The sequence below is a fragment of the Pontiella agarivorans genome (genome assembly GCF_034531395.1).
In the GTDB taxonomy this organism is placed as follows: Bacteria; Verrucomicrobiota; Kiritimatiellia; order Kiritimatiellales; family Pontiellaceae; genus Pontiella; species Pontiella agarivorans.
In genome coordinates, this window is the sequence record NZ_JARVCO010000010.1 from 979,187 (window position 1) to 1,209,223 (window position 230,037).

Annotated in this window: 207 protein-coding genes, 4 tRNA genes, 1 other RNA gene, 1 pseudogene and 1 riboswitch (2 of these 214 only partly in view); of the genes and pseudogenes, 113 read left to right on the plus strand and 100 right to left on the minus strand. The window is 53.4% G+C overall.

Translation table 11 applies throughout. The features are described from left to right. The 4 genes from P9H32_RS11490 to P9H32_RS11505 form a co-directional block, all read right to left on the minus strand. On the minus strand, positions 1–2,427 hold the 5' portion of the coding sequence (locus P9H32_RS11490) for an efflux RND transporter permease subunit (protein WP_322609038.1). The gene continues 714 nt to the left of window position 1, outside the view; the window shows 2,427 of its 3,141 coding nt (coding positions 1–2,427); it begins with the start codon at positions 2,425–2,427; its stop codon lies beyond the left edge, outside the window. 14 nt (positions 2,428–2,441) lie between these two features. After that, on the minus strand, positions 2,442–3,590 hold the full coding sequence (locus tag P9H32_RS11495) for an efflux RND transporter periplasmic adaptor subunit (protein ID WP_322609039.1): 1,149 nt from the start codon (positions 3,588–3,590) through the stop codon (positions 2,442–2,444). A 148-nt stretch (positions 3,591–3,738) separates the two neighbouring features. Continuing rightward, positions 3,739–4,530: a hypothetical protein gene (locus P9H32_RS11500; protein WP_322609040.1), complete on the minus strand. Its 792-nt coding sequence runs from the start codon at positions 4,528–4,530 to the stop codon at positions 3,739–3,741. An 11-nt stretch (positions 4,531–4,541) separates the two neighbouring features. Next, positions 4,542–4,976, minus strand: coding sequence for a hypothetical protein (locus tag P9H32_RS11505; RefSeq protein ID WP_322609041.1), 435 nt, complete (start codon positions 4,974–4,976; stop codon positions 4,542–4,544). 331 nt (positions 4,977–5,307) lie between these two features. Here P9H32_RS11505 and P9H32_RS11510 point away from each other — a divergent pair, with 331 nt between their 5' ends. Beyond that, a complete protein-coding gene (locus tag P9H32_RS11510) occupies positions 5,308–5,577 on the plus strand; it encodes a hypothetical protein (RefSeq protein ID WP_322609042.1) in 270 nt (89 codons plus the stop codon). Positions 5,578–5,680: 103 nt separating this feature from the next. Here P9H32_RS11510 and glsA read toward each other — a convergent pair whose 3' ends face one another. Beyond that, entirely contained in the window at positions 5,681–6,763 is a 1,083-nt protein-coding gene (gene glsA / locus P9H32_RS11515; protein ID WP_322609043.1) for a glutaminase A, read from the minus strand. Positions 6,764–6,787: 24 nt separating this feature from the next. Between glsA and P9H32_RS11520 the strand changes: the two genes are divergently transcribed. Then, positions 6,788–7,333: a hypothetical protein gene (locus tag P9H32_RS11520; RefSeq protein ID WP_322609044.1), complete on the plus strand. Its 546-nt coding sequence runs from the start codon at positions 6,788–6,790 to the stop codon at positions 7,331–7,333. Here P9H32_RS11520 and P9H32_RS11525 read toward each other — a convergent pair. The 5 genes from P9H32_RS11525 to P9H32_RS11545 all read right to left on the minus strand — a co-directional run bounded on the left by P9H32_RS11525 (position 7,330) and on the right by P9H32_RS11545 (position 12,690). After that, positions 7,330–7,764 carry a phosphate-starvation-inducible PsiE family protein gene (locus P9H32_RS11525; protein ID WP_322609045.1) on the minus strand — a complete coding sequence of 145 codons (435 nt, stop codon included), beginning with the start codon at positions 7,762–7,764 and terminating at the stop codon, positions 7,330–7,332. The genes P9H32_RS11520 and P9H32_RS11525 overlap by 4 nt on opposite strands. A 56-nt stretch (positions 7,765–7,820) precedes the next feature. Further along, entirely contained in the window at positions 7,821–9,488 is a 1,668-nt protein-coding gene (ettA, locus tag P9H32_RS11530; protein ID WP_322609046.1) for an energy-dependent translational throttle protein EttA, read from the minus strand. 234 nt (positions 9,489–9,722) lie between these two features. Continuing rightward, positions 9,723–11,540, minus strand: coding sequence for a HEAT repeat domain-containing protein (locus P9H32_RS11535; protein WP_322609047.1), 1,818 nt, complete (start codon positions 11,538–11,540; stop codon positions 9,723–9,725). A 106-nt stretch (positions 11,541–11,646) separates the two neighbouring features. Next, positions 11,647–12,120 (minus strand): hypothetical protein, encoded by a 474-nt coding sequence (locus tag P9H32_RS11540; RefSeq protein WP_322609048.1) that lies wholly within the window; start codon positions 12,118–12,120, stop codon positions 11,647–11,649. Positions 12,121–12,144: 24 nt separating this feature from the next. Next, on the minus strand, positions 12,145–12,690 hold the full coding sequence (locus tag P9H32_RS11545) for a hypothetical protein (protein WP_322609049.1): 546 nt from the start codon (positions 12,688–12,690) through the stop codon (positions 12,145–12,147). Between the two features lie 40 nt (positions 12,691–12,730). On the opposite strand from P9H32_RS11545, the gene P9H32_RS11550 reads away from it, so the two are divergent. The 8 genes from P9H32_RS11550 (at position 12,731) to ssrA (ending at position 19,033) form a co-directional block, all read left to right on the plus strand. Next, positions 12,731–12,892: a hypothetical protein gene (locus tag P9H32_RS11550; protein WP_322609050.1), complete on the plus strand. Its 162-nt coding sequence runs from the start codon at positions 12,731–12,733 to the stop codon at positions 12,890–12,892. 141 nt (positions 12,893–13,033) lie between these two features. Next, entirely contained in the window at positions 13,034–13,465 is a 432-nt protein-coding gene (locus P9H32_RS11555) for an HYC_CC_PP family protein (RefSeq protein WP_322609051.1), read from the plus strand. A gap of 73 nt (positions 13,466–13,538) precedes the next feature. Beyond that, positions 13,539–14,939 (plus strand): efflux RND transporter periplasmic adaptor subunit, encoded by a 1,401-nt coding sequence (locus P9H32_RS11560; RefSeq protein ID WP_322609052.1) that lies wholly within the window; start codon positions 13,539–13,541, stop codon positions 14,937–14,939. Beyond that, on the plus strand, positions 14,936–15,634 hold the full coding sequence (locus tag P9H32_RS11565; protein ID WP_322609053.1) for an ABC transporter ATP-binding protein: 699 nt from the start codon (positions 14,936–14,938) through the stop codon (positions 15,632–15,634). Before P9H32_RS11560 ends, P9H32_RS11565 begins: the two co-directional genes overlap by 4 nt. Further along, positions 15,634–16,785, plus strand: coding sequence for an ABC transporter permease (locus P9H32_RS11570; protein WP_322609054.1), 1,152 nt, complete (start codon positions 15,634–15,636; stop codon positions 16,783–16,785). The genes P9H32_RS11565 and P9H32_RS11570 overlap by 1 nt, the downstream gene beginning before the upstream one ends. A 2-nt stretch (positions 16,786–16,787) precedes the next feature. Then, a complete protein-coding gene (locus P9H32_RS11575; RefSeq protein WP_322609055.1) occupies positions 16,788–17,939 on the plus strand; it encodes an ABC transporter permease in 1,152 nt (383 codons plus the stop codon). Positions 17,940–18,045: 106 nt separating this feature from the next. Continuing rightward, positions 18,046–18,570: a hypothetical protein gene (locus P9H32_RS11580; RefSeq protein WP_322609056.1), complete on the plus strand. Its 525-nt coding sequence runs from the start codon at positions 18,046–18,048 to the stop codon at positions 18,568–18,570. Between the two features lie 107 nt (positions 18,571–18,677). After that, positions 18,678–19,033: a transfer-messenger RNA gene (gene ssrA / locus P9H32_RS11585) on the plus strand. Between the two features lie 424 nt (positions 19,034–19,457). Here the strand turns inward: ssrA and P9H32_RS11590 are convergent. Both P9H32_RS11590 and P9H32_RS11595 read right to left on the minus strand, forming a co-directional pair. Continuing rightward, positions 19,458–19,712, minus strand: coding sequence for a hypothetical protein (locus P9H32_RS11590; protein ID WP_322609057.1), 255 nt, complete (start codon positions 19,710–19,712; stop codon positions 19,458–19,460). Positions 19,713–19,850: 138 nt separating this feature from the next. Continuing rightward, positions 19,851–20,147, minus strand: coding sequence for a (2Fe-2S) ferredoxin domain-containing protein (locus P9H32_RS11595; protein WP_322609058.1), 297 nt, complete (start codon positions 20,145–20,147; stop codon positions 19,851–19,853). Between the two features lie 196 nt (positions 20,148–20,343). Between P9H32_RS11595 and P9H32_RS11600 the strand changes: the two genes are divergently transcribed. The 14 genes from P9H32_RS11600 (at position 20,344) to P9H32_RS11665 (ending at position 33,336) form a co-directional block, all read left to right on the plus strand. Next, positions 20,344–21,672, plus strand: coding sequence for a sensor histidine kinase (locus P9H32_RS11600; RefSeq protein ID WP_322609059.1), 1,329 nt, complete (start codon positions 20,344–20,346; stop codon positions 21,670–21,672). A 2-nt stretch (positions 21,673–21,674) separates the two neighbouring features. Continuing rightward, positions 21,675–22,367, plus strand: a complete 693-nt coding sequence (locus P9H32_RS11605) for a response regulator transcription factor (RefSeq protein ID WP_322609060.1) — start codon at positions 21,675–21,677, stop codon at positions 22,365–22,367. 301 nt (positions 22,368–22,668) lie between these two features. Next, the gene (locus P9H32_RS11610; RefSeq protein WP_322609061.1) at positions 22,669–24,399 is read left to right on the plus strand and encodes a secretin and TonB N-terminal domain-containing protein; all 1,731 of its coding nucleotides are present in this window, start codon (positions 22,669–22,671) and stop codon (positions 24,397–24,399) included. A 43-nt stretch (positions 24,400–24,442) separates the two neighbouring features. Next, entirely contained in the window at positions 24,443–26,152 is a 1,710-nt protein-coding gene (locus P9H32_RS11615) for a GspE/PulE family protein (RefSeq protein ID WP_322609062.1), read from the plus strand. A 13-nt stretch (positions 26,153–26,165) separates the two neighbouring features. Next, positions 26,166–27,431 carry a type II secretion system F family protein gene (locus tag P9H32_RS11620; RefSeq protein ID WP_322609063.1) on the plus strand — a complete coding sequence of 422 codons (1,266 nt, stop codon included), beginning with the start codon at positions 26,166–26,168 and terminating at the stop codon, positions 27,429–27,431. A 131-nt stretch (positions 27,432–27,562) separates the two neighbouring features. Further along, the gene (locus tag P9H32_RS11625; protein WP_322609064.1) at positions 27,563–27,982 is read left to right on the plus strand and encodes a type II secretion system protein; all 420 of its coding nucleotides are present in this window, start codon (positions 27,563–27,565) and stop codon (positions 27,980–27,982) included. Between the two features lie 79 nt (positions 27,983–28,061). Further along, positions 28,062–29,009 (plus strand): pilus assembly protein PilM, encoded by a 948-nt coding sequence (pilM, locus tag P9H32_RS11630; protein WP_322609065.1) that lies wholly within the window; start codon positions 28,062–28,064, stop codon positions 29,007–29,009. A gap of 87 nt (positions 29,010–29,096) precedes the next feature. Further along, positions 29,097–29,687, plus strand: coding sequence for a hypothetical protein (locus tag P9H32_RS11635; RefSeq protein WP_322609066.1), 591 nt, complete (start codon positions 29,097–29,099; stop codon positions 29,685–29,687). Between the two features lie 45 nt (positions 29,688–29,732). Then, positions 29,733–30,245 carry a hypothetical protein gene (locus P9H32_RS11640; protein WP_322609067.1) on the plus strand — a complete coding sequence of 171 codons (513 nt, stop codon included), beginning with the start codon at positions 29,733–29,735 and terminating at the stop codon, positions 30,243–30,245. A gap of 1 nt (position 30,246) precedes the next feature. Continuing rightward, positions 30,247–30,789 (plus strand): hypothetical protein, encoded by a 543-nt coding sequence (locus P9H32_RS11645; protein WP_322609068.1) that lies wholly within the window; start codon positions 30,247–30,249, stop codon positions 30,787–30,789. Next, entirely contained in the window at positions 30,761–31,216 is a 456-nt protein-coding gene (locus P9H32_RS11650; protein ID WP_322609069.1) for a type IV pilus modification PilV family protein, read from the plus strand. The genes P9H32_RS11645 and P9H32_RS11650 overlap by 29 nt, the downstream gene beginning before the upstream one ends. A 4-nt stretch (positions 31,217–31,220) precedes the next feature. Beyond that, entirely contained in the window at positions 31,221–32,615 is a 1,395-nt protein-coding gene (locus P9H32_RS11655) for a pilus assembly PilX family protein (RefSeq protein WP_322609070.1), read from the plus strand. Beyond that, positions 32,615–32,848 (plus strand): hypothetical protein, encoded by a 234-nt coding sequence (locus tag P9H32_RS11660; protein WP_322609071.1) that lies wholly within the window; start codon positions 32,615–32,617, stop codon positions 32,846–32,848. The genes P9H32_RS11655 and P9H32_RS11660 overlap by 1 nt, the downstream gene beginning before the upstream one ends. Beyond that, entirely contained in the window at positions 32,845–33,336 is a 492-nt protein-coding gene (locus tag P9H32_RS11665) for a PilW family protein (protein ID WP_322609072.1), read from the plus strand. The genes P9H32_RS11660 and P9H32_RS11665 overlap by 4 nt, the downstream gene beginning before the upstream one ends. A gap of 21 nt (positions 33,337–33,357) precedes the next feature. Here the strand turns inward: P9H32_RS11665 and P9H32_RS11670 are convergent, their stop codons facing one another. Beyond that, the gene (locus tag P9H32_RS11670) at positions 33,358–35,457 is read right to left on the minus strand and encodes a DNA topoisomerase IV subunit A (RefSeq protein ID WP_322609073.1); all 2,100 of its coding nucleotides are present in this window, start codon (positions 35,455–35,457) and stop codon (positions 33,358–33,360) included. A 14-nt stretch (positions 35,458–35,471) separates the two neighbouring features. Further along, positions 35,472–37,295: a DNA topoisomerase IV subunit B gene (locus P9H32_RS11675; RefSeq protein WP_322609074.1), complete on the minus strand. Its 1,824-nt coding sequence runs from the start codon at positions 37,293–37,295 to the stop codon at positions 35,472–35,474. Positions 37,296–37,658: 363 nt separating this feature from the next. On the opposite strand from P9H32_RS11675, the gene P9H32_RS11680 reads away from it, so the two are divergent. From P9H32_RS11680 to P9H32_RS11690, 3 genes are all read left to right on the plus strand, one after another. Next, positions 37,659–38,207, plus strand: coding sequence for a 3D domain-containing protein (locus P9H32_RS11680; protein ID WP_322609075.1), 549 nt, complete (start codon positions 37,659–37,661; stop codon positions 38,205–38,207). Between the two features lie 45 nt (positions 38,208–38,252). Beyond that, positions 38,253–38,858 carry a hypothetical protein gene (locus P9H32_RS11685; protein ID WP_322609076.1) on the plus strand — a complete coding sequence of 202 codons (606 nt, stop codon included), beginning with the start codon at positions 38,253–38,255 and terminating at the stop codon, positions 38,856–38,858. 140 nt (positions 38,859–38,998) lie between these two features. Continuing rightward, a tRNA-Ile gene (locus tag P9H32_RS11690) sits at positions 38,999–39,075 on the plus strand. 65 nt (positions 39,076–39,140) lie between these two features. Here P9H32_RS11690 and P9H32_RS11695 read toward each other — a convergent pair. Then, on the minus strand, positions 39,141–40,286 hold the full coding sequence (locus P9H32_RS11695) for an AraC family transcriptional regulator (RefSeq protein WP_322609077.1): 1,146 nt from the start codon (positions 40,284–40,286) through the stop codon (positions 39,141–39,143). 209 nt (positions 40,287–40,495) lie between these two features. Between P9H32_RS11695 and P9H32_RS11700 the strand changes: the two genes are divergently transcribed. After that, positions 40,496–42,469: a hypothetical protein gene (locus tag P9H32_RS11700; protein ID WP_322609078.1), complete on the plus strand. Its 1,974-nt coding sequence runs from the start codon at positions 40,496–40,498 to the stop codon at positions 42,467–42,469. A gap of 698 nt (positions 42,470–43,167) precedes the next feature. Then, a complete protein-coding gene (locus tag P9H32_RS11705; protein WP_322609079.1) occupies positions 43,168–43,938 on the plus strand; it encodes a hypothetical protein in 771 nt (256 codons plus the stop codon). A gap of 410 nt (positions 43,939–44,348) precedes the next feature. On the opposite strand, the gene P9H32_RS11710 is transcribed toward P9H32_RS11705, so the two are convergent. Continuing rightward, positions 44,349–44,786 (minus strand): hypothetical protein, encoded by a 438-nt coding sequence (locus tag P9H32_RS11710; RefSeq protein ID WP_322609080.1) that lies wholly within the window; start codon positions 44,784–44,786, stop codon positions 44,349–44,351. A 627-nt stretch (positions 44,787–45,413) separates the two neighbouring features. On the opposite strand from P9H32_RS11710, the gene P9H32_RS11715 reads away from it, so the two are divergent. The 7 genes from P9H32_RS11715 (at position 45,414) to P9H32_RS11745 (ending at position 60,110) form a co-directional block, all read left to right on the plus strand. Next, positions 45,414–46,994 (plus strand): chitobiase/beta-hexosaminidase C-terminal domain-containing protein, encoded by a 1,581-nt coding sequence (locus P9H32_RS11715; protein WP_322609081.1) that lies wholly within the window; start codon positions 45,414–45,416, stop codon positions 46,992–46,994. A 12-nt stretch (positions 46,995–47,006) separates the two neighbouring features. Next, positions 47,007–48,977 carry an FG-GAP repeat domain-containing protein gene (locus P9H32_RS11720; RefSeq protein ID WP_322609082.1) on the plus strand — a complete coding sequence of 657 codons (1,971 nt, stop codon included), beginning with the start codon at positions 47,007–47,009 and terminating at the stop codon, positions 48,975–48,977. Continuing rightward, a complete protein-coding gene (locus P9H32_RS11725; RefSeq protein ID WP_322609083.1) occupies positions 48,961–50,583 on the plus strand; it encodes an outer membrane protein assembly factor BamB family protein in 1,623 nt (540 codons plus the stop codon). The genes P9H32_RS11720 and P9H32_RS11725 overlap by 17 nt, the downstream gene beginning before the upstream one ends. After that, on the plus strand, positions 50,570–54,106 hold the full coding sequence (locus P9H32_RS11730; protein ID WP_322609084.1) for a PEP/pyruvate-binding domain-containing protein: 3,537 nt from the start codon (positions 50,570–50,572) through the stop codon (positions 54,104–54,106). Before P9H32_RS11725 ends, P9H32_RS11730 begins: the two co-directional genes overlap by 14 nt. 124 nt (positions 54,107–54,230) lie before the next feature. Then, on the plus strand, positions 54,231–57,212 hold the full coding sequence (locus tag P9H32_RS11735; RefSeq protein WP_322609085.1) for an FAD-dependent oxidoreductase: 2,982 nt from the start codon (positions 54,231–54,233) through the stop codon (positions 57,210–57,212). A gap of 163 nt (positions 57,213–57,375) precedes the next feature. Further along, positions 57,376–58,707: a family 43 glycosylhydrolase gene (locus P9H32_RS11740; protein WP_322609086.1), complete on the plus strand. Its 1,332-nt coding sequence runs from the start codon at positions 57,376–57,378 to the stop codon at positions 58,705–58,707. Between the two features lie 98 nt (positions 58,708–58,805). After that, on the plus strand, positions 58,806–60,110 hold the full coding sequence (locus P9H32_RS11745) for a S8 family peptidase (RefSeq protein ID WP_322609087.1): 1,305 nt from the start codon (positions 58,806–58,808) through the stop codon (positions 60,108–60,110). Here the strand turns inward: P9H32_RS11745 and P9H32_RS11750 are convergent. From P9H32_RS11750 to P9H32_RS11820, 15 genes are all read right to left on the minus strand, one after another. Further along, positions 60,104–61,330 (minus strand): cyclopropane-fatty-acyl-phospholipid synthase family protein, encoded by a 1,227-nt coding sequence (locus tag P9H32_RS11750; RefSeq protein WP_322609088.1) that lies wholly within the window; start codon positions 61,328–61,330, stop codon positions 60,104–60,106. The genes P9H32_RS11745 and P9H32_RS11750 overlap by 7 nt on opposite strands. Position 61,331: 1 nt before the next feature. Continuing rightward, positions 61,332–62,081 carry a DUF1365 domain-containing protein gene (locus tag P9H32_RS11755; RefSeq protein ID WP_322609089.1) on the minus strand — a complete coding sequence of 250 codons (750 nt, stop codon included), beginning with the start codon at positions 62,079–62,081 and terminating at the stop codon, positions 61,332–61,334. Further along, positions 62,078–63,331, minus strand: a complete 1,254-nt coding sequence (locus tag P9H32_RS11760; protein ID WP_322609090.1) for an NAD(P)/FAD-dependent oxidoreductase — start codon at positions 63,329–63,331, stop codon at positions 62,078–62,080. Before P9H32_RS11760 ends, P9H32_RS11755 begins: the two co-directional genes overlap by 4 nt. Further along, entirely contained in the window at positions 63,328–63,879 is a 552-nt protein-coding gene (locus tag P9H32_RS11765) for a chalcone isomerase family protein (RefSeq protein ID WP_322609091.1), read from the minus strand. The genes P9H32_RS11760 and P9H32_RS11765 overlap by 4 nt, the downstream gene beginning before the upstream one ends. Beyond that, positions 63,876–64,397, minus strand: coding sequence for a lipocalin family protein (locus P9H32_RS11770; protein ID WP_322609092.1), 522 nt, complete (start codon positions 64,395–64,397; stop codon positions 63,876–63,878). The genes P9H32_RS11765 and P9H32_RS11770 overlap by 4 nt, the downstream gene beginning before the upstream one ends. Further along, entirely contained in the window at positions 64,394–64,960 is a 567-nt protein-coding gene (locus P9H32_RS11775) for a glutathione peroxidase (RefSeq protein WP_322609093.1), read from the minus strand. Before P9H32_RS11775 ends, P9H32_RS11770 begins: the two co-directional genes overlap by 4 nt. After that, positions 64,957–65,517: a nuclear transport factor 2 family protein gene (locus tag P9H32_RS11780; RefSeq protein ID WP_322609094.1), complete on the minus strand. Its 561-nt coding sequence runs from the start codon at positions 65,515–65,517 to the stop codon at positions 64,957–64,959. The genes P9H32_RS11775 and P9H32_RS11780 overlap by 4 nt, the downstream gene beginning before the upstream one ends. An 8-nt stretch (positions 65,518–65,525) precedes the next feature. Continuing rightward, on the minus strand, positions 65,526–66,545 hold the full coding sequence (locus P9H32_RS11785; protein WP_322609095.1) for an SAM-dependent methyltransferase: 1,020 nt from the start codon (positions 66,543–66,545) through the stop codon (positions 65,526–65,528). Between the two features lie 43 nt (positions 66,546–66,588). After that, complete coding sequence (locus P9H32_RS11790; protein ID WP_322609096.1) at positions 66,589–67,392, minus strand: DUF1295 domain-containing protein; 804 nt, start codon at positions 67,390–67,392, stop codon at positions 66,589–66,591. After that, complete coding sequence (locus tag P9H32_RS11795) at positions 67,392–68,258, minus strand: acyl-CoA desaturase (protein WP_322609097.1); 867 nt, start codon at positions 68,256–68,258, stop codon at positions 67,392–67,394. The genes P9H32_RS11790 and P9H32_RS11795 overlap by 1 nt, the downstream gene beginning before the upstream one ends. After that, on the minus strand, positions 68,255–68,512 hold the full coding sequence (locus P9H32_RS11800; protein ID WP_322609098.1) for a hypothetical protein: 258 nt from the start codon (positions 68,510–68,512) through the stop codon (positions 68,255–68,257). The genes P9H32_RS11795 and P9H32_RS11800 overlap by 4 nt, the downstream gene beginning before the upstream one ends. A 16-nt stretch (positions 68,513–68,528) precedes the next feature. Further along, positions 68,529–69,092 (minus strand): sigma-70 family RNA polymerase sigma factor, encoded by a 564-nt coding sequence (locus P9H32_RS11805; RefSeq protein WP_322609099.1) that lies wholly within the window; start codon positions 69,090–69,092, stop codon positions 68,529–68,531. 132 nt (positions 69,093–69,224) lie between these two features. After that, a complete protein-coding gene (locus tag P9H32_RS11810; RefSeq protein ID WP_322609100.1) occupies positions 69,225–70,862 on the minus strand; it encodes a fasciclin domain-containing protein in 1,638 nt (545 codons plus the stop codon). An 85-nt stretch (positions 70,863–70,947) separates the two neighbouring features. Beyond that, positions 70,948–71,445 carry an SRPBCC family protein gene (locus tag P9H32_RS11815; protein ID WP_322609101.1) on the minus strand — a complete coding sequence of 166 codons (498 nt, stop codon included), beginning with the start codon at positions 71,443–71,445 and terminating at the stop codon, positions 70,948–70,950. A gap of 125 nt (positions 71,446–71,570) precedes the next feature. Then, positions 71,571–72,647 (minus strand): peptidylprolyl isomerase, encoded by a 1,077-nt coding sequence (locus P9H32_RS11820; protein WP_322609102.1) that lies wholly within the window; start codon positions 72,645–72,647, stop codon positions 71,571–71,573. A 130-nt stretch (positions 72,648–72,777) separates the two neighbouring features. Between P9H32_RS11820 and P9H32_RS11825 the strand changes: the two genes are divergently transcribed. From P9H32_RS11825 to P9H32_RS11850, 6 genes are all read left to right on the plus strand, one after another. Then, on the plus strand, positions 72,778–73,125 hold the full coding sequence (locus tag P9H32_RS11825; RefSeq protein ID WP_322609103.1) for a YkgJ family cysteine cluster protein: 348 nt from the start codon (positions 72,778–72,780) through the stop codon (positions 73,123–73,125). A 55-nt stretch (positions 73,126–73,180) separates the two neighbouring features. Continuing rightward, positions 73,181–73,615: a 3-hydroxyacyl-ACP dehydratase FabZ gene (gene fabZ / locus P9H32_RS11830; RefSeq protein WP_322609104.1), complete on the plus strand. Its 435-nt coding sequence runs from the start codon at positions 73,181–73,183 to the stop codon at positions 73,613–73,615. A 3-nt stretch (positions 73,616–73,618) separates the two neighbouring features. After that, positions 73,619–74,395 carry an acyl-ACP--UDP-N-acetylglucosamine O-acyltransferase gene (lpxA, locus tag P9H32_RS11835; protein WP_322609105.1) on the plus strand — a complete coding sequence of 259 codons (777 nt, stop codon included), beginning with the start codon at positions 73,619–73,621 and terminating at the stop codon, positions 74,393–74,395. A 7-nt stretch (positions 74,396–74,402) separates the two neighbouring features. Further along, positions 74,403–74,843: a type II secretion system protein GspG gene (locus P9H32_RS11840; RefSeq protein WP_322609106.1), complete on the plus strand. Its 441-nt coding sequence runs from the start codon at positions 74,403–74,405 to the stop codon at positions 74,841–74,843. Then, positions 74,840–75,328: a type II secretion system protein gene (locus P9H32_RS11845; protein WP_322609107.1), complete on the plus strand. Its 489-nt coding sequence runs from the start codon at positions 74,840–74,842 to the stop codon at positions 75,326–75,328. The genes P9H32_RS11840 and P9H32_RS11845 overlap by 4 nt, the downstream gene beginning before the upstream one ends. Before the next feature lie 103 nt (positions 75,329–75,431). Further along, positions 75,432–76,841 carry a DegQ family serine endoprotease gene (locus P9H32_RS11850; protein WP_322609108.1) on the plus strand — a complete coding sequence of 470 codons (1,410 nt, stop codon included), beginning with the start codon at positions 75,432–75,434 and terminating at the stop codon, positions 76,839–76,841. Here the strand turns inward: P9H32_RS11850 and P9H32_RS11855 are convergent. Beyond that, positions 76,838–77,767, minus strand: coding sequence for a uridine kinase family protein (locus P9H32_RS11855; protein ID WP_322609109.1), 930 nt, complete (start codon positions 77,765–77,767; stop codon positions 76,838–76,840). The two genes, P9H32_RS11850 and P9H32_RS11855, sit on opposite strands and share 4 nt — an antisense overlap. A 127-nt stretch (positions 77,768–77,894) precedes the next feature. Here P9H32_RS11855 and P9H32_RS11860 point away from each other — a divergent pair, with 127 nt between their 5' ends. Next, positions 77,895–78,128, plus strand: coding sequence for a hypothetical protein (locus P9H32_RS11860; RefSeq protein ID WP_322609110.1), 234 nt, complete (start codon positions 77,895–77,897; stop codon positions 78,126–78,128). Positions 78,129–78,335: 207 nt separating this feature from the next. Here the strand turns inward: P9H32_RS11860 and P9H32_RS11865 are convergent, their stop codons facing one another. Further along, entirely contained in the window at positions 78,336–79,217 is an 882-nt protein-coding gene (locus P9H32_RS11865; protein ID WP_322609111.1) for an AraC family transcriptional regulator, read from the minus strand. A gap of 121 nt (positions 79,218–79,338) precedes the next feature. Here P9H32_RS11865 and P9H32_RS11870 point away from each other — a divergent pair, with 121 nt between their 5' ends. The 4 genes from P9H32_RS11870 to P9H32_RS11885 all read left to right on the plus strand — a co-directional run bounded on the left by P9H32_RS11870 (position 79,339) and on the right by P9H32_RS11885 (position 89,357). Beyond that, positions 79,339–80,742 (plus strand): sugar porter family MFS transporter, encoded by a 1,404-nt coding sequence (locus tag P9H32_RS11870; RefSeq protein ID WP_322609112.1) that lies wholly within the window; start codon positions 79,339–79,341, stop codon positions 80,740–80,742. A gap of 556 nt (positions 80,743–81,298) precedes the next feature. Further along, positions 81,299–84,517 carry a DUF5107 domain-containing protein gene (locus P9H32_RS11875; protein WP_322609113.1) on the plus strand — a complete coding sequence of 1,073 codons (3,219 nt, stop codon included), beginning with the start codon at positions 81,299–81,301 and terminating at the stop codon, positions 84,515–84,517. Continuing rightward, positions 84,498–86,069 (plus strand): sulfatase family protein, encoded by a 1,572-nt coding sequence (locus tag P9H32_RS11880; protein WP_322609114.1) that lies wholly within the window; start codon positions 84,498–84,500, stop codon positions 86,067–86,069. The genes P9H32_RS11875 and P9H32_RS11880 overlap by 20 nt, the downstream gene beginning before the upstream one ends. Positions 86,070–86,132: 63 nt before the next feature. Next, on the plus strand, positions 86,133–89,357 hold the full coding sequence (locus tag P9H32_RS11885) for a DUF8487 domain-containing protein (RefSeq protein ID WP_322609115.1): 3,225 nt from the start codon (positions 86,133–86,135) through the stop codon (positions 89,355–89,357). A gap of 147 nt (positions 89,358–89,504) precedes the next feature. On the opposite strand, the gene P9H32_RS11890 is transcribed toward P9H32_RS11885, so the two are convergent. Both P9H32_RS11890 and P9H32_RS11895 read right to left on the minus strand, forming a co-directional pair. After that, positions 89,505–89,581: transfer RNA gene (locus P9H32_RS11890), tRNA-Pro, on the minus strand. A 158-nt stretch (positions 89,582–89,739) separates the two neighbouring features. After that, complete coding sequence (locus P9H32_RS11895) at positions 89,740–92,961, minus strand: SNF2-related protein (protein ID WP_322609116.1); 3,222 nt, start codon at positions 92,959–92,961, stop codon at positions 89,740–89,742. A 163-nt stretch (positions 92,962–93,124) separates the two neighbouring features. Here P9H32_RS11895 and P9H32_RS11900 point away from each other — a divergent pair, with 163 nt between their 5' ends. The 3 genes from P9H32_RS11900 to P9H32_RS11910 all read left to right on the plus strand — a co-directional run bounded on the left by P9H32_RS11900 (position 93,125) and on the right by P9H32_RS11910 (position 95,628). After that, positions 93,125–94,084 (plus strand): DNA/RNA non-specific endonuclease, encoded by a 960-nt coding sequence (locus P9H32_RS11900; RefSeq protein WP_322609117.1) that lies wholly within the window; start codon positions 93,125–93,127, stop codon positions 94,082–94,084. 92 nt (positions 94,085–94,176) lie between these two features. Then, positions 94,177–94,359, plus strand: a complete 183-nt coding sequence (locus P9H32_RS11905) for a ferredoxin (RefSeq protein ID WP_322609118.1) — start codon at positions 94,177–94,179, stop codon at positions 94,357–94,359. A 198-nt stretch (positions 94,360–94,557) separates the two neighbouring features. Next, complete coding sequence (locus P9H32_RS11910; RefSeq protein WP_322609119.1) at positions 94,558–95,628, plus strand: formylglycine-generating enzyme family protein; 1,071 nt, start codon at positions 94,558–94,560, stop codon at positions 95,626–95,628. 47 nt (positions 95,629–95,675) lie between these two features. Here the strand turns inward: P9H32_RS11910 and P9H32_RS11915 are convergent. Together P9H32_RS11915 and P9H32_RS11920 are read right to left on the minus strand one after the other, a co-directional pair. Further along, a tRNA-Lys gene (locus P9H32_RS11915) sits at positions 95,676–95,751 on the minus strand. Positions 95,752–95,868: 117 nt separating this feature from the next. Next, positions 95,869–95,945, minus strand: a tRNA-Arg gene (locus tag P9H32_RS11920). A gap of 122 nt (positions 95,946–96,067) precedes the next feature. On the opposite strand from P9H32_RS11920, the gene P9H32_RS11925 reads away from it, so the two are divergent. The 4 genes from P9H32_RS11925 to P9H32_RS11940 all read left to right on the plus strand — a co-directional run bounded on the left by P9H32_RS11925 (position 96,068) and on the right by P9H32_RS11940 (position 101,357). After that, on the plus strand, positions 96,068–96,643 hold the full coding sequence (locus P9H32_RS11925) for a histidine phosphatase family protein (protein ID WP_322609120.1): 576 nt from the start codon (positions 96,068–96,070) through the stop codon (positions 96,641–96,643). A 105-nt stretch (positions 96,644–96,748) separates the two neighbouring features. Next, positions 96,749–96,885, plus strand: a riboswitch (adenosylcobalamin (AdoCbl) riboswitch). Positions 96,886–96,982: 97 nt separating this feature from the next. After that, complete coding sequence (locus P9H32_RS11930) at positions 96,983–97,768, plus strand: DUF4465 domain-containing protein (RefSeq protein ID WP_322609121.1); 786 nt, start codon at positions 96,983–96,985, stop codon at positions 97,766–97,768. An 11-nt stretch (positions 97,769–97,779) separates the two neighbouring features. Next, positions 97,780–99,801 carry a TonB-dependent receptor gene (locus P9H32_RS11935; RefSeq protein WP_322609122.1) on the plus strand — a complete coding sequence of 674 codons (2,022 nt, stop codon included), beginning with the start codon at positions 97,780–97,782 and terminating at the stop codon, positions 99,799–99,801. Continuing rightward, the gene (locus P9H32_RS11940; RefSeq protein WP_322609123.1) at positions 99,801–101,357 is read left to right on the plus strand and encodes a hypothetical protein; all 1,557 of its coding nucleotides are present in this window, start codon (positions 99,801–99,803) and stop codon (positions 101,355–101,357) included. The genes P9H32_RS11935 and P9H32_RS11940 overlap by 1 nt, the downstream gene beginning before the upstream one ends. A 6-nt stretch (positions 101,358–101,363) precedes the next feature. On the opposite strand, the gene P9H32_RS11945 is transcribed toward P9H32_RS11940, so the two are convergent. Together P9H32_RS11945 and rsmI are read right to left on the minus strand one after the other, a co-directional pair. Next, positions 101,364–101,894, minus strand: a complete 531-nt coding sequence (locus P9H32_RS11945) for an STAS domain-containing protein (protein WP_322609124.1) — start codon at positions 101,892–101,894, stop codon at positions 101,364–101,366. Between the two features lie 137 nt (positions 101,895–102,031). Further along, positions 102,032–102,712, minus strand: a complete 681-nt coding sequence (gene rsmI, locus P9H32_RS11950; RefSeq protein ID WP_322609125.1) for a 16S rRNA (cytidine(1402)-2'-O)-methyltransferase — start codon at positions 102,710–102,712, stop codon at positions 102,032–102,034. 138 nt (positions 102,713–102,850) lie between these two features. Here rsmI and P9H32_RS11955 point away from each other — a divergent pair, with 138 nt between their 5' ends. Then, the gene (locus P9H32_RS11955) at positions 102,851–104,146 is read left to right on the plus strand and encodes an MFS transporter (protein ID WP_322609126.1); all 1,296 of its coding nucleotides are present in this window, start codon (positions 102,851–102,853) and stop codon (positions 104,144–104,146) included. 16 nt (positions 104,147–104,162) lie between these two features. Here the strand turns inward: P9H32_RS11955 and P9H32_RS11960 are convergent, their stop codons facing one another. From P9H32_RS11960 to P9H32_RS11975, 4 genes are all read right to left on the minus strand, one after another. Continuing rightward, on the minus strand, positions 104,163–105,215 hold the full coding sequence (locus tag P9H32_RS11960) for an LPP20 family lipoprotein (RefSeq protein WP_322609127.1): 1,053 nt from the start codon (positions 105,213–105,215) through the stop codon (positions 104,163–104,165). An 8-nt stretch (positions 105,216–105,223) separates the two neighbouring features. Then, the gene (locus P9H32_RS11965) at positions 105,224–106,621 is read right to left on the minus strand and encodes a COG3014 family protein (RefSeq protein ID WP_322609128.1); all 1,398 of its coding nucleotides are present in this window, start codon (positions 106,619–106,621) and stop codon (positions 105,224–105,226) included. A gap of 51 nt (positions 106,622–106,672) precedes the next feature. Further along, positions 106,673–107,275 carry a penicillin-binding protein activator LpoB gene (locus P9H32_RS11970; protein WP_322609129.1) on the minus strand — a complete coding sequence of 201 codons (603 nt, stop codon included), beginning with the start codon at positions 107,273–107,275 and terminating at the stop codon, positions 106,673–106,675. A 79-nt stretch (positions 107,276–107,354) separates the two neighbouring features. Next, a complete protein-coding gene (locus tag P9H32_RS11975; protein WP_322609130.1) occupies positions 107,355–108,269 on the minus strand; it encodes a CvpA family protein in 915 nt (304 codons plus the stop codon). Between the two features lie 128 nt (positions 108,270–108,397). On the opposite strand from P9H32_RS11975, the gene P9H32_RS11980 reads away from it, so the two are divergent. The 3 genes from P9H32_RS11980 to P9H32_RS11990 all read left to right on the plus strand — a co-directional run bounded on the left by P9H32_RS11980 (position 108,398) and on the right by P9H32_RS11990 (position 110,124). Beyond that, positions 108,398–109,120 carry a hypothetical protein gene (locus P9H32_RS11980; protein WP_322609131.1) on the plus strand — a complete coding sequence of 241 codons (723 nt, stop codon included), beginning with the start codon at positions 108,398–108,400 and terminating at the stop codon, positions 109,118–109,120. Positions 109,121–109,188: 68 nt separating this feature from the next. Further along, positions 109,189–109,740 carry a hypothetical protein gene (locus P9H32_RS11985; protein WP_322609132.1) on the plus strand — a complete coding sequence of 184 codons (552 nt, stop codon included), beginning with the start codon at positions 109,189–109,191 and terminating at the stop codon, positions 109,738–109,740. 45 nt (positions 109,741–109,785) lie between these two features. After that, positions 109,786–110,124: a cupin domain-containing protein gene (locus P9H32_RS11990; protein WP_322609133.1), complete on the plus strand. Its 339-nt coding sequence runs from the start codon at positions 109,786–109,788 to the stop codon at positions 110,122–110,124. 40 nt (positions 110,125–110,164) lie between these two features. On the opposite strand, the gene P9H32_RS11995 is transcribed toward P9H32_RS11990, so the two are convergent. Next, complete coding sequence (locus P9H32_RS11995; RefSeq protein ID WP_322609134.1) at positions 110,165–110,947, minus strand: alpha/beta hydrolase; 783 nt, start codon at positions 110,945–110,947, stop codon at positions 110,165–110,167. Positions 110,948–111,061: 114 nt separating this feature from the next. Here P9H32_RS11995 and amrB point away from each other — a divergent pair, with 114 nt between their 5' ends. Beyond that, positions 111,062–112,477 carry an AmmeMemoRadiSam system protein B gene (gene amrB, locus P9H32_RS12000; RefSeq protein ID WP_322609135.1) on the plus strand — a complete coding sequence of 472 codons (1,416 nt, stop codon included), beginning with the start codon at positions 111,062–111,064 and terminating at the stop codon, positions 112,475–112,477. Positions 112,478–112,568: 91 nt separating this feature from the next. Continuing rightward, positions 112,569–114,290 (plus strand): hypothetical protein, encoded by a 1,722-nt coding sequence (locus P9H32_RS12005; RefSeq protein WP_322609136.1) that lies wholly within the window; start codon positions 112,569–112,571, stop codon positions 114,288–114,290. A 3-nt stretch (positions 114,291–114,293) separates the two neighbouring features. Here P9H32_RS12005 and P9H32_RS12010 read toward each other — a convergent pair whose 3' ends face one another. The 3 genes from P9H32_RS12010 to P9H32_RS12020 all read right to left on the minus strand — a co-directional run bounded on the left by P9H32_RS12010 (position 114,294) and on the right by P9H32_RS12020 (position 118,450). Further along, the gene (locus P9H32_RS12010) at positions 114,294–115,283 is read right to left on the minus strand and encodes an SMP-30/gluconolactonase/LRE family protein (protein ID WP_322609137.1); all 990 of its coding nucleotides are present in this window, start codon (positions 115,281–115,283) and stop codon (positions 114,294–114,296) included. Positions 115,284–115,437: 154 nt separating this feature from the next. Continuing rightward, the gene (locus P9H32_RS12015) at positions 115,438–117,645 is read right to left on the minus strand and encodes an esterase-like activity of phytase family protein (protein ID WP_322609138.1); all 2,208 of its coding nucleotides are present in this window, start codon (positions 117,643–117,645) and stop codon (positions 115,438–115,440) included. 271 nt (positions 117,646–117,916) lie between these two features. Continuing rightward, positions 117,917–118,450, minus strand: a complete 534-nt coding sequence (locus P9H32_RS12020; protein ID WP_322609139.1) for a cell wall hydrolase — start codon at positions 118,448–118,450, stop codon at positions 117,917–117,919. Between the two features lie 122 nt (positions 118,451–118,572). Between P9H32_RS12020 and P9H32_RS12025 the strand changes: the two genes are divergently transcribed. Further along, the gene (locus P9H32_RS12025; protein ID WP_322609140.1) at positions 118,573–118,974 is read left to right on the plus strand and encodes a rhodanese-like domain-containing protein; all 402 of its coding nucleotides are present in this window, start codon (positions 118,573–118,575) and stop codon (positions 118,972–118,974) included. Positions 118,975–119,019: 45 nt separating this feature from the next. Here P9H32_RS12025 and modC read toward each other — a convergent pair whose 3' ends face one another. The 11 genes from modC to nifE all read right to left on the minus strand — a co-directional run bounded on the left by modC (position 119,020) and on the right by nifE (position 128,113). Next, positions 119,020–120,120 (minus strand): molybdenum ABC transporter ATP-binding protein, encoded by a 1,101-nt coding sequence (gene modC / locus P9H32_RS12030; RefSeq protein WP_322609141.1) that lies wholly within the window; start codon positions 120,118–120,120, stop codon positions 119,020–119,022. After that, a complete protein-coding gene (gene modB / locus P9H32_RS12035; protein WP_322609142.1) occupies positions 120,104–120,808 on the minus strand; it encodes a molybdate ABC transporter permease subunit in 705 nt (234 codons plus the stop codon). The genes modC and modB overlap by 17 nt, the downstream gene beginning before the upstream one ends. A gap of 96 nt (positions 120,809–120,904) precedes the next feature. Beyond that, positions 120,905–121,621, minus strand: a complete 717-nt coding sequence (gene modA, locus P9H32_RS12040; protein ID WP_322609143.1) for a molybdate ABC transporter substrate-binding protein — start codon at positions 121,619–121,621, stop codon at positions 120,905–120,907. 174 nt (positions 121,622–121,795) lie between these two features. Then, positions 121,796–122,443 carry a DUF2490 domain-containing protein gene (locus P9H32_RS12045; RefSeq protein WP_322609144.1) on the minus strand — a complete coding sequence of 216 codons (648 nt, stop codon included), beginning with the start codon at positions 122,441–122,443 and terminating at the stop codon, positions 121,796–121,798. Positions 122,444–122,546: 103 nt separating this feature from the next. Continuing rightward, the gene (gene tsaA, locus P9H32_RS12050; RefSeq protein ID WP_322609145.1) at positions 122,547–123,065 is read right to left on the minus strand and encodes a tRNA (N6-threonylcarbamoyladenosine(37)-N6)-methyltransferase TrmO; all 519 of its coding nucleotides are present in this window, start codon (positions 123,063–123,065) and stop codon (positions 122,547–122,549) included. Next, the gene (locus P9H32_RS18170) at positions 123,066–123,308 is read right to left on the minus strand and encodes a YezD family protein (RefSeq protein ID WP_431311697.1); all 243 of its coding nucleotides are present in this window, start codon (positions 123,306–123,308) and stop codon (positions 123,066–123,068) included. Next, entirely contained in the window at positions 123,235–123,543 is a 309-nt protein-coding gene (locus tag P9H32_RS12055; protein ID WP_322609146.1) for a (2Fe-2S) ferredoxin domain-containing protein, read from the minus strand. The genes P9H32_RS18170 and P9H32_RS12055 overlap by 74 nt, the downstream gene beginning before the upstream one ends. A gap of 112 nt (positions 123,544–123,655) precedes the next feature. Beyond that, the gene (locus tag P9H32_RS12060) at positions 123,656–124,915 is read right to left on the minus strand and encodes a radical SAM protein (RefSeq protein ID WP_322609147.1); all 1,260 of its coding nucleotides are present in this window, start codon (positions 124,913–124,915) and stop codon (positions 123,656–123,658) included. 140 nt (positions 124,916–125,055) lie between these two features. After that, positions 125,056–126,594 carry a nitrogenase component 1 gene (locus P9H32_RS12065; protein WP_322609148.1) on the minus strand — a complete coding sequence of 513 codons (1,539 nt, stop codon included), beginning with the start codon at positions 126,592–126,594 and terminating at the stop codon, positions 125,056–125,058. Beyond that, positions 126,591–126,734: a hypothetical protein gene (locus tag P9H32_RS12070; protein WP_322609149.1), complete on the minus strand. Its 144-nt coding sequence runs from the start codon at positions 126,732–126,734 to the stop codon at positions 126,591–126,593. The genes P9H32_RS12065 and P9H32_RS12070 overlap by 4 nt, the downstream gene beginning before the upstream one ends. A 20-nt stretch (positions 126,735–126,754) precedes the next feature. Next, the gene (gene nifE / locus P9H32_RS12075; protein WP_322609150.1) at positions 126,755–128,113 is read right to left on the minus strand and encodes a nitrogenase iron-molybdenum cofactor biosynthesis protein NifE; all 1,359 of its coding nucleotides are present in this window, start codon (positions 128,111–128,113) and stop codon (positions 126,755–126,757) included. A 699-nt stretch (positions 128,114–128,812) separates the two neighbouring features. On the opposite strand from nifE, the gene P9H32_RS12080 reads away from it, so the two are divergent. Further along, positions 128,813–129,538, plus strand: coding sequence for an NAD(P)-binding oxidoreductase (locus P9H32_RS12080; RefSeq protein ID WP_322609151.1), 726 nt, complete (start codon positions 128,813–128,815; stop codon positions 129,536–129,538). Between the two features lie 197 nt (positions 129,539–129,735). Then, complete coding sequence (locus P9H32_RS12085; protein WP_322609152.1) at positions 129,736–130,293, plus strand: nucleotidyl transferase AbiEii/AbiGii toxin family protein; 558 nt, start codon at positions 129,736–129,738, stop codon at positions 130,291–130,293. Positions 130,294–130,445: 152 nt separating this feature from the next. Here P9H32_RS12085 and P9H32_RS12090 read toward each other — a convergent pair whose 3' ends face one another. From P9H32_RS12090 to nifH, 10 genes are all read right to left on the minus strand, one after another. Continuing rightward, on the minus strand, positions 130,446–130,658 hold the full coding sequence (locus P9H32_RS12090) for a CCE_0567 family metalloprotein (RefSeq protein WP_322609153.1): 213 nt from the start codon (positions 130,656–130,658) through the stop codon (positions 130,446–130,448). A gap of 43 nt (positions 130,659–130,701) precedes the next feature. Further along, a complete protein-coding gene (locus P9H32_RS12095) occupies positions 130,702–131,103 on the minus strand; it encodes an ArsC/Spx/MgsR family protein (RefSeq protein WP_322609154.1) in 402 nt (133 codons plus the stop codon). Then, positions 131,096–131,335 carry a rubredoxin-like domain-containing protein gene (locus tag P9H32_RS18175; RefSeq protein ID WP_431311698.1) on the minus strand — a complete coding sequence of 80 codons (240 nt, stop codon included), beginning with the start codon at positions 131,333–131,335 and terminating at the stop codon, positions 131,096–131,098. The genes P9H32_RS12095 and P9H32_RS18175 overlap by 8 nt, the downstream gene beginning before the upstream one ends. Next, positions 131,247–131,552, minus strand: coding sequence for a hypothetical protein (locus P9H32_RS12100; RefSeq protein ID WP_322609155.1), 306 nt, complete (start codon positions 131,550–131,552; stop codon positions 131,247–131,249). Before P9H32_RS12100 ends, P9H32_RS18175 begins: the two co-directional genes overlap by 89 nt. 183 nt (positions 131,553–131,735) lie before the next feature. After that, the gene (locus P9H32_RS12105; protein WP_322609156.1) at positions 131,736–132,137 is read right to left on the minus strand and encodes a hypothetical protein; all 402 of its coding nucleotides are present in this window, start codon (positions 132,135–132,137) and stop codon (positions 131,736–131,738) included. Positions 132,138–132,513: 376 nt separating this feature from the next. Next, positions 132,514–133,896 carry a nitrogenase molybdenum-iron protein subunit beta gene (gene nifK, locus P9H32_RS12110; RefSeq protein ID WP_322609157.1) on the minus strand — a complete coding sequence of 461 codons (1,383 nt, stop codon included), beginning with the start codon at positions 133,894–133,896 and terminating at the stop codon, positions 132,514–132,516. Positions 133,897–134,024: 128 nt separating this feature from the next. Next, the gene (gene nifD / locus P9H32_RS12115; RefSeq protein ID WP_322609158.1) at positions 134,025–135,662 is read right to left on the minus strand and encodes a nitrogenase molybdenum-iron protein alpha chain; all 1,638 of its coding nucleotides are present in this window, start codon (positions 135,660–135,662) and stop codon (positions 134,025–134,027) included. Then, the gene (locus tag P9H32_RS12120; protein WP_322609159.1) at positions 135,659–136,069 is read right to left on the minus strand and encodes a P-II family nitrogen regulator; all 411 of its coding nucleotides are present in this window, start codon (positions 136,067–136,069) and stop codon (positions 135,659–135,661) included. The genes nifD and P9H32_RS12120 overlap by 4 nt, the downstream gene beginning before the upstream one ends. Positions 136,070–136,080: 11 nt before the next feature. After that, positions 136,081–136,410 (minus strand): P-II family nitrogen regulator, encoded by a 330-nt coding sequence (locus tag P9H32_RS12125; RefSeq protein WP_322609160.1) that lies wholly within the window; start codon positions 136,408–136,410, stop codon positions 136,081–136,083. An 81-nt stretch (positions 136,411–136,491) separates the two neighbouring features. Beyond that, positions 136,492–137,316: a nitrogenase iron protein gene (nifH, locus tag P9H32_RS12130; RefSeq protein ID WP_322609161.1), complete on the minus strand. Its 825-nt coding sequence runs from the start codon at positions 137,314–137,316 to the stop codon at positions 136,492–136,494. A gap of 1,151 nt (positions 137,317–138,467) precedes the next feature. On the opposite strand from nifH, the gene P9H32_RS12135 reads away from it, so the two are divergent. Together P9H32_RS12135 and P9H32_RS12140 are read left to right on the plus strand one after the other, a co-directional pair. Beyond that, positions 138,468–139,706, plus strand: coding sequence for an O-antigen ligase family protein (locus tag P9H32_RS12135; RefSeq protein WP_322609162.1), 1,239 nt, complete (start codon positions 138,468–138,470; stop codon positions 139,704–139,706). Then, a complete protein-coding gene (locus tag P9H32_RS12140) occupies positions 139,706–141,241 on the plus strand; it encodes a phospholipid carrier-dependent glycosyltransferase (protein ID WP_322609163.1) in 1,536 nt (511 codons plus the stop codon). Before P9H32_RS12135 ends, P9H32_RS12140 begins: the two co-directional genes overlap by 1 nt. On the opposite strand, the gene P9H32_RS12145 is transcribed toward P9H32_RS12140, so the two are convergent. The 7 genes and pseudogenes from P9H32_RS12145 to P9H32_RS12170 all read right to left on the minus strand — a co-directional run bounded on the left by P9H32_RS12145 (position 141,230) and on the right by P9H32_RS12170 (position 150,545). Beyond that, a complete protein-coding gene (locus P9H32_RS12145) occupies positions 141,230–143,143 on the minus strand; it encodes a tetratricopeptide repeat protein (protein ID WP_322609164.1) in 1,914 nt (637 codons plus the stop codon). The two genes, P9H32_RS12140 and P9H32_RS12145, sit on opposite strands and share 12 nt — an antisense overlap. A gap of 13 nt (positions 143,144–143,156) precedes the next feature. Continuing rightward, entirely contained in the window at positions 143,157–144,161 is a 1,005-nt protein-coding gene (locus tag P9H32_RS12150) for a transposase (protein WP_322609165.1), read from the minus strand. Between the two features lie 79 nt (positions 144,162–144,240). After that, a pseudogene (locus tag P9H32_RS18120) lies at positions 144,241–144,498 on the minus strand (transposase); the annotation flags it as partial. Between the two features lie 291 nt (positions 144,499–144,789). Beyond that, complete coding sequence (locus tag P9H32_RS12155) at positions 144,790–145,146, minus strand: type II secretion system protein (RefSeq protein WP_322609166.1); 357 nt, start codon at positions 145,144–145,146, stop codon at positions 144,790–144,792. A gap of 1,024 nt (positions 145,147–146,170) precedes the next feature. After that, positions 146,171–147,553: a sigma-54-dependent transcriptional regulator gene (locus P9H32_RS12160; RefSeq protein WP_322609167.1), complete on the minus strand. Its 1,383-nt coding sequence runs from the start codon at positions 147,551–147,553 to the stop codon at positions 146,171–146,173. Between the two features lie 185 nt (positions 147,554–147,738). Next, complete coding sequence (locus P9H32_RS12165; RefSeq protein ID WP_322609168.1) at positions 147,739–148,830, minus strand: type II secretion system F family protein; 1,092 nt, start codon at positions 148,828–148,830, stop codon at positions 147,739–147,741. An 11-nt stretch (positions 148,831–148,841) separates the two neighbouring features. Then, positions 148,842–150,545, minus strand: a complete 1,704-nt coding sequence (locus P9H32_RS12170) for a GspE/PulE family protein (protein ID WP_322609169.1) — start codon at positions 150,543–150,545, stop codon at positions 148,842–148,844. Positions 150,546–150,767: 222 nt separating this feature from the next. On the opposite strand from P9H32_RS12170, the gene P9H32_RS12175 reads away from it, so the two are divergent. Then, positions 150,768–151,613: a GspE/PulE/PilB domain-containing protein gene (locus tag P9H32_RS12175; RefSeq protein WP_322609170.1), complete on the plus strand. Its 846-nt coding sequence runs from the start codon at positions 150,768–150,770 to the stop codon at positions 151,611–151,613. On the opposite strand, the gene P9H32_RS12180 is transcribed toward P9H32_RS12175, so the two are convergent. Beyond that, on the minus strand, positions 151,610–152,128 hold the full coding sequence (locus P9H32_RS12180) for a general secretion pathway protein GspB (protein WP_322609171.1): 519 nt from the start codon (positions 152,126–152,128) through the stop codon (positions 151,610–151,612). The genes P9H32_RS12175 and P9H32_RS12180 overlap by 4 nt on opposite strands. Before the next feature lie 209 nt (positions 152,129–152,337). Between P9H32_RS12180 and pilM (P9H32_RS12185) the strand changes: the two genes are divergently transcribed. From pilM (P9H32_RS12185) to P9H32_RS12205, 5 genes are read left to right on the plus strand one after another with little or no spacing between them, the layout of a single operon-like run. Next, on the plus strand, positions 152,338–153,348 hold the full coding sequence (gene pilM, locus P9H32_RS12185; protein WP_322609172.1) for a pilus assembly protein PilM: 1,011 nt from the start codon (positions 152,338–152,340) through the stop codon (positions 153,346–153,348). A 1-nt stretch (position 153,349) separates the two neighbouring features. Continuing rightward, positions 153,350–153,976 carry a hypothetical protein gene (locus tag P9H32_RS12190; RefSeq protein ID WP_322609173.1) on the plus strand — a complete coding sequence of 209 codons (627 nt, stop codon included), beginning with the start codon at positions 153,350–153,352 and terminating at the stop codon, positions 153,974–153,976. Beyond that, positions 153,973–155,697: a hypothetical protein gene (locus tag P9H32_RS12195; protein WP_322609174.1), complete on the plus strand. Its 1,725-nt coding sequence runs from the start codon at positions 153,973–153,975 to the stop codon at positions 155,695–155,697. Before P9H32_RS12190 ends, P9H32_RS12195 begins: the two co-directional genes overlap by 4 nt. After that, entirely contained in the window at positions 155,684–156,139 is a 456-nt protein-coding gene (locus tag P9H32_RS12200) for a hypothetical protein (protein WP_322609175.1), read from the plus strand. The genes P9H32_RS12195 and P9H32_RS12200 overlap by 14 nt, the downstream gene beginning before the upstream one ends. Before the next feature lie 24 nt (positions 156,140–156,163). Further along, a complete protein-coding gene (locus tag P9H32_RS12205) occupies positions 156,164–157,906 on the plus strand; it encodes a type II secretion system protein GspD (protein ID WP_322609176.1) in 1,743 nt (580 codons plus the stop codon). A gap of 436 nt (positions 157,907–158,342) precedes the next feature. Here P9H32_RS12205 and P9H32_RS12210 read toward each other — a convergent pair whose 3' ends face one another. From P9H32_RS12210 to P9H32_RS12220, 3 genes are all read right to left on the minus strand, one after another. Next, positions 158,343–158,951, minus strand: a complete 609-nt coding sequence (locus tag P9H32_RS12210) for an RNA polymerase sigma factor (protein WP_322609177.1) — start codon at positions 158,949–158,951, stop codon at positions 158,343–158,345. A gap of 1 nt (position 158,952) precedes the next feature. Further along, positions 158,953–161,163 carry a protein kinase domain-containing protein gene (locus P9H32_RS12215; protein ID WP_322609178.1) on the minus strand — a complete coding sequence of 737 codons (2,211 nt, stop codon included), beginning with the start codon at positions 161,161–161,163 and terminating at the stop codon, positions 158,953–158,955. Positions 161,164–161,681: 518 nt separating this feature from the next. Then, positions 161,682–162,920 (minus strand): alginate export family protein, encoded by a 1,239-nt coding sequence (locus P9H32_RS12220; protein WP_322609179.1) that lies wholly within the window; start codon positions 162,918–162,920, stop codon positions 161,682–161,684. A 102-nt stretch (positions 162,921–163,022) separates the two neighbouring features. Here P9H32_RS12220 and P9H32_RS12225 point away from each other — a divergent pair, with 102 nt between their 5' ends. Next, complete coding sequence (locus P9H32_RS12225; protein WP_322609180.1) at positions 163,023–163,331, plus strand: nitrous oxide-stimulated promoter family protein; 309 nt, start codon at positions 163,023–163,025, stop codon at positions 163,329–163,331. On the opposite strand, the gene P9H32_RS12230 is transcribed toward P9H32_RS12225, so the two are convergent. The 5 genes from P9H32_RS12230 to P9H32_RS12250 are packed head-to-tail and all read right to left on the minus strand — an operon-like array spanning position 163,307 to position 167,515. Beyond that, positions 163,307–164,269, minus strand: a complete 963-nt coding sequence (locus P9H32_RS12230; RefSeq protein ID WP_322609181.1) for a hypothetical protein — start codon at positions 164,267–164,269, stop codon at positions 163,307–163,309. The two genes, P9H32_RS12225 and P9H32_RS12230, sit on opposite strands and share 25 nt — an antisense overlap. A gap of 2 nt (positions 164,270–164,271) precedes the next feature. Then, entirely contained in the window at positions 164,272–165,234 is a 963-nt protein-coding gene (locus P9H32_RS12235) for a hypothetical protein (protein WP_322609182.1), read from the minus strand. A gap of 1 nt (position 165,235) precedes the next feature. After that, positions 165,236–165,823: a hypothetical protein gene (locus tag P9H32_RS12240; RefSeq protein WP_322609183.1), complete on the minus strand. Its 588-nt coding sequence runs from the start codon at positions 165,821–165,823 to the stop codon at positions 165,236–165,238. Continuing rightward, entirely contained in the window at positions 165,820–166,737 is a 918-nt protein-coding gene (locus P9H32_RS12245; protein WP_322609184.1) for a dihydroorotate dehydrogenase, read from the minus strand. The genes P9H32_RS12240 and P9H32_RS12245 overlap by 4 nt, the downstream gene beginning before the upstream one ends. Next, positions 166,730–167,515, minus strand: coding sequence for a dihydroorotate dehydrogenase electron transfer subunit (locus tag P9H32_RS12250; protein ID WP_322609185.1), 786 nt, complete (start codon positions 167,513–167,515; stop codon positions 166,730–166,732). Before P9H32_RS12250 ends, P9H32_RS12245 begins: the two co-directional genes overlap by 8 nt. A gap of 220 nt (positions 167,516–167,735) precedes the next feature. On the opposite strand from P9H32_RS12250, the gene P9H32_RS12255 reads away from it, so the two are divergent. From P9H32_RS12255 to rpsT, 4 genes are all read left to right on the plus strand, one after another. Beyond that, positions 167,736–171,083 (plus strand): autotransporter family protein, encoded by a 3,348-nt coding sequence (locus P9H32_RS12255; RefSeq protein ID WP_322609186.1) that lies wholly within the window; start codon positions 167,736–167,738, stop codon positions 171,081–171,083. 126 nt (positions 171,084–171,209) lie between these two features. Continuing rightward, positions 171,210–173,018 (plus strand): translation elongation factor 4, encoded by a 1,809-nt coding sequence (gene lepA, locus P9H32_RS12260; protein WP_322609187.1) that lies wholly within the window; start codon positions 171,210–171,212, stop codon positions 173,016–173,018. Positions 173,019–173,124: 106 nt separating this feature from the next. Continuing rightward, positions 173,125–174,246, plus strand: coding sequence for a signal peptidase I (gene lepB, locus P9H32_RS12265; RefSeq protein ID WP_322609188.1), 1,122 nt, complete (start codon positions 173,125–173,127; stop codon positions 174,244–174,246). Between the two features lie 108 nt (positions 174,247–174,354). Further along, entirely contained in the window at positions 174,355–174,618 is a 264-nt protein-coding gene (rpsT, locus tag P9H32_RS12270; protein WP_322609189.1) for a 30S ribosomal protein S20, read from the plus strand. A 306-nt stretch (positions 174,619–174,924) separates the two neighbouring features. Here rpsT and lptE read toward each other — a convergent pair whose 3' ends face one another. Further along, positions 174,925–175,443 carry an LPS assembly lipoprotein LptE gene (gene lptE, locus P9H32_RS12275; protein WP_322609190.1) on the minus strand — a complete coding sequence of 173 codons (519 nt, stop codon included), beginning with the start codon at positions 175,441–175,443 and terminating at the stop codon, positions 174,925–174,927. 122 nt (positions 175,444–175,565) lie between these two features. Here lptE and P9H32_RS12280 point away from each other — a divergent pair, with 122 nt between their 5' ends. From P9H32_RS12280 to P9H32_RS12290, 3 genes are read left to right on the plus strand one after another with little or no spacing between them, the layout of a single operon-like run. Next, a complete protein-coding gene (locus P9H32_RS12280) occupies positions 175,566–177,143 on the plus strand; it encodes an NAD(P)-dependent oxidoreductase (RefSeq protein ID WP_322609191.1) in 1,578 nt (525 codons plus the stop codon). Between the two features lie 13 nt (positions 177,144–177,156). After that, positions 177,157–177,741 (plus strand): chromate transporter, encoded by a 585-nt coding sequence (locus P9H32_RS12285; protein WP_322609192.1) that lies wholly within the window; start codon positions 177,157–177,159, stop codon positions 177,739–177,741. A 2-nt stretch (positions 177,742–177,743) separates the two neighbouring features. After that, a complete protein-coding gene (locus tag P9H32_RS12290; RefSeq protein ID WP_322609316.1) occupies positions 177,744–178,256 on the plus strand; it encodes a chromate transporter in 513 nt (170 codons plus the stop codon). A 37-nt stretch (positions 178,257–178,293) separates the two neighbouring features. Here P9H32_RS12290 and P9H32_RS12295 read toward each other — a convergent pair whose 3' ends face one another. Beyond that, positions 178,294–178,773: a GGDEF domain-containing protein gene (locus tag P9H32_RS12295; protein WP_322609193.1), complete on the minus strand. Its 480-nt coding sequence runs from the start codon at positions 178,771–178,773 to the stop codon at positions 178,294–178,296. After that, entirely contained in the window at positions 178,773–179,423 is a 651-nt protein-coding gene (locus P9H32_RS12300) for an ElyC/SanA/YdcF family protein (protein WP_322609194.1), read from the minus strand. The genes P9H32_RS12295 and P9H32_RS12300 overlap by 1 nt, the downstream gene beginning before the upstream one ends. 135 nt (positions 179,424–179,558) lie before the next feature. Between P9H32_RS12300 and rplM the strand changes: the two genes are divergently transcribed. From rplM to dapB, 11 genes are all read left to right on the plus strand, one after another. Continuing rightward, complete coding sequence (gene rplM / locus P9H32_RS12305; RefSeq protein ID WP_322609195.1) at positions 179,559–179,993, plus strand: 50S ribosomal protein L13; 435 nt, start codon at positions 179,559–179,561, stop codon at positions 179,991–179,993. 15 nt (positions 179,994–180,008) lie between these two features. Next, positions 180,009–180,407, plus strand: coding sequence for a 30S ribosomal protein S9 (gene rpsI, locus P9H32_RS12310; protein WP_322609196.1), 399 nt, complete (start codon positions 180,009–180,011; stop codon positions 180,405–180,407). A gap of 117 nt (positions 180,408–180,524) precedes the next feature. Next, positions 180,525–181,706 carry a bifunctional glutamate N-acetyltransferase/amino-acid acetyltransferase ArgJ gene (gene argJ, locus P9H32_RS12315; protein WP_322609197.1) on the plus strand — a complete coding sequence of 394 codons (1,182 nt, stop codon included), beginning with the start codon at positions 180,525–180,527 and terminating at the stop codon, positions 181,704–181,706. 33 nt (positions 181,707–181,739) lie between these two features. Then, positions 181,740–182,609: an acetylglutamate kinase gene (gene argB, locus P9H32_RS12320; protein ID WP_322609198.1), complete on the plus strand. Its 870-nt coding sequence runs from the start codon at positions 181,740–181,742 to the stop codon at positions 182,607–182,609. 4 nt (positions 182,610–182,613) lie between these two features. Further along, positions 182,614–183,855 (plus strand): aspartate aminotransferase family protein, encoded by a 1,242-nt coding sequence (locus tag P9H32_RS12325; protein WP_322609199.1) that lies wholly within the window; start codon positions 182,614–182,616, stop codon positions 183,853–183,855. A gap of 22 nt (positions 183,856–183,877) precedes the next feature. Beyond that, positions 183,878–184,234, plus strand: coding sequence for a DUF3127 domain-containing protein (locus tag P9H32_RS12330; protein ID WP_322609200.1), 357 nt, complete (start codon positions 183,878–183,880; stop codon positions 184,232–184,234). A gap of 79 nt (positions 184,235–184,313) precedes the next feature. Beyond that, complete coding sequence (locus P9H32_RS12335; RefSeq protein WP_322609201.1) at positions 184,314–185,516, plus strand: argininosuccinate synthase; 1,203 nt, start codon at positions 184,314–184,316, stop codon at positions 185,514–185,516. Positions 185,517–185,641: 125 nt separating this feature from the next. Beyond that, positions 185,642–186,907, plus strand: a complete 1,266-nt coding sequence (gene lysA / locus P9H32_RS12340) for a diaminopimelate decarboxylase (RefSeq protein ID WP_322609202.1) — start codon at positions 185,642–185,644, stop codon at positions 186,905–186,907. A gap of 31 nt (positions 186,908–186,938) precedes the next feature. Further along, positions 186,939–187,307 carry a four helix bundle protein gene (locus P9H32_RS12345; protein ID WP_322609203.1) on the plus strand — a complete coding sequence of 123 codons (369 nt, stop codon included), beginning with the start codon at positions 186,939–186,941 and terminating at the stop codon, positions 187,305–187,307. Positions 187,308–187,367: 60 nt separating this feature from the next. Further along, positions 187,368–188,237: a 4-hydroxy-tetrahydrodipicolinate synthase gene (gene dapA / locus P9H32_RS12350; protein ID WP_322609204.1), complete on the plus strand. Its 870-nt coding sequence runs from the start codon at positions 187,368–187,370 to the stop codon at positions 188,235–188,237. Next, positions 188,237–189,058: a 4-hydroxy-tetrahydrodipicolinate reductase gene (gene dapB, locus P9H32_RS12355; RefSeq protein ID WP_322609205.1), complete on the plus strand. Its 822-nt coding sequence runs from the start codon at positions 188,237–188,239 to the stop codon at positions 189,056–189,058. Before dapA ends, dapB begins: the two co-directional genes overlap by 1 nt. Positions 189,059–189,121: 63 nt before the next feature. On the opposite strand, the gene P9H32_RS12360 is transcribed toward dapB, so the two are convergent. Beyond that, positions 189,122–190,081, minus strand: coding sequence for a formylglycine-generating enzyme family protein (locus P9H32_RS12360; RefSeq protein ID WP_322609206.1), 960 nt, complete (start codon positions 190,079–190,081; stop codon positions 189,122–189,124). A gap of 123 nt (positions 190,082–190,204) precedes the next feature. On the opposite strand from P9H32_RS12360, the gene P9H32_RS12365 reads away from it, so the two are divergent. From P9H32_RS12365 to P9H32_RS12375, 3 genes are all read left to right on the plus strand, one after another. Next, entirely contained in the window at positions 190,205–190,942 is a 738-nt protein-coding gene (locus P9H32_RS12365; RefSeq protein WP_322609207.1) for a nuclease-related domain-containing protein, read from the plus strand. Positions 190,943–191,007: 65 nt separating this feature from the next. Next, the gene (locus tag P9H32_RS12370; protein WP_322609208.1) at positions 191,008–191,550 is read left to right on the plus strand and encodes a DJ-1 family glyoxalase III; all 543 of its coding nucleotides are present in this window, start codon (positions 191,008–191,010) and stop codon (positions 191,548–191,550) included. A gap of 218 nt (positions 191,551–191,768) precedes the next feature. Then, positions 191,769–193,577 carry a chloride channel protein gene (locus P9H32_RS12375; RefSeq protein WP_322609209.1) on the plus strand — a complete coding sequence of 603 codons (1,809 nt, stop codon included), beginning with the start codon at positions 191,769–191,771 and terminating at the stop codon, positions 193,575–193,577. A gap of 62 nt (positions 193,578–193,639) precedes the next feature. On the opposite strand, the gene P9H32_RS12380 is transcribed toward P9H32_RS12375, so the two are convergent. Continuing rightward, positions 193,640–197,788 (minus strand): hypothetical protein, encoded by a 4,149-nt coding sequence (locus P9H32_RS12380; RefSeq protein ID WP_322609210.1) that lies wholly within the window; start codon positions 197,786–197,788, stop codon positions 193,640–193,642. A gap of 311 nt (positions 197,789–198,099) precedes the next feature. Here P9H32_RS12380 and P9H32_RS12385 point away from each other — a divergent pair, with 311 nt between their 5' ends. Further along, positions 198,100–199,578, plus strand: a complete 1,479-nt coding sequence (locus P9H32_RS12385) for a S8 family serine peptidase (RefSeq protein ID WP_322609211.1) — start codon at positions 198,100–198,102, stop codon at positions 199,576–199,578. 9 nt (positions 199,579–199,587) lie between these two features. Here the strand turns inward: P9H32_RS12385 and P9H32_RS12390 are convergent, their stop codons facing one another. Together P9H32_RS12390 and P9H32_RS12395 are read right to left on the minus strand one after the other, a co-directional pair. Continuing rightward, positions 199,588–200,631, minus strand: a complete 1,044-nt coding sequence (locus P9H32_RS12390; protein WP_322609212.1) for a mechanosensitive ion channel family protein — start codon at positions 200,629–200,631, stop codon at positions 199,588–199,590. Positions 200,632–200,725: 94 nt separating this feature from the next. Then, complete coding sequence (locus P9H32_RS12395) at positions 200,726–203,026, minus strand: Tex family protein (protein WP_322609213.1); 2,301 nt, start codon at positions 203,024–203,026, stop codon at positions 200,726–200,728. 153 nt (positions 203,027–203,179) lie between these two features. Here P9H32_RS12395 and P9H32_RS12400 point away from each other — a divergent pair, with 153 nt between their 5' ends. Next, a complete protein-coding gene (locus P9H32_RS12400) occupies positions 203,180–204,391 on the plus strand; it encodes a uracil-xanthine permease family protein (RefSeq protein WP_322609214.1) in 1,212 nt (403 codons plus the stop codon). A gap of 83 nt (positions 204,392–204,474) precedes the next feature. Here P9H32_RS12400 and P9H32_RS12405 read toward each other — a convergent pair whose 3' ends face one another. The 4 genes from P9H32_RS12405 to P9H32_RS12420 all read right to left on the minus strand — a co-directional run bounded on the left by P9H32_RS12405 (position 204,475) and on the right by P9H32_RS12420 (position 207,901). Continuing rightward, positions 204,475–204,936, minus strand: a complete 462-nt coding sequence (locus P9H32_RS12405; RefSeq protein ID WP_322609215.1) for a phosphatase domain-containing protein — start codon at positions 204,934–204,936, stop codon at positions 204,475–204,477. Positions 204,937–205,012: 76 nt separating this feature from the next. After that, entirely contained in the window at positions 205,013–206,668 is a 1,656-nt protein-coding gene (locus P9H32_RS12410) for a glutamine--tRNA ligase/YqeY domain fusion protein (protein ID WP_322609216.1), read from the minus strand. Between the two features lie 143 nt (positions 206,669–206,811). Then, positions 206,812–207,399, minus strand: coding sequence for a thioredoxin family protein (locus tag P9H32_RS12415; RefSeq protein ID WP_322609217.1), 588 nt, complete (start codon positions 207,397–207,399; stop codon positions 206,812–206,814). Beyond that, positions 207,392–207,901, minus strand: a complete 510-nt coding sequence (locus P9H32_RS12420; RefSeq protein ID WP_322609218.1) for a TlpA family protein disulfide reductase — start codon at positions 207,899–207,901, stop codon at positions 207,392–207,394. The genes P9H32_RS12415 and P9H32_RS12420 overlap by 8 nt, the downstream gene beginning before the upstream one ends. Before the next feature lie 76 nt (positions 207,902–207,977). On the opposite strand from P9H32_RS12420, the gene xth reads away from it, so the two are divergent. Further along, complete coding sequence (gene xth / locus P9H32_RS12425; RefSeq protein WP_322609219.1) at positions 207,978–208,751, plus strand: exodeoxyribonuclease III; 774 nt, start codon at positions 207,978–207,980, stop codon at positions 208,749–208,751. Between the two features lie 51 nt (positions 208,752–208,802). Here xth and P9H32_RS12430 read toward each other — a convergent pair whose 3' ends face one another. Continuing rightward, entirely contained in the window at positions 208,803–209,681 is an 879-nt protein-coding gene (locus P9H32_RS12430) for a TraB/GumN family protein (protein ID WP_322609220.1), read from the minus strand. 189 nt (positions 209,682–209,870) lie between these two features. On the opposite strand from P9H32_RS12430, the gene P9H32_RS12435 reads away from it, so the two are divergent. Further along, positions 209,871–210,722, plus strand: a complete 852-nt coding sequence (locus P9H32_RS12435; RefSeq protein WP_322609221.1) for a mechanosensitive ion channel family protein — start codon at positions 209,871–209,873, stop codon at positions 210,720–210,722. A 74-nt stretch (positions 210,723–210,796) separates the two neighbouring features. On the opposite strand, the gene P9H32_RS12440 is transcribed toward P9H32_RS12435, so the two are convergent. Further along, positions 210,797–211,663 carry a homocysteine S-methyltransferase family protein gene (locus P9H32_RS12440; protein WP_322609222.1) on the minus strand — a complete coding sequence of 289 codons (867 nt, stop codon included), beginning with the start codon at positions 211,661–211,663 and terminating at the stop codon, positions 210,797–210,799. A gap of 169 nt (positions 211,664–211,832) precedes the next feature. Between P9H32_RS12440 and P9H32_RS12445 the strand changes: the two genes are divergently transcribed. The 3 genes from P9H32_RS12445 to P9H32_RS12455 all read left to right on the plus strand — a co-directional run bounded on the left by P9H32_RS12445 (position 211,833) and on the right by P9H32_RS12455 (position 213,825). Further along, entirely contained in the window at positions 211,833–212,690 is an 858-nt protein-coding gene (locus P9H32_RS12445) for a mechanosensitive ion channel family protein (protein WP_322609223.1), read from the plus strand. 77 nt (positions 212,691–212,767) lie between these two features. Then, positions 212,768–213,259, plus strand: coding sequence for an 8-oxo-dGTP diphosphatase (locus P9H32_RS12450; protein ID WP_322609224.1), 492 nt, complete (start codon positions 212,768–212,770; stop codon positions 213,257–213,259). Positions 213,260–213,390: 131 nt separating this feature from the next. Further along, a complete protein-coding gene (locus P9H32_RS12455) occupies positions 213,391–213,825 on the plus strand; it encodes a hypothetical protein (RefSeq protein WP_322609225.1) in 435 nt (144 codons plus the stop codon). A 91-nt stretch (positions 213,826–213,916) separates the two neighbouring features. Here P9H32_RS12455 and P9H32_RS12460 read toward each other — a convergent pair whose 3' ends face one another. Next, complete coding sequence (locus P9H32_RS12460) at positions 213,917–214,129, minus strand: cold-shock protein (protein WP_348534475.1); 213 nt, start codon at positions 214,127–214,129, stop codon at positions 213,917–213,919. Between the two features lie 379 nt (positions 214,130–214,508). Between P9H32_RS12460 and P9H32_RS12465 the strand changes: the two genes are divergently transcribed. The 13 genes from P9H32_RS12465 (at position 214,509) to P9H32_RS12525 (ending at position 227,744) form a co-directional block, all read left to right on the plus strand. Then, entirely contained in the window at positions 214,509–216,296 is a 1,788-nt protein-coding gene (locus tag P9H32_RS12465) for an FAD-dependent oxidoreductase (protein ID WP_322609226.1), read from the plus strand. 9 nt (positions 216,297–216,305) lie between these two features. Then, a complete protein-coding gene (gene ccoS / locus P9H32_RS12470; RefSeq protein WP_322609227.1) occupies positions 216,306–216,485 on the plus strand; it encodes a cbb3-type cytochrome oxidase assembly protein CcoS in 180 nt (59 codons plus the stop codon). Beyond that, positions 216,485–216,958 carry a QcrA and Rieske domain-containing protein gene (locus tag P9H32_RS12475; protein ID WP_322609228.1) on the plus strand — a complete coding sequence of 158 codons (474 nt, stop codon included), beginning with the start codon at positions 216,485–216,487 and terminating at the stop codon, positions 216,956–216,958. Before ccoS ends, P9H32_RS12475 begins: the two co-directional genes overlap by 1 nt. 27 nt (positions 216,959–216,985) lie before the next feature. Continuing rightward, entirely contained in the window at positions 216,986–218,329 is a 1,344-nt protein-coding gene (locus P9H32_RS12480) for a cytochrome b N-terminal domain-containing protein (protein WP_322609229.1), read from the plus strand. Position 218,330: 1 nt separating this feature from the next. Further along, entirely contained in the window at positions 218,331–220,091 is a 1,761-nt protein-coding gene (locus P9H32_RS12485; protein ID WP_322609230.1) for a c-type cytochrome, read from the plus strand. Further along, positions 220,091–221,476 carry a cbb3-type cytochrome c oxidase subunit I gene (locus P9H32_RS12490; RefSeq protein WP_322609231.1) on the plus strand — a complete coding sequence of 462 codons (1,386 nt, stop codon included), beginning with the start codon at positions 220,091–220,093 and terminating at the stop codon, positions 221,474–221,476. Before P9H32_RS12485 ends, P9H32_RS12490 begins: the two co-directional genes overlap by 1 nt. Before the next feature lie 13 nt (positions 221,477–221,489). After that, on the plus strand, positions 221,490–222,074 hold the full coding sequence (locus P9H32_RS12495) for a cbb3-type cytochrome c oxidase subunit II (RefSeq protein ID WP_322609232.1): 585 nt from the start codon (positions 221,490–221,492) through the stop codon (positions 222,072–222,074). Positions 222,075–222,096: 22 nt separating this feature from the next. Beyond that, positions 222,097–222,240, plus strand: a complete 144-nt coding sequence (locus P9H32_RS12500) for a hypothetical protein (protein ID WP_322609233.1) — start codon at positions 222,097–222,099, stop codon at positions 222,238–222,240. A gap of 25 nt (positions 222,241–222,265) precedes the next feature. Next, positions 222,266–223,021, plus strand: coding sequence for a 4Fe-4S binding protein (locus tag P9H32_RS12505; protein WP_322609234.1), 756 nt, complete (start codon positions 222,266–222,268; stop codon positions 223,019–223,021). Between the two features lie 72 nt (positions 223,022–223,093). After that, entirely contained in the window at positions 223,094–223,975 is an 882-nt protein-coding gene (locus tag P9H32_RS12510; protein WP_322609235.1) for a metal ABC transporter substrate-binding protein, read from the plus strand. Between the two features lie 52 nt (positions 223,976–224,027). After that, positions 224,028–224,690 carry a hypothetical protein gene (locus P9H32_RS12515; protein ID WP_322609236.1) on the plus strand — a complete coding sequence of 221 codons (663 nt, stop codon included), beginning with the start codon at positions 224,028–224,030 and terminating at the stop codon, positions 224,688–224,690. Positions 224,691–224,755: 65 nt separating this feature from the next. Beyond that, complete coding sequence (locus P9H32_RS12520; protein WP_322609237.1) at positions 224,756–225,433, plus strand: sulfite exporter TauE/SafE family protein; 678 nt, start codon at positions 224,756–224,758, stop codon at positions 225,431–225,433. Then, a complete protein-coding gene (locus P9H32_RS12525) occupies positions 225,426–227,744 on the plus strand; it encodes a heavy metal translocating P-type ATPase (protein ID WP_322609238.1) in 2,319 nt (772 codons plus the stop codon). The genes P9H32_RS12520 and P9H32_RS12525 overlap by 8 nt, the downstream gene beginning before the upstream one ends. A gap of 8 nt (positions 227,745–227,752) precedes the next feature. Here P9H32_RS12525 and P9H32_RS12530 read toward each other — a convergent pair whose 3' ends face one another. After that, positions 227,753–228,712 carry a hypothetical protein gene (locus tag P9H32_RS12530; RefSeq protein WP_322609239.1) on the minus strand — a complete coding sequence of 320 codons (960 nt, stop codon included), beginning with the start codon at positions 228,710–228,712 and terminating at the stop codon, positions 227,753–227,755. Beyond that, on the minus strand, positions 228,712–230,037 hold the 3' portion of the coding sequence (locus P9H32_RS12535; RefSeq protein ID WP_322609240.1) for a vWA domain-containing protein. Its footprint extends 141 nt past the window's final position; only the last 1,326 of its 1,467 coding nucleotides appear in the window; its start codon lies off the right edge, out of view; its stop codon occupies positions 228,712–228,714. Before P9H32_RS12535 ends, P9H32_RS12530 begins: the two co-directional genes overlap by 1 nt.

Below are 230,037 nucleotides of genomic sequence, written 5' to 3' on the forward strand. Positions count from 1 at the left end.
TTGCGGTCCCAGAATTTCTTCCACATCGATCACCGATCCGAGCGGCAGCATTTTTCCGTCGCGGCTGCGGATTTCCAGGTCGCGGATCTGGTCGGCTTCGCGGCGGAATTTACCGTCGGCCTGGGCGCGCACCTGGAAAACGCGGTTCATGTAGGTGAAGTCGTTCATGTAGACCGAGCCGTAGAAATACTGCAGTGCATTGAAGACGGCACTCATGGAGACATTTTTGGACAGCACCTGATCGCGTGCAATATCCACAAAAAGCTGGGGAACATTGGCGCGGAAGGTCGTGTACATACCCTGCAGGCCGGATTGCGAATTGCCGTCGTTCATGAACTCTTCGGCCACCTGCTGCAGCGTACCCATTCCAACGCCGCCGCGATCCTGAAGCATCATCACCAGACCGCCGGACATGCCGACCCCCGGAAGGGACGGCATCGGGAATGCGAAGGTGACGCCGTCTTTCAGCTGGGCCAGTTTCATGTTCAGTTCGCCGATGATTTTCGCCTGCGGCCGATCGGCCCGTTCGTCCCAGTGCTTAAACGTAACCACACTGAAGGCCGCGTTGGGAATTGCCGCTCCGTCGAGAATGGAAAAGCCGGCAATCGTCATGTAGTCGGCAATACCGTCCGTGCTGCCGATAATGGCATTGACCGATTTAATGAATTCATCTGTACGTTCCAGCGATGCCGCATCCGGCAGCTGAACATTGACCATGCAGTAACCTTCGTCTTCCTGCGGCACAAAGCCGCCGGGCAGGTCGGAAAATCCGGAAAATGCCGCAAAGGCCATGACCGCAAAAGCGATCAGGCCGATAGCCGCTTTGCGCAACGCCAGTTTTACAATTTTCAGGTAACCCGAGCGGGTTTTATCCATGCCTTTGTTGAAGGCCCCGAAGATGCCGGTTTTTGATTCCCCTTTGGAAGGACGCAATAGAATTCCGCACAGTGCCGGACTCAGCGTCAGGGCATTGATGGAGCTGAAGACGGTGGCTACGGAAATGGTTACAGCAAACTGTTTGAACAGAATCCCCGTGATGCCCGGCATGAACGAGGTCGGGACAAATACCGAGAGCAGCACCAGCGTCGTGGCAATGACCGGACCGGAAACCTCGGTCATCGCCTGCATGGCGGCTTCTTTCGGAGGCAAGCCTTCCTCATCAATCAGGCGCGTGCAGTTTTCCACGACCACAATGGCATCATCCACCACAATACCGATGACCAGCACGAGTCCGAACAGCGTAAACTGGTTGATGGAATAGCCCAGTCCCGCCATCGCGGCGAAGGTGCCGATCAGAGCGACCGGGATGGTGACAGACGGGATAATCGTGGCGCGGATATTCTGCAGGAAAATATACACGGTCAAAACCACGAGAATCAGCGTAATGAACAGGGTGTTGAGCACCTCGGCGATGGAGGCTTTAACGACCACCGTATTGTCGTAGATAATGGTGTAATCCATGCCTTCAGGAAAGCCGGCCTTGAGGGCTTCCATTTTAGCGCGGACACCGGCGACCACATCAAGGGCGTTTTCTCCGGGAATCTGATAGACCGCAATGGTGGAGGAAGGCTGTCCGTTGAGACTGGAGCGGATAATATAATTCTGGGCACCGAGTTCAACCCGGGCAATATCCCGGATACGCAGCAGCCGTCCATCGTCGCCGGTCCGGATGACAATGGCTCCGAATTCTTCAGCTTCCAGCAGGCGGCCCTTCACCTGAAGGGTAAACTGGTTCGCCTGTCCTTTCGGTACCGGCGGTTCACCGATCTGGCCTGCCGCAACCTGCAGATTCTGTTCGCGGACCGCATTGACCACATCGTCGGCCGTCAGACCGCGCGCTTTCATCTTTTCCGGATCGAGCCAGACCCGCATCGAATAGTTGCCCGCCCCGAAGGACTGTACTTCTCCAACCCCTGGAACGCGGGCCACTTCGTCTTTCACCCGGAGGGCTACATAGTTGGCCAGAAAGATGTCGTCGTGATTTTTGTTGGAACTGGTGAAGCCGATGTAGAGGTTGGCATCCGTCGATTTTTTCTGGGTGGAAACCCCGAGACGCTGTACTTCCTGAGGGAGCTGGGGAATCGCTTTGGCCACCCGGTTCTGCACCAGTACGTTGGCCATATCCAGGTCCGCGCCGGTTTCAAAGGTCACGGTCAGTTTCAAGGTTCCGTCGTTGGCACTGACGGAGTTCATATAGATCATGCCTTCGACGCCGTTGACCTCTTTTTCGATGACTGCAGCGACGGTGTCGGCCACCGTATTGGCATCGGCGCCGGGATAGGCGGCACTCACGGTAATCGCCGGCGGTGCAATATTCGGGTAACGTTCGATCGGCAGAGAAAGCAGCGAGAAGGTGCCGAGCAGCACGATGACAATGGAGATCACCGCGGCAAAAATGGGGCGTTTAATAAAGAAGTGGCTGAACATGGGAATTCTCCGTTTTATTCAGCGGCCGGAGCGGCTTCTTTTTCGGCGGCGGGTTGAGGCTGCGGTTCCGCGATACGTACGGGGATCCCCGGCCGGGCGCGCTGCAGGCCGTTGACGATCACCCGTTCATCCACGTTCAGGCCATCGGAAACAATCCGCTCAGTCCCCACCAGGGCTCCGCGCTGGATATAACGGCTTTCCACTATGTTTTCATCGTTCACGACCAATACAAAGGCTCCGCTGAGATCGCGCTGAATAGCCAGATCGGGAACAAGCACCGCTTTTTCAATTTTTTTCGGCAGCAGGATGTTTCCGTACATGCCGGGGATCAGATTGATTTTTGCATTGGGGAATTCCGCCCGTAGGCGCAGGGTGCCCGTATCCGGATCGATTTCCGGATCGGAATAATCCACGATGCCCTCTTCGGTATGCTGAATGCCGTCGGCCAGCTCCAGTTTTACGGGGGGCATTTTTTTCTTATCTTCGGTGGTGCCGCGGCCTTCGCGCAGGAACGGCATCAGTGTGCGTTCATCGACGTTGAAAAAGACATCGATAGGCGCTTCCACCACAACGGTGGTCAGCAGAGTGGAAGTGCCGCTGCCCACCAGGTTGCCGACGGAGAGTGAACGCCGGGCCACGCGCCCGGAAAACGGAGCGTGAATTTTGGTGTAGGAGAGATCCAGCATGGCTTTTTCAAGTCCGGCTTCGGCCTCCATCACGGCCGCGGCGGCGGAATCTTTATTGGCTTCGGCGGTAAGTACATCCACTTCCGAAACGGCTTTGGTTTTGTAAGCGTTTTGGTTGCGCTGCAACGTGGCTTCGGCCAGCTTCAGTGCGGCCTGCGCCTGAGCCAGCTGGGCTTTGGCGGAGTTGACTGCCGATTCGTATTGCTCCGGTTCGATGGTAAAGAGCAGATCGCCTTTGTTTACCCGCTGGCCGTCTTCAAAATCGATGGATTTCAGGAAGCCTGTGACGCGGGCGCGGATATCGACTTCGTCCGAGGCGGCAGCGCGGCCGGGAAAACTGTCATAAACGGTGACATCCCTGACCACCGGTGTCTGCACGCCCACTTCGGGAGCCGGCGGCGGCTGAAATTCATTCTTCGGCGTGCATCCGATTAAAAAAAAGACCGAAAGGCCGGAAAAAATAAACAGCTTGTTCATAACTCATATCTCCTCTTTTTGAACATGAAAAAGGGTAGTTTTGATCCGTGGCGGTGTCGAGGGCGAATCTCTTAATTCAATGAGGGCCGGAGGAGTCAATCCGTATTCTGTCGAGGAGGGCGGTGGTTCGCCGGCAAACGACCATGGGCTATCGCTTGAACAGGGCGTTTTCGGGAATCAGGTATTCGATGGTGAAGAACAGTGATCCGTCGGAGAGGTCGTCGGGGATTTCTGCAAATGAATAGGCTTCGAGTTTCAGGTTCAGCGGAAGTCTTCCATCAATGATTTTTCCGAATCCGCCCCCGATCGGAACGGTCCAGCGTTTGTCGGAAGAGGCTTCCCAGTTGATCGTGTTGACCGGAGAGGTGCCGATCCACCAGCCGTTGCCGAGATTGGCATAAAACCAGTATTCGACCCGGGTTTGGTTTACATCGGGCCGGTGGTTGTCGCCGGCAAAGGACCAGAGCTGGTTTGCGCGTAATCCGAAAACAAGGGGCCCGGTTTCGGCATTGACGGCCGCTGCCAGTCCCGCACTCCATTTCCGTGTGCCGAGCTGGGGATCTGTTCCCGATGGAATCTGGAAGGCCGGACCTGCACCCAAGGAAATTTTACGGCTTCCGAATGGGGTATACAGACTTTCGTACAGAATATCGCCGAGGCCGAAAGAATCCTTTTCGCCGGGGGTGCGGCCGGGCTGGTATTTGAATGGAATGTTCAGGCGGTTAACGAGGTTCCAATCTGTGGAAATCCGGGAAACCATGGAGGGGGTGAGAGCGGTGGTCCAGTTGACTGCGCCTTTGTGGCCATAACCGAAATCAAGGCGGGTTTCGGCCGGAATCCGGATCAGATCGGCCAGCGGGTTCTGTGCCTGTTTGGCCCAGTGGGTCAGTTCGTCGGCGGCGCAGGTCAGAGCACAGCAGGCCGCCATGATGGATGTCATACGTTTTATCATTAGAAATAGATACCGGCGGTGAAGGCGAATCCGTCCCAGTCGCCGACTACATATTTTGCTTCGATAAACAGGCGGGTTTCGTCATTAAGATCCAGCGTGGCGCCGGCTCCGAGGTTTGCACCGATCCGGTTGTATTTGCTGTGAACGGCCCAGTCGATGCCGGCCAGGGGATAGCATTGAAATCCCGATTCGGGGTTGATGATATAGTGAAAGTCCGCATCGAAACGACCGGTGACCTTGTGCTGGTTATAGAGTCCGGCCTGCAGGGCGATGTCGTACTGCAACTCCGGGCCGAAGAGAAAATCCTTACGTGCCTGGGCACCGAAATCTCCGTCAAAGGTTCCCGCGCCGATTCCCCAGCCTTTGGGGGCGGCCATGGAATGCAGGATGCCGGTGAATGTGACGAGAAATAGAAGAGCTGCTGTTTTTTTCATGATGGTTTATCCGGTCGGAGTAAATGAGTCAGGGTAATGCCGAAGGGCAGAGGATCGGAGCTTCGCATATTGTTCAGTTACAGTCGTATCAAAACCGATTTTATGCGGGGTGCGGCGGTGCATCGCAGATGTTCGCTTAGACCTTGAAATAATGCTTTATTTGTCACCTCTTTCGTTGAGCCGATAAAGATAATTGGAACGGTGAAATGAACTGGAAGTTATGTATAGGTATTCTTCGGTCAGATGAAAATGTTTTTTATTGGTATTGATGCGGTTCATCAGCTTTCCGGATGAGCGCCCGGAATTCAGTGCCCGTTGATGGAGTATTGAGATGATGCTTTTTATACTGTGCAGTCTATGCGCACTTGGTTTTTTTATCGGTTCAGTGAAGGCTTACCTGAAACTGAAGCAGTATTTTAGGGATGTGCCTGAAGAGCCGGAAACGGCGCCGTCTGATTCGCTGGTCGATGTGTTGTTCAATGAGCGGTTGAGAAATGATCCCGATGCCCGGAAAATACAGAAACAGACCATCGGTCTTTTCTGCGCCGCACTGCTGATGGTGCATGTGGCGATGCTTTTTTACGGAGCGGGCATGCGGTGATCTGCACAGGCCGCATAGAAAAAAGTGCTTTTTCTGTGTGTTCAGCGGTTGAATTAAGTTCCGCCGATTATGTTTTTCCGACCGGAGAGCGTGTGCCGTCGTTTTATTCCGGATTTGCGCCGTAGATACCCAGACCGAGTTCGCCGGAAATCTGCCGGATGGCTTTCATGGCTTTGATCGAATTGCCCGAGGCATTCAGCCGGGGAGAAAAGGCTGCAATGGCAAACTTGCCGGGAACCACAGCGACAATACCGCCGCCAACACCGGTTTTGGCCGGCAGTCCCGCTTGTGCCATCCATTCGCCGGATTCATCGTAAAAACCGGCTGTGGCCATAATGGCCAGCAGTTCGGGAACGTGTTCTTTTTGCAGCACCTGTTTTACAGTGATTGGATTTTTTCCGCCGTTGGCCAGCGTTGCTCCCATAATCGCCAGATTCTCGCAGCTGACACCGAGAGCGCACTGCTTGGTATAAACACGAAGCGCTTCCTCCGGATCGCAGTAGAGCCGGTGATAACTGTAGAGCAGGTTGGCGATTGCCCGGTTGCTCCAGGCCGTGTCGTATTCGGATTGATAAACCTTTTCCAGCAACTCGAGTTCAGAGCCTGCAAAGTCGCTGAGGTTTTGGCGGATCAGATACCAGCGTTTGTCTTCAGAATCGGCATTGATCAGGCTCACCGCGGCGATTGCTCCGGCATTGACCAGTGGGTTGACTGAACGCTTTTCGTAGATTTCCAGCGCAAGTTTGGAATTGAAAGGAAGGCCGGTGGGTTCGACACCGATCTTCTCTTTAAGCACTTCAGGGCTGGTCTGATTCATTACCAGTGCCGCAGTGAAGGGTTTGGAAATGGACTGAATGGAAAATTTATATTCAACGTCGCCGGCGCTGAACAGGGTGCCGTCGGGGGTGGCCAGCACAATGCCGAAGAGATTGCTCGGGGTTTCCGTCAGAATGGGAATATAGTCCGCATTTCTGCCCTCAGAGAGGTTTTTGAAGTCCGCATACGCTTTATCGACAGCGGTCTGAAGCCGCGAGGCTGTGATGCCGGAAAAACTTGGCTCTGCCAGCGTTCCGGACAAAGACAGGTTGTCATCAGCGGGTGGCTGCGGGGCTTTGCCTGCGCCAGCATAGACGCCGATACTGATGAGGCTTGAGAGAAATACAGCTGAATACGATAACGCTTGCATGACGGCTCTCCTTGTCATTTACAGATGGCTCAGTTAACGTTGGAAATCTTCCAATGGATGGAAAACTATGTCAACGATTACAGAGGAATCATGATGCTGAATAATTATTTTCAAATTGTACTGGTCGTTTCGGCGTCATGCATACTGAGCGGATGCGCAACCATCGGCCGTGAGCAGGACCGGGCCATGAATCACGCCGCGGATCACACGTTGGCGGGCATGCTGCTGGAGCATCAGGAACTGCAGTCGAAATTGTCTCTGGCGCCGGGATATCTTGTTGTCGAGCGTTCAGGCTCCGGAATTCCGATGTTTGGAAAACGGGGCAAGGGGATTATGACCGATACGAAAACGGGGGACCGTGTGGCTGTACGTTTGCTGGAGCTGGAAATTGACGGTGCCTGGGGGCTGGGTGATTACTCGGGGCTTTACCTGTTCCGCTCAAAAGAGGATTTCGAGCAGGCGATGTCGGGGCAATGGAGTGCGGAAGATGCCGGGACAATATTTGTTACGGCCGGCGGTCAGGCCTCCGTAGAGTATATCGTGGAGAAGATAACGATTGCTCCGAATTAACGTTCCGGTTTTTCCGAGCGTTTCCGGCTGTGCGACAGGGAATGGCGCACCAGAAAAAAACCGGCCGACATCGAGAGCACCAGCGCAGCCACGGAAAACATCATTTCAGGGGTGGCTGTTTTATAATCCAGAATGATGACTTTCCGTGCAACGGCCACCAGTGCGACCAGCAGTACAACCTCGACATGAATTTCATGTTTCAGCAGATAGGCTTTGATCGTTTCAAGCAGTTCGAGGCCGATGATGACCATCAGAATAAATCCGAAAACCTCCATCATTTCAGCAACATCCAGCAGCCATTTCGGGGGTTTCAGCATTTCCTGCCAAAGAATAACGCCGACTTCGACTGTGGCGAGAAATACAGCAAACATCATGAATGCCATAAGGGTGAGGACAATGAAATGTTCAAACTTTTCGAGTAATATTTTCATTAAAACCTTTCTCGGCAACATAGAGGACGAGAAAGGTCCGGTCCGTAAAAAAAAATCTATTTTTTCAGAGGGCGGTAGCGGATGCGATGAGGGCTCCAGTTTTCACCTTTTGACTTTTTCATGAACGCCTTGAAGGATTCATAGTTGCCTTCGTGCCAAATCACTTCCTCGCCTTCGAAGGCGAGGATGTGTGTGGCAACGCGGTCGAGAAACCAGCGGTCGTGGCTGATCACCACGGCACAGCCGCCGAAATTCATCAACCCTTCTTCCAGGGAGCGAAGGGTGGCGACGTCGAGGTCGTTGGTCGGTTCGTCGAGCATCAGCAGGTTTCCGCCGCCGCGCAGCAGTTTGGCCAGATGCACGCGGTTTCGCTCCCCGCCGGAGAGTACGCCGACTTTTTTCTGCTGTTCAGCTCCTTTGAAATTAAAGCGCGCGCAATAGGCGCGTGAGCTCATTTCGCGTCCGCCGACTTCGATGGTTTCTTCGCCGCCGGAAATTTCCTCCCAGATCGTTTTATCGGGATCGAGGTCGTCGCGCAACTGGTCGACGTAGGAGATATCCACGCTGTCGCCAAGTTCCAGGGTACCTGCAGTAAGCTCCTCTGTACCGATGATCATTTTGAAGAGCGTGGTTTTCCCGGCACCGTTGCCGCCGATAATTCCTACAATGCCGCCGGGCGGAAGATCAAAGTTGACGTTGTCAAACAGCAGGCGGTCTCCAAAGGCTTTTGCCACATCACGCGCCTGAACCACCTTCTGACCGAGACGTTTTCCGACCGGAATCTGAATGGATAGATTATCTTCGGCGGTATCAAATTCCTGATTGGCCAGTTCCTCGTAGCGTTTCAGACGCGCCTTGTTTTTGGTAAGGCGGCTGGAAGCATTCATACGCACCCAGTCCAGTTCCTGCTTTAACATTTTTTTGCGGGAGGCATTGAGCTTTTGGGTCTGCTCAGCAATCAGCTGTTTCTGCTCCAGCCACGCTTCATAATTTCCTTTGTAGGGGAATGTACGGCCCGCATCCAGTTCAAGGATCCATTCTGTGACGTTGGACAGAAAGTAGCGATCATGGGTCACCACAACCAGTGTGCCGGTGAAGCGTTTCAGATGTTCTTCCAGCCAGCCGACGGATTCGGCGTCCAGGTGGTTGGTCGGTTCGTCGAGCAGCAGTACGTCCGGATTCTGCAACAGCAGGCGGCACATGGCCACGCGGCGCTTCTCCCCGCCGGAGAGAACGTCGACGGGCTGGTCTCCTTCCGGAAGACGCAGAGCGTCCATGGCCATCTCCACCTGCCGGTCGATCTCCCAGAGGTTGTTAGCATCAATTTCGTCCTGCAGTTTGGCCACTTCATCGTTCAGTTTTTCGGACTCTTCGTCGGAAACGTCCCCGCTGAGGAGTTCCCAGATTTCGTCGTAGCGATCGAGTTTGGCCTGTTGTTCCGCCACGCCCTCCATCACGCATTCCTGAACGGTTTTTCCCGGGGTCAGTTCCGGCTCCTGCTCCAGGTAACCGATTTTTGTATTCTTTGCGATGATGCATTGGCCTATGAATTCATCATCCAGCCCGGCCATAATTTTCAATAAACTCGATTTGCCCGAACCGTTTCCCCCGATCACTCCAATCCGTGCTCCAAAAAAGAACGACAGGTTCACATCCTCCAGAATGGTTTTTGCACCATGCTGTTTCGTCAGATTTTCGAGGGTATAAACATATTCTCCAGCCACGAATCACTCCTTGCAGTTTTGATTTTGTTCAGGGTGCCGGCCGTACTCGCATGATGAATAGCTGAACCCCGAAACCGTTTGTCTGTAAATAAAGCTCGGTTTTTTACCTGCAGCAATAAAAAAGGGCAAGCCGCACCTCTCATCATCCTGAAAAGGATTTGCATCTGATAAACGCGATCGTACGCGTTAGATGCAGGGGCAAAATGGGCCGATATTCGCGAATATTATATTCGGCTACATCGGCGGAATCTGTTCCGGAAGCGGAGGGTTGGGTACCCAGTTTTGGTCACGGTCGGGCATGAAGGTCACGATCATTTCACCGATGCGGCTGCCGTTGATGTATCCGATGCGGAAGCGTACCGGCTGGGATACATCGCCGGATTCGTCTTCGGTTTCCGCGCTGACCGGACGAATCGTGTCGTATTGGCGCGAAAATACGCGCAGGGCCCGGTCCGGGTTCGGGCGTATTTTCATCAGCAGGGGTTCCGCCGCAGGTTCATCCAGTTTCTGAAGGGCAACATAGAAGGGGGAATCGGTTAAAATTTCTCCGGCCTCCAGCTTTTTATTTACCACCTTCATCAGCGGGTGAAGTGCACGTTTTTCGCCCTGACTGCCCAGAATGTGCGCCGCATTTCCGGGGATCAGTTCGTCGTCGTCTTCAATGGCGGCAATGAGCGGAAGGGTGGCTTTGTATCCGGCTTCCGACAGTTTTTCCTCGCTGATGGTTCGGTTGGCTTCACCGCGGAACATATCGCGCTTTTCTTTAATGACGGGGATGCCGTCGTCATCAAAATCAGGCTGTTCGGGAGGCGGCATTGTGGTGTCGCCCAGCAGGGCAATCAGAAGTGGAATATACTCGCGGGAGACTTCAAATTTCGGGTTTATGATGACGTTGAACGCCGGCCTTGCCTGCATTTCAAGACTGGAGACGACCGCGTGGTCCAGGCTGAATGTCGGATCAAGCGCTGAGAGGGACGCCCAGAGATCAATCCGCCACGAGGGCGCTCCGGGCCAGGAACCGCGGCCGGCCATCCATTTTTTCGCATCGGTGCCGGCCTTTGCTTCTGCTTCTGCAACGACGCGTTCAACGACACTTCGGCCCATGCGTTCCAGAGCAAATGCGGCGTGTTCACGAAAAGCTTCCACCGGATGAGCCGCCGCCTGCAGTAAAGTGTCGACTGCGGCGTCGCCCATTTTTACCAGATTGGCTACAACCCCTTTGTCGATCCCCTGTTTGGAATCAACAGAGGCACGGGCAAGCTGGTACCAGATCAGATCGTTTCCAGTCGTTGGAACCGCCTTTAGCCGCCGCAGTACAGCAATTGCGCCGGATCTGATTTTTGAATTTTCGCTTTTCAGTGCATTGAGAACGCTGGGCTTGGTGGAATCTCCCAGCGTTTCGAGCGATGCGATGGCGGCATTGCTGACGTGTGTTTCAGAATCGCCAAGCGCACGGATGAGTGCGGCGATGGCGGAATCCCCGCCACACCGGCCGAGTGACTCAACACTGGCCAGGCGCAAATCCGCTGAGGGATCATCGATTTTTCCGGCCAGGCCTGCACTGGCTGATGGGTCGCCAATTTGGCCGAGTGATTTTGCCGCCGCCAGTTGCACGGCGGCCTCGGAATCATCGAGAGCATCGACCAGCTGCGGTACAGCGCCGGCGGCTTTGAGTGCTCCCAGTTTTTCGGCCGCGATAGTGCGGGATTCGGAAAAGTCGAGTTTCAGTGCCGCGCTGAGCGGTGTGACGGCGGCGGGGGTGCCGATTTCGGCGAGGGCTTCGACGGCGGCCATAACAATTTCATCTTCGGAGTCATTGTACAGCGCCGCGAGATCATCAATGGCCTGTTCCGCTTTCAGGTCGCCGAGGGCTTCTGTGGCGGCAAGACGTACTTCATATTTCGGGTCCTGCAGAGCTTTAATCAGTTTTTCAACATTTCCGCCGGCTTTCCATTTTGAGATATCATCAACGGTTCGGCTGCAGCCGGTCAGCCCCAGCAGGACGGCGAATGTGATTAGATAGATAAATGAAAACAGTCTTTTGTTCATCATGAAATTCAACCCCTTAAATAGACGGGACGCGTCTGATTGAATTCTCTGGACGGTCCCGGTTTGTAATTTTGATATACTATAAGATGTGTTGGATCTTTCAAGCGGGTTACGTCTCTTCCGTGAAAACCGCCTGTTCGACGTGGAGGGAGGCGATCTGGCTGGAGTAGCCGGCAATTTTGACCCAGTGGATGATCCAGCAGATCAGGCTGCCGATGCCGAGTACGCTTCCAAGGTATGGAATGGCGCTGATGACATTGAGGATACACATGGCCAGTCCCACGGCTTTTCCTGGTTCAGCGGTGTCGGGCTGTACATTGAGCGATTCAAACTCGTTTTTAAGCGATTTAGAAACATTGATGACTAAAATAAACTGCCAGACAATGTTAAAGAGCGGAATCAGCATCAGCCAGACCATTGAGGGGGCCATCGCCTGATTTTCCACCCGGCAGCGCCCGAGCGCTTTCTGAAGGGTCAGCAGCCAGAAAATGGTTGGAATCGCAAGCAACAGTAGTAGGGCGAGCATGACACCGATGATCATTCCGGCTTCCGTTGCGCCGAACTCTCCATATGTATTATTCATGACATTTCCTTTAAAGATTCAGGTTTAAAAAATGAGAAGATCCTGCGGGGCATTAATCCCGAACAGTTTTTGAGAAAGCTCATCTATTACACCGAGGGTCTCCGGTGAAAGAAGCTCGATAATTTCCTCAATGACATCCCCGCACAGGATATAGGGTGCACCGCTGAAGATCAGGTTTTTATCGATGCAGAAACCATACAGCTGGTATTCGTCGACCTCATCGGCTGGGAAACCTTTTACAAGGCAGTGCGAAACCCACGGTTCATGGCGGGTGCCGTATTTTTCCATAAACTGTTCCTGTCGGGCATTCATATCGGTATGTGCGGCAAAATAGTCGGCGATACGTTGGCGGCTTTCAGGTGACATGGCGTTGTGGCATTGGGTGTAGCAGTCCAGGCAGAGGGCATGTTCAAAAATGGTTTCCCCTTTTTTAAAGGCCTTTTCAATCAGGTAGTTGGTGCCGGGTGCCATCAGATCGGTTTCGCAAAGTCGACATTTCTCTATCGGTTTTCCGGTTTCGAACGACCAGAAAATTTCAGGTAGCGGGATGTAGGCTTGATGAATATCCATAGTCGAAAGGTACGCTTCTGAAGGGGTGAGGCAAGTCTTTATGAAACGGTATAAACCATCTGTTTCCGGCTTGGCATTTTTTCTGCGTAATTCTCCTGTTGCTGAAAAGGAGCAGAACATTATGCGGTACAAACTTGAAATTCCGTGGACGGCCCGGCTGATTAATGTGCTGGGTATCCGTCGCAACCGTTCGTTGCGGTAACTGTTATATCGAGAACTCACGCTCTGCATTGTGGTTTGATGCTTTCAGGGGAGAATTCCAAAGGCTGAAAAACGGTGTTGTTGAGAGGTAGTTTGAACATAGCCTTGAAACGTGTGTCTGATGAGCCTATAAGGATTTCATATGAATAAGGCCCGTCCATTCAGCGCAATGAAAAGCCGCCGGCAAAAGCTGGCGGTATCTTCGTTGGTGCTCGGCGCTTTTCTTTTCACTGTTCTGATTAACTGCATGTGCGGCCCGTACTGTGCGCAGACCGCCGCTGAAGATGGATTGGCGAAGCCGGTGCAGAACGGCTGTTGTTCAACCCATGCTCCCGCATCGGAACACAGTTGCTGTAAACATAAAGCCGGTGAAACGCATTGCGATGAGGATATCGCAGAGCATGCGCTCGAACTTTCAAATCCATCCGTTCCGGTTGCTGTTCCGGCAACGGCGATTGTTGAGATGGTGTTTTTTGAGCCGTTTAAAAATGCGGTCTTTCATGTGCCGGTTGTGTGCCGTTATAAAGAGCACGCCCCTCCGAACTATATTCAGTTTCAATCCTTCCTGATCTGATTTTCTCCTGTCGTTCTTCGGAATGTGCTGCAGGTGAACTATGCCTGCGTTAACAGGAAACCAGGATCAGATAATGGAACACGATTTGTCAAAAACCATGGCGGAATTTCCATCCGCCGGAAAAAAACAGACTCATGGAGAGCGATTTCGGCCTCTGCTGCTCGCGGCTGTATTGCTGGCCGCTATGGTGCTGTTGCTCGGGATTATTTTCCGGGCACAGCTGACTCCGGCCGTGCCGGTAGAGACGGCGCGCGTCATGCTGCTCGAACAGGAGGAGGGCGGGACGCAGGTTTCCGTTTCCGGAACTCCGCAATTGCTTTTTCAGGCGTCGGGATGGGTGGAGCCCGACCCGTGGCATGAGAGTATTGCGGTTAAAACCGACGGCTATGTCGAGGAGGTTTTTGTCCGGGAAGGGGACGCGGTTACCAACGGCCAGATGCTCGCCCGGCTGGATCCGGCGGATCATCAACTGGCCTTGGCCGAAGCCGATGCAAATGTGCGGAAGCAGGAGGCCGTGCTGAATTCCAAAAAAAGTATTGCCGATGCAGAGCTGAAGCAGGTTGAGGCGGCGCGGTTCAAGGTGGAGGCCGCCGTGGCCCGGCTGACCCGCGAACGCGATACCTCTGAACGCTATGCCAACTCTTCGCCGGGTGTGATTTCCCATGCCGACCGCGTGTCGGCGGAGCAGGCGGTGGTTGAATTCGAGGCCGAGGAAAAAGCGGCACGCGCAGGGCTGACGGCACTCGAAGCACGAGCGGTTGCTGCGGAAGCTGAAATTAAGGTCGCCGCCGCAGCGCTGGCATCGGCTAAAGAGCAGCGGGCAATGGCCCGCCTGGCATTGGATCGGACCGTTGTCCGGTCGACAATGGACGGGATTATTTTACAGCGATTTGTGAAGCCGGGCGATAAACGTGTGGTGATGTCGGATGATCCGCACAGCGCACATATTGCCGAAGTGTATAATCCCGAAAAACTGCAGGTCCGGGTCGATGTTCCGCTTTCCGAGGCAGGAAAGCTGCAGGTTGGGCAACCTGCAAAAATCACCACGGCCATGCTACCGGGGCGTACGTTTGAGGGGCGGGTGATCAGCATTACCGGCCAGGCCGACCTGCAGCGGAATACATTGCAGGCCAAGGTGGCGATCAGCGAGCCTGACCCGCGTATGCGGCCGGATGTGCTCTGCCGTGTGGAGTTTTATGGGGTTCCGGTTTCCGGCGTATCCGGTGCGGTTTCCGCCTCGGGATATTCGCTGTGGATTCCTCAGTCCGCTCTGCAGTCGGATGCCGCGGAGCAGCCGGTATGGGTTGTGGATCCGCTAAACGGCGTAGCGGAGCAGCGCATGGTTAAACTGACCGGAGCGGTTAAAGAAGGTTTTCGCGGTGTTTCAACAGGCGTGCGGGCCAATGAAAAGGTCATTGTACAGGCCGAAGGTAAACTGGCCGAAGGTGTAAGGGTGAAGGAGATCAGCAAATGAGTGAACATAATCGTATTTTGATTAAGTGCCGGAATCTGACGAAGCACTATAAAAAGGGCAGCCGGCTGGTGACCCCGCTGGAAGGGCTCGATCTGGATGTGCAGCAGGGTGAGTTTCTGGCACTGATGGGCCCGTCGGGATCGGGCAAAACAACCCTGTTGAATCTGATGGCCGGCATTGACCAGCCGAGCGAGGGCCTGCTGGAGGTCTGCGGCGAAGAAATCGGTAAACTTTCGCGCAGCCGGCTGGCGCGCTGGCGGGCGGCGAACGTGGGGTATATTTTTCAGCTTTATCATTTAGTCCCGGTTCTGACGGCATTTGAAAATGTGGAGCTTCCGCTGCTGCTCAGCAATATGTCGCGTCGGGAACGGCGGGAGCGGGTGGAGCATACGCTCGCGCTGGTCGGACTCGACGGCCGTATGCACCATTTCCCGAAAGAGCTCTCCGGCGGTCAGGAGCAGCGTGTGGCGATTGCGCGGGCGCTGGTGACTTCGCCCGATCTGCTGGTGGCTGATGAACCGACCGGTGACCTCGATCGCGAGGCTGCGGATTCGGTATTGCAGCTGCTGCATCAGCTGGTGACAGAATATGGGAAAACGATTGTGATGGTCACCCACGACCCGCGTGCCGCCGAGCGTGCTCATCGTCTGCTGCATCTGGAAAAAGGGCGGCTGCTTGAAACGGAGGCCGGCTGATGTTTGTGAAGCTTTTTCGATTATTGGTGCTGGCGGGAAAACAGCTGATCCGGCACCGGGTGAGGACGTTGCTGACGTTGCTGGGTGTGGCGTCGGGGATGTTTCTGTTTACGACGGTGCAGACGATGCAGCGTTCGCTGGATAAATCGACCCGGATGACGGCGTCGGATACCACGCTGGTGGTTTACCGGGAAAACCGTTTCTGTCCGGAGACGAGCCGGCTGCCGGAATTTTATCTCGATGAAATTGCCCGGATTGACGGAGTGCGCGAGGTGATTCCCGTAAAGATTGCTGTGAGCAACTGCGGGGCGAGCCTGGATGTGGTGACGTTCCGAGGGGTGCCTGCGGACCGGCTTTCCGGTTATGCCCCTGAAATGAATATTCTTGAGGGGTCATATGAAGCCTGGCGGAATCGCGATGACGGAGCGCTGGTCGGTAAAGAGCTGGCGGCGAAGCGCGGGCTGAAACCCGGCGATGCCTTTGAGGCGGCCGGCGTGCGCGTGGTGGTTTCGGGTATTGTGGATTCGCCGCTGCCGCAGGATAACAGCGTGGCGTATGTGCATCTTCCGTTTATCCAGCAGGCGTCGAAGCACGGTCTCGGAATTGTGACGCAGTTCAATGTGCGCGTGAATGCAGGCGAGGATCTTGAAGCGGTTTCGGACCGGATCGATGAACGGTTCCGCAGCGAGACCGAGCCGACGGCAACCCAGCCGGAAAAGGCCTTTTTTGCGCAGACGGCGCGCGAACTGATTGATCTGATCAGCTTTACACGCTGGATCGGGCTGGGTGCGGTGCTGGCGGTGCTGGGACTGATCGGTAATGCGGTGCTGCTGGTGGTTCGCGGCCGTGTAAAGGAAAATGCCATTCTGCAGACCATTGGTTTTCCCGGAGTGGCCGTGGCCTACATGGTGGTTTGTGAAGGTGCGCTGCTTGGATTCGGAGGCAGTCTGCTGGGGGTTGGCCTGGCGACACTTTTCCTGAAACTGCGGGGGCTCTCCTTCGGGAATGAAGGTCAGGTAATGGCGCTGCTGCCGGATGCACAGGTGCTGCTCACTGGAATGAGTCTGGCATTGATTCTGGGTATGGCGGCTTCGCTGGTGCCGGCGTGGACGGCGATGCGCCGTCCGATTGTTGAAAGTCTGAGGAGCTGATTATGCTGCCGTTTGGATATGCAATACGGAATCTGATGCGCGATCCGATGCGCCTGCTGCAGGCGGTGCTCGGCAGTGGACTGGTGGTGCTGATGGTCATGATTGCCGCGGCAATCAATAATGGAATGACCGGAGTGCTGTCGGCGTCGGGATCCGAGGAAAATGTGATTCTGCTCGGAGCCGGTTCGGAAGAGAGTGTGCTGCGCAGTGAAATTTCGGAGCGCACTGCGGGAATCGTTGAATCGAGTATTACCGGATTGGAAGAGACGGCCGGCGTGCGTGCGGTTTCGCCGGAAATTCATCAGATGATCTATATTTCGGTAAATTCCAAGGATCGGAAACAGGCCTTTGTTCGCGGTGTGACCCCGCAGGCGCTGATGGTGCATCAGGAGGTCTCGGTGCAGGAGGGCCGCTATCTGCGTCCGGGGCAGGTGCTGGTCGGGCGGCTGGCCTGGCGCAGGCTGGGGCTTCCGGAGGACGCACTGCAACCGGGAAAGGAAATCCGCATAGAGGATTCGACGATGACGATTGCCGGCATTTTTTCCGCGCCGGGCACGGTGATGGAATCCGAAATCTGGATGGATATCAACGACCTGCGTTCGATGAGTCAGCGCGAGCATCTGAGCTGTGTGGTGGTACGGCTGGGTGACGGCGAATTTGAAGATATTGACCTGTTCACGAAACAGCGGCTGGATCTGGAGCTCGGAGCGTTGCGCGAGAGTGATTATTTCGCAAAAATCGCGGCGTTTTATGCGCCGATTCGTGGGATGACCTGGGTGACGGCCCTGCTGATTGCTACGGGAGCACTGCTCGGCGGGCTCAATACGCTCTATGCCGCATTTGCGCCGCGCATTCGGGAAATCGCCACCCTGCAGGCGATCGGCTATGGACGCCGGGCGATTATGTTTTCGCTGATTCAGGAATCCACGATTGCCGCATTGAGCGGGGCGCTGCTGGCTTCGTTTGCAGCGATCGGATTGCTGGACGGGATTGCGGTTTCGTTTTCGATCGGCAGTTTTATTCTGCGCGTTTCGCCATCGGTGGCGGCGGCGGGATTAATCACCGGTTTAGGGCTGGGACTGATCGGGGCCATACCGCCGGGGCTCCGGTGTCTGCTGCCGCCGCTGCCGAGTGCGCTGCGGTCAGCGGGATAGTTTTCAGACAGGATGATTTTACAACCACAAAAACAGGAGAGGGCACGAGAAGTCCGGGGACTTGTTTTTGTGGCCGGAAAAATGAAGTGGATAAATGGAGAGTACAATGAAGAAGATTATGGGAATGGGATTTGTAGCCGGTGTTCTGCTGATTGCCGGATGTGGAAAAAAAGATGCAAGTGTCCAGGTATTGGAAATAGAAATTCCGGATGTGTTTGTCTCGGAGCCCATTGACGGTGAACCGACGGCGATTCCGGAAGCACGTAAGGCCAAGGCCGGCGATAAAATTGTTCTGTCCGGACTGGTTATGGGGGTACACCATCCGTTTGTGGAAGGGCGCGGCGTTTTTGTGCTGGGAGATGACGGCACGCTGGAACCGTGCGATGCCAAAGGCGATGATCATTGTCCGACGCCGTGGGATGCCTGCTGCGATCCGGCAGAACTCAAGCAGGCGGGTACAGTGACGGTCCAGGTGCTCGGCGATGATGGAAAACCGATCCGAACCGGACTCAAAGGAGTCAATGGATTGGCTGAACTCAGCCGCGTTACCGTTTCCGGAACCGTGGCAGAAAATTCATCGCCGGCAGCTTTTATCGTCAATGCCAAAGCCATTCATGTGGCAGAACGGTAAAAAAAAGGGTACGGATACCCCGTGCCGAAGTCATGTTTGTAAAGAGGTGGATTGACGACTGAACGTTTTTGGTGTTCCCTTTGTCTCTGCTTACAACCCATTGATTTGGGGGCGACTGGTTTCGACGGGTAGGTTGAAGCTTCAGTGGCGTGTCGAGGTTGGTCTCCAGGCCTCGTAAAAAGGAGCCCAAAAAACATAAATGCTGACGAAAGTTACGCACTGGCTGCATAAATGCGCCACGTCTCTACCCTGATACCTGCTAAGGGATAGAGGCGACGACAGCGGGTTAAGGCCAATACCGGGGATCCGGGTTGCGGCTCGAAAATCATAACAGGATTCTAGCGACCCAAGTGGCCCCGTCGGGGGGCAGCGACGGCGGCGAATCTTTTAATCCCCGACTACACACGTAGAAGCTGTCGTGACTCTTATTCGGACGGGGGTTCAACTCCCCCCGCCTCCACCATCCTTCGCCAGGGCTTCGGCCGGCAAGCCAAAGACCTGACGAAGGATGTCCGCCATAGCTTTAGTGAAGGGGGCTTGGTAAATCCGGGAAAAGAGAAAGAGTCATGCATTATACCCTGTTTGATTACTTCTCGGTATAAGCACTCGTAGTGCAGAATCTCCGAAGTTTCACCACATAGGACACAGAGGAACACGGAGGAAGGACTCTGTGTTCTCCGAGTCCTCTAGCGGAGAGGGTGCTAAAAATATACTTGGATGTTTTAGCAAGTGGTATTACATCTACTTTATCCGAAGCCTTGCCAATTCCGACCCAACCTGTATCGGCCTGACGGATGACCTTAAAACCGGCTTAATCTAGCCCAATGATGTCGTTGATGCAGTATCTGTGGGCGTCGGGAGCGGTTTTATGCGGAGATGCGCCTGAATCATGAACGGCTTTTTCCCCGGTGGGCCTTGGAGGTGCGTTTGAAGTCCCGTGTGCGGTCTGAGTAGCACTGTTGATGGATCTTCACTATGTTGTCGACGTGATCGTCGGACAGGTTGTTGATGGTCTGGTTCATCTGTTCGGCGGGCAGGTGTCTGAGTGCATTAAGCGGGCAGTCGTCGGGCGCGTTGCTGAATGGGCATTCAAGAGTCAGTCCTTTGATCCAGATCCGCTTATTCAAGGGTGTGAATTTCATGCGCTATCTCCTTTTTATCCAATGACGGAATTATAAGGAGATTGGAAAAACAGACAAGATATAAATTATGAAGTGAAAAAGAAATAATTTGTGAAATTAATACATTAATAAATATTATTCAGTTTCATGTGTTGGCAGTCAGGCTTCCATAATTTCTTCCAGTATGTGGAGAATTTCGGGGATGTCATCGCGGGTGACGGCCGACAGCCATATTTTCTGAGGGTAGATCATGATGTTGGGGCCGGCATCGCAGACGCCGAGGCATCCGCAGTCGGACACGCGAACGAAGAGTTTCCAGCCGCGTTCGCGGATTTCGTTTTTGAGGATGGTTTTCAGGTCGGGATCGACCTCGTGTCCGCAGGATTTTCGTCCGTCGGTGCGTGATTTATTACAGATGAAGAGATGGGCTTTGTAGCGGGATTTTTTGATCTGCATGATGTGTTGCTCCTGCATAGTTTTAATACCCTCTTATAATGATCATCTATTGAATAAATAAAAGGTTAATACGCGTTTTTTTAGGGTCGGATATGAGTTGAGCGATTGACGGTGTATAGTGGAGCGGGTAATTTGGCGCAGAATCTGCATTTTATGTAAATGCGATGGAACGGGAGAGCCAATTTTTAAGGTCCGCATGTTTGGTTGGAAAAAGACAGTCAGGGAGAGCGAAGCGCTGCCGCCGCCAACGGGGGTGGCAGAAATCGTATTCTGTATTTACGACGATAAAAAGCGGCTGAAGCATCGGTTTTCCGCCCGTTCGGGGTTGGAGGCGGAGCAACGGTTTCGCTTTCTGCAGGAGCCGGAGGGAGCCATGGAGCATGTTTTGCTGGCTGAAGCGGCAGGGAGTTATCGGCCGGTATCCATGCAGTTTGCTTATGATGCCGGGAGGAACAGTTATCTGCACATTCTTCCGTTCGAACAGCAAAGGGGGAAGTGGTTCTTCTGTTCTGTTCAGATTGGGGTGGAACGGGCGGATACTGATTCAGGCGGGGCGCAGTTTGCGGCGGCCCTGAGGGATCGCCGAGTCGGGCTCATTCTGGCCAACGGGGAGAACGAGGTTGTCTCGACGAGCTCGGAGCTTCCGGATGCCTTTGGGTATTCGGCAGAGGTGTTACAGGGGTTGCGCCTTTCGGAACTTTTCAGTGAATCGGATCTGCGGCTGATGCTGCAGGGGGAAGCGGATACCCATCAGCCGGTGCTGAACGGGACATTTCATGGTCTGGATGGGACGAAACGTGATGTTGAAGTGAGAAAATATTCTGCACCGGATGATTACGCGCTTTATGCGGTTGCTGATGTGACGCGGGCTCAACTGAATGAGGAGATTACGGCAGTTACAACGCGCGAGCGGCGTCGCATCGGGCAGGATTTGCATGACTCAATCGGGCAGTTGTTGACCGGGATCAGCCTGCTGAGCCGGTCGCTGGCCAACAGTCTGCAGCGGGCGGGCAGTGCGGACCATGAAGATGCGGTGCAGATTTCTGAACTGGCGGATGATGCCAGTAATCAGATCCGTCAGATTTCGCGGGGGCTGATGCCGATGGAGGTGGTGAGTCGTGGCCTGTATCCCTCGCTTCGTGAACTGGCCAGGACGGTCCGGGAGAGTTGTGGCGTGGCGTGCGAGGCGGTTATTGATGAGGAGCTGTCATTTAGTGATGGTGCGGTGGAGACGCACTTGTATCGTATTGCGCAGGAAGCGGTGAATAATGCGGTGCGCCATTCTGGTGGAAACCGTATTGTGCTTCATCTTTCTGCCGTGAACGGTAATCCCCAGCTTGAAGTTCATGATAACGGAAGGTGGCGGAATATTATGGAATCAGGCGGCGGGATCGGGCTCAAAACGATGGAGTACCGCGCATCGGTTATTAATGGTCAGCTGAAAATCGGCCGGGTTGAAAACGGGGGCACGAGTGTGGTGTGCCGGCTCAAGGCAGAAGACGTTCTGGAAACAAAGGTGATTTAAGAATGACGGCAAAAAAAACGAAGAAACCGGGAACGGGAAAAAAACAGGTCTATCTGGTGGATGATCACCCGATTGTGCGGCAAGGGCTGATCAAGCTGATTGAGCAGGAGGCTGCGCTGGAAGTGTGCGGTGAGGCCGGGAGTGTGTCGGAGGCGCTGGCTGAAATTCAGGATGTTGAACCCGACGTGGTTCTGGTGGATATTTCACTGGAAGACTCCAATGGACTTGAGCTGATCAAAACGATCGATGACCTCGGGCTGAAAATTCCGACGCTGGTGCTTTCAATGCACGATGAATCGCTTTATGCCGAGCATGCACTGAAAGCGGGGGCAAGCGGTTATGTGATGAAACAGGCGGCGGCGACCACACTGGTGCAGGCGATTGAAAAAGTGCTCGACGGCGAAATTTATGTGAGCAAGGCCATGTCTTCACATATGCTGAAGATGGCCTTCCGTAGCGGCGGGGAGAAAAGCCGCGGCGGCACAGAGGCCTTGAGCCTGCGCGAGCTGGAGGTTTTCGAGCTGATCGGTCGCGGAAATTCTACGCGTGAAATTGCTGAGCAGTTGAATCTGAGCGTAAAGACGATTGAGACCTATCGTGCACATATCAAGGATAAGCTGCATCTGCGCAGCGGTACAGAGCTGATGCAGAAAGCGATCCATTGGGTGGAGAATGAATCGCACCGGATCAATTGAGATCCGCCCGTTTCAGTGTCTGCAAGGTCATTTCCGGCTATCAGGAATTCCCCTATAGCCGGGGTTCCGTTTCCCCTAATTCATTTCCGGGGGGTTTTACCATAGTTCTTTTCAGTTGTTGCCCGTCTTGTGGATCTGAGTAGTTGGCGTAAGTTAAGTGGGTGGCAGGGAGCTTTCACCGAAAAGGGCATCGTATGGTATGGAAGAGTTTCGGGTGCGGGTTCTATTTGGAAAAGGGCTGCGGTTGTTACGGCCGGGTAGATGCTTCATCCGGTGTGTGCCCAATAATAAGGAGAAAGTCATGATTAAGCAGTTGAATACATCACGCGTACTGCGCTCTCCGGCGGGAGTGTTCGTTTTTCTCGTGTGGGTGCAAATGGGGGCGGTTGCGCAGGTGGCTTCAGAGGCGGGGGAGGCCCGTACGCAGATAATCGAGCCGGAAACGAATAATATCAAAGCCTCGGAATATGTCTCTATTAATGTCAAAGATGCCAATATTGCTGAAGTGCTGAAAGCGTATTCCCTGCAGACGGGACAGAGTATTGTGGTTGGGCCCGACGTGGTTTCCGACAGTGTGAATGTGCGCCTGAATAATATTCCGTGGGAAGAGGCGCTTGATGTTATTCTGAAGCCTTACGGTTTTGGATATCGTGTGGTCGGCGATACCATCGTGATCAGCAAGTTGGAAAATATTGTGACTGTTGAAGGCATTGAACCGCTGGTTTCCGAGGTCTTCCGCCTCGGTTACCGGGATGCGTATGATATACAGGCGATCATCGAGGCGCAGCTGAGTGCGCGCGGAAAATACACGATTCTCGAAACCAAGAGTCTGCCGGGATGGGAGTTCGGTGGCGAAGGATCGAGCAGTGGTGCGGCGACTGAGGGCGGTGTGCGTCAGCGCAGGGTGCGAGAAGAAATCCGAAAAAGTAAAACCATTGTTGTGACCGACGTGCCTTCGGCGATCACCAAAATTGAAAAAATTATTAAAAAGATTGATGTGATGCCGGAGCAGGTTCTGATTGAGGCGAAATTTCTTGAGATCTCGAAGGGGGCCGGATCGGATATCGGATTGGATTATGTTCAAGGGTTGGAAAATGTTGATGACTCCCTGCAGAGCAGCGGGAGTTCGCTTCAGCCGCAATCCGTAAACTCGGATGTTCTGAAAGTACTCAACAGTGTGTCCGGTTATCCCAATCCGCTGAATACGGCGGCCGCCGGCGGTTACGGAATGGATGAAGGGTTGCGTCTGTCGCATGCCCTTATCGGGGACTGGGGAGCGGAAATGCTCTTCAAATTTATTGCTCAGGACGATGATTCCAACATTCTTTCCGCACCGCGCGTATTGACTTTGAATAATCAGGAAGCGGCGATTTTGGTTGGCGAAAAATTTCCAATTATTGAATCGCAGAACAACACTGGAAGCGGAAGCTCGATAACATCTACGAGCCTGGACTATTATGAAAACATCGGTATTCAGTTGAATGTAATCCCGCAGGTGTGTGCAGATGAGTATGTGAATATGATTGTGCACCCGGCGGTCAGTCAGATTCAGGGGTATGAATCAGGATTGGTTACCGCCGGATCGGATGTTCAGTCCGGTACGCGCTATCCCATCCTCGACATCCGTGAGGCGGAGACCCAGATTATGATCAAAAGCGACCAGACCGCTATCATCGGGGGCCTCCAGGAAGAGCGGGATAAAGAGATTATCAAAAAAATTCCGATCCTCGGTGATATACCTTTTCTGGGTCGCCTGTTCCGTCGCGAAACCCTTTCCAAAGAGAAGATCGATCTGCTCATTTTTATCAAGGCATCGGTTGTGGATACTGAATCCTATCAGATGGACTCCGCTGCGGCGCATGCCCGCCGGGTCAAGCTTATGGAACTTGATCTGCTGCAGCCGGATGTCGCCGATAAGGCGGTCTCGAATCCGGCTGAAACCGCGGCCTCTGTGAGGGACAGTGCGCAAATTCTGGCTTTGGTTCAGGATAAGAATTCCACGATGACGACTAATGCACCGACTACAAAATGAATAATCCGGAAACATTAAAGCTCGTAGTAAAGGACTGCACGGAATGATTATCGACCAACTCAGCGAAATGATGATTCGGAGCGGCCGGGTCGGTACGCCGGAACTGGAAAAGGCTCTGTCGATCCAGGAGGAGACTGACCAGGTTCTTACGGATATTCTGATTCGTGAAGAACTGGCATCGCCGGAAGATATTGCGCGGACTTTTTCCGACCTGCTGAATATCCCGTATCTGGAACTGGGGGAGGAATTTCATCTTCAACGTGATGAATATGACATGATTCCTGAGTCGGTGGCCCGCCGTTTCTGCCTGATTCCTCTCGTGAAAGAGGAAGGAGTGGCGATTACGGTGGTGATGAAAAATCCGCTGGATATGGATGCGGTGGATACGGTGCGGTCGCTGACATCGTTTGAAATTCACAAGGCCGTCAGCACTGAGGCGAAAATCAAGGCGGTTATCGACAAATGCTATCGTGAAGAAGCCTATGTTGAAGCCGGACTTCAGGATATTGTTGATGTTGAAGCCGCAGGAAAAAACGGCGGGCTTGAAACCAGCCTCGGGGATGTGGATCAGCTTATTGTTCATGCCAACGATGCTCCCGTGGTCCGTTATGTAAACCTGCTGTTGATGGAGGCGGTTCGTGACGGTGCATCGGATATTCATTTTGAACCGGGCGAGCACAGCTGCACGGTGCGCCTGCGTATTGATGGAACGCTGCATCCGGTCACTCCCCCGCCGAAATCGTTGTATCAGGCGATTATCACCCGAATCAAAATTCTGTCTGAGATGGATATTGCGGAACGTCGTCTCCCGCTGGATGGACGGTTCAAGTTTAAATTTTCCGGGCGGGTTGTTGATGTGCGTGTTTCTTCGATGCCGCTGGTTTTCGGGGAGAAAGTGGTGATGCGTATTCTGGATAAGCAGAGTCTGCTGCTCGATCTGGAGGATATCGGCTTTGAAGGCGAAAACCTCAAACGTTTCCGGGAGATCCTCGGTATGCCGAACGGGATTGTTCTGCTTACGGGACCGACGGGATCGGGAAAAACGACGACGTTATACAGTGCCCTGCAGATTCTGAAAAGCCCGACCCGGAATGTCCAGACGGTGGAAGATCCGGTGGAATATCTGATTGAAGGTATCAACCAGATGCCGACGCGGCCGAAGATCGGGCTGACTTTTGCAGAATGTCTTCGCCATATTCTGCGTCAGGATCCGGATGCGGTCATGATCGGTGAGATCCGCGATGCAGAGACCGCCGAGATCGCCATGCGGGCTTCGCTGACCGGTCATCTTGTTTTGAGCACGCTGCATACAAATGATGCGACATCGTCGTTCAGCCGTCTGCGCGATATAGGGATCCCATCCTATCTTACGGCGGCTACGATGCGCCTTATTATTGCTCAGCGGCTTGTGAAAACGATCTGTCCAAACTGTAAAACGATTTATCAGCCGGACGCCGGCGAGCTGGAGTGGGTTAAGCCGATCTATCCGGATGCGCAGGACTGGACCTATTATCATGGAAAAGGGTGCAACCACTGCCGTAACAGCGGGTTGAAGGGCCGCCGTGCTATTTTTGAGTTTATGGAGATTTCTCCGGCGATCCGGGAAATGGTGCACGATGAGGTTGATGATCTTACGTTGCGACGGAAAGCGGTAGAGAGCGGTATGCAGACGCTGGCGGAAAACGGATTCCAGCGTGTGCGTGAGGGACAGACCACGATCGGTGAAGCGATCAACGTTTGTGTGGTTGAATAATCAGAGTCAGGATATGCCACTTTTCAGTTATATTGCGAAAACAAATGAAGGACAGGAGGTCCGGTCCTCGCTGGAGGCCGGGACGCGTCTGGAAGCGTTGGAGTCGCTTCGTAAAAAAGGACTAACCGTTATTGATCTTTTCAATGCCGAAGAGAAAGCTCGGCCGGCGGCGGGTGCTTCGACTGAGGCGCTGAAATTGGCTTCTCCATCAGGAAAGCCGCGCCGGAGCTTTTCTTTTTCTTCCAAAGTCAAGATGACGGACCTGGCTGTTTTCTGCCGTCAGCTGGCCATTTCGGTAAATGCCGGGGTTCCGTTGCGTGATGCGATTGAGGGTATCGGGATGGAGCTCGAGCAGCCGGTCCTTAAGCGTGTCAGCCGGGATATGGTTCAGCAGCTTCATGACGGACAGAGCTTTTCTGAGGTAATCCGCCGTCATCCGAAAGTGTTCAACGAAATGTTCTACGGGTTGGTCAAGGTGGCGGAGGAATCGGGAAAACTTCCTGAAACCCTGAGCCAGCTGGCTTCCTATCTGGAACGTGCGGACCGCTTGCAGCGTCGTATCCGTGCATTAGCGGCTTATCCGGTTTTTATCGGCATTTTTTTCTTGGTGATTTGTCTGATTATGACGCTGTTTATTCTGCCGCGCTTTACAGAGATTTTCAGTGGTCTGGGTGCCGAGCTTCCGGTTTTCACGAAAATTATTTTTTCGGTGAATACCTTCTTCGTGGATAATTTTCTGTTGATTCTAATCGGGGTGTCGTTGTTGGTGATGTCATTGGTTTTTTATGGACGCAGCTCTTCAGGCTCGTACCGCAAGGATCTGATCAAGCTGAAGGCTCCTTATGCCGGGGGCTGCCTGAAAAAATATATACTGGCCCGTTTCTGTCGCAGTCTGGCGATTATGGTGAACAGCGGGGTGCCCATTTCAAACGCCCTCGAAATCTGTGCGCATGCCACAGGCAACCAGTTGCTGAAGCGCAACGTGATGGGGGTGCGTGAAATGATTATGACGGGTAACCGGATTTCCGCCAGTCTGGATAAGGCGGGGATTTTTCCAGGACTGATTGTGCGTATGGTCGCGGTTGGGGAGGATTCCGGACAGTTGCCGGAGGTGCTCGATAATGTGTCGGAACTGTATGAGGATCAGGTAGAGGTTTCTATCATGACAACTATGGCGCTGTTCGAACCCTTGATCATCTGTGTGTTCGGAGCCTTTATTCTGATACTGGTTCTTGCGATTTATCTGCCGATTTTCACGGTTTCCATGAATATGAGATAAACGGAAGGGGGCATATGACTTCTGAAAGTGAGCGATTACGAAGAGAGCAATACATACAAACGGATAAACTGAGTGTGGGTAAGGGGGCCCGCAGAGTCGAATGTAAATAAGGTAATGACAAGGAGAATACTATGAAAAACATGAAGCAGAAAAAAGCAGGTTTCACGCTCGTAGAGCTGATGGTAGTTGCCATTATTGTGGCTATTCTGGCAGCGGTTGCTATTCCGCTGATGACGGGGAATACTGATCGGGCCATTGCAACAGAGGCCCAGGCCGGCTGCGGCACAATAGGGACAGCCATCCGGATGGCCTCGGTAGAGGGAACCGCAGTATCTTCCGGTATGGAACTCGATAGTCTTCCGGGTATTAGCAACGGGGATTTGACCGGAAATTACTATAATCATGGTGATTACAGCCTTGTATCCTATACCGCCAACAATGAGTATTCCGTCTCGGCTGCGGCAAATGCGACCAAGGGTGGTGTTTTTGTTCAGATGAACGTGACGCCCGAAGGAACAACATGGGCTTACGAAGAACCTGACGCAGAGTAATCTGGTCTATTCAGCAGCCCCTCCTTCCCGGACTGAGCGAAGGACGGGGCTTTTATAACCCCGGAAGCGGAGCTAATCAGTGAGTGGTGTGAGCAGAGAAAACATTGCCGGTATCAATATTGCCGACGGTGTGGTGAGTGTGTCACGAATCGTTCGGCGGGGCCGTCATAAAATTGCGTTAACGCATGGTGGCTGGATGGAATATGCGCCGGATGCTTCGGAGGATGAAATCATTCGGGTGATTGGTCAGCTCTGGAAAAAAACGCGCATGCCGACCCGTACGGTGTGTGTCGGTCTGCATACCCGTTCGCTCTGTCTGAAATATTTTAAATATCCGGATCTTGCGCCGCGCGAGCTCGCCTCGGCATTGAATCTGGAGGCCGAAGAATCGTTGCAGCTTCCTCCGGAGGAAATTGCTTTGGACTGGCATCTGAACCGACCGAAGAATGATCCCTATACCCAGTTGGGGGAGCAACTGCATGGGATGATGGTAGCGGTTTCGAAGAACGAAGTTAATCAGCAGTTGAATCTGTTGAAAAAGGCGGGACTCTTTCCGGTGATTACCGATGTGGGCTGCACCTCGCTTTGCAATCTGTTTCTGGCTTTGCGCGGCGATAAAGTGAATGAAAACAATGCGGTCTGTGTGGTTAATCTGGCGCGCTACAGCGCAGATATCTCTATTTTGTACAACGACCATTATATTTATCCGCGAACCATCATTTCGCGTTCAGCCGAATGGTCGAGTAAACTGCAGTATCTGATCGAGAATATCTCCGATGCGTTGCTTTATTATCATGTGAAAGTCGATAAAACACCGGTTACGCAGTTGGCCCTTACCGGGTTTGTGCCTAAGGAGCCGGAGTTTGTTGCCCAAATACATGATACGATCGGGTTGCCTACGGAAGTGTGGAGTCCGCTCAAAGACGATCATTTCATTGTATCGCATAAGGTAAGGTCAACGAAGCATCGTGATGTGATCTCCCCGCTGATGACTACCAGTCTTGGACTGGGACTGAGGAACACCTGATGAAGCTGTTTTTAAATCATATCTTTTCAGGGCGTGGAAAAAAGGGTTTGGGTTCTGGCGTTGGAAGCCGCATCCGGGAGTTTGATCATGGCTGCTGATTTCAAAATTAATTTAGCCAAGGACCTGACGAGTACACATGAGGAGCGTGTCCGTTTTTATAACGGCATGTTGATTTATCAGGCGGTCTGCGCCATACTCTTAGTGCTGGTGGCCTATCTGGCCAGTCTGAACTTGACCACGTTCCTGGCGAACAAAGCGGAACAGCGTGAAATTCTGGCGACTACGGAAGCGGTTCACGGGATTTCTAAAAGTACTTTCAGAAATCCGCAGGCAGCTTATAACGAGCTGGATGCCTATTCGCGCAGGATTGATTCGCTGAGACATCTGCTGGGCCGGCGGATTCAACTGTTGCCGATTGTTTATAATCTTTTCCTTGAACTTCCCGAAGGGGTGGCCTTGCAAAGTCTGTCGGCAGATACGGCTTTGCTTTCATTCGGCTTGGTGATGCCGTCACCTACAGCGGATGCTGATGCGGTGAAGGAACTGCGTGCGGCCTGGGAGCGTAACGAAGAGTTGATGCGGCGCGTGTTGAGTATCCGCCCGTTGACCGGAGAGCGCCGTACGGTCGGCGACCAATCAATGGTCTATATGCAGTTCGAATGCGTTTTAAAAAAGTAGGACAGAATGGATCTTGGAAAATTTAAATCCAGTCGCGGAAGACTGATGGGTTGGGTAATTATTCCGCCGTTATTAATCGTAGGAATCGGGTTAACCTCGTTTGCCTTGAAACTGCAGTCTGAATGGCAGTTGGAGAGAACTCGGGTGCTGGCCGATCTGCTGCCGCGTGTGAACTATGCGCGGAAGGCGGCTCAGGAGCTGATGGTGCGTTTCAGGGAATCGGAATCGGGATCCATTAAAACGGAAGATGAACTTATTTCGTTTCTTCAGAACGCCGCTCAGGCTGCGGGGTTTACGGTGGATAACCTGAAAGTGGATCGCCGTTCATCGGAAACAGGCGCGAATGTTCCCATTTTGTCGGCCCGTGTTCGGGGGACCGGAACCCTGCTATCCGTGCAGAATTTTATGGGCGATGTCAGTTCGCGTCAGTATCTGCTTTCCGAGACGTCTGTTGAGCTCAGTCAAAGCGGAATGACGGAAGGTGAGGATACCTGTCGCGCAGAGATCACCTTTGAGCTGATCCTATTCCAAACGGGAAAAACGGGCGGAGGTGCGTGATATGAGCGCGAGTGTTCGGAAGATTCAGATGACGGCCCCCTATAAAGAAGAGACGGTAACAGTACCTGCTGTTATTACGGCCCTGCTTATCGTGATGATTGCTGTGCCGCTGGTGCTGTGGATCATCAAAATAAACGATGCCGGTACACGTGCCGCCAGTCGCGTAAAATATGAAGCGCTTATTGCTGAAGTCGAAAACGACAGCCGGATGGTGAATGCATTCTTGAGCGATAATGCAGCTGAACTGGAGGCCATACGCATCGCCCGGCAGGCCCCGGTCGTGACGCTGATTGTTCCTGAAGTGGTCATTGTGGACGAACGGGAAAATCAGACGGTACAGCCGTTGAACGTAGAGCTGGACGGGATTTACTGGAGTGTCAGAAATCCGCTCGCCGGAATGAATGGAGAAATGTACAGCGTGGGGGATGTCATTCAAGGCTATGAAATCGTGCAGATCGATAAGTTATCAGTCCGCTTCATAGCTCCCGATGGATCCCCGGTTGTGAAAGAGATGTATGAAGATCTGCTCAACAGCCAAAAGTAGAACACGTCGCGGCTTTTCGCTGATCGAGATCATGGTGGCCGTCCTTATTCTGGGGGTGCTGGCGATTGGCGGAGCTGCGCTGATGCAGCGGACAGGAATAACGGTCACCGAGCAGAAACATAAGCGGATTGCGTTGGAGACAGCCAATCGCCGGCTGGAGCAATTGAGAGCTCAGCCGTACGAATTTTTAAACGATGGTCCTGTCGGTGCGGTACGTTATGCTTCTGTCCGGTATGCTGATGGATCATACCGGATCGTTCAGGATCAACCTGAGGAGACGGTTTCCATTAATGGTTCAGAGCGTCCGGTGTATGTGGAACTGGTGCGGTTCAGTGAAACCGTGCCTGAGCGTGAATTTGTTCAGGCAACCGTATATGTGGAATATCGGGATGGTGAAACCGTATCGCTCAGAACCATTCTGAGATAAGGTAATGATGGAACTGTTATGTCATGAAAAAAAACGTGGTGCGGTCCTTCCTGCTGTGCTTCTCGTCATGATATTGATCAGTGTTATCGGGCTGGGACTGATGAGGCTGGCGTATACCGATTCCACCGAAACGGCTCGGTTGCGGAACCGGTATCAGGCTTTCTGGCTTGCGGAAGCCGGGTTGCGTGAGTTTGCGGCTGTAGTGGCGGTACCAGAAAATTACACCCAGCTGGAGTTTGTCGGGCCTGCTCCGGGCCTGGTGGGTCCGGATGTGATGCGCCGTACGTTTCCCGGTTTCGGAGGCTATTCAATTGATGTGTCTGCAGATCCGCAGAATCCGGTCAGCAGTCTGAAGCGGTATACCGTGATATCCACCGGGACTGCGTTGGACGGGGAAACGGTTCGTATCGAGTTGCAGGCGGAAACTGCGACTTTCGGAATGTTTTCTTATTCGTCTCACAGTGAGCAGAATATTAATTTCGATACCGACGATGTCATTGGTCAGGATATGGATGATCTTGATCAGAATGGGATGTTGCAGACAGACGACCAATTGCACATCACCGGCTCACCTGACTTTTGGGCGGCGGTCCGGTCCGCTTCCGGCACGGTTGATTACAATGATGGGCGACTGGGGCAGTATATCGATCCTGCAGTATTTCATAACGGACTGGATCTTGGCGTAGACAAGCTGGATTTCAGCCAGCAGAACTTCGATCAGATCAAGGAGCAGGTTCCTGTGTCCGACCGCCTTCCCGGAGACTATGCCGTGACATTTGTGGATAATCTCTACGTGTTGGAAAATAAAGCAACCGGAAGCGTTTCCACCAATTATATTTCTTCGCTCGGGACAGCAAATGAAGAGCGGGTCATTTACGTTACAGGAGATGTGGAGGTAAAGGGCAACGTCGGGACCTCGGTCAGTGTGGCGGCCGAGGGGTCGGTATACATTGTTGATGACCTGGTTTATACATCATCCATTCCGTATGGGCACCATACAGAGTGGCCTTCGTCATATGCACCGGACGATGACGAAGTACTGGGTTTATTTTCAAATAAACGGGTTCAGATATCCGAAGGCTGGAATATCGGCGATGTGGATATTCATGCAACGATTCTGGTCACGGAATACGAAGGGGGCACAGAGCTCGGAGAATGGGAGGAGACCTACAGCGGTTTCGGTGCTGAATGGGATGGCTCCGGTCAATACGACTATAATTCTTCGTACGGCAGGATTTACCTGTACGGCAGTCTCAGTAATTACCGTCGTTCGGCGGTGGGGCTGGTTGGGGGAAAAGGGTATATCAAGTATTATTTCTATGATCCGCGGCTGAGGCGGAACCCGGCCCCCGGGACGCCTCTTACGGGGTATGAGTTTTCCGAATGGAGGATGCTGTGATGCATGGATTATTTCGTCAATACGCACTCTTAGGCGTTGTGATAATAATCAGTGTCGGCTGCATGGTGGCTGCCATTCATACCTTTCTTACGATCAGCGGGCCACAGGAGGAAACGCCGATATTTGATAACCGGGGCATGTTTGAACCCAAAGCGGATCCTGCGCCGCCGGGCGGGGAGCCCGGACTGAAGTGGGATACGGACCGCTCGGCGGACGAGGATGGACTGACGTGAATGCTTTGAAATCCAGATCCGGGTTTACACTCATTGAATTAATGATGGCGATGCTGGCCGGAGTGGTTCTGGCGGTAACGGTATTTGCCATGCTGATCTCGCAGCATCGCGCTCTGGAAAATAATTCGCAGTCCCTGAAGATGCAGCGTGATGCATCTCTGGCGCTGGCGATGATCGGCCGCGAGATCCGGCAGTCGCGGATTGAAGATATCCTGATCGATGGAGTCCGATTCACGGAAGATCCGTATGCCGCCGGAAGCCGGTTGGATTTTGATGCTGCGGTAACGCGCACCAACCCGGTTTCCGTATATGTATCCGGCAATCAGTTGCTTGCGGAGACGCCGGCCATCACACTGGTCGAAGACTGGCTCACTGGTTTTACTGTCGATTTTACAGAAGGGCCCGCCGTTGATGTGGCCTTGAGACTGGATGCGGGAAACCGGGTGGGACAACTCCTTATACGAGGCACTTTTGTCCCCCGGAACTGACCGGCCGAAAGCATAATCGGCCTAGAGCAAAACCCCTTCCGGCATGGCGCCGGCATCGTCCGGATCCCACCATCGTCCCGGCTCGGTTCCGATATATTTAATGCTTTTCGTCGTCATACGGTTGCCGCGGCTTTTCACACTTTTCACCGCGATATCGGACGGGGTGAATTTCTGCTGGTGGATGCGCTGACCTTTGGCCGGATTATACTTCACGTAAATGGACTCCGGAGTGCCGTCAACCAGCAGTTTCAGTTTCGATTTTTCACCCAGGCTCATGTAGTACTCGCGGTTCATGATGGCTCCGCCGATTTTGAAGCGCTTCAGGTAGGTGATCCGGGCGTCGGTATAGACGCAGGTATACTGTTTATCGCGATCATAGATTTCAACGCGTTCAAGGTTGCCGTCGACAAAGATTTTTTCCGGAGGTTGAATGACCTTGTACTGCCCGTTTTTCAGAATAATCAGCAATTTGTCGAGTGAGGAGCACTGCAGAATTTCCTCTCCTTTCACGTTGGTTCCGATATAGCCGTTTTCATCCTGTTTGATCGACAGCTCCGAGGCCGTCAGTTCGCGTACATCCGCCTCTTTGAAGCTGGTGGATTCGGTGCGGCGCGGGTATTGATCTTTGTACTCTTTGATCAAACGTTTGATATAGCGGATGGTGTATCCATTGAGGCCTTTGAGGTCTTTTTCCACCTGATCCAGCTCGGCCAGAATCGCTTCAATATCCTTGCGGTTCTTCTCGATGTCGAATAAGGAGATGCGCTTGATTCGTACCCCCAGCAACATCTCAATATCGTCATCAACAATTGCCCGTTTAAGCTGATTTTTGAACGGGTCGAGTCCTTTGTAGATTGCTTTATAAACCGCTTCATATGTTCTGCACTGTTCAATTTTTTTATAAATACGGTTTTCAACAAAGATCTGCACGAGGGTCTTGTTGTGGAAATCATCAAGCAGTTTGGCCTGCTTCAGTTTCAGCTCGCCATCCAGAATCCGGAGCAATTGCTGAACATTTTCGCGCAGCACTTCATCCACATTCATTTCCACCGGCCGGTTGTTGCGCAGGCAGATCAGGCGGCTGGAAACGGAGGTCTCGCATTTAGTGAACGCATAAAGGGTTTCGATCGCTTTTTCCTGCGATGCACCCTGAGTCAGCGTGAGCTCGATTTCGACTTTCTCTGCCGTAAAATCGTCGATGGCCCGAACCGGAACTTTTTTCTTTTTCACGGCATCTTCAATAGAGTTCGTCAGCGATTCGGTTGTAACGCCGTGCGGCAGTGCGGTAATGACCACGCGGTTGTTTTTTCGGGGTTCAATTTTGGCCCGCAGCTTAACCTTACCGTTGCCTTTATTGTATTCGGAAACATCCATCAGACCGCCGGTCTGAAAATCCGGCAGCAGGTTCAGCTCAACCGGTGAACGCTTTTTTTCCCGGAGAATCTCAATCTGTGCTTCGAGCAGCTCGATAAAGTTATGCGGAAGAATGCTGGTGGAAAGGCCGACGGCAATACCGTCCGCGCCGAGCATGAGCATCAGAGGAAGTTTACACGGCAGCGTGACCGGTTCCTTGTTGCGGCCGTCATAGCTGGCAATCCACTCCGTCAATTCCTTGTTGAAAATTTCGTTGCGGGCGAGGGGGGTCAGGCGGCACTCAATATAACGCGAAGCCGCCGCTCGGTCGCCGGTGAACAGATTGCCGAAGTTCCCCTGGCCCTCAATCAGATACCGTTTGTTGGTCAGCGTCACCAGCGCATCGGCGATGGAGGCGTCGCCATGCGGGTGGTACTGCATCGTGTGGCCGACAATGTTAGCCACTTTGATAAAGCGTCCGTCATCTTTCTCTTTCAGCGCATGGAGGATGCGGCGCTGCACCGGTTTGAGGCCGTCCTCCAGTGCCGGAATCGCCCGGTCGCAAATTACATACGAGGCATACTGGAGGAAGTTGAAATCCACCAGACTTTTCAGTGGGCCGTGCTCATCATGCAGGGGCGTAAATTCCTCGGTCTCGCTTGCGGTGTCCGGTGCCGGAGTTTCCTCGTTTCCAGGGTCTGGAATCGTCCCGTTATTCTGAGGTTCTTCAAACAGTTCCGGCTCTTCGTCTTTTTTCTTTCGTGCCATGTTCTAAACTTTCCTTACATCATTTCAGCATCAATGACGAGATTGTCCATGATGTACTCCCGCCGTTCCGGCGTATTTTTGCCCATGTAGAAATTAATCACTTCAGAGACGGAGTGATCGCCGTCGATCGAGACCTGGGTCAGCCGGATGGTTTTCTCGCCGATAAAGTCCTTGAACTCGCCCGGCGAAATTTCGCCGAGTCCTTTAAATCGTGTGATCTCTGCGCCGCGCCCCAGTTCTTCCAATGCCTGGACACGCTCCTCTTCGGAATAACAGTAGAGCGTTTTCTTTTTGTTCCGTACTCGGAAAAGCGGCGTTTCCAGAATTTTAAGGTGGCCTTCCCGGACGAGCGATTCAAAGAACCGAAGAAAGAAGGTAATCATCAGGTTGCGGATGTGCAGGCCGTCAACGTCGGCGTCGGTGGCAAGGATGACGTGGTTGTAACGCAGGTTATCAATATTTTCTTCAATATTGAGGGCCCGCATCAGGTTGTAGATTTCCACATTTTTATAGAGCGCATCGCGCTTCAGATCGCAGACATTAAGCGGCTTGCCTTTCAGCGTGAAAATCGCCTGGTGGTTGGCATCGCGGCAGGAAACCAGCGATCCGGCGGCCGACTGACCCTCGGTAATGAAAATCTGGGATTCCAGTCCCTTATTTTTTTCCCGGTTGTAGTTGTGTTTACAGTCTTTGAGCTGCGGGATGCGGATGGAAACCGATTTGGAGCGCTCGCGCGCGAGTTTTTTGACGGAGTTGAGTTCTTTACGCAGCTTCTGCGTTTCTTCAATTTTTCCGATCAGTTTTTTCGCTTCGGCTGTATTGCGGTGCAGACTGTCGGAAACCGCCTGCGAAATCTGAGCCACCAGGTCGGAGCGGATTTCGGAATTACCCAGCTTGTTTTTCGTCTGGCTTTCGAAAATCGGTTCTTTCAGGCGGATGGCTACCGCACCGAGCACCCCTTCGCGCACATCATCGCCGGAGAACTTTTTGCTGGCGAAGTCATTAATGCCGCGCAGCAGGCCTTCCCGGAATGCGGAAAGATGGGTGCCGCCGTCGGACGTGAACTGGCCGTTGACAAAGGAATAATATTCTTCGGAAAAACGGTTGGTGTGGGTGAAGGCGAATTCCAGCGTTTTATCCGAGTAGTGGAACGGCGGGTAGATTTTTTCATACTGGCTTTCATCGCGGATCAGGTCGAGCAGGCCGCCTTTGCAATGATATAGCTCGCCGTTGAACCAGATTTTCAGTTTGGGATTCAGATAGGCATAAAAACGCAGGCGCCGAGCCAGATGATCCGAGTTGAATTTATAGTTTTTAAAGATGTCGGGATCCGGCGAAAAGGCCACAAATGTGCCGTTCGGCTCTGTGGTTTTGCCCTTTTCTTCGCGCACCAGATTGCCCAGTGCAAATTCCGCCTCGACAAATTTTCCATCGCGATGCGAACGGACCAGAAAATAGGTCGAGAGCGCATTCACCGCTTTTGTTCCGACCCCGTTCAGTCCGACCGAAAACTGAAAAACATCGTCGTTATATTTGGCCCCCGTATTGATTTTCGAAACACAGTCGACCACCTTGCCCAGCGGAATGCCGCGTCCGAAATCGCGGATCGTTACCATATCGTCTTCAATCGAAACATCGATCCGGTCGCCGTGCCCCATAATGAATTCATCAATGCCGTTATCGATCACCTCTTTAACAAGAATGTAGATCCCGTCATCATAATGCGCACCGCTGCCTGTACGGCCGATATACATGCCCGTACGCAGACGGATGTGCTCCAGCGACGACAGCGTCTTGATTTTGTCTTCAGTGTATTCGATCTTTTTTTTGGCAGCCATAGGCCTAAATTCCTCTGAAACCACAAGATATGGATATAAATTGACTAATAACCCACAAAACCTAGCAATTCACCCCGGCCCCTTCAAGCGGATCGCCCAATTTTCCATCTGCGGTCCAAAGCGGTTCCTTGATCGGAGGCGCTCAATCACACCCTTTAAATGTGAATGGATGATAAAAGCGGCCGAAGAGGAAAACAGTTCCGGGGGCGGGGCGTGCTTTACTTACGGATCAGGATATTTACAATACTTTAATCTGTTTAGTGAAAATGGGGTGTACGGTTTGATTTTTTTGTGCGTGGTTGCATTCAGGTTATTGTCGCGGGGTGCGACGGGCGGAGGATGAACAGGATTTGATGTTGAGCAATGGGGCGTAAACGAAAACATGCAAAGTCGGTGCGCCGTCTTTTTTCCAGACATTGGAAATTGCTCTGTGTTGGACTGGCGGTTTACTGGTTTCTATTGGAGGGCCGGTTTTATTTTCCGAAATTTCCGCGGCCGCCGGAAGGGGTTCAGCCCATCGAGGTGGAAATGAAAACGACGTCGTACTGTCATTGCCGGAAATGCTGCTCCTACCACTGGTTTCTGTTTATTCCTTTTCAGAAAACCGGTCCCTTCAGTTTTCGCCTGAAGCATATCGGGATCACCTCTTCAGGCAAAACTGCACGGCCGGGAACCCTTGCAGCGGATATTTCAGTTTATCCGTACGGAACGGTGATGTATGTGCCGGGCTATGGTTACGGCGTAGTGGAGGATACGGGCGGGGCGGTTAAAGGGCATCATATTGATCTGTACCGGCCGAATCACTGGTTTGCGCGCGCCTGGGGAGTTCAGGAAAAAAGAGTTAAAGTCTGGCTTCCGCCGAAGCCGGTGGCACAGCACGAGGATGAAGAAGGAATTAAGATTGCCGAATAAAGAGCATTGTTTTATAAGGATTAAAATCTTAAACGGAGGATTACGATGAAAAAGTGGGCAGTACTGGGATTCACCGCACTGGCAGCAGTTTCGACATCATTAGCAGAATCAAAATTTCCAATGCGGGTGGATATCGATGTTTCGAGTAAAACACGCATGGAAAAAATGGGTGCCGGCATGGACGGAGAAGTGAAGGTCGAAAAAGTGCAACTGCGAGTGAAGGTGCGCAAATCCGGAGGATCAAATTCCGCAGATCCGGTTACGGCAGAGTTGTATGTGATCGGCAAGCAACTCCAGACGGGGTATTACGGAGTGATTGATGTGATTAAGCAGGAGCACCATTTTGATTCAAAAAATGATAATTCCTTCGAGTTTGAGAGCAAAATGTATTCGCTGCCGCGTACCAGCGGAAATGTCAATGTGGGCGGAACTTATGAAACCTATTTGGTAGTCATTGCCGATAAGGATGGAGCGGTCATTGATGCCCGCTCCGGCCGCCACATCAAAGACAAGGGAATTGCCTTTATTCGTGAACTGGGGCCGAAAACCCTGTTTGATCGCGATGGTAACGTGATCGGTAAATTCAAACCGAATCGAGAAGGTTTCTCGGCTGCTGCTGCCGCAGCGATGAATCCGGGGAACAATTACTAATTCATTTTGAAAACTTTTTAAAAGCGGCCTGTCGGCCGCTTTTTTTGGTTTCCGGTCCTTGGAAGAACAAAAGCACGAAAGTCGCCTTGCGTTACCGGTATCGGTTCCGGTATGAATACCGACCGCTTTTTATGCGTTAAGGGCTCATAGCTCAGTCGGTCAGAGCAGGAGACTCATAATCTCTTGGTCGGGGGTTCAAGTCCCTCTGAGCCCACCAACTTCAAGGTCAGCCCTTTCCGGCTGACCTTTTTTGTGGTGAGTCTCATCCCGGCAGGATTTGTCTTAATGCTTACCGTGGTTTTTTCGGTAATCGCGGGGGGACATCCCGGTAGCTTTTCTGAAAGCAAAACTGAGATAATTATAGGATGACAAACCGCAGGCTTCGGCGATTTCCTGCATGGAGAGGTCGGTTTCTGCTAGAAGTTTTCTTGCTCGGTTAATACGTAGTCTCCGGATTTCCTCTGCGGGGGTGCGGCCGAATGTTTTTTTGAACTGATGTTCGAGTGAACTGCGTGCCATAGGTACTGCTTTCAATACATCATTAATGGTGATCGACTCATATGCATGTTCTTTCATAAAGCCGATTACCTTGCGGAGCCGATCATCTTCCACCGCGAGCGTGTCGGTGGATAGGCGTTCCTTTACACCGACCGGAGGAAAAAAGAGAATGTCGTTAGGGACTGTTTCACCATTCATCATTCGGTCCAGCAGTTTTGCCGCGTGATAACCGACTTGTTTCATGGGCGATAACACTCCCGATAGAGACGGGTAGCAGGCGTTGCAGAGAAAATCATCGTTATTGGCTGCAAGAATGGCCACATCATGCGGTACGGGAATATCGGCAAGCATGCAGGCATCCACTATTGATCGAGCATAGCCATGGCCCCAGGAGACAATCCCGATGGGTTTGGGTAAGGCGTGAAGCCACTTGGTAAGCGGAATGAACAGTTCACGGTCTGTCCCGTCATATTCAAATTTGGGACAGGCGGTCAGCCCCCGTTCCTTTAAAACGTTCTCGAAGTGATCGGCATATTCAATTGCGTTGGCGTAAATGGTTGGTCCAACAAATGCCATATTCCGGAATCCCCGCTGAATATAGTGGTCGACAGCGAGTTGAACACCAATCCGGTCATCGGTTCTCAGGTTTGGAGCGGAAAAGCCCTCAACCTTTGAATCCGCAATATTAATGACTGGTTTTCCTGTGGCGACGAGTTGCTCGGCAAGCTCCTGGGTACAGACCTGCGCAATATAGCCGTCACAAGCAACTCCTTCGTTAACGGCATCAATATTGAGCGGAAGACCTGGTTTCATGCGGAGTTGCCAAGGGCCTACCTCGCGCTCATAAGACATGACTCCTTCAATGGTATCACGTCCCCAGGCCGAGTTTGCTATGATGAGGAGGCCCACCTGCCAAATCTTCTTACTCATTAATAACCTATAAAATCGTATAGGAATAAAATCAAGGGTTTTGGAAAATATCTAATATTAAAGATGCGATTACCAGTATTCGCAGTAATCGTTCTCTGTTTATTTCGACCATCGGAAGTGGGTAGCTCGCGGGAACTGATTGTAAACGGAGATGCCCGGGGAGACGTTAATGCATGGAGCGATCCGATAAGAATCGGGAGGTAAATAAGATGAAGAGCGGCATAATAAAAAAAAGATATGCAGTACTGGGAGCTTTGGTGCTGACAGGAATTGCAGCACAAGCTGTAGTGGTGAATTTTACGGCGGGTGAGGGATACACAAATGGCGTACTTAATGGCCAGCAGAGCTGGGTTACCAGTGCAGATGTTCCGGTAGATTCAAATGCCGGGACTGTAGGGGGGCATGTTGTTTCCAATCGCACAGGTATGGGATATGTTATCGGTATTTATGGAAGTGACGGGGTCGATGTCGCTATTTATGACAAATATCAAACCTCGATCGATTTTACGTTTGGCGAAGGCTATAACGATAATTTCGTGACCAACGGACTGGGGCCGGCAGATGACGGATATTATGATCCGGCTCAGGGTTTTAAAACGGCTACGCAAGGGAAACCGATTATCAATGCCAGTCTGTATGGCGGGAGTACCAACGGAGCGGAAAATATTGAGGCTGGACTGGTTCGTAATGGCGGTACCGGTTACAAATTCCGTATGTATGAAACCTCTTGGGAGGATTTCGGCTGGGACGGTACATCGGCTAAGCCGTGGCCCCCGACGTATGAGTCCGGAGCGGTCGCCAGTGACCTTGTGGGTATCAGTGTGGGTGACGGGGACTATATCAGTGATATGCTGAGAATTACTCTTACGGTTACGCGGGGAGCCAATGTGAATGATTGGGCCATAAAAGCGCAGTTATTCAATTTGGACAGTGAGGCTCCGGATGTTGCCCTCATTGAAGCATCGTGGATTGGGGTAACGCATACCAACCTGTATGACGCGACTCAGATGTTCGGGGGATTCGGAAACGGGCAGTCGGACAGCAATGGATTGATGCATAACCGTACGATTCATAAGTTGACGTTCGAGGCCTTTAAGGCTCCTGAAAACTTTGTTTTGTGGGGGGGGACGGATATCATCAACGGTTCTGATACCAACATTAATCTTTCGCCCGAAGTGACACGCTGGAGAATGCCGCTTAGAGGTTTCAATAATAAAACCTATGTTGCGGGTACTGAATCCAGTCCGACCAACAGTGCATATTATCCGAATAGAGCCGGCCGTTCTCCAAACTTCAATTTTACGCTGAACTGGAACTGGGGAGATATGGAAGTCCGCGACGTTGATGAGTGGAATCCGGGTGACAATGTGGACTATATCTCGGTGAATCATGGCGGAAATTCTGCTGCACACTCAACCAACTTTGAAGCGATGGTTGTTTGGGAGGAATTTCTCACGGATCCCTCGAAGTTGGAATCTCTTGGCGCAGGCATACGGACATCAGATATCTATGTTTCGGATCACAGTATTTTCCGTTTCATTTTTCAGGGGGCAGACGGAGAGTGGTATGCTTCTGAAGAGCAGGTGGTTCCGGACCGGACCGGAAGCGATTGGGACGCATTTGGTGACTATACGATCGGGAATGTTGCGGCAGCAACATGGTATGAGTTTTCACCGCTGGTAAACGGTACTGCGACCGTAGGCGTCGCAACGTCAGCTGTTTTGGATGATATACAGGCCGTCGGAATATGGTTGAAGCGCACCGGCCCTGAGGCTCAGTTCGGATACGGCTTCGATATTAATTCGTTCAGTGTTCGGGGACGTTCGGGGTCGCTTTATCAAGATTGGTCGGATGCGTATGCGTTGATCGGGGGGCAGAATGCCGATGAAGACGGTGATGACCTGAACAACTACAGCGAATGGGTGTTTGGAGGCAATCCGACCAATGCTGCCGATGTTGGTACACGGCCAGTCCTGGATGTGAAAACTGGAAATTATGCGTATGAGCTGGTGGGTGATGAAAAAGTAACGGTTCACATTCAGACCCGCGATGATCTGATTATTGGAGACTGGGAGTCCATTTATACCAATACGGTATCATTCGATGACGGCATTATGCATGCGTATACAAACAATGTAGGAACGGAAGCTGCGAAGAAATTTATCCGTATCTCTGTTGATTAATTTGTACTGATCAACCATTCATGAATGGGGAGCTCTGCTCACGCGGGGCTCCCTGAAATATAGGCTTTTTGCCGTACTGTTGAAAAGAGCTCTACGGACCCATTTAACTGGGGTGACTGACTCCGGATGTTTTCTGAATGTTTCTTTTTTCAATACCAACGATGTCCATGCTTCCGGGATTCGGCTGAATGCTTCAGTTTGCCGCTACAGTACCGATTACTGCATCAATCTGTATAGGAACTGGGGCAGCTGGAATGCTCATCCGGAATATACTTCCGGAGATGGAACATCCGGCAGAATACCGGGAGCATAGTTCGGAATTGATCGGAAGCACTCGGATACCAACAGTGCAGGTATGCGCTTAACCATGGCTATGATTGTCAGGGAAACTTCCGATGAATGGATACTTAAAATCTCCCTGTACAATCTGGATCACGCGAATCCGGAGCAGGTTATTACGGAGTTTTATACCTCCGGTTTGATGTTCAATAATTCAGGACGGCTTTTCGGAGGATTCGGCGGCGGAGATAAATCTGAACTGTTTTTCAGGTTAAATCTGTCGCGACCATGAGGGGAAAGATGTGAATAAACGCATATTTAATACGCGGGTACATATATTCCGATGTGCACAGGGAAGATAGAACAGAAACTAGAGCTGGAGAAGCTCTGTAAATGAAGATTAAAAAAGGAAGGGCAAAATGAAGCAAAATGCAGTAATTACAATAGCGCTTGCTGTTGCCGGGCTGGCACAGGCCAATCTGTTGAACAACACGTTCACCGATCACAATAACAATGACCACGCTTTTTCTCTGACCGATACCGGTTGGGGGGCCAAGGAATACTGGAAGCAAAGTGCTGGCGGTGGTTTGGAATCAAGTGTGCCAAACTGGGATTCCGACGGAGCCAATGCTTTTGGTGTGATGCAGGTAATTTCGGTCGGGGCCAATGCAGGATCCGATCTGGTGCTTAGTTTTGACTGGACACCGGCTGCAACGGCGACTTCGAATGCTTCGTTGAGCGTTGATTATCAGCTGGTGGGCTGGACTGTCGGGCAGACGCCGGATGCTGCTGATAAGATGTTTTCCGGGATTAATTTCTATAATAGCGTTATTGCAGGAGCGAACATTGCCGGAAATACATCTATGGCATATGACTTTTTGGACGGTGATGTTCCGTGGGTTCACTCGTCAGGAAATGCATATCCTTCCATTCGTCAGGCGACCTCGGCTGCAGGGACAACGTTTTCGGTGAATTCAACTAACAGCGTAGCCATCAATGGACTGACTGATTTAAGTGACTATGACTACATTGGTGTGCGCTTCACGATTAACTCTAATGGTGATGCGGGCAATGTCGGTGCAACCATTGAAAATATCAGTCTCGTTGCCATTCCGGAACCGGCCACGCTGGGCATGGTGGCTTTTTTCGGTGGTTCCGTGCTGTTTATCCGCCGTCGTTTCATGATGTGATTTTTCCAACATCGAAAATAAAAAGGGCGTTCATTTGAACGCCCTCAGACTGTTGATAAACCCCGTCATTTTGGCGGGGTTCTTCTATTTTCGGATTCAGCAGAATACTTCTGATGTTGCACGCGGATTTTCCGGCCACTGGAATAAGGGCCGTTCAAGGGCATTCAGGCGGGGACACAGGCGGTTTATGAGGCCGGATATATGTGCCCGCAACCGTTTGCGTCCTTCCCGGTCCAGGAGCAGGGCGATTTTTTTGATGTTCTGGGCGCAAGCCGCCATGAGGCATTGTTTCTGAACCTTATCTATTCCCCGGAAGCGCGCATAGCGGTGGTCGTTGACGGCTTCTTTATGCTTTTCCCAGATGTGGCGGGTGATCACTTACTGATGGGCGCGGCTGGTGGTGCATTCCTTCAGCCGGGGGCAGTTCGCGCAGATGGAGGATCGGATTTATATTCGTGGTGACCTTCGCAGTTGGTGGTGGAGTAGCTAAGTACCTTCCCTTCGGGGCAGAGGTAGCCATCGTAATGTTCGTCGTAGGTGAAGTCGCGCTTTTTGAGTATGCCGGGTTTGCCCATGGGGCGTTTACAGGGCATGACGCCGTAGATGCGGCGCTCAGAAAGTCCTTTGCAGATGGCGGCGGTGTTGTAGCCGGAATCCACGCCGAGGGCATCGAGTTGTTCGGTATAGGATCTGACCGATTCGCTCACCTGCTTTTTCGTGAATTTGATTTTATTGGCATTGGCCTTCAGATGAGTTGAATCGGTGTAGAGTGTTTTGCCATCGATGAGCTTATGCTTTATCGCCTGCGTGACAATGTCGTCGAATATTTCCTGATCGATGCCGGTCACCTGAGTTGATAACTGCCGTATTCTTCAGGGTTGATCGGGAACACATTAGAGGCTCCTGAATAAATCCTTCGTTCTGCGTTCGGACTCAGGAGCTTTTTGGGCGTGACCGTTGGCGGAAACCGAGCCGATCCGGAATGAGCCCCTGTACGTAATGATACCGGGATAATCGCCGTATAATGCAGCCCGGGATGCTGTATAAAGAGATAAAAGAATGACTGCTTAGCTGTTTTTCGTTCGGCGTCCTGTCTGGAGGTCAGCAGGCTATCCCGCTTCAGGTCTGGTTATTCGGCATTGTATACAGGCCTGTGCAACGATCTTTTTGCAGGCGACCGAATAGGTGCCGCTGTCTGACGGTGCGTTGCTCTCGTACTTTCCGCATCAGAACGCATTTGCCAGAGCCCTTTTCGAGTTCGAGTGCCGTTACACGGTTGCTGATCAATCGTCCGGGATTTACTGGAAGTTTTTTTTTGTTCTTTTTTTGTCCGGGCATCCTCTTCTCCCTCAACAGGATAGATTCGGTCGTATTTTTCGGATCGGGTTGTCTTGAGAATTATCCAATGTATAGTGCCTAAATGCGGTTTCTTTTGTGAAGTATGGAGACATAAAACAGGCGAGGAATTGGAAATCATGAAACTGGGTATGTTATTGGGTGTGCTGGTTGGTCTGGGAGGACTGTCGGGGGTGATGGCGGCGGAACCGCTGTGGAAAGTGGAAACGTGGGAGGCGGGCCGACAGCTGGTCTGGGCGAATCCCGGAACGAGCGGTGAAATCAGCGAGGCCTCCAATTGGAAAGAAAACGGTAAAACCGCGACTGCACCGCCGGACCGGAATACGGATATTCTGCTGCCCGGGGCTGAAAAATATTATGTGGTGAAGGGTTCGCGTAATAATCAGGTCCGTCATGTGGTGATTGAGAAAAATGCCGAGCTGAAGGGAAAGCACCGCAACGAGCTGGAGATCTGGGGCAATGTGGATGTGAAGGAAGACGGCTGGATTCATTTCATTTCAATCCGCGGCGATAAGGATACCTATTTTAATATCGAGGAGTCGGTTTTTCCGGGCGACGGCCGGGTATATCGGCACTGTTCAAAAAATCCGCCGAAGGAAAAATGCTGTAATTCACAGATTTCCCACAAGTTTCAGATTTGCAAAATCGGCACCAAATCAGTGGAGTTTCTGAGTAATGTGGGCGTGAGCGACGAGGTGATGCTGCAGCACGGGAAATGTATTATCAGCGGCGATTTCCGGTTCAGCGGGGCAACCAATAAGGGCGCGTTCGAGGTGTATGACGGCGGAATTCTTGAAATTCAATCAGGGGGCCGTCTTGCTCCGTTTATCAACGATAACCGAAAAGCGGTTTATAATGTGAATATCTATCGCAACGGTGTGCTGCAGGCGGGTTCTCCGGAGCGGCCGCTGACGGAGGATGCGTATCTGTGTCTTGGTTTTGCCGTGAATGACAAGCCCGGGCGTTCCGGGCTGTATGCCGCGCTGGGTTCGATGATTCGGGTCTATTCCGAAAATCCGAAAAAGGCGAGGCTGGTGGTGACCTCGATTACATCGGTGGATGATTTTACCGATGGACAGGGCCGTGAAGTGGGTCGCGCCAGCGAGCGGGCGGACGATGAAAAAGGGGTGATGCTGCAACTGGCTGGGGATGTGCTGCTCGACGGTGTGCATTTCGACTATCTTGCAGAAGACGGCATCGGCCTGTTTGATGAAGATGTCGCAAAAACCTGGAAAAATGTGACGTTCGGCAAAAAGTGTGCTTCTTCCTCCCCCCGGAATCTGATTGCGGAAATGAAGGCCGATCCCAATTCATATTATCACGGGCGCGGTGACCAGCGGTCGGAATACGGGCTCACGATGAAGGCGATGGCCTCCATGAATCAGCTGCTCGGTGAATATGAACCCTTTCAGCTGAAAACGACGCCGGAAAATACAACGATCCGCAAAGTGGGCAAGGGCAATAACCAGATTGAAACCCCGGTGGCGGTTATTTTTGATGAGCCGATCGAGGTTGAAGTGAAAACCAGAGTCCCGGGGGCAAAAATCCGGTATACGACGGATGGCACAGAACCGACGGCGAAATCGCCGGCCTACACCCGGCCGATTAAATTGGCGAAAACAACGAAGCTGACGGTCAAGGCCTATAAAAAAGGCGTGGGCTTCAGTCCGACTTACACCACGACCTATGTCATTCAATAGGAATTTTACAGCATGAAATGTAAACGTATTTTTATATGCGGTCTGGCCGCATTACTCAGCACCGGTGCGGTGCAGGCGGTAATCAACCCGGCGCTGCAGCCGGATGTCTACTTTACGAAATATGATAATGTGCTGGTTCTGCGGCTCGATGAAATTGATGCCGATGCCGGGGTGCTGTCATGCGCTGTGGTGGAGGTGCTCAAAGGGGCGTATCAGCCGCAAGAATCGATCGAAATCACGTTCGCCGGTGTGATGAAAAGTCAAGTGGCTGAGCGGGTTTCGGCCGGGGTTTTTGAAGTCGGGAAAGCATTTCCGGTTTTTGCGGGAAAGCCGAGCCGCCGGAAATCCAAACGTCAGGTCCGTATGTATTTCGATGAATTTTTTGTCGGTGAAGTGCTGGAACCCGGCCGGCTTCAGATCGGGGTTTCTGACGGATCGGAAAAGGATTCCGAAGGCCGTGCGGTCAATACGCTGGCCGGCATTTACTGCGGCATGACCGGGGAGCTGATCCAAATGCTGAAAGATATGGCGGCGGGGTCGGATTATTATCCGCGCAAAGCTTACGTGAAATTTAAACCCGACATGCTGATCAGTCAGCTCCAGGGATCGGTTGAAGGGGCGGCTATGTTTGATCTGAACGGAGACGGCATGGAAGATCTTGTGGCGTGTTCGCCGATGGGCGACCGTGTGTTTCTGCAGGTGGAACCGATGCAGTTTTCCGATGCCACTGAAAAGCTGGGCATCACGTCGGCTTCCGTCAGCTGTTCCGCGGCCGATGTTGATTGTGACGGGCTCGCCGATCTGATGCTGGGCTCCACCATTTACAGAGGTGTTTTCGATCAGACCTATCGGCTGGAAAAGACGGATTGGCTGAACGTGGAAAATGCGGCCGCCCTGAAAAGTGCATCCTTTGTTGAGCTCAACGGGGATGGGTTTCCGGACGTGGTGATCAGTTATGAAGGCGGGGGATTGCAGGCCCTGCTGAATCCGGGCGGCGCCGGCGAATTTGCTGCGCTTTCCGCCGGACTTCCAGACACTGGAAACGGCTATATCGTGGCCGGCGACTGGAACGGTGATGCCCGCACGGATCTGTTCTATTCCGAAGGACGGGGCCACTTTCTGGTACAGGATGAAAACGGCGGGTTCCAATCGTTGGAACATGATATTGATTTTTCCTTCCGTACCGGCGTGGATGAAGTCGGAAAAACCGGCGCCGGTATTTTTATGCCGACGTATCGGCAGGATCGGATGGATCTGGTGGTGCCGATTGAAAAGGACTGGCTGATTATCGAAAACCGCGATGGTGTTCCAACGGATACTACCCGGTACGGTAACGAAATCAGTGAGGGGTCCGATTATCATCTGGCGACCGTTTATGCCGATCTCAATGTCGATGGCTACATGGATATCTACACGGTCTGCGATCAGCGGAAAGAAAACCGGTATATCATCAATCGGGGATACGGGTCCTATATGCATGCTAAAGTGCATGTGGATGAAAAACCGCTTTTCAAAGGGCCGGCCCATGGTTCGGGCGGGCGTTCGCTTGCGGTGGGCGATGTCAATGATGACGGCGCGCCGGACCTGCTGATCGGTAACGAGTCGGGGCAGGTTTTTCTGATTATCAACGATACGCTGTCGATGCGGGTGGAAGGCGAGCTGCTGACAAAAGATGAACAGCGTCTGTTGCATGTGGCGCTCTGCTCGGTCCGGGTACTCGGACCGAAAGGGGTTGTCGGGGCCAAGGTTCGTCTGCTGGATGAATCCGGAAATGCCGTCTGCCGAAAAGATCTGGGCGGTAATACGGCCACGGGCTGCAGCAGTCCGGATACGGTCTGTTTTGCCGTGCGCCGGCCGGGAAAATATACGGTGAATGTTGAATACGCTGACGGGCATGTGCGCAATGAGGATGTGGAGCTGATCCAAACTGAACGCGCATCGATTGTGGTTGAACGTGGGGATGCTGATGATGCTGCCTGGTGATGTTGCTGTTGTTCCGATTTTTGTAAATGCAGGCGCGGCGCTGTTGCCGGCTATGGCGGCGGGAATCGCCACGTTTTTTGCCCTGCTGTTCAAGCCCCGGGCGCTGCTGAAAGCGTGTAAGGAAAAACCGCTGATTCCGCTGGGGGTTCTGCTGGTGATCGGCGGAGTTTGGGCTGCGGTAAAATTCCGGCCGTCTCATGGCGGTGCGCCTGTTGCCGCAGAAACAACCCGCTCCCCTGCACAGACCGGATCCGTGTATATCGACTGGACGGAAGTGGCGCTCCAAAGCATTAAAGCCAGAGCCCGCGGTGAACTGAAATCGGTTCAGCCCCGGCCGTCGGTTGCATTGCAAACGGCCGGTGTTGAAGAACCGGTGATGTTCCGGGGCGGCTCGGCCCGCCTCGGGGCAAGGGGGGCTGCGCCGGAGGGCGAGCTGAAACTGGTGTGGGATTATTATCCGAGCTGGGTGGATGATGACGGCTCGGTGGAAGTGGTCGATTCCGCCATGATGCTTTCGAGTCCTGCCGTTTTCGGTGACCGGATTTATTCGGCTTCGTGTGAGCTCGATCCGCCGGACAGTTACGGCATTGTCTTTTGTGTGAATGCGGGTTCCGGTGAGACCATCTGGTCGATTGATCAGGTGGAAGGCGAAGAGCTGATGGGTTTTTTCAGTTCGCCTGCGGTTACGGCCGATGGAAAATATGTGCTGATCGGCCAGGGCCTGCACCCCGACACCAACTGTCGGTTGATCTGCATCGATGCGGAAAAGGGGGAGGTGCACTGGACTGTGCAGAGTGAACTGCATATTGAAAGTTCGCCGGCCATTGAAAACGGGGTGGTTTACGTCGGAGCCGGTGCCATTGAAGATCCGGCTACGCATAAACCGGTCAGCCACACCGGCTATGTGATGGCCATCCGTATTGAAGACGGTAAAGAACTTTGGCGGCACGATGTGGCCGACCCGGAAAGTTCTCCGATTGTGAAAGACGGCGTGGTGTACATCGGCAGTGGATTTAACGGAAAAGCGGTTGTGGCCCTGCGGGTGGAGGAAGAGCTTGAGGGGCAGCCGCGCGAAATCTGGCGAACCGAAACGCCGTATCCGATTACAGGGGCGGTAACGCTGGTGGACGATATCGTCATCGTCGGCGGCGGTAACGGTGATTTTGTGTTCCGCGATCCCGATCCCGCCGGTGTGGTGATGGCTCTCGATGCGAAAACCGGAAAAGTCAGATGGTCGACCGCGATGCCTGATGCGGTACTCGGTGCTGTGGCAGCCGGAAAATATTTGATTGCCCCTGTGGCAGCCGGTCGTGTGATGGCCCTCGATCCGTCGACGGGCAATACGGTCTGGTCAACGGCCGTCAGCGGTCAGGCTCCGGTGCTGGCCGGCGCGTCGATTGCCGGCGATGTGGTTTATGCGGTCAGTCACGATGGCTATCTGGCCACCCTATCCCTTGAGACCGGGGAGGTGCTGGATAAAATCTACATCAACGACCGAACCCGTCCGGGGGAGCAGGGGCTTTCAATCAGTTCGCCGATGATTCAGGACGGCCGGATTTATGTGGGCAGTGAAACCGGGGGACTTCGCTGTTATGAAGGATCGTAGTGCATTCGTTCTCCCGCTTTTTCAGTCCACCGATGTGGAGCAGGTCGGCGGAAAGGCGGTCAATCTGGCCAAACTGATGCAGGCCGGTCTGCCGGTTCCCGATGGTTTTGTGATCACTGCCGATGCGTTTCGTACCTCGGCCGACGGCCTCGTATCGAGCGCATTGGCTGATGAAATCCGGACCGCTCTGGCCGGTTTGAACGGGCGGCGTTTTGCGGTGCGCTCTTCAGCCACGGCCGAGGATATGGCCGGGGCCTCCATGGCCGGTCAGTATGACACCTTTTTGAATGTGCAAACGGCCGAAGAGGTCATTGCCGCTGTGGAGAAGTGCTGGAGCAGTGTGCGCTCCTCCCGCACGGAAGTTTATCTTTCGGAGTACGGCATTGATTTGAATGAAGTGGCCATGGCCGTGGTGGTGCAGCAGCAGGTTTCGGCCGAGGTTGCGGGGGTGCTTTTCACTGTTGATCCGCAGAATGGGTCGCGCGAAAACATGCTGATTGAGGCGACGTGGGGGCTGGGTGAAATGCTGGTTTCCGGCGAGGTGCAGCCCGATGTCATCTGTGTTTCCGCGGATGCTGATCGAGTGCTGTCATACGATGTTGCCGAAAAAAAATATGCGATCTATCCCGGCGGTTCGGGGATAGAAGCTGTTCCTGAAGCATTGCGGAAACAGGCCTGCCTGAAGTTTGAACAGATCGCGCGACTGCGGGAACTCGGATGCCGCGCGGAAGCGCATTTCGGCGCACCGCAGGATATTGAGTGGGCTGTGGAAGAGGGCGTCGTGCTGATGCTGCAGGCGCGGCCGATTACCACGCTGGCTGAAACGGATTGCTATAACCGGCTGCTGAAAGAAACCCGGGATTATCTTTTCCAGCGTCTGGAAAACGGCGGCGGTTTCTGGGTGCGTCATAATCTGGGGGAAACGCTGCCGCATCCGACACCGTTGAGCTGGAGCCTGATTTCGCATTTTATGTCGGGTCGCGGCGGATTTGGAACCATGCACGAACGGCTCGGTTTCTCGCCGGGTGCCGCAGTGCGGAATCGCAGTTTCCTGGACCGCATCGGCGGTGAAATTTATATGGATTGCTCGCTGATGACGGAGATGTTTTCGGACAACTATCCGTTTGCCTATGACCCGGAGCTGCTGCGCCGTGATCCCGATGCCGCCCAGAATCCGCCAACCCTCCCGAAAGGCCGCCTGCGGGCCATCGGCGATGCGGCAAAGCTGGCGCGGAAAGCCGCTTCAAAAATTGAAACACGGACCGAAACACTCGATCGGGAGTTTGATGAGGACTATGTGCCGAAGGTGCTGGCGTGGTCGGAAAAACAGGAGGCGCTGAATCTTCCGGAGTTTGGAAATGAAGAGTTGATTCAGCTGTGGCGCGAACAGACCGAAACGGTGCTGGATGATTTCGGGGCAATGGCGTTTCTGCCGAGTATGGTTGAAGCGGTGGCGATGGAGGAACTGCGTCAGATTCTCAACGAGGAGCTCTGGAATGAAGAGCCCGACGAAGTGATTTCCACGCTTTGCGTCGGTACGGTTCCGGACCGGACGATGGCCGGAAATCTGGATCTGAAACGGCTCGATACTGAAACGTGGATTGAGCAATACGGTTTCCGCGCGCCGGCCGAATTCGACCTGGCATCGCCGCGCTGGCGCGAGCGTCCGGATGAGGTGGTGCAGCTGGCCGCACAGCTGGATGATATCGATCTGGAGCAGGTGCATCGTGAACGCACGCAGGCGGCGGAAGAATGCATGAACCGTTTGCACCGCGAGTTGGAACCTGATGTTTTTAATAAAATAAAAACGGCTTCAGATGTGGTTCAGCGCTACCTGCGCTTTCGCGAAGACGGTAAATTCTACCTCATGCGGGCCTACAGTGTTTTGCGTTTAACCGCACTCGAATTCGGGCGTCGGCTGCAGCTGGGGGACGATATCTTTTTCCTCCAGCCGACTGAAATTTTCCAGGCATTGGAAACCGGTTTTGTCCCGCTGGATCAGGTTGCGAAGCGTAAACTGGAATATGCCGTGGAACAGCGGATTCAGGTGCCGCATGTTATCGAGGCCGATGATATTCCACAGTTTGGAACTGCACCGGTTCGAGCCGATGGACCGACTCTGGATGCGCATTCGGTATCGAGTGGTCTGGTTGAAGGATCTGTTGAAATTGTGCACTCTCCCGAGGCCGGACATCATTTTCCCGCGGGGGCGGTTCTGGTCTGTCCGTCGACCGATCCTTCGTGGACTCCGCTGTTCGCAAAAGCGGGCGGTCTGGTGCTGGAACGCGGGGGAGCGCTTTCGCACGGGGCGGTGGTTGCTCGTGAAATGGGCCTGCCGGCGGTGGTGCTGGACGGTGCCACGGAATTGCTGGAGCAGGGCGAGTTGATTACGGTGGATGCCCAGCGCGGGTGTATTTACCGCGCAGGTGCGGAGCCGATTGAGCATACGGATGTTCCGCGGAGCGAAACTCCGCCGCCGGCGGGAAGCAAAGAGGCCGCCGCAAACCGGATGGGACTGGTGGCTGCGATTCTGTGGGGGGGGCTGCTGGCTCTGGTTTTCCTTCTTCCGCCGCGGCTGCTTCACGATCCGTTGTTTGGAATTCTCGATGCGCTTCTCTGGCCGCTGGTTCGCGGCGCGGGCATGGTCGGAACGGTGGCGGTGGTTGCCGGGGTGTTCGGGCTGCTTCCAATCCTTGGACAAAAACTACTGACGGACAATGATCGTCTGTTTGTGGCAAAGCGACGGTCGGGCCGCTTGCGTAAAGCCGCCGCCGGACTGCCGGCCGACAGTGAACGGCGCAAAAAAATGGAAGCGTTGGCCGCACCGGTTACAACGCGGATTCTGAAAGCATCGATGGTGCCGCTGGCGCTGATTCTCGGTCCGATGATTCTGGTTTTCATGTGGTTTCCCGCTCGGGTGGACCCGGCGTCGTGGAATGCGTCTCCGGGGCGTATGGTGAGTATCGTGGCGGAAGTGGATGGCGAATGTGCGGAGCCGGTTTCGTTGGCGGTGGCGGAGCCATTGACACTTGATTCAGAGTCGGTGCAGACGCTGCCGCCGATTCGTGCAGAACTCGAAATGATCCGCGTCGGCTGGCAGCAGGGCAGTGCCATGCCGGAGCTGCCCTGGGAGGTGCAGGCGGCGGGCGAGCAGGTGCGGAAAACCATGCTGGCCAGTTTAAATGCCTATCTCAGAAACGGGGTGCCGCCGCAGAAACTCACGTGGCTGATTCAAGTGCCGGAAACGGCGGAGGGCGCGTTCCCGGTTTCGTTGCGGATCGGTGATGTTGCTGAAACGGAGTTTAACCTCGTATTCGGGAAAAGTGTTCCGCCGGAACCCTCTGCCTGGCTGGAGGTTTCGGAGCAGGTGGTTTCTGTGACGGTGAATTATCCGCGGGCGCTGCAGAAGGCGTCTTTCTTTACTCTTCCGGGCACGAAGAAGGATCTCGGTTGGCTGGGCGTCTATCTGCTGATTTATCTTCCGGTTATGTTTGGATCGAAGTTTCTGCTGCGGGTCCCCTGATTCTTCTCCTTCGGAGAGGGAAGTGGCGCAAATGTATACTCCTTCTGCGGGGCAGGACGTATTCCGGTCTGTTCATTGCTTATACCTTGGATGTTGAATTTCAACGATTGAATGAGGTGTGGCGATGAAACGTGTGTGGATGATGTGTGCGGGCCTGGTGCTGACTGCGGGTGCGGAGAATATGGATTTGCGGGGGCTGTGGACTTTTGACGACGGCACCGGAACGCAGATTACCGATGCATCGGGCAACGGTAATATCGGTTTTGCGCAGGGCGTAAAGTGGGATAAGGGCGTAAACAATGCCGGTCTGCTGTTTAATTCGGGCGGATTTGTGAATGCCGGTAACGATTCCAGCCTGAGTCCGGCGGAGGGTCTTACGGTCGAAGCCTGGGTGAAAATGTGGAATCTGCCTTACAAAAACTATCCGGAAATTATTACGAAAAAAGGGTCCTATGCATTCCGGTTTGCGCCGGGCGGTAAACTTTCGATTGAACTGATGGTCGACGGGCAGGCGGTTGAACTGACCTCCCGCCGGACTGAGTGGCCGAACAGTGTGTGGACGCATGTGGCGGCGACGTATGACGGTGAAACGCTTGCGCTGTATACCGACGGCGTGAAAGATGCGGAAAAGAAGGTTTCGGGAAAAATCGATAAAAGCCGCTCGAGCCTGGTGATCGGTTCGACGGATGGGAAATCGCGCGTGCCCGGTCGTATGGATGAGGTCCGCGTGGCGGGTCGCGGATGGAGTGCGCAGGAAGTTTATGATTCCTATCACGAAGGTGCGTATCAGGTGGCGCGTGAGGACAGCACATTTCCTCAGTTTTTTGAGAAGAAAAACCGGCGTGTTCCTGAGATGGCGGTTCCCGGATTTATCTGGATCGATGCCGAGGATTTTTCCGATTACGGCGGCTGGAGCATGGATACGCAGTTTGTGCCGCAGATGGGTTCCCCGTATCTGCTGGCCGCCGGTATCGGAAATCCGGTGAAGGATGCGGTGACCACATTGACGGTGCCGGAAGCCGGAACCTACCGGATCTGGGTGCGGTCGAAAAACTGGCTGAAGGAGCATGCACCGGGGACTTTCAAGGTTGCTGTAAATGGAAAGACGCTGGAAAAAACATTCGGAGCCGAGGCGAGCGGAAAGTGGGTCTGGGAAGATGGCGGAACGGTGAAGCTGGAGAAAGGCGATGCCGCACTGGCCCTGCATGACCTGACCGGGTTTTACGGCCGTTGCGATGCGATCGTGCTGACTTCCGATGAAAAATATACGCCGCCGGCGGAACTGCAGGCCTATAAAAACGAACGCGCCCGACTGACCGGTCAGTCGCTGGAGGCAACATTCAAAGGGGACTACGATGTGATTGTGGTTGGTGCAGGCGTGGCCGGAATCAATGCCGCTATTTCATCGGCACGAACAGGGGCAAAAACTGCGCTGATTCAGGATCGCCCAATGATCGGCGGTAACAACAGCCTGGAGCTGGGGGTGGTGGTTTCCGGACCGGCCAACCATGGCAAACCGAATATGCGCGAGAGCGGACTGAATGAGGAAATCGGGCGGGTTCGGGCTTATAATTATCACGGAAAATGGAGCCGCGGGGCAGAGCTGGTGGCGGCGGCCGAAACCAACTTAACGATTTTTCTGAATACCCATGTCAATGAAGTGGAGATGGATGGAAGTACAATTAAGGCGGTGAAGGCGTTTAATATGGTGGATGGTTCGCGCACCCGCTATACCGCGAAACAGTTCATCGATTGCACAGGCGATGGCTGGCTGGGGTATTATGCCGGAGCTGAATATCGTCATGGGCGTGAGGCGCGGTCGGAATTCAACGAAAGTCACGCTCCGGAACAGGCCGACCATATTACGATGAGCGGCTGTCTGATGACCGGGCATACGCTGTCGTACAACACGAAGAAGGAAAAAACGCCGCAGCCGTATTCCGGTTCGGAGTGGCTGTGGGATCTGCGCCCGAATGGAAAAAATCTGGAGGCGCGCAACGGATTTGAAGGCAGCCACACCTATGGACGCTGGTGGCATGAAAATGTAGGTGAAACGGATGACCTGTGGGATCCGGAAAATACGCGCGACGAGCTGATTGTTCTGAACCTGAGTTACTGGAACTGGATTAAGAACTATTCTTCGGTAAAGGATGAGGCGGCGAACTATCGTCTGACGATTATCCCGATCGGCAATGCCAAGCGGGAAACGCGCCGTTTGGTGGGGGATCATATTCTGACGCAGGACGATGTGCTTTCTGCGCGGAAGTTTGAGGATGCGGTGGCCACCGGCGGCTGGTCGCTGGATGTTCACCATCCAAAGGGAATCTGGTCGGAAGAGGGGCCGTTTGATTTCAATACGCAGGCTCCGGCCAATCCGCTGCCATTCCGCATTCTGTATTCCAGAAATATTAACAATCTGCTGTTTGCCGGGCGCCAGGTTTCGGCCACCCATGTGGCTTTGGGCAATGTGCGCGTTCAGGGCACTACGGGCGTGCTGGGTCAGGCGGTGGGCACCGCTGCGGCGATGTGTACAGCGAAGGGGATCAATCCGCGTGAATTATACCGAAGTTATATTAAGGAGCTGCAGCAACAGCTGATTAAGGATGACCAGTATATTATCGGTCTGAAAAATGAAGATCCGGCTGATCTGGCACGTCATGCAACGGTCTCCGCTTCCAGTTTCATGGCCGGCGGTGAGCCCGGACAGGTGATCAACGGAATGAGCCGGATTGTCGGGAAAAAGAAAAACATGTGGATGTCTGATCCGGCGCAGCCGATGCCGCAGTGGCTGGAACTGGATTTTGGGCAGGCCAAAAGAATGAATGCCATTTATGTGACGCTGGATACTGATTTAAATGACAAGCGGCATGCATCCTGGGAATTTAAGGAGAGTGAACGTTTTGTGCCGGAAAGTATTCGCGAGTATTCGGTGAAGGTGCTGGTGAATGGACGCTGGCAGACGGTCGCTGAGGTGGAAGATAATTTTCAGCGTCGTCGGATTCACCGTTTCCCGTCGCTGGAGGTTTCCAAAGTCCGGATTCATGTGCAGCGGACCAACGGCGATAAATCGGCCCGGATCTTTGAGGTGCGGGCGTATAACGAATAGTCACATGATACAGAATCTGTGAGAAGCCTCCGCCTGTACCGGGCGGCGGCTTTTTTTTCGTATACCTGAAAGGAACGATATTTTTGATCGGACAGACGATTTCTTATTGCCAGTTGCACCTTGTCTGTTTACGTTCTCAGTTCTCAGGAAACAGGAGATTCAAATGAAAATACGATACCCCGCTCTCGTTCTGGCCGCTGTTGCCGGAGGTGCCATGGCGCAGAATCCGCTGGTCACCCACATGTATACGGCGGACCCGACCGCCCGCGTTTTCAATGATACGCTGTATATTTATCCTTCGAGTGATCAGGTTCCGCCGGAGGGAAGAAAGGCCAACGATTTCTGTATGCCGGGGTATCGCATGTTCCGTCTCGATGGCGGGGCGACGTGGACGGATGTCGGTCCGGTGCTGGATCAGAATGAGGTGCCGTGGGGTAAAAAAAACTCATTTGCGATGTGGGCACCGGACTGCATCGAAAAGGATGGGAAATATTATTATTATTTTCCGGCGGCTCCGCTGGATGGTTCGGCTTTCCGCCGTATCGGGGTGGGGGTGTCCGATTCTCCGGAAGGCCCGTTTGAATGGGAGCCGCACTATATCGAGGGGGTGAAGGGGATCGATCCGGGGCTGTTCGTCGATGATGATAACAGGGCCTATCTCTATTTCGGCGGCGGACATGAACTGTTTGTGGTCCCGCTGAAAGACAACATGAAGGAAATCGCCGCGCCGCCGAAAAAGATCGAGCATCTGCCGACAGGCTATAAGGAAGCCTCTTTTATGTTTAAGCGGAACGGCATTTACTACATGACCTTTGCGCATACCTTCCCGCAGGAGGGGTATACGATCGGTTATGCCACATCGGATTCACCGATGGGGCCGTTTGTATACGGCGGAAAAATCATGGACAACATCGGTAACGGCACCAACCATCATTCCATCACCAAATACAAGGGACAGTGGATTCTGTTCTATCATTGGTGGGATATCAGCGGATTCAATAAACTGCGCTCCATGCGGGCGGATTATCTGCAGTTTCATAAAGACGGCAGTATTCTGAAGGTGAAGCCGACCCTTCGGGGTATTGGTACGCCGGGGCTCGGTGAGCTGATTCAGGTTGATCGGTATAATGAAATCAACGGCTGCGAAACGGCTTTCCTTGAAAAGGACGGTTATCGCGGCTGGATGGTGACCGAAACGAAACCGAACAGCCATGTCCGTTTTGATCGCGTAAACTTTACCGGTGCGAAAAAAATCCAGGCCCGGATCGCCTGCGGGCAGACCTTCGGGAAATTCGAAATCCGGCAGAATCATGTGTGGGGGAAACTGCTGGCGGAATTTCCGGTGCATCATACCGGCGGATGGAACCGCTGGGAAACCATCGAGGCGGAAATCAAAGAGCCGATTGACGGGGTGCATAATCTGGTGGTGGTGTTCAAGCCGGATTGGGGCGGCACCAAGCTGGTTAATCTCGACTGGCTGAAGCTCACTGAATAGAACATTTTCTGACGGAAGCCGCGCGGGAAGGCGTCGGCTTCCGGTCCTGCATTACCCCATTCCTGCATTGTTTTCCCGCCGCTGGACGTTATGCTCTCATGATGAAAATTTTCCCGGTCATTGGAGCGCTGCTGCTGGTTTTTTCGGTTCAGGCGGCTACGTTGCGGATTGAAGGTGAAGAGGCGTGGCTGAAGTCGGAGGGTACGCCGCTTTCAAAAATTCTCTTTCTGTTTGAACAGCGGGGGGCCGAAGTGCTGATTGATCCCGCGCTGGAACTCGGGCGGGTAACCGGTGAGTGGGAGGGGGCGAAGGTGGAGCGCCTGATTGCCCAGCTCGTCAGCCCGAACAGTTATTCGGTGCAGTGGAAACGCGTAAACAGTCCGCTGGGCGAATTTTATCAGGTTTCCTCGATTCGTGTATTCGGAGACCGGGCTTCGGCCGCAAAACGTCTTTCCGAACCCGGTCGTGTGCTGGATGTGGTGGAGGGCACCAACGGTGTGAAGTATGTGCGCGGCGAAATTCTGGTGGGATTCAGGGAGGGGTCAACCGTTAAAGAGCTCAGCCAGCTGCTGAGGATGCTGAACGGGACCGTCGTGGAAGTGATTAACCCGCCGGGTATTTATCGGATTCGATTGAATGATGATCTCAGTGTTGAAGAAGCGCTGGCCATTGCGGCAGCTCTGGAAGGGGTTGATGCGGCGGAGCCGAATCTGGCCTATTCGAATGCGGCTATGCCCACCGTTCCCATCTCCGGAACGCACGCCGGCATTAATCTGGGGCTGGCTCCCGGCGAAACCGCCATTGCCGTATTCGACTCCGGTCTCGATCCGGTGTATGCCGATATGGACTTTATCCGCGGTTCCTGGGATGCGCTGAATCCGGGCGGGGAAATGGATGATCCGACCGGGCATGGGACGCTGGTTTCGCTCATTGCATCCGGCGCCATTACGCCGCAGGGCGAAGAAACCGGTAACACGGGGGCGCCCGTGCTGGCGGTGAAGGTATTTGATGAAAACGGCATGACTTCGTCGGATGTGCTCATGAGCGCCATCAACTATGCTCTCGCTTCAGATGTTGATGTGATCAACCTCAGTTTCGGAACCTATGAAGACGTCGGGTTTCTGGAAAATGCGGTGGAGTATGCCGCATCGCAGGGGATTGCGATTTTTGTGGCCAGCGGCAATGACGGGCTGGATGTGGCGGTCAATCCGGCGGCGAACCCGGTCACGGTTTCGGTCGCGGCTACGGACGGGAGCGGTCACGTCGCGGGGTATTCCAACACGGCTGCCGATACCTATGCTTCCGGCACGGTGGAGTTTGACGGGAAAGTGTACTACGGCACCTCATTCGCCTCGCCGCGCACGGCATACGAATATGCGACGCGTGCAGGGGAAGGTCAGTAAATCTCTTCCGCTGGACGAGCCAGCGTCAGGTGGAGGGTATTGGTGAAACGGGTCTGGAAACCGGCTTCGCAGTAGCAGAGGTAATAGAGCCATTTCCGCTGGAAGGCTTCGTCGAATCCGAGATCCCGCAATTCCTGTTTCCGGTCTTCAAAGGCATAGCGCCAGCGGCGCAGCGTTTCGGCATAATCGATTCCGATATTTGAAAGCTGTTCGACGGTAAACCGCGAGGATCGGGTCATGGCCTTATTCAGCTCCGTCAGTGAAGGCAGCATGCCGCCGGGAAAAATATGTTTTTGAATCCAGTCAGGGTTGGCGCGGTAGGCATCGTAGCGCTGATCCGGAATGGTGATGACCTGCAGCACGACGCGACCGTTCGGTTTTAAAAGCTGATCGCAGGTTTTGAAAAAGGTGCCGTAATAGGCGTGTCCCACTGCTTCCAGCATTTCAATGGAAACGATCCGGTCAAACTGTCCGTCAAGATCGCGGTAGTCCTGCAGCTGAATGTTCACCTGATTCTCCAGTCCTTCCGAGTGTACACGGTTCCGGGCAAAATTGTACTGCTCTTCGGAAAGGGTTATGCCGGTGACGCGGCAGCCGGTACGTTTGGCCGCTTCGATGGCAAAACCGCCCCAGCCGCAGCCGATTTCCAGGATGTGATGTTCCGGTCGGATGGCAGCGTGTTCAATCAGCGTGTCCATTTTATTCAATTGGGCCGCTGCCAGGGAGTCCTCCGGATTCCGGAAAATCGCGCAGGAATACATCATGGTTTCGGGATCGAGGAACAGGCGGTAGAAGGCGTTGCCCAGATCATAATGCGCGTGAATATTCCGGCGGCTGCCTTCGCGCGTATTTTTATTTTTCGCATGTCCGACCATGTGAACAACACGTTTAGCGATGGCCGTGGTCAGCCCGCTTTTTTTCAGGGCGTCGATGTTGTGGATAAAAAGTTCCAGAACCCCTGTGAGATCATTGCTGTCCCAATCGCCGTCGGACCACGCTTCGCCAAGCCCGATATTGCCGCCGAGAACGAGACGGCTGAAAAAACGATGGCGAATCACACGAATCCGTTTTTCCGGAGTCCGGTCGCCGTAATGATGCTCGGTACCGTCCGGCCGTTCGATGACCAAATGGCCCCGGTTGATATTTTTCAGGTGTCCGTCGATCAGGTTAAAGCATCGCTGTTCCAGAGCGGTGAGGGGGGCTTTTTCCAATGTATTCATCTTATGCAGCTCCTTTGATGGTGTTCGGATCTGCGGGTGCGGGCTTACGGAAAACCTGCAGTTTCTTTCTGTAGTGGAGAATGGCGGCCTGGACGAGGATGCGCGGCATGGTGAGGGCGGCGGTGAAGGGATGGGGCAGTACCGTTTTCCAGAGGTTGGAAGTCGTTAGTTCCCGGCCGGTCCCCCACAGGGCGGCATCCAGAACCGTTTGCTCATTGCGGATCAGCCGGATACCGATGCGCAGCTGCTCGCCGGGCTCGGAAAAGGTGAATTCATAGTGGCCGTCCATGGGGTTGAAGGGCGAGACGTGAAAGCGTTTGCTGTGGCGGCATTTTACGGGAAAGGTGCCGTCGGATTTCATGATGTAGAGATGCCGCTCTTTAAAGGTGTTGTTGACCTCCGCCACCATACAGACCGGCCGGTCGTCGGCATTCAGACAATAGTAGAAACTGACCGGGTTGAACACCCGGGCCATGAAGCGGGCAACGGTCACGAGCACAATGCGCTCGACCTTGGATACGTCGATATATTCGGCAAGACGTTCCCGGAAACCGCCGGCTCCGGTGAGATAGTCGGAATCCCGGAGACTGACCGGTTTCCAGTGGTTGTACCCGAAGCCGCGAACCTGTCGGTTCAGTGCCGGAAGTTCACTCAGGTCAATGGCGTAGAAATAGAATGGAAATGTAAATTCATGACGTACCGGAGAGCGCCGCGCGTGCCTCATTTTTCCGCTGTAGATCCGGCTCTTCACAGTTCCATTCCCATGGCGTTGGCGATTTCGACGGCTGAACGCACGGCATCTTCATGAAACCCGTTGCCCATATAACTTCCCGCAAACCAGGTGTGGTTGCTGCCGTTGAGGGCTTTAAGCGCATTGCGGCTTTTCAGGGCGTCGCGGGTGTACATGGGATGCGTGTAATTAAACTCGGCAATAATGCCTTGAGGTTCTTCGGGCAGGTTCAGCGAAACAAAATACGGGTTTTCGGTTTCCAATCCCTGGAGGCGGTTCATGTCGTAGGTCAGGCAGGTACGCTGGTTTTCCAAACGTTGGAAATTCCATGAGCTCCAGACGTTGCGCAGCGGCGGCATGACGGAGGGGTCGGTATGCAGCAGGGTGCGGCTGACCGTGTACTGCCAGCAGCCGAGCAGGGCCTGTTCTTCGGCGGAAGGATCGCGCAGCAGTTTAATCGCATCATCGGCATGCGTGGCGATAATAACCTCGTCGAACGACTCCGCTTCAATCCCGCCGAAAAAAATCTGAACTCCGTGATCTCTCCGTATACCGGAGATGTTGGTTCCGGTCCGGATTTCCACCTGATTCCACTCCTGTTTCATTTTGTCTATGTAGGATGAACTGCCGCCGACGACGGTGCGCCATTGCGGACGGTCATTGAGGGTGAGGAGTCCGTGGTTATGAAAAAACTGCAGGAAACTCTGAGCCGGAAACTGAAGCATTTCTTCGCAGGGGGTGGACCAGATGGCCGAGCCCATGGGAATGATGTGATGGTCAATAAACGCCTGTCCGAATCCGTTCCGGTTCAGGTAATCCCCGAAGGTTTCATCGGCCAGTGCGGGGTGAGTGCGGTCCGCTTCGGCCGTTTTAAAAAAGCGCAGGGTATCTTTCACCATCCGCAGGAACATCGGAGAAACCAGATTCCGGCGTTGGGCAAAGAGGCCGTTGAGGCCGGTGCCGCAATACTGCAGACCGGAAGGGCGGTCGTAGTAGCCGAAAGTCATATCGCTATCGCGCAGCTCAACATCGAGTTTGGCCAGCAGTTTGGAAAAGAGGGGGTAGTTGCGGTGGTTCATTACAATGAAACCGGTGTCGATCGGCGTTCCGGCATCGGGGCCGCCGGAAATCGTGACCGTGTTGGTATGGCCGCCGAGCCGGTTTTTTTCTTCAATCAGCGTCACCCGGTGTTTCCGCTGCAGAATATGTGCCGCCGTAAGCCCTGCAACGCCCGAGCCGATTACGGCTATTTTTTTCACTCCGTTATTCATAGGGATTTCCGGTTGAGCATTGCTCGTTTCATACTGCGGCTGCTGGGTCGTTCGCCCAGCCAGACCGCAAAGTAGGCATTTGCAAAATCATCGCCGGAAATGGTCGTTACCGTTTCATCATTAAACGCGTAAATGAGACCGGTTCCGGGCTTGTGAAGAATTGAAGCCACGGAGCCGCTTCGTCCGTCTCGGAAGGCATTGTGCAGCATTTCAATTCTGGGAAGCAGCCGTTCAAACGTTTCCGGGGCGAGGTTTTTTTTCAGCGTTTGATTGGCCACGCGGATCATATGTTTTTTCGGGGTATCGCGGTAATAATGAATATCAATCTGCTTCGGTACGTCGGTCAGGATCCGGGCCACGTGATTGGTGTCGGCCACATAAAGCGCCCCGACATAGATATTGAAAATAAAACCTTTCCGCAACAGCCCTGCGCCGTTGAGCTGCAGACCGTCGCGTGCCGGAGGCAGTTCGATGCCGCCAACGTTGGCCGAATAAGCGGTGCTGCAGAACAACAGGGCAAGCAGTGCGGTCTGGATCCGTTGTTTCATTGAATGTGCTGCGACTGGTCTACGGGAATCAGTTTGCCGGTTTCAAAGCCGAGTTCGCCTGCGCGTTGAACCATGGCGGTATACGTTTCCTCGGTAAGCTGCGGTTCGCGGGCGAGCAGCCACAAATAGTTATAGGACCCCGCTGTTACGATGGCGCGCGAATAGTCGTCATCGAGAGAGATGATTTTATAGGAACCGTAAAACGGTTTGAAGAAGCTGACTTTCAGCCAGCCCTCGGAAGGCGGCCCTTTCAGTTTTGCGTGCGCTTCGGCCTTTTTCCATTCCTGCTTTTCATCGATGTAACCTCTGTTGATGACACTGATGCTGCCGTCCTGGTTGAGGGAATAGGTCGCTGTTACATTGCTCATGCCTTCTTCAAAGCCGTGGGGGAAACGGGCAATCTCGTACCACACGCCCATGTAGCGTTCCGGTTCGAAACCGGAAATCACATCGAGGTCTTTGGTTGAATTGCATCCTGCAATCAGCAGGACACACAGTCCGATCCATTTCAGTTTCATGGGGTGTTCAGCTCCTTTTCAACGGCCGCGATGAGGGCGGTGTCCTGCGGTTTGGTCCGGCTGCCGAAGCGACCGACGATTTCGCCGCTGCGGGATATCAGGAACTTGTTGAAGTTCCACGAAATTTTTCCGCCGTGCTCGGGATTGGTTTCCTTTGAGGTGAGATAGGTGTAAAGCGGATGCTGATCGTTTCCTTTGACGGAAATTTTTCCAAACATCGGAAACGTTACGCCGTAGTTCAGTTTGCAGAACGAAGCGATCTCTTCATTCGATCCCGGTTCCTGCTTCAGGAAATCATTGGAAGGGAACCCGAGGATCTCGAAACCCTGATCCCGGTAGGTTTCATAGAGGGTCTGCAGGCCGTCATACTGACCGGTAAAACCGCATTTGCTGGCGGTGTTGACGATAAGCAGTGCTTTGCCTTTGTAGGCTTCCAGTTTTACGGTTTCGCCGGAAATGGTTTCCGCGGCAATGTCATATATTGAATTCACATGATTCTCCTTTTCTGCGGTAGAGCATCCGGCGAGGCCGAGCGTGAGGGTGAGCAGTGCGGCATAGTTCATTTTTCGAGTCCTTTCTCAATACGGTCTTTCACCAGGCGCGTCCAGTATCCGACGATGGGCAGCCGGTCCATCATAGCCGTTGCGTCCCAGTAGTCCTGCTGGAAGACAATCTTTCCGCTTCGGTTGAAGCGCACCTGCGAAATGCCGATGGTTTTGATTTGCTCCCCTTGGGCGGCTTTCGATTCGAGTTCCATGGTCCAGCGTGCAAAATAATCGATGCCGCTGCGCTGTATGGAATCCACTGTGAATGTACAGGATTCGACGGGCTCGGCCATCACCAGAAAATAGTGTTCGATGTTATCGATGCCTTCCACAATATGAAAGGGATCGCCGAACCAGGCCTCGTCGGCATAGAGGCCGCGAACGCCTTCTTTAATGGCGTCATAGCTGTATTCCGCATAAAAATCAGTAAAGCGTTTCAGGGCCTTTTTTTCGGTCGCGGCATCCATGGGGGACAGGTCGGCTGTTTCCTGAACTTTTGCCGTGTTTCGAGACCAGTCGGGAGAGCGGTCTTTTGATTGGCTGGTGCAGCCGGTCATGGTTAGTGCTCCGATCACGATAATTCCTAGCGTTTTTCCAACAGGTAATGGGCAACGTACCATTCCTCGCCTCCTTCAAATGAAAACAGTTCCTCGCAGGCCATAAAGAAAATGCGCCACCGCCCGAACTGCAACCGGGCCTCCTCCGCCCCGAGAGCGCGTTCGAGTACGGCGATGGCGTATTGAGAATTTATGTCGATGCGGTCCAGCCAGGCGCGCAGCGTTTTGGCATAGTGCTGTCCATTCACGCGCCACATGCGGTTCACCACCATATTGCGGTTGGTGAGTGTGAGCAGGTTTTCGGAAGGCATCATCCCTTCCTGAAAGAAGTGTTCCGCCATCCAGTTGACTTCGCCGGAGTCGTTGAAAAGATAGGCCAGCTCGCGGTTGACGAAAATATGAACGAACAGTTTTCCGTCATTTTTAAGCCAGTTGCTGATTCGTCGCAGCAGCTCGGGCCAGTTGCGCATGTGTTCAAACATTTCGATGGAAACAACGCGGTCGAAACGCTGCGCAATCATGAAGTCATTCATATCGGCCGTAATGACTTCCAGATTCGGTAAGCCGCGGGCATCAATAAATTTTTTCTGCGTCCGGGAATTGGATACCGCCACAATACGCGAATTCGGGTATTGCTGGGCCATCCAGAGGGAGAGGGAACCCCAGCCGCAGCCCAGCTCGAGAATATCCATGCCGTCAGTCAGGCCGGCCCGTCTGCAGGTGAGCTCCAGCATGGCTTCTTCCGATTCGGTCAGGGTGTTTTCGGCCACCGGCCAGTAGCCGCAACTGTATTTCAGATGTCCTCCCATGAAGAGCTGAAACAGATCGGCCGGAACTTCATAATGCTGCTCGTTGGCTGTGTTTGTGGCTACTGCCACCGGAGCCCGATCCATCATATCCCTGAACCGGAAAACGGATTCGAGCTGGTCGGCCGCCGATGCCTTCGATTCCATTTTGATGCGGTCTCTCAGCAGCTTTCGTATCCCTGCGCGAATTGCCGCATCCGGCATGCGTCCTTTTTCAGCAAGTTCCATTAAATCAATCATATTTAATCTCCAGTGCTGCGTGTTCGAGGCGGAGGGAGAAACCTTACGCGGTTTTTTTCTTTTTCGGCCAGGGGATCAGGATGGGCGTGGTTTCCTGATATTCGCGATAGGCTTTTCCCCGTTTGGCCAGCGATTCGCGTTCCACGTGCGGAATCCCGGTCAGCTTCATCAGAAACAGATACATGGCCGACGGACCGATCAGTGTGAGGGCGAATCCGGACGTGCCGACGCCGAGGAAGAGATAGGCAAACCAGTGGGCCCATTCGAAAAAATAGTTGGGATGCCGCGAGCAGTTCCACAGTCCGTCACGACAGACTTTTCCGGCATTGGAAGGTTTTCGGCGGAACTGCGCCAGCTGGTAGTCCGCCAGCCACTCGCCGCCCATCGCGGTCAGCCATGTGAGCAGAGCCAGCAGATCGAAAATGGACAGGTGCGGCATGGTTTTGGAGGCTCCGGCGAGAAAAGGGAGGGCAAAAAGAACCACGAGCAGCGACTGCGAGGTGAAAAAAATGAAAAACCAGGCATGGGCTTTCCGGCCCCAGTGGGCCCGGAGTCGCTGGTAGCGCGAGTCCTCTTTTTCACAGAGTATGCGATCCCTGAGAATATACAGTACGAGGCGCAGTGACCATAGGCCGCCCATGGTTCCGAGCAGGATGCGGCGGGGCAGCCAGCCTTCGCCGATGATAGCCGCATAGACGGCCATGACGCCGACGCCGGCCGTCCAGCCGATGTCGACCACGCCGGCATCGCGCCTTATAACCTGTATGATCCACAGCAGCGAGAAGGCCGTGAAAGAACCGATGAAACCGTGCAGCAGCATGGGGGAAAAATACGGGAGTGTTTCCATCAGGGCTTTCTTTCTGTCAGCACACTGCGGGGTGGCTCACGGATTCCCCACACCAGGCCGACCCGCTGCAGTGCCCGCAGGATCCAGTAGCTTAAATCGATTTCCCACCATTGGAAGCCCTGCCGCGTGCTGACGGCATAGCGATGGTGATTGTTGTGCCAGCCTTCGCCCATGGCCACCAGACCGAGGACCCAGTTGTTGCGGCTGTCGTCCGCGACATCGTAGCGCCGCCGGCCGTGCAGGTGGGCCACTGAATTAATACAGAAGGTCACGTGGTAAACGGCAACCGTACTCAGGAAAAAACCGTAAAAAACAAACTGCCAGCCTGACACGCCGAGCGTCGGGAAAAGAAGGTTCAATACACTGCCCGCGCCCAGCAGCAGGATCGCTAGAGCAAAAGCGGGAATATAGGGGTGGCGGTTAAGCCACAGCAGTTCCGGATATTTTGAAAAATCCTTAACCCGGTTCAGGTCGGTTTCACACAGCTGGCGGTTCATGACCCAGCCGATATGCGCCCACCAGAAGCCGTGATGGCGAGGGGAGTGTACATCGTCTTCCGTGTCGGAATTCATATGGTGCATACGGTGGTGGCTCGCCCACCAGAGTGGATCGCGCTGTGCCGCTGTGGTGCCGAGCAGGGCAAGCACAAACTGAAAGGTGCGGCTGGTCTGATAGGTCTTGTGGGAAAAATAGCGGTGATATCCCGCAGTCAGGGCAAAAACATGCAGTACGTACATGAGGACGAAAATGAAGAATGCCGGCCAGCCGCCGGGGACAAAGAAAACGCCGGCGCATGCAAGATGCATGAACAGCAGGGGGATGCTGAAGCCGGGACGGCCGGCGGATTTTTCTGACGGGGTCTTCATTCGGAATCCCGAAGGGCCTTCTGCATTCTTTTCCGGGCCTCATCCGAAAGGTGGAATGCGGGTTCGACATCGCCGGCCTCTTCGTGTTCGAGATAGTTTTTCATCCCCTTCTGCATATCCACGACCTGCGAGTGATATTCTCCGCACATGACACACAGCTTGATGTGAATAAACATCGGTATACGGCGCCACCACGGCAGTTCATAGTAGCGGTGGTTCGCCAGCGCTTTTGCAACTTGTTTACAGGCAATCATGGTTTTGATACTCCGTTTATCTCGTCCAGTTCGCTTCCAGGCAGCCTTTGAGCTGTGTCCGGGCGCGATGGAGGACGACCCACAGATTGTTCGGCTTCAGTTTCAGTTCCTTACAGATTTCTTCTGTGGTCCATCCCTCCAGTTCCCGGAGCGTGAACGCCTGACCCATGACGTCCTTAAGTTTGGACATGCACCCGTAGAAGACTTCCCAGAATTCTTTTTGCTGATAAGCATGTTCCGGATCGAATTTCCATTCCGGCGGATGCTGAGTCGGAATGCCGAAGGCCTTGAATTTGAGGCTGTCGAGGATTTCTTTGCCGTCGGCGTCATCCACCGCCACTTCGCGTGAGGCTTTGCGGATATAATCCACCACCTTATGCCGCAGAATGCCGCGGAGCCAGTATCGCACCGGCGTTTTTCCATCATATCGTTCGAGGGCCTTGAAACCGGCCAGAAAGGTTTCCTGAACCGCGTCCTCGGCGGCCGCCCGGTTCCGCAGGCGCACAAAGGCGAACTGGAACAGATAGTCACCGTGTTCAGAAATCCACTCTTCGGGATTCGCTATTTCTTGATCAGTCATAACGCCAGTTTATTTCCTGAAGGGGTAAATGGCAAATGCTTGCACCATAAAAGGTGCGGCTTCCAATGTCCGGAAGCCGCACCCGGTGCACGCCAAGGGAGTAAACGTGCGTTGATGTTGATGGGATCCGTATCAGAACCAGGGAATCAGTACGGTGTCGATGACATGAACGGTGCCGTTTTCAGCCTCGATGTCCGGGGCAATGACTTCGGAACGGTTGATGTAGGGCACCCCGTTTTTCAGTCGCGGGTAGATGGTGCGGCCGCTGGCGGTTTTGAGTGAACGTTCGGCAAAGACTTCTTCGGCGTTCAGGTCGCCGGGAACCACATGGTAGAGCAGCACCTGTTCAAGATATTTCGGATTGCGGACCAGGAAGTTGAGCAGCCACGACGGCAGTTTTTCGAAGGCATCGTCGGTCGGCGCAAATACCGTGAACGGTCCGTCGCCGCGCAGCACTTCATCCAGACCGGTGGCCTGCAGGGTACTGACCAGCGTGGTAAACTGACCGGCGGCAATCGCAGTGTCCACGAGATCCGGCATTTCCTCAGGAATCAGTACGGTGTCGATGACGTGAATGATGCCGTTTTCTGCTTTGATATCGGTAATGATGATTTTGGAATTGTTAATGAAAACCCCGTCTGCGGTCACATTCACCTTAACCTCTTCTCCGAGCAGGGTGGTGAGGCGTTCCTTCATCACGACATCCGCCGCGTCCAATCGTCCATCCACCACGTGATAAAGCAGGATGTTTCCAAGATCCGGATTTTCCAGCAACTCCTCGGCGGTGATATCCAGCGCGGTCAGCAGGGCGGCGAAGGCATCGTCGGTCGGGGCAAACACGGTCAGTGGACCTGCCCCGTTAAGCGCATCCACCAGACCGGCTTTCTGTACTGCGGCAACGAGTGTTTCGAAGCGGCCGTCATTCACGGCGATCTCGACGATGGAGGGAAGGGTGGGCGGAAGGAGCACGGCATCGATTACATGAATGATTCCATTGGACGCTTCGATATCTGCAATGATGACTTTGGAATCATTGATGAACAGATCGCCGCCGTTGAGTGACACATTGACGTCTTTTTCAAGCAGGGTTTCGAGCAGGGTTTCGACAGCAACCGCATCGCCGTTCAGAGCGGCAGGCAGAACGTGATAGAGCAGAATTTCCTTGAGATTCGGCAGGTTGAGCAGTTCTTCGTCGGTCAGGCCCAGTGCCGCAAAAGCATCATCGGTTGGGGCAAACACCGTGTAGTCACCGGGCAGACTCAGCGTTTCGGCCAGGCCTTCCTGTACCACGGCGGCGACGAGCTTGGTGAAGCGGCCGTCGTTGATGGCGATTTCCGCAATGCTCGGCAGATTTTCATAGCCCACATAAACCGGGGCATAGGTCAGCCAACGGTAGCGTTTATAGGGCATCAGTTCCTCTTTAAATGCGCCGACGGTGGTCTCCGCCTCAGTATTCAGCGGCTGGCCTTTATCGCTTTCGTTAAAGCGGGCCGCAAGTTTGAGCGGGGCATCGTCCGGCGCATGGTTGAGGGCATAGGTCCGGGCAAATGCACGGCCGTAGCGATCGAAGCGGAAATTCGACACGGTTTTGAAGGTTTCCCCTCCGTCCCACGAGATGCTCAGCGAGCCTTGTCCGCCATCCCGGAACACCTCCATGGTGTCTTCGTCCAGTGCATGCAGAATGGTGTAATACAGGGGGGAGGCCAATGCTCCGACCGTCATGGCGCAGAATGCCACAAGTACGGCCATCATTTTTCGATACATCTTCATGGTACATCTCCTTGTTTTTTGTGAAGTGCCTTCGGCCCCGTGCCTCGGGCGAACAGCTTTTGTTCGAAGTGCAGGGTTAAACCTTTCAGCCGGCCTGCACTTTTTCTGATGCATGCAGATTGATGATGCTTTCTGAACCGAGTAATTCGCGGAGTCGCACTTCCCGGAACGCGAAAATACGATCAAGGGTTCTGCGGATGAAAAGGGCGTGGGCCAGTCTGCCGACCGGGCCGAAAGGGACTTCGTATGTCACGCGATCGATGAACATTACCCCCTGTTTCACGGGGCGGATTTCGTGGTAGTGATACCAGAGTTTATAAGGACCGATCTTCTGTTCATCCACGAACGAGGTGCCGGGAACAATGTGCTTGAGTTCACTGAGCCATGGGGTTTTTCCAAACAGTGGAAGTTGCACCCGGTACTCCACCAGCATGCCTTCGGTCATTTGATCAGGCAGATCCGAGACGATCTCGAATGCCATATCATCGGGGGTGATGTGATTGAGGTTGGCGGGGGAGCGGATAAAGTTCCAGGCCTCTTTCATCGTGGTGCTGACGGTTGTTTCCTTATAAAGCGTATACATCGGATTCTCCAGAGGTTGAATTTTCCAATGTTCGGAAGTGCTGCGGAAACCTTACCGGTGAGGACACAAAAAAAACACCCTGCGTGGAAACAGGGTGTTTTTGAACGTCGGGTTATTAAACCGAATCAGCTCTGGATCTCTTCGATCGTGGCGCTGTCGCGCAGGCTTTTAATGTATTCCTGCACTGCCTGCTGTTTTTTCTGGCCGCTCAGATAAGCCATAATCTGTTCTTTGGCTTCTTCGAACGGAACCGTTCCCGGTTCGGAGCGTTCAGTGACCTTGATGATGTGATAACCGAACTGCGTTTCAATAATATCGCCCACTTCGCCGACTTCCTGCGTGAAAGCCGCCACTTCGAATTCCGGAACCATCTGTCCTTTTCCAAAGGTGCCGAGCGATCCGCCCTGAGCTTTGCTCGGGCAGCCGGAGTGTGTGGATGCGGCATCTTCGAAAGAGATCTTTCCGGCAATGATGTCGGCACGGATCTGTTCAAGCTCCGCTTTAAGCTCGGCTTTCTGCACATCGTTGGTTGCGGTATCGGTTTTGATCAGAATATGGGAAGCAGCAACGCTTTCCTGTTTTTCGAAGTTCTGCGGATTGGAATCGTAGAATTCCTGAGCTTCTTCCGCCGTAGCCTCGGGAACGCCTACCGTTTTGGTTTCGAGGAATTTGCGGGTTTTCAGATCGTTGGCGATATTCTCTTTCAGCTCTTCCATGGTGGTGCCCTGTGCGGCCAGAGCGGCTTCGAGGGTCTGTCCCGGGGGAATGCGGCCCTGCAAAGAGGAAATAGCTTCATCAATTTCGGCAGCACTGACGGTTACATCGGCCTGGGCAACGGCGGCATCAATCAGCTTTTTTGTGATCAGGTCGTTTTTAATTTGTTCGTACATCTGTCCCTGAATCTGCGGAAGCTGCTGCGGATTCACACGGCCCTGCAGCTGCTGCATGGCGATATTCATCATTTCAAGGATTTCGCCGCGGGTGATATCTTCACCGTTTACACGGACCACAACCGCGGTCGGATCCTGAGTCAGCGGATTGGCCTGTACGGGTTCTGCAAAGAGGTCTTCTGTTGCACTGAGGTCAACCGGTTCCGGAGCCGGTGCTGCGTTTGCGTCGTCTTCCTTGCAACCGATCATAAGCAGGGCGGCGGCCATCGGAAGAATCATCAAGGTCTTCTTGTTTACCAAATTGTCGAACATCGTTCTTGATCCTTTCTTGGAGTTTCAACTAATACACCGCACCGGCGTACATGCGGCATGAAGGGCGCATAGTGTTCGCTGCGGACATGAATGTCAACGAAATCAGACGCTTTTGAAGGGGAGCCGTTCAATGTTAAATCGTGAAGTTTTAAAGGAATTCCGGTGCACGGGCTGCGGAGATTGCTGCCGCTGGGGCGGTTTTGTGCTGTTGACGGATTCGGATATTCAGAACATGGCCGATCACCTGGGATTGAGCGAAGGCGAATTCATTGAAAAACACACGCGTCTGGCTCCGAACCGAAAACAACTTGCGCTGCTGGATCAGGCCGACGGCAGCTGCGAATTTCTCGAAGGGGACCGTTGCCGGGTGTATGAAGCGCGTCCGGAGCAGTGCAGCTCCTTTCCGTATGCCTGGAGTGTGCCCCAGGGCTGTCCGGAATTGGACCGCCTTTCGGCCGAACAGAAAAATGTTGAATAGAGGGCCTTTAATCCCTAGCGTTTAACGCTAATTTTATTAACACAAGGAGAGCGTCATGAGTGTAATGGACATTAACGATATTATGGGGATTCTGCCGCATCGGTATCCCTTTCTGCTGGTTGACCGCATCGTGGAACTGGATCTGGAGAACCAGAAGATTGTCGGCTACAAAAACCTTACATTCAATGAACCCTACTTTCAGGGCCATTTTCCCGGCGAACCGATTATGCCGGGGGTGAAGCAGCTCGAAGCCATGGCTCAGGTTGCCGGCATTCTGTTGAACAAAGTCAAGGATCGCGAAGGAGCCATTGCTTATTTCATGGCAATCGATAAAGCCAAGTTCCGCCGCAAAGTGGTGCCGGGCGACTGCCTGCGCATGGAAATTGAGATCACCCGCATGCGTTCGCGCATGGCGACCGTTACCGGCAAAGCCTATGTCGGAGAGGAAATTGCCAGTCAGGCCGAGCTGATGTTCGGCTACGGGGCGTAAACCATGGCGGATATCCACCCGACCGCCATTGTGGCCGATGGGGCTCAGATTGCGGATGACGTCGTCATCGGGCCGTACTGCACCGTCAGTGCCGAAGCCGTTATCGGCAGCGGCACCAGGCTGATCTCACATGTGGTGATTGAAGGGAATACCACGCTGGGCCGGAACAACACCGTCTCTCCTTTTGCCGTGCTCGGCGGAAAAACCCAGGACCTCAAATTCAAAGGCGGCAATCCCGGTGTGAGAATCGGGGACAATAATACGATCCGCGAATACGTCACCGTCAATGCCGCCACGAACGACAGTGCCTATACGGTCGTCGGTAATGACTGCCATATTCTCGCTTATTCCCATATTGCACACTGCTGCGAAATCGGTAACGGCGTGGTGATTGTGAATGCCTGCCAGATTGCCGGTCATGTGATCATTGAAGATTATGCCACCATTGAAGGTTCAGTGGGCATTGTGCAGTTTATGCGGGTCGGGTCTATGGCCTATATCGGTGCCATGTCAAAGATCACCAAGGATGTTCCGCCCTACATGATCGGACACGGCGACCCGATTGCCGTGCGCAGTTTCAACCGCATCGGCATGGAGCGTCGCGGGGTTTCGGAAGAGGGACGGAAGGCCGTTAAAGAAGCGTACCGTATTCTCTATCGCCAGGACGGACTCAACACGTCCGATGCCCTCGACCGTATTGAGGCCGACGTGGAGCAGACGCCCGAAATCGTTCACCTGCTCGAATTCTGCCGAGCTTCCGAAAAGGGCATTGCCCGCTAGGCTTCCAATGGCTGGAAAATTCCAGAGGCTGGAACTTTCCGGGCCCTGGAAGTTTCCTGGGTTTGGAAGCGGCGGTTTCACGTTGCTTGAACTGCTGGTGGTGCTGCTTATCATCGGTATTCTGATCAGTCTCGGCACCGGGGGATATAGTCTGGCCCGGCGTTCCGCCAAAGAAGGGCAGGCCAAAGCGGATATTGAACTGCTCCGTAATGCCCTCGAAGAGTATCGCGTGGAATATGGAAGTTATCCGCCGTCGGTCGGGCCCGTGGCGGTGGTTACCAATGTACTGAGCCCATTCGTCAACGGGGATCTGCAGAGCGTTGATCCGTGGGGGCGACCCTATCTGTACAGCACCAACCGCTTCGGCTATTCTGTTTTTTCGCAGGGGATTGATCCGGAGGATGACGCGGACAATATCGATCCCTCCCGTGCAGGATACGGATTATGAAAACGCGTGGATTCACATTAATTGAACTGCTGGTCGTTATGGTTATCCTCGGCCTGTTGCTCACGCTGGGCTCCAAAGGGCTCCGTGCCGCACGAATCAGTGCAAAGAAGGCTAAAGCGCATGTGGAAATGAAGGCCATCGAAACCGGTGTGATGGCCTACTTCAATAAATATGGAAAGCTGCCCGCGCCCGATTCGTTCCAGGGTTTGGAAGATTACAGCGACAGCGCCGGCATCTTCCGTGTCATCACCGGAAAAGATGAAGGACTGAATCCGGCAAAAATTGTTTTTCTGGAATCGCAGCGCGAAACGGCCGGCGTTTTTACAGATCCATGGGGTGCACAATATCAGGTGGTGCTCGATACCGACTACGACGGATTTGTTGAAATCAACGACATACGGGCATCGCGAAAAACAGGTGCAGTTTCCACCGGGTTGTACGACGTGACCGGAAATACAAACGATCTCCTTTTCAGCTGGCGCTGATGTTCCGGATGTTTGAAAAGCCGGAATCTTTCTTTGAACAAATCAACTGGGCTGCACTCTAAAACTCCGTCTTTGAAAACCGATAAACGACAAGGAGTATAGAATGCGTGTTGTGAAATACCTGACGGCCGGTGTTGCGGCTGTTGCATTATTCGGGGCTGTACCGGCGGAGGCCGGAAAAGCTGCGCTGGAGCAGACGGGAAATGCATTTGCTGAAGTGGCCGAAGAGGCTCTGCCTGCGGTAGTTTTTATTGATGTAGAAACCACTGTGGAAATGCCGGCGAGTCAATACCGGAATCCGTTTGAAGAATTTTTCGGGCGCGGTTACGGCGGCTATCAGAGAGGGCCGGAGACGCGCGAATATCATCAGCGCGGTCAGGGTTCCGGTTTTATTATTTCGAAAGACGGTTATATTCTCACCAACAACCATGTGGTGAACGATGCCGATAAAATCACGGTCACGCTGGGCGACGGCCGGGAATTTGATGCTCAGCTGATCGGTACCGATCCTAAAACTGAAGTTGCGCTGATCAAGATTGACGGCGACGACGAGCTTCCGGTGGTTTCTCTGGGTAATTCCGATGAACTGCGGGTGGGCGAATGGGTGATTGCTGCGGGGAATCCTTTCGGTCTTTCGCAGACGATCACCGCCGGCATTGTCAGCGCCAAGGGACGGGATGAAACCAATATTGCCGAATATGGAAACTTTATCCAGACCGACGCCGCGATCAACCCGGGAAATTCCGGCGGGCCGCTGCTGAATATTGACGGTGAAGTGGTCGGCATTAACACCGCCATTTATACCCGCAGCGGCGGCTACATGGGCATCGGTTTTGCGATTCCCATCAATCAGGCGGTCAATATCAAGGATCAACTCATCAAATACGGCAAGGTGTCGCGCAGCGTGCTCGGTGTTTACCTGCAGGAGGTTGATGAAGATCTCGCAGCCACGTTCGGACTGGAGCAGAAAGGCGGTGTGCTGATCAATCAGGTGGTTGAGGGTTCTGCGGCCGAAGAGGCCGGGATTAAAGGCGGCGATATTGTGGTTGGAATGAATGGGAAGCCGGTTGTGAAACTGCACGCTTTCCGTAATCGGGTTGCCAATACCCCGCCGAATTCAAAAATTGAGCTGAAGGTGTTCCGCGACGGAAAATATATCGAGATTTCAGCCATCACGAAAGAGATGGAAAGCGATGATTCCGGCGCGGTTCAGGTTGACGACAGCACCTTTGATAAACTCGGTATATCAGTGGAAAGTATGGAAGGCGATACCGCCCGCCGCATGGGATATGAGGATATCGAAGGGGTGATCATCACCGAGGTTGAGCAGGGCAGTGCGGCCTGGAACGCCGGACTGCAGCCCGGACAGGTAATCACCACGGTCAACCGCAAGCCGATCGATTCGGTCAAAGCCTTCAAAAAAGCCGTTTCGGAAAATGAAGGTCATCGCATTCTCTTCCTGATTACCGACGGCCGGGTCTCCCGATTCGTTGTGGTGAACCTGGACGATTAATCCGGCGATTCAATAAACTCCTGGAGAATCGAGTTCTTTGGAACCATCGATTTTTCCAGGGGTTGGAACTTGCTCAGGAGCTGCATCAGCTCCTGAGCTTTTTTATGGCCGGGATGCGATGCCGGCAGTTGCCGGATCAGGGATTCGGCCAGCGGTTTCAAAACGGAAAGTTCATAGCCGAGTGCCGAGTTGAACTCCAGGTCGGCCAACGGCTGAAACGGAAAGATCCACTGGTTCTCGCCGGCACGCACGGCCGGCCACAGTGTGAAGGTTTTTGCAACAGTGTGGCCGCGATAGTTGAAATCGCGAATCATCCGGCGCAGCAGGCGGTTGTCGGTTGTGGAAATGCGGGCATTGCGATCCTGCTTCAGCGCGGTTCGTGCGCAGATGTATATTTTGAATGAATGCAGCGGATTCACAAACGAGGTAAGACGCGGGTTGAGGCCGTGTATGCCTTCAATCAGTGCCAGTTCATCGGATTGCAGATTCAGCAGCTTTCCGCGGAATTCGCGCCGGCCATGCAGAAACTTAAAGTGGGGAAGTTCGATTGTTTTCCCCCGGCCCAGTTCATCGAGGTGGCGTTCGAGCAGAGAAAGATCAACGGCCTCCAGATGCTCATAGTCATATTCACCGTCACTGTTTTTCGGGGTGAGCTCGCGATTGACAAAGTAGTTGTCGAGACTGATCGCATGGGTCTTGATGCCGCGCCGGTGCAGGGCGCTGCCCAGCATACGGGTGAAGGTCGTTTTTCCCGATGATGACGGCCCGGCCAGCCAGACCCATTTCAGGGCATGATTTTTTTCAGTGATCCGGTCTGCAATTCTTTCGACTTCGCGCAGCAGGCGCGATTCCTCCTGCTCAATATATTCAGCGGCTCGTCCATTACCTATGGCATCATTCAATTGTTCGGCGGTTTCAATCAGCATACCCTATCCCTCGCTTCAACCGGAAAATCCGGAAGTACATATTCGATTTACGTTAGCAGATCCGGTTCAGAAATAAACCTTGTCTATTCAGGTATGGGGTTATAATCGAAATGGAAGGAGGTGGGATATGCATCCGGATTTAACCATAAAAAATATGGGGCGCCATCTTCACGAAGATCTGCTCCGTGTTGAGCGTTCAGTAGCGAAGCATCTCCACAGCGGCCATTTCTGGCTTGGTGTAGGGATTGCTTTGCTGGCCTTTGGACTGATGGCTCTTCTGCTGGTCTGGCTCCGGCGTATGCCGGCCGGAGGGTTTGACGGGTTCGAGCATGCTGTGCCCTACATGTATTATCGGGTTTGAGTCGTTAAACTGCCGCCGTGAAATGGGCAAAGAGATTAGCAGGCAGGAAAAAACGGCCGTCCTTTTTTTCGTGTTTTTCCGGCGTCGGAAACGGACGGATGAAGGAATGTTTATCACGGTGCCGGATAAACCGGCGTACGGTATGGCTTATCCGGTCCGGATTAAATTTGATCGCGAGCTGGATGTGCCCGGGAAAAAATAAAAAGGTTAAAGCTGGCTGCGGTATTGGGCCGGAGAAACGCCCTGTATTTTTTTAAACTGCCGGCTGAAAAAGAACGGATCATCATATCCCAGCTGGCGGGCGATTTCCTGAACCGCATGTTCGGTTTCCTGCAGGAGTTCACAGGCCTTGCGCATTTTGAGCTGGATAAAATAGGCCATAGGCGACTGGCTGGTGCGCTGGCGGAACAGTTTGCTGTAGTGCGGAACCGAGAGTCCGGCTTGTTTTGCAAGCGCATCAAGGCTTAGGGACATGCTCAGATGATCTTTCATAAATCCAATGGTATCCATGATCCGATCTTCGACGGCCTGCTTTTCTTTCTGCGGGGCGCCATAGAGCAGTTTGATGATACTTAGCAACCGCATCAGGCCGCTGGTCATCGCCAAAAGTCCGGCATCGGAATAGTGGTAATTCAGGCAGGCATAAATGTCCTCAAAGGCATTGCGCATGCGGGCTGTATCGGGAACGAAAACGGTGGGTTTTCGGGCGGTCAGTTTTAAAGACGCCAGGGCTGATTCCGCCTGTTCCCCGGTAAAGTGAATCCAGAAAATGGACCATGGGTCTTCTTCGTCGCTTCGGTAAATATGAGGGGTTCCGGGGGGGATAAATGCAGTGGTTCCTTTTGTGATTCTAAAAACAGAATGATCCATTTCGATATATCCGGTGCCTTTCAGACAGTAGATCATAATAACCTGATGGGTATGGGTCCGTTCCACATAGTGTCCCGGTGCGGAAGGGTATGATCCGATATGGGTAATATACAGATGTTTTACAAGGGGAAGGGCTTTGCAGCGCTGGATTATATTTGCGGGAATAATCACCAGTCGCTGGTGCGGAAAACCTTCTGCCAGGTGTGTTTCTTTACTCATATTCAGACCCTATTAAATGGAATAAGATAGTCCATGTTAAAAAATTGAATCTGCTATGTTTCTTTGTTTGGCGGTGTGGTTAATTACATCCATCAAATTTTGAAAGAATACGGGAGCAGCTTTGATTCACGATCAGTATAATCTGAAATATATCTGGATGATCAGTCTGGTGGCGGCGATGGGTGGACTGTTGTTCGGTTATGACTGGGTGGTCATTGGCGGAGCCAAACCGTTTTATGAAGCGTTTTTCGGGCTGACCGGTGAGGAGCAGGCCTGGAAGGCCGGCTGGGCGATGAGTTCGGCGCTGGCTGGGTGCCTAGGGGGAGCGTTGCTGTCCGGTGCAATCACGGACCGGATCGGCCGTAAAAAAGTGCTGGTTGCGGCGGCTGTGATGTTTACAGCATCCGCGATCTGGACTGCGCTTTCACAACACTTCAACGGATTCATTGCCGCCCGTATTATCGGCGGCATCGGCATCGGTTTGGCATCGAATGTTTCACCGATGTATATCGCCGAGATTTCCCCATCGGAAATGCGCGGAAAATTTGTGTCGGTTAATCAGCTCACGATTGTGATCGGCGTGCTGGCGGCGCAGCTGGTCAATCTGCTGATCTATAATGCTCAACCCGTGGCGGATAATGCGACGGCAGAGATGATGCTTAATTCCTGGAATGGACAAGTGGGTTGGCGCTGGATGTTTGCGGCCGAAACGGTTCCCGCCGGACTCTTCTTTCTCATGGCTATGATTGTTCCGGAGTCGCCGCGCTGGCTGCTCAAGCAGTCGCGGACCGAACAGGCGCGCAGTATTCTCGCAAAAATCGGAGGTCAAGCCTATGCCGACGTCGAGGTGGCCGATATCGGTGCCACGCTCGAAGGTGAGCACAACAAGGTGAACTTTAAGGAGTTGCTGACTCCGAAGGTGCGGAAGATTATCGGCCTCGGTATTTTTATTGCCATGTTCCAGCAGTGGTGCGGGATCAATGTAATCTTTAATTATGCGCAGGAGATTTTCGAGGCGGCCGGTTATGATGTCAGCGGAATGATGTTCAATATCGTCATTACCGGTGTCGTAAATCTGGTCTTCACTTTTGTGGCAATCAAGACCGTAGACCGCTGGGGCCGCCGACCGCTGATGCTGCTGGGGTCCGGCGGACTGATGGCGACATACGCGATTCTCGGTGCCTGCTATTATTTCGGTTTGAAGGGGCCGGTTGTTCTGATTGTGGTTCTGACTGCGATCGCCTGTTATGCCATGACGTTGGCACCGATTACCTGGGTGCTGCTCTCTGAAATTTTCCCGAACCGCATCCGTGGTGCGGCCATGAGCCTGTGTGTGTCGGCGCTCTGGATTGCCTGTTTCGGACTGACCGTGACGTTTAAACCGATCAATGTGGCGCTCGGTGCGGCAGGAACCTTCTGGCTGTATGGCGTGATCTGTCTGATCGGGTTTGTGGTGATCAAATTGTTCGTGCCCGAAACCAAAGGCAAATCGCTCGAAGCGATTGAACGCGAACTGACGGACTGATCTGCTTTTAGACATTTTCAGCGATTGATGAGCTGGATTGACGAATTATTAATCCTCCGTTTTCGCTGATTCAGTTACACATGGATACGGGATTTATAGCGCGGTCTGCCCGGTCAGGTTTGTCGCGATAAACCGACGTATTCCTGAAATCAACGGGAAACGGAGTGGGGAATTTTTATGAAAAACAGGTGGGTAAAATATGTTCTGCTTGCTTTGGTTTCAACCTCGGGAAGTGCACCTGCTTTACGCGTGGACTCCATACCGCCGGAGTAGCGTAAGGCCGTGTTGAACCTTCCCGGCATGTGCAGCACGCAGCCCGGGACGCGGTGGGACAGCGGTATCGCGATAGGGAATGGAGTGATGGCAGCTTCCATACTTGGACAGCCCTATCAGGAAAAGGTTGTTTAAAATCACGAGCGGCTGTTCCGCCCGTTGTTTGATGAACGGCCGATCACTCCGCAAATTTCCAGTGCGCTCCCGGAGGTGCGCCGGCACTGACCGCTGAAGAGGGCGACCGCCAGTTCATAGAAAAGGTTGTAGAAAAACGGAAAAAGAAATGAATAAAATATCAGCTAAACGGGAAACGTTAACCCTTCCGACTTACGGGTTGGGAGAGCCGGAAAAGAATCCGCTTTTTTTTGAAAAGCGGGTGTATCAGGGATCGTGCGGCAAAGTCTATCCGGTGCCGTTCGTCGATAAGGTTTTTGATGAGCCGGAACCGCAGAAATATGATGCGGTTCATCTGGAAAATGATTATGTCCGTCTGGTGATGCTGCCGGAAATCGGCGGGCGTATTTTTCTGGGGCAGGACAAGGTAAATAACGACTACGATTTCTTTTACCGGCAGAATGAAATCAAGCCGGCACTCGTGGGATTAGCCGGACCATGGCTTTCCGGCGGGGTGGAGTTTAACTGGCCGCAGCATCATCGCCCCGGGACCTATATGCCGACGGATGTGGAAATTGAAGAAGAAGCGTGCGGCGCGCGTACGGTCTGGATGTCGGAGCATGATCCGCTCAACCGGATGAAAGGAATGCATGGTATCCGGATTCAGCCGGACAGCGCATTGATTGAGCTGAAAGCGCGGATTTATAATCGTACGCCGTTCATGCAGACGTTTCTATGGTGGGCGAATGTGGCGGCCGAAGTGCACGATAACTATCAGAGTTTCTTCCCGCCCGACGTACATTATGTGGCTGATCACGCTGTGCGGGCGCAGAGTTTTTTTCCGATTGCGAAGAACGATTATTACGGTGTCGATTATGCCCGTCGTCCGGGAGCCAATGATCTGAGCTGGTATAAAAATATTCCGGTGCCGACCAGCTATATGGTGTGCGATACGGATTTCGACTTTTTCGGTGGGTACGATTATGACGCGCAGGGCGGGTTCATTCATGTGGCCAATAAGCACATTGCGCCGGGCAAGAAACAGTGGACCTGGGGGAACGAAGAATTCGGCTGGGCGTGGGATCGGGAGCTGACGGATCGGATCGGCCCGACCGGTCGGGCGGCGCCGTATGTTGAGCTGATGGCCGGTGTCTATACCGACAATCAGCCGGATTTTACGTATCTGATGCCCTATGAAACCAAGACCTTTTCGCAGTATTGGTGGCCGTATAAAAAGATCGGCCCGGTGCAGAATGCCACAAAGGATGCGGCCGTGCGTCTGGTTCAGAATGACGACGGCACGCTTGATCTCGGCGCAGTGGCTTCCCGCAGAATTAATGGCGCCCGGATTGTGCTGCGTGCCGGGGAAACGGTGCTGCTGGAAGAAACCGTTGATCTGTCGCCGGATCAGCCCTGGCATCGGCCGGCTTTCAAATTCGTCGGAGATGATTTCCAATCCCTGGAACTTTCGGTGGAAGGTTTTATTGCCTATCGGCCGATTCTGGTGAATGAACAGAAACGTAAACGTGATGTGGCCACAGAACCGCCGATGCCGGAGGAGATCCTGACGGTGGAAGAACTCTACCTGACGGCGGAACATCTGGAACAGAACCGGCATCCAACGCGCTATCCGGAAATCTACTGGGATGAAATTCTGCGTCGTGATCCGATGGATGTGCGCACCAATATTTCCTATGGGCGCCGGAAGCTGAATCAGGGATTGCTTGATGAGGCGGCGGATCATTTTGAAACGGCCATCAAACGTCTGACCCGCCGCCACCCGAATCCATACACCGGTGAGGCGCATTACTATCTTGGATTGGTCCGTCGTTTCCAGGGATTGGAAAAAGAGGCTTATGCGGCCTTTTATAAATCGACCTGGAACTATGCGTGGCGCGCAGCGGCCTATTATGAACTGGCGATGCTTGATTGTAAAAAAGGTGATTTCTTCCGGGCATTGGAACATTGCGAAGCGTCGCTCGATACGAACCGGCAGAACAACAAAGCTCTGGTGCTGAAAGCACTGGCGATGAATAAGCTGGGGCAGGATGGTTGCCGGGAGCTGGAAGCGCTGCTCAAGGCCGATCCGCTGGATCATTGGGCGCGGCATGCTTCCGGCGATAGTGCCGGCTTTCTTGCGAAAACCCGCAACGATGCGCAGACGGTGCTGGATGTGGCGTACGACTACGCCGATGCCGGTTTTGTGGACGAAGCCATTCAGGTGCTGGAACTGCATCACGCTCATGACGTTCAGAACGTAGCGGTACCGAACCCGCTTTCAACATCGCAACTGACGCATTATGCGCTGGCCTGGTTGAAGAACGATTTCCAGACCCTGGAAAAGGCACGCACATTGGGTCCCGATTATATGTTCCCTTCGCGGCTGCACGATCAGCTGATGCTGGAGTGGGCGCTCGGGCAGGGGAGCGGACCGGACCGCAATGCGGCCTATGGATTGGGCAATTATTATTTCGATAAAAAAAGATATGAGGATGCGATTGCATGCTGGGAAAAGGTCCCCGATTTCGCGACGGCTCACCGTAATCTCGGCATCGCGTATTGGAATGTCCGCAACGATGGCGAAGCGGCGAGGGCGGCCTATCTTCGGGCACTGGAACTTGCTCCGTCGGATGCCCGTATTTTTGCTGAATACGATCAACTGCGTGCCAAGCTGGGCGATCCGGCGGAAGACCGGTTGGAAACGCTGTTGGCTCATCGCGCATTGGTGGACGAACGGGATGACTGTTCGGTGGCTTTGGCGGAACTTTTCAATGCGACGGGGCAGGCGGAAAAAGCGCTGGATCTTGTTCTGAACCGTCGATTCCATCCATGGGAAGGCGGCGAGGGCAAAGTACTGAAACAATACACTACCGCAATGCTGTTGCTTGGGCAGGCGGCGCTTAAAAATGGCGATGCTGCTGATGCACTTCAGTATTTCGAGCGGGCGATGCAGGCCCCGGATAATCTGGGCGAAGCCTATCATCTGCTGCAGGCCAAGGCGGATGTGAACTATTGGAAGGGGAAAGCACTGCGTGCGCTCGGCCGTGAGGCGGAAGCGGTGGATCAGTTCGAGGCCAGTGCAAATGAAGCGGGCGATTTCCAGGCGATGGCGGTAACCGAGCATTCGGAACTGTCCTTCTATCGCGGTCTCTCGCTGATGGAGCTCGGGCGGATGGAGGAAGCGAACGCCTTGTTTGCTGATCTGAAGGCGTTTGCGGAACGTGAAATGACGCAGCCTGCGACGATCGATTATTTTGCAACGTCTTTGCCGCTGCTGCTTGTGTTTGAAGAAAATATGGATCAGGTCCGTCGGGCGGAAATGATGAATCTGATAGAGCTGGCGGATCAGGGACTGGAGCATATTGCCTATGAAAAAACGGGTTGTTAACGGGCTGCTGTGGTTAACCGTACTGCTGCTTCCTGTCGCGAAGGGGGCTGTGGATTTCTCCTGCCCCAATGTGGTTGTGATTATCGCGGATGATCTGGGGTATGCGGATATGGCGTTTCTGCCGGATGCGCCTGCTGATGTGAAGCATTACGGTACGCCCGGGTTTGATCGGCTGGCTGCGAGCGGAACGTATTTCCGGAATGCCTACGCGGCGGGGCCGATCTGCAGTGTGTCTCGCGCCGGATTGCTTACGGGGTGCTATCCGTACCGTTGGGGAAACTATTACTTCGGGCAGGGGCAGTTGCCTGAAGAAATCCAGACTCTGCCGGAAGCCCTGCATCAGGCGGGGTATGCAACGGCGAAGGTGGGGAAGACACATCTGGATGGCTGGGGCCAAAAAGCGTTTCCGTCCTTGCACGGATTTGAAGAGTATCTCGGGTTTTTCGGCGGAACATGGGACTACATTCGGCTCAGTCAGAAAGATGTGAATGCCTACAAGGGCCGTGCCGGGTTTAAGTGGATGGGGCATCAGCTGGTCGGACCGTTGATTCAGTCGGCGGGGTATGGAACCGGGCGGAATGAAGCAACACGGGTCTCTTTTGAAAATGATTTTTCGACGCGTATTTTTACGGATAAAGCCTGTGAATATCTGGAGCGGAACAAAGATGGAAAGCCGTTTTATCTGCATATTTCCTACAACGCCGTACATCATCCGACCTATGTGGTGGAAGAAAGCTGGGCAAAAAAGGTCGGGGCGCGTTATGTCCCGTGGGATCGAGAAGCTGAGGAGTGGTCGTTTCCGTATTGGGATCCAGACAAAGAAACCAATGATGAGTTCCATACGAAGTGGGGGCATATGGGTGAAATCGACAAGGAGGGCCGTCGATGTTATCTGGCTAATCTGCTGGCGCTGGATTTTGGTATTTCCAAACTGCTGGATACGCTGGAGAAAACCGGGTTGCGGGAAAATACGCTCGTCGTTTTTATGTCGGACAACGGCGGGACAATTAATACCTATGCCAACAATGCACCATTGCGCGGCTATAAATATATGTATGGCGAGGGCGGTATCCGAATTCCGATGATCATTAGTCTGCCAGGCACCTTTCCGCAGGGAGCGGTTAATAATAAAGCACTGGTTTCGGGCATGGATATTTTCCCGACCATTGCCGAGCTGGCGGGAGCGGATGTTCCGAACGGTCTGGATGGGAAAAGCATTCTGCCGGTTTTGATGGGCGAAAAAGAAACCAATCACGAATGGCTGGTTTGGGCGAGGGATAAAGATAAATGGGTGATCCGGAATGGAAAATGGAAGCTGACGCATAATGCGGGTTGGATGCATAGCAGTTTCAAGCTCAATGAAGAGGGTGATGCGTTGCAGGCGGAACCGGTCCGGTATCCTGACGGAGTGCAGTTATTCAATTTGGAGAACGATATCGGAGAGAGCGTGAATTTGATTGCACAGCATCCCGAAGTGGCTGAGGAAATGAATCGGCTCTACAAAGACTGGGAGGCTCAGATGCCGGAACCATTTAAAATGAAGAGGAAATGACCGGATATCAGAACGTAAACGATAGAAACGAAAAGATGATTTATGAAATTTGGAGGGTTTAAGATGAATAAAATAATGAAGATCGGATTGCTTGTCATGTCGGGGGCATTTGCTGCCGGAGGGTTCGCGAAACCGGATTATGCACCCGCATATATTCCGCCTGTTGCAAACGGCAATGCCGAGGTGGCCGTGGGGGTAAACGGAGTAGATTTGTCGGGTACCTGGACGATCCGGCTGGACGACGAAAAGTATCCGGTGGGTGAACAGGAGCAGTGGTTTAATCAGACGGGGTTTTCCGAAAAAATAAATCTGCCGGATGCACTGCAGAATGCAGGTTTCGGAAGTCCGGTCAGCGTTGATACCGAATGGATGGGGGTTTCCGGACAGCATCTTTGGTTTACCAAAAAATATGATCAATACCGGGTACCCGGAAATATCAAGGTACCGTTTTTTCTGCAGCCGGAACGCCGGTTTATCGGCGATGCCTGGTATCAGAAAACCCTGACGGTGGAGAAGGGGGCTGCAAAAGGAAGAGATCTGATTCTGACGCTGGAGCGTCCGCATTGGGAATCGACCGTCTGGCTGGATGGGAAATTGATTGGATCAAACAATTCGCTGGGGGTTCCTCACGTATTTAATCTGGGGCGCGATATTCCGGCCGGAGATCATAATCTGGTCGTTAAGGTAAACAATACATTACTGCTGCCGGTGGGCAGTCGCGCGCATAGTGTTTCAGATGAAACGCAGGGCGCGTGGAATGGGGTGATCGGTGAACTCCGGCTGGATTGGCGCAGTCCGGTTTACATGAAAAAGATACATGTGGCCACGGACTATAAAACGCGTACGGCCGATATTAACGTGTCGATTATGAACGAGGCCGGGGGCTCCCGGCATGCGGTAATCCGGGTTGGAAAAGAAGCGGAAAAATTAAATCTGAAACCGGGACTGAATGTCTTCACCACTCAGGTTCAGTTTGCGGAGGATGCGGAATTGTGGAGCGAGTTTCATCCGGTGCTGCATGATTTGAAGGTGGATTTGAAAACAAAGTGGGGAGTCGAAACGGAAGCGTTGAAGGTGGGCATCCGGAATATTGAAGCCGCGGGAACAAAATTTCTGATTAACGGTCATGAAACCTTCATGCGCGGAACGCTGGACTGCTGTATTTTTCCAAAGACCGGCTATCCGCCGATGGATAAAGCGAGCTGGTTGACGCATTTGGGGAAGATGAAGACTTCGGGCATCAATCATGTACGTTTTCATTCCTGGTGTCCGCCGGAAGCTGCGTTCGAGGCGGGCGATGAACTGGGGATGTATCTGATGCCGGAGATCGGTATCTGGGGCGACCCCTCCAATCCCGCATTCGGGAACTGGGTGGAAGAGGAGGGAAAACGGATTATTGATGCTTATGGCAACCATCCTTCTTTCTGCTTTTTAACGCATGGAAATGAACCGTGGCGCACCGGTAACAATAAGCCGTTTCTTACAGAACTGACCCGGAAAATGAAGGCCTTTGACTCGCGTATGCTGCATACCGGAGCGGCCAATACGATCCAGACAGAGGAAGATGAGTTTACCTGCGTGGCTTTTCCGCGCGGTCCCTACGGCTGGAAGGGTCGTGGCTATTCCCCGGAATACACGAATCCCTTCATTCAGCATGAGCCGGGGCAGTGGTGCGTCTATCCAAACTTTGATGAAATGAAAAAATATACCGGTCCGCTGAAACCGAAAAATTTTGAAATTTTCCTGGAGCAGGCAGAGGAAAACGGCGTGCTGCCGCAATGGAAGGATTTTCTGTATGCCTCCGGAAAACTGCAGGCGCTTTGCTATAAAGAAGATTGTGAGGCGGCGCTGGCATCCGACGGGGTTGCCGGCACACAGTTGCTGGGAATTTCCGACTTTTCCGGACAGGGGACCTCACTGGTCGGTTATCTGGATGCTTTTCTGGATGAGAAGGGATATCTGACCAAAGCGGAGTTTTCCAAACATTGGAACTGGAGCGTGCCGCTGGTGCGCATGAAGCGCTATGTCTATACCAATTCGGATTCGATCAGTGCACCGGTAATTTATGCCTACTTCGGTGAAAAGAAACTGAAAAACCAAACGCTGATCTGGACAGTGAAGGATGCTGCAGGAACGGTCTGTTTATCCGGAGAGTTTACCGGTGTGAACATGGAGAGCGGACGTAACCGGATCGGGGAGGTGAATATTCCGCTGAAAGGTTTAAACGCTCCGGCTGAATATGTGCTCTCCCTGCAACTGAAAAATACCGGAATCGAGAACAGCTGGGAATTCATGGTGTGCGAAGATGCGCCGAAAATCGACTGCGAAGACGTGGTGATTCGCCGTAGTATCGATGACGCGCTCAGGGCTGACCTCAAGGCTGGCAAATCGGTTCTGTTTATGCCGAATGAGTTCAGCCTGGCTCATCCACGCACAAGTTTTGAGCCGGTATATTGGAATCTGTTTCTGTTCTCGCATAATAAAGACCGGGTTACGCTGGGTACGCTGATTGATGACGATCATCCCGTCTTCCGCAATTTTCCGACGAAAAACCACACGACATGGAACTGGGAATATATTCTCAAGAACTCCTATGGGCTGGTGATGCAGAACCTGCCAAAAGGCGGAATGATTGTTCAGCCGATCGATGACTGGAATGAAAACCGACGGCTCGGTTTTATGATGGAATACAGAGTCGGACCGGGAAAAATGCTGTTCTGTATGGCGGATCTGATTGGGCTGCAGGATAAGGATCCCGCGGCAAAACAGTTGCTGAGCTCCATACTCGGTTATATGAACAGCGACGCCTTTGCTCCTTCTACTGAATTGGACCTGAAGGCCCTTTCGGATGCGCTGGAATATTCGAGCAATTCCTCCATGCTGGCAAATCTCGGGGCATCCATGAAGGGGGTGAGCCATCAGTGGAACAACTCGCATTATGAAGCAATCGACGGGGATCACGGAACATACTGGAACGGAAAATTTGATGGCTCAGGTTTCATTACGATTGATCTGGGTAAAGCCACCAAATTACAAGGCGTTTCGCTCACCGACACCAATCTGAAAGAGATTACCATCAGAATGGGCAATGATCCGGAACAGCTTACCTCGGTTCTGCTGACGAATGATTCCACGGTCATAACGTTGAACGAGGAAGACCGAAAGAAAACGCAGAAGATCGGCTTCAAACAAGAGGAAACCGGCCGCTATCTTCAGATTGATATCCGGAGTATCTATGGGCAGACCATCCGGTTCGGTGAGATGGATGTCATCTTTGTGCTTTTTTAATCCCGCCACACCCGGAAAAAAACGGGAGCAGGAGCGAGCGTTGAAAAGAGGCTTTGTGCGGGGAAAATAAACTTCCGCACATAGAACATTCGTTCGCTCCCGCTTTCTTAAAATAAAAAAAGGTCAGCTTTTCAGCTGACCTTAAAGTGGTCGGAGTGGAGGGATTCGAACCCCCGGCCTATTGCTCCCAAAGCAACCGCGCTACCAGACTGCGCTACACTCCGATGTGTTTCTGAGAGCGGGGAATATCGGGAAAACCGGTGCTGAACGCAACCTATTTTTACAGGCAACTTCCGTTCCCTGTGAAATTCCGCCCGATGGGGCATCGGGCCTGCAGATGGAATGGCTGCAGGCCGCGGGGGCTTTTTCCGGCGACTGCGGGCTATACGGACAGCAGTTCCTGGACGTCGTTCCAGGTGAGCGACTGGGCCATATCGGCATCTTTTTCCAGTGTGGCGTCGATGATGCTCTTTTTTTTCTGCTGCATCTGCAGGACCTTTTCTTCGACGGTTCCTTTGGTGATGAGCTTAATGGAATAGACGGTGTTTTTCTGGCCGATGCGGTGTGCGCGGTCGGTGGCCTGGTCTTCGACGGCGGGATTCCACCACGGGTCGAAATGGATGACCATATCGGCGCCGGTGAGGTTGAGTCCGCTGCCGCCGGCTTTCAGGCTGATGAGAAAGAGCGGGATCGATCGGTCGGAATTGAACCGTTTAACCCGCTCCTGCCGGTCTTTGGTGGTGCCGTCGAGGTAGCAGTATTTCAGCGCCCGCGCCTCGAGCTCTTCGCGGATAATGGAGAGCATCGAGGTAAACTGGCTGAACACCAGAATACGGTGTCCGGCATCGAGGGCCTCGTTGACCAGTTCAAAAAACAGTTCCATTTTGGCCGACGGGAATTCGCTGGAAAGGCCCGGCAGTTTCAGCAGATCGAGGTGGCAGCAGGTCTGACGGAGCTGCAGCAGGATTTTGAGAATCTGCATGCGTGATTTATTGAAGCCCTGCTGGTCGACGAGGCCGGTGATTTCCTTTTTCGCACTTTCGGCCAGCTGTTTGTATACCTTCGCCTGGTCGCCGCTGAGGGTGCAGTGGGCGACACGCTGGATTTTATCCGGCAGATCTTTGGCGACATCTTTTTTCAGGCGGCGCAGCAGGAAGGGGTGCAGTTTCCGGCGCAGGCGGATCTGCGCCAGTTCGGCATCGGGACCGCCGTTCTGAATCGGCAGTTCATAGTTTTCGCGGAAGGCTTTGTGATTGCCGAGATAACCGGGCATCAGAAAATCCATGATCGACCAGAGATCGGTCACGCTGTTTTCGATCGGTGTGCCGGACAGCACCAGCTTGTGATGCGCCGCCACTTTTTTCACGGCGGTGGCATTCTGTGTGGTCCGGTTTTTAATGTGCTGCGCTTCATCGAGCACCACCACGGAAAAGGTGTGTTTCAGATATTCATCCAGATCGCGGCGGATCAGCGCATAGGACGTGATAATGAGGTCCTGGTTTCCAAGGGTTGGAAAAAAGTCGTGGCGATCGGGGCCGTGCATTTTCTGTACCCGCAGATGCGGCACAAATTTTTCCGCTTCCTCCGCCCAGTTGTCGACCAGACTGGTGGGGCAGATGATCAGGGCGGGGGCATCGGTGGCCTGGTCATTTTCGCGTTCGAGCGACAGCCAGGTCAGCGTCTGCAGCGTTTTGCCCAGTCCCATTTCATCGGCCAGGATACCGGCAAAATTGGAGCGTTCCAAAAAGCGGAGCCAGTAGACGCCGTCTTTCTGATAGTCGCGCAGCGTCTTTTCCAGTTTGGGGCCGAGATCCACCGGCTCCACCTTGGCATCGCGGTTTTGCGCGTCGGCTTTGCTCATCCATTCCGGGGCACTTTCAATATCGATGCCGTCGAGCGACAGCAGCGACGACTGCACATAGGCCGCATGAATATCGTTCATTTTAAAGGTGCCGGGTTTTTCTCCGGCACCGACCGCGCAGTCAGAAAATACATCGCGCGCGGTTTCGATGGCGTTGATGTCGAGCAGGACGGTGCGGCCTTTTTTCTCCACAAACGCTTCGCCCATATTAATGGCACGCTGGATTTCGGTTTCGTCGAGGCTGACCCCGCCGTCGGTTTCAAAATCATAGCCGACTTCGAAAAAGCCGTTACTGGCGGAATTATTAATGTGCACCACCGGAACGGTCGATTCGATATCGTCCATAAATGCGGCGATTTCGCCTTCGAGATCGATGCGCCAGCCCTTGCGCTTGAGCCGGGGCAGGGCGCCGCCGAGAAAATTCAGCACTTCGCGGTTGCCGCGGATCTGCATCAGCATATCGCCGCGGCGCCCGCGGAAGCCCAGCTCCGTGATGGTTTCCAGTGCTTTTTCCTCGGCCTCGGGATTGCGGACCTGGAATCCAAGCAGATCGTCGGAGGCCGGGACGGAAAAATGGCCTTTGGCATCCTCTTTTCCGGCGACGAGGCGGACGCCGTTGTATTCGGCATAGAGCGTGGCGGAAAGCGTGTGTTTCTGTCCGTCGACGACCAGCCGGAAGCGCGGTTTGGCGGGAGAGAGCGAGAGCATGTCGGGCGTGACGTTGCTCTCGATTTCGATCATGTTTCCAAGGGCTGGACGTTCATTTTTCATGAAGCCGGGAATGGCTTCGCGCGGAATACGGACTTCGCCGTCGTAGATCGCGCGCATCGGGCCGGGCAGGACTTTTTCCAGGCGTTGGAAAATGCCGTCTTTCAGGACCCAGCCTGAACCGCCACTCACAATGAAAGTATTTTTCTTACCACCCGCTTCGCTGGAGGTCTCGGAGGAGGTTCCTCTGTGTTCCTCTGTGTCCTCCGTGGTAAAGATCCGAAGCACCAGTTCACCGGTAATTTCGTCGAGGGTCATTTGCAGGGAGGTGGCAACGGTGCCGTCGGCCGTCATAAGATAGCCGTCGATACCGCCTTCATAGATCGGTTTGCCGTCGCAGAGCTCAAGGATGTTGATGAAGTCGGCGAGGGTGGCTTCGAATTTGGCTTTGGCGGGGCCTTCGCAGATGTCTTCAATCACGAAGAGCAGGTTGTCGTCGGCCTCGCTCAGGGCGATGGGCTTTTTTTTCGGGACTTCGTTGAGCGGAATCACCTTGCCGTCGATTTCGACGGCGCAGCGCATCGGTACGTTCTGCTCCGCCAGATTTTCGCGCCAGCTCTGTTTGAGAATGATGCGGAGTTCGGCGGGCGTGCCGTTGGGGTCGCGGGTGTGGTATTCCGAGTCATCAAATGAGGCAAGCCGTTCGGCGCGGCGTTTTTCTTCGGCCATTTTATCGACGCGGTGCGGGTCGGAATAGAGGCGGATGGCTTCGAGACCGAGGGCTACGAGGTGCGCACAGATTTTTCCCTCTTCCCGGTTGTCGCGGCAGGGGCAGTGGTTTTCCACAAAGCCGTCTTTGAGGACTTCGAATTTGCTGCGCATGCCGCGTATGCCGATGGCGAGCTGGCCGGTGACAAAGGGGTGGTCGTATTCAACGTTGTCGACCTTGCCTTTTTCAAAAAGGGTCATGCCTTTTTGGAAGGTGGCCGGTCCGGCCCAGTCTTTAAGGATTTTCTGTGTAAAGGGTACGTGCATAATGAATCAGTTTTAAGTTGGTTGTTTGGCGTTTGAAGTGGAATACAAAACCTGCTTTTCCTCCAAACTTCAAACACCAAACTGCCTGACTTGCACCAGGCGACCGTTTGCGTGTAAAAACGGAACCATGATTTTTCGGCATTTATTTTTTCGGTCACGACGTATGCGGGTTGCGCTGATGACAGCGCTGCTCTATCTGCTGATATCGGTCGTCTATTTTCATTTGCCGTGGAGCATCCGTTTTCCGGTTTATGAAAAGGCGCCGCAGCTGCATCGGGCTCTGATGTCGGCGGGGTTTAAGGCGATGAATGGCTGGGACAGTCTGGCGCTGTTCGGAAAGGATGTGGAAATTCCAATTCCTGGAAATGCGCGTGGCGATTGGGTCTATGGCGGCTACCCGAAGCAGGAGGGGTTCAAGCTGATCGGCCGCGCGAAGGAGCTGCACAACCGCGGTTATGTGGTCGGCTACAGCGAATTCCTGAAAAATCCGCTGTGGGTCAGTTATCGTCTGTTTGATGTGCCGAAGCTGGATTCGGGCCGACGGCCCTCGGGATTCAAGGCGGATTTGCGCACCCGCGCCGGGGTGCATCATAATGATTACACGCGGTCGGGATATGACCGCGGGCATATGGCCCCGAATTACGGCATTGCCACGCGCTATGGTCCCGACGCTCAGAAAGAAACGTTTCTAATGAGTAATGTGATCCCGCAGACACCGGCGGTGAATCAGGGAATCTGGCGCGAGCTGGAAATGCTGGTGGCCAAAAAGTACGGCCGTTATTTTTCCGAAGTCTGGATTATTACCGGTCCGGTTTTCCAGAAACCGGTGGAGAAGCTTGATTCCGGCGTCAGCATTCCGTCGGCCTATTATAAAATTGTGGTTGATGAATGCGATGGAGCGGTGCGCGCGCTGGCGTTTCTGATTGAAAAGGACTGTCCGCCCTATACCCGTTTCCGTAAACGGCTCGTCAGTATTGACGAAATTGAAACGCTGACCGGGCTCAATTTTTTTCCGGGACTTTCCGAAGAAGAGCAGATTGAGCTGGAGACCGATGCGGCCGGCCGGCTTTGGCCCCGGATCCGTCCCGCACTGCGCTATCAGTTCAAGGGTAAAACGAATTAAGTCTAAAGAGCCCGGGGGGTCATATCCGTTTTTGACCGAATAGGGAAAAACGGTATGGTTTTGGGGATTAAAACACTAACCAGGATGTAACCATGAAATTCAAAGTAGATGCCGATACCTGTATTGCATGCGGCGCATGCGAAGAAACCTGCCCGGAAGTTTTTGAAGTGGACGATCATTCCACCGTCAAAGTGGATGAGGTGTCCGGAGAACTTGAAGCTTCTGCGCTGGAAGCCGAAGAGGGCTGCCCGGTGGATGCCATTTCGCACGAATAGCGTTTTCCACGTGGTGGAAAATGAGCAAAGCCGTCCCATGCCGGGGCGGCTTTTTTGTGGATATAGAGCGTGTTTCCGCTCGAAGCGCAAGGGCGGAAATACAGCTTTTCGGGGGAAAATGAACGTCACTGTTGATATTTTGTCTCATTAAGGCGTATAAAACCGGCGCGTTGCTGCGTCTAATGGATTGAGGTTGATATGAGCAGAATAATTGTGGGAATAGCCGCTCTGGCGGCTGTGTTGAGTGGATTTGCAGAAACCAATAAAAGCTGCTGCGGCGTTTTGCCGTCGCGCTTCGGTCTTTCCGCACCGAAGGCTCCGGAGGGGATGGTGTGGATTCCCGGGGGCGAATTTACGATGGGCTGGGACGGCGAATTCAGCCGCCCGGATGAGCTTCCGCTGCATAAGGTGCGGCTGGACGGTTTCTGGATTAAACGGACGCCGGTCACCAATGCCGAATTCAAGGAATTTGTGGATGCCACCGGGCATATCACCACCGCCGAAAAAAAACCGGATCTGGCCGAGATTATGAAGGGGATGCCGCCCGGGTCTCAGCCGCCGCCGGAATCGGCACTGGTTCCGGCATCGATGGTTTTCCGTCCACCGGGCTATCCGGTTGATCTGAACAATCCGCTGGTCTGGTGGGAATGGAAAGAGGGGGCCGACTGGAAGCATCCGCAGGGCCCCGGCAGCTCCATTGAAAATATTATGGATCATCCGGTGGTGCATGTTTCGTGGTATGATGCCGAGGCTTATGCCCGCTGGAAAGGTATGAGCCTGCCGACGGAAGCTCAGTTTGAATACGCCGCGCGCGGCGGTCACGAGCAGTGGCAGAATACGTGGGGCAATGAACCCGTCACCCAGGGGAAGCCCAAAATTAATATCTGGGAAGGCCCGTTTCCGAACCGTAACTATAAAAAAGACGGATACTATGCGACGTCACCCGTCACCGCCTTTGCACCCAACGATTACGGCCTGTATGATATGGCCGGCAATGTCTGGGAATGGACGGCCGACTGGTACCATGTGGATGCCTACCGTATGGATGCCCGGAAAGGGGTGGTGGAAAATCCGAAAGGTCCGCTCATCAGTTACGATCCGCAGGAACCGCACATGCCCAAAAAAGTGACCCGCGGCGGTTCCTTTCTCTGCAACGATGCCTACTGTTCCGGCTACCGTCCGGCCGCCCGCATGAAAACCAGTCCCGACACCAGCCTCTGCCACACCGGCTTCCGGGTGGTGAAAAATGTGGTGAAACCGGCCCGGTAGAATCAAAAGAAAAAAACCTCCGACCCGAAACGGGCGGAGGTTTAAAATGGTAGAAGCGCAGGGGCTCGAACCCTGGACCCGCTGATTAAGAGTCAGCTGCTCTACCAACTGAGCTACGCTTCCATCTGTAAAAGCCGAGCAATGTAATCACTCTGAACCGTTCACGCAAACCGTTTTTTTAATTATATCCGCTCTCCATAACTGCGCGAACCCATCGGCTAACCTGCAGATATAGAAAAATGGCGCCCTGGACAGGATTCGAACCTGTGGCCTACGGATTAGAAGTCCGTTGCTCTATCCAGCTGAGCTACCAGGGCTTTAAAGGGTTCGGGAATATATTCGAGCGAATGCAAACGGGCAAGCTGTTTGTTTTCTTCTTCTGAGGGGGGAGGGCCGGATTATAATTCCTTCTGATTTTCGGAAAGGGTAGGGTGACTGCATGTGCGTTTTGAGAAATCGGTATTATGGCTTCCGTCATGGGCAGAGCCGGGCGAATGATGAGGGTATTATTGTCAGCGATCCGGCGTTGGGGACGGTGGAGTACGGTTTGACGGAGGAGGGGCGGCGTCAGGTGGTTGCGAGTCTGAAGACGGCGGATGTCTTTGATTCGGAATCCGTGCTTTTTTCTTCGGATTTCCGGCGTGCGCGGGAGACGGCGGAGATTATCCGGTCGGAGTTGGGCTGTGCGGAGATTGTTTTTGATGTGCGGCTGCGGGAGCGTTTTTTCGGGGATTGGGAGGGAAAACGTCATGAACATTATTCCAGGGCCTGGAAGCAGGATGAGTTTGATCCGGAGCGGGAGTATCATGGGGCCGAGAGCTCGGCGTCGGTGCAGCGCCGGATGTGGGCGGTGATTGAATCGCTGGAACAGCAGATGGCGGGAAAGACGATCGTGCTGGTTTCTCATGGTGATCCGCTGATGCTGTTGCAGACGGCTTTTCTGGATCTGGGGCCGTCGCGCCACCGGAGTCTTCCGTATATTGAGACGGCGGGCTGGCGGCTTCTGAATCCATAATGTCCGGAGACGGGAAGAAATGGTTTGATCTTGCTGAATCGGGCGTTTTGTTGCTTCGGGGCTTCATTTGATTTTGACAGGGGGGCATCGGGGCCTTAGGTTCCTGCCTCATTCTGAAGAACCTGATGGAAGTCCGGTGAAATTCCGGCGCTGTAGCGCAACTGTAACGGGGAAGCCCGAAGCCAGAACTTTCAGGCCTTCAAGATGTTGGACTCTTTCGCATTAAAGGAGGCCCAATGGATCAGACGTCCGGCGGTGCCCGGGCGTTTTTTTGTGCCTATGCGGGAGGGAGTGATTAAACAGATAATATACCCGCGATTTATGGGCGAAAGGGATGAAATGAAAAAGATAATGTTGGCGGCCGCGTTGAGTTTTGCGGCATTGGCCGGTGCAGAGGTGATTGTGGATTTTGATGAGCTCTGGACAACGGGCCAGAATGATTACGATATGTCGGCGGGTTTCGGTGATGTGTCGTGGACTTCCAAAGGGGTACAGTTTGTACGCAACCGCACGGACTGGGGCGGCGGGTTTTCGAGCTGGGACGGGATGACGTTTTCAAGTGTGAACAATCCTTCGGTGGGCGGTTTCGGCAATCAGTATGCGGTATACGGCAGCGGATCGGATGCGAGCGGAACGGGTTCGTATGCCGTTTTTTATGAGCCCTGGGGCGGCGGAAATTCAGTGGTATTGCCGGTGGCTACTGAAGTGATGGGTTTTCATTTCAATAATACGGCCTATGCAGCGGACTCGTTATTGAATGGTGACAGCTTTGCCCGCGCGTTTAATCTGGCGAGCAACGATGTGTTCAGCCTGACTGTGGTTGGATATGATTCCCTCGGTGCAGAAATCGATCAAACGGTTTCTGTGAATCTGGCGGACTACACGGGCGTTTCGGGGCAGGTTGTAAGTGATTGGACCTGGGTAGACCTTTCGGCACTGGGTACGGATGTGAAGGCGCTGCGCTTCGACCTGAGTTCAACCGACAGCGGAACTCCGACCTATTTTGCCATGGATAACTTGACCGTGGATGCCATTCCGGAACCGAGTTCGGTGGTGCTTCTGGTTGCCGGAGCGGGCGGGCTGGTCTGGTTCCGTCGTCGCCGGAAATATTTCTTCCGCGGCTGAGGCGATGAACGATGAAGGTCGGGCTGCTATGTATATTCTGTTTGATTTTTCTGGGCTCTGCATTGGCGGAAGTTGAGGAAAAGATTTCGGTTTATGCCTGGCAGCAGGACGAGTTGACTTTGCTTCCGGTTGACACTGCCGCTGATGTGACGGTGATTGACCGGGAGACGATCGAAGCATCCGGTGCGGTTTCCGTGCCGGATCTTTTGCGTAATGAAGCCAATGTGATGATTCGCAACACGTCGGGTAATGTGAACGACGGGCAGGTTGCCATGCGCGGGTTCGGGGAGAATTCGCATCTGCGGACGCTGATTCTGGTTGATGGCCATACGCTGAACCGTCCGGATATGGGGGTGGCCGGATGGGAGAGTCTGCCGGTGATGAACATCGAACAGATTGAGGTGATCCGCGGCGGACAGAATGTACTCTATGGCGATAATGCGCTGGCCGGGGTTATCAGCATTACAACGAAACGCGGGGCGGATGCGGGTACGCAGGTGCTCGGTACGATGGGGGAGTTTGGTTATCTCAGCGGCTACATCGGTCACGGCGGTGCGGCGGGACCGGTGGATTATTATGCCGGGATCGACCGGTATGAGTCGGAGGGGTTTCGCTCGAATTCACTTTCGCGGGCAACGGTGCTGACGGGCAGTCTGGCGTGGTATGCCAATGATTCGGATATGGTTTCATTGCGGGTATCCCATACCGACAGCTATCGGCAGTATCCCGGTCCGCTGCTCTATGATCAGATGATGGAGGATCCGACGCAGTCGTATTATTCCGGCGATGAATATGCGGAAGATCTCGAAAGCCGGGCATCGCTGATCTGGAAAACCTCGAAGAGCTGGGGCGAGGCGCGGGTGGTCACCGGCATCAGTCGCCGGGAGAATGAGTGGCAGCTGCCGGGCAGATCGGCGGATGAGCTGCAATATGGTTTTTCGTTAGGGCCTCGGGTTAAACTGGGATCAGCCGATAATTTTCTGCTGACAGGGGTTGATGCTTCGTATGACACGCTGGACCACACCAACGATCTACAGGCGGATCCTGATTATGCAAGCTCTGAAGGTATGTTCAGCCGGGTTACGGTTCAGCCTTATGTTTTTATGCAGAAAACGCTGCGCGAACGCTGGATCGTGGGCGGCGGGGCACGGTATGAGCATGCAACGGCCGATAATGATTTCAATGACTATATTGATAATCAGATTCTGCCCTACATCGATACCAATCGGGGACCGATTTCCAACCCGAATTATAATCCGGATCCCGATCAGGATCCGCTGACCTCTTATGATGAAGCAGTGAAAAAAGAGGGTTGGGCGGCAACGCTCTCTTTGACCCGTAAATTTAACCGGAATTTTGAGGGATGGGTTCGCTATGATCGCTGTTATCGGTATCCCACACTTGATGAAGCGGCGGCCTATAATGAATTTGAACTCAGTGAGCCGCTGAATACCCGGCTTGATCCGGAAGAGGGGAATCATTTTGTGACAGGAGTCCAGTGGGGAAACGGGTTGTGGCGGTTCCAATGGTCGGCGTATGCATTATTCATGGATAACGAAATCGTCTATGATCAGGTGCTGATGCTGAACCGGAATCTGGGAAAAACGAAACGGCTCGGAACAGAATTTGAAGTGGCCTGGGATCGCGAGTGGTATGGGGCGAATACCCGTTGGGCCGTTCAGGATGCCAGGTTGGCCGGTGGAGAATATGAGGGCAATGTGATTCCGCTGGTTTCACCGTATCATGGAGTGGTATCCGGTTGGATTGATCCGGTAGAACGTCTGCGGCTGACCCTGACCTGGTCCTATGTCGCCGAGCAGTATCAGGGGAATGATGATGCAAATATTTTGCCGAAAATGGATGCTTACGGTCTGCTGGGGCTGCATGCCGATATTCGCATGAGTCCGCGTATCCGTCTTAATATCAGTATGGAAAACCTGCTGGATGAAATCTATGCCACTACGGCATACAGCGGGGTGTATTATCCGGGAGCCGGCCGCAGTTTCCGGTGCTCAATGATGCTGGAGTTTTAATGATGAAAAAATGGATTTTTGCTGTACTGCTGTTCGGGTTGTCATGGATGGATGTGTCGGCGGTTGAAAGTTTTCCGGCCGATGACGGAATCGGCATGAACGATCTTTCAATTGTGCTCTGGGCGGACGGATATACCAATTATCTTTTCGGCACGAATCTGACTGATAGCTGGAAAACGCCGGAAAAGGCACTGGGTCAAGCTGTTGGTAATTCTTATGACATTGTAGGATTAGGGCGCGGCGGCGAGATTACACTGACTTTTTCACAGGGCATTGCGGACGGCGAGGGGGCGGACTTTGCTGTTTTTGAAAACGGCATCAGTTCCACCTTTCTGGAGCTGGCTTATGTGGAAGTATCTTCGGACGGTATTCATTTTGTGCGCTTTCCCAATTCTTCGCTTACACCGAATCCGGTGGGCGGATTCGGTCATGTGGACCCGACTTTGGTTGACGGCCTGGCCAGTCGCTATAAGCAGGGCGTCGGTACGCCGTTTGATTTGAGTGCACTCAGTGCGACGTCCAATACCATTGCTTCCGGAATACATGAATATTCGCCGGAATTTGTTACGGATTTTACCAACAATATCGGCTTACTCGATTTTGAACATGTCAGTTACGTCAGGCTGATTGATATTGTCGGTGACGGTAATTATTCTGATTCTGGAGGATATGCCATCTACGATCCTTATCCAACAATCGGCAGTGCCGGATTTGATCTCGATGCGGTGGGGGTGATTAACCGTTCGGCAGTAAGCGGTGAGCTGCAGACGATTACATTCGAACCGATTCCGCATCAGCAGCTCGATTTCCAGACGCTGGAACTTTCGGGGGAGGCGGACAGCGGTCTGCCGGTGAGTTTTTCGGTGAGCGGTCCGGCGGCACTGACGAACAGCACCCTTTATTTTACCGGCACGGGAACGGTTGAGGTGGTGGCCTCGCAGGGAGGCAGTGCGGTATATGCGCCGGCGTCCCCGGTGCTCCGCTCATTCCGGATTGCAGAGCAGGTGCAGCATATTTTTGTGGAGCCGATTTCCGATTCGGTTGCGGCACCCGGTTATTTCACCGTGCAGGCTTATTCGAGCAGCGGGCTTCCGGTGCATCTTTATGTGGATAGCGGCGAGGGGGTAGTCGGTGAGCTGAATCATGTTTATGTGCTGCCGTCTTCGGCCGGAACTGTGACGTTGCGCGCTTCTCAGCCCGGGGATGCCTTCACCGCACCGGCGGAGGATGTTCTGGTAGAATTCCGGGTTCTTGAGACGCCGGAAGATTTAGTCGGGTTTGCTGAGTGGGAAGCGGCGGGGGATTACCCGGCGCTCGCATATTCGAAGTCCATAGACCGCTTCGGGCGGGATGCGCTGAAGTTGTCGTATGAGCTGCCCTCGGTGGTGCAGGGGACCTCCCGGCTGCTGGTTTCGGAAAATCTTCAGACCTGGACGAATGCTGTGCCGGAGATTACGACTCAGACGGTAACCAACGGAATGGTGGAAACGGAACTGCTGGTTCCGGCAACTGCAAGCAATCAGTTTTTCCGGGTTCAGTTTGAGGGAAATCAGTAGGAGTCGTTATTTTCCGCCGAGGGCGCGGACGTCGTCTTCGAGAAATTCGAGGACCGATTTAAATTTCGGCAGATTCTCGGGATTGATTTCCACGAGCTTTTCGTGGGCTTCAAGGGTGGTTTTTGCAGCTTCAAGTTTGTCGGCGGGATTGGGTTCAAGAGGGCGGGCTTTGCCGCAGATATCGCAGTCTTCAATCGTGTCGGAGGCGAGGGTGTAATCGACGACGCGGTCGACGCCGAGGGTGGTGAGCAGTTTTCTGTTTTTTTCGGAGAGGTTTACGAGCTTGAACTGATATTCGGGTTTACTTTTAACAAGGCAGGCCAATCCAGCCACGACACCCATGAAGGTACTGTCCATTCCGGTACAATCCGCCATATCCAAAAGAATACGATCTGCAGAATGTTGGTCCATCACCTGATGGATAAACTGCTTCATCGGCGGGCTGACCTTGAAAGAACCACGTCCTTCAACCCGGACGATTGCCGTGTGGTCAATATATGCCGCTGTTAGGTTGTCACCATTCGTTCCCGAACCCATGTATTTCTAACCCCTTGTCAATTTCCGAACCGTGCAGATACTAGCATTGCGATTGATGAGTTCAACGTGAATAGTTGAAAATCATGGTTTTTACTCGTCGTTGCGGCACAAAAAGAATTAAAAAAAGACGATTTGGTTTAATGTTTTTCAGGCAGGATGATCACCACACATTCACCTTTAACCGTTCTTTGTTCATAGGTTGCGCGGATTTCCTGCGGGGTTCCGCAGGTGCATTCCTCGAATTTTTTGGTGAGTTCGCGTCCTACAAAGACGGTGCGGCCGGCTCCGAGATGCTCTTCGATTTCGTTGAGTACTTTAATGAGACGATAGGGCGATTCGTAGAGCACCACGGGAAGGTCGGCATCGGCCCATTTCAGCAGGTCGCGTTTCCGTCCGCCGCTTTTGTGCGGCAGAAAACCGGCAAAAATAAAGCCTTTTTCACCGAATCCGCTGAGGGCTACGGCAGTGGTGACGGCGGCCGGGCCGGGGACTGCGGTGATCGGAATGCCGGCTTCGCGGCAGTGGAGAATGACGCGCGATCCCGGGTCGGAAATACAGGGCATCCCTGAATCGGTGACCATGGCAACGGTTCCGCCGTTCTGAATTCGTTCGATAATCTGTTCCGAGCGCTGGTTTTCGTTGAATTTGTGGCAGCTCATCATGTGCGTTGAAATTTCATAGCGGTCGGTCAGGCGTCGAGTATGGCGAGTATCTTCCGCTACAATCAGATCAACACCTTTCAGCGTTTCCAAGGCTCTGAATGAGATATCGCCGAGATTTCCGATAGGGGTGCCTACAATATAAAGTCCTGATTCCATGCTCTGGAAAATAGGGGAATGGACGGGAACTGGAAACTGGAAAGTTAAACGCTTTGCAGTGCATTGGCCAAATGGAGGAGTTTACTTATTCCGATAAATCCAATATCCCTTTTTCCTTCAATTTATCCCTGAAACTCTATGCTTACCGACGAACAGAGAAATCGCGCATTTCGTATCATCATTACGACCCAGTGTCTGGGCATGTTGAGTGCATTTCTTTTTCAGAACGGATTTTACCTGAACTATTTCACGAAACTGGGTTTTTCCAGTTCATCCTTCGCTTCACTGTCTGCGCTGCCGTCGCTGTTCAGTGTGTTTCTCCTGTTGCCGTTTGCCTTTCTTTCTGACCGGCTGGGCAAGTTGAAACTGGCGCTGATCGGGCAGGTTTTTATGGTGCTCAGTCTGATGATGATGCTGGCGGCGGGCTGGATACACGCCGGACTGGCGATGGTGGTCGGTTCGCTGCTGCTGTTCTGTCTCGGCGGGAGCCTGCAGGGGGCCAGCTGGTTCGCGTTGCTGAATCCGATTATTCCGCCCTCGGTTCGCGGGCGTTTTTTCGGTCGGCTGCGCGTCACCTTTATGACAGTGAACATTCTGTTCACGCTGGCGGTTGCGGGGATGATGAAAATGACGCAGTCAATGTGGGCTTTTCAGGTATTGATCGGGGTGATTCTGGTGGCCCATGTCTTGCGGTATTTCACCTATGCCCGGATCCCGGAATTGGAACGTGAAGACGGTGAGACGCATAAAAAAAGATCCTTTTACAAGGCCTGTACGGAAGTTACACACATTCCGGGGTTCACGCAGTTCAATGCCTATATTTTTCTGATTACGCTTTTTACGGCAGGCATCCCGATTGTGTTCGGACTGATGCAGAAGGATATCTTCGGGTTCTCTGAAGCGCAGATTATGCTGGCAGGAAACTTATTTCTTGCCGGGAATGTGGCGGGCTGTGCGCTGGGCGGGCGGGCCGTTGACCGCTTCGGAACGAAGCGGGTTTTCCTTTTTACCCATCTGGCCTACGCCAGCACAATTCTGTTTATGCTGTTGCGCGATATGATGCCCTGGACGATTTTTGTGCATGTGCTCGCATGCACTTTTGTTTTCAGTTTGGTGGGGGCCATGGCCGGCGTGGCCAATACATCGGAAGTGCTTGCACTGATTCCCGCCACGAATAAGTCGCTCTCAACGGCAGTGAATATGACGCTCTTCAATCTGGGGATGGCTCTTTCCGGGCTCATTGTTTCGCGGTTGATTGAATGGCATGCGCTGGCCGAAGAGTGGAAAATCGGCGGTTTAGTCTTCACCGATTACGACTCAATTCTGGTTGGATTCGCGGGGCTGATTGTTCTGATGCTCGCCACCATTGGTCTGGTTCCGAAAGTGGTGCGGAATGCGCAGTTGATGCCGGGCAGCGGAATTCCTCGTCCATAATTCGCGGGATGGAAGTTTACGGCTGGTCGATGAGCGAATCAAAATAAAGATCCAGCCGCTGGGCACCGTTGGCCTGGATGGAATTTTCCAATGTCCGGAAGGAGCGGGTGCGGGCCTGTTCCATGGTTTTATGGGCTTCGCGTCCTTTGTCGAGCACGGTGACCACCCCGTTTCCGTCCGGGTCGGTAATCTGAAGCAGCATTTCGTAGCGCACAAAAATAAGCCCCTGTTCGCGCTCGCCGGTATCCGCAACTTCAATCTGAGTATCAATTTTCAGTATGGCCGGCGTTCCGATCACAAAGCCGTAGCGTGTGATGAAGTCCTGCAACGTGGCCTGCATCCTGTTTTTTTCGTCTCCGTCAACATGGATCTCAACCTTGATTTCTTTGGCGGTATCAGCGAGGGCCTTGCCCAACTGATTCAGGGAATAAGACGGGGTGGCGTCCGGAACGGAGCGCGGGTGAATGACGTTGAGCTGACGCAGCAGATAGTCGGCTTCTTGTGCGTGCCGGTTGGCGGTGCGCAGCGTGGCATACTTCTGCAGGATATTGTCGGTGAGTTCCGCGTTGGAACGGAGAAAGTTGACGCGGGTGGTTTGTTCGCTGATTTTGTCGCGATAAATTTTCGCCGTGTCACTGCGGTTGAGGTAGGCGACGGCGTGGTAGCGCCCGAGGCTGTCTTTCCAGGCTTCGGCAAACTGAATGTTATAGAGGGTCTGCGCGGAGAGAATGTTGATGTCGGAGGAAAAGCTGGTGGTGCGGTCGAAGCTGGATTGGGTTTCGAGGGTTTGATCCAACAGGCGTTCGTCAGATTCGATGTGCGATTCAAAAATCCGTGAAAGACTGGCTGCCGCCGCATTTTCGGCGGAATGGCGTGTGTCGCCGGTGCCGACGGCTACGAGGTAATCGGAATCGGGATAGACTGTTTTCGGGTTGGTCAGCCAGGCCGGTTGCCGGTTTCCCGACATGCAGCCGGTTGATAGAATCAGCGCTGGAAGCAACACCAGACCGCAGAGCAGGGTTCCATTTTTTCTGAAGAGATCAAGGGGATTGGCCGATTTGGGTTTCATGGTGATCCTCAGTTGAGATAGGCGGATTCAAGGACATTCAGTTTCCCGGCTTTAATGGAAACTCCGTTTCGTTCATCCGTGAAAAGGAGCTTACCAGCAAGGTCATAGTACTTGATCCGGATATTATAGAGCCCTTCCGGCAGGTGAATTTCGCGGATGGAGGCATCGGCCGGAAAAAAGCGTGATATGCGCAGGTCGGCATTTTCAGTCCGGTTGACCAGTGCAGTGGTGGCCAGTCGGGTAAAGAAGGCGAGACCGCTGTCCATGTTGTCGGTTGCCTGTTCCGTGGCGGTCTGCGTGGCGAGTCCTTTCACTACGGCGCGGGTGAGCGTTTTCATGTAAATCAGCGGTTTCCGGATGCCGAAGGTTTCGACAGCCGCGTTTTCCAGACTTTCCAGCCGTTGGAGACTGCTGGTGCCGACGCTTTCAATCTCTGCATCGATGCGGTTTACCTGTGAAGGATGCTTCAGCATTTTCGGCAACTGGAATTTGAAATTATAGCCTGCCTTGACGCCGGGCCACGGAATGGCACTGAGCCCGTTGAGCTCCTGTTTGCCGAGATAATCCTCCTGCGTGCCGGCGAGTACAATGAGGTTCTCTTCCGTAAATACATAAAATGAGCTCGCTTTTTTCTCGGGGCCGAGACCGCTGAAGGCGATCACGTTGAGGCGGGCTTCTGGCGGATAGACCTGATCGGTGGAGGCTGAAAAGTCGGGTTCGTTGAAGGTGTAGATGTCGGGCTGGAGTTTCCAGCCTTTGGAAATTTTTTCGAGGTCGATGCGTACGTCGTCCCAGCGGTCTTCGTTGCGGTAGAGCAGCATGCTGAGGTATCGGCCGAGGGCGGATTCCTGAAAATAGTTTTTCCCGGGAGCGAATTCTTCGTGGGCTTCTTCGGCTTCGTTCAGCTTTTGTGCAACGTTGTCGTATTTATCTTCCAGCTGCGTGAGTTTCTGGTTGATGCGCCGCACTTCCACAAATGCGGAATCGTTTTTGCCCAGAGCGAGATAGTTGAGGGCCTTGAAGGCATTGAGATAGATGTCTTCATAGTCTTCTCCGGCATAGGCCCGCGCATTGTCATTGAGAATGAGGGAGGAGGCGGAGCGGGAGATGCTTTTGGTGAAGTTTTCTTCAATAGCCCGCTCAGCTTTTTCCAGCTGTTCGTTGCTTTTTTCATATTGCCCGTTCCAGTGGTAAAGCATGCCCGTATCGAGGTAGTAGACGACCCGGTCTTTATGGGTGTACGATTTTTCTTTCGCGGCTTCGATTTTGCTGATGGCCGAGGAATAGTCCCCCTTGGCCAGCATAGAGGCGGTACCGGCATAGTGTGTCTTACTGGTGCGCAGATGCGCACAGCCGCTCAGGAGAGCGGTCAGGCCGAGCAGAATTATGGGCAGTGGGCGGGGCACGGGATCAGTACCGGAAGAGCGGCGCTTGCACGCCGTCTTCCTGAGAGTGAATTACCATTTAACCGAGCTTTTCTTGACGTATTTTTTGATTTTTTTGTCACCCATCCAGACCTTTTCGTTGGTCTCAAGATGGACCATTTCCATGTCCACCTGGTAGAATTTAACCGAGCGTTTGCCTTCGGAGTCGATGATGGTTTTGATGCCGCCCTGCAGCATGTAGTCCGCGCCGGTTTCGGCGGCAAGGCGTTTCTGAGTTTCTTCGCGCGACCAGGTCTGCTGTTCTTTCCGTTCTTCGCGAAGCTCGCCACGTTCCGTTTTATTGGCCACAAATGTGACGCGGCCGTTATTGATCAGTTCGCGTTCGAGGTCTTTAACAAAAGTGCCGGTTTCGATGTGTTCGGAGCTGAGGTTGCGGATAGTGCCGACGATGACGACCGGTTTTTTTCCGTTTTTGGCGGTGTATTCTTCGATCCACGGACGCTGGGCAATATCGGCAATCATTTCCTGAGAGACGAGCTGGGAATCGGTGTCGTTCCAGCGGCCGGAAATATCGATCTGTTCATCGGCGGCCACTCGTTCGACCTTGGTTTTACAGCCGGTGAGGGCCCCGGCGGAAACTAGAATGAGGGCGGATAATAGAATACAGCTCTTCATGGGTATCTCTCCTTGGTTTAAAATGATTAAAACTCTGTAAAAATCGTATACTGCGGGCGACGGCAGGTCAACCTTGCTTCTATTTAAGCACTTCTCCGATAATTACATCGAATTCCGGGTCGCGGATAAGCAGGGTGATTTTGTCGGTACTGAGCAGGTCGCGCTCTTTCAGGCTCTGCAGACTGGCCTGTATCTTTTCATTACTGCCGAAACGCGAGAGGCTCTGACAGAGTTCGGATTTTTTTTCGCGGCCGCTGAAGAAACCGAGTGCTTTCAGCTCTTCAAGCGTTTGGGTGTCGTTGAACAGTGCCTGCAAGGAAGCGTTGCTTTCAATCCGGCCGGCATCCCCGCTGAGCAGGTCTTCGGCAAATTGGCGGTCTTTGACCAGAGTCTGAATGGTTTCCGCCGCCATGAGATTTTCGAGGTGCCGCATGCCCAGGGCGGGGTTGCTGATCACGCGGGCGGAGGCGGCGGCCTGCGATTCGCGGCCCTCGCGTGCGCCGATCAGATAAACCGCCTCATAGGCACCGCGCCGGGCGAGTGAGGCAAATTTTGAATTTCCGGAGCCTGGAATCGGCTTTCCGGTGGCACCCACACTGAAGACATCACCCAGCCAGAAAAGGAAGATCATCGAAAAGAGACCGACAAAGAGGTTGATGGCTGCGCCGCTGAGCGCGCTGTACCATGGGTGGCTGTAGTTTTCCTTTTCCTCCTTCTCCTTGTGGTTGTCGCGGATGTTCGTCATGACGACGTGGAAAATGAAGGTAATGATGATGAAGGTCAGACCTGCGATGACCGGAATGGTGACAATGCGGGGTCTATGCGCCACTTCACCGAGCCAAGACCCAATATAGCGGCCGGAAAAAAAGGCGACACCATAGGCCAGGATAACCCGGACCACACTGAGAATGGAGAGCAGAAAACCTTTGTGCCATCCTGCCAACAGGAAAAAAAGCAGTACGATGCCTGCCAGAATATCGATTACAATGTGCATACAAACCCCAACTGTTTCTATTGCATTAAAGATAGTTTGTTCCCCTTCGCTCAAAAAGATTAAAATAGGTGGATAATTATGACGCGATGCGTTCGCCTTTATTGCAGGTGAAATGACCAAAGGAATAAATGATGGATTTTTTGTATGCGACGGAACTGAAAAAGCGCTTTACGTGTTTCGGTCATTTCTACGAATTGGGACTGATGAGCGGGGAAAAGGTTAAATGCCGCAGTGTGCTTGAAATTGTGGATGAGACGGTGCCGCAGAAGGACCCCTCGGCCATTTCGGAAATGATTCCGGATGTGGTCGTGATTATGATGAATCCGGGGTCGTCTCGACCAAAAGTGGATGGGCATGTGGATCCGGTGATTGAATATCCGGAGTCCGGAAAAGGCCGGAGGAAGGAGCTGGTGCTCACGCAGCCCGATAACACGCAGTATCAGGTGATGCGGGTGGCGGTTTCCAAAGGCTGGAACCATATTCGGGTACTGAATCTCTCTGATCTGCGAGATCCGAAATCCGGAAAGTTTTTGGAAAAAGTCGATATGTTGCGCAGCGAGACGGGCGGGCATGTGCACAGCCTGTTTTGCACGGAACGGCAGAACGAGTGTGCATTTTCGCTGCAACGCAAAACGGATACGCCGATCGTGCTGGGGTGGGGGCAGGATCAGGGCCTGTTGCCGCTGGCGGAACAGTGTATGGCGCGAATCGGTGAAATTCCAACCGTCACGGTGCCCTCGGCGGTGCATCCGTTGCTGAATGCGCACCCGAGTCCGATGCTGCAGAAAATGAAACTCCAATGGCTTGAATCCATGCTGCACCAACTGAACGGATGCGGTATCTGCCCGTAACTTGATTAAATAAGTATTCTTGTTCATGATTTTAGCTTCTGATTAACTGTTGGAAATCAGGGGGGTGAATGATGAACGTGATACTGAGGGCGGGATTATTTCTTCTTTTGGCGGGATGCGGCAGTCTGAAAACGACGGTGCCGAAATCTTACATGGTTACGGATGAGCTGATTATAAAAATCGACCCGGTAAATGATGAAAAAATCGGCTTCTGGATGGACCATGCGGTTCAGGTCCGGGAAAAAGGCGATGTGGAATCGCGCGGGAAAAATCACCAGTTCTCCATCGTGGTTGAGCCTTCGGTGTGGGCCCGGGTGAAACGCAGTGCAACGGTGGTGGGCTATTCTTCGGAAACCGAATGTCTTATGGGCGATGAAATGGTGGCGGTTTCCGGGATGCCCGGTGAAAACTTCACGGTGAAAATCGAGCCTTTGGCGATCAACCGTTTTCAGGTGACCGGCATCTATCTCGCATCACATATTTCGGAATCGGGAGAAACCGCAAAAACCATTCCGTTCGATTTTGTAGCAACGCCCGGCGAGGAGACCACCGTTTACCGTAAAACCGTGGTCTTAGATCCCGATGCGCGGATCGGCGAAGAGGAGCTGCTGCGTCACTGAGCTTCTCTCTTTCCAATGGTTGGAAACTGTGCTCTGCTGAATGTTATGAAGCTGGTCAGAATCAACGATGTTCCCGAAACTTCCGTCTCGCATAATGCAAAGATACGCAAACAGGTGGTGGTGGAAAATGGTGTGGTTCCGCACCTCACCAACTATTCCCGGGCCGTCTTTCCGCCCGGCGAAAAAGCGGACCGCCATGTGCACCGCGATATGACCGAAATTTTCACCTGCGAATCAGGCTGCGGTGAAATACGGGTTAATGAAGTCGGCTACGAGTTTTCCCCCGGTATCACCGTCGTGGTCGAACCCGGCGACGCCCATGAAATCATCAACACCGGTCCCGCTGAACTGATTGTTCGTTATTTCGGTCTCGTCACAGATTAACGGATCGAAGGAGATTCGGCAGAACCGTCGATTCTTCAATCTATAATTCTTCGATAAACGAGAGGATCGTTTGCAGGTATTGATCACCGGCGACATAGGCGTAGTCCATGTGCCGGGCGTCGTCGATCCAGAAATGCTGTTTGGGTTCAGGGGCGGCCGCGTAGAGTTTTTGCCCGTGGCTGAAAGGGACCACGTGGTCGTCGCGTCCGTGAATAATCAGGACGGGACATTGGACGGATTTGATGGATTTTTCGTTGTTGAATTTGTCCCACGGAAGAATCTGGACGCCGGTTTTGACCCGGAAGGCCGAGGCAAAGGAGCACTCGCAGATCAGGCCGCCGACCGGATGCCGGGCGGCGGTCTGAACCGCCAGCGCGCCGCCGAGTGAACGGCCGATGGTAATGATCTTCGAAGGTTTCACCGCCTGCTGATTGACCAGCCACTGATAGGCGGCTTCGGCATCGTCTTTGGCTTTACGGTAGGAGGGGGCTCCGTCGCTGGTGCCGTACCCGCGGTAGTCGTAGGCCAGTACGGAAAAACGGCCGGCGTAGTATTCCGTAAGAAACGGCACAACCACGCTGAGGTCTTCTCCGTTGCCATGACTGAAAAAGAGGGTGTATTCCGCATCGGGGTTATGCAGCCAGACGGCGTTGATGGTTTCGCCGTCGGTGGTGGGAATTCGGACTTCGTCCGGCAGATGGGCATAGCCGGGCGGTTGCGGCTGAAACAGAATGCTGTCGGAGATGACGGCCGCAATAAGATTAAGCAGAAGATAAATTCCTCCGCCGCAGAGTGCGAATCGAATAATCGGATGTTCAAGCATGCAGTATACGATAGAATGATGCCCCGTCCCGTGCAATGGAAAGTTCCGCAGATTGAAGGGTTGCCCCGTTTCGGAGACGGGAGTACCCTCAAATTGTATGCCGAGGAGAGGGTTATGAAGACAACGGTTCTTGATTCCGGACTGGCCGGGCAGTGGTATAGTGATGATCCGGTTCATCTTGCACATGTTATTGATGCTTATCTTGATGCGGCCGACCCGCCGGCGGTGGAAAATCCGATTGGATTGCTACTGCCCCATGCCGGCTACCGCTATTCCGGTATGGCCGCGGCCTATGGTGCAAAACTGCTTAAAAACAGCCGGTTTAAACGGGTCATCATTATCGGGCCATCGCACCGCGTCGTATTGCAGGATTCAGTCAGCATCCCGGAGGTGACGCACATAAAAACACCGTTGGGGCTGATCCCGCTGGACGGCCCGGCGATTTCCGAACTCCGTAAAAATGATGTTTTTCTGGCGCACCCTCAGGCTCACCGAAACGAGCATAGTGTGCAGATTGAACTGCCGATACTGCAGCGGGTGCTGAACGGTTTTTCATTGATTCCGGTGGTTTGCGGTCAGCTCTCTGAGGCCGGTGCAAAGCGGATTGCGGCGGAGCTGAAACCGTTAATGAATGACGAGACGCTGTTGGTGATCAGTTCTGATTTTACCCATTACGGTCAGAGTTTCGGCTATGTGCCCTTCACGCAGAATATCGAGGAAAACCTGCGGGCACTGGATATGGGGGCGTTTGCAAAAATTCAGGCGCACGATCTGCAGGGGTTTCAACAGTATGTGCAAGATACCGGGGCTACGATCTGCGGCAGCGGTCCGATTGCCGTGCTGCTCGCTATGCTGCCTGAGGATGCAAAGATTGATCTGCTGAAATATGAGACTTCCGGAAATCTGACCGGTGACTGGTCGCATTGTGTGAGCTATCTCTCCGCTGCGGTTTCCGGGCACTGGAAAACAGATGCGGCGCAGGGGAAGTATCCGGAACTTTCTTCAAAGGATAAGCATACTCTGCTGGCTTTTGCGCGTTATATCATTTCGAAGGAGTTGAGACCGGATATTCCGGCCGTTGAAATTCAGCCGACTCCGGTCATGCAGGAAAAGCGCGGCGTTTTCGTCACCCTCCATAAACGGGGGCAGCTGCGCGGCTGTATCGGGGAAATTTTTCCGCGCCGACCGCTGATCGATGCCGTGAACGCGCAGGCCCTGAATGCCGCATTTCATGATCCGCGTTTTCCGAAACTCCGTGCAGATGAGCTGGCGGAAGTTGATCTCGAAATTTCGGTGCTTACTCCGCCGGAACCGGTGGATTCCTGGGAGCATATAGAGATTGGCCGGCACGGTATTGTTTTGAGCTGCGGGCCGCATTCCGCTGTCTTTCTGCCGCAGGTCGCCACGGAGCAGGGATGGGATCTGGAGACCACGCTGACTCACCTTTCCGTAAAGGCGGGACGGCCTTCCAATGCCTGGAAAGCGGATTGCGCATTTGAGGTTTTTGAAGCCGATGTTTTCGGCGAGTGACGGCACAGAGCGGCTGCGTATGCGTTCCCGGGTTGCAATTGTCCGGGAGGCCCTTCATACTTTTTCCGGTTGGGATTAAACGGGAGAGTTTATGTTTGAAACAGGTATGAAGAAAATCCGTCTGATGCTGTGTGTAACCGCAGGTCTTTTTTTTCTTTCCACGGCAAGAGCGCAGATGCCGCATGAATGCCTGCTGCTGGTGAACCGCAAATCGCAGGATTCGCTGAAGGTGGCGAACACCTATCTTGCTCAACGCCGGATTCCGCAACGTAATGTGATCTATCTTGATTTGCCGGAAAATCTTTACGGCGGAAAGGCCACCGTTACGCCCGAGCAGTTTAAATGGCTGATCTGGGAACCGGCGAATGCGGCCATCAGAGAACGTGGACTGGAAAATCAGATTCTGGCCTGGATCTATTCCTGCGATTTCCCCATTCGGGTTGAAACCGATCCGTCTGACCGCAAACAGATGTCGGTGGGCGGCCTCACTTTTATGCGCAATAAACTGCCCGGGCTGAGTCTGGTGGAAGAAGGGAAGTTTCTTTCTAAACTGTTTGCAGGCCCCAACGAACGCATCAAACTCAACCTCAATGCCATGTCGCTGGCGATGCAGAAAAAGGGACTGGGGCCGGAGGCGAAAGTGCCGCCGGAAGCCGCCTGGCTGCAGCGCGGGCTGGGTGACCGTATGCCGTTGCCGAGCATGATGCTGGGCTATACCGGCGAAAACGGGAATACGGTGCAGGAGGTGCTGAATGCTCTGGCCCGCGGTGCGGCCTCGGACCACCGGGGCATGCGTTCGGGTATTTATTTTGTGCAGAGCGATGATGTCCGCTCGAAATGCCGTGAGTGGCAGTTTTATCCGGCGGTGAATGAACTGCAGCAGCGCGGAATCAAAGCCACGGTAACTACGAATTTTCCGGCCGGAGAAAAAAATGTGATGGGCATTCTCATGGGAGCTGAAACGGTGGACGCCGCTTCCGTGGGGTCGTTTGCTAACGGAGCCATGGCAGAACATCTCACCAGCTGGAGCGCGGAATTTCAGAAGCGGCAGTCCAAGTGTACCGACTGGATTGCCGCCGGGGCCACCGCTTCTGCCGGTGCGGTGGTAGAGCCCTATTCCAATCCCAATAAATTTCCGTCGGCGCGTTTTTATGTACATTATGCCGCCGGCTGCACGATGCTTGAAAGTTTCTATCAGTCCATTGCCTGTCCGCTGCAGACGCTGCTGGTGGGGGACCCGTTGGCGAAACCGTATGCCCCGGCGTTCGGGTTGCGCATTCTGGGCACGGATACCGTAAAAAATGACTTTACCTATGTCGCCGCGGTGGAATCAAAGATCCAGGGTGCACAGTTTGAATATACTTTTTTCGTGGACGGAAAAATTGTGCAGGAGCAGTCGGATCAGAACTCATTTTATCTGCGTGTTCTGAATTTGAGCGACGGCTATCACGAACTGCGTGTCACGGCCAGTATCAGGCATATGGTAGAATACAACATGACAGTTGATAAGCCGATCATGGTGAACAGGACCGGACGATCAATCCGTATTCAACCGGAAATCAGCCGGCTGGCTAAGCATGAGCACGGCATTAAGGTGCAGCCCGGCGGTGCTGAAAAACCGGAAAAGGTCAGGCTGGTTTGCGGCGAGGTGGTTCTTGACGAAAAAGTTTATGCCGACGATGTCGAACTTGTGCTTGATGAGCGGGTGCTGGGCGAAGGTCCGAACCGGATCCGGGCCGTCGGAATTTATGCGGATGGTATGAACGTTTCCAGCGCGCCGCTCAGTCTGGGCATTACTTTCGCAAAGGATTAGCCTTTAAGGAATCCAATCGACCTCCAGAAATGAAAGCGTATAGGGTTTTCCGTGGGATCGGTTGACCATCGTCGGTTCGCTCATCAGATCAAAGTTGGAGATCACCAGTTTTCCATCAAAAAATACCAGGTCGACCGGTTGGTCGAGCTCGCCGTTCGAGCCGTCGTTGTCCGGATACTGCACCACGGTGGTTACGGTGCCGTTCGGTGCGACCGAGTAGAGGGCATTTTTTGAAAAACCGCAGACGATGAGATGGCCGCGTTTATCGAAAATCATACCGTCGATTCCTGTGGTGTTCAGGTCGGCGTAATGTGCTGAATCAACCACCTTCCCGGAGCGGTCAAGTGTGAGCCTGAAAACGGTCCCGTCCCCGAAGTCGCCCACATACAGATGTCCTTTTTGATCAAATGCAAGGCCATCGAGACCGAACTGTTTTTCCGAATTTTTCGTTTCCGAGGTGAAAATAAGGTGTTTGTCGGCTGTGGAATTACTCACCTTCACGTCACGTTCCGAAATCTGGAAACGGTAAACGCCGCCGACGTTTCGGTCTTTTTTGATTCCGGCCATTTGCGGCACGGTTACATAGAGTGCGCCGTTGTGACAGCGAAGCCCGTTGGGTCCGCTGATCCCGTGGGCGATAATTTCGGTGGTGACGGTCTGTTCTTCAAAGGAGAGGGCGAGAACCCGTCCGTTTGAATTCACAAAGAGCGTTCCATCCGGTCCGTAGGCCAGTCCCATGGGCCGGATTTTTCCTGAAAAACCGGGAATGGTATAATCGGGCAAACGACGGATTTTCCGGTCTTTGGAAATCGAGAGCAGGGCTCCGGAATAACCGCCGGGCGCGTAGTTAGGGCAGGAGAGCGTCAGGGTGCCGTCGGGAGCGACGGCAAATGCATCGGGCGTCGGACAGTCTTCCGGAAGTTCAGTATACAGTGTCGTCTGTGCAGCCCATACGGTGGATGCGTACGCCAGTGCAAGAGCAATATATTTCATCGGAAATCCTTGGGTTGATTGGACGTCAATCTATCGGTTTCCACGCTTTGGAAACACAGGCGTTCCTGCAGAAGAGTTACGGATGATTGCGGTCCGATACCCAAAAAGGCCGACCCGGAGGCCGACCTTTTTTTAACCGGTGGAACCGTATTTTTTAGCGGATGCGCAGGAACAGGGTTTCGCCCGGAGCTTCGTCCACTCCGTCGTTGTCGGAAACCACGTAGATTCTGCCGAAGCGGTTGATGGCCAGTCCTTCAAGTTTTTCAGTGGTCCAGATGCTGGAGGCATCCAGTGCAGGCTGCAGGTCGGCCAGTTCGTATTTACGAACGGTTTTCAAGGTTTCGGTGTAGGGCTTGAAGTCGTTTTTGCTCAGGCGAACGGCGTAGACCGATTTGAGTTCGGCATTCAGACCGGTGCTCGGTCCCCAGCCTTTATCACGCTCGATCACAGCAAACCAGTTCCCGGCGATATGCGTGAGTTCGGACAGACCGATCCATCCGCCATCGCTTTCGGCTTCGAGCGGATAATACACAAAGCTCCACTCATCTTTCGCAACATCGTAACGACCGATTTTAGTGTGTTTTTTATCGATGTCGCCGGTGTTCGGCCAGGCACGCTGGATGGCAACATAGACGATCTCACGTCCCGGCCATCCGGTAACGGCAATACCTTCAAAACCGTTTTTACGGGCATGCTCTTCAAGGAAGTCCGGCAGGAGAATTTCGTTGAGCACCGAGCCGTTGCGATCGACTTTCAGGATCATGTTCGGAAGATCATCTGCATTTCCTTCTGACGCGAGCCAGAAGCTGCCGTCCCAGCCTTTGGAAATCCCTTCCAGGTCAAGACCGCAGGAGGCTCCGGTGACCGGGATGCGGTTGACAATCTGAGCCGGATGGGTGTTGGCTTTGATCGTATAGATGAAGCCTTCGGAGAGGAAGGAATCGCTGACCGCATAAAGGCGGTTCGGATTCCAGCAGTCGGCGGTCAGACCGGAGAGGGCCACCCACGGAATGGGTGCTCCGTTTTCGTCGTTAACGGATTGGATGGTTGGATAAAATGCCGGACCTCTTCGCAGTTGATAAATATTGATCATGGTCGGAATGCCGGCTTCTTCTTCGTCCTTTTCTGTGGAAGCAACGAAAAGTCCGCGTTTTTCAATGACCTTGAGGCCCTCCGGACCGATGCCGGTCGGCAGCAGCTGTTCCGCAGTCAGTCTTCCGTTGCGGGAAATACTGTAAACACCGATCGCGTTGGCTCGCTCTGAACCGACAAACAGAAAATTTCGGCCTTCGAAGGTTCCAAATTCTACGGCTTCAGGTTCACAGCCTTTGTTGCCTGAGCGGTCTTCATTGTAGTGCCCGGCGCTGGCGAGCCAGTGCTCGAACGATTCGGCGGATTCATATTCCACGGTTCCGTTCTGATTGAAAATGGTGAAGCCACGGCTACCACCGCCTTCACCGTTTTCATCTTCGTAGTCACCTTCGTTGGCCGTAGCGAACGAATCATGATCGATCCAGGTTACAGCATCAGGCTCCCGGCGCTTGGTGATGGTGTCGGTGAAGGCGATCAGGCCTTCTTCCTCGGTATCGACATTGGAGAGTTCAACGGAACCACAGGAAAACTCATTGAGGATGTCGCCGGTAGCCAGATCAATGACGGCGAGGTGGTTGTTTTCCTGAAAGGTAACCACGGCTTCATTCTGTGTGTTGATGTCCACATATTCCGGTTCAAGGTCTGGGCCGGCATAGGCATGGGCAGCCACCGGGGAAAGATCGGCAGCGCGGATGTTCCAGTCGTCCGCTTCGCCAACGAGGTCGACAATCAGCAGTGCGCCGGTTTTGTTCTGCGGAATAAAGCCGTCATTCAGATCTTCGTCGCGTTCGTTTTCGATAACGATAGCGGCGTATCGGTGGTCCGGAGAAAGGGCCAGAGAATCGGGCTGTCCGCCCAGCTCGCGTTCGGCCAGAATATTATGGCTGATCCGGTCAATCACCACCAGTTTCCCGGAAGGAGATGCATAGTCATCCGAGGTATTCACGCCCACCAGAACCAGATCATCCAGAATGACCAGACTGGTCGGTTCACCTCCGACGTTCACAGAACCTTCGCCCATGGGAACGGCCGGGTTGGCGATATTCACAAAACCAATGGCTTTGTTTTCGCCGTCGGTGTAGACCAGCTGTTTTCCGTCTTTTGTGGCATCGGTAATTTCTGCCACGGCAGAGCCGTTTCCGGCCATGACATCAAAGCTTGCAACATGCTGGAACAGTTTGCCGGTTTTGCAGTAGTGCCTGCGGGCAAGAGCGCTGTTTGCAGCGGATACAGCAACGAGGCCTGCCGCGGCCAGAGTAAGTTTGTTCATAATCAATCTCCCGTGTTGTGATTAAAATCTACCGCAATCCCGAATTACACCGGGGCGGTATGTAAGGTATTTCAAGGTGCATACAGCTCTTTGCTGCCTTTTCGTGGAATGCACCTGAAACCGTAGACCACATTGGAATACCGGGATCTTGGCAGGATGAGGAAATCGTCAGAAACACATGAATATTTATGCAGGTGTAATACGCTTATTTACCTGCATATATTTTTCGGGGAAGACGCAAACAGAGTGGCGAGCATTCTTTGTTCGAGTTTCAGCGCGGCATATACCGGGGTTCCATGAAACCGAAGACGTGGTTGCCGATTGTTTTGATTCCGGTGAGTTTCGAAGCCCAGGAGGGGTTGGCTTTTGAAGGATTGTAAAAGTGGGTAAACCGGTCCCACTTGCGGTTATAGGACAGTAACTGCCAGGCGAGACTGTAGGAATCGGCACGCGCCACCATATCTCTCAGGTTGGTATAGGTGCCAAGGGCATACGCTTCCGGAACCCGACGGATATTGTTCCAGCATGAAAACTGTTTTTCGTGCAGGCAGATCTCCGCCATGGTTCGGCGCAGCAGCCGGGCCCGGGTGGCGATGACTGAAGCAACGGCGCGTTTGCCTTCATAATCTTCGCCGCGCGCCTCCGCATAGATCGTATAACTCACAATGCGCGCCGTTTCTTCGCTCAGGAAATTTTCCGGCGCCTCTTTTTTGCTTTCGGTATGTTCAACGGAATGGGTTGCTGCGGCCTTGGCCAGAAGCGGCAGGCCGGTCAGGGTCAGTGTTGCGGTTCTTCGGTTGTTCATGCGGTACCCCGTAAATCTATGGCAGTCGTTCTCTACTCGGTTGTTTTCCAAACTCCGGAAAGGTATAGCAGATTGTTTTTCAATGTCTGGAAAAATTGGAAGCCTTCAATAAACGGCTGAAAATGAACAGCCGGCTGGACAACGATCCGCTGGTGGTTCATCGTGCAGATCTTTCGATACGGAAACTTAAGCTGCCGCACGATCCCGGAGATTCGGCACATGACAGGGAGGCCCCGATGCCCGAAGCCATTGATGTTGTTATTGATGAAATTAATTTAGCTGATTTTGAAGTGATCGATATTCGCGAACCCGATGAGGTGGCGAAAGAGCCGTTGCCGTGCGAGCATCAGCATATTCCGATGAACGATCTGCTGGGCAATCCGTCGGTCATTGACAAAGAAAAAGCCTACCTGCTCGTTTGCGCGGCCGGCGTTCGCACCAACTATACCGCCAACGCCTTTCGATCGGCCGGATACAGCAAGGTCTATTCGCTGGTCGGCGGAAACCGGGTGCTCTCTGCCTGAAGGGGTTCTGCACGGGACGTTAAGCGCAGATCGCTGAAGCCGTTGTTACTGCAGCATGCCCATGGGTTGGATGGCGCGGCTTTTGAAGAGAATCCATACCGATGAGGCCGGCGTCAGATTCATCTCTTTTTCGGTTCCCCGTGTAATCTCGGCAAACAGCGGTCCGGCGGCGGTATCGAGTTTGCAGAGGGAGCGATCAGGAGTGTGGGTTATGCTGCGTACCCGGCCGGGCAGCTGGTTGCGCATGGAAATGGTTTCAATCCGATGGGGGGCAATGGCAATCTGATTGGCGGCAATCCCAATGTTTACCGCCCGGCCGATCGGCAGTTTTTCCGCGAGTTCCATTTCAACCCGGAGCTCCGGATGATTCGGTAAATCAAGCCGGGTTACACCATGATCCTTATCGTGTTGGGCAACCTGCATTTTCAGCAAATTGGTCAGCTGGGCCCCTTTAAGTTCCCGCAGCGTTTTTGAGGTGCCGGCCAGTTTTTCAAGAGAATTCTTTCCCGTCACGGAACCGTCGCGCATCAGCAGGAGCTGGTCGGTGAGCTGCAGGATTTCACCGAGGTCGTGGCTGATCAAAATCGTGGGAATCTGCAGGGTGGTGTGGATTCGGGCAAGGAAGGGCAGGATCTGCATTTTCAGCGAGACATCCAGCCCGCTGACCGGTTCATCCATCAGCAGAAGCTTGGGATTGGCCAGCAGGGTGCGTCCGATGGCAATCCGCTGTTTTTCGCCGCCGGAGAGGTCGGTCACCTCGCGGTCGATCAGGTGCTGGATATTCAACAGGTCCACGATATCGTCAAAGTTGAACGGGCGGTTTTTTATCCGTTCCTTCAGGCATTCACCGGCGCGCAGGTTCTGTTCGACGGACCAGTGCGGAAAAAGGCGCGCATCCTGAAAGACGAGGCCGATGCCGCGCCGGTGCGGTGGCACAAAGATTCGCCGGGCGGCATCAAAAAAGGTTTCGCCGCCGAGGATAATGTGTCCGCCGTCGGGACGGATGAGCCCGGCGATGGCTCGGAACAGCGTACTCTTGCCGCAGCCGGAATGGCCGAATACCCCCATCGCCGATTCAAAGCATTTGAATTCGGTATCCAGCAGAAAATTGCCCTGCCTGTAATAGATATCAACGTCGAGATTCACTGCTCATCTTTCGTTTGGCTTTTCGGGTTAACAGTTCGGAAATCAGCAGCGAGGCAAAGCAGAGAATGAGCGAAGCCGCCACCAGGCGCATAGCCAGCGTCTCTTCGCCGGGAACCTGCAGGGCGGAATAAATAGCCAGCGGCAGGGTCTGGGTCGATCCCTCCACATTGCCGGCAAACGTGATCGTTGCGCCGAACTCGCCGAGGCTGCGCGAAAAGGCGAGCAGAATACCGCCGAGAATGCCGGGCCACGCGAGCGGCAGGGTCACCTTCATAAAGACGCGGAAGCGGTTATAGCCCAGCGTCTGGGCCGCTTCCTCCAGCCGCTGATCGACCATGGAAACTGCCAGCCGCACGGAGCGGACGGCCAGCGGAAAGGCCACGATGGCCGAAGCCAGCACAGCGCCCTGCCAGGTGAAGACCAGTCGAAGGTCAAAGTGGTCGGCCAGCCATTTTCCGATCAGCCCGTTCCGGCCGAACGTCACCAGCAGCAGATAGCCCGTGACGACCGGCGGAATAACGAGCGGAGCATGCACCAGACTTTCGAGCAGCAGCTTGCCGCGGAATTCTTTCCGCGCAAACAGCCAGCCCGCGAGCACCGCCGGAACAGCGGTGACCACCGCAACCCCCAGCGCGACTTTCAGCGAAAGTCCCACTGCACTCCATTCTGCTGGGGATAAATTAACCATGTATATGAACACCCGCTACGCTAGAGAGCAAGGAGTGCACAAAGCCTCGTTCTCTGTGTTCCTCTGCGATTTCTGCTTCGACTGAGTTTAAAAAAATCATTCTGCGGCTTCTGTAAATCCGTGGCTTTTCAGAATCCTGCTGGCTTCGTCGGACTTCAGGAAATGAAGGAATTTTACGGCAGACTCTTTTTCCGATACAGCGGCGGCGGGATAGATGATCGGACTGTGGGATTCCGGGGGGAAGGTTCCAAGGATTGGAAGTCCCGCGGCCCTGGCATCGGTGGCATAGACGATGCCGGCGCTGACCTCGCCGCGCTGGACATAGAGCAGGGCGGTGCGGACGCTGGACGCCTGCACGAAATGGGGTTTCCAGGCGCTGAACCAGCCCAGATGCTCCAGCGCCTCTTTGGCATACATGCCGGCCGGCACGCTCTTGAGCTCGCCGACCGCGACTTTGCCGGGAACGGTTCCGTCAAATTTGACGGACGCGCCGGGCGGGGCGGTCAGCACCAGCGTGTTGGCCGCCAGGTTGAAACGTGAGGCGGTCTGAATGGCCGCTTTCGCTTCCAGCCAGTCCATCCATTTGACGTTTGCCGATACAAAAACATCGGCCGGTGCGCCGGCTTCGATCTGTCGGGCAAGAGAGCCGGACGAGGCAAAGTTAAACCGCACAGTCTCGCCGCCGGCGTCTTTATAGGCGGCGGCGAGATCTTTCATGGCGTCGGTGGTGCTGGCGGCGGCGAATACCGAAAGTGCGGCTCGGGCCGATGTGCTAAGCAGTAGAATAAACAAAATCGTGGATAGAAATTTCATGTTTGTAGGTTTCCGGTTCAAAATATACCTCAAATCAGCCGGTCAGGCTTATTAGTGCATGGAGTGTGCCACGGCGTCAGGCCGGCCGTTGCGAAAACAGAGAGCCTGGCCTGCGCCGCTGCAGCGGTGAGCAGGGAGGATAGGAGTATAAACCATAGGTTCATCTGTATGCCCTCAGAATTTAAGTGTTGCGCCGATGCCCATATTATACGACTCCGTCCACTTGGAGGTGGAGTCCGTCCGGTTGAGCTGGTGCATGAGAAAGGCCTTCAGGAATAGGTTATCCAGAGGGGCATACAAAAAGCCGCCCTCAAACCGGTTGCAGTAAACGAGGTTGTCGGCCATGTCATAGATCGGTTCCCAGGCCCCGTAGGGATTCAGGCCTTTCCAGCCTTTGGAAAAACTGAGGGTGATCCGCGGCCAGAGGAGCGCCTGATCATCCCCGTCGGGCATATCCACATGCGCCAGCCGCATCCGGCTTTTCAGGCGGAGAAAGTCCAGCGGCAGGGTATTGGTGAGGTTGGCGTGGAGCATCGGCTTGGCGAACCAGTCGCCGTCTCGTTTCCGGGTGGTTATATACCGGTAGTTCCCGGTGAGGTTCCAGGCGTTGGAGAATTTCCATCCGACACCGACGTCGGTGTAGCGCCAATAGAAAAACCCATCGTTTTCTCTGTATCGGACCTGTTCCTTGAGGGAGAGGGAGAGTTTTTCAGTGAGTTTCCCTTTAAGGGTTCCTTCCAGCCAGACCGCATTTTCAGCGCTGTCCCAGGCGAGGGTCGACATAGCGGCACCCAGCAGTGCGGCCGTTAATCTTACTTTCATTTTTTCGGTCTCCGGCTGCGACACCTGTATGTCAGGAAGCGTAGACCTGTATTTGTTTTCTATCTGCCGCCGGTTTTCCGGTTGGCGTTTTTGTTCTTAAAAATCAGGGCATTTGATGGATCGCCTTGCGTTCCATGAAACGGTCATCGGAGCGGTGTTTCGAGGCGATGTCCGCCTCCTTGTCTTCGAGCCAGCCGCTGATGGCATTCGGCCGGTTATCCACATTCCGGAAAAAGGGTTTGATGTCGATCAGCGGTGAACCGTCGAGCATGTCAGCGCCTTCGAAGTAGAGCTTACTGCCTTCCACCTTTTTCACCTTCACGGTGGAGAGTCCGATGGCCGCCGGACGCGCGGGCGAGCGGGTGGCGAAAACACCGTGTTCTTTTTTATCCATGAACGGCGTGATGGTCAGCTTGTAGTCCGGCTTCATTTTATGCAGGTGGAAGAGCAGCATGACATGCGAAAAGCCGTCGACGTCCTTCAGACCTTCTGCAAACTCGGGATAGAGTTCCACTACGCCTTCGTCCTCGCTGCCGACCGGTTGCACCGGAATATTGTCAGCGGTCGTATGCGGCGTACGGATGGTGCCGATTAAGGTGAGCTCTACGGTTTCTGTTTTCATTTAAAAACGAATTTTTTCGGTTTTCTGAACCTGGACCACCTGGCCGTTGTGGACGGTGAGCGTGACTTCGCCATAGTCTAGGCTCTTTACATATTTTTTCACGGATTTAACCCAACGGCCGTCCTGCGTGCCGCAGTATGAGCCGTTGGATTGATCATGATGATGACATTTACTCGAGTTCGAACTCACCGGTATCTTCTCCGTCTTCAATGGCATCGAGAATGGCGTCGAGTTTTTCTTCATCGAGCTCGCCGAACCATTTTCCCTGCGGATACATGACCATAACCGGTCCCTTATCGCAGACTTTCAGGCAGCCGCATCCGGAGACCTGGGCGTCGAGCCCGCGGTCGAGAATTTCAGTGTCGAGATAGGAAAGCAGTTCTCCGGCTCCTTTGGTGTTGCAGACGCCTTTGGCTTCGCCCGCGACGCGGTAGGAGTTACAGATAAAGAAGTGCATTTCCGGTTTTGCTATAGGCATAATTTTCCCCTGGTTAGTTACTTATATTCAATGCAAAGACACGAAGGTCGCCAAGTTACGCAAAGCAGCTTTGCGAGGCTTTGTGTTCTCTGCGCCTTGGCGTTTTAATTTCTCAGCCGCAACCGGCCCCCGAGCCGGTGCATTTTTCTCCGCATTTGGTTTTCCGGAGGGGCGAACGGACCTCTTCGCCGGCATAAATCCGGCGAAGCGTTTCATCGATCAGCCCCTCCATCACCACCACTTTGAGTCCGGCCTGACGGAGAAAGGCCGTTGGTTTGGGTCCCACCCCTGAGACGAGGATTGCACGGCAATCGCTCAAATTCTTTGCCAGATCCATCCAGCGTTCCGAACCGCTGCCGGCATCCGGCGTGGCACGGGTTTCCAGACATTGGAAGAGGCCGTCTTTTTCGCCGAAGATACTCAGTTCGGCCGCTTCGCCCAGATGTTCGTTCACCAGTACGCCCTCGCGGGTGGCGACGGCCACGTAGGGGCGCTCTTCGTCCGGATTGATCGGCGCGTTGGCGGCTTGTTCCAGTTTTTTGAGCGTATCCTGCGTGGTGCCTTCAGCGAGCAGGCCGCAGGCATCGGCGCGGCAGCGCTGGCAGTGCGTCATCTGCGGCATATATGTTCCGGCAATATCGCGCGCTTCGTGGATCATGGCCGGGGTCGGTTCGTCGAGATTTTCGAACATGGTTCCTTCCACCGGGCACATCGGAATAATGTTATGCAGGTCGGCACCTTCGGATTTGGCGAAGGCCGCAACGGCGTCGATATGATGATCGTTCACCCCCGGAATCAGGATGGTGTTGATCTTCAGGGTCAGGCCGTGGGCCTTGATGGTTTTCATGGCCTGAATCTGACGCTCGAGCAGCAGTTCGGCGGCGGCAAGACCGCGCAACGGTTTTTTATGATCGCGCACCCAGCTGTAAACATCAGCACCGATCTCCGGATCAATGGCATTCATGGTGATGGTGATGTGGCTCACTTTGAGTTCGGCCAGTTCGGCAATGTAGGGGCCGACGCCCAGGCCGTTGGTGGAGACGCAGAGCAGCATGTCGGGATGGCGTTTACGGATCAGCCGCAGCGTTTCCATCGTCTGTTCCGGATTGGCAAAGGGATCGCCGGGGCCTGCAATGCCTACGACCGAAATCGGTTTGCCGGATTCCACCAGATCGTTGACGTAGTAGAGCGCCTGGCCGGGGGAGAGGACGTTGGAGGTTACGCCGGGGCGGGATTCGTTGACGCAATCGTATTTACGGTTGCAGTAGCCGCACTGGATGTTGCACTTCGGCGCGACCGGCAGGTGGACGCGACCGTATTTGCCTTTGACATCGGGGTTAAAGCACGGGTGTTTGGTGAAGTCGAGAGGCATGGCTAGCTCCTGGTTTGAGTTGAGGGACTGGGCACTAGGCAAAAGGCACTAGTGAAGTCCTGTGGTTCACGTATCTGAGCGGGTATGTTCATGTAAAAGTATTCCCTAATGCCTAGTTTCCTAGTGCCTGGTCCCTTAGCTCAGATGTAGGTGTAGCCTACATCTGAGTTCTCTTGTTTCATTTCCATAAGTTTGTCGACAATGGTGTCGAACAGCTGCTGGGCGCCCCGGTATCCCAGGTGGAGGGTACGAGGCCCGCTGATCCGGTCGTGGATAGGAAATCCGAAACGGATCAGCGGGATGCCGGTTTTGCGGCTGAGGCTGAAGCCCTTACTGTTGCCGATGAGCAGGTCGGGTTTCAGATTGAAAGCGGCGATCTCGATTTCGGCAAAGTCGATGCCTTCGAGGATCGGGGTTTCCGGGGCGAGTTCCGGGGCAGCTTCGCGTATGCATTGGTCGAGCTTACCGCTCTTGCCGCCGGAGGCGCAGAGGACGGGCTTGAGGCCGATCTCGCAGCAGAAGGCGGTCATGCCGACGACGAAATCCTCTTCGCCGTAGATGACGACCTCTTTGCCGAAGGTGTATTTGTGGCCGTCGACATAGCAGTCGATCAGTCGCCCGCGTTCAGCGTCGTGTTTGGCGGGCAGCGGCCGGCCGGTAATCTGCTCGAGTACGTTGCAGAATTTGTCGGTCTGGCGGATGCCGATGGGCAGGCCTACGCGGAAGACGGCCGTGGAAAATTTTTCGTCGAGCAGCGATGCCGCAGACTGTTTGTCGGCGATGGTCGAGGCCAGTTCAATCACGGCTGAGGCGCGGCCGAGTTTGGCGATTTCGCGGGCCGGAGTACCGCCGGCCGGAATTTTGTGGTAGTCGCCCCAGACCGGGCCGTCGAGCGGGTCGGAATAATCGGGAACAATTGAAAAATCCATTTCGAAATCCTCCATCAGTTCCCGCAGGTGACGCAGGTCGGCCGGGGAAACCATGCCGGGGAAAATGCCGATAAATTTTTCGTTCGGTCCGTCCACGGCGAGCTGATCGACGATGGCGCGGACGGCCCACTGATAGCCGTCGGCGTGCGAGCCGGAATAGCTCGGGGTGGAAACGCGCAGAATGTGCGGCGGATCGACTATTTTACGGTCGGCGGAAAGATACTCTTTCACATACATGTTCACATCGTCGCCGATGGTTTCCGCCAGGCAGGTGGTGGCAATGCCGATCACTTCGGGTTTATAGCCTTCAATCACGTGGGTCAGGCCGTCGAAAAGGTTCCGGCGCCCGCCGAAAACCACGCTCTCTTCGCCGAAGCTCGACGAGGCAATATCCATCGGTTCGCGGAAATGGCTGATCATGTAGCGGCGGATATAGGTGGCGCAGCCTTGCGAACCGTGGAGGAAGGGGAGGCAGCCTTCGATTCCACGGAACGCAAGGCAGGCGCCGAGAGGAGCACACAGTTTGCAGGCATTGCGCGTTGCCGTAAAATTTTCGCCGGTAAGTTTTTTACCACCCGCTTCGCTGGAGGACACCGAGTGCACGGAGGTACTGTCTCTGTGTTCCTCCGTGCTCTCTGTGGTGAAATTCCCGCCGCTGGGACCGCAGCCGCATTTGGCTTTATCATCCGCTGTGCAGGCATGGGCCGCATCGTCGACCGGAGCACAGGTTTTTCCGCAGTTGCAGCTCATTTACCGGATCCTTTTTTGTCTGCGAAGAGGTTGAGCTTACGCAGGTTCTTCTTCGGAGGAAGATTTCTGTCCAGGTCATGAATGCCCATGGCCGTTAAGATTTCATTGATCGAGGTATCGTATTTTTTCGTGGTCTTCATCTTCGTGCTCTCTTTTCCGTTTAGGTTCTTTTTCCTGCACGGCGCGGTGCGAACTGCCAGACGGGGCTCATGACGGAGGAGTGAACTTCTTTGGCAAAGTTGAGCATGCCGATGAAGCCGGCGAGCGCTTCCTTGCGTTCGTGGTTGTGGTCGCAGAAGCCGACGCCGATCTTGTAGGCGATGGGACGTTCTTTGACGCCGCCGATGAAGAGGTCGACATCTTTTTCCTTCACATACTTTGCCAGCTCGAGCGGGTTGGTGTCGTCGAGGATTACGGTGCCCGGATCGCAGAGTTCCGTCAGCAGTTTATAGTCATCCACCGACCCGGTCTGCGAGCCGGCCACCACCACATCCATGCCGAGCGTGCGCAGCGAGCGAACCAGCGAAAAGACCTTGAAAGCGCCGCCGGTGTAGACCGCGGCCTTTTTCCCTGTAAGATCTTTCCGGTAGGGCGCGAGCTGCGGCATCAGCTTGGCCACTTCTTCTTTAATCACGCGCTGTGCGCCCATACGCATTTCATCGTCATCAAAAAAATCGGCCACGTCATAGAGCGCCTTCGACATATCTTCGATGCCGAAGTAGGAGGCGCGCATCATGGGGGTGCCGTATTCTGTTTCGAGCATCTTTGCCAGATTGCTGACGGAACCGGAGCACTGCACAATATTGAGATGGGCGCGCCCGGCCTTGCGGATTTCATCGACCCGTCCATCGCCCGAAACCGTGGAAACCACTTTGACGCCCATACGTTCGTAGTAGTCCTTAATAATCCAGATTTCACCGGCCAGATTGAAGTCGCCGAGAATGTTGATCGACTTCGGGACTTTCTGTGCGTCGGGGTCGTCTTCGCCGACAATTTTAAACAGGGCATCGCAGGCCGCTTTGTAGCCTTCTTTTTTCGAGCCCTTGAAGCCTTCGGAATCAACCGGGATCACGGGGATACCTTTTTCGTTCTGCACCTTTTTGCAGATCGCGTCCACGTCGTCGCCGATTACGCCGATGATGCAGGTGGAATAGATAAACGCCGCGCTCGGTTTGTATTCATCGATCAGTTCGCTGATGGCATTATAAAGTTTGCCTTCGCCGCCGTAGATGACGTCCTTTTCCTGCATGTCGGTGGAAAAGCTCAGGCGGTGCAGCTCGGGACCGGAAGAAAGGGCACCGCGGATATCCCAGGTGTAGGACGCGCAGCCGATCGGCCCGTGCACGATATGGATCGCATCGGCGATCGGGTAGAGCACCACACGGGATCCGCAGAAACTGCAGGAGCGCTGGCTGACGGAGCCAGCAAGACTCTGCTTTTCCGCCTCCATGGCAAATTCGCCGCCTTCATGCACCTGGGCTTTGCGCTTTTCCAACAGATTGATTTTTTCTTCAGCCATTTTGGTTTTCCAATTGTTGGAAGCCCTTATTGCAACAGGTGTGCCATTGTACCGTGTTGGGCGCGGATCGGAGTTGTAAGTCCTTGCTAATTAGTGTTTAGTAAAATGTTTGATGAGGAAGGGGGTGACGGGGAAGGGGAGCGTGATTACGGAAATATTTTTCCGGCACGTCCAGCCCTTGGAAGCCTCGCTCTTCCAACCCTTGGAAAACAAAGGGGTTAAACCGAATTCCGACATTTTTTTCCAGTCTCTGGAAGCGGGCACGAAAATTGTTCTACAATGATGTGGGGATAATTTTTCAACCCCGGAGGGTATGAAGACAGGAAGGGGAAGGATTGGAAGGATGATGTTCCCGATGTCCATTTGTGTATTGAAGCTGTTTCTTGGTAGGAATGCGGACACCGAGAACGGCGTCTCTACAGCTTCAGGGTAAATAATATGGGGTACTGGAAAATCCGGGCGTTTCGTTAGCGGGATGGGGGCGGGGGAAGGGCTTTACGGGACAACTGTTGCCACTATGTCCAACCCTTGAAAAACACTAGTAACTTGTAAGTGCGAGTAGGTTCCAATCCCTGGAAACGTTCGTTGATTCCGGGCATCGTCCGAGGCGCTATTTTATTATTAAGTTCACGTGGTTCTATTCAGACTCAATGCTAGGGTCCTACCTGCAGTGAAGGTTTTCATTAACCGGGACATGATATGAAAAGCGTATTCGTTGTTGGAGCAAGTGGGGCAACCGGTAAATTACTGGTCGCGGATTTACTGGCCAGGGAGTTCGAAGTAACGGTCGTGGTGCGATCTTCCAGCTCCCTGAGGGGCACCTTTGAAGGTCGATCGAACTACCATGAAGTTACGGGAAGTATTACCGAGATATCGGATGACGAATTACGGCCGCTGTTGAAAGGTTGCGATGCGGTGCTCTCGTGCCTGGGGCATAATTTGACCTTCAAAGGGTTGTTTGGAAAACCTCGCCGGCTGGTTGCCGATACCGTGGAAAAGGTCTGCCGGGTTGTTGAAGCGTTAACGCCGGATCGAAAAATTAAAGTGATTCTGATGAATACCACGGGGAACGCCAACCGTGATATCCCGGAACGACCTCCATTATCCCAACGGATCGTCGTCTCCATCTTGCGGGTGCTGCTTCCTCCGCATGTGGATAACGAACAGGCGGCCGATATTCTCCGAACCCGCATCGGCCGGAATCACGCATTGATTGAATGGGCCGTCGTCCGACCCGACGGCCTCACCGATGAAACAGAAGTTTCAGCATATACCCTTCACCCATCGCCCATCCGGAATGCCATCTTCGACGCCGGCCAAACCAGCCGCATCAACGTGGCAAACTTCATGGCCAACTTAGCCGCCGATCCAACGCTATGGGACACCTGGAAAGGCCAAATGCCCGTAATTTACAACAAGGCCTAACCTATTTCGGTCGTGACATCATTTTTGTCCACTGATTATTCAGATTATAAGGATTAGACTCTGGAGCCTGGAGGGCCGGTTAATTATAAATCAGTTTTAAAATCCTAATAATCCGTGGATTGGATTCGGTGTGGCTCCCGCTATTGTATTTTTTGAATGGATCGTTGTAGTATTCGGATTCGTTTAAGGATGAATCCATGGAAACGAATAGCGTTGAGTATGTTTTTGATGTCGTGAGCACGCAACTGCCAAAAGCAGGTGTTGAGTTTCTCATGATTGGTGGGCATGCGGTGAATCATTATGGCTTTAGTCGCGCCACAGTTGATGTGGATTTTATGATCGTTTCAAACGATGTAGCCACGGTTCGGGAAGTTATGAAAACGGCCGGTTTTACGAATGTTTCCGATTCAGACAATGTTATTTTCTTTGGCCATCCCGAAAATCCACATCGGGTTGATTTTCTAAAGATTGAACAGGATTCGATGGACAAACTCATCAAATCCGCTGAAGTAATTGATTACTCAGGTTATCGACTAAAAGTTCCGGGGATTTCAGATCTGATAGCAATGAAGCTGTTTGCTGTCAGTCAGGGTTCACTGCAGCGTGAAGAAAAGGATCTTCTTGATGTCGTCAATCTGGTTCAAGAGTGTGGCTTGGATCTTAAATTGATTCGCGAGCTATGCGATCGATACGCAAGTGATGATGTGTATTCGAAGGTTGAAAGCCGAATGAGTGGAGAGGAAAAAGATGGTTAATTTTCCAAAGCTTGGAAATGTTGAAGAGCCTCCTGTGCGTAAAATGACGCCCGAAGAATATCTTCGTTTTTGTGACTTCTGCTTAAAAGCCAATCCGCATATCACAGCGGAAAACTGCATGGACCGAAATCCCGTCGAGATCTCGGTTCCTTTTAGCGTTCGCTGAGTGCTGAATTTAATTCATTCTGTTTGGTCTGCCACGCCTTGCAGGCGTTGTAGGCGGCTTCCGATACCGCCGGTATATCTTCGAATTCAGCCCACAGCCGATCCTCGATCAAGTCATGAAGATCGCCGGCCTTTTGCCCGGCAATAAATTTCAGCCTGGTTACCTGTTTTTCAAGATCTTTGATTTCTTCTGTGCTCATCTTTTTTTCAAATGGCTGGAATTTTCTGCATTGAGTCCGTTGTTTAATCGCAGCGTTCTTTTGCGTTTTGGCAGGCTTCCAATCCCTGGAAACTTTTGTTGATGCCCAGCATTATCTGCACTCGATCATCGAACCCGCACATCCGGTGTCCATCCATTTCAATAAGCGGGCGGCGGATTAAGATCGGTTCGCACAGCAGGAGGTCCAGTGCGCCGGCGGCATCGAATGCGGAAGGATCAACCTGACCTTGTTTGACGGCCGGGCTTTTATCATTGAACCATTCCTCCACGGGCCGATCCACGAAGTATGACTCTAACTGATCGCGCTCCCACGGTTCATCGAGCAAAGATTTTACTTCGAGCGAATAGCCGTTGGATTCCAGCAGGGCCTTTTGGCGCGCGTTGCCTTTGCATCCGGTCTTTTCATAGAACAGAATTTTATTCATATTGCCGGCCTTGTACGGAAGAGCTTACAAAATTTGAGCCGCCTGCTTTGCAGACTTCGCAGAAGCGCGGCGGTTCTGCGCTTTGATGAATATGCCCGCAAATGGAGCAGACCCAGGTTTTTATGCTGATGCTTCGGTCGGAACTAAACGAACTCAATATTGATGGTTTCGTCTTCGTTTTCAGTGATGGTGTAGTTGCCGGAGGGCAGCATGGAGAAGCCCTGTTTAGCATGTGCTGCTGAGATGGTTTTTTCGGCTTCGCCGGCGGCGACGGGCTCGCAGTCGACGTGGCGGAAAATTTTCATGACGGCGGGGTCGTCGGTGAACTGCAGCATGAAGGCGGAATGTTCGATGAAGACGAGGTCGTCGTAGGCATAGGTGACTTCGAAGCCGCAGTCGGCCAGGATGGCGGTGATTTTTCCGAGGGGTCTTGCAATGACTTCACTCATAATTTGTCCTGTATTTTTCTTTCACCACAGAGAGCTCTGAGGATACAGAGGTAGAGACTCGGGAGCTCAATATAAGGTGTATGTTATTTCACGCAAAGGCGCTGAGTACGCAGAGAGAGTGCATTAATATTATATTATAAATCTGTAAGTGCTGAGCCTCTGTGCTCTGTGGTTAATTATTACTTAAGCGGCGATTTGGGTTTTAGCCCAGGCCTGGACGGCTTCGGCTGTGTCGATCATTTCGGGAATGGCGTCGACGGGCGGTTCGGCGCGGTGGTAGCCGGCGAAGACGGGGCAGATGTTCTGGTAGGATTCGAATTTGAGCAGCTGCGCGGCAATTTCTTCGCCGATGCCGCCGACCTGATCGGCGGCGTCGATGAGATCGGTGAAGGTGTGGTTGTCGGCGAGTTTGCCTTTGGCCATGAGGGCGGCCATCACATGTTTTTCGATGGCGAGGCCGATGATGTTGTAGAGAATTTCGGCGGTGAAGATCGCCGGGCGCTTAATGCCCCCCTTTGCGGTCTTGAGGTATTTATCGCCTTCGTTCATGAATGCTTCGTAGCCGTTGTCCAATGTGCCGCTCATCATTTATCTCCAGATGTTTATTAATTAAAAACGCAAAGAACGCTGAGTAGAAAGAGGATCGCAAAGGCAGCGTGTTTAAATGGTTTTTATTTCTCCGGTCCTTACTGAAACAACAACGTCGCTAAGCTTTGCGTGACTTTGATTCCTCTGTTTCTTTGCGTTAGCATGCTTTTTTAAAAAGATTGGAGCCGGAGCGCGGGGTGCAAACAGAGGAGGAGAGAGAATCCTGTTTTGTGAGATTTTCCCGCGCTCCGGTTCCAAAGGATTTTGCAGTTTGGAGTTTGTGGTTTGAAGGCTGGAGCTGCCACCCGACGGAGCGGGCTGGGAAAACCCTCGGGCGATACGCTCCGAACCTTCAAACTTCAGCTCCTTCCTACTACATCACCAGCTCGAACTTGCATTCTTCTGCATCGCGGTCCTGACGGTCCATGACGGCACCGAGCATTTTTTCGAGCAGCCGAATGCCGCCGTTATAGCCCACGGTCGGGAAGTAGCTGTGTCCGATACGGTCAACAATCGGGAATCCGTGACGGATGAACGGAATGTCTTCGTCGCGGGCGATATATTTACCGTAGGTGTTGCCGATCAGCAGGTCGACCGGTTCGTTCTTGATCCACTGGTGAAGCAGGAACATGTCGGCACGTTCGCCATTTGCCACATTGACGTTCGGTGCTTTTTCCGCGCAGAGTTCTTTGATCTTTTGGGTGAACGCTTTACCGGGGGTTCCGGAAACGACCGCAGTCGGGATCATATCGAGATCGAGCAGGAATTCAGTCATTGGAATGAGCTGGTCGGGGTCGCCGAAGAGGGCCACTTTCTTTCCGTGCAGGTACTGGGACATGTCGGTGATGACATCCACCAGGCGGCCGCGCTCGGAGATGAAGGAGTCCGGAATGGTTACTTTGGCTGCATTGGCGAGTGCTTCCACGAAGCGGTCGGTTGCGCCGAGACCAATCGGAATGTCGAGGGTTTCGAATGGAACTTTGCAGTTGCTGTCGAGCCATTTGGCAGCTCCTTCCGAAGCCCATTTGCCGCAGGCGAGGGTTTTGATGCTGTCGCCTGAAGTGGCAATGTCTTCGACTTTAGCGCCGCCGTCTGGGTACATTTTGAATTCGCCGGTCTGCGGGGTGTCGACCACGCCGTCGGTATCCGGGAACATCACGATGTTTGCGCCGAGGCGCGCGGCGATGCCTTTCATTTCCTTCATATCGGACGGTTCAACCCAGCCCGGGATGATGTTGACCTGGTCTTTGGCTTCGCCGGTATGTTCAACCAGCCCTTTAACGATGCCGGTGACCATGTTGGAGAATCCGGTGACGTGCGATCCCACGTAGGACGGGGTGTTGCAGTAGATCACTTTCTTGCCTTCCGGAACTTTGCCATCGTCCGTGGCTTTCTTCACAATCTGCGCGAGGTCGTCGCCGATGGTTTCGGAAAGGCAGGTGGAGTGGATGGCCACGAGGTCCGGGTTGTAGATCGTGAACATGTTGGCCAGGGCCTGGAGGAGGTTGGACTGACCGCCGAATACCGAGGAACCTTCCGTGAAGGAGCTGGTTCCGGCCATGATCGGATCTTTGTAGTGACGGGTGAGGGCGCTGCGGTGGTAGGAGCAGCAGCCCTGGGAGCCGTGCGAGTGCGGGAGGCAGCCGTGCACGCCGAGAGCGGCATACATGGCGCCAACAGGCTGGCAGGTTTTTGCCGGGTTGACGGTGAGCGCTTTACGTTCGCTTACTTCTTTGGGGGTGTGTCTTAGTAACATGGGATTTCTCCGATTTAGATTCTGTTTATTGCCGATGGTTGATTTCCGATTGCCGGTTTATGGAATGCTGCCGCCGTTGGGCGCCTGATTTTCAATCGCCAATCCTCGATCGGCAATCGGCAATTTTTCTAGGCCACGTACTCCGCACAGATGCAGGGATCGGTTTCCTTGTTGAGCCACGGGGCTTTGATCTTCTTCCAGATGCTGGTGCTGAGGATCTTTTCGATGTCAGCGTAGAAGTTCTTGGCCCCCTCGAATCCGGCGTACGGTCCGCCGTAGTCGTAGGAGTGCAGCTGTTTCAGCGGAATGCCTGATTTCTGGACGACATATTTTTCCTTAATGCCGGCGCAGAAGATATCCGGTTTGTAGAAGTCGATCAGCTTTTCGGTTTCCCAATGTGTGATGTCGTCTACGATAAGGGACTGGTCGGCCATATCGGGCGCCATACCGCGGTAGTCGCTGATTTCCAAGCCTTTTTCTTTGAGCGCTTCGAGCTTCTCTTCAGAAGCACGCGGGCTGTAGCGGGTTTCGTCCTTCTCCACCTTGATCTCTTCGATGTTACGGGAGTCGGCATCCACTTTGATGGTCGGAAGCACCTTACGTCCTTCGTAGTCATCGCGATGACCGAATTCATAACCGGCGGAAACGGTCTGCATGCCGAGCTCGCCAAAGAGTTCCTGGTAGTGATGTGCACGGGAACCGCCCACGAAAAGCATCGCTACTTTTCCGTCGGATTTCAGTTTCGCTTTTGCCACCGCTTCTTTCACGGAAGGCATTTCCTCGGCAATCACTTCTTCGATGCGGGCTTTCAGCTCGTCGTCTTCGAAGTATTCACCGATTTTACGCATCGCTTTCGCGGTGGATTCAGCGCCGATAAAGTTCACTTTGAACCACGGAATACCGAATTTGGTTTCCTGCATCTCCGCCATATAGTTGATGGAACGGTGACACATCACCAGGTTGAGGTCGGCCATATGTGAGTTCGCGAACTTGTCCATGGTGGAGTTACCCGAGAAGGTGCAGATGATGTTGATGCCGCACTTCTTGAAGATACGGTCGATTTCAAATCCGTCACCGCCGATGTTATATTCACCAAGAAGGTTCACGTTATATTTGTGTTTCGGTTCGGTATCGTCCAGGCCGATCACATGGCGGAACAGCTGATTGTTGGCGATATGGTGGCCCGCAGACTGGGAAACCCCCTTATATCCTTCGCAGCTGAATCCGAACACATTGCAGTCGCCGAGTTTTTCTTTCATCTCGCGGGAAACCGCATGCACGTCATCCCCGATCAGGCCGACGGGGCAGGTGGAGAAAACCCCAATGGCTTTCGGTTTGAAGATGTCGTAGGCCTCCTGAATCGCCTGAGCCAGTTTCTTCTCGCCGCCGAATACGATGTTGTCGTCCTGCATGTCGGTTGAGAAGGCATAGTTCATATAGTTGTCGCCGCCTTCGACCTGTTCATCCGGATCGGTCTGATTCCTGCGGGTCAGCCAGGCATAGAAGCTGCAGCCGATCGGGCCGTGCACCAGGTTGACGATGTCGCGTGTCGGACCGAGAACCACCCCTTTACAGCCGGCATAGGTGCAGCCGCGCTGGGTGATAATCCCCGGAATGGTACGGACGTTGGACTGGATCTGCTGATCCAGCTCGGGATCGTTGATTACCATGGATTTTGCGCGTTTACGCGCAATCTTCGGCGGGTATTTGGCGAGGATTTCTTCTTTGATTGCGGAAGGATCCGGTAATTTATTTTCGTTGCTCATTCCAAACCTCCTGAGGAGTCAAGGACGTTGCCGCCAGAAGGGCCTTCTGCGGTTTCGCCGGTTCTAACACGGGTTGCTTCCAGGATCGGCAGGACGAAAATTTTTCCGTCGCCCGAGCTGCCGGTCTGGTTCGTTTTGATGATGGTTGCTACGGTTTTTTCGACCCACTCGTCCGAGACCACAACCGTGATCAGACGCTTGGGAACAAGGCGGGGGCCTTCGCCCAGCTGGTCGATCGCTTCCGGGGCACCTTCCTCGGCACCGTGAAGGATGTTATAATCAACCATTCCTTTACCGCGGCCCTGCACCCGGCCGGTGGCGGTGAAGGAGCTGATGCCCGCTTCGTTCAACGCACGCTTGGTGTCGTTGATCTTGTTCATTCGGATGACTGCCATTACTTCTTTCATGACGCCCTCCTTTAATCTTCGTGACCGGAACTGATGGTGTAAGACGATTCAACCGGTGAAATGAAAATTTTGCCGTCGCCGAAGTTTCCGGTTTCGCTGCTTTTGGCCGCTCCGAGAACGGTCTTCACCACGAAATCCTTGTCGGCTTCGGGAATAACCGTCATCAGCATTTCTTTCGGCAGTTCATCATACGTGACTTCGCCGACTTTCAGGCCGCGTTGTTTTCCGCGTCCAAAGACCGGAACTTTAGTGATCGCCGGATAGCCGGCTTCGAGCAGGGATTTCATGACTTCATCAGCCTTTTCCGGGCGGACAATGGAACGTACGAGCAGTTTTGACATGGGTATTCTCCTGGTTAATTTTGTGTAGCCGAGGTCCACGACCTCGGAGCGGGGTCTCGGACCCCGCCCTACAAGGTTGGGTTATGCATCGAATCCGTATTTGACCATCAGCTCTTCGAGGTCTTCGATCTCGAGCGGCGTCGGGATGACACGCATTTCGTTGTCGTTGATCTTTTTCGCGAGGGCGCGGTATTCGTCGGCCTGGTTGGATTCCGGAGCGAAATCGATCACGGTTTTACGGTTGAGCTCCGCGTGTTGCACGATATTGTCGCGCGGAACAAAGTGAATCATCTGGGTGCCGAGACGGCTCGCCAGTTCCGTGATCAGTTCGAGTTCGTTGTCGCATTTACGGCTGTTGCAGATCAGGCCGCCCAGACGAACGCCGCCGGCATCCGCAAACTTCACAATCCCTTTGCAGATGTTGTTGGCAGCATACATCGCCATCATTTCACCGGAAACCACGATATAGATTTCTTCGGCTTTACCCTCACGGATCGGCATCGCGAATCCGCCGCAGACCACGTCACCCAGCACGTCGTAGAACACGTAGTCGAGTTTCTGATCTTCTTCATAAGCACCCAGCTGTTCCAGCAGGTTGATCGAAGTAATGATCCCGCGTCCGGCACAGCCGACCCCCGGTTCCGGTCCGCCGGATTCCACGCAGCGGCTTCCGCCGAAACCATCTTTGATGACATCATCAATTTCAATGTCTTCACCTTCTTCACGAAGGGTATCGAGTACCGTGCCCTGAGCCAGGCCGCCAAGCAGCAGACGGGTGGAGTCGGCTTTCGGATCGCAGCCCACCACCATCACCTTGTTTCCTGCTTCTGCAAGACCGGCTACCGTATTCTGCGTGGTCGTGGATTTACCGATTCCGCCTTTTCCGTAGATTGCTACTTTTCTCATCGTATTTCTCCTTGGTTGGTTAACGTAGTTTTGAATTTCAGTTCAGTTTCTATCTTCCCAAATGATGACAGCCCCTAATGCAACAGGTGTGCCACCGCCCTGAATCTGAACTGCGGAGAAGTTGTAAAATGTTAATAATGAGTGGATAGAAATAATTGTCGGGGCATATGGGTGCGGGGTGCGGGGAGGGCGCATAACCGGAAAAAAATTTCCGCCTCATCTTGAGTCCGGAAGCCGAAAGCCTACAACCCTTGGAAAAACAGGGGGTTACGAAAAACCCCGACATTTTTTTCCGCCGCCTTTCGACCGGCGGAAACAAATTTCCGCCTTTTCCCGGAATAGCGTCTTGAGTTGAAAAAGGCTGCTGTTTCCAAAGCGGTTGGCCTTGGGAGGAACGACGGGAAGCAGATTGAAAGCGAACTCCGGCGGCCGGGGTTTTATCTCCTTCGTGCGCCTCGTCCATCAATACGTTGCAGGAGTGATTTCAACCCTGAATGGCATTAAGTTAAGGGCATTTGAATGGGCCTCTGCAGGCGAGCCGCCTGCGGTACGATTGCCGCCCCGTAAAGCAGACGATTTACGCTTAATTCAGAGCCATTCAGGAGCAATCCTTTCGATGCAGGGAATCCTGTCAAATTCACCTCCTGAAGAACCGGTTCCCCAGTGACTGTAGGCCCGATGCCCCACGGGGCGCACGTACACCAAACCGTTCATCCGGAGGACCTGTGCGAAACTGTTGTACGCGATCCTTCGCAGAACCGCCGAGTTCGCACTGAAACACCGTAATTTGAGACCCTTTCGATGGAAAATCACTTGCGCTTACTCTGGTACTCTGACGCTTCCGACGGAACTGCGGGCATAGCTGCCGGTTGGCACTGGAGCGAAAGTGGTAGATTTCGGTATCGGAGGTGCGCACGGTTTTTTTGTAGTTGCCCCTCCGCTAGCAAGCTGGTTGTCATGTGTTTTCCTTTGTATGAAAGCTCAGAAGGAAACGATAGCTAGCTATTTTTTCAATTCAGGACGGTATTCCGTGAAGAGGCTGCTTCTGTTGGTGTCTTGGCACTCATCATGCATATTCCGGCTATATGGGAGAACATATGATGGGTGCGGGAAATAAAAAGGAATCCTTTTTCAATAAAGGAGGGTGGCTGATGGGTTTGCTGTGCGTTTTGACCTTTCTGGCCACCATCACGACAGGGCAGAACGTCTTTGATAACGCCTGGCTTATTTTCTGGTATGAGGCGATATTTGTGAGCGGATTTTTGATCTATCGCGGATCACAAGGACGTTTTGGAAATCTGTTTCCTGTAAAATCGGTTGGCTTTTGGCTTTTAGCTTTATGGTTCATGAGCATCACATTGTCTCTGATGATGTCGCCCTATGCTCTGATGACCGAGTGGTTTGCCGTCCAGCGCTATCTGCAGACCCTGTTTCATCTCGTATTTTTTCTTTGTGTACTGATTTTTTTTAAACGCTACAAGGGCTCTGCATCTCCTGTCTTTTTTTCGTTGGCACTGTCGGTTGCTGTGCTGGCTCTTTTGTTTGTGGATGCCTGGTTCGCAATGCCGGAGCCCTTAACCGAGGAGAGTAAAGAATGGTTTCGTCGTCCTCCGTATAATGCGCATATTCGCATTACCGGTTTTCTTGTTGCTGCAGCAGCCGCAGCACTTCAACCCGTGTTCTGCCGAAAAAGTAATCCGGCGGTATCGACCTGTTATTATGTGGTCGGGCTTGCTGTTTGGGGCCTGATGTTCTGGACAGGGGGACGAGGTGCAATTATATCGGCCTATGCGGCCTGCGTTGCCATTGCTTTGGTTCTTCTGATCAGAAAACAGCCATGGAAGCACTATCTCATTGCGTTAGGCATCTTCACGATAGGGGGGATTCTGATTTCGGAACTCTTTGAAGTATTTTACTGGAATGGAATTTTCCAGGCAGCAGAGCGTACGATGGCGGCCGGCGGGGATCCCTATAAGATGACCACAGGCCGTGTAACGTTCTGTGGATGGGTTGTTGAATCGTTGAACCTGAATCATGCGTGGTTATTCGGGCTGGGATCGCAGGGCTATTGCTATATGCCGAACCGCACGTTTGCTTTTCAACCGCACAACCTCATTTTCCAGTTTCTTGCGGAGTGGGGCATTGTGGGAACAGTTCTGTTTCTCTGCATGATCGGGTATGGATGCTTTATGGGATTCAGACAGACAGTTTTCCAATCTATGGAAAAACTCAGCGTTCCAAAGTTGTCCGCTTTGGCAGTAATTGTGTCACTGGGTGTACACAGCCTTGTTGACGGAATCTTTTATCACGCCCAACCTTCCCTGCATCTGGCTATTGCATTTGCCGTGTGGATGGCAACAACTACAAATAAGCTGAGTGGCCGCGATTAATGAATCAAAGTCAAAAAAAAGGTTTCGTTGTTCATGGGCTTTATCTGTTTTTGGGAGCCATGTTGACGTATTCAATTTTCAGTTATTGGGGGATTCGAGCACCTGACTCGGAAATTATGTTCCGATCTGCCCAAGGACTGATTCATCAAGGGGATTTTTCAGTAGAACAAGAGTTGGCCTGGAAGGAATTCGGAATTGCTACCGGTATTGATGGAAAAAATTATTCCATTTTCGGTCCGGGCCAGGCCGTGGTGAGTGCAGGTCTGGTTTTCTTGGCTGAGCAGGTAGTAGATGCCGGTTTTTTTGATGAGCGCCCATTCCTGATTGCCGAAAGTCATTATTTTGAAGGAGGGATTCGTGATTTTGTAAATGGAGCAGAAGTCAAAAATATACGAGGTCACGCCGTGCGATCATTGATGGGATGGTTTAACATATTAGTTGCTTCTCTATGCGTTGTTGTCTTTTACGGTCTAGTCCATTCGTTTGAGGGTTCAAATACAGGGTCGTTATTGAGTTCTATCCTTTTTGCTTTTGGCACTCCAATTTTAGCCTACAGTGGCACATTCTTCAGTGAATTGCTGGCTATGTTATTTTCCATGCTGGCCATGTTGTTGATTATTAAGGCGAGTTCGGAGATAGGGAGCGATCGGTATCTTAAGTTGCTGGTTGGAGGATTGCTGCTGGGGGTATCCATTCTCGTTCATATCACGGCTATTCTTTTTGTTCCGTTTTTTATCTTTTCAATCCTTCTTTCGCCCAAGGCGGAATTCAGGGATAGCCTATGTTTAAAGATTAAGTGTGCCGGAATTTTTGCTTCAGGAGTCTTTCTGGCTCTGGTTGTGTTGGGTTTTTATAATTTCAACCGTTTTGGGAGTGTGTGGGAAACGGGTAGGACGGTCGAGGGAGCTATGCGATATGGGGGGTGGACTTCACCTCTACATGGTATTCAGGGGTTGCTGTTTAGTGCGGGAAAGGGATTCTTCTTTTATTGTCCTGCAATAATTCTAGGTCTCGCTTTATGGAAGCGGTTTTATTTGAAAAACAAGGTCTGGGCTTTATCGCTTATGGGAGCCTGCCTGTTTCGGCTGGTCTTTATAGCTTCTCGCTCTGACTGGAGTGGCGGTCTCTGTCTGGGGCCGAGATATCTCATTGTGCTGATTCCATTTCTGTTACTTCCTGTTGGAGTCTATCTGGGGGAGCTAAGGCGAACGGGATCTCTGAAAGCGTTTATTGGGGTTGGCTTGTTTAGCGGTTTGTGCGTCATCCAGCAGATCTATTTTGCTTTAGGTGATGTTTTTTCTTATTGGCGACTCTCCGGCATGCAAAATGGTGTAAATCTCTTCAAAGGAGGGCTGATTTACGAAACATGGGAGGTGTCCCCGCTGTTGTTCATATTGTCAGGGTTGCGAGCTCCTCTGTTGCTACAATGGGTAGCCTGTGATAATTGGACGTTATTCTCTGTATTAAGTGCTATTGCCGGACTTCTGTTATTTTATGTGTATTATAAAACGTTAAAGTGCGGATCAATGAAGTAGATCTTTAGCTAGGGTAGAGTTGAGTTCTTGTGCCGATTTGAGAGCTTGAGGGTTCCCGGTTTCTTTGTAGGCAATGATGGCATGTGCACACAGCAACGTTGGGTTTCTACCATTTTCGGAGAGCAACTGACGCAATATAATTTTCGCCTTACCTAGATTGTCTGTCCGGATATACAATAACATCAAATTGGTTCGGGCTGCGGTATGGTTGGGACGAAGGCTTAGTGCTTTGTTATATGCTGTTTCAGCATGTTCGAATTGTCCGCTGTTTTCGAAAGCAATGCCTAGGTTATTATGGAATATGGGGTCTGTGTTATTCAGTTTAATCGCTTTCAAGTAGGATTGTATGGCTGCTCCATTCTGCTCCATGGCAAGCAGGATATTGGCTTGCCGAAAATAATAGCCCGGGTTGTTGTCAACCCTTTCAAGGCACCGGTTGATATCAGCCAAGGCCTGCTCATATTGCCCCCGGTCATAATAGGCTGAGGAGCGCATCGATAGATCGTGTTCGATGGGATCGGCAGGGATATTGAACCAGTTAATCAAAGACAGGGGCAACAGTATGATACTGAAGAGAACCGGTGTGAGCGGAATTGATTTTTCTTTGATGGATTCCCAAAAATATAAAGCTCCCCCTCCGGCGACAATGGCCATGCCCGGCCATAGAGGGATGCGGAATCGGCTGTTGACAAAGAAAAGGATGATGGTGCCGGATAAGAGGACGAGGAAGGAGCCGATCCATAAAATCTGCTCATGTTGTCTCTGTTTGATGAGCGCGGCTATACCCCAGGGAAATAGGGACAGGAGTAGCCACCATCGAACCGGAAGCCATTTTAACAGGGTGCTGTCTTCGGTGGCGGCAAATTCAAAACTTCGGTTGTTCGGTACCTCATGATTCCAGAACATGAGCCACGTCTTTTTTGCCATCAAACCAATCCATCGGGCGGGATCCGCTTTGATCTCTTCAATGGTTTTCGTTTTCCAGTGGTTGGAAACTTTTTCCTGAGAAAGCGTTCCGGTTTCTCCGGTAGCTTCACGATAGCCTTCTTCCGCCATCACTTGGATAGGGTCGCGGTACTCGCCTTCGTATACGACATAACGATCCTGTCGGGGAATCATGCCATCGGCATTTTTTGAATTTCCGAGGTAAAAGTTAATGCCGCCGGCCTGGGTCATCAGCGAGAATTTGCCGCTGTATTGGGCATTAATCATTCCAAATAAAATTTGAATCAATAACAGCCCGGGGAGGGCCAGCAAGGGCAGTAGCGAGAGCAGGCGGGTGGTCGGTGGCCGGGAGTGTGTGCGCAGTTGAAGCCAGCGAAAGATTCCGAGCATTGGAAAAAAGAGGATGAGAGGCAGTGCATTCGGTCGGGCTTGGGCGGACAGGCCCAGCAGGATGCCAGCCGCAAGCCATAGAGCAGCAGATTTTGCAATGGGTTTGGTATTCATAGCCAGGCATACGACATAGCTCAGAACGAGTAGTAAAAAGGAAAACAGCGTGGTGATCAGAAGCTGTCCTTCAAAATAGAGGGGGGGAGCGCTCAGGCAGAAAAATAAGCCGGCCAGTATGCCCGCTGTCCTGTTGCTGAAGATTCGCATGGACAATGCGGCAACGAGCACGGTTATTCCGACACCGAGCGCCATTTGCGCCATTACGGAAAGCAGAATGCCCGAATCAGGAGCAATTCGATAAAACCCCGACAAAAAGAGAGGATAAAGCAGGGGGCGGAAGCCATCGATCAGGTCTCCACCGCCACCGGCAAGCTGGCGGGCACATAAATCATAATAATGCTGATCAAGCAGAGGGCGTAGAAAAAAGGGAGAAGCCAACTCCTGAAAGAAATAGAGGGCGCGCACAATCAATGCACTCAGAGCGAGATAAAAGAGCGGTTTGGATTTCACTTAGGTGTCAGTCCTATTTTTTCGTTATTTTGTTTTTTAAGATGAGCAGAGGTCCGTCTTTAGATTCGGCAACTTCCTTACAAAAGCGCGACAAGTTGGAGGGGTTGCCCAGATGTAATTGTTCGCTGATCCATTGGTTACGAATGCTAACTCGCTTTCGGATGTGCCACGCTATGACTTTTTTTGCGGGATCGCTTTTTTTGAGGTTCGGTAGCGAGTCCCGAGAAACGTGTAACTTTTTAAGGCACTCTTCCAGTAAACGTTCTGCTTCGCAGATATCGTGCATTTGAATGGCCTCGCCGGAATAGGAACTCCGATGATTCCCGGTCAGTCGTTCCCCGATTCGCTCCTGCAGTGATTCCCTGAACGCATCATCGCCGAACGCCCAGCCCCGTCGAATTCGGCTCCAGGCCTCGTCAAATTCGGCGGGATTATCGGAGTAGGCCACAAGAGTGGCCCTGGCTTGAGTCGATTCTGCAAATTGGGATAAACCGGAGGGGGAGTCCTCCAGGCCATGTGCTCCAAGCAAACGGTTGACATCCAGCCAGTCCGGACGCAGATCCTTCGATAAATAGAGCGGATAGCTGCTCCACTCGAATGTTTGAAGCAGTTGGTTCTTTGGATCAAAACAATGGGCGCGGGCAGGATTCAGGTGAATATAGTTTCCAACTGTTCTGAAGTATTCTTGTTGGGGGTCGACGACTAGCGCTTTATATCGCCCCTGAAACAAATGGCCCCATAGTTTGTAGCGAATATTGAAACGTTTGGTGTAAGTGCCTTGCAGCCACCGCATCCCATCCACCAAATTGGGTTCCGGGGTTTCCAGGAGAAAATGATAATGATTTCGCATCAACACAAATGCGTGAATTTTCCAGCCGGTGCGGTTGCAGGCTTCGTCCAAGGTGGACATAAAAAGTGTGTAATCGTCGTTGTTCAGGAAAATGTCGCTCTGACGGTTTCCTCGACTCATGACATGATACAGCGCACCAGCGAATTCTATGCGTGGAACTCTTCCCATGGTTTCTGCTTATACGCGTACAGAGAGAGTTGGGCAAAATAAATAACGAAATAATAGGACTGACACCATGTGCATTGAAGCGTTTGGTGTAGGTGCCTTGCAGCCACCGCATCCCATCCACCAAATTGGGTTCCGGGGTTTCCAGGAGAAAATGATAATGATTTCGCATCAACACAAATGCGTGAATTTTCCAGCCGGTGCGATTGCAGGCTTCGTCCAGAGTGGACATAAAAAGCGTGTAATCGTCGTTGTTTAGGAAAATGTCGCCCTGACGATTCCCTCGGCTCATGACATGATACAACGCGCCCGCGAATTCTATGCGTGGAACTCTTCCCATGGTTTCTGCTTATACGCGTACAGAGAGAGTTGGGCAAAATAAATAACGAAATAATAGGACTGACACCTTTTTTTACGCGTACAGAGAGAGTTGGGCAAAATAAATAACGAAATAATAGGACTGACACCTTTTTGGACTGACACCTTTTACGAAATAATAGGACTGACACCTTTTAGACACCTTTTACCTTTTATGCCTTATGCTCTTTCAGGGCTGACACCTTTCTACGAAATAAGAAAGCCCCCGCATTCAGCGGAGGCCATCAGTTTAAAACGTTATATGACTATGAGCTTAGAAGATATTGTCATACAGTTCTGCTGCCAGAGCTCCTGGCGTGTCGGTTCCGGCAGCGGCAACATCTTTCACAGGCTCTGCACCGACCTGCAGTCCGTCTGTGCCGTTTTTGATGTAGTTAATATAATCATCTTGATCAACATCAGAAGCATTATTTGCGATGCCATTTTCCATGTAATACTGTTCAACAGCACCGATCACAAGACGGGCATTATTGATTGCACTCTTTTGTAGCGTGGTGGCACGCGCTTTCTGGAAGGACGGGATGCCGATGGCTGCGAGGAGGCCGATGATGGCGACTACGATCATGATTTCGACGAGGGTGAAACCCTGTTTTTTCATTGTTTTCTTCATTTTGTTTTTCTCCATTTATTTATGATTCAATATTTTTAATTTCAGCTGCCTGATCTGAGCTCACCTCATTTTTTCTGTGTCAGACGGAATCTATATAGCGGATGTCGTGCCAACTTTTTGCTGCGCGAAAAGAAGAGGGGGCTTCCGAGCGGAATGAATGGATTGAACCCCTTTAAATAAAGGGTGGAATATTAAACGGGATGATTCGGAATTCTTTTTTAGGAATAGATGGTCTCACGAAATGATTCTGAAAAATGAGCAGATAAGGGGGGAATCCGGTTTGCAGATACTGGAACCCGGCTGAACTGATACTATTTACTAAAACATCCCGGTCTTAACGGCAGCGTTATTCCGCGCAGAGCGCGCGGAGCCATTTATGACTGAATTTATCTGCGTCCTCAGCGCCTCTGCGAGGGATCAAATTTATATCGGATAGTTTTAACGTTTGGTATGAGATAGCGTTTATGCACTTTGATTCTGACGTCTGCGTCGGCCGGAGCCAATGCGGCGGTTGCATGTTGTGAAAGTGGAAAAGGCCTGTGATGGAGAGAGCGTGAGCGCGTTGGTGCAAGGGTTCGTGGTCCAGTTTGTCCTGTTGTGCGGTCAATATAATGAAGCGGCATGTCATCGCCAAAGTAAACGAACATAAGGTTCATGCCGGAATTTAAGAGCCGTTGAATGTGCTTCATGTCCGGGAGTGCAGGCGAGCCGCCTGCGGTACTGTCCGTTTTCGGCGGGTTCCCGGGTTGGTGCTGCAGCGTTGTATCGCAGGCCGCCGGCCTGCCCCGTAAAGCGGACGGGTTATGCTTACTTTTCTATTTTGGAGTGCAGGCGAGCCGCCTGCGGTACGATTGCGGTATTGTCCGTTTTCGAGAGATTCCCGCAATCACCAAAACGGTTGGTGGTGCAGCGTTGTATTGCCAGCCTGCTTTATTCCGTGGAAAGAACCCGGAGGATGTGTGTTATAAAAAACGCGCTTTCCGGTATGAAAAGCGCGTGTTGTGTGTGCGGTGAAAAGGATCTATCAGCTGTCCTGCTCTTCTTCCGGCAGTTTGCGGTAGAGGGTAGCGAGGCTGATGTCGAGTTCCTTGGCTGCGGCGACTTTATCACCGCCCATGGTATCAATAACCGTTTTCAGATATTCTTTTTCTTTGGCGCGCAGGAAGGCTTTGAGGGATTTCCCTTTTTCAAATCCCCCGGTCAGTGCTGCTTTTTGCTGCGCGGCGGGATTTTCCTCGTAGGAGACAATGAGTTTTGAGGGCAGGGTCTCCTTGGTGATTTTTCCGTCGTGAAGGAAGGTCAGGCAATGCTGGATCACGTTCTGCAGTTCGCGGACGTTGCCAGGCCAGCTGTAGCTTTGGAGAATGCCGAGTACGGTATTGTCCATGGCGGGGAATTCTTCCCCGGGTTCCAGTTCATGACTGATGAAATGCTGGGCCAGCGGAAGTACATCCTCCGGGCGTGTTTTCAGTGGGGGAATATCAATGGAAATGACGCTGAGGCGGTAAAACAGGTCTTCGCGGAAGGTGCCTTCTTTTACCATGTTTTCCAGATTGCGGTTTGATGCGGCCAGAATGCGGACATCGACATCGAATTCTTCGGTTCCACCCACTTTTCGGATTTTCTTGTTCTGGATGGCACGGAGCAGCTTGGACTGCAGGCTGTGTGGGATGGAGTTGATTTCGTCGAGGAAGAGGGTGCCTCCCCGGGCTGCCTCAAACAGGCCTTTTTTGTCAGCATTGGCTCCGGTGAATGCCCCTCTGGTATGGCCGAAGAGTTCGGATTCAATCAGAGTCTCGGGCAGTGCGGCACAGTTAACGGGAAGGAAAGGCCCTTCAGAACGGGCGCTGAAACTGTGAACAGCTTCGGCGACCAGCTCTTTGCCGGTTCCGCTTTCCCCGGAGATCATGATGGTGGTTTTGGTGGGGGCAACGCGTTTGATCATTTCGCATACATTGATCATCTGTTCGCTCTCGGCGACAATGTTGCCGAAATATTTTTTGGCTTCGATGTGTCCGTCGCCGCCGATCTGTTCGGAGAGCGATTTCTGGTATTCCAGCGCTCGTTTTACCGTTTCGAGCAGTTCATCGATTTTGAAGGGTTTGGGGATGTAGTCGAAGGCTCCTTCCTTCATGGCTTCAACCGCCGTGGCCACTGTGGCGTAGGCGGTCAGCATAATTGCGCCGACATGGGGGCGAAGCTGACGGGTGCGCTTGAGCAGTTGCATGCCATCGACCGGTTCCATTTTTATGTCGGAAATCAGGAGATCAAACTGCTCGGATTTAAGGAGTTTTTCAGCCACGCCACCATGTTCGGCCAGCTGCACTTCGTACCCCTTGGAAAGAAGGATTTTGTTCAACAAACTTAAAATCGTCGGATCATCATCCGCAATAAGAATTTTGGCCATAGTACAACCTCTCCCTAAATGTGTTCAGTTGTTCTATATAACCCTTATTTTTATTCGGTGAGCAAGCCTAATGATGAATAGAAGACTTGATGGGGTACACGGATGACGAGGGGGCTGAAAATAAAAACGCCGGCGGACATTTTTACGTCGACCGGCGTTTGCGGGGGAGGAGGAGGTCGGCGGTTTTACATGACCACTTCACTCATTTTGAAGATGGGAAGGAACATGGCCACCACGATGGTGCCGATGATGCCCCCGATGAAAACCATGAGCAGCGGTTCAATCATGGATGTGAGACCCGATACCATGGTCTCCACCTCGCTGTCATAAAACTCTGAGACTTTATCCATCATTTCATCCACCTGACCGGTTTTTTCTCCGGCGGACAACATATGAACGAGCATGCGGGGGTAGAATTTATTGGGTTCCAGAGCCGCGGAGAGCGGTTGTCCTTCTTCGACGGTTTTTTTTGCGTCGAGCAGGGAATCGCCAATGACCCGGTTTCCGGTGGCCAGACCGACGATTTCCAGCGATTCCATGATTTGGACGCCACTATGCAGGAGCTGAGAAAAGGTGGATGCAAAGCGGCTGATGGCGACCTTGGTTGCCAGTTCTCCAAGGATTGGAAAGCGCAATTTCATTTCGTCGATTTTGTAATGGCCCCGATCTGTTTTATAGACGTATTTAAACCCGTAAATGAGTCCGCACAGTACAGCCAGCGCAATATACCAGTAGGTGGTGAGCAGATTGCTGAAATCGAGCAGTTTCTGTGTGAGCCACGGAAGTTGCCCGCCGAAATCGGAGAACATTTCCGCGAAGACGGGGACAACAAACATGATCAGTGCGGTGGCGAGACCGATAGCCACCACCATGACGACGCTCGGGTACATCATGGCGGATTTAACCTTGGCTCGCAGTTTGTTACTGGCCTCAAGAAAGTCGGCAACACGGGCGCAGACATCCGGCAGAATACCGGCGACCTCGCCGGCGCGCATCATGCTGATATACAGCTCATCGAAAATGCTTGGATAGAAGACGAGTGCTTCGGAATACATGGACCCGCCTTCCACCCGTGCGCGGATGCCCTGAATGACCGGTCTGAAGTTCTTGTTGACCGTTTGCTGCTCCATGGCGGCGAGGGTTTGCACCAACGGCATGCCGGCGGAAAGCATGGCCGCGACCTGCCGGGTGAAGACCGAGAGTTCCTTGAGTCTGATTTTACGCGCCCCCCGCACGACCGGGAGGCTGCCCTGTGCTTTATTCAGATTTTTAGGCATGGAGTATTTCCTTAGTGTTCACTGGTTACGCGCATAATTTCTTCAATGGAGGTGAGTCCTTCACGGACACGATCCAGACCGGCTTCGCGCAACGTGCGCATGCCGTTTTCGACGCCGATCCGTTTAATCGCGTCGGCTTCGGAGTTGGTGAGAATGGTGTTGCGGAGGATATCGTCGATGAGCAGAATTTCCATGACGCCGCCGCGGCCTTTATAACCGATATTGTTGCATTTCGGGCAGCCGATACGTTCGTAGAACTGTACATCCTGCATGGTGGCGGGATCGATGCGGTTGCGCTTTAGGGTTTCAGTGGGGATATCCATTGGCTTTTTGCATACCGGGCAGAGTTTGCGGTACAGACGTTGGGCCTGGGTCAGCAGGAGCGATGAGGCCAGCATGAACGGCTCGATTCCCATATCCACCAAACGCGCAATGGCCCCGGCGGCATCATTTGTATGCAGGGTGCTGAGTACCATATGACCGGTAAGTGCCGCTTCAACGGCGATGGTGGCGGTCTCTTTATCGCGAATTTCCCCGACCATGACCACATCCGGGTCCTGACGCAGAATAGAACGAAGAGCCGAGGCAAAGGTTAATCCCACAGCGGGATTGATCTGCACCTGATTGATGCCTTCAAGCTGGTACTCCACCGGGTTTTCCGTGGTGATGATGTTGGTTCCGGTGTCATTGAGTTCCTGCAGGGCGGAGTAGAGGGTGGTGGTTTTTCCTGAACCGGTCGGGCCCGTAACGAGAATCATTCCGTACGGCTGTGCCAGTGCATACTCAAAGTTATCGAGCGAAAGCTGATCGAGATTCAGTGCTTCCAGACTCGGGACGAGGGCGCTTTTGTCGAGAATACGCATTACTATCTTTTCACCGTGAACGGTGGGTAGAATGCTCATGCGGATGTCAACTTCTTTGCCCAGGGCCTTGATTTTGAAGCGGCCGTCCTGCGGAATCCGCCGTTCGGCGATATCGAGTTGCGACATGATTTTCAGGCGCGAAATGATTGCGTTCTGGAGGTTTTTCGGCGGACTGGATGATTCATAGAGTACCCCATCGACGCGGTTGCGCAGCCGGACCGTTTTTTCCATCGGTTCAATATGAATGTCTGATGCGCCTTTCCGGAGCGCTTCAATAAGAATTGAATTCACAATGCGGATAACCGGAGCTTCGTCGGCATCGGCAGCGGCATCATCGAGACTTTCTCCCTCTAGACCATCCAGGCCAAGTTCAACGGCTCCTTCATCGACCATATCCTTCAGGAGGTCGTCCAGTCCCTGTTCCGGTTTTTTATCAACACTTTCCAGAAGCATTTCGATTTCGTTGCTGAGCGCCACCACAGGGATAAGTTCACACTGTGTTGAAATGGTAATGGTATCGCGTCCGATCAGGTCAAACGGATCGGCCATGGCAACGGTCAGCAAGTTGCCTGTTTTGGCTATGGGAAGGGCACGTAGATCCTGCCAGCGATGTTTATCCATTAGTTCGAGCAGGTCATGATCCAGTGTGAATCGGCTCAGGCTGATGGGGCGCAGATCCATGTATTCTGCAGTAGCCATGACCAGATCGGTCTCTGAAACGACGCCGTGTTTAACCAGCAGCTGCTCGAGTGGAACGTTGCTGTCTTGGGCCTCCTGTTCTGTAGCGGCAAAGACTTCCGGAGGAATCGGCCGCAGTGCCTTGAGACAATCTATAATATTTTTTGAATTCATGTTCCCATCCCGTAATTTTCCCTAACTGGCGGCAATATAAGCATTCAGCGTGCCGACCGCTGAAAAAAGCGGCGGTCAGCTATAAGATTTTTTTGAATTTTATTCCGGGGGTGTAAAAAACAAACGGAGGTAATTTGGGGTGATGCGGTGCTAAACAGGTGTTGTCCGTTATTTGGCGTGTATCCTGCTATTATCGCGGTTGGTTTTTTAACGGGAGAAAAGATGATGTCTGAAACATATGAAAATCTGGCGGACAGTATTGCCATGCTTGAGCAGATCCTTGAGGTGATGCCTCAGGATATTGATGCGCTGAAGACGCTCTATAATGCCAATCTTCAGAGTGGACTGGCCGATAAAGCCTTCGATTATCTGGGGCGTCTGGTGGATGTGGCAGCCAGCAACGGAGATCCTGATCTGTTCGCCTATCTGCAGTATGAACTGCCGCGGTTTGAGGAGTCGCACTCATCGGAAGCTGCGGCACAGCAGTCGCGTCTGAAAACGCTGATGGGGGTTCATAAAATCAACGAGGGAATTATCAGAGACCGGAAAGCTCTGGCCGACGAACGTGAGCGTTCGCGGGGGGCTGCTGGTGACATAGATGTGACGGAAGAGCTGACGCTGGCCTGGCGGCTCTATGAAGAGGATCAGCTCTCGCAGGAAGAGTACTCGGCCGTGTTGCACGATCTTACCGAGATTTCTCAGAAGGATCTGGAGGTTCCGGCTACAGTATTGCATGTGCTGAGCGATCGTGGATTTCTCAATGTTTCACGGATTCTGGCCTATATGGCTGAGCGCTCCGGATCTCCGTTCATTAAGTTGACGAATTTTGAACTCCCGGAAGATGCGGGTGATTTGTTGCCTATAGCGTATGCCGCACGGGAAGGGGCTATCGCTTTCGGAACAGTTGGGGACTGTTTGCAGGTGGCGGTGCTGAATCCGTTCAACGGTAAACTGCTCGACCGGATTGAAAAAGAGTGTGGACGAAAATGCCACTCTTTTCTTGTGGAGGCTGCAGACTATGATCATACGCTGGAAAAGTTGCGCTCGTATGAAAAGGCGGCCGATTAATTGTGAACGTCCACGATGAGGCTGTTGGTTTCTCCTGAAAATTCAACCAGAACATCGTGCTCGCGGATTTCAATTATTTTGACTTTGCCGTTGATGATCTGACCGGGCTGATACTGATGGCCGTTGATGATGGCGAAAGCGCCACTGCCGTCCGGTCGCCTGCCGTGGCCGGTCAGACTGAGTTTCGGCCAGCGTATGTTGCCGTCCGTTTTTCCGAAGAGCGAAAAACTGCTTCCGTTGCCTGTTTCTGCGTCATCCGGAGGGGTGGTGGAGTGGGCGGTGAGTGTCTTAAGAAAAGACAATGCTTGTCCGGTCTCGCCTGGTATGGCCGGTTTTTCGGTGACTGAAGAGCCGGTCGATTCGTTTTGCTGCAGGGTGGCATAGTAAATCATCATAACCGCAGTGAGCATAAGTACTGCAATCATAAGCACCATGGTAATCACCATCACTGCCGGTCTGACGGGGCGCTTCTCGCCGGCAACGCGTTCGTCGGGTGTGGATAGTCCGCTGCTCATATTGCTCACAATCTGACCTCTGTTGGTTGCCGTTGCTATAAAAAGATAATGCTTAATATCATTGGTAAATCAAACTCTTATTAGCAAGAGGTAAATTGTGGGATGGTTTTGGTATAGATACTGCTTTTCTGTTCAGTATGTCAGGTCGGGGAGGCGCTGAGCAGGGGTTGTTCAGGCCACCGGATGACAAGTGGAAGGAACCAGTAGACATGTTGAAAAAAATATTCAGCAAGGACCGCGAAGCATCGCGGTTTTCCGATTTGATCGGAGTTGATTTTTCTACGACCGCCACAAAGGTGGTCAGGCTGAAGAAGGGGCAGGAAGGACTTACGCTGATCGGGATGGATCTGCTGCCCGCCGTTAAGATTGCAGGTCTGGAGTCTTCGCGGCTGCCGCTGCCGCGGAATCTGACAACGAACTACAGCTGCCTCTCCTATACGGGAGACCGGGCGGTGGTTAGGATGTTCAGTGCGCATATCAACGAGGACCAGGATCGACCGGATGATCAGAAAATCCGTGCTCAACTGAATGTGGCCGACGATTTCCGCGTTTCGGTTCAGTTGATCAAACGCGGGCGGGGTCGACAGGATTCAACATTTCTGGCGGCGGCGATTCCGGAAGCTGATGCTGAGCAAATGCTTGGGATATTTTCGTCCGGACCTCCGGCACCGGCCTCGTTAGAAATTGCCGGCCTTTCCTTCATCAACGCCTTTCTACATGCAAAAGGGAAGGAGTGCGAGGAAGCAACCGTGTGTCTTCTGGAAACCGGAGAAACCATCAGTTATTTTGCTTTTCTGACGAATGGCGCAATTACACTGGTGGGGAAGCTTCCGTTCGGAGCCAAGCAACTTCGCGAGCAGGTGGCCGAAGATCTTGGCCTGGAGGAAGAGCTGGCTGCGTCCATTCTCGATGATGCCTCCATCAATATTTCATCTTCGGTTGCAGCTGCCATTGGGCCCCAGATGAAACAGCTTTCCATCTCAAAAGATTTTATCGAACGTCATCAGGGCAGCCGGATCTCCAGAGTTTATCTTTCCGGCGGGCTCAGTCTGCTGGGCAGTTGGGGGGCGGAGGTCGGCAGGCTTCTTCATGCCAAGGTCGAGGTCTGGAATCCTCTGGAGAATATCCAATTCGATCCCAACCTGATCGATAGCACGGTGGTACAGCAGTCAACACGTTTTGCGGCGGCAATTGGTGCTGCGATCGGGGGGATAGAATAAAATGAAATATCCACGTGTAAACCTGATCAAAAAAAACGAGCAGCGTTACCAGGGCATCGTCAGCCGTAATTTTATTCTGCTTATCGGCATTGGAACGCCGTTGATTATCATCGCCCTCATTGCCGTCACTTTGCTTATGCAACATTTAAGTGTACAGTCACAGCTTGCATCAAGCAAAGCGGTCTGGGAAACATTCGAACCGAGAATTAAAGCATTCCGGAAAGAAAAGGCCGGCTTGATAACCACCGGAAAAATCATGGGACTTTTTGAAGGGTGGGAGCAATCACAAACCTCCATCGTTGATCTCATGGATGATGTTCAGGTATGCGTGCCTTCGAATGTTCAGTTCTCCCGGATGTCGATTCTTTCAGGCAAAAAATCAACGATTTTCAAAAATGCAGATGAGCTAAAACTGCATTACAGCCTCACGATTGACGGGGTAGCGGTTGGTGAGCAGGCTGAGAGCCAGGTTCTTCTGTTACAGCGCCAGTTGCAGGCCAGCCATCCGGTATCTTCCGTCTTTGATTCGCTGAAGCTGGCTTCAATGCGGAATAAGCTCAGGTCCGATAACACAGCCATGAGTGAATTTCGTCTTATTGCAACAGCCGGGGAAGGAGTGACGAAATGAATATCGACTTTTCTAACCTGAGCAAGGAGCAGAAGCAGTACCTATTACTGGGTATTTTCGGTATCGCCGCAGTGGGATATGGTCTGTTTATCGGACTATCCAAGGTGGGCGGTTCGCTCTCCGACACAAAAAATGAACTGGAAGATCTGAATGCGAAGATCGACAGGACAGAGCGGGAGCTGGGGCAACGGTCAAAAACACTCCGTGATTTTGAGCAGACCATCACCGTGCTCGAAAGTCACTTGGACAATCTTCCTCCAGAAGAAAACTATTACGCCTGGGCAACGGAAATTATTTATTCAAAAGGTCGAAGTGCCGGACTGCAGGTAGAGTCGGTTGATGAAGTCGTCACGGACTCTTCCACGGCTAAAAATATGAAGGATCCGGTCTACTTTGAAACCTATTCACTACGTATACTTGCACGTGGGGATTATGCGGCAACTAAGGCCTTCATCAACGATATTGAAAAGAATCATCCGTTGGTGCGATTTACCGGTATTGATATTAGCCGGGGCAGGGATCCTGAAAAGCATGCTGTTCAGCTATCCGTTCAATGGCCGCATAAACTGCAGCGTATAGCCGATCTATGGAAGGGTCAGCGTCGGAGTCCGGTTTCTGTGATTGCAGCGAAAGAACTCCGGCCGGAGCCGGTTTCTGCGCCCGTTCAGGCTGCCGTTCCGGTGCGAACTGTGGCTGAGGCGGAAGCGGAGCTGGGAGAGGTCGGCGGGCTAAAAGAGGCTGCAAATCCGCCGCCGGACTATACTCCTCCGGCTCCTGTTGTCTTGCGCAGAAAAACTGAACCCGAGGTAAAACCGGCCCCCGAACCGGACTCTGAAACGGTCGTGCCGAGCGTGACCCAAATGGAACCGAAAGAGGTTTCCGCCCCGGTGATTGTGAAAGCGGAATCGGAAGCGGTTCCGGCACTGGAGCCTGAAACGGTCGTGCCGAGCGTGACCCAAATGGAACCGAAAGAGGTTTCCGCCCCGGTGATTGTGAAAGCGGAATCGGAAGCGGTTCCGGCACTGGAGCCTGAAACAGCCGAGCCGAGCGTGACCCAAATGGAACCGAAAGAGGTTTCCGCCCCGGTGATTGTGAAAGCGGAACCGGAAGCGGTTCCTGCACTGGAGCCTGAAACAGTCGTGCCGAGCGTGACCCATATGGAACCGAAAGAGGTTTCCGTACCGGTAATTGTAAAAAACGAACTGGGACCAGGTCCGAATATGGCCGAGATCGATTCAAGGCCGGAGAACGATATCGCATCGTCCCCATCACCGGAGCCGGAAGTTGATGCGGGTGTAATGGTTGATCTTCGAAGTGCTACCGATAGGCTCGAATCGGGCAAGGCAGATGCGCAAAAGGAAAACCCTGCGGTTGATGACCAAATGGCGACATTACTGGCCTCGTTGGATTCGCGTGGAACAAAACCTGAAGAGGTCCCTGTTTTTATCGGTCCTGCTATGCCATCCGATGCCGAGGATTTGAAGAATTACGTCAATCAGCTAGCCGTTCAGTCCGAGTCCGCCGAAGCAGAAGAAAACGTGCAGCAAGAGACTGTCGTTGCTGAAATCCCGGAAGCTGCCGATCTGCCGGTCGTTTATGTGTCCAGTGGAAAAAGTGCCAGAATACTGGAAGACCTTTTAATGAGGGATGAACCCAAAGCTAGTAAAACGCTGGGTTCCTTCCTTGATGACATCGTGGAGGATATCAATGAAAGCCGTTAATAAATTCCGTAGGAGGAGGCGTATCGACCATCGCCTGATTCCAATGGTTGGAATTCTACTGCTGTGGGGGTTCAATGCAGCTGCGCAAACCAGGGCAATCAGTGGCACGAATGATGCTCCTGTATCTGTGTCCGCATCTGAGCGGGATCCATTCTGGCCGGTTGGTTATGTGCCGGAACGATTGATTAAAGCAACAGAGAAGCAAACGGCACCGGTGAAAAAGGTGCTGACAGGGAATAAGGATTGGAGCGGGGCAATGAAGAAAGTTGCCATAAACGGAGTGAGCAGCAGGAGCGATCACTACTTCGCCATTGTTAATGGCGAGCTCAAGAGTGTCGGGGATACGTTCAGTGTTGAACACAACGGAACCACCTACACCTGGGCTGTTGCAAGCATCAAGCCGCCGGGATCGGTAAGACTACGCAGAGTATCAGCACTGTAATTTAAAAACAGGAAGGTGAAGAACATGAAGAACTACAAAGCAATGGGTATGGGGAGTGTTTTGGCAGCGGTCGTAATGACTGGTTCCTTTTCCTACGCTCAACAGGAAAAAGTGGCGGACGAAGATCTGCTGAATATGCTAGAAACGGTTAATACTGCAGAAGTGCAGGAGGCGACCGGGGTTGAAGAGGCCGTTGCGGCATCCGACACCGATCTTATGAAGGTTCAGGTGGGAGAAACGAACGAAGTCGTGGATGCCATGACGGTGGGGGATCTGAGCGATGCCGATGCGATAACTGAAGGGAATCTGATTTCTGTACGTCTCAATAAAGTCGGCCTCGAAGAAGCCATTAATCTCTTCGCCCAGCTTTCGGGCGCAAATATTATTGTTCCGGAACTCGCGGAAGCTGCACAGATTTCCGTGAACCTCAGAGATGTCGAGTGGCGTCCTGCCCTTCAATCGATTCTCGATACCTATAATTATGAGCTTTACCAGCGCGTATCCGGATCGAACGTGTATAGCGTACGTCGTCGGCCGGCAGGTGCTCCGGAGCCGCAAGTGGTTGAAACTTTTCAGCTGAAATATGCCACCGTTCCGAATGCTGCAAAACTGATTCGTGAACTGCTTCCGCCGGAAGCAAAAATCTCCGAATTCGCATCGCGTAATATGATGGTGATTAAGTCCACGGAATCGAGCCTAAGCGAAGTTCGTGCTGTACTTGATGCCATCGATAAAGTCCGTCAGCAGGTCTATATCGAATCTAAATTTATGGAACTTACAGATGATGCCCAGAAGGATCTGGGAATCAATTGGAAATCATTGGAATCGTACGCGGCCGGTATGAACGTCGGTTCGGCAGCCTATGGTTATGAGAATGCCAGCGGAAGCTCTTCGGAAAACCTGTGGAATGATATTACCGGCGGATCGGCCAAGTTTGCCGGAAACGGTGAATACACTATTCTGACCAGCGTGCTGGATGCTGATGAGTTTGCCATGACCCTCAGTGCCCTGGAGCAGAACAAAGGGGTGAACATTGTTTCCAACCCGAAGATTATCGTGGCGAATGAAGAATTGGCTAACATTTCCATTGTCCGCAAAGAGCCGAATCTCAAGCAGGAGCGTGAGCAGCAGCTGAATGATCAGCCGGCTACCACGATCTATACAATGGATCCGGATATGCCCTGGTTTGAATACGGTATTAAACTGGATGTGACTCCATCGATAAATACAAGCAGTAACATCACGGTGCAGATTCAGCCTTCTCTCACCCGTAAGTATGCTGATAAGGAAGCTGGAGATAACACCTACCCGATCATCGATGAGAAAACGATCGATACCGTGTTCAATCTGGCCAGCGGTGAAACCGCAGCCATTGGCGGTCTGACGGAAATTACCGAGGGCGAAGAAGAGCGTAAGGTTCCGGTCCTTGGAAGTATTCCGATGATCGGCCGCCTGTTCTCATGGAAGCAGACGGTGACCGGTCAGGATGAGACGGTTATTTTTGTCACGGTTGGTCTGGCGAATACCGAACAGCTCAAAGAGGGCAACATCGATATGCCGGGCGATGCCGAATTGGCCCGTCGTCAGGTGATCCTTGACGAGAACAAACGTAAACTTCGTGATCATGGCCGTGAGTACTTTGAAATCCAGGAACAGGAAAAACTGGATGACATGCTGAACGTCTTGGATGCTGAAGAAACGAAACGTATTGAGCGCCGCGAGATCAAGTTGCAGAAGGAAGCGGCTAAACTCCAAAAACGTGGCTGAATAGTCGAGCGTCTTATGCCGGCGGAGGGGAAGGCCGGCCCTTATCAGCAAATATTTTGCGGAGATCGCAAAACTATCTCCCTAACTTCCGGCTCTTTAAAAGGGACTCCTCCCGCCTTTTTAGAGGGTTGGAAACTTCGAAAAGCCCCGGCTTCGGCCGGGGCTTTTCTCTTTTTTAAAGGCGAAGCGGTCTGAAAGCACGAATGGCCGAGGGAAAGGCTGCGTAGATAAAAAAAGACCCGGGAGGTTAGGCCGGGTTCTTTTCGGAGTAACGGGCGGCGGTGAGTTTGGGTTCACTTTGATTACCGCTGATGCCCTGTATTGAAATTGGTTTGTCTATGTATACGAGGGCAGGCGGGGGAGTGTTACCCGGAAACGAACTTTTTTTAAAAAAATTCCAATGGTTGGAAAATGCGTCGAGAAAAGGTATTTTTTCTCAACCCAGTTCGCGGTTGAGTCGGGTGATTTCTGTTCTCATCTTTTCGAAGACTTCGGCTTTGTAAACTCGGACGCTGGCTTCGGAAATACCCAGTTTAGCAGCAATTTCTTTCGTTGGGACTTCGTCTGAAACCAGCCTAAAGACATCCCGTTTGGTGTCGTAGATGCCGCCCTTGATATTGTCCCACGCCAGATTCGTAATGTGCAGCACCCATTCTTCACGGGCAAGGTTTTCAATATCGGGAAGCACCTGCTCTTCGATCGATACATATTGCTCCTGATATTCCACAGAGTCGCGCCCGGTAATAAAATTTTTCTTGGTTCGGAAAAAATCTTTCACGGTATTACGGGTCATGGCTGCCAGCCAGTTGTGGAATTTTCCTTTGTTCTGGTTGTATTCAAAATCTTCGATTTTCTGCCAGACTTTTGTGAGTACAGCCTGGCTGATGTCCTCGGCATCATCGGCATTAATGCCCATGCGCAGAATCAGACTGAGGATGAAGGGACGATAAATGGTCTCGAATTCGAGCCACGCTTCGTGATTCTCGGTCTTTTTCAACTTTGCCAGCAGGGTGACCCGTGTTTGATATTGGTTTTCTTCACTCATATTATAGGCCGGAATAAATAATGATTACACCGCGCCGGGACAAGGATTGGATGGTGGGATCTTCGCGGAAGGCTTCGGACACCGTCAGCATTTTCAGATTGCGCAGCCAGATCAGCTGCGGGGTAATGGTGAGACCTTCGATCCGGCTGATGTCGAGTGTCCGGAGCCGGGAATATTTCAGGATATTTGAAATATTGCGGATATTAGTGCCGCTGATATCCAGTGATTGCAGCGAAGTCAGTTGATCGAGATCAAACAGATGGTTGAGCTGACTGCCGCTTAGCCGAAGTTCTACCATTCCCGGTTCTGTCAGCAGACGGAGGTCGGGGCTGCCCGTACCATTTGCATTCAACATCATAACCTGCAGGCCACAGAGCGGCGTGATATCGTCGAGATCTGGATTGCCGCCGATATCGATAATCCAGCCGCGGGACCCCGTCGGTTGCCACTGAAGATTGATTCCGCCAGCTTCCGGATTGAGGATTTCCAGTGCTTCAGCAAGGGCGGAAAAACGAGTTTCGGCCTGAAAACTGGATTTGTTCAGCTCGTAGAAAAAGCGGGGAAGCTGCTCGGCAACATTATATGCAACAAAATCTTTTACCAGTTGAGGCAGCTGTTCATCTGTCATTTCATCTAGCGTACTGTATTTCCTGGCGAGGCGGACGGAGGGCGGGTCTTTGGTGACCGCATGGCCGTGGTTACCCGAAAGGATGTTCCAGGCTTTGGAAAAGTCGCGCTGGGCAAGCAGTATTCTGCCTTTAAGAAGCCAGGCGTCTGCAAGCTCTGGATCGAAGGCCAGAGCGGTATCGAGGGATTTTTCGGCCTTTGAAAAAGCCAGGTCATTTTGCTGCTGCCGGGCCAGGTTGAGGTAATCGGGGGCCACCTGCCTTGCTGTGCTCGCAATATATTCATTTTTTTCCTGTAACCGGCCCAGCGCATCCAGGGCTACCTGCTCGCTCTGTCTGACCGACTGAAAACTGCGGGCGGTGACGGCGGCAATAACCGCCACCGTGGCGGCGACGAGGCTGACGGCCAACTTGTGCCGTTTCACGAGCAGCAGCAGGTGCGTGAGAAAGGTCGGATTTTCCGCCGTGGTTGCAAATCCTTCCTGATATTTGTGGATATCACTGATCAGGGTGGCGACATTCGGGTAGCGGTCTGCAGGATCAAGTGCCATGGCTTTCATAACAATGGCACTGAGTGCGGCTGGAATTTTTCGTTCCGGGGCGCGGGTTCCAGGCATTGGAAAATCAGCACGCACTGTTTTCTGCAATACTTCTTTAACCGTGTCGCCTTTGAAGGGGCAGTGGTAGGTCAGAATTTCATAGAGAAGGGAACCCAGCATGTAAACGTCGGTTTGGAAATCAATGTCCGATGGAACCCCCTGAGCCTGCTCCGGCGACATATAGCCCGGCGTTCCGCCTACTACATTTTTCCGCTCACGCTGTTTGGCGGACCCTTTGAGATAGCGAGTGAGGGTTTGGCCGTTTTCGAGCTCCACATCGTCCATGCTCTGCCAGGAAACCGTTTCTCCGTCATATTCATTAAGGTGTGTAATCAGTGTGGAAAGCCCCCAATCGAGTACGTGCACATCACCGAAATCGCCCACATTTATATTCGAGGGCTTCAGATCGAGGTGAATTACGCCCTTGGTATGGGCATAGTCGATGGCATTGCAGACTTTTAGAAAAATACCGAGCAGACGAGTGCGGGTATAGCGCTTTACATATTCAGCATCGTCAGAGCGCAACTGATGGAGGATATCGCCCAGCGTTTCTCCCTGTAATGCTTTCATTGTAAAATACGGATTGCCGTTTTCATCCAGAGCAATGTCATAAATTGGAATAATATTAGGGTGCTGGAGGTTTGCCGTCAGCCGGGCTTCATAGAGAAACGAATCGATATCGTCTTCGGATGCGATCTTCGAATCCTGAATCAGCGCCATGGCCACTTTGCGGGCTGTGCGATGATCGTTGACCTCCCAGATCGATTTCATGCCGCCTTCGTTCAGTTTTCTGTTGGCGGTATAGCGGTCTTCCGGTTTCTCATCCATCAGGCTGTCACGCCCGCTGGCCGAATTACGCTCCAAGTCTTCTTCAAAAAGAATTTTTTCGGTGTTGGAAAAAATAATGTCATCCGCAAAAAGGCTGGCATTCCCGATTTCCCGGCGGGGTGCTTCAGTTTTTCGGGGTGTATTATCGGCGTTGTCCATAATTGTCCAAAAGTTGGGAAAAGCTAGCACGGGCAAACGAAACGGGCAAAAAAAAAGGGAGTCGCGGGATATCCGTAACCCTGAGAGTAGGTGAACAAAATTTTTCTATTTCATACATTGCAATGTATGAAATTAATAAATACTTCCTATTAATAGGGTTAAATATACTTTCATACATTGCAATGTATGAAGATGATGGCCATTCTGAGGAACGGTAGGGGCAAAAGAAAACCCCGGGGGGTTAGGCCGGGGTAGTCGGAGTAATTTTTGAAGCAGGTGCAACGGGTTTGGGTTCACTTGAGCTGCGTGCTTCAATATAGGTTGTTGTTGGGTTCATTAATGTATACGTAGGGGGGATTCGAAGTGTTACTCCAAAGCGTTATTTTTCTTACATTTATTTTTATACGTATAAAAATCCCTTTAAAACCGATGTTTTATAGGTGGAATTTTTGTCATAAAAAATCCAGAGGCTGGAAAAACACAACCTCTGGATTTTGAGAATACTGTTTGGTGTTTTTTTAGAAGCGCAGTGTGCCGCGGATCCAGAACACGGTTTTGTCGGGGGTTGGGCTTCCGCTTTCGCCTTTCATATAAAAAGCGGCGCCGGTGAGTGCATCGAAATTTTTGCAGACTTTATATTTCACCATTGCATCAATTTCGTTGCCGAGATTTCCGGAAAAGGTCCCCGCGGGGGTGCTGGCGGCAGTGTTGAAATAGTGATAGACCGCAATCAGGTCCAGACTTTCTGATGGAGTGACGATGCCTTTCAGCCAGACGTCGACGAGTCCGAGCGGAAGGCCTGCCCCGGTACCCAGAAAAACATCGGCCCAGCCGTTGAACGCGTGTGCTGTTCCGTTCAGGGTCTGGAACTGTTCCCGGGAGGAATCGCCTCCGGAGATATATTCTGCGCCGAGTTCAATATCGGCAGCTTCGAGGTCGAGCATGCCGGAAAGGGAACCGTAGTAGGCATCTCGCTGAAAGGCGAGCATGGCATTGTGTTCGAACGATTCATTTTTACCCCAGAAACGAGCGCCGAATGTGTCGATATCCGCTGATCCGTTGTTGCGCTGCAGGTAGGCAAATGCAGAAACTCGGTTGTTTTCGCCCAGTTTGTATTCGCCGTTCATCAGGTGATACTGGCGGGTGTGGTTGATGTCACCGTCAGTGGCATTGATGCTGTCAGCGTATGCATAGAGAAGAGTCAGACTCTCTATGGAATCATTCTTAACAAGTCCGGCGTTGAAGGACTGGGCGTTGAAGCGCCAGCCGACATTGCCGATGAAACGGGCATTGTCGAGAATGATTTCCTGAGAGCCGACGCGGGCAAGGGTGTCGTATCCGGTATAAGAGAGATAGGCTTCGTGCAGTCGGAATGATTCGGGATCGGCTACGGTGTCATAGGCGGGATCCTCCGGGGAAAAATGGTCATTAATGGGGGCGACATACTGGCCCAATATTTTTCCGCCGAAGCCTTCATCATTCTGGATTTCATACGAGACACGTGTGCGGGAGAGCAGGGCATTGGCGGTTTTCAGGCCGTTTCCGGACTGATCGGCATATTCATAGCCCAGGAGCACTTCTGCAGACAGTTGGCCTTCTTTAAGTTTTTCGGCGTTGGCCCATTCGTCGAGCGAGGGCCACTCTTGGTGGCCTTTCGTCTGTTCAACTTCGGCTTTTTCCGGTTCTACAATTTTTGCGTTTTCTGCCGCATAGGCGGCGGAGGCCACAAGTGTGGCGGTCATCAACAGATGTTTCATGTGCATCCCCTTTCGTTAATTGGCATGAATCTGTATATATTTAGAAAAAGCATAGTTGAAAATTACATTGAAGCAAGGCTGATCATTGCGGGCGTAATGCTCATGAACCCTGAATTCAGAACCATAGAAGCTATGGTCCGGCTCTATTGTCGGAAAAACCATGGAAAAAACGGTTGTCCCGAGTGCCGCGCGCTGTTGGATTATGCCCGCATGCGCATTGAGAAATGTCCGTTCGGGACCGAGAAGCCGACGTGTGAAAACTGCACGGTTCATTGCTATAAATCTGAAATGCGTGAGCGTGTGAAAAAAGTGATGCGTTTTTCGGGACCGCGCATGTTGATGCATCATCCGGTGCTGGCGATACGGCATCTGATCCGGTCGAAACGTTATTCCGGAAGCCGTTCGAAATAGACTACGCCCTTTTTCGGGCACACCGTCACGGTATATCGTTCGAGCATCCGGCGTCCTGCGCGCGGCATACGTTTTTCTCCTGGGGGCAGCAACAGGGTGGGGACCTTCCGCCAGACCACGTCGCCCAGACTGACCTGCCGGGTCAGATGCACTTTCACTTCTCCCCTCGAAAAATGGAAATCTCCTGCCACATCCAGAATGACCGGGGTTGGAATCCCGCTAATGCTCCCCTCAACGGCCAGACCGCCCTCCGGTACTTTCACCATGCTGCAAATTGACATCAGTAGATCAGTATCCGGCACGTAGATGTCGGTTGAAGAAAAGCAGACTTCCCGTTTCTGGAAATCGAAATGGATGTATTCAAAGTTTTTCAGCAGGTCATAGCCGAAGACGGCATCGATGCGGGGGGCTGCGATGCCGCGCGCCAGCGGACCCAGCGAATTCATGGCCATGCGAACATAGAGCGGGGTGTTTTGTACGTCAATATAGCCCATTTTCATCACGGGAACTGCGGCGGCATAGCCCGGCACTTTTCCAGTGTTCAGATTGCCTGTATAGACCATTGGGTCACGGCGCGAGCCGAGAAAAACGGCATCAAATTTTTGGGCGGTTCCAAATTCCATCCACGAAACCGGAGAGCCGGTATCGAGCAACGCATTCATCGGATCAAATGCCGTGGTTCCGGAAACGCGGATGACGGGAATCGGACCGGTTTCAAATGCAATTGTTGCCGGTTGCTCCGGAATGATTTTTGCGGAACCGGCATACGTCGGTCCTTTTTCACCTTCCACGGTTTTGAGGCCGAACTGTTCCGCCGGCTTTGCGTGCGAGAGATAGACGTTGCGCTGCATTCGCGGCAAGACGAATTCTTCTGAAGCCGGGAGTTTTCCCGCCAGCAACAAGGCGGCGGCCAGGATTGTCTGTGGGCGGGGTACCATCGTTATTCAGGATAACGTTCAATGTACACCACACCCTGCTGCGGGCAGATGGTGATCAGGTAGTTTTCCAGCAGTCTGCGTCCTGCCCGCGGTAAAGCTCCCTGAAATGGAAAGTGCTGGGTATTGACTTTGCGCACTACCAGATCGCCGATGCTGACTTGCTTGGTTTGTGCCACCTTTTTGTCGCTGCGCGTCAGATAAAAATCGCCGGCGATATCAATGACGATTGGCGTTTTTTTTCCGTAAATGGCACCGTCTACGCAGAGGCCGTAGCCTGAAACATATTTGATCCGCGCTTTAGAGAGCAGGAGGTCTTCATGTGGCGTATAGGGATGACTTGAAGAAAAAATCACGACTTCTTTGCGCAGACTGATCTGAATGGTTTCAAACTGACTGAGAATATCCCAGCCGACGGCCATGTGAACGTCTGGCTTGAATATATTACGTGCAAACGGACCCAGCGCCCCGCGCGACATGCGTACATAGAGCGGAACCGATTCCATAAAAAGCTGATCAAAACGCAATTGGCCGATCACGGCGGCATAGGCATTTACATCGCCATCAAATTCGCCGCGATAGGGAATGTAGTCCTCATTCATGCTCATGAAGGTGGCCCCGAATTTCTCGGCGGTGGAATATTCCATTCTGGTCAGCGGAGAGCTGAAATCCAAGAGGGCGTTGCCGTTATCGCGGGCCATTTTTCCGCGGAATTTAATGACGGGAACGTGGTCGATAAAGTCCATTTCCGCCCGATGGTTCGGGTGTAGCCGAACCGAACCGCGGAAACCGATCCCTCCGGCGGCCGGGAAGGCCTGAAATCCGAAATACTGAGGGCTTTTGGTGCGCGCCAGCGCCTGTTTTTGTTCTCGTTCTGTAAGAAATTCTTCTTCGCCATACTTTTTGGTTGCGCAACCAGCGAGCAACAGGGCGGATAATACAGAGAGTGTGATCAGTTTAATTGTCATGTCATTTTTCCTGATTGTAAGCCGCCAGTTTACCATCATAGGTATCCAGCAGAATGAGAATATCAGTCGGATTTTCAGAGAGGCATGCCAGTAGAATATTGTCGGTCAGCGCAAACGTCAGGTGCAGGCCGGCGGCAAGTTCGGGAGCATCGAACTCCCAGACCGGCCATACTGCATGCTTGCCGAGAAACTGAAGTTTTCCGCCTTCGGCCGCCTCGAGTTTCCAGCGCAGCCACGGACTGCGCCAGCCCACCCAGCTTGCTGCTGCCCAGGTTTTCTGCCGGCCGGCGCTGCGGAAGGGTAAATCCGCCACTGCAATTTCAGATGCCGTCGCCAGCCTTTTCCACTCGTTGGACTCCGCAATGGCGCGCAGCGAATTTCCGCTGCCCAATGCACTGTCGATCTGTCCGCAGACCGGACTGTTCAGCAGTTCGGTGAGGTTTTCGGCTTTGAAAACAAATGTGGCCTCCTGCGGAATGGCCTGTTGCACGGCATCCGGATAGAACGGCTGGGTAAACGAATAGGCCAATACGGCTCCCACAAAAAGAGCGCCCAGAAATAACGTTAGAATGAATTTAACTTTTGTCATACCTTCACTGTGCCGACGATGTCGTATACTGAAGCGTGACCTTTTGCGGTCAAATAATGTTCAATACCGCTGATGACGCGGTCGACGGTGGTTGGGTCTACAAAGTTGGCAGTGCCCACGGCCACGGCGGTTGCACCGGCAATCAGGAATTCGATGGCATCTTCGGGCTCGAAAATTCCACCCATTCCAATGATGGGAATACTGCAGTTTTGCGCGGCATCAAAAACGAGTTTGATGGCAATCGGTTTGATCGGCGGACCGCTGAGTCCACCAAATTTGTTGGCCAGCTCGGGTTCGAGTGTGTCGATGTTGATGGCCATGGCCGGCATGGTGTTCATGATGGCGATGGCATCCGCGCCGGCATTTTCGGCCGCTTTGGCAAAACTTCCAATGTTTGGAACATTGGGCGCAAGTTTCGGAATAATCGGTTTTTCAGTTTTTGCGCGGACGAGTTCGATCACTTTTGAAAAGGTGGAAACATCCGTGCCGAAGGCGGAGCCGCCCTCTTTGACGTTGGGGCAGGAGAGATTGATTTCGTAGGCATCAATGCCCTCTTCGGCATCCAGCAGGTCGACAATGCGCCCGTAGTCCTCCATGACTTTGCCCCAGATGTTGACAATTACAGGGGTGTTGAACTGGTTCAGAAAGGGAATATATTTTTGAATAAATCCTTTTGCGCCGGGGCCGGGAAGACCGATGGCGTTGAGCATGCCGCCACGGGTTTCGAAGGTGCGCGGGGTTTGATTGCCCACATGTTCTTCCGGGCAGATGCCTTTAACGGTGATGGCTCCGAGGCGGTTGAGGTCGACGAGGTCGGCATATTCGGGGCCGTAACCGAATGTGCCCGATGCAACCGTCACCGGGTTCTTCATGGTCATGGAACCGATTTTAATTTCAAGATTCGGCTTACTCATCCCACAGCACCTCGCGTGATTCATAGATCGGTCCGTCTTTGCAGCAACGCGACCATTCCCAGTCTTTTGGGGTATCTGTTTTCCGTTTAATGACGCAGGTGAGGCAGGCGCCGACGCCGCAGGCCATGTGGCGGTCGATCGAGAGCCAGGCGGTGAAATCGTGCGCAATGGCGCGGTCGCCGATCGCTTTGAGCATCGGGTTGGGACCGCAGCAGAAGACTTCCAGAGATTGGAAATCCTGTTTTTTCGCCCAGGGATCGAAGGCGTCGGTAACCAGACCTTGCGTGCCGAGCGATCCATCGTCGGTGGTGGGGCGTACGTCCCAGCCGAGTTCTTCAAATTCTTTAACGAGCAGAATGTCGATGGCGGAGCGGCCTCCGAAGAAGGCGATGCCTTTTTTCTTCATCCGCTGGGCGAGAATATAAAGCGCGGCGTTGCCGTAGCCGCCGGCGACGAGCACCGGCGTTTTTGAAGCGTCCGGTTCCGGATAGCCGTTGCCGAGGGGGCCGATAATATTGACGGTGTCACCGACCTGGATGTTGGCCATGGCTTCGGTGCCGCGTCCGACGGCTTTATAAAGAACGGCCACGCCGGAGGCATCGGCCTGATAGATGCTGAAAGGGCGGCGCAGGATCCGTTCGCCCAGGTTCGGGACCTGAAGGCCGAGAAACTGTCCCGGTTTGACTTGCGGGCCGGTAACCGGTGCGGCCAGCCGGAGAATGCGGTATTCGCCCTGAAAATTGTCGTGTTCAATTACGTTGGTGAGTTCATGTTTCATATAGGCGCGGGATAATGAGGGTTTCGCCGGAGCGGGTCAAACCTTTCCAAGGTCTGGAAGTGCACCCGGGGAAGAAGGTATTACAGGTAAATATTCTTCTTAGTAACTTTAGAAAGAGTGGGGTATGTTTTCTGCTTGTAAATTAGGTTTTCAAATGGAGCTCATTTCGGCAGGTTGGAGCTGTTTTGCGATTTGTTTATCGAGATAAATAGGGGATTTTATGAAAATGAAAGTTTTGTTTGCGGGTGTGCTGGTCCTGTCCGTCGCTGTAAGGGCGCAGATCGATGTGAAAGACGGGGAACATAAAATTCTCAAAACCAGTAATGATCTGGGGGCGGCTGCAGTAACGGTTGGTGAGGCCACTTCAGATAACTCGTTGACGGTTGCTGATAAAGTTGCGCTGTCGGCAGGTGCAGCCTACATCGGTCGGGAATCGTCGGTCTCGAATAATCTGCTGACGCTGGAGTCGGCTTCGGCGATGGATGTCAGCGGAATGATATATATTGGCGAGGAGGGGGTTGGCAACGGACTCTGGATTCAGGAGGGATCGTATCTGGAAGCAGCTAATGCCGTGGTCGGATTTTCGGATTCTGCGGACAATAATGCGGTGCGGGTTGATGCCGGTGTATTCGGTGTTTACGGAGATATGGTGATCGGCGATGGGGGATCGGGCAACAGCCTTGTGGTGACCAACGGAGGAACGGTCAGTGCAAATAATTTTCTGATCGGTGCGCAGGAAGGGGCAGAGAATAACTGGGTTGAGGTGAACGGCAGCGGGCTGAGTGCCGGGGGACTGCTGGCCATCGGTTATGGCGGCTCTTCGAACCGAATGGATATCCTGAATGGAGCTGAAGTTTCGGCGGTGACCGGCTATGTCGGCTATGCGGAAGCGGCGAACAGCAATCTGTTGGTGGTGGCCGATGCGGAGCTGGAGGTCGAAACGTTGATTGTGGGTGCAGCCAGTAACCATATGAATGTCGTGGAGGTTAATGACGGCGGTGAGGTTACTCTGGATGAACTGATCATTGTCGGAACGAACAATTTTGAACTGAACGATGGCGGAACGCTGAATGTTCAGGCTGATTTTAATGCAATGACGAACGGGTTTGTGTGGAACGCGGGCGGCGGTTTGAATGTTTATGGAGCATTATCGGGGGTTACCGGGCTGGAAAGCAACCGGATCCTCGGGGTGCACGGCACATGGAATGAAGCCGGTATGGTTGCGGTCGGTGCATCGAGCTCGGGGAGCCGGCTGAGTATTTCCGGGGACGCACGTATCGGGACTCTGGAAGTGGGAACAGGTTCCAATGCGGTGGATAATGCGGTCACGGTTTCTGGAAGCGGGTCGCAATTGATGGCGGATTCGCTCGTGCTGGGCCATGTGTCGAATTCCAATAACAGTGTGCTGGTGCGTAATGGAGGTAAGGTGGTGCTGAATGCCGCCGATGGTCTGACGATTGCCGGTGATAATACCTTTACGTTTGAAAATGGAGGCTGGCTGGTGGCCAGCAATGATTTTGCGGTTCCGGTCAATGGCTTTGTATTCGGCGAAGGGGGTACGTTTGAGGTGACCGGTGCGCTTTCGGGGATGACCAATGCGCTCGATGGCAGCAAGACCCTGCTGTTGAGCGGAGGCTCCTGGAATGTCGGTGCTGATGCGCTGACTCTCGGTGCAACAAATGGCGGAACGGTGCTGCAGGTTGCGGATGGCGGGACGCTGACTTCGACCGAAGCAAGTCTGGGAGAGACCGGTGATGGCAGCATATTGCTGGTTGATGATGCCGTCTGGAATAATACCGGTGTTCTTTCGATCGGTGAAATGGGTTCAATGAATCAGTTGGTGGTCACCAACGGAGGTTCTGTATTTACGGGCGATCTGGAACTTGGGAATCAGGGCGATCATAACCTGGTACGGGTAAGTGGAGGATCGTTCGCGGTTTCCGGAGATGCTGTTGTTGGGGGAACGGGGCAGGGGAACCTGTTGCTGCTGGAAGGGAGTGCTGATTATACCGGTGATAATGATCTGACCGTTCTTGGTTCCGGAAATGCCGTTCGCGTTTCTGATTCGGCCCGGCTTGATGTGGCTCAGACCCTGTCGGTGTCAGGCGGTGCGAAGCTGCAGGTTGAAGATGATGCTGCGGTAGTGGCGGGATCGTACATGCAGGATGCTGATTCCGTGCTGGAGTTTGATCGTATGACGGCAGCGTCGCCGGTGATTGAGGTGGCAAACGCAGATTTTGAAACAAATGCAACGATCCGGTTTACCGGTCTGGCAAGCGATGTTGCAGTTGGTGTGACCAATTCCCGGCAGATTGTCAATGCATCGTCTTCATTGGTGATCGGCGGGGGGAGTGACCCCTCTGTTTTGAATGTCGAAGCTGAGAATGGGCTGTTCAATATTGATATGTCAGTGGTCGGAAATGATCTGTTTATGGAGCTGGTCCGGCAGAGTCTGGCTGTGAGTGCCGGTTTTGATACGAATTCCCAAATGTATGCAGTCTCCGGCGAAATTGATGATCTTGCTTCCGGCGGAGATCAGCATGCTGTTAATCAGCTTCAGGTGCTGGGGGGGATGAGCGGCGCACAGCAGAATGCGCAGCTGACGCAGCTGTATGATCGCGGTGCACCGACGTATATGCATATGGAAGGCCTTTTTGAGGCGATGCGGCAGGTGCAGAACCGTGGCATTGTTCCGGATTCCTATTGGCCGGTGGGGACTTATGGGCCGCATTTCCCGGGCGAACAGGCTCAGTTCTGGTTCAAAGGTTTCGGTAGTTGGGGGCAGCAGGACGACGACGGTTCCTTTTCCGGATATGACCAGTCTGTCTATGGCGTGGTTGTCGGATATGATAAAGCTTTTGGGGATCTGCTTGTCGGTTTGGCCGGTGGCTATTCCATGTCGGATATTGATCAGGATGACGGCGATGAAAGTGAATCCGATATGGGCTACGGTATTCTGTACGGCTCCTACGGTTCGAAAGCCTGGTTTGCCGATGCGAGCTTGGCCTATGGCATGGGATCGGTGGAAAACAACAGTGGAACGGACTTTGATTCTGAAGCGGATTTTGATGCCAGTCAGTTCGGGTTTTATCTCGGCGGCGGCAAGGAGCTGGTTTATCGGCAGGATACTGTTTTTGTGACTCCGACACTGGGGCTGTCCGGCGGTAACTGGATGCAGGATGGTTATAAAGAAAAGTCTTCCGGTTCGGTGGTGAAAAAAGTCGATGATTACAATCGTTGGAATTTCAAGTCGGAGCTGGGTGTTGAAACGGTATTCCGGAAAGAGTTGCGTAACTCGGTACTGATGCCGGAGGTGCATGTGAAATGGTTGCATGAATTCAACAGCGATGAGGAAAATCTGGGCTACACACTTGACGGTGGAACGGGGAGTTATTCGTTTGGTATGGTTTCACCGGCTTCGGATCTGTTTGAGCTTGGTGCGGCTCTTTCGCTCTGGACGGAAAATAAACGGGGCACAGTTTATGAATATGCCATTGGTTTGGATGGCCGTTTCGGTTCCGGTTATATGGCGAACATCCTCAATGCCCGTGTAAATATCGAATTCTGATTTTGGAGGGGCGGGGTGCATACCCCGGCTTCCAAGGTTTGGAAATTGACCTGAGGGCAGGGCTCGGGTAGCTTGTGCGATCAATTTTTGTGAGCCCGTGAGGCCTGGAACCTTTTGCACAAGTTTATGAACGACCTTAGTTTAATTCGGAATTTCTCGATTATCGCCCACATCGACCACGGAAAGTCGACGCTGGCTGACCGTATGCTGGAGCTGACTCAAACGGTTGAGCAACGTAAAATGAAGGAGCAGTTGCTCGACTCCATGGATCTGGAGCGGGAACGCGGCATTACGATCAAGGCTCATCCGGTGACGATGAAATATACGGCAAAGGATGGGAAAACCTATACCTTCAATCTGATCGATACCCCCGGACACGTGGATTTTTCCTATGAAGTTTCGCGCAGTCTGCAGGCGTGTGAAGGCGCGATTCTGGTGGTGGATGCTGCGCAGGGTGTGGAAGCGCAGACTGTTTCGAACACCTATCTGGCATCCGACAACGAACTCGAAATTCTTCCGGTACTCAATAAAATCGAGATGCCCAATGCGGATATCGATGAGGTTTCGCAGCAGATTGAAGATATTCTGGCCATTGATGCCACCGAGGCATTGCAGATCAGTGCCAAAAAAGGGATCGGCATTGAAGCGGTACTGGAGGCTGTGGTGGAGCGTTTTCCGCCGCCGATACCGGCTGCGGATAAGCTGACGCGCGCACTTGTTTTTGATTCTAAATATGATGCGTTCCGTGGCGTGGTGGTATATATGCGCCTCTTTTCCGGGGCCTTGAAGGCCGGCGATAAAGTCCGGGTGATGAGCACCGGTACAGACTATGAAATCAAGGAAGTCGGCGTATTCACGCCGGAGATGGAAAAGTGCAAAATTCTCGAAGAGGGGGCTGTGGGCTATGTGATTGCCAATATGAAGGATGCCTCGGAAATCCAGATTGGCGATACGCTTACACGGGCAAAGAATCCGGCCGAAGATCCGTTGCCCGGTTTTAAAGAAATCCATCCGATGGTTTTTTCGGGCATTTATCCGGTGGAAACTTCGGATTATGAAAAGCTCGGGGCGAGCATGGACAAGCTGCGCTTGAACGATGCATCGTTTACTTTCCAGGCGGAATCCTCCATCGCGCTCGGTTTCGGCTTCCGGTGTGGTTTCCTCGGTCTGCTACATATGGAAATCATCATGGAGCGCCTGCGGCGTGAGTTTAACCTCGATATTATATCGTCTTATCCGAACGTGGAATACCGGGTGGTGCTGAAAAACGGTGAGGTCAAAGAGGTGGATAATCCGATGTATCTGCCGGATCCGTCGTTGATTGAGCATATTGAAGAGCCGATGATCAATGCGACGATTATCTGTCCGACGGATTATATGGGCGATATGATGGCGTTGATTATGGATAAACGCGGTCAGATTGTGAAAACCGATTCCATTGATGGAACGCGTGTGATGCTGACCTGCCACATGCCGCTGAATGAAGTACTGATTGATTTTTATGACAGGCTGAAGACCATTTCGCGCGGTTATGCGTCGATGGATTATGAATATGCCGACTATCAGGAGTCTGAACTGGTGCGGATGGATATCATGATTCACGGCGAGGTGGTGGATGCCTTTTCAAGTATTGTTCACCGCTCGAAGGCGGAATACCGCGGGCGGCAGATGTGTAAATCGTTGCTCGACGTTATTCCGCGTCAAGCCTTTGCGGTCGCGCTGCAGGCTGCTGTGAACGGCAAAGTGATTGCCCGTGAAACGATTCGTGCCTACCGAAAAGATGTGACGGCCAAATGTTACGGCGGCGATATTTCCCGAAAGCGCAAACTGCTCGAGCGCCAGAAGGAAGGGAAGAAAAAGCTGAAGGCTATCGGTAAGGTGAATATTCCGCAGGAGGCCTTTATTGCCGTTCTGAAAACCAATAATAACAAGTAGAGGTGATTCCCGCTAATGGTCGTTGATTTTCCCTGATTTGTTTCCATTGTGAAAAAATCAGAATTTGTTATTCAATGCGGGTTAGTGGGTTAGAACTGAGGTTCCAATGATTGGATATTTTGCAAAACGCAAGCTGAAGAAGCAGCTGAAGGAATATCTGCATATGGCGCGGCATGCGCGTCACATGCGTGAGGATATTGCCGACCCGGCCGATCTGGCTGCATTGATTGAGGCCGAGGCCGTCGTGCTCGAGATACAAAAGACCGGCAAAGGCGATGTTGAACGCGCCGTCCAGACGCTGGAAGAAGCGGCGAACCGGGTTTATCCATTTGCCCGGAAAACTCCGATGATGGAGTGGACTGAAACGTTGATTGTGGCCCTCGGAGCCGCGATGGCAATCCGGGCATTTTTCTTTCAACCCTTTAAAATTCCGACGGGGTCGATGCAGCCGACGCTGAATGGCATTACGGTGGAACAGCAGGCTGAACCGGGGCTTTTTGATAATCCGCTGACAAAATTTCCTAAATGGCTGATCACCGGTACGTCGTATAAAGAGATTCGTGCTAAAGCCTCCGGGCGTTTCATGCAGCGGAATGTGCGGGGTGATCGCGATAAAATCATTATCACGATCGGAGGAAAGGAGCATAAATTTCCGAGCTATCTGCAGGAGGAGCTGCGTCGGCAGATTGCGGAGCGCAGTGCCCAGCAGCGGACCAGTGAGCCCTACTACAATGAAGGGGATGTCATTGTTGCGGCGAAAGTTATTGCCGGGGACCATATCCTGGTGAATAAAATGAAATATAACTGGATGAAGCCGGAGCGGGGTGACATTTCCGTGTTTTCCACGCGCCATCTGGATCATCCGCAGATCCGGAAGGATAATTTCTACATTAAGCGCATGGTTGGGCTGCCCGGCGAAAAAATCCAAATTCAGAACCATCGTCTGGTTGCTGACGGTGAGGTGGTGTCGGAACCGCCGATGTTTGAAACCATTGCCACCGATCCGAAATACAGCGGGGGGCACAGCACTACGCCGGGGTCCCGGTTGGAAACGGCCGATGATTTTATCCAGTTAGGTGAGGATGAATATCTGATGATGGGCGATAACACCAAGCCGAACATGAGTCTCGACGGCCGGTTTTTCGGTGGTGTTCCTCGTAATGATTTCCAGGGACCGGCCATTTTTGTCTACTGGCCCTTCCGTGATCATTGGGGTGTTGTGCGCTAACTGATAAAAATGAGGGATTTGCGGGTTGACTTCAAAATCCGCTTCGCTACTATCCCAACCTCTTTTCCCGAACTGCGGGAACGAATTTGTTAAAACGGAGTATTTGAAATGCCGAATCTTAAAAGTGCTAAAAAAAGAATGCGTCAGAACACGGTGCGCCGCGACCGCAATGTGCAGGTCCGTACCCGCATCAAAACGGCGCGCCGCAGCATGATGGAAGCATTGGAGGCCAAGGACGCAGAGGCAGGTACTGCCGCACTGAAATCCTACAGCTCCGTGCTCGATAAAGCGGCTAAAGCGGGAGTGATCAAAAAGAACACTGCAGTCCGCCGAAAAACCAATGCTGCAAACAACCTGCGTAAGATTGCTTAAGTAATCTTCCAGTGTTTGGAAAAGGCCCGCCTTGAGCGGGCTTTTTTTTTGGAAGAAACGTTCTCGGTTCCGGAAGCAGGTTTGCGAGCGGGCGGGTGTTGGCGCTGAATATCTGAAGTTGAGTGAGTAATGCCCTGTTTGATTACTTCTCGGTATATACTTCGTCGTCCAGGATCTCCGAAGTTTCACCTCGGAGGACCCAGGGAAACACGGAGGAAGGATTCTGTGTTCTCCGAGTTCTCCAGCGGAGCGGGTGGTAAAAATATACCCGTATGTTTTAGCAGGTGGTATAGCAGGCGAGGAGTGCTAGTTCCACGCTTCGATCAGGTCATCGAGCATAAATTTAGCAATTTCATCCGCTGCCGGGGGCAGAGCGTTGCGCTTTGAGGTGGTGAGATCGCTGGTGAATGAAAAGGTGGATTCACCGTAAGTTGCTGAGCTGGCGATCACTTCGCCGGTATCGGTGCTGCGCAACTCGGCCTTGCCGGTGATACGCAAGCGATAGAGGTCTGGTGTGGTGCGCTGGCCTTCTTCGGTTTTATAGGCGATGGGCTGTATGTTGTATTTGGTCAGCGTAATTTCCACGACGGCATCGGCCTGTTCAACCTGATTAACCAGTTTAATACGGCCGTCAAACTGAAGGCGGTTGCGCATGGCATGCGTTACCTGAGTTTCAATTGCGGGTTCGGAGGTGTTGTTGATGACCGGGGCCAGTGCTGCCGAATTGATTCCTGCGTGGGTTGTGCCGCCCAATTGGTAGCCCATGCAGCCGCTGAAAAGCAGGGTGCTGGTGAGGGTGCCGGTCAATAGTAGTCGTCTCTTCATAAATTCATCCAAATAAGGGGTGAAAACTGTGCCGGAAAAATGAAAATTGTCAAAGCTTGATTCCGGCGGGAAGCCTCCTTAGTGTCAGCCGCTCATTTTTCAAACCAAACCGAGAGGAAATAATGAAAAAGGTACTGATACCAACTAAGCTGAATGCGGTGGCCCGCGAAACCCTGGAAGCCCACGGCGGCTACAATGTTGTGCAGGATGAATCGTCAGACCTCCGTTCTCTCGCATCCGAACATTCCGATGCGCATGCTCTGATTGTGCGTTCCGAAAAAGTGACGGCGGAAATTATCGATGCCATGCCCTCTCTGAAAGTGGTTATCCGGGCCGGTGCCGGCTACAATACCATTGACACGCGTTATGCCCGCTCCAGAAATATTGATGTCATGAATACGCCGGGTGCCAATGCCAATGCGGTGGCTGAAGAGGTGATTGCATTGATGCTGGCCGATGCGCGCCACGTGATTCCTGCTGATGAATCCACCCGGTCAGGAAAATGGGAAAAGAAAAATTTTATGGGCAAAGAGATCACCGGAAAAACCGTGGGCATTGTCGGGTTCGGCGCCATCGGTCAGTTGGTGGCCAAACGACTTGCCGGTTTTGAAGTTAAGGTTCTGGCCTACGATCCCTTCCTTTCCGCTGAGCGTGCGCGTGATCTGGGGGCGACGTCTGCGGAGCTGACTGAGATTTTTGAAAAGTGCGACTACATCTCGCTTCATATGCCGGAAAATGATGAAACGCGCGGCATCATCAATAAAACACTGTTCGCCCGCATGAAAAACGGGGCTACAATCATCAATTGTGCACGCGCCGGTATTCTGAATGAAGACGATCTGCGTTCGCTGAAAGCCGACAAAGGGATCCGCTTCCTGAACGATGTGTATCCGAAGGATGAAGCTGGCGATAAGCCGATTGCCGATATTGCGGATATCATGCTTCCGCATCTGGGGGCCAGCACCGTTGAGGCAAACTGGAATGCCGCGCATCGTTCAGCTACCCAGCTGATGGGTTATGATGATAAAGGGATTGCCTCCTATGTCGTCAATCGTGATGTGCCGATGGGGCTCGATAAGGCCTATTCCGAGCTCGCTTTTGCCTTGGCGCATGCCTGCCGCGGAATTGCCGGCGGAAACAAGCAGATGAAGTTGATTGAAACCAGCTTCTACGGGGATCTTGCCAACTTTGGCGATTGGCTGCTGGTGCAGATTGTGGCGGCTCTTTCCGATGGATTCGACCGTTCGCTCGGTTTTGACGCGGCCTTGGACTATCTGAAGGAAATGGGAGTTGAATATTTCAATCGCGATGCTGATACCTCCAAAGGGTACGGAAATTCCATTACCGTGGATGTAACGACCTCTGTGGATGCTTCGCTTTTTCAGCGTATCAGTGTCCGCGGAACGGTGGCTGAAGGTAATATGATGATTTCGCGCATAAATGATTTCGATAAGCTCTATTTTGAGCCGATCGGAACCTGCGTCATCTTTATCTATAAAGACCGGCCGGGCGTCATCGGTCAGATCGGCCGGGCACTGGCGGATGCGGGGCTGAATATTTCTGACATGCGTAATCCGCATGATCCCTCCGGCGAAAATTCACTGGCGCTGATGCGCATCAGCGAAAAGGCCGACTGCGAAGTAATTGATAAGATTGCTGAGCAGATTGATGCACTCCATGCCTCCTGCATTACGTTCTAAACGAAAAAACAGCATGAAAAAAAAAGTTCCAGAGTTCGGAAACGCTGTGCGTCCCGGACTGCTGGAACTTTTTTTTGCCTTTCTTCGGATCAGTGCCGTAACGATTGGCGGCGGGTATGTGATGTTTCCGATGATGAAGGCCGAGCTGGCCGATGCCAAGGGGTGGGTTTCCGACGAAGAGATGGTGGATTATTATGCCCTTGGGCAATCGGTTCCGGGGATTATTGCAATGAATGTGTCCACGCTGATTGGTTTTCGGAAGCGTGGATGGGCCGGTGCAGCTTGTGCTGCGGCGGGCATGGCTGCGCCGTCGGTGGTGGTTATTCTGCTGGTTGCGGCCTTTCTTTCGCGCTGGTTTGATCATCCGTGGGTGCAGAGGGCGTTTTCCGGAATCCGTGCTGCGGTGGTGGCGTTGATTATTATGGCGGTCTGGCAGGTGGGTAAAAAGTCGGCGTCAAAACTTCCAGCCCTTGGAATTGCCGTCAGTTCTTTTGCTCTGATTGTTTTTGGAGGGCTGCATCCGGTGTTGCTGATGCTGTTTGGCGGAGTTCTGGGGAGTATCTTTTTTCGTAAAAATGTCGGTGGAGACGAATTGTGAGCATGCTGTTGGAGCTCTTTCATGCTTTTTTTGTAATCGGCTGTTTTTCTTTTGGCGGTGGTTACGCGATTCTCTCGTTCCTTCAGCAGGAAGTGGAGCGGCGCGGCTGGATGACCACGGAGCGCTTCGTGGATATGATTGCGATCTCGCAGAGTACGCCGGGGCCGATCGCCATCAATATGGCGACGTTTGTGGGGTATGAAACCGGCGGCATTCCCGGAGCGTTGGTGGCCTCGCTGGCGGTGGCGCTGCCCGGTATGATGCTGATGACCTGTTTTGCGCTCTGTTTTTTTCATTTCTATGAGCGGCGCGGTGTGCAGGCGGCGATGAAAGGGCTGCGTCCGGCAGTGGTGGGGCTCATTGCTGCTGCAGCGTGGCAGATCGGGCGTGTTGCGGTGGTGAACTGGGTTGCGGCGGGGATTACGGTTGCGGCACTGGTTCTGATAGCCAAATGGAAAGTCAGTCCGGTATGGCTGGTGATCGGCTCAGCGATTGCCGGGATTCTTTTGTTTTGAGCTCCGGGCATGCTGCGGTCAGCCCGGCGGTCTGACCCTACGGGTTATTTTTCCGCTGCATCAGATCCGCGTCGGCGTCTTGGACGAGATCGGCCGAGGGCAGGGAGGCGACGCCGGCGGTGACGCTGGGGTGGTTTTGTTTGGCTATGACACGCTCAACAAATTTCCAGGCATTGGAAGATCCGGTCTCAGGAAGGATTACGGCAAATTCATCGCCGCCGAAGCGACAGACGATGTCGGCGGCGCGAGCGGTCGAATTCAGAGTATCCGCGAAGGCTTTGAGTGCGGCGTCGCCGGCAGCGTGACCGGAAGTGTCGTTAATCTGCTTGAAACGGTCTATGTCGAAAAGGATGAGACTGAGTTCCCTGTTGTAGCGCTGCGCGGCGGAGAGGTGGTCGTTCAGTGTCTCTTCGAAGTAGCGCCGGTTGTACAGGCCGGTGAGCCAGTCACGGGTGGCCTGCTTTGTGAGGGCGAGGATGGTGAGCCACAGTAGAGGGTTGTTTTCAGAATGATTCATCAGGGGTGGAAAAACAGTTTAGCGTAGAGGTAAGCGATTGATTCACCGATGACTTCGCGGACTCCTTCGCTGCACTTGTACCAGTCTTCCGGTTCATAGGCTGAGGGGGGCAGGCAGGTGATGCCGACGTTGTATTCGATGCCGAGAGCTTTTTGGAAAAGCATGCGGCTGCGGCGCCCGTGGGCGCCGACAGAGATCAGGTGAAGGTCGGTTTGCGGAAGATTGTGGGCGATGAGCGCTTCTCGGAGGGCTTCGGCGGATCTGTAGGTCCGGTCTTTTTTTGCTGAATCAGCGATCGTAACGATTATCTGTTCTTCGGGGATTCCCATTTTGCGAAGTCGCTGAGCGGTCATTTCGGGGTAGGATTTAAATTGCTGAATGTAACTTCCGGTTTCAATCGGTACACCGGTGCAGACGATTTTCTCGTAATCACCGCATTTGAATAGTTTGACAGCGTCATTGAGGGCGAGGTCGTGAATCCAGCCTTCAACGACCATAAGTCCTTTTTGTGGCGGGGATTCGGGGGATAGAAAGGGATAGAGGTTGCTGAATGCAGCAAAACCCAGCGTGAGAATTGCAGTTGCAATTAGTAGCCAGCCAAGCCATGTTGGACGTCTTCGGGGCCGAATGCTGGTGAGTATGAGATGCATGCCGATTTATATAGCAGGTTTCCGGGCGGTGGAAAAACCGGAAACTTCTCACTTACAGGGGTTGACATGACCCGGGCCCTTCTATAACTTCCCCCACCTTGTGTTTTTACCGAACAACGCTAGAGGACTATTTAAATGAAAACTTTTATGCCCAAAGAGGCTGATGTTGTGCGCGACTGGTATGTTGTCGACGCTGCCGACAAACCGGCCGGCCGTCTGGCTGTAGTAATTGCCGACGCGCTGCGCGGTCGCGATAAGCCCACTTACACGCCGCATGTTGACACCGGCGCCTTTGTTGTTGTGGTTAATGCTGATAAAATCAAGCTGACCGGCAACAAAGAGAATAATAAAATCTATCAGGACTATTCTGGATATTCCAGCGGCCGTACCGAAACAAAGGCCAAAGATATCCGTGAGAAGAATCCGGAACGCATCATCACCCAGGCCGTTAAAGGCATGTTGCCGGCAAACCGGCAGTCCCGTCAGACGCTCAAGCGCCTGAAGGTCTATGCCGGCGGTGAGCATCCGCACGCGGCGCAACAGGTGAAAGAACTGGCCCTCAACTTCTAAGCAGGATAATTGATCATGGCAAAAGATACTCTGACATTGGCCGCAACCGGACGTCGCAAGACTTCTGTTGCACGTGTACGCATGACTGAGGGTTCCGGTAACATTATCGTTAACGGTCTCGAGTCTGATAAATATTTCAGTACGGCTCTCCAGCAGGAACTGCTCAAAAAGCCGTTCGAATGCGCTGGTGTGGCCGGCAAATACGACATTATCGCATCCGTTAAGGGTGGCGGGAAATCCGGTCAGTGCGACGCCGTGGTTCATGCGGCTTCCCGTGCACTGGCAGGTTCTGACGATGAGCTGAAGGCGGTACTGAAAAAGGCCGGTTTCCTTACTCGCGATTCCCGCATGAAAGAACGTAAAAAACCGGGTCAGCCGGGTGCGCGTAAACGCTTCCAGTTCTCCAAACGTTAATCGTTACGGACTGCGAACGACAAAAGCCTCCCGGAGCCGGGGGGCTTTTTTTGTTTTCCAACCTTCGGAAAATCATTTTAATCCGCCTTCCAATCTATGGAAGTAAAGGAACAGAACATGTATTCAGAAATCCATTTGCCGAAAGGCTTCAAGTGTGCAGGTATTGCCGCCGGGATTAAACCGGCGAGTGTAAAAGATATGGCATTGATCCTTTCGGAGCGGCCCGCCGCCTCGGCCGGTGTGTTTACGACCAATCAGGTTTGCGCAGCACCGGTCAAGGTGTGCAGGGCGCATCTTGCGCACGGTGTGGCACGGGCGATTGTGATGAACAGCGGGATTGCAAATGCATGCACCGGTTCTGAGGGGATGGTGGCCGCGAAGGATATGGCGGCCGAAGCCGCCAAGGTGATCAGCTGCGAACCGCAGGAAATATTTGTCTGTTCCACGGGAAAAATCGGTCCGCAGCTTCCGCTGGATAAAATTATTCAGGGCATTGGAACGCTGTTTGAATCGGCCTCGATCGGGAATGTGCAGAATACGGCCGAGGCCATGATGACGACGGATACGCGGCCGAAGGTTTCGGTGGCCGAAATCGTGATCGAGGATAAGCCGGTGAAAATCGTCGGTTTTGCGAAGGGCGCGGGCATGATTGAGCCGAATATGGCGACGATGCTTTCGTATATCACGACGGATGCCGCGGTGGAGCAGCATGCGCTGCAGGCTGCGCTGAAAAAATCGGTCGACGGCAGTTTTAACCGGATTTCAATCGATGGTGATCAGAGTACGAATGATACGGTGCTGGCGCTGGCCAACGGTGCGGCGGAAAACCGGCTGCTGGATGAGAATTCTCCCGAATGGAATGTGTTTTTCCAGGCCTTGGAAAAAGTATGTTTTGAGCTGGCGATGATGATTGTGCACGACGGCGAGGGCGCGGATAAATTTGTGACGGTGAAGGTGACGGGCGCGGCGTCAAACGACGATGCGGAGCTGGCGGCGCGGGCGGTGGCCAACTCTATGTTGAACAAAACAGCCTGGGCGGGTACGTACCCGGACTGGGGCCGGATAATGGATTCGGTCGGTTATTCGAAGGCGCAGGTGGTTGAAGAGCGGGTGGATATCTTTTACGACGACACGCAGGCGGTGGCCGGCGGGTGCCAGTCGGGTGTTGCACAAGAGGATTTGATTAAGGTGGTTTCGCAGAGCGATTTTGCTATAAACATCGATCTGCATCTTGGGGGCGGAGAAGCCGTGGTTTATACCTGTAATTGCACCGAGGAGTATGTGCGCATCAATTATTAAGTCCTGAATTCAAGGCACAGGAGAGAGTTTTAGATGGAACGATATATTGAAAAGGCCGCAGGACTGATTGAAGCGTTGCCGTTTATTCAGCAGTTTCGCGGTGAGACGGTGGTGGTGAAGCTGGGCGGAAGCATTATGGAGAGCGAAGAGGGTTATCGCCGCATTATGCAGGATATTGCCTTTATGGAATGCATCGGTATGCTTCCGGTAGTGGTGCACGGCGGAGGGAAAGCGATTTCCCGGGCGATGAAGGAAGCGAAGATTGCTCCGAACTTTGTGCAGGGGCTGCGCGTTACGGATGAGGCGACGATCCGGGTGGTTGAGCAGGTGCTGAATCGTGAGGTGAATCCGCATTTGGTCGATATTATTCAGCAATTTCATGGTAAAGCGCGCGGAATCCACGGTGAGGATATTATCCGTGTGGAAAAACTCTCCGGCACGAACGGGCACAAAGAGTCAGTTGACTGGGGCTATGTTGGGAAAGTAAACCATGTTGATGTTGAGCCGATTAAGGCGTATCTGAAATCTGACATTATTCCGGTGATTACGCCGTTGGGCAAAGGGCCGGCGGGCCGGCTGTTTAATATTAATGCAGATGATGCGGCCACGGCTGTGGCGGTGGCGTTGAAAGCACGGAAGTTGGTTTTTCTGACGGATGTTCCGGGGCTGCTGCTGGATCCGGAGGATAAATCATCAATTATTTCATCGTTGCACCTGGGTGAAGTGGATGAATTGATCGAGCGCGGCGTGATCGCCGGGGGAATGCTGCCGAAAATCAAAGGAATGGTCGGCGCGGTGAAATCGGGCATTCGGAAAGCCCATATTATTGATTCGTCCATGCCGCATTCGCTGTTGCTGGAATTATTCACGTCCGAGGGTGTGGGAACCGAAATTACGGAGTAGTAAAATGACTGCAGGGGAAATAGAACGTTTACAGAAAGACTACCTGATGCCCACTTATGCGCCAGGTCTGGCTTTGGTGGAGGGTGCAGGAGCCCATGTGTGGGATGCGGATGGGAATGAATATCTTGATTTTGTCTCGGGCATCGCCGTGACAAATATCGGGCACTGTCATCCGAAAATGATTCGTGCGGTGCAGGATCAGGTGGAAACGCTGGTTCATGTATCCAACCTTTTTTACAACGCAAAACAGCCGGTGCTGGCGAAAAAGCTGGCGGAGCGGTCCGGGCTGCCCGGCGCGAAGTGCTTTTTTTCCAATTCCGGGGCGGAATCCAATGAGGGGCTGATCAAGCTGGCTCGGCTCTGGGGATCCGAGCATGGGAAATATGAAATCATTACCATGCGGCAGTCGTTTCACGGCCGAACGTTGGCGACGCTGACGGCGACCGGGCAGGAAAAAGTGCAGACTGGATTCGGTCCATTGCCGCAGGGGTTTGTTTACGCCACGTTTAACGATATTGATTCGGTGGAAGAGGCCATTTCATCTAAAACCGCGGCGGTACTGGTGGAAGCACTTCAGGGTGAGGGCGGTGTGATTCCGGCCGATCAGGAATTTCTTTCCGACCTTCGGAAGCTCTGCGATGAGCGGGGCATTCTGTTGCTGTGCGATGAGGTGCAGTCCGGGATGGGCCGGACCGGTAAATGGTTCGGGTTCCAGAATTATGATGTGATTCCGGATGCCTTTTCGTTGGCCAAAGGTCTGGGCAACGGGGTTCCGATCGGAGCGATTGTGGCCGGTGAAAAACTGGCGGATATTTTTCAGCCGGGGCGTCACGCGACGACCTTCGGCGGCACGCCGCTGGCCTGCGCGGCGGCGCTCTCGGTGATCGAGGTGATCGAAGAAGAGGAGTTGCTGGCCAATACCCAGATGATGGGGGCTTATTTTGCGGAAGGGCTGTGCGAGCTCGCCATGAAATATAAAAAGTGGATTGCGGGCGTGCGCGGACTGGGCCTGCTGCTGGGGCTGGTGCTGGATGTTCCGGCGGCACCGCTGCAGAAAAAACTGCAGGAAAAAGGTATGCTTGCGATTGCCACTGCAGGTAATGTCCTGCGCTTATTGCCCCCGCTGAATGTGACGCAGGAGGAAATCGACCAGGCGCTGAAGCTGATCGGCGAAGCCTGTGCGGACCTGCATGACGAAATGGCTGAGCAATCGCCCAACCCCTGTGTGTGCGGCGAGGGCGAATAGAATTTGAATAAGGAGATAAGATATGGCGTATGAATTGACCGGTAAGGTGAAGGTGATCCTGGAGCCGAAAACCTTTGCGAGCGGATTCACGGTGCGTGAATTTGTGGTGACCGTGGAAGACGGAAAATATCCGCAGGATATTATTCTGCAGGTGGTACAGGAAAAAGTGAGCCTGCTGGATTCCATTCAGGTGGGAGAAGAAGTGACAGCTACGTTTGATGTCCGCGGCCGCGAATACAACGGGCGCTATTTCAACAATCTTCAGGCCTGGAAGATTGAGTCCGGTGCTGCGGCACCTGCGGCCGATGATAAGCCGCCGGTTTCGGATAAGGATGTTCCGGCCGACTTTGACGAATTTGAAGATGATATCCCGTTTTAGCAGCAGCGCTGCGTTGTAGATTGCGCCGGGCGGAATTCTGATTTCGGCGTTTGTTTTTTTGATACGAAAGGAAATGACAATGAAAGTCGTACTCGCATATTCCGGTGGTCTGGACACGACCGTACTGCTGACCTGGCTGCAGGAAAAATATAATGCTGAAGTAATCTGCTACTGTTCCAACGTGGGGCAGGAGGAAGAGCTGGACGGTCTCGAAGAGAAGGCCCTGAAACATGGCGCGGTGAAGTGCTATGTGGATGACGTGCAGGACGAATTTGCGGCCGAGTACATCTATCCGATGATGCAGGCCAATGCGATTTATGAAGGCACTTACCTGCTGGGCACCTCCATTGCCCGCCCGCTGATTGCCAAACGCATGATCGATATTGCCAACGCCGAAGGGGCCGAGGCCATCTGCCACGGCGCAACCGGTAAAGGCAACGATCAGGTCCGTTTCGAGCTCACGGCGTACGCGCTGAAACCTGATATCAAGGTGATAGCCCCGTGGCGCATGCCGGAGGATTTCCCGTTCGAAGGCCGTATGGACATGGTCAAATATCTCGAAGAGCGTGGCGTACCGACCACCGTTTCCGCGGCGAAGCCCTATTCGATGGATCGCAACATGCTGCACATCAGTTTTGAGGGCGGCATTCTGGAAGATCCGTGGAATGAGCCGGATGAGGACATGTGGTGCATGACGAAGCCGTTGAGCCAGGCGGCCGATGAAGCTGAATATGTTGAAATCAGTTTTGAAAAGGGGATCCCGGTTGCGGTCAACGGTGAAAAGCTGGGCGCTGCGGCCCTGCTGAAAAAGCTGAATGCGCTGGGCTGCGAGCACGCGGTCGGCCGCATTGATATTGTTGAAAACCGTTTCACCGGCATGAAGGACCGCGGTGTGTATGAAACCCCCGGCGGAACCATTCTGCAGGCGGCGCATCGTGCGCTGGAGTCTATCTGTATGGACCGTGAAGTGATGCATCTGCGCGACAGCTTTATCCCGAAATATGCCGAGCTGGTTTATAACGGTTTCTGGTTTGCGCCGGAGCGTGAAATGCTGCAGGCGGCGATTGTCCAGAGTCAGGAAACGGTGACGGGCGATGTCCGTGTGAAGCTCTACAAGGGCGGCGTTCATGTGTGCGGACGGAAATCTCCGTATTCGCTCTACAGCCCGGAACTCGTCAGCTTCGACGAAGCCGGCGGCTATGATCAGTCCGACGCGACCGGCTTTATTAAGCTGAATGCACTGCGTCTGCGCGTGCTGGCGACCATGAAAAAAGAGAGCTGATCAACACTTCCAGGCATTGGAGAGGGTTTTTCCAAGGTTTGGAAAAACCCTTTTTTGTGTCTTCCGGACATTGGAAATGATGCGTGTTCGTGTATAGTCCCGCCTTTGATTTTTAGGAGAAAAACATGGCTGAAAAAAAGATTCCCTTGAGTAAGGACGAGCTGGAGGCGCTGGCGGAACGTTTTCCGACCCCCTTCCATATTTATGATGAAAAAGGCATCCGTGAGAATGCCCGGCGCCTGAAGGCGGCGTTTGCCTGGAATGCGGGCTTCAAGGAATATTTTGCGGTTAAGGCGGCACCGAATCCGTACCTGATGAAAATCCTGAAGGCGGAAGGGTTCGGCTCGGACTGTTCGTCGATGGGGGAACTGCTGCTTTCGGACGAAGTCGGGATCAACGGTGAAGACATTATTTTCACTTCCAATGATACACCGGCATATGAATACAAAAAGGCGGCGGAGCTGAATGCCATTATCAATCTGGATGATATTTCGCATATCGACTATCTGGAAGAGCATGTGGGCCTGCCGGAACTGGTTTGCTGCCGTTACAACCCGGGGCCGCTGAAAGCCGGCAATGCAATTATCGGACATCCGGAAGAGGCGAAGTACGGATTCACCCGCGAGCAGCTTTTTGAAGGCTACCGGATCTTGCGCGACAAAGGTGTGAAGCGTTTCGGGCTGCATACGATGGTGGCGTCGAACGAGCTGGAAGTCAGCTATTTTATTGAAACGGCTCACATGCTGTTTGAGCTGGTGGGCGAACTGAGCCGTGAGCTGGGGATCGAATTTGAATTTGTGAATCTCGGCGGTGGAATCGGTATTCCGTACAAACCGGAGGAGGATGCGGTTGATCTGGAGGCGCTCGGCGAAGGCGTTAAAAAACTCTACGAGGAGCTGATCATCGGGCAGGGGCTGAAGGCTCTGGATATTCGCCTGGAGTGCGGACGTATGATTACCGGACCGTACGGTTATCTGGTTGGCCGCGTGCTGCATCGCAAGAGCACCTACAAGGAATATGTCGGGCTCGATGCCTGTATGGCGAACCTGATGCGGCCGGGCATGTACGGCGCTTATCATCATATTACCGTGGCCGGAAAAGAAGATGCGCCGGCGGATTTTGTCTGCGATGTGACAGGTTCGCTCTGCGAAAACAACGACAAGTTTTCCATCGACCGGGCAATCCCGGAGCCGGAGGTCGGCGATCTGGTGGTGATTCACGATGCCGGGGCCCACGGTCATTCGATGGGCTTTAACTATAACGCCAAACTGCGTTCCGCCGAGCTGCTGCTCCGCGAGAACGGAGAAGTGAAATTGATACGCAGGGCAGAAACATTAGATGATTACTTCGCGACGTTGGATTTTGATGCGCTCGTGGAGTTTAAGGCATAAGGCCAATAGGCATTAGGCACCAGTGAATAGCATGGGCGTGGAAATCAGGAGTTTCAGGGATCTGGTGGTATGGCAGAAAGCCATGGATCTTGTTGATGTTGTTTATTCCCTGACTTCTGGTTATCCAAAAGAAGAGCAATATGGGCTGACATCGCAGTTGAGAAGGGCAGCGGTTTCAATTCCAAGTAATATTGCTGAGGGGTATGGTCGTCATTCAACGTCTGATTATACCCGCTTTCTGCAAATAGCTCTCGGATCGTTGAATGAATGTATAACGCAGCTGGAGATCAGTGTTCGCCTCAGGTTCATCGGTAAAGATGGAGTTAAAGAAGCGCTTGAACTTTGCGCTGAAATAGAAAAGATGCTCGTCTCGTTAGTGAAAAAGCTGCGCGTGAAGTAATGGTAATCACTAGAGCCTATCGCCTAGTGCCTATTGCCTCCAACTTTGGAGATTAAGATTATGTTTTTTAGTGGTGTATATACAGCGTTGGTGACCCCCTTCGCGACGGATGGATCGGTAGACTATTCAAAGTTGAAAGAACTGGTGGAATTCAATATCGCCGGTGGGGTTAGCGGGTTGGTTCCGGTGGGTACGACCGGCGAGTCGCCGACGCTGCGTACGGATGAACATTTGCAGGTCATTAAAACCGTGACAGAAACCGCTTCCGGCCGCGTAAAAATTATGGCGGGAACGGGGGCCAACTCCACGGCGGAGGCGATCGAGCTGACGGCGGCGGCCAGGGAATTCGGAGTCGACGGCACGCTGCAGGTGACGCCGTATTATAACAAGCCGAATAGCGCCGGTCTGATTCAGCATTTTTCGGCCGTGGCTGATATCGGGGTGCCGGTGGTGCTTTATAATGTGCCGGGGCGGTCTGCGCTGGAAATTCCGCTGGAGGTGGTGGTCGAGCTGGCGAAGCACGAACATATTGTTTCGGTTAAAGAGGCGGCGGGTTCGGTGCAGCGTGTTACGGATATTAAAAAACTTTGTGATATCGAAGTGCTGTCCGGTGATGATTCGCTGGCACTGCCAATGATTAAGGAGGGTGCGCTCGGCGTTATTTCCGTGGCTTCCAATATCATGCCTGCCGAAGTGTCGGCGCTGGTGAGCGCCGCACTGGATGGTAACTATGAAGAGGCGCAGGCGCTGCATGATCAATATGCAAAGGCTTTTGATGATCTGTTTATTGATACCAATCCGATTCCGATCAAAGCGGCGATGGCGATGAAGGGCCTGATTGAGGAAACCTACCGTCTGCCGATGTGCGCCACGACCGATGAGAACAAAGCGGTGCTGCGGGCAACGCTTGAAGCTGCAGGAGTGTTGTAATGTCAGTAAAAGTTGTAATTCAAGGTGCCTGCGGGCGCATGGGAAAAGCATTGATCCGGTGCATTCTGGAGGAGAAAGTCCAGGGTCTGGAACTGGTCGGTGCCGTGGATCGCCGGGAAGCGGAACAGGGCAAGGATGCAGGCGTGATGGCCGGCTGTAAAGCAGCCGGCGTGAACGTGACGAACCGGCTGGAAGAGGTTGGACCGGATGCGGACGTGATTATTGATTTTTCATCGCATACCGCAACCGCCGGGAATGCCCCGCATATTGCGGAGTGGGGCACCGCCTGGGTGATCGGCACCACCGGCCTGAATGAAGAAGAGCAGGCGGCGGTTCATGCCGCGGCGGAAAAAACACCGGTTGTGCTTTCCGGCAACATGAGCATGGGCATTAACCTGCTCTGCCATCTGGTTGAGCTCGGCGCGCAGTCGCTGAAAGGCAAGGGCTACGATGTGGAAGTGCTGGAAAGTCACCACAATCAGAAAAAGGATTCGCCGAGCGGTACCGCGCTGATGCTGGGTCAGGCCGCCGCCGACGGTTACGGCTGGGATCTGAAAGAAGCGCAGGTTGACGGTCGCAGCGGTATGCCGGGCGAACGTCCTGAAAAAGAGATCGGTTTTCATGCAATCCGCGGCGGCGATATTGTAGGCGACCACACGGTGATGTTTGCCGGAGTCGGTGAATTGCTGGAGCTTTCGCACCGGGCCACCAGCCGTGATGTTTTTGCCATCGGCGCTCTGCAGGCCGCTTTGTGGGTGGCGGGTAAAGAGGCCCGACTGTACACAATGAAAGATGCCATGAAATACGTGCTTGGTATTTGAACGGAGGGGCGTTGTCCCACCAGTTTCAAAAAGGCGTTTCCAAGGATTGGAAGCGCTTTTTTTTTAGAGGTCGCGCGCGCAGCGGAATCCGAGGTTGCCGGTGGAGGAGTCGGGGGTGTTGGAGGTGCGGGCGGCGACGCGGTAGCGGTTGCAGTAGGAGTCGTGGCAGAGGTAGGAGCCGCCCCGGTTTACGCGGCGCTCCCCGCTGTCCGGCCCCACCGGATTTTCGCGCGGACCGCTGATGTGGAAACCGGGGCTCCACCAGTCGAACACCCATTCCCAGACATTACCGGCCATGTTGTAGAGGCCGTATCCGTTGGGCTCGAAGGCATCGACCGGGGCGGTACCGATATAGCCGTCTTCGCCGGAATTGTATTCGGGGAATTTGCCTTGGAAGATGTTGCACATGTGTTTGCCGCCGGGCATGAGTTCATCGCCCCAGACATAGCGTTTTCCTTCAAGTCCTCCGCGGGCGGCATATTCGGTTTCGGCCTCGGTCGGCAGTCGTTTGCCGGCCCAGTCGCAGTAGGCCAGAGCATCGCGGTAGGATACATGGGTGACCGGATGATTTTCCAATCCCTGGAAATCGGAGTCAGGACCAAAGGGGTGGGCCCAGTCGGCTCCTTCGACATTATACCACCATTCCAGGCCCTGAACGGTACGACCAAGCAGGTCGAGTGTTCGTTTCAGGCTGGAGGGAAGTAATAGATGAAAAACGAAGGAGTAGCCGAATTTTTCAGCATCGGTTTTATAGCCGGTGGCATCGACGAACTTTCGGAAGTCATCATTGGTGACCGCGTATCGGTCCATGTAAAAGGGGGCGAGTGTAATCGTACGAATAGGCCCTTCACCGTCGTCGGGATAGCCGATTTCATCGTCAGTGCCCATCAGAAAAGTGCCGCCATCGAGGCGGACCATGCCATCGGTTGAGCCCGTTGAAATTCGCTGAAATGGTTGGCCGAGGTGGCCTTCTTCGCATCCGCACCGTTTTTTGCCGGGGGTACAGCAGCTTCCGTTACCCATGATGTTGTTCCTTTATATTTGAGCTGATCTTCATAGCTTTCCATCCGGTTTCGGGCCAGCAAAAATAAGCTTATTCAGATCCGCGGTTGTCACGTCGGAATGCATCGCCTATGGTTTCGGCATATGGAAACACCGAAGGAATCGCTCAGTGTAAATTATGCCCGGGTCTATGGCAGCCCCGGCGAGGCCCCGCGTGTTCTGGGCCTGCTCCGGGCATTCTGGCCGTTGCTGGTGATCTGCCTGGTGACCGGCTACCTTTTGCGCGCCTGGTTTCCGAAACCCTATCTCAGTGTTTCGATGGTTGGGGTTTTCTTTTTTCTCGTGGCGGTGGCGACCGCGCTTTTGCTGTCGTGGGGAGACCGCCGGCTCGGGAATTTTCTGAAAGGCGCGAAGGGCGAGGAGTGGGTGGCCCACGAACTGGCGTTTCTGTCGGCGGATTATACGGTGTTTAACGGGCTGCGGCTGCGCGGCGGAAAACAGAATTTTGACCACATCATCGTGGCCCCGGCAGGGATCTTTGTGGTGGAGACAAAAAACTGGCGCGGTGCGGTGGAGTTTAAGGATGGGAAGCTGGTTTTTCCGGACGGAAAAGAGCCGTCGCGTCCGCCGCTAAAACAGGTGAAGGCGGCAACGGCGGAACTGGTGAGTTATATTGATGACGCCGGATGCGGGGACCTGCCGGTACACTCGGTACTTTGTTTTCTTGGAACCCGGCTTCCCGAGGATTTGATGAATGTAAACGGTGTTGTGGTCTGTAAAGGTGAGAAACTCACGGATGTGCTGCAGGAAACCTTTGATGAGCCGATTGCCGAACCGCTGCGTAATCTGGTGGTTGATGAGTTGAAGAAAGTCATTGAGTGATGCGTGAAGCGTGAGCCGTGAGCAATCACGATTCACTCGCCGCTCTTCACGAAACGGAGGTAAATATGAACGTACTGGTACCTATTGCCAACGGCTCCGAAGAGATGGAAGCCGTCATTATAATTGATACTTTGCGCCGGGCTGAATTTGAGGTTACGGTTGCGGGACTCACTGCCGGCACGATTGAAGCTTCACGGGGGGTAAAGCTGGTTCCCGATACCACCTGGGAGCTGGTTGATCCCGCCGATTTTGATGTGCTGCTGCTGCCGGGCGGCTTCGGGGGGACGGAAGCTTTTATGGCGCATGCCGGAGTGCAGCAGGCGCTGAAAGATTTTGATGCCGCCGGAAAATGGTTCGGCTGTATCTGCGCTGCGGCGCTGGCGCTGAACGAAGCAGGTGTGCTGGAAGGAAAGAGATTCACCTGCTATCCCGGGGTGGAGCAGAAATTGCCGCCGAATGTGCAGCCGGAACGTGACCCTGTGGTGGTCGACGGCCATCTGATTACCAGTCAGGGCCCGGGTACCGCCTTTGAGTTTGCGCTCAAGGTGATTGCTGAGTGCGGAAGCCCGAACCTTGCCGATGAGGTCCGTGCGGGGCTGTTGCTTTAAAACCGGCTCCGCTTTGCTTTTCCGGGCCGGTCAGAGGCCGGTTCCGATTCTTGACATAAACGCCGGTTTGCTCTACACCTTTCGCCACGAAACCGCTTTTCAGGCCGACTTCTCGGGACGATTGCCCCCATCACCTGAGAAGCGATTTTCTATTCACAGGTGCATTGAACAAAGGGCTTTTTGTGCTCCCACTGCACCGCAGGTTACAGGCCGATTTTGTGACATTATTTAATCAAAGACATCGTATTCTTTTTTCACGTAAACTGCAGCAAAAGACCCGGTCCATACTGTATCGGTTCAAGATCAGCGAAAATACGTTTGCTGTTCTGCTTGCTGTGGTTATCGGGGTGCTCGGAGGGTTGGGAAACTACCTGTTTCGGAAAACGATCGAGTTGATTCACTGGCTGGTGGTTGAACAATCTATGGAATTCTTCGACATTCAGTTGGAGGAGTGGAGCTATCGCCGATTGCTGGTGATCCTGTTTCCCGTGATTGGCGGTTTGCTGATGATCCCGATGTGGTTTTTGTTCGGGAAAGACCTCAAGGGCGGTTTCGCCGGATTCCTGGTCTCGGTTAATTTGAAAGGGGCCAAGCTTCCGTTTCGTCCGTTGTTTACACGCGGTCTGGCGGCGGCCATCACGCTGGGCACCGGTGGAAGTGCGGGTCAGGAGGGGCCGATCGCGGTCATTTGCGGCACCATCGGAAGCCGGTTCGGCCGGCTGTTCAAGCTGCGCGGATCGAAACTCAAGGTGCTGGTTGCCTGCGGTGCGGCTGCGGGGGTTGCCGCCACATTCAACGCACCGATCGCCGGCGTATTTTTCGCGGCCGAGATCGTTCTGCTCTCTTCCTTTGAGGTCACCAGTTTCACCATGATTGTCGTCGCCAGCGGCATTGCCACGGTCGTTTCCCGCGCTTTGCTGGGCAACGGTTCGGAGCTGGTGGCACCGGCTTACGCGATGAGCAGTTTCTGGGAGCTGGGACTCTATCTGCTGCTCGGGATCATGATCGGCGGCCTGGCCGTCGGGTTTATCAATCTCTTTTACCGGATCAAAGACGTCATCGACGGCGTCAAAGTGCCGAAGCTGGTCAAGCCGGTGCTGGGCGGCCTGCTGGTCGGCCTGATCGGTCTGTTCCTGCCGCAGGTTTTCGGAAACGGGTATGAGTTCATGAGCGAGGTGCTCAGCGGGCATTATGCCTGGCACCTGCTGCTGCTGCTCGTGCTGGCCAAAATGGTGGCCACCGGGGTCACCATCGGCTCCGGTCTGCCGGGTGGACTCTTTGCGCCCTGCCTGTTTGTCGGGGCAGTCGCGGGCGGTGCGTTCGGCCATGTGATGGCGACGCTGATGCCGGGCGCCGACATCTCGCCCGGGGCCTATGCACTGGTCGGTATGGGCGCCTTTCTCGCCGCCACAACGCATGCGCCGATGACGGCCATTTTTCTGCTCTTCGAGATCACCGACAGTTATGAAGTCATTATCCCGATCATGCTGACCTGCGTGATCGGCACCGCCATTGCCCGCCACCTGAAGAAAGAGAGCCTGGAAACGGCAGAGCTCAGCCGTCTCGGCATTGATCTGGAAGCGGGCAAAGAGCGGAATATTATGAAAAGCCTGCGGGTCGGCGATGTGATGCAGACGGAGGTTGAAAGCATTCCGGAGAACATGACGCTGGGCCAGTTTGCTGACTTCATTCAGCGGACGCAGCACACGAATTTCCCGCTGGTGAACGGCGCCGGCGAGTTGACCGGCATCATCTCGGTGCAGGATTTCATGGACGTGGTCTTTGAAAAGAACCTGATGGATCTGGTGGTGGTCAAGGAGCTGGCGACCGCGGATGTGATCACGGTTTACGCCGAGGAAAATCTGGATGCGGCGATGCGCCGGATCGGCTACCGCAATATTGAACAGCTTCCGGTCGTCGACCGCGAAACCGGCCGCAAGCTCTACGGCATCATCTCCCGGCACGACATGATCTCGGCCTATAACCGCGCGCTGATGGCCCGCAATATGGTGGAAGAGGACGCCTGATCCTCAGCGGTTGAAATTAATATCGCTGTTTTCCGTTCTGCTTTCCCGTTTCTTTTTCTGTTTCAGGGCGCGGCCGGTTTGACGAGGCGGTAGAACCGACGGTCTTCCCCCGGCACGTAGAAGGGGGAGTAGATGAGTTTCTCTAGATCCGACGTCAGGGGCTCCGCGGCGTAGACGGCATTGGTGAGGCTGAACCAGGTTTCGAGATCGGGGGAGGCTTCAAGCTGTGCCTCCCACCCCTCAGCCGCCGCCAGGAGAGCGCGCTGGAAGGTGAGCGCCGTGATGCCCTGCGCATCCGGTTCGATCGTCAGAGCTGCGTCGGCGGCATCGGCGCTGAACGGATCGGTACCGAAGAAAAACTCCGAGGCCCCGCAGAGGCCGTCGCCGTCGAGATCGCCATCCGGATCCAGCTGATACCAGTCGAGGTAGTCGGCATAGGAATCGATCGTCTCCGCCGGCACGGACTCGAGGGCGTGGTGGGCGATCGGCGTGACGAACACGGGAGCGGCCAGCGGCGTCTCGGCAGTGAGGGTGAGATTGGTGACGATCAGGGGAAGCGTGTCGAAGTAGACGAGCTCGTCGGGGTCTTCCGGATCGGGAGCCGGGACGGCGTGTGAGAAGGTGGACAGGATGCTGCCCGGATACGTCGCGGGGAAGACAAAGTAGGTTCCTGCATCGGGAACGCTTCCGTCGGGATCGGGCTGCGCGCCGGGGGTGCTTTCGTGGAAGCGCATAAGGCCTTCCCACGGGATCTTCATCACCAGACGGGCGTCGGGCGTATTGTCGGTCTGGTCTTCGGCCCCGTACGGCCAAGGGAGGAAAGAACGGGTGGTGCCCACTGCGATCAGTCCGTCGCCGCCGTCGCCGAGCGCGCCGATCTGGTCGTAATGGGGGCCGGCATGAATCGCGAAGCGGGTGACGCCCAGTTTCGCGGTGAGGCGGGCGGTGAACGCGGAGGTGCCGGTGGCAAAGGACGTGCTGCTGTTGTAGATGCCCATTTGTCCCCCGATCCAGAGGGCACCGTCGGCCCAGCGCATGTCGCGGATGATATCGTAGGGCGTTGTTCCGTCGCCCGGCAGCGGATCGATGAGGTCATAGCGGCTGTCGCCGTCGAGGCTCTTGTCGTGGCCGATCAGAATAGAGTCGATGAGGGTGCCGTCGGCATCCAGTTTGGTGACCAGCATGGAGGGCAGGTCGTCGAGGACGGTCACGGCGTGGCTGCCGCCGAGGTAGAGACTGCCGTCCGGCCCCTCCGCGATGGCGTTGTATTGCGGGATGCGCTCGTGCGCCAGAAGAATGGACCAGATCACCGCGCCGGTCTGGCCGTCAATCTTCACCACGAGTCCGTTGTCGGTGCTGTTCACCGTATTGAGGGGCCCTTCGCCGGAGCGGATGTCGGCGTCCGTTGTTCCGATAAAGACGAGGTTGCTGTCGGACGTGACGAGGCAGTCGCTGAGCTCGCAGGAGGAGCCCTCACCGCCGGGCGGGTCGGGGGTGTAGAGCTTGGCCCAGAGGAGGTCTCCATTCCCGTCATATTTAATAACGCTCGGTTTGCGGAAGTCCTGGTGGGTTCTGCTGAGGACATAGTATTCAGGTTCACCGGTGCCGGATTCGCCGCGGACGATGCGGCGGGTATCATTGCCGGTAATGGAGTCGATTTTGTCGGTCACGGCCCAGAGGCGGTTGCCGCTGCTGTCGAAACGCCCCAGGTGAATGCGGGAGAATCCGGCGCTGAGTGCGGTGAATGATCCGTCGGGTTCAGCCACCGCGGAAATGACGGGGGCGGGATAGGTATCGAGGCTCCACTTCAGTTCACCGTCCGGGCCGAACCGGCTGAGGTCGCCGTCGAAGGTTTCTCCGCAGCCGGCGATGAAGTCATCACTGCCGGTCAGGGGAAGAACAAAGGCGCCGATGGCGGAATCGGCGGGGGCGGTTTCGGTCTGGAGGACGCGGGCCCAGCGGGTCTGTTCGCCGGCGAGGGGACGCATGCCGGGATTGTCGGGCAGCGTAACGGCGGCCGCGGCTGCGAGCGCAGCCCCATCGGCTTCGAGGTGGAAAAGCGGCTGCGTGAAGATGGTGCGTTCCACATCGGCGATGGTGATCAGGTTGAACAGGTCGAGCTCGAGGCCGGCGCGGAGGTCGAGGTCGCCGTCGAGCGACCACCAGGGGCTGCTGGCGGGGGCACTGGTGCAGGAGCCGCTGATTTGGATCCCGAAGGTGGGGCCGATTTCGGCGGTGCTGCCGCCGAATGCGATGCCGCATTTGATCTGGGCAGAGAGCCAGGCTTCCACGGCGGCTTCGAGTTGGCGGTAGATGGCCGGAGTGGAGACCTCGGTCGGGAAATCGGTGACTTCGGAATCATAAAAGGGCACGCCGTTTTCAACCCCGGCGTTAAAGGTGACCTGGAGGGAGGAGCTTAGGGGCACGGACAGACCCGAGGGCGCCTGCACAGAAGCCCCCGTTGCGATCGAGATTTCCGGGGTGAGCTGGAATCCGGCGGGGAGCACGATCGAAAAGAGATCGAAGGAGAGGAGCTCTTTCTGCTGCTGAAAGAGCGTATCGCCGGTGTTGTCGGCGGCCCCTTTGGTTTCGACCAGGAGATTGGCCTCTGCATTCACGGTTGCGGTGACCTCGAAGCGCTGAAGGGTGCGGTTCTCGATGTCGAGCGCGACGCTGAACGGTCCCGGAGTGAGGAAGAATGATCCGCTCAGCTCGATCGCATCGCTGATCCTGATGCGGTTGAAATGGATGGGCCGGTGGTTCGGTACGACGGGCCCGCCGGCCTCGTGGGTGGTCTCCAGACCGCTGGGCATGGAGACCATGGCGGTATTTCGGATCGTGCCGTGTTTGACGACATCGGTGAGGGGGACCTGCTGACCGGAGAGGCCGTAGGTCTGGTAGCCCATTTCTCCAATTTCAGAGACGAGGAAGGGCAGGAGACGGTCCACGCCCTGGAACATCTCGAGAACGGGCGTCTGATTGACGATTTTCGGCGGGACGGCGTAGATGCTCTCCTCTTCGATGATGAGCGTGCCGGCGGAAAAAGGCGGCGGTGTACTGTAGGTGAGTGTTTCCGGAATGCTGCCTGTGCTGGACAGTTTGGCGTCGGCGATGAACACGGGATAGAGAAAGACCCAGAGCTCTTTGCCGCTGGTGGTGAAGCGGGAGTGGTTGAGGATGGAGGTGCGGAAGGCGGTGAGATCTGCGGTCGGTACAATCACGGTGAGGTTCTCACCGGTTTCGGGGGCGGTGGTTGCCTGGGCGGGAAGGGTTTCGAACTGCAGCGGAAGGGGATCTGGAACGATGTCGGGGCCGCCGGTGAAGGCGGCGGGAATGTTTACTTCCACGCCGGCCCAGGGGCACAGCGAATCATTCTGCAGGGAGACGGTGATCACGACCTCGGTGGTGCCGTTGCCGAGATCGTTCTCGGACTGAATGGCGGCATTAACGGGAATCAGTTTCGGGGAATCCACGGCATCGGTGCCGATCCGGTCGTCGGTGAATTCGCCAGCCGCCAGTTCCCCGACCTGAAGGTCGTAGGTATAGCTGCTTTCGTAGACGGTGTCGTTGTTGGCGATGGTGCCGTGGATTCGGGCGCGGATGCGGTATTCCCCGGGCGCGAGGATGGCGTAGAGGTCGAACGCGCCGGTTCCGCCATCGACGGTCTCAGGGGCGGCTGTACGGACGGTTTCCCAATGATCGTCGCCGATGTGATGAATGAGGGTGATTTCGGTGAAGAGGTCTTCGCCCAGAATGGTGCCGGTGAGGCGGCAGGGGGTGTTTGGACCGGTCACGGTGAAGGCGCGGATGGACTCGTTGCCCGGATCGTTGCTGAGGATGAAGACCGCGGTGTTGGGAAGCGGCTGATCCAGGCCGTCGCGTGCGTCCATGTGGTAGCGGGTCAGACCGCTTCCGGTGACGCGGTAGTCGACCCCGGTGTCGGTTACGAGGACCGTTTGATTGGAGAGGATAAAGGTGACGTCGGCCTGCACGCCGTCACTGCCGGAGAGGTCTTCCAGCTGGAGCGTATCTTCGATCCACGCGCTGTCGGTGCCGATGTCGTCCGCGCTGAAGGAGACCTCGTACGGCGCTTGGGCGGCATTTCCGGTGATATCGACCTCGGCGGAAGAGGTGCCGTTGGAGATCCCGGCGCGCAGCGGAGCGGTGAAGAGAAACGACAGGAGAAATACGGTAAGGCTTCTGTTGGTCATGTTGATCTCCTTATGTTGAAGAAATGAGCGATTTCTAATGCCTTGAGCGGCCGGATCGCCTGCTCGTTAAGGGGAGCGTAGCTGAAGTCGGGAAGAGGTCAAGCCCTCCCTTGTGAAGTATTAAATGCGTATGGTTGATACATATTTTCTTTTTCGAGCGTGGTCCGAAGGCGCCTCATCTTGACAAAAAAACCGGGGTCCATTACACGTGTCGCTATGAACGTGTCCTCCCCTGCGAACCTCACCGAGCGTTTGTTTCTTCGGCCTGAACAGCCGTTTTTCATTTCGTTTCCCGGCCCGGGATGTCCGGTATGACGGTCCGGTATTTTATCGCCGTTATGATTTCGCTGTGCCTGCTTCGGTCGGTCGCGGCCGCGGATTTTTCGGCAAAAATAGATCCGCAGGTCCGGGCCCGTTTCGGGAAAGCGGAGTCCGTCCGTGTAACCATCCTGTGCCGCACGCAGCTGCTCGAGCCCCCGGATGGATTCGGGCGGTTCTGTGCGGACCACGAATCGCGCGGCCGGACGGAGTTGCGCGCGGCGGTGATTACCCGGCTGAAAGCGATCGCGGAAAACGGCGAACAGGATGCCGTGCTCAAAGCCGCGGACCGGGCGAATGCGGAGCGGCACTGGATCGTCAATGCCGTTACGGTGCAGCTCCCGCGGCGCACGATTGAAAAAATCGCCGCGCTGGATGAGGTGAAATATGTCTATCGGGGGTTCGCCGGATTACCCCCGAAAAGGTCCGGCCGCCTCTCGGAAGCAGTGGTGCCGGCGGAACGCGAGCCGTTCAGCGTGAAGGGCCGCAATGTGCCGTGGAACCTCGAAGCCATCGGGGCGCCGCGTGTCTGGGCCCGGAAAAAGAATGCCGGTGAGGGTGTGGTGGTGGCGATGCTCGAAGGCGGCGTGGATTATACCCATCCGGACCTGCGGCGGAACCTCTGGACCAACCCGGGCGAAACGCCCGGCAATGGAATAGATGACGATGGTAACGGGCTGGTCGACGATTATTACGGCTATAATTTCAGAACCGGTTCCTGCGAAGTCGGCGCCCTCACGGCGAAGCATCATCATGGCACCGTGACGTCGGGCATTGTGGCGGGTGACGGTTCCGGTGGGACGATTACGGGCGTCGCACCGCGGGCGCGGCTGATGCTGCTGGCGGGTGCCGGTGTCTATGCCTATCAATATGCTCTGGAGCACGGGGCGGATGTTCTGAGCATGTCATTCAGCATTCCCGGCCTGGGTGACGGGCGCGGATTGTGGCGGCTGATGTCGGAGCATGCGGTCTGTGCGGGGCTGGTGCTGGTTTCCGGTTGCGGAAATTTTCAGCAGTCGGCGGAGATTCCGGAACAGATTCGTATTCCGGAAGGGATTCCCTGTGTTATCGGCGCGGGCGGAGTGGACCGGTCGCTGAAGGTGCCGGGGTTCTGCTCGCTGGGTCCCGTAGAGTGGGGGACGGTAAAGTTCTATGGCGATCATCCGCTGCCGGAGGGCCTGATTAAACCCGATGTCTGTGCATTTCCCGGCCCCGGTTATCCGCAGCTCGGGCCTGCCGGCGAAGATTATGGCAGCCAGCGCCGCGGCAACTCATTCAGCGGTCCGCATATTGCGGGAGTGGCGGCGCTGATGCTCTCCGCCGCACCGGAGCTGCAGGCGTGGCGGATTCAGGAATTGATGGAGGCGACCGCGAAGGATACGGGACCTGCCGGCAAGGACTGCCGCACCGGCGCGGGTCTGATTGATGCCTGGGCCGCGGTTTCTGCGGCAGAGGCCGCTGCTAAAGAATAGTCCTGCCGATCAGGGGGTTTCGTTTTCGGGCGCTTTTTTCAGTGCGTCCAGGCGTTCGGTGCCGGCCTGAATCTGTGCTTTCAGCACTTTTTTTTCTTCGCCCTCGGCGGACTTGGCCTGCAGCTGCAAATCTTCAATGTGGTTGAGCAGGGTTTCTTTTTCGGTTTCCTGCTGCGCGGCTTCTTCGGCTTTGTCGAAAATAATATCCTCGGCGGCGGGGGCGGCCGACGGGGTATCGGCGGTGATGGACGGGGGCACGGCTTTCTGCTCATCGCCGAGCCGGCGCTGGTTCATATAGGCAGGGGACATGATTTCAATATTTTCGCCGTGTAGGGTGTCGAGGATGGCCTCGTGCAGGCGGGATTTGGCCGTGATCATACCCTTCACTTCTTCGAGCACACCGGACACCCGGTATGAAATCGAAAAGTTGCCCAGTTCGATAATGTGAATAAACGGATCTTTCAATCCGCTGCGCCCGGCGGCCCGGCCCAGCAGGTCTTGAATGCGCGTATGGTCGAGTTCGTATCCCAGGGAGAGCGTGGCCGAAACAATGGCTCCGGCGCTGTGCGTGGTAGCCACCGGATGGCGGACCAATACGGCATTGGGAATGGCAATCAGTTCGCGGGTTTCGGACTGAATTTCCGTGTCAAACAGGCCCAGCTCGGATACCCGGCCGAAGTGGTCCTGCACCCGGATGAAATCGCCGATGCGGAAGGGACGCGTTATGCGCAGCAGAAAACCGGCAATCAGGTTGGTCATGGCCGACGACGAGGAAAAGGCGATGGTCCCGGAGAGCAGAATGCCCAGCAGGCCGATCAGCTGATTGCGGGCTGATTCGCTGACGGGCAGCACCAGGATGATGCCGATGGTGCAGAACAGAATCACCAGCAGCATGGCGATCTGCCGGGGGAAGAGACGGGCCTGTTCCATATTCTTTTTCCGGCCCAGCAGCAACCAGTGCGCTCCGGCAATGATTCCGCCCGCCACAACGAAAGCCACGGCCATGGCCGCCAGTGTAAACAGATTGTCCTGAAGATATTCCCATCCGCGCATAACAGCCTCCACCTGAATCCTGAGCATCCAACGTACATAGTGGCACGGGATGCTGCAGGGGTCAAACTATGTGCCGGGGGCGCGGCGGGTTGGGCTACAAATCGGCAAACGGATTGTTCACGAAGCCGCGGGGTTTGGAGTCGCGGTTTTTCTGCTGCTGATTGGGATTCCGGCGCGGGTTCTGTCTCGGGTTGCCGCGCGGTTTTTTCCGATCATTGGAATTTTTCGGGGCGCCTTTCTTTTTAGCCGAGAGGGAAATGCGTTTGCGCTTCAGATCGACTTCGAGGACGCGGACTTCGATGCGGTCGCCCGCCTGCACAACATCGGCCGGATCTTTCACAAACTGGTCGGAGAGCTGTGAAATGTGCACCAATCCGTCCTGATGTACGCCGATGTCGACGAAGGCGCCGAAGGCGGTGACATTGGTGACAATGCCTTTCAGTTCCATGCCTTCCTTGAGGTCGTTCATGGTCATGACGTCTTCGCGGAAGCCGACGGCTTCAAACTGTTCCCGCGGGTCGCGGCCCGGTTTGTTCAGCTCGTCGATAATATCTTTCAGCGTCAGCTCGCCGACGTCGTCGGAAATATAGTTTGAGATCTTGATCTTTTTCACAACCTCGACGTTGCCGACCATTTTTTCCAACGGTTCGCCCAGATCTGCTGCAATCTGCTGAACGAGAGCATACCGTTCCGGATGGACGGCGGAGGCATCGAGCGGATTTTCTCCGCCGCGTACGCGGAGGAATCCGGCGGCCTGTTCGAAGGCGCGCGGCCCGAGACCGGAAACCTTCAGCAGTTCTTCCCGGGATTTAAAGGCGCCGTGTTCGTTGCGGTAGTTCACAATTTTTTTGGCGAGGCTGTCGCCGATGCCCGCGACGCGGGAAAGGAGGGGGGCGCTGGCGGTGTTCAGTTCCACACCGACGTGGTTTACGCAACTGACGACCACTTCATCGAGTTTATCTTTGAGCAGCTGCTGATAGACGTCGTGCTGATACTGACCGACGCCGATCGATTTTGGATCGACCTTTACAAGTTCGGCCAACGGATCCTGCAGCCGGCGGGCAATGGAAATGGCGCCGCGGATGGTGAGGTCCAGGTCGGGAAATTCTTCGCGCGCAATCGGCGAGGCGGAATAGACCGAGGCACCGGCTTCGCTGACGGATACCACGGAAATTTTCTGCTTCATTTCGCTGAGCAGGGATTTGACGAAGGCTTCGGTTTCGCGCCCGGCAGTGCCGTTGCCGACGGCGATGGCGAGCGGCGGGAATTTTTCGATAAATTCCGAGAGTTTGATTTTGGCCTGCTTCTCTTTTTCGGCGCCCTGGCCGAGATAGATCGTGATGGTGTCCAGATATTTTCCGGTGGCGTCGAGGGCCACGCATTTGCAGCCGGTACGCAGGCCGGGGTCGATGCCGATTACGGCCTTTTCGCCATACGGGGCTGCCAGCAGCAGGTTACGAAGGTTTTTCGCAAAGACCTCAACGGCCGAACGATCGGCTTTCATTTTCATTTCAACCGATACGTCGATTTCGACGCTGGTGGTGAGCAGGCGTTTGTAAGCATCGTGAATGGCTTTTTCCAACTCCTGGAAAAACGGGGACGCCGGGTTGGCCTGGGTCAGCTCTTTCATGCGTTCGATCTGTGGTTCGGCATCGATGCTCAGTTTGCGGCGCAGCACGCCTTCGGTTTCGCCGCGGCGGATGGCGAGGTAGCGGTGCGACGGGATGGCATCGATCGGCTGCGAAAAATCGAAGTAGTCTTTATATTTGGAGTTTTCATCTTTTTCGGATGAGAGGGCCGGCTGGGAAATGATGGAGCCGCTCTTGAAATAGGCCTCGCGGATCAGTGCACGGACTTCCGCCTTTTCGGCGATGAATTCAGCAACGATGTCGCGCGCGCCCTGCAGTGCGTCTTCCAGCGTCGGGACTTCTTTTTCCTCGTTGATGAATTTGGCCGCCTCCGCTTCGACGTCGCCGGAAGCGCCCTGTTCGAGGATCAGGTCGGCCAGCGGCTCCAGACCTTTTTCCCGGGCGATCATGGCGCGGGTGCGGCGTTTCGGTTTGTAGGGCAGGTAAAGATCTTCGAGACCGGTTTTGGATTGGCACTCCTCAATTTTCAGCCGCAGGTCATCCGTGAGTTTGCCCTGTTCCTCGATGGAGTTGAGGATGGTCTGGCGGCGGGATTCGAGCGTGTTGTAGTAAGAAAGCTTTTCCTGAATATCGGAGATCTGCACTTCATCAAGGTTGCCGTGCACCTCTTTGCGGTAGCGGGCAATGAAGGGCACGGTGTTGCCTTCAGCAAAAAGTTTGGCGACTGCCGAGACCTGACGGGCGGAAATGCCGAGGTCTTTCGAGACAAACGGTACGGGATCGAACGCGGAGCTTTCTGTTGTCATGTTGCGGAGTATCCTTATGTAATTCAAAGGGGGCGAGATTCCAAAATGCGACAATGGTCGTCAAGCTTATGCGGGTTCAGAATTTGTGATGCGGGCTTTTCCGGTGTGTTGGAATGTGTAGAATGCCGCGCAACTTTACAGGGGGTTTAAAAAATGCACGAAATTAACACGTCCAAAAAACTGATTTTGGGCATCCAGCATGTGTTTGCCATGTTCGGGGCAACCGTTTTAATGCCGACACTGACGGGGATGGATCCGAGTGTCGCACTACTGGCGGCGGGGATCGGCACCTTTATCTTTCATGGAGTGACCGGCGGTAACGTTCCGGTATTCCTGGGCTCGAGCTTTGCTTTTATCGGCGCGATCAAGGCCGTGGCCGGCGAGGACGGCAGCGGGTTGCCCGAAGCGCTGGGCGGTGTGATCTGCGCCGGTTTGGTGTATGTCATCATGGCGGGGATTGTACGACTCGGCGGGGCAGGAATTATCAAACGTCTTTTTCCGCCGGTGGTCACCGGTCCGGTGATTATGGTGATCGGGTTGTCTCTGGCTCCGATCGGGGTGGGTATGGCCTCGTCGGACTGGCTGCTTTCCGGGGTCGCGATCCTGACGATCATCGCGGTTTCGTGCTTTATGAAGGGGTTCTTTAAACTGGTTCCGATTCTGATCGGGATTTTTGTCGGCTATGCCCTGGCTGCGGCGCTGGGGCGGGTGGACTATTCGGCGCTCACGGAAGGTTCCGGTCTCTTTATCGGTGCCGAGAACTTCACGTTTCCGAAATTCAGCGCCGGGGCGATTGCAGCGATTATGCCGATTGCCATTGTGTCGGTGATGGAACACATCGGCGACATTACCACCAATGGTGCGGTGGTTGGTAAAAACTTTTTTGAAAAGCCCGGTCTGCATCGCACGCTGCTGGGCGACGGTCTGGCCACGATGGTCTCCGGGCTGTTCGGCGGTCCGCCGAATACGACCTATTCTGAAAATACCGGCGTGCTGGCCGTAACCAAAAACTATAATCCGTCGGTCATCCGCATTGCTGCGGGTGTAGCCATTCTGCTGGGTATTTTCAGCCCGGTCGGCGCGTTCCTGCGGACGATTCCGGTGGCGGTAATGGGCGGGGTGAGTTTTATTCTGTTCGGTATGATTGCTTCGGTCGGTATCCGCACCATCTCCAATGCCCAGCTCAACTTTAACCGCAGCCGCAATCTGATGATTGTGGCGTTGATTCTGGTTTGTGGTCTGGGCGGGGTGTCGTTCTCCATTGCGGGGGTGGAGCTGAAGGGCATCGGGCTGTCGGCACTTGTCGGCATGATTGCCAACCTGGTGCTGCACATCATTCTTCCGGACGATCCGGATAATGATTAATATCCGATAATTCAGTCATGGCTAAACACAGATGAACCCGGATTTTATTCCGTGTGAATCTGTGTTTTTTTATGCCGGATCTTTTACAGGGAGGCGATCAGTTTGCGCTGTTGTTCGGATTCGGCTTTGCCGCCGGCATCGGTGACGAGCGTGAGGGATTGGCCGAGGGCCGCGACGATACAGCTGGCCAGCGTGCCGGTGCGGCCGACGCCGCCTTTGCAGTGGATCATGAAGCTGGATCCGTTTTTAAGCTGTTCGGCCGTTTCGCGGGCCAGGTTTAAAAATGCTTTCGTGTCCTCCGGTACGCCGCCGTTTCCGATGGGAAAATGGATGAAACCGCAGGGCAGGGTATTGTTTTTGACGGCTTCGGCATAGTCGGGCGATTTTGCCTGAATTTCCTCCATGGGATTCAGGCAGACGATGTAATCAACCGAAGCCTTTTCCAAGGCCTGGAAACATTCGGCAAGCGGCTCCTTTTTTCCGGGCATGCTGTGCAGATAGAGCGCGCCGGGCAGATCGAGTTTTACTTTGCGGAGCGGATTCATCGTTTTAAATACAGCCGAAGCATCCAGCTCCGTTGCTGTTCAATGGTGTTCAACGGAGCTGGAAATATCGTCTGCGTTATTTTTTCCGCGGGGCGCGGAGGGTGAGGGTGCGGTTGAAGACCGGGCTTTCCGGGGTGTGATCTTTATCCGCGCAGAAATAGCCGACCCGTTCGAACTGGAAGCGGGTGCCGGGGGCGGCCTGCGCCAATATGGGTTCCAGTTTGGCGGTGATGGTTTCGAGCGAATCGGGATTAATGAAATCCTTGAAATCTTTCTCTTTGTCGCCCAGCGGATTTTCGACGGTGTAGAGGCGGTCGTAGAGCCGGACTTCGGCATCGACAGCATGTTTTGCGGAAACCCAATGAATGGTGGAGCGCACTTTGCGCCCGTCCGGAGCGGAGCCGCCTTTGGTTTCCGGATCGTAGGTGCAGTGCAGGACCGTGACGTTGCCGTCGGCATCTTTTTCGACGGAATTACAGGTGGCGAGGTAGGCTCCGCGCAGGCGGACTTCGCGGCCGACGGTGAAGCCGCGGAATTTGTTGGGAGCGTCGTCCATATAGTCGGTGCGTTCAATCCATAGTTCTTTGGAGAAGGGGACTGTACGGGTGCCGAGTTCTTCCTGCTGCGGATGGTTGGGCAGTTCAAAATTCTCTTCGAGCTCTTCGGGATAGTTTTCGATAATGACTTTGACCGGATCGACGACGGCCATAGCGCGCAGGGAATGCTCGTTGAGATCATCGCGGATAATCGATTCGAAGAGTTCGATTTCAGTGATGCCTTCATATTTGGTACAGCCGACGACTTCGCACAGTTTTTTGATGGCATCGGCGGTGAAACCGCGGCGGCGCATGCCGCAGAGCGTGGGCATGCGCGGATCGTCCCAGCCGGTGACATAGCCTTCGTTCACGAGCTGGAGCAGGCGGCGCTTGCTGAGCACGACGTAGGTGAGGTTGAGTTTGGAAAATTCAAACTGATGCGAGCGGAAGACATCGAGTTCTTCGAGGATCCAGTCGTAGAGCGGGCGGTGCACCTCGAATTCCATAGTGCACATGGAGTGGGTGACGCCTTCGATGGAGTCTTCGATGCAGTGGGCGAAGTCGTACATCGGATAGATGCACCATTTGTCGCCGGTGTTGTGGTGATGGGCGCGTTTGATGCGGTAGATGGCCGGATCGCGCAGGTGAAGATTGGGCGAAGTCATATCGATGCGGGCGCGCAGGACGCAGGCGCCGTCTTCGAATTCGCCGTTTTTCATTTTTTCAAAAAGCGCGAGATTTTCCTCGATGGAATTTTTCCGGCCGGGCGGTTCTTTGCCGGGTTCGGTGGGGGCACCGCGGTAGTCTTTGAATTCTTCGGAGGAGAGGTGGCAGACGTAGGCCTTGCCTTTTTTGATGAGGGCGACGGCGAGTTCGTACATGCGGTCGAAATAGTTGGAGGCCCAGTAGAGGTGCTCGCCCCAGTCGAAGCCAAGCCATTTGATGTCTTCCTGAATGGCATTAACGTATTCGATGTCTTCGGCTTCGGGATTGGTGTCGTCGAAGCGGAGGTGGCAGCGGCCGCCGTATTTCAAGGCGGTGCCAAAATCGAGCGTGATGGCTTTGGCGTGGCCGATGTGCAGGTAGCCGTTGGGCTCGGGAGGGAAACGGGTGACGATGGTCTGGTGTCTGCCCTCGGCGATATCGGCGTCGATGATGTCGTGAATAAAGTTTGTGGTTTTGATTTCGTCGCTCATGACTGCGCTTTCTGTACTTCAAATTCCGGAATTTCCACCCATTGGAAAAACAGCGCTCTTTATCCCTGATTCGGGCGGGTGAGGCAATCCATAAAAAAAGCCGCCCTCAGCAGTTTCGGGCGGCGTTTCCGGGGGCTGTAATTTTACGGGCGGAAATCGATGCCGCAACCGATGGATTTGGTGACCGGTTTTTTTATTTCTTCGCCGGCGAGCAGAGCATCGAGTGCATCTTTGAGCCAGATTTCATCGCCCACGGAACGACCGCCTTCCCCGACGGCACCTTTGTAGACGAGTTTGTCGTCAGCATCAAAAAGGAAAACTTCCGGGGTTTTGGTGGCGCCGAAACTGCGGGCAACTTCGGAAGAGGAGTCGGCGAGGAAGGGGAATTGATAGCCTTCTTCCCGGGCCATTTTTTTCATATTTTCAAAGGTATCGCCCTTTGCGTCGGGATCATTGGAATTAATGAAAATAACGCCGATGCCTTTTTTGGAATAGGTGTTGCCGATGTCGACCATGGTTTTCTGCCAGCTGAGCACTACCGGACAGCGACTGCTGGAGAACACGACGAGCGTACCTTTTCCGCCCTTCAGCTCGGAGAGGGTGAGGGTGGCGTCGTCGATACTCTGCATTTTCACATGCGTGGCGACAATTTCGTTGCCGATTTCCAGTGCCGCCGCGGAGGTGGCGATGCCCGCAGCGAGCAGAATTGCAGTCGTTGAACATTTAATCATGTGATCTCCTTTCCTTATTGATCAAGGTTTCGATGGTTGTTTGATATATTTCAAAGGATCGTTTTCCTTCCCATTCCTGGACAAGTTTTCCGTTGAAATAGAAAAAGGTGGCAGGCAGTGAGCCAGACCAGTCGGGCGAAAAGGTTTCGATGAAATCCTGATTGAGCTGGGTTGAAACACGGCTGCCGACGGGCGAATCGTTTTCAATGAGAAAACGGGTTACGGCCTGCAGGTCGTTGGGATCGTCGCCGGACACAAGCAGCACATCCAGTTCGGGATATGCCTTCATTACCTGTATCAACTCCGGAAATTCGTCTCGGCAGGGGGCGCACCAGGTGGCCCAGATGTGAACCATGGTGAGCGATTTTGAAGCACGTATTTCCGAGGCAATTTCGGCGGGGCTGGTGCGTGTTACTTCGGGCGTCGCTGCTTTGCAGGATGCCAGTGTAAGCGCCAGAATAGCTGTGCCGAATACAGATAATGGGAGCCGTGCTCTCTTCATTGTTTAATCCCTCTTGACAGGCTGGAGTGTATCCGACTTCATCGCGCGTACAATTTTAATTAACGGAAATAAAAACATGAAAATTGCCACGTTTAACGCGAATTCCATCCGGTCCCGCCTTCCGATGCTGCTCCAATGGCTGGAAGACCATCAGCCGGATATTCTGGGGATTCAGGAAACCAAATGTCAGGATGAGGATTTTCCGCTGGAGGCGATTCGCGATGCCGGTTTCCATGTGGCGTTTAAAGGGGAGAAATCCTACAACGGCGTGGCGCTGATCTGCAAAAGCGAGCCGCAGGAGGTGCGGTTTGGTTTTGATGACGGCGGGCCGGCGGATGAGACGCGTCTGATTCGGGCGGTGGTGGACGGGGTTTCGGTGGTGAATACGTATGTGCCGCAGGGCCGGGCGATTGATCATGTGATGTATAAATATAAGCTGGGGTGGTACCGTCGGCTGAAAAAAATGTTCGAGGCGGAATATTCCCCCGATCAGCCGCTGGCGTGGATCGGCGATATCAATATTGCGGTGGAGCCGATTGATGTAAATAACCCGGCGGGCAAGAAAAATGATCCATGCTACCACATCGATGCGCACAATGCGTTTCTTGATGTCTGTTCGTTCGGGTTTACCGATCTGCTTCGGAAGCACCATCCGGATGAAGAGATTTATTCCTTCTTCGATTACCGCGTGAAAAATGCTGTAGAACGCAATATGGGCTGGCGTATCGACTATGTGCTGACCACCGCTTCGCTCACGGAAAAGAGCCTGGCGTGCGACGTGGATCTGGAACCGCGAAAAATGGAGAAACCTTCCGACCACACGTTTGTGGTTGCAGAATTTGAGGGGTGATGTTTTAGACGCGGCGCGCCGGTTCTGCATCTCCCCGTTGCTCAAGCGGCGTCACAGTTGCTCGACGATGAACCCTTTTTTACGGAGCAGGTTGATAACGCCTTGATCGCCGGGCAGGTGGCCGGCCCCGACGACAACCATGTAGGTTTCATCTTTTCCGGCCATGGCAGACAGTTTTTTGGCCCAGGCCTTGTTCCGGTTGGTGATGAATTTTTTGTACTGTTCCGGATACGCCTTGAAGCTTTTGTTGATCAGAGTTTCCAGGGTCTGGAAATCGCCGGTTTCCCAGGCGGTGAGCAGGCGGTTTAAATCGTTTTCGAGCTGCTCCAGTTCCATAAGTGCGCGCCGTACAAATTCGTTAGGATTTTCCTCGGACAGGCTGTCGAACAGAGAAATCTGAAAATCGATGGATTCGAGTCCGATCACTTTTCGTCCGTCCGCTTTGGCCTTTTCATAAAAATAGCGGTCGAGCCCGAGGCTTTCGTCGAGCCCCATTTTTTTTATCTTCATGATGGTGAGGGTCATGGTGGCAAACCAGGGCTTGAATTGCTGAACGGCGGCCAGCGGCAGGCCGGCATCGGCGGCCACGGATTCGAGCTGTTGATAGGTTTCCGGAGCGAGGACGCTTTTCAGGGTGTCGGTCGGCTGCAGCATGGCAATGTTCATGATGAGCTGCTGGGTTTTGGGCGACAGCATTTCGCCCATATCCACCTCCAGCACAAGGGCGGTGGAGTTGGAGTAGGCCTGCTCAATGGCCGGGGCAAGGGGATAGTTGTCGGCTTTCAGCACATGGGCAGATCCCTGTAGGTAAAGTGTGCCTTTTTCGGATGTAGCTTTCCACAGTGTGCTTTTCGCCTGAACGGACTGCACAGACAGGATGAGAAGCAGGGTGAGTCCTGAAAGGATTGCGATCGGTTTGATGCGGTGCATGGGGGGGCCTCCATTGAAAAACAGAATAATACAGAATTCAAAGGTCGCGAAAAGGTCTAAGCGCGGAGTGGTGAGAGTTATTCCAGGTGTTGGAAAATTTATATTCTTGCGTGCTTTGCTCATGTTTCTATAATTCCCATCATAAATGAGTGCGGCAGGCGCAGTCATGAATTAATGGGAGTTATTACCATGGATACAAATGCAGTGGTAGCAGTACAAAACGATACCAGTTCGTTGATGGAGCAGGTGCAGACGATTGGTCTGGAATGGGGCGTGAAAATTATCACTTTCCTGCTCGTAATCATTATCGGGATGTGGATTGCAAAAGTGATCAAAAACTTCGTCGTGAAACTGATGCAGAAAAGGGATGTTGATCCAACGCTGACGTCGTTTCTGGCCAGTTTGCTACATTTCGCATTGAAAGCCTTTGTGGTCATTGCCGCGCTGGAAAAGCTTAATGTCAAAACGGCGTCCTTCATTGCGGTTCTCGGTGCCGCCGGCCTGGCGATCGGTTTGGCGCTTCAGGGTTCGCTGGCGAATTTTGCAGCGGGTGTACTGATGATTCTCTTCAAACCGATCAAGCTGGGTGACTTTGTCGAAGCCGGCGGTGCTATGGGCGGTGTTGAGGAAATCGGTATCTTCACCACGATTCTGAAATCACCGGATAACAAAAAGCTGATCGTTCCGAACTCCGCGGTCATGAGCGGTGTTATTACCAACTTCAATGCGAACGGCACCCGCCGTATCGAAATTGTTGCTGGAATCGGATATGACGATGATATTGATAAAGCTAAAAAGACCTTGGAAGATATTATTGCGGCTGATGACCGGATTCTTAAAGATCCGGCTCCGCAGATTGCTTTGTCTGAAATGGCGGACAGCAGTGTGAACTTTGTCGTGCGGCCGTGGGTTGAAGCGGCGGACTACTGGGGTGTTTATTTTGACACCTCGGAAGCGATCAAGAAAAAGTTCGACGAGAACGGAATCTCTATTCCGTATCCGCAGCGCGATGTGCATATCTACGAGCACAAAGATGGCTGATTTTCCAGTCATTGGAAAACGGAAAAAAAAGCCGGGGCATTGCTGCTCCGGCTTTTTTTTTACGGAATTGTCTTTTAGAAGGCGGCTTTCAGAGCGCGGATGAAATTCGGATCCGTTCCGCAGCATCCGCCGATGAAATCGGCGCCGGCATCCACCAGCGGGCGGGCGAATGCGGCAAATTCTGCGGCGGTGGTTTTATACACCGCTTTTCCATCTTTCATTTCGGGCAATCCGGCATTGCCTTTAATCCAGACGGGGCGGTCGGTCGTCGTTTTCATTTTTTCGGCCAGCTTCACAAATCCGGCAATGCCCTGTCCGCAATTTGAACCGATGATGTCCGCACCGGCCGCGGTTAATTCTTCCGTAGCCTGTTCAACAGGGGTTCCCATCATGGTGCGGTCCAGCTCGGCACCGGCGTCGTAGACCATCGAAACGCAGACCGGAAGGCCTGTTTCTTTCGCGGCCCGGAGTGCAATTTTTGCTTCTTCAAGATCCGACATGGTTTCTATCACCAGTCCATCTGCTCCGCCCGTCGCCAGTGCTTTGGCCTGAACGGAGAATGCGTTGAAAAGTTCCTCTTCTGTAACGTCGCCCATCATGAGCATTTTTCCGGTTGGCCCCATGGAGGCGAAAACGAGGGCGCGATCACCGGCGGCCTTTTTCGAGCATTCCGCACCGATCCGGTTGACTTCCTCCACCCGGCCGGCGAGACCGTGGCGTTCGAGTGTGAAGCGGGTTCCGCCGAAGGTGTTGGTGATAATGATGCGGCTGCCGGCATCGACATAGGCTTTAGCGACTGCTTCGACAATTTCCGGTTTTTCAAGATTCAGCGCTTCCGGTGAGTCGCCCGGTTTCAGGCCCTGTTTTTGGAGTTCTGTTCCCCACGCTCCGTCAATCAATACCGGTTTTTCGCCCAGCAGGGCGGTGATGGTTTCATGCATAATTTTCCCCTGGTTTCCAATGTTCGGAAGAAAAGTAGGGGAATCGGGCGGCAGAAACAATCGCGGGTTTCCAAGGGTTGGAAACAATCACCATACTTCTTGCTATTATTTTTAAAGATCAATAGCTTCGCGCATGGTTTAAAAATAACGCTAAAATGAGGAGAGTAAGGTGAATACAAATGCTGTCGAAGTCGCGGATGTGACGCAGAGTAATACAACGATCGTCGAAACCGTGCAGAGTATGGGGGTTGAATATGCCTATCGGATTCTCGGTGCGCTGGCAATTCTGATCATTGGCTTCTGGATTGCCAAAATGGTTAAAACGCTGATTGTGCGCGGGATGAAACACCGCAAGGTGGATGAGACGCTGATCAGTTTTACTGCGACGCTGCTTTATGTCGGGCTTAAAATTGCCGTCATTATTGCGGCGCTTGAAGCGCTGCAGGTGAAAACCGCATCGTTTATTGCGGTGCTCGGTGCCGCCGGTCTGGCTGTGGGTTTGGCGTTGCAGGGTTCGCTGTCGAATTTTGCGGCGGGTGTACTGATGATTATTTTCAAGCCGGTCAAACTCGGGGATTTTGTAGAGGTGAACGGGGTTTCGGGAACGGTGAAGGAAATCGGGATTCTGACCACGGAACTGGATACGCTCGATAACAAACATGCCGTGGTGCCCAACTCCAGCGTGATGTCCAATAATATTATTAACTACACCTATAATGATAAGCGGCGCGTTGATCTGGTGGCCGGCATCAGCTACGGCGATGATATTGATAAAGCCCGCTCAGCGATCGAAGAGGCGTTGGCGGAATTCGATGAAATTCTGTCCGACCCAAAACCGGATATTCTGGTGAAGGCCATGGCGGACAGTTCGGTCAATTTTGATGTGCGCCCGTGGTGTAAACCGGCCGATTACTGGACCATTTATTACGGGGTGACCGAGGCGATCAAAAAGAAATTTGATGAGCAGGGCATTGTTATTCCATTTCCGCAGCGTGATGTGCATATCTATGAGCACACAGCGGGCTGATTTTCCAGCCATTGGAAACTTGTATGGGTCTGCCGCGCCGGTCACACTGCGCGGCAGTTTTTTTCGGGAGATTACAGATGGTTGAAAAAGTCGGAGATGTGGATTGGGAAAACTGGGATCCGGTTGTGAAGGCTACGCTGCTTTTTGTGATTCAGGACGGACAGGTGCTGCTGATTCATAAAAAACGCGGTTTCGGGAAAGGAAAAATCAATGGTCCCGGCGGCAAGCTGGAAGCCGGTGAAACATGGCAGGAATGTGCTGTCCGGGAGACAGAAGAGGAGTTGTGCATCAAAGCACAGGGGGTGGAGTTTGCCGGAGAGCTTTTGTTTCAGTTCGCCGATATGTATTCCATTCACGGTTTTGTCTATACGGCTACGGGCTATGAAGGCGAACCGACCGAGACCGACGAAGCCGCGCCGATCTGGTGTTCGATCGATGATCTTCCGTTTGAGCACATGTGGGAAGATGATCATATCTGGTTCCCGTATATGCTCGAAGGGCGGCCGTTTACCGGCCGTTTTATTTTCGATGGCGACCGCATGCTTGATCATGTGATTGAGCTGGGGTAGACCGGAAATCATTTATGGCACGGGAGTTGCTTTTTATTTTCTGGCAGCAGCGGGCATGTGCCATATTTACGCATCAAATTCAGTTGCATGGATTTAGTTCGGGGGTAGGGTGCCCTCACTTTCGGGAGAATATGATGAAAACATTTTTGAAAATAACCAGTTTGGCCGTCAGCGGAGCGTTGCTGGCCGGGTGCGCCTCAATCAACGGAGCGGACGGCCCGCACGGACCGGAGCTGGTTTCCAGAGGTTATGCGACCGATCGCGGATCGTATGCGGAAGTGGGTGTGAGTTTTTCCACGGCCGGCGATTTTTTTGCGGTGGTGAATCCGAACCGCTGGAAAAATCCGATCAAAACCGGCGGCAGTCTTTCGTGGGTCAATCCGGTGGCGTGGAGCGATGACGCCGGACGAACCGGCCGTATTCTGCTGGGCGAAGCCGTAGTGGTCGGCGGAGTGGCTGCTGTTGCTGCCGGTGGCGGAGGTGGCGGCGGTGGTTCCAGCACCCCGTACGGTCCTGGCGAAAGTCCGGACGAGCCCGGAGGCGGTGGACGCCCGACATCTAAATAATTTGCCCGAGGGCCGGCACAAAAAAATCCAAGGGTTGGAAAACGGTTTTTCCAACCTTTGGACGGTTTCGAATTAAGTTGCCGAACGACGTTTAGTCTACGGTGACGTTGGTGGCCTGCGGGCCTTTCTGACCGGCTTCAACGTTGAAAGAAACGTTCTGGCCTTCGACCAGCGTACGGCGACCTTCCATGTTGATGGCGGTGAAGTGAACGAACACATCGTCTCCGGTTTCGCGGGCAATGAATCCATAGCCTTTTTCATCATTGAACCACTTAACCGTACCGGTTTCGATTTGGTCTGACATACTACTTTTACTCCTTGCGGCCGTTACCGGCCTGATTTTACGACCAATCCCCCTTTAAAGAACCGGTCACTCTCATTACTCAATGGATTACGATCAATCCATAGCCGAAGGCTAAAGACGTTCAATCCTAATATCCAGCACTGTTTTTACTTATTTGGTCAGGATTGTCAGCAGATTATGAGGCTTTTTCAGGGGGTGTAAATCTTTGGTGAGGGCGGAGAATGCGGCGGAACGGACTAAAACATGATTAAATTGGTATTTTAATACTGAATTAGAGTTGCAAGAGGACCAAAGCGGTGCGATAAATCTCCGACAGTGAAGACGTGACTAAATTGCGCATAATTAGTAATATGCGTTTATTCACGAGGAGGAACGTGCAATGGCCTTTGAAAAAATTAAGATAGAGCTGCCGACGGATGAGTATTATGAAGCCGAGGTGAAATGCCGCAATTCCTGTCCGGTAAGTACGGACGCGCGGGGCTATCTGATGGCCACGGTGGCCGGAAAATATGAAGAAGCCTATGCCATTTCGCGCGCAACCAATCCTTTTGCATCGATTTGCGGAAAAGTATGTGGTGCCCCGTGTGAAAAAGGATGCCGCAGATCGGATGTCGACGAGGCGGTGGTGATTCGGAATATCAAAGGATTTCTAACCGATAAGCACGGACCTGAAGCGGGGGATCTCAAGACCCCGCTGACCTATTCGATTGCCCCGGGATCGGTTGAGCCCGAGCTGAACGGAAAGTCTGTGGGCATTGTCGGCGGCGGCTGTGCGGGTTACACGTGCGCGCACGATCTGGCGCGCCTGGGCTACGCGGTAACGATTTACGAGCGCTGGGAAAAATCCGGCGGACAATTGGTGCAGGGGGTTCCGGTCAACCGGCTATCGCGTAAAGTGGTTGCCGATGAGCTGGCGTCTATTGAACTGTTTGAGAACATCGAAGTGAAAAACGGTGTGGATGTCGGTACGGACATCACGTTCCAGGAGCTGGAAGAAAAACACGATGCGGTTTTCATTGGTGTCGGCCTGGCCAAAGGTAAAAAAATCCCGCTTCCGGGAGCCGATCATGAAGATGTGCACATCGGTTTGCCGTTCCTGTTTGATTTTAATATGCGTGAAAAGTGGGACCTGACGCAGCACCGTTCGATTGTGATCGGCGGTGGTGATGTGGCTTTCGATGTGGCGCGCTCGGCATTGCGCTGCGGATCGCCGGATGTGCAGCTGGCGTGTCTTGAGCGCGAGCATCTGAACGAAATGACCGGATCGCTCGAAGAGCGCGAAGGCGGCCGCCGCGAGGGGGTAACCATTAACGACGGCTGGGGCCCGCGTGAAATTGTCATTGAAAACGGGAAGATTAAAGGCCTGCTGGTCAGCAAGGTGATTCGTGTTTTTGATGAAGATGGAAAATTTTCTCCGCAGATGGAGGACGAGACGCGCCTGATTGAAGGCGATAAGGTCTTTTTTGCCGTCGGTCAGGGTTCCGATCTGGCTTTTCTTGAAAACTCGGGGGTTGAGATGACGCCTCAGGGTTGGGTGAAGGTTGAAAACGAGGAAACGCTGCAGACCAGTAAGCCGAATGTTTTTGTGGGCGGTGATATTGCGCACGGCCCGAAGCTGTTTATCGATGCGGTCGCTTCCGGCAGCAGGGCGTCGCAGGGGATCCATGCATATATTACCGGGCAGGCTCCGCAGTCGCTCAAACGTAAAATCACGTTCACGGATCTTCCGGAGTATGGAAGGCGTTCGGTGTATGTGGATGATGAGCGGGACGAGCGGGAGGAACTGCCGGTCAAGCCGGCGGAACAGCCCGAGTTTAATTCCACCGTTGAGTATCCGGACGAGGAAGCCAAAGAGCAGGCCGGCCGCTGTCTGGAGTGCCACATCCATCCGACCTTTGAAGGGGATATCTGCATTCTCTGCGGCGGCTGTGTTGATGTGTGCCCGTCCTATTGTCTGTCGATGAAGACGGTGGACCGCGTGGACGGGGGCGAGGATTTGAAAACGCTGGCGACGATGGAGTTCGGCAGTATGGAGGTGGCGGAGGCGGAAGGATCGGTCATGCTGTTTGATCCGCTGAAGTGCATCCGGTGCGGCATGTGTGCACAGAAGTGCCCGACGGGCGCGTGCAAAATGTCGGTGAATGAATTTGAAGATTGTTTTGCGTAGGATAAAGCCATGCTGGTGATGACGATCATTCTGCTGATTACGACGACCATTCTGGGCGGCATCTTTTTTGTGCTGTTCCGCTGGGCGGTCAAGGATGGCCAGTTTGATGATCCGGAGGAAGCCAAGTATGTCATTTTTCGCGAAGAGGAAAAACCCGCAGAGGGTGCCGTTGACGGAGGAAATAAATAATGTCAGAAGAAAAAAAAGAAGGTAAGAGCCGGCGCGAGCTGATCACCATGGGTTCGGCATTCGGCCTGATGGGGTTGGCGGCTGCCGGAGCGGGCGGTGCACTGTTTAAATATATGATGCCGGTGGTTTCATACGGGACCCCGCAGAAATTTCTGGTGCCGGTGAAAGATCTTCCGGATGTCGGCGATGAACTGATCTTTGATGATATGAAAGTGATTCTGCGGCGCGTGGATGAAAACAAAGTGGCCGCGATTTCGCTGGTCTGTACGCACCTTGGCTGCACCGTCAATGTGGTGGAAACCGGATTTCAGTGTCCCTGCCACGGTTCACAGTATGACACCGACGGCATTGTGGTCGGCGGTCCGGCGCCCAAGACGCTGCCGTGGCTGGAGATCAAACCGGTCCCGGGCGGACAGCTGGAAATCGATACCGGTACGGCGCTGCCTGAAGGTACAAATTTTGAGATAGCCTAATTGCTTCATCTTGTAAGGGGATAGCTGATGGATGAATTGAAAAAACAGATGAAGGAATTCGGGGATAAGCTGTATTATTCCTTTTTCCGGCATCGCATGGATAATACGGGTTTGACCAAATCCAAGATTATGTTCAGCAACGTGCTGCTGCATATTCAGCCGGTCAAAATTCACAAACGTTCGGTAAAGTTTAAAACCACGATGGGGCTGGGGCTGATTACCTTCTACCTCTTTCTGCTGTTGGCAACGACCGGTATTCTGCTGATGTTCCACTATGTGCCGTCGACGGCGATCGGTCCCGACGGGCTGCCGGATGCCTACAGCCGCATGGTCAATCTGCGTTCGAATGTTTTCTGGGGTGATTTTCTGCGGAATATGCACCGCTGGTCGGCCCACGGAATGGTGGCTTTTGTTGCGCTGCATATGCTGCGGGTCTATCTGGCCGGTGCACACCGCGGCGGGCGGGAGTTCAACTGGGTGATCGGCTGTATCCTCGGTCTGCTGACCGTGTTCCTTTCCTATACCGGTTACCTGCTGCCGTGGGACCAGCTGGCCTTCTGGGGCGTCAAGGTCGGTACGGAAATTGCGAAAATTGCTCCGGGCGGGGCGTTGATCCGTGCCGTATTGCTGGGCGATACCGATGTGGGTGCTGAGGCGCTGATCCGTTTCTATGTGCTGCATGTCGCCGTGCTTCCGAGTGTGATGGGCTTTTTGATTGCCGTTCACTTTTTCCGCATCCGAAAAGACGGCGGGCTGGCCCGTCCGGCGGATACCTCGAAAGAAAAACAGATTCCGGATGAAGAGTTCGGCGAAGTGAAAAACAACTCGGTGTTTAAATCGGCCCGCAGTTACAAGCTGGTGGAGATCGTTAAAGGCAACGAGCCGAAGGTGAATGAAGAGGTTGATCAGATGATGTTCGCCTGGCCCAAACTCATTGTTCGCGAAGTGATGGTTTTTGCCGGCCTGATGGTCGTGATGAGCCTGATTTCCGTATTTTTTGATGCGCCGCTTGAAGGTCCGGCGGATCCGAATCATCCGACCAACCCGGCGAAAGCACCCTGGTATTTCCTGGGCTTGCAGGAACTGACTTCCTACGACGGATTTATCGGCGGCGTTGTGATTCCGGGGATTCTGGCCGGCGGCGTGATGTTCCTGCCGTACATCGAAATTTTTCTCGAAACATTCACCAAAACCTATCGGAAGAATATTCCGGGGGTATGGTTTGCGCGTGAGCGCTGGATTGAGAATGCGCTCTTTATCGGCATGTATCTGTTTATGCTTACACTGATTATTATCGGCGTGTATTTCCGCGGTGAAAACTGGGCGATTGCTTATCCCTGGGTGGAACAGGCTGCCGGAGGAGGACACTGAGATGATTAAGGATTATCGTATTCTTCTGTTTATCGGTCTGCTGGGGATGGTGCTGCTCGGGCTGGCGATTCGTAAAGGGTTTGATGAGGATTATATCCGCTATCAGAAAGCCTATTATGAAGCGCTCGGTGAAGATTTTCCGGGTCCCGTTGTTAAGCAGGTGAATGTAAAGACGCCTTCTTCTATGCTGGTGGATCGCTGTCAGAGCTGCCATATCGGTGCCGCCAATCCCGAGGCCCGGGATTTCGAAATGCCGCTGACCGCTCACCCGCCGATCGTGCCGGGGGCTTCGGAAGACCCGCATGATTTCAATAAAATCGGCTGTGCGGTTTGTCACGATGGTTCCAGCCGCGATCTGGATGAGCATCTTGCCCACGGTGAAGCACACGGCTGGATCGCTCCGCTGGTGAGTGGAAAAATTGCGCAGGCCAACTGCGTGCGCTGCCATGCGATGGAGAGCGGTCATCTGGCCGGAGCTGAACAGTTCGAAAAAGGGCGGGAGCTCTTTCTGGAAAAAGCCTGCTGGGGCTGCCATACCGTGGCCGGCGTTTCCACGTCGTCGCAGGCACCGGAGTTATCAAATGCGGGCGGAAAATTTACGTTTGATTATCTGTATGAATCGATCGTTCATCCGAAGGCCAATGACGCCAATTCAAAAATGCCCGAATTTGACTGGGTGCACGACCATGAAACGGTTGTGGCGCTGGCAACCTATCTGAAAGGCTTGCAGGAAACCAAGTTGCGTTCCGAAGAAACGGCTCCGATCGGATATATTAAACCGAAAGCGGATGAAGTCCGGATTCAGGAAGCCAGTGTGGACGCCGGGCGGGCATTGTTTGCCGGTGTTCCGTACGAAGGTTCCATTAATCGCGGCGGCTGTGTCAACTGTCATGCGTTTCGCAATGATGAAGGTCAGCTGGCCGGCGGTCATATCGGTCCGGAGCTGACCTGGTCGATCCGCAACCGCGGGAAAGACTATGTGCGCGATCATATCGTCAATGCCCGGGAGCATGTGGCCGATTCCATTATGCCGACCTTCAAGGACTATAATGACGCCGAGCTGGACAGCCTGGTGATGTTCCTTTCGAGTTTTGACTACAAACTCGCTTCGGATTCAAAGGCGCAGCTGCTGTATGATACGTACTGCATTTCCTGCCACGGCGAAGATCTCGACGGTCGCGGTGTGATTTCCGATATGCTGGATCCGCTGCCGCGCGATTTCAGCCGTCACCAGTTTGTGAGTGCCTATGAAGAGCGCTTCAAACATTCGATTCTTAATGGTGTGGCCGGTACGGCGATGCCGGCCTGGAAGAATACGCTGAGCGAAGACGATGTGGAACTGCTCGTTGGTTTTATCCACGAAAAGGCACTGGAAAACGCGCCCGATAACTTCAGGCGTGTGGAGGCCGCCCTTCCGAAGGTTGGCGATGCCGACCGTCGCGACTGGAGAAATAAAGGTAAGGTGGTTAAGGCCGGTGACGTTGAAAACGGCGGCTCCGCATTCCAGCAGTACTGCACATCGTGCCACGGAAAACTGGCAAATGGAAAAGGTCCGAATGCATACAACCTGCACCATCCGCTGCCGCGGAATCTGCTGAATAAAGCATTTATGAATCAGGAAGGAATGACCGATGAGCGTCTTTATCAGTCGATCCTGCTGGGGGTTGCCGGCACACCGATGCCGTCGCACGATCATCTGTCGGATCAGACCATAATTGATATTATCGCCTACATCCGCGCGAATACCGAGGAGGCTGAATAATGAAACAAGATACTGCTGCAAAAACGATGGTGATTGCATCGTGCGTCTACTTCGGTATGGCGCTGACTATGGGCCTGTTGACCGCGCTGAAATTTGTGGTACCAACGGTCGGGGAAATTGAATATCTCTCGATGCCGCGGGTCCGGATGATGCATACCAACCTCAATCTGTTCGGCTGGCTGCTGCAGGCGAATATGGGGATTCTGTTCTGGGTGCTGCCGCGCATTCTGCATACCCGTCTCTTTTCCGAAAAACTCGGGGTGGCGATGGGGGTGCTGTATAATATTGCCGTTGTCGGCGGCATTGTTTCCATTGTGCTCGGAAATGCGAAAAATGTTGAATACGGAGAAATTCCGCCGCCGTTTGATTACCTGATTGCAACCTGCTGGGTGATGTTTGCCATTAACGTTTTCGGAACGGTCATGATCCGTAAAGTGAAATACCTCTACGTTACGGTCTGGTATACTCTCGGTGCCGTCATCTGGACGACGTTTGTCTATATTACCGGCAATATGTTCAGTCAGATGCCGATGGTGGCCGGTGTGAATCAGGCCAACCTGATCTGGTTCTACGTGCACAATGCGGTAGGCCTGATCTTTACCCCGCTGGGTGTGGCGATTGCCTATTACATGATCCCGAAACAGCTCGATACCCCGATCTATTCGCATAAACTTTCCATGGTCGGATTCTGGGTGATTTCTTTTGTCTATGTCTGGACCGGTGCTCACCACATGATTCACGGCCCGCAGCCGCACTGGCTGCAGACGGTTTCGATCATTTTCTCGTTCAGTCTCATCATTCCGGTAATGGCGGTCATCACCAACTTCTTCGGGACCTTTGCCACCGCGCCGCGGGGCACCCGGATGAAAGGACCGATTCCGAAGCTGCTGATGATGGGGACGGTTTACTACATCTTCACCTGTCTGCAGGGACCGTTTCAGGCCATCCGTTCGGTTAACGAAATCACGAGTAAAACCGACTGGGTGGTCGGGCATGCCCATATGGCTCTGTTCGGGGCGTTCTCCTATTTTGCCATGGCGGGTATTTATTACGTTGCACCGAAATTGGCGGGGCGCAAACTCTATTCCGAAAAAATGGGCGATACCCAGTTCTGGCTCATGACGCTGGCCAGCGTTCCGTTTTTTGCGGTGCTGTGGATCGGCGGGGTTATCCAGGGCTTTGCCTGGCTGAATCCGGAAAACACCTTTGTGGATACTTTGGCGGCATTGAAGCATGCCCACTGGATGCGTTTCTCAACCGGTGGACTGATCTTTATCGCGTACTTCCTGTTCCTGTATAACATTCTGCAGACGTTCTTCGGTAAATATCCGGAAGAGGCGGAGGAACAGGAAGCGGCAGAAGCAGAAACCGCAGCAGTGCAGTAAGAGGAAATGATTCATGAAAATTGATGTAGAGAAAAGCTTACTTTGGACCTCGGTCGGGGCCTTTGCCATTTTTGCTGTCGGGGCTGTGTGCACCACGGTTCTTCCGCCGATCGTGTCGCCGCTGATGTATAAAACCGATCACGATGTCCATGAATACACCGAGCAGGAACAGCGGGGCATAGCCATCTATAAACGCGAAGGCTGTGTATATTGCCACACGCAGCAGGTGCGTCATCTCGATTCCGATAAAAGGCGTTACGGATGGCGTCTGGTTGAAGCGCCTCCCTCCGAATCCTGGGAGTATGTCAACGACAAGCAGCATTTCCTCGGTACCAAACGCACCGGGCCGGATCTGGCCCGTGTGGGGGGGAAATATTCCTCAGAATGGCATTATGCGCATTTCAAAAATCCGCGCGATATGGGGGATAAATTCCCCGACCGCAAAGGGATTTTTGAAAAAGCCTCCATCATGCCGTCGTTTGCCTATTTAACCGATGAAGAGATCGCCGATCTGACGGCCTATCTCCAGACCCTCGGAAGAAATAAAAACTGGCGCGTGGATAAAGATGGAAATCCGCTGAACGACTACGAAAAATAACGGGGGCTGAAAGGAGTACACGATGGCTGAAGAAAAAAAATACGATTTTGAGACGACCACAGAAATTAAACAGGGTCATGCGGATATCGGAAAATTCAATGTCGCAATTGAGATTATTCTGACCATCGTATGCATTGTTTACCTGATCCTGAACTTCAATCCCTAGGCCCGGTCCGGTCGACGACGAATTAATGGCTGGAGATCTTTATACGAAGCGGCGCAGACTCATTCAGACGCTCAGCGTTCTGGTGCTGCTGAGCATACCGTTTCGGTTTTTCTGTTTTGATCTCGATGGCGAATGTATTCGGCTCTTCGGAGCTGAGTTTGGGCTGGCCACGATGTTTTATCCGCTGTTCGGCATTGTTGCTTTGCTGTTGTTGGTGGTGGGCATGGGGATGAAAAAGGGCCGGCTTTTCTGCTCCCACCTTTGCCCGATGCACCTGTTTCTTGAAAAAGTAAACCGCCCGAAAAACGGGAGTGCATCCCATCGGAAAGGGATCGTTTGGCTTTGGTCGCTGCTTTTTTCGGTGATGCTGACTGAAGTGATTCTTTCATTTTTCCAGCCGCTGGAAAACCAGATTAAGCTGGCCGCTTCCGGAAATCTTCCAATCCTTGGAACCGGCGTTGCACTGTTCGGCGGTTTTATGTTCCTTTTTGTGGGGTATCAGGAACGGTTCTGTAAGAAAGGCTGTCCCTATGCGCTGATTCAGATGCTGCTGCAGTCGGATCTAACCCGGACGATGAAATTTGCGAATCGGGAAAAAACCTGTACGAACTGCCGGAAATGCGAAGACATCTGCCCGATGAATTTACGGGCCCGTTTTGAAAGCAAAGGGCCCGATTGTACCAACTGTAATCTCTGCGCGGAAGCGTGTACCACGGAGTTGGGGAAGGGCAATACGCTGTTCCATTTCCACGATCCGGAACCGGAAACTGCAGTACAGTAAATCAGCTCCGTTTTCCGGTGGCGCAGTCAAATTGCGTTGAAACCGAAAACACCATTAAGTCGGAGAAATGACATGAGATCGGGATATCTTTTCATTGCCGGGCTGTTGCTGACCGGGTGCGTATACAAAGCCGGTCCGGACAAGGCCGGGCTGAAACCGACGGTCTGTACCGTTAATTATCCGCTGGCCTATTTTGCGGAGCGTATTGCCGGAGATCAGGTTGAACTGGTCTTTCCCGAAATGGATGGCGATCCCGCATTCTGGGAACCGAAACCTGCACAGGTTTCCGCATTTCAGAAAGCGGATCTCATTCTGCTCAACGGGGCGGACTATGCAAAATGGATTCCTGCGGCTTCGCTTCCGCAGGACCGCACGGTCAATACTGCTGCGGGGTTGGAGGCTGATTTTATTGCGCTCGATGGTACCGGAAGTCATGCCCATGGTGCGGGCGGGGCCCATGTGCATGGAGATATTGCATTTACGCTTTGGCTGAATCCCGAATTGGCGATGCAGCAGGCCGAAGCGGTTTATGAGGCCCTCTCTCCGATTGTGGAACTGAGGGAAGAGGCGCTGGGAAAACTGATTGCCGATCTTGAAGAGCTCGATACAGAGCTGGCGCAGGTTTTCCAATCACTGGAAGACCGGCCGCTGTTGGGGTCGCATCCCGTTTATCAGTATCTGGCTGCGCGGTACAACCTGACCATGGAGAGCGTGCACTGGGAGCCGGACAGTGAACCGGATCAGGCGATGTGGCGCGAGCTGGAGGATATTCTCGAAACGCATCAGGCCGATGTCATGTTCTGGGAGGACGAGCCGTTGCCGCAGGTGAAAAAAGCGCTGGCCGGAAAAGGCATAAAAAGTGTGGTCTTCAATCCTTGTGGAAACCGGCCGGATGACGGCGATTTTATGACGGTAATGCACGCCAATCTCGCCGCGGTGAAAACGATAAAATAGTCGGAGTTTGACGGCGATGCTATACTCACCCGGAAATCCGGAGGGATCGGCCATGAAAAATCTGTTTATCGTTTTAATGCTGTTATGCGGTGTGGCCGGAGCCGGGCAACTGCAGCTGCAGGACGGAACCGTCTTTCGTAACGTTGCCATTATTTCCGCCCGCCCTGACCATATGCTGATTGTTCACGACGGTGGCGGCAGTCAGATTTATTTCAAGGATCTTACGGCGGATTCGCTTTCGGCCGCGCAGTGGGAAAAGGTGAAAACGGAGTTGCAGCGCTACGAGGCGCAACAGGCGCGCCTGGCGGAGGCGGAAGCCCGTCGCAGTGCCCAGCGCGAAAAAGGGTTGATTCAATTTGAAGGAACCTGGATGAGTCCGCAGGAAAAAGAAGAGCTGCTTCACCGCCGGGCGGAACAGCGGCTGCAACTTGAAAAACAGCGCATTCAGCTGGCGAGGGAACGGGCTGCTCTTGAAAGGGAAAAAATCGATACTGCGCGGGCTCGTTATCTTCTGGGTGAGGAGAGCCATCGGAGGACCACCATTTCTTACGGTTATTCCACATCCTGCCGCGGTGATTTTTTTTACAGGTCTATGAAATCGGCACCGGTGAAGTCGCCGCATCGTCGAAATAGAATAATCAGAACAGAAAAGAATAATCCCTACATCTGCACCGATACCGCGGCTTTTTATAACCGGACTCCGCTGAACCGCTGAGTCTTCCCTTTTTCCAAGGGTTGGAATTGTATTTGCAGTGAAGGGTGATAGGGTTTCGCATAATTATGGAACAGCTTATTGCCGCAATCATTCTCGGAGCCGGAATCGGTTTCACCGCCATCCCTCACTGCTATGCGATGTGCGGACCGTTACATGTCTCGGTTTGTGCTCTGCACCGGGAAAACAGCTTGAAAGCGTTATCGCTGTTCAATCTGGGTCGGATTGCGGGGTATACGCTCGCGGGCATTTTGTTTGGAGCATTCGGAGAGTTCATTAACATCGGTCCCGCACATTTCTGCTGTCAGGTTGGACTCAATCCGGTCCGCGGGGCTCTGCTGTCGCTGCTGTTTCCCGGTGTGATCATGTTTTTCATCGCGTTTTATGCCTTCCGCCGTAAAGGCCTCAAAGCGCCGAAAAGCAACTGGTTGTCGCGTTTTTTCAGCGGAGGGCTGGGGAAACTGACCGTCGGCGGTGCATGTACTTCGCTGATTCCGTGCGGGATGCTCTATGCCGCGTTTGCCATGGCGGTCGGGCAGGGCAGCTGGTGGAAAGGCGGAGCATTCATGCTGGCTTTTGTGGTCACTCAGACCTTCTTTATGCAGCTGGGTGTTTCGCTCGGCCGGCTGGTCGATAAAAAATGGGGGGCTCGTTTTGAAAAAGCGTTTCCCTGGATCTGCCTGATGATCGGTATTGTGTATTGCGTGCTTTTTGTGCTTCGAATCTCTCCGGCGGAAAATGGCTGATCACTGCATAGTCTGTAACCGAACCGTCCCGGGCGGCGAGGGCGACTTCTGCTGCCCCGGCTGTGCTGCTGTGCACGTCATTATCGGTAAAATGGAGTTGGAAGGCGCCGAGCGGGATGAGCGGATTGCGCAGCTGCTGGAAGGGGTTTTTCCTGACGGGCGGGAAGTGGAATCGGAGGAGAAGGAGATCGAAAACGGTCAGGATCTCTGTTTTCTCGTGGGCGGCATGGTCTGTCCGGCCTGTTCCTGGCTGGTGCATAACAGCCTCGGAAAACTTCCAGGGGTTGGAAATGTGAACCTCAACTTTATTGCGGAAACGTGCACCCTTTCCTATGCCCCGATGCAGGTCGGTAAGGATACGATTCAGGAAAATATCGAAAAAATCGGCTATAAGTTTTACGAAGGCGAGGACGCTGAACGCGATTCATTTGATTATTTCCGTTTCGGCGCCGGCTGGTTTTTTGCGCTGAACAATATGATGATTTCGTTTGTCGTCTATTCAGCCGAAAGCTGGGATGTGCCGTTTGCCATGCAGCTGGTCTGTTCCATTCTGCTTGCGGGATTCGGCACTCTGGTTCCGTTTTATGCCGCAAAAACCACGATGCTTATGGGCTGGCGTCAGATTGTTGCGCGTCAGTTCCGTATGGAGAGCCTCGTGGTGCTCTCCACTTCTGCGGCCTGGATTTATTCCGTGTATTCCATGGTCACGGGCGATTTTGCACATCTCTATTTTGATGTGGTCACATTGCTGCTGATGCTGATCGAGACGGGAAATCTGATTTCCGGTTCGTTTTACAAAAAGTTGAGCCGCCGTGTCAGTTCACTTTCCTGGCAGCTGCCGAAAAAAGCGCGGATTCCCAGTGTTGACGTAGACGAAGATTATGCCGCGGTCGAGGCCCTGGAGCCCGGTGCTGAATTTCTGGTGAAACGCGGCGAGTTTGTTCCAACCGATGGAATTCTGATGGGACCGGCTGAGTTTGATTTCAGTCTGATCACCGGAGAGTCGCACGGGGTCTCGCTGGAGCAGGGCCACTATGTCGGTGCCGGGGCCAAATTACTATCAGAACATTCCCGGCTGTCGGTGCCGGCCGGCGGGCAGAGCAACCTCATTAAAAAGATTGTTGAAAGCACCATTGAGGCTTTCAATACCCGCAAGAAGCAGTTGTCGTTCGGCGATAAAATCAGCCAGTATTTTGTGCCGATTGTGGTGGTGCTGGCGTTGGCGGTGCTGGCGGGCAATTTGTTCTGGGGCGACCGTTCTGAAGCCATTATTCGTATGCTCAGTGTGCTCATTGTGGCGTGTCCGTGTGCTTTCGGGATTGCCGAGCCGCTGGTGCTGACGGCCGCCATTGAAAAAGTGCGCGGGCTGGGTATTCAGATTTTCAACGGAGCGGTGCTGGCGCTTAAACCGGCCGTGGCGGTTTTCGATAAAACAGGAACCCTGACCCGCGGGGCGCCTGAAGTGCATAAGATCGTCTGGCTCACGGAAAAGGATCCGGAAAAACTCGATCTGCTGGCTTCGCTTGAAAATGGAATTGAACATCCTATTGCCCGTGCACTCGCGGGGGTCGGAGCTCCGAAACCGGTGGAGGAACGGACCATTGCGCGTACCGTGGTTTCGGGGAAAGTGGATGGAAAGCATTATGTTGCCGGCAGTGCCGATCTTTTTCCGGATGTCGGCATTCCGCCGGATCTGCGGGATTCAACCCTTGTTATGTTCGGAACGGCGGAGCAGTGCGACTGCATTGTCGGACTTAAAGATACGATCCGGGATGAGTCCCGAAGCCTGATTGATGATCTCAAACGCAACGGCGTCAAACCGTACATTTTTTCCGGCGATCGAAAACCTGTTGTTGAGCAGGTGGCCGCCGAGCTGGGGATTGAACACTATGTCGGTGAAATGGGCAGCGGAGATAAACAGAAAGAAATTGCCGCCCTTCAGGAGGGCGGAAACAGCGTGCTGATGGTCGGTGACGGGATTAACGATGCTCAGGCGCTGGCGGCGGCCGACTTCGGCCTCGCTGTATTTTCCGGACAGATTCCTGCGAAGATGAGTGCCGACGGGGTGTTCATGGTTCCGGAGATTGGAAAACTGTCGGACCTGCCTTTTATGCAGCGCAAGGTGCGGCATAAGATTCGTTTAAATTACGGCTGGGCGTTTGCGTACAATATCACCGGGATGTTTCTTGCCGGTGTCGGCTGGCTGTCCCCGAAATACTGTGCCGTCGGGATGGTTTTTTCCAACCTGGTTGTCATCTTCAACTCGGTCTACGGCATGAATCTGCCGAAAGCGGTTCATTCAAAAAAATGATGCCCGGCTTATAACGAATCGTCTGTGTCTTCTTCGTCGTCTGCCGAGGTCTGTTCCGGGAGGCCGGCGGTTTCGAACGATTCCCATTTGTCGATCAGGGAAGAGGGGGAGGCGATATCGCGCCAGACCATTTTCCCGTCGAGTCCTTCAATGCCGACGCGGAACCATGCGCCCAGAACGCGTCCCTTACGGCGTCGGCCGTGGTCATCCCATTCGCCGAACCCTTCAATGTCTGTGGAGATTCCATCCGTGCTTTCCGTATCGCCGCCTTTCTTTGAAGGATTGAGGAGGCTCCGTTCGATCTGATGGTCGACGATAACGGCGGCTTCTGAGTTCAGGATGACCTCCTCGCGTGTCACCATGATGGGAATAGTTTCCGAGCAATAACGGAATTTGTTGGTCAGAACGGTGTCGAAGTAGTCGTTCTCTGCACTGGAAAAAAGACTGTCGGGAATAATGTACTGTTCCTGTTCGTAGAAAATTTTGCTTTCAACGGTGATATTCTCTATCGGAAATAGATTCTGATTACGGAGCGTAATTTCATACCCTTCGGCTTGCAGATAAACGGCGTTATACTCTTCGTAATCCTCCAGAATAATCACGTTGTGGGTCGGAGTCCGTTTTCCGGGAATCTGGATGGCATCCATGTAATAGGGGGTAATGTTCTGCTCATGCTTTAGATTGGCCCAAGTCTCTTTTTTGAGTTTCATTTTAAAGCGCAGGAGGGAGCTGAATCCTTCGACCTGATTCCAGTGCAGCACATAGGCCTGATCTGCCGCACTGAATGTTTCCAGCGGAACTTTTCCACTTTTTTCAAGCAATACTTCCTGGGTTAAGAAATCATATTTTGCGATGCGGTCGGTGAGGGTTTTCCCGGCGTTGTTGGTGAAGGTGCGGGGCTCCATTGAATCAAGCTGGGCGAAGACCGCTGATGAGCCGATGAGAAAACAGCCGAGGATACGTTTCATCAAAGTTCTCCCTCTTCGTCCTGCAAAATGGCATCCATGGCATCATCAATGGTCTGGTCGAGCAGATTGCTGATTCGAGGCATGCCTTTTAAAAACCGGAACCGTCCGTCGACCATTTTGCTGAGGTTTTGAAATTTGATATCGGATGTCATCATGGAGGCTTTCTCAGCGGTATAATTTGCTGCGCCGTTCCCCTGAAGCAGCACAAAGTTGAAGCGGGGAAAACCGAGGTTGCGGTAGTTATCCATTACGATGACAAAAAAGGATTCGAGCACTTCGTCCAGCGTATAACGTGTCTCGGAGGGCATCATACCGACCGCCTGCTGATCCTCAGCCAGCGGGGCGGCCGGAAGCTCGACGTTGTTGTCATAAAGGATTTCATCCCAGTCGCGGACCACTTTGGGCTGCATTTCAGCTTCGTAGCGGGCCTGGTTTTCGAGTTCCAGCATTTTGATGGCTACGGTGCGCAGCTCATCATATTCCGCCAGATAGCCCTCCCATTCTTCCGCGAAGGTCTCATCTTCAAGAAAATATTTGATACGGCGCTTCTGGTACTCTTTAAACATGTCTTTTTTCAGGAAGTAGGAAAGGCCGTAGTTCATCGAGGTGATGTTGCCCCAGTCGGCCGTCAGCAGAAAAATGATTTCCGGTTTCTGCTCGATGGCCGCCTGCATCCCTTTCATCCATCCGGTAATATCGTTGTTGGCCATGGGAATATCATAGGCCCGTTTAGGCGTGTAGTTTACAAATTCATTGGGGAGGCCGACAAAATCGAGGTTGGTATTGATTCCGCCGACCCATTCGATGACGTTGGTTTTGGCGGTGGGGGTGGCTGGAATCATATTGGCATTGAACAGGGCAACCTGTTCATCGTCGAAAAGGATGACGTTGAACAGGGTGGCGGAGCGCATGCTGCCGACCACTTCGCGTAAATCTTCGTGAACCATGTTATACGATTCAATTCCGCCGCGGTCGTCGAAGAGCATCGAACGGGATGCATCCACCACGACCACCACTTTTTCGGCTTTGCCGCGCGTTCCGAAAAAGTCGACCGAAGAAATTCCGAAATTGACGTCGCGGTATTTTGAATTGAATTCCAGCGTCCGGTCCATCTGTACAAAGTTGGTATATCCGCTTTTGAACGTGGGCATTGGGGCCATTTTAACATATTCGCCCTGTTCAGGAATATTAACGAGCTGCGGCGCATTGGCGGTGATTCGGGTGGTCGTTCGGGATTTGGGTTTGGACATCTGCTCCATGAACGGTTGCGCTTTGACCGGCATCTGGAGTTTTCGGCGCTCCAGTTTCGGCCGCTGTTTCTCGAC

Excerpts from the sequence above, each read along its gene's own strand:
- P9H32_RS11495 (WP_322609039.1), bottom strand. The coding sequence starts at position 3,590 with ATGAACAAGCTGTTTATTTTTTCCGGCCTTTCGGTCTTTTTTTTAATC.
- P9H32_RS11500 (WP_322609040.1), bottom strand. The coding sequence starts at position 4,530 with ATGACATCCATCATGGCGGCCTGCTGTGCTCTGACCTGCGCCGCCGAC.
- P9H32_RS11505 (WP_322609041.1), bottom strand. The coding sequence starts at position 4,976 with ATGAAAAAAACAGCAGCTCTTCTATTTCTCGTCACATTCACCGGCATC.
- P9H32_RS11510 (WP_322609042.1), top strand. The coding sequence starts at position 5,308 with ATGATGCTTTTTATACTGTGCAGTCTATGCGCACTTGGTTTTTTTATC.
- glsA (WP_322609043.1), bottom strand. The coding sequence starts at position 6,763 with ATGCAAGCGTTATCGTATTCAGCTGTATTTCTCTCAAGCCTCATCAGT.
- P9H32_RS11520 (WP_322609044.1), top strand. The coding sequence starts at position 6,788 with ATGGCTCAGTTAACGTTGGAAATCTTCCAATGGATGGAAAACTATGTC.
- P9H32_RS11525 (WP_322609045.1), bottom strand. The coding sequence starts at position 7,764 with ATGAAAATATTACTCGAAAAGTTTGAACATTTCATTGTCCTCACCCTT.
- P9H32_RS11535 (WP_322609047.1), bottom strand. The coding sequence starts at position 11,540 with ATGATGAACAAAAGACTGTTTTCATTTATCTATCTAATCACATTCGCC.
- P9H32_RS11540 (WP_322609048.1), bottom strand. The coding sequence starts at position 12,120 with ATGAATAATACATATGGAGAGTTCGGCGCAACGGAAGCCGGAATGATC.
- P9H32_RS11545 (WP_322609049.1), bottom strand. The coding sequence starts at position 12,690 with ATGGATATTCATCAAGCCTACATCCCGCTACCTGAAATTTTCTGGTCG.
- P9H32_RS11550 (WP_322609050.1), top strand. The coding sequence starts at position 12,731 with ATGAAACGGTATAAACCATCTGTTTCCGGCTTGGCATTTTTTCTGCGT.
- P9H32_RS11555 (WP_322609051.1), top strand. The coding sequence starts at position 13,034 with ATGAATAAGGCCCGTCCATTCAGCGCAATGAAAAGCCGCCGGCAAAAG.
- P9H32_RS11560 (WP_322609052.1), top strand. The coding sequence starts at position 13,539 with ATGGAACACGATTTGTCAAAAACCATGGCGGAATTTCCATCCGCCGGA.
- P9H32_RS11565 (WP_322609053.1), top strand. The coding sequence starts at position 14,936 with ATGAGTGAACATAATCGTATTTTGATTAAGTGCCGGAATCTGACGAAG.
- P9H32_RS11570 (WP_322609054.1), top strand. The coding sequence starts at position 15,634 with ATGTTTGTGAAGCTTTTTCGATTATTGGTGCTGGCGGGAAAACAGCTG.
- P9H32_RS11575 (WP_322609055.1), top strand. The coding sequence starts at position 16,788 with ATGCTGCCGTTTGGATATGCAATACGGAATCTGATGCGCGATCCGATG.
- P9H32_RS11580 (WP_322609056.1), top strand. The coding sequence starts at position 18,046 with ATGAAGAAGATTATGGGAATGGGATTTGTAGCCGGTGTTCTGCTGATT.
- P9H32_RS11590 (WP_322609057.1), bottom strand. The coding sequence starts at position 19,712 with ATGAAATTCACACCCTTGAATAAGCGGATCTGGATCAAAGGACTGACT.
- P9H32_RS11595 (WP_322609058.1), bottom strand. The coding sequence starts at position 20,147 with ATGCAGATCAAAAAATCCCGCTACAAAGCCCATCTCTTCATCTGTAAT.
- P9H32_RS11600 (WP_322609059.1), top strand. The coding sequence starts at position 20,344 with ATGTTTGGTTGGAAAAAGACAGTCAGGGAGAGCGAAGCGCTGCCGCCG.
- P9H32_RS11605 (WP_322609060.1), top strand. The coding sequence starts at position 21,675 with ATGACGGCAAAAAAAACGAAGAAACCGGGAACGGGAAAAAAACAGGTC.
- P9H32_RS11610 (WP_322609061.1), top strand. The coding sequence starts at position 22,669 with ATGATTAAGCAGTTGAATACATCACGCGTACTGCGCTCTCCGGCGGGA.
- P9H32_RS11615 (WP_322609062.1), top strand. The coding sequence starts at position 24,443 with ATGATTATCGACCAACTCAGCGAAATGATGATTCGGAGCGGCCGGGTC.
- P9H32_RS11620 (WP_322609063.1), top strand. The coding sequence starts at position 26,166 with ATGCCACTTTTCAGTTATATTGCGAAAACAAATGAAGGACAGGAGGTC.
- P9H32_RS11625 (WP_322609064.1), top strand. The coding sequence starts at position 27,563 with ATGAAAAACATGAAGCAGAAAAAAGCAGGTTTCACGCTCGTAGAGCTG.
- P9H32_RS11635 (WP_322609066.1), top strand. The coding sequence starts at position 29,097 with ATGGCTGCTGATTTCAAAATTAATTTAGCCAAGGACCTGACGAGTACA.
- P9H32_RS11640 (WP_322609067.1), top strand. The coding sequence starts at position 29,733 with ATGGGTTGGGTAATTATTCCGCCGTTATTAATCGTAGGAATCGGGTTA.
- P9H32_RS11645 (WP_322609068.1), top strand. The coding sequence starts at position 30,247 with ATGAGCGCGAGTGTTCGGAAGATTCAGATGACGGCCCCCTATAAAGAA.
- P9H32_RS11650 (WP_322609069.1), top strand. The coding sequence starts at position 30,761 with ATGAAGATCTGCTCAACAGCCAAAAGTAGAACACGTCGCGGCTTTTCG.
- P9H32_RS11655 (WP_322609070.1), top strand. The coding sequence starts at position 31,221 with ATGATGGAACTGTTATGTCATGAAAAAAAACGTGGTGCGGTCCTTCCT.
- P9H32_RS11660 (WP_322609071.1), top strand. The coding sequence starts at position 32,615 with ATGCATGGATTATTTCGTCAATACGCACTCTTAGGCGTTGTGATAATA.
- P9H32_RS11670 (WP_322609073.1), bottom strand. The coding sequence starts at position 35,457 with ATGGCACGAAAGAAAAAAGACGAAGAGCCGGAACTGTTTGAAGAACCT.
- P9H32_RS11675 (WP_322609074.1), bottom strand. The coding sequence starts at position 37,295 with ATGGCTGCCAAAAAAAAGATCGAATACACTGAAGACAAAATCAAGACG.
- P9H32_RS11680 (WP_322609075.1), top strand. The coding sequence starts at position 37,659 with ATGGGGCGTAAACGAAAACATGCAAAGTCGGTGCGCCGTCTTTTTTCC.
- P9H32_RS11685 (WP_322609076.1), top strand. The coding sequence starts at position 38,253 with ATGAAAAAGTGGGCAGTACTGGGATTCACCGCACTGGCAGCAGTTTCG.
- P9H32_RS11695 (WP_322609077.1), bottom strand. The coding sequence starts at position 40,286 with ATGAGTAAGAAGATTTGGCAGGTGGGCCTCCTCATCATAGCAAACTCG.
- P9H32_RS11700 (WP_322609078.1), top strand. The coding sequence starts at position 40,496 with ATGAAGAGCGGCATAATAAAAAAAAGATATGCAGTACTGGGAGCTTTG.
- P9H32_RS11705 (WP_322609079.1), top strand. The coding sequence starts at position 43,168 with ATGAAGCAAAATGCAGTAATTACAATAGCGCTTGCTGTTGCCGGGCTG.
- P9H32_RS11715 (WP_322609081.1), top strand. The coding sequence starts at position 45,414 with ATGAAACTGGGTATGTTATTGGGTGTGCTGGTTGGTCTGGGAGGACTG.
- P9H32_RS11720 (WP_322609082.1), top strand. The coding sequence starts at position 47,007 with ATGAAATGTAAACGTATTTTTATATGCGGTCTGGCCGCATTACTCAGC.
- P9H32_RS11725 (WP_322609083.1), top strand. The coding sequence starts at position 48,961 with ATGATGCTGCCTGGTGATGTTGCTGTTGTTCCGATTTTTGTAAATGCA.
- P9H32_RS11730 (WP_322609084.1), top strand. The coding sequence starts at position 50,570 with ATGAAGGATCGTAGTGCATTCGTTCTCCCGCTTTTTCAGTCCACCGAT.
- P9H32_RS11735 (WP_322609085.1), top strand. The coding sequence starts at position 54,231 with ATGAAACGTGTGTGGATGATGTGTGCGGGCCTGGTGCTGACTGCGGGT.
- P9H32_RS11740 (WP_322609086.1), top strand. The coding sequence starts at position 57,376 with ATGAAAATACGATACCCCGCTCTCGTTCTGGCCGCTGTTGCCGGAGGT.
- P9H32_RS11745 (WP_322609087.1), top strand. The coding sequence starts at position 58,806 with ATGATGAAAATTTTCCCGGTCATTGGAGCGCTGCTGCTGGTTTTTTCG.
- P9H32_RS11750 (WP_322609088.1), bottom strand. The coding sequence starts at position 61,330 with ATGAATACATTGGAAAAAGCCCCCCTCACCGCTCTGGAACAGCGATGC.
- P9H32_RS11760 (WP_322609090.1), bottom strand. The coding sequence starts at position 63,331 with ATGAATAACGGAGTGAAAAAAATAGCCGTAATCGGCTCGGGCGTTGCA.
- P9H32_RS11765 (WP_322609091.1), bottom strand. The coding sequence starts at position 63,879 with ATGAAACAACGGATCCAGACCGCACTGCTTGCCCTGTTGTTCTGCAGC.
- P9H32_RS11770 (WP_322609092.1), bottom strand. The coding sequence starts at position 64,397 with ATGAAACTGAAATGGATCGGACTGTGTGTCCTGCTGATTGCAGGATGC.
- P9H32_RS11775 (WP_322609093.1), bottom strand. The coding sequence starts at position 64,960 with ATGAACTATGCCGCACTGCTCACCCTCACGCTCGGCCTCGCCGGATGC.
- P9H32_RS11785 (WP_322609095.1), bottom strand. The coding sequence starts at position 66,545 with ATGATTGATTTAATGGAACTTGCTGAAAAAGGACGCATGCCGGATGCG.
- P9H32_RS11790 (WP_322609096.1), bottom strand. The coding sequence starts at position 67,392 with ATGGAAACACTCCCGTATTTTTCCCCCATGCTGCTGCACGGTTTCATC.
- P9H32_RS11795 (WP_322609097.1), bottom strand. The coding sequence starts at position 68,258 with ATGAAGACCCCGTCAGAAAAATCCGCCGGCCGTCCCGGCTTCAGCATC.
- P9H32_RS11800 (WP_322609098.1), bottom strand. The coding sequence starts at position 68,512 with ATGATTGCCTGTAAACAAGTTGCAAAAGCGCTGGCGAACCACCGCTAC.
- P9H32_RS11805 (WP_322609099.1), bottom strand. The coding sequence starts at position 69,092 with ATGACTGATCAAGAAATAGCGAATCCCGAAGAGTGGATTTCTGAACAC.
- P9H32_RS11810 (WP_322609100.1), bottom strand. The coding sequence starts at position 70,862 with ATGAAGATGTATCGAAAAATGATGGCCGTACTTGTGGCATTCTGCGCC.
- P9H32_RS11815 (WP_322609101.1), bottom strand. The coding sequence starts at position 71,445 with ATGTATACGCTTTATAAGGAAACAACCGTCAGCACCACGATGAAAGAG.
- P9H32_RS11820 (WP_322609102.1), bottom strand. The coding sequence starts at position 72,647 with ATGTTCGACAATTTGGTAAACAAGAAGACCTTGATGATTCTTCCGATG.
- P9H32_RS11825 (WP_322609103.1), top strand. The coding sequence starts at position 72,778 with ATGTTAAATCGTGAAGTTTTAAAGGAATTCCGGTGCACGGGCTGCGGA.
- fabZ (WP_322609104.1), top strand. The coding sequence starts at position 73,181 with ATGAGTGTAATGGACATTAACGATATTATGGGGATTCTGCCGCATCGG.
- lpxA (WP_322609105.1), top strand. The coding sequence starts at position 73,619 with ATGGCGGATATCCACCCGACCGCCATTGTGGCCGATGGGGCTCAGATT.
- P9H32_RS11840 (WP_322609106.1), top strand. The coding sequence starts at position 74,403 with ATGGCTGGAAAATTCCAGAGGCTGGAACTTTCCGGGCCCTGGAAGTTT.
- P9H32_RS11845 (WP_322609107.1), top strand. The coding sequence starts at position 74,840 with ATGAAAACGCGTGGATTCACATTAATTGAACTGCTGGTCGTTATGGTT.
- P9H32_RS11850 (WP_322609108.1), top strand. The coding sequence starts at position 75,432 with ATGCGTGTTGTGAAATACCTGACGGCCGGTGTTGCGGCTGTTGCATTA.
- P9H32_RS11855 (WP_322609109.1), bottom strand. The coding sequence starts at position 77,767 with ATGCTGATTGAAACCGCCGAACAATTGAATGATGCCATAGGTAATGGA.
- P9H32_RS11860 (WP_322609110.1), top strand. The coding sequence starts at position 77,895 with ATGCATCCGGATTTAACCATAAAAAATATGGGGCGCCATCTTCACGAA.
- P9H32_RS11865 (WP_322609111.1), bottom strand. The coding sequence starts at position 79,217 with ATGAGTAAAGAAACACACCTGGCAGAAGGTTTTCCGCACCAGCGACTG.
- P9H32_RS11875 (WP_322609113.1), top strand. The coding sequence starts at position 81,299 with ATGAATAAAATATCAGCTAAACGGGAAACGTTAACCCTTCCGACTTAC.
- P9H32_RS11880 (WP_322609114.1), top strand. The coding sequence starts at position 84,498 with ATGAAAAAACGGGTTGTTAACGGGCTGCTGTGGTTAACCGTACTGCTG.
- P9H32_RS11885 (WP_322609115.1), top strand. The coding sequence starts at position 86,133 with ATGAATAAAATAATGAAGATCGGATTGCTTGTCATGTCGGGGGCATTT.
- P9H32_RS11895 (WP_322609116.1), bottom strand. The coding sequence starts at position 92,961 with ATGCACGTACCCTTTACACAGAAAATCCTTAAAGACTGGGCCGGACCG.
- P9H32_RS11900 (WP_322609117.1), top strand. The coding sequence starts at position 93,125 with ATGCGGGTTGCGCTGATGACAGCGCTGCTCTATCTGCTGATATCGGTC.
- P9H32_RS11905 (WP_322609118.1), top strand. The coding sequence starts at position 94,177 with ATGAAATTCAAAGTAGATGCCGATACCTGTATTGCATGCGGCGCATGC.
- P9H32_RS11910 (WP_322609119.1), top strand. The coding sequence starts at position 94,558 with ATGAGCAGAATAATTGTGGGAATAGCCGCTCTGGCGGCTGTGTTGAGT.
- P9H32_RS11925 (WP_322609120.1), top strand. The coding sequence starts at position 96,068 with ATGTGCGTTTTGAGAAATCGGTATTATGGCTTCCGTCATGGGCAGAGC.
- P9H32_RS11930 (WP_322609121.1), top strand. The coding sequence starts at position 96,983 with ATGAAAAAGATAATGTTGGCGGCCGCGTTGAGTTTTGCGGCATTGGCC.
- P9H32_RS11935 (WP_322609122.1), top strand. The coding sequence starts at position 97,780 with ATGAAGGTCGGGCTGCTATGTATATTCTGTTTGATTTTTCTGGGCTCT.
- P9H32_RS11940 (WP_322609123.1), top strand. The coding sequence starts at position 99,801 with ATGATGAAAAAATGGATTTTTGCTGTACTGCTGTTCGGGTTGTCATGG.
- P9H32_RS11945 (WP_322609124.1), bottom strand. The coding sequence starts at position 101,894 with ATGGGTTCGGGAACGAATGGTGACAACCTAACAGCGGCATATATTGAC.
- rsmI (WP_322609125.1), bottom strand. The coding sequence starts at position 102,712 with ATGGAATCAGGACTTTATATTGTAGGCACCCCTATCGGAAATCTCGGC.
- P9H32_RS11955 (WP_322609126.1), top strand. The coding sequence starts at position 102,851 with ATGCTTACCGACGAACAGAGAAATCGCGCATTTCGTATCATCATTACG.
- P9H32_RS11960 (WP_322609127.1), bottom strand. The coding sequence starts at position 105,215 with ATGAAACCCAAATCGGCCAATCCCCTTGATCTCTTCAGAAAAAATGGA.
- P9H32_RS11970 (WP_322609129.1), bottom strand. The coding sequence starts at position 107,275 with ATGAAGAGCTGTATTCTATTATCCGCCCTCATTCTAGTTTCCGCCGGG.
- P9H32_RS11975 (WP_322609130.1), bottom strand. The coding sequence starts at position 108,269 with ATGCACATTGTAATCGATATTCTGGCAGGCATCGTACTGCTTTTTTTC.
- P9H32_RS11980 (WP_322609131.1), top strand. The coding sequence starts at position 108,398 with ATGATGGATTTTTTGTATGCGACGGAACTGAAAAAGCGCTTTACGTGT.
- P9H32_RS11985 (WP_322609132.1), top strand. The coding sequence starts at position 109,189 with ATGATGAACGTGATACTGAGGGCGGGATTATTTCTTCTTTTGGCGGGA.
- P9H32_RS11990 (WP_322609133.1), top strand. The coding sequence starts at position 109,786 with ATGAAGCTGGTCAGAATCAACGATGTTCCCGAAACTTCCGTCTCGCAT.
- P9H32_RS11995 (WP_322609134.1), bottom strand. The coding sequence starts at position 110,947 with ATGCTTGAACATCCGATTATTCGATTCGCACTCTGCGGCGGAGGAATT.
- amrB (WP_322609135.1), top strand. The coding sequence starts at position 111,062 with ATGAAGACAACGGTTCTTGATTCCGGACTGGCCGGGCAGTGGTATAGT.
- P9H32_RS12005 (WP_322609136.1), top strand. The coding sequence starts at position 112,569 with ATGTTTGAAACAGGTATGAAGAAAATCCGTCTGATGCTGTGTGTAACC.
- P9H32_RS12010 (WP_322609137.1), bottom strand. The coding sequence starts at position 115,283 with ATGAAATATATTGCTCTTGCACTGGCGTACGCATCCACCGTATGGGCT.
- P9H32_RS12015 (WP_322609138.1), bottom strand. The coding sequence starts at position 117,645 with ATGAACAAACTTACTCTGGCCGCGGCAGGCCTCGTTGCTGTATCCGCT.
- P9H32_RS12020 (WP_322609139.1), bottom strand. The coding sequence starts at position 118,450 with ATGAACAACCGAAGAACCGCAACACTGACCCTGACCGGCCTGCCGCTT.
- P9H32_RS12025 (WP_322609140.1), top strand. The coding sequence starts at position 118,573 with ATGAACAGCCGGCTGGACAACGATCCGCTGGTGGTTCATCGTGCAGAT.
- modB (WP_322609142.1), bottom strand. The coding sequence starts at position 120,808 with ATGGTTAATTTATCCCCAGCAGAATGGAGTGCAGTGGGACTTTCGCTG.
- modA (WP_322609143.1), bottom strand. The coding sequence starts at position 121,621 with ATGAAATTTCTATCCACGATTTTGTTTATTCTACTGCTTAGCACATCG.
- P9H32_RS12045 (WP_322609144.1), bottom strand. The coding sequence starts at position 122,443 with ATGAAAGTAAGATTAACGGCCGCACTGCTGGGTGCCGCTATGTCGACC.
- tsaA (WP_322609145.1), bottom strand. The coding sequence starts at position 123,065 with ATGAAAACAGAAACCGTAGAGCTCACCTTAATCGGCACCATCCGTACG.
- P9H32_RS18170 (WP_431311697.1), bottom strand. The coding sequence starts at position 123,308 with ATGAAGAAAAACTCGACGCCATTCTCGATGCCATTGAAGACGGAGAAG.
- P9H32_RS12055 (WP_322609146.1), bottom strand. The coding sequence starts at position 123,543 with ATGCCTATAGCAAAACCGGAAATGCACTTCTTTATCTGTAACTCCTAC.
- P9H32_RS12060 (WP_322609147.1), bottom strand. The coding sequence starts at position 124,915 with ATGCCTCTCGACTTCACCAAACACCCGTGCTTTAACCCCGATGTCAAA.
- P9H32_RS12065 (WP_322609148.1), bottom strand. The coding sequence starts at position 126,594 with ATGAGCTGCAACTGCGGAAAAACCTGTGCTCCGGTCGACGATGCGGCC.
- P9H32_RS12070 (WP_322609149.1), bottom strand. The coding sequence starts at position 126,734 with ATGAAGACCACGAAAAAATACGATACCTCGATCAATGAAATCTTAACG.
- nifE (WP_322609150.1), bottom strand. The coding sequence starts at position 128,113 with ATGGCTGAAGAAAAAATCAATCTGTTGGAAAAGCGCAAAGCCCAGGTG.
- P9H32_RS12080 (WP_322609151.1), top strand. The coding sequence starts at position 128,813 with ATGAAAAGCGTATTCGTTGTTGGAGCAAGTGGGGCAACCGGTAAATTA.
- P9H32_RS12085 (WP_322609152.1), top strand. The coding sequence starts at position 129,736 with ATGGAAACGAATAGCGTTGAGTATGTTTTTGATGTCGTGAGCACGCAA.
- P9H32_RS12090 (WP_322609153.1), bottom strand. The coding sequence starts at position 130,658 with ATGAGCACAGAAGAAATCAAAGATCTTGAAAAACAGGTAACCAGGCTG.
- P9H32_RS12095 (WP_322609154.1), bottom strand. The coding sequence starts at position 131,103 with ATGAATAAAATTCTGTTCTATGAAAAGACCGGATGCAAAGGCAACGCG.
- P9H32_RS18175 (WP_431311698.1), bottom strand. The coding sequence starts at position 131,335 with ATGCTAAACAGGGCTTCTCCATGCTGCCCTCCGGCAACTACACCATCA.
- P9H32_RS12100 (WP_322609155.1), bottom strand. The coding sequence starts at position 131,552 with ATGAGTGAAGTCATTGCAAGACCCCTCGGAAAAATCACCGCCATCCTG.
- P9H32_RS12105 (WP_322609156.1), bottom strand. The coding sequence starts at position 132,137 with ATGAGCGGCACATTGGACAACGGCTACGAAGCATTCATGAACGAAGGC.
- nifK (WP_322609157.1), bottom strand. The coding sequence starts at position 133,896 with ATGTTACTAAGACACACCCCCAAAGAAGTAAGCGAACGTAAAGCGCTC.
- nifD (WP_322609158.1), bottom strand. The coding sequence starts at position 135,662 with ATGAGCAACGAAAATAAATTACCGGATCCTTCCGCAATCAAAGAAGAA.
- P9H32_RS12120 (WP_322609159.1), bottom strand. The coding sequence starts at position 136,069 with ATGAAAGAAGTAATGGCAGTCATCCGAATGAACAAGATCAACGACACC.
- P9H32_RS12125 (WP_322609160.1), bottom strand. The coding sequence starts at position 136,410 with ATGTCAAAACTGCTCGTACGTTCCATTGTCCGCCCGGAAAAGGCTGAT.
- nifH (WP_322609161.1), bottom strand. The coding sequence starts at position 137,316 with ATGAGAAAAGTAGCAATCTACGGAAAAGGCGGAATCGGTAAATCCACG.
- P9H32_RS12135 (WP_322609162.1), top strand. The coding sequence starts at position 138,468 with ATGGGTTTGCTGTGCGTTTTGACCTTTCTGGCCACCATCACGACAGGG.
- P9H32_RS12140 (WP_322609163.1), top strand. The coding sequence starts at position 139,706 with ATGAATCAAAGTCAAAAAAAAGGTTTCGTTGTTCATGGGCTTTATCTG.
- P9H32_RS12150 (WP_322609165.1), bottom strand. The coding sequence starts at position 144,161 with ATGGGAAGAGTTCCACGCATAGAATTCGCTGGTGCGCTGTATCATGTC.
- P9H32_RS12155 (WP_322609166.1), bottom strand. The coding sequence starts at position 145,146 with ATGAAGAAAACAATGAAAAAACAGGGTTTCACCCTCGTCGAAATCATG.
- P9H32_RS12160 (WP_322609167.1), bottom strand. The coding sequence starts at position 147,553 with ATGGCCAAAATTCTTATTGCGGATGATGATCCGACGATTTTAAGTTTG.
- P9H32_RS12165 (WP_322609168.1), bottom strand. The coding sequence starts at position 148,830 with ATGCCTAAAAATCTGAATAAAGCACAGGGCAGCCTCCCGGTCGTGCGG.
- P9H32_RS12170 (WP_322609169.1), bottom strand. The coding sequence starts at position 150,545 with ATGAATTCAAAAAATATTATAGATTGTCTCAAGGCACTGCGGCCGATT.
- P9H32_RS12175 (WP_322609170.1), top strand. The coding sequence starts at position 150,768 with ATGATGTCTGAAACATATGAAAATCTGGCGGACAGTATTGCCATGCTT.
- P9H32_RS12180 (WP_322609171.1), bottom strand. The coding sequence starts at position 152,128 with ATGAGCAGCGGACTATCCACACCCGACGAACGCGTTGCCGGCGAGAAG.
- pilM (WP_322609172.1), top strand. The coding sequence starts at position 152,338 with ATGTTGAAAAAAATATTCAGCAAGGACCGCGAAGCATCGCGGTTTTCC.
- P9H32_RS12190 (WP_322609173.1), top strand. The coding sequence starts at position 153,350 with ATGAAATATCCACGTGTAAACCTGATCAAAAAAAACGAGCAGCGTTAC.
- P9H32_RS12195 (WP_322609174.1), top strand. The coding sequence starts at position 153,973 with ATGAATATCGACTTTTCTAACCTGAGCAAGGAGCAGAAGCAGTACCTA.
- P9H32_RS12200 (WP_322609175.1), top strand. The coding sequence starts at position 155,684 with ATGAAAGCCGTTAATAAATTCCGTAGGAGGAGGCGTATCGACCATCGC.
- P9H32_RS12205 (WP_322609176.1), top strand. The coding sequence starts at position 156,164 with ATGAAGAACTACAAAGCAATGGGTATGGGGAGTGTTTTGGCAGCGGTC.
- P9H32_RS12210 (WP_322609177.1), bottom strand. The coding sequence starts at position 158,951 with ATGAGTGAAGAAAACCAATATCAAACACGGGTCACCCTGCTGGCAAAG.
- P9H32_RS12215 (WP_322609178.1), bottom strand. The coding sequence starts at position 161,163 with ATGGACAACGCCGATAATACACCCCGAAAAACTGAAGCACCCCGCCGG.
- P9H32_RS12220 (WP_322609179.1), bottom strand. The coding sequence starts at position 162,920 with ATGAAACATCTGTTGATGACCGCCACACTTGTGGCCTCCGCCGCCTAT.
- P9H32_RS12225 (WP_322609180.1), top strand. The coding sequence starts at position 163,023 with ATGAACCCTGAATTCAGAACCATAGAAGCTATGGTCCGGCTCTATTGT.
- P9H32_RS12230 (WP_322609181.1), bottom strand. The coding sequence starts at position 164,269 with ATGGTACCCCGCCCACAGACAATCCTGGCCGCCGCCTTGTTGCTGGCG.
- P9H32_RS12235 (WP_322609182.1), bottom strand. The coding sequence starts at position 165,234 with ATGACAATTAAACTGATCACACTCTCTGTATTATCCGCCCTGTTGCTC.
- P9H32_RS12240 (WP_322609183.1), bottom strand. The coding sequence starts at position 165,823 with ATGACAAAAGTTAAATTCATTCTAACGTTATTTCTGGGCGCTCTTTTT.
- P9H32_RS12245 (WP_322609184.1), bottom strand. The coding sequence starts at position 166,737 with ATGAGTAAGCCGAATCTTGAAATTAAAATCGGTTCCATGACCATGAAG.
- P9H32_RS12250 (WP_322609185.1), bottom strand. The coding sequence starts at position 167,515 with ATGAAACATGAACTCACCAACGTAATTGAACACGACAATTTTCAGGGC.
- P9H32_RS12255 (WP_322609186.1), top strand. The coding sequence starts at position 167,736 with ATGAAAATGAAAGTTTTGTTTGCGGGTGTGCTGGTCCTGTCCGTCGCT.
- lepA (WP_322609187.1), top strand. The coding sequence starts at position 171,210 with ATGAACGACCTTAGTTTAATTCGGAATTTCTCGATTATCGCCCACATC.
- lepB (WP_322609188.1), top strand. The coding sequence starts at position 173,125 with ATGATTGGATATTTTGCAAAACGCAAGCTGAAGAAGCAGCTGAAGGAA.
- rpsT (WP_322609189.1), top strand. The coding sequence starts at position 174,355 with ATGCCGAATCTTAAAAGTGCTAAAAAAAGAATGCGTCAGAACACGGTG.
- lptE (WP_322609190.1), bottom strand. The coding sequence starts at position 175,443 with ATGAAGAGACGACTACTATTGACCGGCACCCTCACCAGCACCCTGCTT.
- P9H32_RS12280 (WP_322609191.1), top strand. The coding sequence starts at position 175,566 with ATGAAAAAGGTACTGATACCAACTAAGCTGAATGCGGTGGCCCGCGAA.
- P9H32_RS12285 (WP_322609192.1), top strand. The coding sequence starts at position 177,157 with ATGAAAAAAAAAGTTCCAGAGTTCGGAAACGCTGTGCGTCCCGGACTG.
- P9H32_RS12290 (WP_322609316.1), top strand. The coding sequence starts at position 177,744 with ATGCTGTTGGAGCTCTTTCATGCTTTTTTTGTAATCGGCTGTTTTTCT.
- P9H32_RS12295 (WP_322609193.1), bottom strand. The coding sequence starts at position 178,773 with ATGAATCATTCTGAAAACAACCCTCTACTGTGGCTCACCATCCTCGCC.
- P9H32_RS12300 (WP_322609194.1), bottom strand. The coding sequence starts at position 179,423 with ATGCATCTCATACTCACCAGCATTCGGCCCCGAAGACGTCCAACATGG.
- rplM (WP_322609195.1), top strand. The coding sequence starts at position 179,559 with ATGAAAACTTTTATGCCCAAAGAGGCTGATGTTGTGCGCGACTGGTAT.
- rpsI (WP_322609196.1), top strand. The coding sequence starts at position 180,009 with ATGGCAAAAGATACTCTGACATTGGCCGCAACCGGACGTCGCAAGACT.
- argJ (WP_322609197.1), top strand. The coding sequence starts at position 180,525 with ATGTATTCAGAAATCCATTTGCCGAAAGGCTTCAAGTGTGCAGGTATT.
- argB (WP_322609198.1), top strand. The coding sequence starts at position 181,740 with ATGGAACGATATATTGAAAAGGCCGCAGGACTGATTGAAGCGTTGCCG.
- P9H32_RS12325 (WP_322609199.1), top strand. The coding sequence starts at position 182,614 with ATGACTGCAGGGGAAATAGAACGTTTACAGAAAGACTACCTGATGCCC.
- P9H32_RS12330 (WP_322609200.1), top strand. The coding sequence starts at position 183,878 with ATGGCGTATGAATTGACCGGTAAGGTGAAGGTGATCCTGGAGCCGAAA.
- P9H32_RS12335 (WP_322609201.1), top strand. The coding sequence starts at position 184,314 with ATGAAAGTCGTACTCGCATATTCCGGTGGTCTGGACACGACCGTACTG.
- lysA (WP_322609202.1), top strand. The coding sequence starts at position 185,642 with ATGGCTGAAAAAAAGATTCCCTTGAGTAAGGACGAGCTGGAGGCGCTG.
- P9H32_RS12345 (WP_322609203.1), top strand. The coding sequence starts at position 186,939 with ATGGGCGTGGAAATCAGGAGTTTCAGGGATCTGGTGGTATGGCAGAAA.
- dapA (WP_322609204.1), top strand. The coding sequence starts at position 187,368 with ATGTTTTTTAGTGGTGTATATACAGCGTTGGTGACCCCCTTCGCGACG.
- dapB (WP_322609205.1), top strand. The coding sequence starts at position 188,237 with ATGTCAGTAAAAGTTGTAATTCAAGGTGCCTGCGGGCGCATGGGAAAA.
- P9H32_RS12360 (WP_322609206.1), bottom strand. The coding sequence starts at position 190,081 with ATGGGTAACGGAAGCTGCTGTACCCCCGGCAAAAAACGGTGCGGATGC.
- P9H32_RS12365 (WP_322609207.1), top strand. The coding sequence starts at position 190,205 with ATGGAAACACCGAAGGAATCGCTCAGTGTAAATTATGCCCGGGTCTAT.
- P9H32_RS12370 (WP_322609208.1), top strand. The coding sequence starts at position 191,008 with ATGAACGTACTGGTACCTATTGCCAACGGCTCCGAAGAGATGGAAGCC.
- P9H32_RS12380 (WP_322609210.1), bottom strand. The coding sequence starts at position 197,788 with ATGACCAACAGAAGCCTTACCGTATTTCTCCTGTCGTTTCTCTTCACC.
- P9H32_RS12385 (WP_322609211.1), top strand. The coding sequence starts at position 198,100 with ATGACGGTCCGGTATTTTATCGCCGTTATGATTTCGCTGTGCCTGCTT.
- P9H32_RS12390 (WP_322609212.1), bottom strand. The coding sequence starts at position 200,631 with ATGCGCGGATGGGAATATCTTCAGGACAATCTGTTTACACTGGCGGCC.
- P9H32_RS12395 (WP_322609213.1), bottom strand. The coding sequence starts at position 203,026 with ATGACAACAGAAAGCTCCGCGTTCGATCCCGTACCGTTTGTCTCGAAA.
- P9H32_RS12400 (WP_322609214.1), top strand. The coding sequence starts at position 203,180 with ATGCACGAAATTAACACGTCCAAAAAACTGATTTTGGGCATCCAGCAT.
- P9H32_RS12405 (WP_322609215.1), bottom strand. The coding sequence starts at position 204,936 with ATGAATCCGCTCCGCAAAGTAAAACTCGATCTGCCCGGCGCGCTCTAT.
- P9H32_RS12410 (WP_322609216.1), bottom strand. The coding sequence starts at position 206,668 with ATGAGCGACGAAATCAAAACCACAAACTTTATTCACGACATCATCGAC.
- P9H32_RS12415 (WP_322609217.1), bottom strand. The coding sequence starts at position 207,399 with ATGATTAAATGTTCAACGACTGCAATTCTGCTCGCTGCGGGCATCGCC.
- P9H32_RS12420 (WP_322609218.1), bottom strand. The coding sequence starts at position 207,901 with ATGAAGAGAGCACGGCTCCCATTATCTGTATTCGGCACAGCTATTCTG.
- xth (WP_322609219.1), top strand. The coding sequence starts at position 207,978 with ATGAAAATTGCCACGTTTAACGCGAATTCCATCCGGTCCCGCCTTCCG.
- P9H32_RS12430 (WP_322609220.1), bottom strand. The coding sequence starts at position 209,681 with ATGCACCGCATCAAACCGATCGCAATCCTTTCAGGACTCACCCTGCTT.
- P9H32_RS12435 (WP_322609221.1), top strand. The coding sequence starts at position 209,871 with ATGGATACAAATGCAGTGGTAGCAGTACAAAACGATACCAGTTCGTTG.
- P9H32_RS12440 (WP_322609222.1), bottom strand. The coding sequence starts at position 211,663 with ATGCATGAAACCATCACCGCCCTGCTGGGCGAAAAACCGGTATTGATT.
- P9H32_RS12450 (WP_322609224.1), top strand. The coding sequence starts at position 212,768 with ATGGTTGAAAAAGTCGGAGATGTGGATTGGGAAAACTGGGATCCGGTT.
- P9H32_RS12455 (WP_322609225.1), top strand. The coding sequence starts at position 213,391 with ATGATGAAAACATTTTTGAAAATAACCAGTTTGGCCGTCAGCGGAGCG.
- P9H32_RS12460 (WP_348534475.1), bottom strand. The coding sequence starts at position 214,129 with ATGTCAGACCAAATCGAAACCGGTACGGTTAAGTGGTTCAATGATGAA.
- P9H32_RS12465 (WP_322609226.1), top strand. The coding sequence starts at position 214,509 with ATGGCCTTTGAAAAAATTAAGATAGAGCTGCCGACGGATGAGTATTAT.
- ccoS (WP_322609227.1), top strand. The coding sequence starts at position 216,306 with ATGCTGGTGATGACGATCATTCTGCTGATTACGACGACCATTCTGGGC.
- P9H32_RS12475 (WP_322609228.1), top strand. The coding sequence starts at position 216,485 with ATGTCAGAAGAAAAAAAAGAAGGTAAGAGCCGGCGCGAGCTGATCACC.
- P9H32_RS12480 (WP_322609229.1), top strand. The coding sequence starts at position 216,986 with ATGGATGAATTGAAAAAACAGATGAAGGAATTCGGGGATAAGCTGTAT.
- P9H32_RS12485 (WP_322609230.1), top strand. The coding sequence starts at position 218,331 with ATGATTAAGGATTATCGTATTCTTCTGTTTATCGGTCTGCTGGGGATG.
- P9H32_RS12490 (WP_322609231.1), top strand. The coding sequence starts at position 220,091 with ATGAAACAAGATACTGCTGCAAAAACGATGGTGATTGCATCGTGCGTC.
- P9H32_RS12495 (WP_322609232.1), top strand. The coding sequence starts at position 221,490 with ATGAAAATTGATGTAGAGAAAAGCTTACTTTGGACCTCGGTCGGGGCC.
- P9H32_RS12500 (WP_322609233.1), top strand. The coding sequence starts at position 222,097 with ATGGCTGAAGAAAAAAAATACGATTTTGAGACGACCACAGAAATTAAA.
- P9H32_RS12505 (WP_322609234.1), top strand. The coding sequence starts at position 222,266 with ATGGCTGGAGATCTTTATACGAAGCGGCGCAGACTCATTCAGACGCTC.
- P9H32_RS12510 (WP_322609235.1), top strand. The coding sequence starts at position 223,094 with ATGAGATCGGGATATCTTTTCATTGCCGGGCTGTTGCTGACCGGGTGC.
- P9H32_RS12515 (WP_322609236.1), top strand. The coding sequence starts at position 224,028 with ATGAAAAATCTGTTTATCGTTTTAATGCTGTTATGCGGTGTGGCCGGA.
- P9H32_RS12520 (WP_322609237.1), top strand. The coding sequence starts at position 224,756 with ATGGAACAGCTTATTGCCGCAATCATTCTCGGAGCCGGAATCGGTTTC.
- P9H32_RS12525 (WP_322609238.1), top strand. The coding sequence starts at position 225,426 with ATGGCTGATCACTGCATAGTCTGTAACCGAACCGTCCCGGGCGGCGAG.
- P9H32_RS12530 (WP_322609239.1), bottom strand. The coding sequence starts at position 228,712 with ATGAAACGTATCCTCGGCTGTTTTCTCATCGGCTCATCAGCGGTCTTC.